Origin of the sequence: Aquipseudomonas ullengensis, assembly GCF_014174475.1 — a bacterium.
Taxonomy (GTDB): Bacteria; Pseudomonadota; Gammaproteobacteria; order Pseudomonadales; family Pseudomonadaceae; genus Aquipseudomonas; species Aquipseudomonas ullengensis.
In genome coordinates this window covers 961770-1191572 of sequence record NZ_JACJUD010000001.1, presented here as the reverse complement: position 1 = coordinate 1191572, position 229803 = coordinate 961770, and the positions used below count along the sequence as shown (strand labels likewise).

Genomic DNA, 229803 nt, shown 5'->3' with positions numbered 1-229803 from the left:
ACCAGCAATCCACCGTCGTGGCCGGCAAGGCCAAGCCACGCGGATGTTTCCCTCATATCAAGCGTGCCGGCGACTTTCTCTTCGTCTCCGGCACCAGTTCGCGCCGCCCCGACAACAGCTTCGTCGGCGTGAAGGTGGATGCCATGGGCACCACCAACCTGGACATCCGCGCCCAGACCCGTGCGGTGATCGAGAATATCCGCGACATCCTCGCCTGCGAGAACGCCGGCCTGAAGGATGTGGTGGAGATCAGCAGCTTCCTGGTCGATATGAACGATTTCGGCGGCTACAACGAGGTGTATGCCGAATACTTCGATGAAACCGGGCCGACCCGCACCACGGTCGCCGTCCACCAGCTGCCGCACCCGCACCTGCGCATCGAGATCAAGGCCATCGCCTACGCCCCCCTCAACCGCTGAGTAGAAGAACAATGGACAAACATCACTTCAGCCCGCCGTTCAACTTCACCAAATGGATCGAAGAACACGCGCACCTGCTCAAGCCCCCCGTGGGCAACCAGCAGATCTGGCAGGGCAGCGACTTCATGGTCACCGTGGTCGGCGGCCCCAACCAGCGCACCGACTTCCATGACGACCCGGTGGAGGAGTTCTTCTACCAGTTCAAGGGCAACGCCTACCTGAACATCTGGGACCACGGCCGCTACGAGCGCATCGACCTGCGCGAAGGCGACATCTACTTGATGGCACCCCACGTCATCCATTCACCGCAACGCCCCGAACCGGGCAGCCTGTGCCTGGTGATCGAGCGCGCCCGGCCGGCCGGCCAGCATGATGCCCTGCTGTGGGTCTGCGCCCGCTGCGGCGACTTGATCAAACGCTACGAAATGCAACTGCAGAGCATCGTCAACGACTTGCCCCCGGTGTACGAGCAGTTCTACGCCACCACGCCTGAAGAGCGGCGCTGCAACCAGTGCGGCGAGATTCACCCCGGACGCGACTGGCAGACCTGGCACAAGACCCTGAACGAGTTCCACCCAGCATGAAAATCGATATCCACTCGCACTTCTTCCCGCAGATCAGTCAGGCGGAAGCCGCGCGCCTGAGCCCCGAGCGGGCACCCTGGCTGCACACTGAGGGGCGCACCGGCCAGATCATGATCGGCGACAAGCCGTTTCGCCCGGTGCACGACGTACTCTGGGACCCGCTGCGCCGCATCGAGCACCTCGACGAGCAGGGCCTGGACATCCAGGTGATGTGTGCCACCCCGGTGATGTTCGGCTACGACCAGCCCATCGACCGCGCCCTGCCCTGGGCCCAGCTGATGAACGACCGCGCCCTGGAGATGACCGCCAGCGCCCCGGATCGCCTCAAGGTGCTGGCCCAAGTCCCCCTGCAGGACATCGATGCCGCCTGCCGCGAGGCCAGCCGGGCCAAGGCCTGCGGCCATGTCGGCGTGCAGATCGGCAACCACGTCGGCAACCATGACATGGACCACGATGGCCTGGTGTGCTTCCTGCAGCACTGCGCCGCCGAAGGTATCCCGCTGCTGGTGCACCCCTGGGACATGATGGGCCGCGAGCGCATGAAGAAGTGGATGCTGCCCTGGCTGGTGGCCATGCCGGCGGAAACCCAGCTGGGCATCCTCTCGCTGATTCTCTCTGGCGCCTTTGAGTCCCTCCCCGAATCGCTGCGCATCTGCTTCGCCCACGGCGGCGGCGGCTTCGCCTTCCTGCTCGGTCGCGTCGACAACGCCTGGCGCCATCGAGACATCGTCCGCGAGGATTGCCCGAACCTGCCCTCCAGCTACGTGAAACGCTTCCATGTGGACTCGGCCGTGTTCGACCCGCGCTCGCTGCAGTTGCTGGTGGATGTGATGGGCGCGGATCGGGTGATGCTCGGTTCCGATTCGCCCTTCCCGCTGGGCGAGCAACGTATCGGTTCCGGTGTACTGGAGCACCCCGAACTGTCCGACTATGAAAGGAAGCGCATCTGCGCCGGCAACGCCCAGGAATTCTTCGGTTTCTAAGCGCCTGCAAACTCCTTGGTTATTACCTTAACGCCCCGCGCCAGTGCCCTTGGCCCGGGGCTTTTTTTGGCTATGTCCCAGGTACGTGTTGTGTCATCTGACTAGCCGCTTTCCGTGCTGCCGAATGCCTCTGGATTCCCGCCTGCGCGGGACAGCGCCTGCGCTGAACGCACTTCAGTGCGGCTCTCATGGGCGAGCGCAGCGAGTCATGACGGAGTGGGTGGGACGACGCTGTGCCACACCCCCTGCCTCGTCATTCCCGCGCAGGCGGGAATCCAGATCGGTACCTGGGAGAGCGGCAAGGTTTCCAGTGCCACGCTGGCAACAACTAACGCTGACGAAGCCTGATCATTGACCCGGCAGGCCAGCCCTCTCCCGAGGGAGAGGGCCAACGGTGAACCCGCCGGCAGCATGCCGCCGTTTTCAGATGTGAAAACTGCCCACCAGTTGCTGCAGCCGCACCGCCTGCTGGTCCAGTTCGGCGCAGGCGCGCAGGGTGGCCTGCAGGTTCTCCACGCCATCCTGATTGAGGCTGTTGACCTCGGTGATATCCAGGTTCAGCGAGTCGACTACTGCGGTCTGCTCCTCGGTGGCGGCGGCCACCGACTGGTTCATGCCGTCGATCTCGCCGATGCGCTGGGTCACGCTGCCCAGGCGCTCGCCGGCCTGGTTGGCGATGACCACGCTGGCTTCGCTGTAGCGCTGGCTTTCGGTCATGGTGCTGACGGCTTCGCGGGCGCCTACCTGCAGTTCCTCGATCATCTGCTGGATTTCCTGCGCCGACTCCTGGGTGCGATGGGCCAGGCTGCGTACCTCGTCGGCCACCACGGCAAACCCGCGCCCGGCCTCGCCCGCCCGTGCCGCCTCGATGGCGGCATTCAGGGCCAGCAGGTTGGTCTGCTGGGAGATGCCTTTGATCACGTCGAGGATCTGGCCGATGTTCACCGTCTTGCTGTTCAGTGCTTCGAGGTTGCCGCATGAGGCGCGGATCTTCGCCGACAGCTCGTTCATCGCCATCAGGGTGCGCTCCACCACCTGCCGGCCATCCTCGGCCAGGGTGCGCGCAGAGGAGACCTGGTGCGCGGCGTCGGCGGCGGTGCGGGCAATTTCCTGGGTGGCGGCGCCCAGTTGATTGATCGCGGCGGCCACGCTGTTGGTGCGCTGGCTCTGCTGGTCGGAGTTGCTCATTGATGCGTTGGAGACGCTGAGCACCCGCCTGGCCACCTGGTTGACCTGGTCGGTGGCCGAGGACACTTCGCGGATGGAGTGGTGGATGCGCTCGACAAAGCGGTTGAAGGCACCCGCCAGTGCACCGAATTCGTCTTGGGTGTGAATCGCCAGGCGGCGGGTCAAGTCGCCTTCACCCTGGGCGATGTCCTGCATCGCGCGGCCCATGGTGTGCAGCGGCCGCATCAGCACACGGATCAGCATGCCCAGCACGAGGACAATGAGCACCACGGCGACCAGGGTGCCGATGAGGATCGAGGTGCGGAACTCGCCGAGCAGACCGTAGGCCTTGTCCCGGTCCACCGACACGCCGATGTACCAGTCCACCGAGGGCAGGCCCTTGATCGGGGCGAAGGAGAGGATACGCGGGGTGCCGTCCAGCTCCACTTCGCTGAAACCGGCGCTGATGGCAGGCGTGTTCTGCGGATAGATGTCCCGCAGGTTCTTCATCACCAGGTCCTTGTTCGGGTGCACCAGCACCTTGCCGTCGGCGCTGACCAGGAAGGCGTAGCCCATGCCGTAGACGTCCAGACCGTTGATGAGCCGCACCAAGGCTTCCAGGCTCAGGTCGCCGCCCACGACGCCCAGTAACTGCTCCTGTTGTCGAAGCGGGATGGCAATGGTCAGCATCAACTGGCTGTCGGTGGCATCCAGATAAGGTTCGGTGAAAACGGCACCACGGCTCTCCCGGGCGGCTTGATACCAGGGCCGGGTACGCGGGTCGTAGCCCTCGGGAGCCGGGTGGTCCGGTGACATCTGGAAGGTGCCGTCGGCACGCCCCAGGTAGGCATACACGAACCTGTCGCGTATGACCTGCGGGGACAGGCTCATGCTGGCATCGCGCTCGACACCCTGGCGGGCAATGGTTTGCGCTGCCTGCTCAATCAGCACCAGGCGTCCCTCCAGCCAGTACTGCACGGTGCTGGAGGCTTGTTTCCCGACGTTCTGCAGGCGGCTCTCCAGAGCCGTGCCGAGCGCGCTGCGCAGGTGTGAGTCGTTGTAAAGAGAGGAGGCAGTGAAGCTGGCGACCACTAGCAGCGAGGTCGCCAGCAACAGCTTGCTGCCAAAGCCTAAAGATCGGGTCATGAGCGGTTTCCGGTCGAAAGGCTAGGCGCTCGACCGGCCGCCCAGCCCGGCAAGAAAGGGGACCTCACGCGGAGGCCGAAGAGGCGGGGTTCAGAACTTGATGCGCACGCCCAGCTGCATACCTTGCGGGTTCTCATTCGGCAGAGGATTGTCCAGGCTCCAGCTGACCGGGTAGCGAATCTCGCTATCGCGCTTGTGATGGATGTAGGCATAGACCCCGTAGAGGTCGATGTTCTTGTCGTAGTTGTAGATGTAGCCAAGGCTGATCGCCGCGGCGTCGCTCAACGCATCATCCTTGCGGTCGTCCTTGTAGATGAAGCTGGCCGTGGCGTTGTGCTTATTGCCGAAGTTGTGACGCATACCGAGTTGCAGGTCGTTGCCGTTGGACTCGAAATCCACCCAGGGTGCGTACGCGTAGTAGCCCACGTAGCGGTGGTAAACCGCCGACAGCTCGGTCAGCCCCATGCTGTACACCACGGTCAGGTAGGCGTCGGTGGACTGTTCCATGGTGTGCTTGTCCCACAGGTTGCGCTGGTACTTGCGATCCAGGCCTGCAGAGAAATACCAGGGACTGTCGGTCCAGCGGTCCACGGAGATGCTGGTGACCTGGCCATCGCGGCTGCCATCATCCTCACCCTCGCTGACTCCACCACGAAACTCGTAGCCGTTGACTCGCGGGCTGATGTACATCAGCAGGCCGTCTTCACGCCACGGCGCGTAGAACACCATGACGTTGCTGATCAGGCTGTAGTCGTTGTTGTAAAGCGGGTCGGCATAGCCGTAGGAGTTGGCGGACGGGGTATCCCGGCGACCGGCACTCAGCGTCCCCCAGCGTTTGGACGTGACCTCGAAATAGGTCTCGCGCTTGCCGATATCATCATCCGAGTGCGGGTTGTACTGCGCCTGGTAGACCCAGTTCAGCGACAGGTCGTCGGTGACGGCTTCCTGCATCTGCAGTTGCAGGCGGTTGGCACTCAAGCCCCCGCCGTTGACGCGTTCCTCGGTGTAACCACCCGACTCAGCCACCTCGTAGTTGACGTCGATAACGCCGGAAAGCTCGATAACGTCGATGCCCGAAACGTCCTTAAGGTCCGCGATGTCCGCACAGGCGTAGCCGCTCACCAGCGGTAGGGCGAGTAAAAATTTGCGCATTTGATGCTCCGATAGAACCAGTAGAGGCTTGCGGCAACCTTCCCCCGGTTGCCGCGGCCTGTTTTCTTATTGGTTGTTACTGTTCTTGTGGGCTGGATCAGTCCCGGGCCGGCCAGGGTTTGGTCGGCGGCGCAAAACTTGGCTCACCCAGCAGCGGCGTCGACAGCGCGTAGAAGCCATGGTTGGTGAAGACCCAGATCAGGTTGCGGTCGTACTCGGTGTAGGTGCCGTGGGTCAGGTTGCCAACGGCGTAGCTCGCCACGTTCTTGGTATCGAACGGCGGCACGAAGTAGGCCCCAATGCTCGGCTTCTCCGGATTCCGCACATCGAACACCTGCACCCCGGCGTTGTAGAACGCATAAGGCAGGATGCCGTCACGGGACACACCCGGCTGGGTGTAGTAACCGCTACGCTTGGGCCCGAAGCTGCCCTTGCGCTGGCAGAAGTCGGTGAACTTCGCGTCCGCAGGTGGCGTCGGGCGCGGCAGTACGTGCTTGATGGCCGGCTTCGCAGGGTTGCTCACGTCGACCGCGTAGATGTCCTTGTAGGGCTCGTAGCAGTCTTCGCTCAGCGGGTAGCCGCTGAAATAGATCAACCCGGTTTTCTCCACCTGCGACACATCGATGTTGTCGCCTTCGGTACCGGCGATGCTCACCGGGAACTCCAGGTGGCCGACCACCTTCATGTGCTCAGGCTTCGAGATGTCCACCACGTACAGGCCCATACCGCCCATGGCGGCGTAACCGTACTTGCCGCCCTGCTCGACCGGCTTGGGAATGAACAGCGACATGCGTGCGCCCATCCATGCTGCGCGGTTACCGGCGCGCGGGTTGGCCTTGAACACCGCCTCATGCGCGGGATCACCGATGATCTGGCCAGGCACGGTCAGCACGTCGAGCAGCTTGGGGTTGCTCGGGTCGGACATGTCCCAGGACTGATAACCCGCGTTGTACAGGTCGTTGGGGTATTCGGTCAGCGCGTATTTGTCACTCGGCGCGGCCGCGACGAACATGGTGTCGCCGCCGAAGTAGGCGGGGATATCGCGAACCCCGGAACCTTGTTGTTCACCCACCGGCGCATTCGGGTGCTCGATGTCGGTCGTGCGGGTGGCAATCAGCTTCCAGTCCTGCGGCAGCGGCCCATTCATCTCGTAGACCTTGAAGCCCTTGAGGTGGTTGGACTTGCGGATCGCCTCGACCTTGTCCGGCTCGCGGTACTTGTCACTCAACACACCGAAGCGCCGCACCTCGTAGGACTGCACCATGATGTATTTGCCCAGCTTCTTGTTCCACTGAATGGAAGCAGCGCCGAACATGTCCTGTGCCGGAAGCGGGTTGACCTCCTCGCCGCCACCATTGGGGCCCCAGTTCTGACCTTGGGCCAGCAGCAGCTTGACCGCCTTCGGCTGGGTGATATCGAAGATCTTCAGGGTGCGGCGCACGTACTGATAGAGATAGCGCTTGCCATCGAAGTCGACGATGTTCTGCCAGGTGTGGAAGGGCTCGACCTGGATCGGGTAGTAGGCCTCGATCTTCATGTTCTTGATGTAGCTCTGGGTATCCCAGTAGTCCAACTGTCCGGGGAAGGACTGCCCGTTGTGGGAGAACGGCGTCATGACCGGATCGATGAACTTGCCGGTGGCCTTGTCCATGCCGTAGCTGCCGGGCTTCGGCGCCGGCGGCGTGCGGTCTGGCGAGAGCTCGGTCTGCGCTTTGACGTAGGGGTCGCGAATATCGATCGGCCCATGTTCCTCGGCCTGCACGACACCGCTGGCATACAGCCCCAGCAGCAGCGTGGCCGCCAGTCGGCCGGTACCAAAGGGTACGGCCGATTTAAGCGAGCGTTGCGTTGTTTTCATTGTTCACTCCACTTGTTGAGCCCTTGCGGGGCGGTAAGGTCAAAGGTTCAGGCCGCAGGACGGCACATCAGAAAATCTCTATCGGGTAATCGGTAATCAGGCGGAAGTCGTCCAGATCGCCAGAGCCCTGTTCGGCGTTGGCACGGTGCCAGGCCTGCCGCATGCGCAGGCTCAGCCCCTTGGCTGGACCGGCCTGGACCAGGTAACGCAGCTCCAGGTTGGTTTCGTGGTGAGCGCCATCGGCGCCGTAACGTCCCGCATAGGGGCTGTCCTGGGGGATGTGGCTGCCGTCGATGCCCGCGCCGCTGATGTAGCGCGCCATCAACGAGGCTCCAGGCAGGCCGAGCCCGGCCAGCGAGAAGTCATAACGCAGCTGCCAGGAGCGCTCATGCGGGCCATTGAAGTCGGAGAACTGTGCCGAGTTGGGCAGCCAGATGGAGGCCCCCTGGTCACGGCCATTGCGCCCGTTGCGGTCGTTGTCGCCGACGCCCAGGTAGTCGAATGGCGTATCGCCGGCGACCTTCTGCAGACCCAGCAGGAAGCGGTGATCGCCCAAGCGATAGAAAGTCGAGAGGCCGAGCGTGGTGTTGTCGATCTCCCCTGCCTTCGCCTGACCGGCCTCCTGGGTGCGGTAGAGCGTCAGGCCCACGCCGACTTCACGCTCACCCTGCAGTTCCAGGCGACCGTCGAGGTTGGCGTAGTACTGGTTCCAGATGTCTTCGAAGCGGGCACCGTAGAGCGTCGCCGACAGGCCGGGGGCGAGCTGCTGGGTGCCCCCCAGGTAGTCGGCCGCCGAGGAGGTAACGCCCGCCATGACCGCCCATAGGTCGCCATCGGAATTGGTAGTCACCGGACTGGTGGCCGAGGTGAAATGCCCACCCTGCAGCTCCAGGCCGTCCCATTCCTGGCTTTCCAGGGCAACGCCGGTGGCGGTCTGCGGCACGATGCGGAAGTGGCTGACCCCGAACACTGGCGTATCCGGACGCTGCTCGCCCAGCTTGAGCAGGGTTTTCGACCAGCGCAGTTTCAGCGCCGCACCGCCCTTGGCATATTCGTCGGCGGGAACGCCATCATCATGAACCGGCAGGTTACCCGTGCCCGCCTTGCCAGGCGACGCATCGAGCTTCAGGCCCAGATAGGCAAACGCATCCAGACCCAGGCCGAAGGTTCCCGGCGTGAAACCCGAGGTGAAGTCGGCATTGATGCCCTGGGTCCAGTCTCGACTGTCGCTACGACCGTCCTCCTTGCTGCGGTTGAAATACGAGTTACGCAGCAGCAGGCTCAAACGGCTGTCATCGACGACCTCTGCAAAGCCGCCCATGGGCTGGCCAGCAGCAGGCAGCGCGCACAGACACATAAGGATCGACAGAGAGGTTTTGACAGCACGCATGGAACACTCTTCTTCAGGTCGTCGTTTGGGTAGTACGGGCACGCGCTCCCCTGCCGGGCAGTCGGACTGCCCGGTGTCTGAGCAACGTGTTGATCGAGTAGCTGAGTCGTATCAGCGCTGGATGGGTAGCGGCTTGGGTGCGTCGCCTTCGATGGAGCGGGTCTTGCGAAAGCGCAGGACGTAGATCGCACCGACCACCAGCAGGAAGGGCACGCCGAACACCAGGGTCAGAGCGAATTCCTCGGTGAATAGCGTGGTGACCATCACGGCAAGCATCAGCAGCAAGCCCGCCAGGCTGGTCCAGGGGTAGCCCCAGAGACGGAACTCCAGCGGCTCGCTGCCCTGGCGCTTACGGAAGAACAGGTGGGTAAGGAAGATGCCTGCCCAGGTGAACATCGCACCAAACATCGCGATAGACATCATCAACGTGAAGGCCTTCTCCGGGTAAGCGAGGTACAGCAGGGTACCCAGGCCAATGCCGAGCGAAGACAGCAGCAGCGCCGGGATGGGCACGCCCTTGCCACTGACGCGGCCAAACACTGCGGGCGCCTGGCCGGCACGGGACAGGCTGAACATCAGGCGCGAGGTGATGTACAGCTGGCTGTTCATCGCCGACAGGGCCGCGATCAGGATCACCGCGTTGAACACGGCGCCCGCATAGGGCACGCCGGTGGCGTTCATTACCGTGACGAAGGGGCTCTGGCCGCCGTTGTTCTGCCCCCAGGGCACAATCGCCAGGACCAGTGCGATGGTCAGCAGATAGAACACCACCAGACGCACGACGGTAATCCGGAACGCACGAGTGACGGCGCGTTGCGGGTCCTTCGCCTCACCGGCCGCCACCGCAATCATCTCGATGCTCAGGTAGCTGAAGAAGGCCACGATCACCGCCACCCAGGTGCCCCACAGACCATTGGGGAAGAAGCCGCGATCGTTGCTGTAGTTACTGAAACCTATGCTGGAGTCGACCGGCGCGCCGTAGACCACGTACGCCCCCAGAAGGATGAAGACCACGATGGCGCAGAGCTTGAGCAGCGAAAAGACATACTCGATGGCGCCGAACACCTTGACGCTGAGTGCGTTGGCCAGAATCAGGGCGATCGAGAAGGTCGCCATCCAGTAGCCGCCAGGCACCTCCGGGTACCAGTACTTCATGTACATGGCCGCTGCGGTGATCTCGGTGCCCACCGCGAAGACGATGGACGCCCAGTAGGCATAGCGGATCAGGAAGCCGAACCAGGGCGCCACATAGAATTCGGCGAAGGAGCCGAAGGACCCCGACGTCGGATGGCGCACGGTCATTTCCGCCAGGCAACCCATCAGCAACAGTGCGATCACCGCACCAATGGCGTAACTGACCAGCACGCTGGGACCCGCGAAGCCAATGGCGAAACCGCTGCCCAGGAACAGGCCGGTGCCAATGGCGCCACCGATGGCGATCATCGACAGCTGGCCGCTGCTCAGGCTTTGCTTGAGACCCTGCTCGCGCTGAACCAGGTCGTCGAAAGAGCTTGTTGTTCTTGTCATATTGAATGCTCCGATCTGGTAAGGAAAATCAGGTCACCGACTTGCGGGCGATGAACTCGGGGCGATTCCATTCGGCGCTGTGCAGGATCTCGCGCAGGGCCTCCACGCTGTCCCAAACGTCTACATAGCGGGTGTACAGCGGGGTGAAGCCGAAGCGCAGGATGTCCGGCGCGCGGAAATCGCCCACCACGCCGCGGGCAATCAGCGCCTGCATCACCGGATAGGCTTCGGCATGCGCCAGGGATACCTGGCTGCCGCGCTGCTCGGCATCCCGCGGGGTGCGCAACTCGACGCCCAGGCCCAGCAGTTGCTCGTCACACAGCTGGATGAACAGGTCGCAGAGCGCGACGCTCTTCTTGCGCAGTACCTGCATGTCGACGCCCTCGAACACCTCCAGTGCCGCTTCCAGCGCCAACACCCCGAGCTGCGGGGCGGTACCCACCAGCATGCGGTCGATGGTCGGGTGCGGAGCGTACTCGTGGGTGAAGTCGAACGGTTTGGCGTGGCCGTGCCAGCCGGTCAGCGGCTGGCGCACATGGGCGATGTGGCGCTCGGCGACGAAGACGAAGGCCGGGGCACCGGGACCACCGTTGAGGTACTTGTAGCCACAACCGACCGCGAAGTCGGCATTGGCACCGTTCAGCTCTATCGGCATGGCGCCCGCGGAATGGCATAGGTCCCAGACCACCAGGGCACCGACTTCATGAGCGCGAGCGGTGATGGCCGCCATGTCGTAGCGACGGCCGGATTTGAAGTTCACTTGGGTCAGGGAGAGGATCGCAACGCTATCGTTCAGCGCATCCAGCACCTCGTCCGGCTCCACACAGCGCAGCTCGCAACCGGTCAGCTCGGCAACGCCCGCGGCGATATAGACATCGGTGGGGAAGTTGCCTTTCTCAGCCAGGATCACCTTGCGCCCCGGCTGCATGCGGGTGGCGGCCACCAGCACCTTGAACAGGTTGATGGAGGTAGAGTCCGCGACGATCACCTCGTGAGCCTGAGCGCCGATCAACTTGGCGATCTTAGCGCCGGTGCGCTGCGGAGCCGGGTACCAGTCGGCGTCGTTCCAGGAGCGGATCAGGCCATGGGCCCACTCCTCTTTCAGCACCTTCTCGATGCGCGCCGGCACATGGGCAGGCATCGCCCCCAACGAATTGCCATCCAGGTAGATCTCGCCCTCGGGAAGGTCGAAGCGAGCGCGGCAGGCACTCAGCGGATCATCACGGTCGAGGCGTTCGAAATGCTCGCGGGTGAGCGGGACGGAAAGGGTCATGCGGGTTCCTCTGGTACTTGTTCTTTTTCATCCGGGAATCTGTGGCGGCGAGGAGGCGCTGGCTTGGCCGAGAACGGGCACAACGAGCCATGCCGCCGGGCATTAGCAGAGCCCCAAAGCGTGGGTCGGATGCTACGCCCTGCATGCCATTACTCGAAAATAGAAATGATCGAGGCAGCTATTCTCAAACGCTATACCTGGATTTGCGGGCCCCGTATGAGGCCAGGCCATGGCGCGGCCCGGCAAGCAGGTAGCCAGGGCACCGGACGATCTGCTTTTCCGAGCAGCGCGTTCGACACCCTGCAGCGCTTGCGATCTGTGAGTAGCGGGAGAGGCTGAGTAACGTGTTGCACGTTACGGCTCATGCCAGCCACTGGTGCCTAGCAACGCCCGGCAGATAAGGGCAGTGGACCTGCCAATGTGGCGTGGGCATGGCATGGACACATGTGGGACACATGAAAAACAAAAAGGCCTAGGTTTTCACCTAAGCCTTTTTTCATATGGCGCACCAGGCGGGATTCGAACCCACGACCCCTGCCTTCGGAGGGCAGTACTCTATCCAGCTGAGCTACTGGTGCGTTGCGGGGCGCAATCATACGCATCCGCCGCGCGGGCGTCCATGCGCGCCGGGCCGCGCTGGTCGGTTCAGATTTCCTGCATGTCGAAGTCGGCCTTGCTCACGCCGCAGTCCGGGCACAGCCAGTCATCCGGCACCTCGGCCCAGGGTGTACCGGCGGCGATGCCGTCATCCGGCCAGCCACTGGCTTCGTCGTAGATCAGCCCGCACACCACGCAGATCCAGGTCTTCATGCCGGCACCTCCTGCGCGTTGCGCAGCGGGTGCAGGTGACGGTCGAAGTTGGCCAGGGACGGGAACACCAGTGGCTCGACTTCATCCAGGCGCTGCAGGTAATCGCTGTACTGCTCGAGGATTTCCTCGCGCGCCTGCTGGCTGATGTAGGGCACGTGGCAGGCGGCGAACGGTGGCAGCACGCTGAGCCCGGTGTAGGCCAGGGTGCCGCGCTGCAGCGGGCGCAGCATGGGTTCCCAGTCACCGTGCACGGCCTCTTCGTCGGCGAACATGTGCGACTGGCCGCCCAGGGTGAAGCTGAGCAACGCGCGCTTGCCGGCCAGGCCGCCGCGGTCATAGAAACGCAGGCCGCCGTAGCACACGCCGGACACCAGCACGCGGTCGATCCAGCCCTTGAGGATGGCCGGCACCGAGCACCAGAACAGCGGGAAATTGAGGATCACCAGGTCGGCCCAGAGCAGTTTCTCCAGCTCGGCGGCAATATCCGCGGCCAGGGCCTGCTGGCCGTGGGCGTGACGCTGTTCGAGGGCGTAGACCAGGTAGTCGGGGTTGTTGCGCTGCTGGAAGTCGGCGGCCGACGCCACCGGGTTCCAGTTCATCGCGTACAGGTCGGACACCTGCACACTGTGGCCACCCTGCTGCAGCGTATCGACGGCGAGGTCTTTCATCGCACTGCAGAAGGACTGCGGTTCGGGATGGGCGTGGACGATCAGGATATTCATCGAAACTTCCGGGAAAACGGGGGCCCGAGCGGGCCCCGGATAGGTCAGGCAGCTTGTGCAGCCTCAGCGGCCGGCTTGCTCACCGGCTGCCAGCGGTTGGCGCGGGCGAAGGTGCCAAAGTCGTTGAAGCGCACGCCGGCGTCGCGCATCAGCTGGTGCGCCAGGGGCGCGGTGAGCTGGCGGATATAGAAGGGTTCCTTGACCACGAAGTGGTGGATCGCATGGGTGCTGCCGAAGTTGAAGCAGAACGCCTGCAGCGGCCACAACCACCAGGGGTTGAGCACCTGGGTCTGCTGGATCACGTTGCCGGCCTCGATGTCACCGTAGTAGTGCATGTTGGAGCTGACGAAGTGCAGGCAGAAGGTGCGCAGCACGTTGGGCCCGACCAGCACGACCACGGCGATGGTCACCCCATCCATCACGCTCAGGGTAGTGGCCGACCAGGCGATCGGGGCACCAGCGGCACTGGCGACGAAGTCGATCAGGTGGAAGCCGAGGAATACGTACCAGGTGCTCCAGTTGAGCAGGCCCAGCGGCGCATAGCCCTTGAGCGTACGGGTGACGATCATTTTCTTGTGCGCCCAGGTCTTGGCCCGCAGGAAGCGGATGAACGAGGACATCACGTTGTCGCCGACCATCAGCAGGCGGGCGAAGCCCCAGGGCTCGCCGTTGGTGATGGCGCGCTCTTCGATATCGGTCTCGCTGCCGGACACCTTGTGGTGGTTGAGGTGCAGGTGGCGGCGAATCCACGGGTTGATCGTGCTCGGCCGCGCCATCCACACCAGCGCCATCATCAGGTTGTGCGGCACGCGCTGCTTGCGGAAGTACATGGAGTGGATCAGGTCATGTTCCAGCTCGTGGGTCAGCGAAGCGAAGAAGGCGTTGGCCAGCAGGCACGCCCACCAGGCGATGGCGCCATCCAGGTAGAGCCAGGCCGAGCCGATCATGCCGGCCAGGGCGAAGGTCAGGATGCCCGCGCCGAGCGCGTCCTGATGCTGGAGGATCGGGTAACGCTGGCGCAGTTCTTCACCACGCGCCATCACCACCGTGCGGATATGCGCGGAGCGCTGCTGGTGGTTTTGTTGGCCATGGGTTGCAGGAGTCGGGGTCATGCACGCATCCTCTTTGTCCGTGTGTGGCGCCGGGCGGGCGCTGCGGATCGTTCTAGTAATCAGGCCAGGCTAGAGTGCGCGTCCTGATGCCGACGTGCCTGGCCGATAACGCCAACCTGTTGACCGAGAATGCCAACCTGCATGACTGAACCCACCACCCTGGCCAGCTGGACCCGCGCCCTGCGCCGTCAACTCGACGGCCTCGGCCTCGACAGCGCCGCCCTGTGCCGCGAGGCCGGCCTCGACCCGGCGCAGCTCGACGACCCCAACGCGCGCTACCCGCTGTCCGCCACCACGCGCCTGTGGCAACTGGCCGTGGCCGCCAGCGGTGACCCGGCGCTGGGCTTGAATACCTCGCGGCATGTCGCCCCCACCACCTTCCATGCCCTGGGCCTGGCTCTGGTCGCCAGCGGCAGCCTGCGCGAAGTGTTCGAGCGCATCGTGCGCTACCACCAGGTGGTCAGCGATGCCCTGGAGCTGGAGCTGCGCCATGTCGGTGACACCTGCGAATTCCACCTGCGCCTGCCGCCCGGCAACCTGCCGCCTGCGCCGGAAGCCATCGACGCCTTCGCCGCCATCTACGTGCGCACCTGCCGCAACCGCCTGGGCCGCGACTACGCGCCGCTGGCCGTGCACCTGCGCCGGCCGACGCCGGCCAATCCACAGCCCTGGCAGGAAGTCTTCCGTGCCCCGCTGCACTTCGGTGCAGCCGAGGATGTGCTGGTGTTTGCCCTCGCCGACCTCGAACAACCGCTGGAAGACGGCAACCCGGAACTCGCCGCACACAACGAGGCCGTGCTGCAGAAACGCCTCGAAGCCCTGCAACCCGACACCTGGAGCCGTCGCCTGCGCCGCGCCCTGGAACAGCGCCTGCCAAACGGCGAGCCCTCCGCCGAAGCCCTCGCCAACGGCCTGCACCTGAGCCTGCGCAGCCTGCAACGCCACCTCAGTGACGAGGGCAGCAGCTACGAACAGGTGCTCGCCGACACCCGCCACGCCCTCGCCCTGCAACACCTGCGCGCCCAGGACTGCTCGATCAGCGAGATCGCCTACCTGCTCGGTTTCGCCGACAGCAGCAGCTTCAGCCGCGCCTTCAAACGCTGGAGCGGGCAGAGCCCGAGCCAGTACCGCGACAGCCTGCCGGGCCACTAAAAAGCCCGGACCGCGCCATCTGATGGCGCGTCATTGATGTTCGTGATCTTGAACAGCCAGCATTGCCCCGCACTGGCACGCCCGTACCGCTGAGCCCAAGGCCGGCCATGCTGGCGAGCTAATCCGCAGGAAACCCGGTGCAGCGCAGGGGTGTTCATACTTTTTCGCTATTTTGTTGGTTTTATCGAACATACCTATTGCCCTTTGCCGGAGCTGGCCCTAGCATTCGTGTGACATTTCAAACGCTGGGCACTGCATTCTGCTGCCCGCCATTTGCCTGATTGCCTGCACCGTCGGCGCCATGCACCCGGAGAACACTATGCAACTCAAAGACGCCCAACTGTTCCGCCAGCAAGCCTATGTCAATGGCACCTGGCTGGACGCCGATAGCGGCCAGACCATCAAGGTCAACAACCCGGCCACTGGTGAAATCATCGGCAGCGTGCCGAAGATGGGCGCCGCCGAGACCCGCCGTGCCATCGAAGCGGCCGACAAGGCCCTGCCGGCCTGGCGTGCCCTGACCGCCAAAGAGCGTGCCGGCAAACTGCGCCGCTGGTTCGAACTGATGATCGAACACCAGGACGACCTCGGCCGCCTGATGACCCTCGAACAAGGCAAGCCGCTGGCCGAAGCCAAGGGCGAAATTGCCTACGCCGCCTCGTTCCTCGAGTGGTTCGCCGAAGAAGCCAAGCGTGTCTATGGCGACGTGATTCCGGGCCACCAGCCCGACAAGCGCCTGATCGTGATCAAGCAGCCGATCGGCGTGACCGCTGCCATCACCCCATGGAACTTCCCGGCAGCGATGATCACCCGCAAGGCCGGCCCGGCCCTGGCCGCCGGCTGCACCATGGTGCTCAAGCCCGCCTCGCAGACCCCGTACTCCGCCCTGGCCCTGGCCGAACTGGCGCACCGCGCCGGCATCCCTGCTGGCGTGTTCAGCGTGGTCACCGGCAGCGCCGGCGACATCGGCTCCGAGCTGACCAGCAACCCGATCGTGCGCAAGCTGAGCTTCACCGGCTCCACCGAAATCGGTCGCCAGCTGATGGCCGAATGCGCCCACGACATCAAGAAGGTGTCCCTGGAGCTGGGCGGCAACGCGCCGTTCATCGTCTTCGACGACGCCGACCTGGATGCCGCCGTCGACGGCGCGCTGATCTCCAAGTTCCGCAACAACGGCCAGACCTGCGTCTGCGCCAACCGCCTGTACATCCAGGACAGCGTGTACGACGCCTTCGTCGAGAAGCTGAAAGTCGCAGTGGCCAAGCTGCAGATCGGCAACGGTCTGGAAAACGGCACCACCACCGGCCCGCTGATCGACGGCAAGGCCGTGGCCAAGGTCCAAGAACACATCGAGGACGCCGTCAGCAAGGGCGCCAAACTGGTCTTCGGTGGCAAGCCGCACGCCCTGGGCGGCAGCTTCTTCGAGCCGACCATCCTGGTCGACGTGCCGAAGAACGCCGCCGTGGCCAAGGAAGAAACCTTCGGCCCGCTGGCCCCGCTGTTCCGCTTCAAGGACGAGGCCGATGTGATCGCCATGTCCAACGACACCGAGTTCGGCCTGGCCTCCTACTTCTATGCCCGCGACCTGGGTCGCGTGTTCCGCGTGGCCGAGGCCCTGGAATACGGCATGGTCGGCATCAACACCGGCCTGATCTCCAACGAAGTGGCGCCGTTCGGCGGCATGAAAGCCTCCGGCCTGGGCCGTGAAGGCTCCAAGTACGGCATCGAAGACTATCTGGAGATTAAATACCTCTGCCTCGGCGGTATTTGAAAAACGGATCTATGGCTTGCTGCGCGTCGCGCATGCAGCGTTGCAATCGGGCTCGAGCTGCTCATTTACAGCTCGTAAACTCCGCGCTCTCGCCCGATTGCGCCTTGCCTGACGCTAGCTCGCAGCGCCCTAAACCGTTTTATTGAGTGTTGAATTTCCGTGGGTGTCGGCTGACAGGCAAGAGCTGCGTCAGCCGGCGTCGGCGTTTCCGGTGGTGGCACCGGCGAACCCTGCAGACGTATCGGCAGGAGACTGGCAGTTCGATCATCGTTAGCTGCCGCGTTTCCCGCCCGTCGTCATCATCCTTGGACACAGCCGCGCAAACGACGCGGTCGATGAGGAAAACATGAGCAAAACCAACGAATCCATCCTGCAACGCCGTGCCGCCGCTGTTCCGCGTGGCGTGGGCCAGATCCACCCGATCGTCGCCGAGCGCGCCGAAAACGCCACCGTGTGGGACGTCGAAGGCCGCGAGTTCATCGACTTCGCCGGCGGTATCGCGGTACTCAACACCGGTCACCTGCACCCGAAAGTGGTTGCCGCCGTGCAGGAGCAGCTGACCAAGCTGTCGCACACCTGCTTCCAGGTGCTGGCCTACGAACCCTACATCGAGCTCTGCGAAGAAATCGCCAAGCGCGTACCGGGTGACTTCGCCAAGAAAACCCTGCTGGTCACCTCTGGCTCCGAAGCCGTCGAGAACGCCGTGAAGATCGCCCGTGCCGCCACCGGCCGTGCCGGCGTGATCGCCTTCACCGGCGCCTACCACGGCCGCACCATGATGACCCTGAGCCTGACCGGCAAAGTGGTGCCCTACTCCGCCGGCATGGGCCTGATGCCCGCTGGCGTGTACCGCGCCATCGCCCCGTGCGAAATCCACGGCGTCAGCGAAGACGAGTCGATCGCCAGCATCGAGCGCATCTTCAAGAACGACGCGCAGCCGCAGGACATCGCCGCCATCATCATCGAGCCGGTGCAGGGCGAAGGTGGTTTCTACGTCAACTCCAAGGCCTTTATGCTGCGTCTGCGCGCCCTGTGCGACCAGCACGGCATCCTGCTGATCGCCGACGAAGTGCAGACCGGCGCCGGCCGTACCGGCACCTTCTTCGCCACCGAACAACTGGGCGCCGTGCCTGACCTGACCACCTTCGCCAAATCGGTCGGCGGTGGTTTCCCGATCTCCGGCGTGTGCGGCAAGGCCGAAATCATGGACGCCATCGCTCCCGGCGGCCTGGGTGGCACCTATGCCGGCAGCCCGATCGCCTGCGCCGCGGCCCTGGCCGTGCTGAAAGTGTTCGACGAAGAGAACCTGCTGCAACGCAGCCAGGCCCTGGGCGAGAAGCTCAAGGCCGGCCTGCGCGACATCGCGGCCAAACACAAGGTCATCGGTGACGTGCGCGGCCTGGGCTCGATGATCGCCATCGAACTGTTCGAAGGCGGCGACCACAACAAGCCGGCCGCCGAGCTGACCGGCAAGATCGTTGCCAAGGCGCGCGAGAAGGGTCTGATCCTGCTGTCGTGCGGCACCTACTACAACGTGGTGCGCTTCCTGATGCCGGTCACCATTCCCGATGCCCAGCTGGAAAAGGGTATTGCCATCGTCGCCGAGTGCTTCGACGAACTGGCGTAACTGCTCTGCCGTGGCATCCGCGCTCCTGCCGGATGCCACACAGAATTCGCCTGATGCTCACCAGGCCAGGCGTTTCCTTGAGGCCCGCGCAAGCGGGCCTTTTTTTGCCTGGCAAATGACGCGCCGTAGCCCGGATGCAATCCGGGAAGCAGGCAGCTCAGCCCCCCGGATTGCATCCGGGCTACCAAAGCAGGCATCGCGTATTCCTGCTGCTCAGGCCTGCAGAGCTTCTTCAACGAAGTCCAGGCGGTCCTGACCGAAGAACAACTCGTTGCCGACGAACATGCTCGGCGCGCCGAACACGCCACGTTTCACCGCTTCCTCGGTGGTGGCCTTGAGGGTGTCCTTCACCTCCTGCTCGGCCGTCAGCGCCAGCAGCGCCGGGGCATCGAAGCCCGCCTCGCCGAGCACCTTGCCCAGCACCGCCAGGTCGCCCAGGTTCAGCGCATCCACCCACATGGCCTTGAACACCGTCGTCAGATAGGCCTCGAAGCGCTCTGGCATACGCTGCTGCACGGCCACCGCGCCGCGCATCAGGCCCAGGGTGTTGATCGGGAAATGCGGGTTGAACTGCATCGGCACCTGGTAGCGCCGGGCGAAGCGCTGCAGGTCCTGCATCATGAAGCGGCCCTTGCTCGGAATGGTGATCGGCGAGGCGTTGTGCGTGGCCTGGAACACGCCGCCCAGCAGCATCGGCTTGTAGATCAGCTCGGCACCGTGCGCCGCGCAGATGCCCGGCAACTGGGTCCAGGCCAGGTAGGTGGTGGGGCTGCCAAAGTCGAAGTAGAACTCGACGGATTTGCTCATGAATGGCTCTCTCTTGTGATTGTTCTAACGAGGTACCGCGACCCAGCGAGCGGCGTTCAGGCTAGGCGTCGCGTAGCGGGTCAATGCACGTCACCACTTCTCGATCCAGGGGCGCAGGTCCAGCTCGAACGTCCAGGCATCACGCGGCTGGGCGTGCAGGAACCAGTAGCTGTCGGCGATATGCTCGGGGTTGAGGATGCCGTCCTGGTCCTTGCGCGCATAGATGGCCGGGAAGGTGTCGCGGATAAACGCGGTGTCGATGGCGCCGTCCACCACCACATGGCCAACGTGGATATTCAACGGCCCCAGCTCACGCGCCATGCTTTGCGCCAGGGCGCGGACGCCATGCTTGGCGCCGGCGAAGGCAGCGAAATGCGAGGCGCCGCGCAGGCCCGCGGTAGCACCGGTAAACAGAATGGTGCCGCGACCCCGCGTGACCATGCGCCGCGCCACCGCCTGGCCGGTGAGGAAGGCGGAGAAGCAGGCCATTTCCCAGATCTTGAAATACTTGCGCGCGGTCTCTTCGAGAATGCTGCAGGGCACGTTGGCGCCGATGTTGAAGACGAAGGCCTCAATCGCGCCGATCTCGCTTTCGATCTGCTCGACCAGCGCAGCGACCTCCTCTTCCTTGCGCGCATCGGAGGCAAAGCCATGGGCCTCGCCACCGGCCGCGCGGATCTCGTCCACCAGCGGTTGCAGCTTGTCGGCGCTGCGCCGGGTTACGCAGGCAATGTAGCCCTCGCGGGCGAAGCGCTTGGCGATGGCGCCACCAGTGGCGTCACCCGCGCCGATGACCAGCACCACTTTCTTATCGTTGGACGGCGTGCTCATGCTCTAGACCTCTTTAATAAACGATCGTTTACCAAACGAACGTTATGCTACGCTTTCCCCATCGTCAAGCCAGTACCGCAACGGAGGCCCGGGTGCGCTATTCCCCCGACCACAAAGCCCAGACCCGCGAGAAGCTGCTCGCCAGCAGCAGCGCCATTGCCAAGCACGGCGGCTTCGCCAGCACCGGCGTGGATGGCCTGATGAAAGCCATTGGCCTCAGCGGCGGCGCCTTCTACAGCCACTTTCCGTCGAAGAACGAGCTGTTCGGCGCCATCGTCGAGCGCGAGTTGAGCCACAGCCTGGAGTTGCTCGGGCACAACGGTGCAGGCCGCGACCGCTTGCAGCGCTGCCTGCAGCTGTACCTGAACATCGCCCACGTGCAACAGCCGGATGCCGGGTGCGCGCTGCCCAGCCTGGGGGCGGAAATCGCTCGCGCCGAGTTGCCGGTGCGCGAGCGCGCCGAACACTGGCTGGTGCGCCTGCAGCAGGCCTGGGCAACGGAGCTGGAAAACCCCGAACTGGCCTGGGCCATCATCGCCCAGTGCGTCGGCGCACTGCTGCTGGCACGCATGCTGGCCAGCCCGGAGCAGCAGCAGGCAGTCCTCGACTCGAGCCTCGCGCTGCTCGCCCCGCAGCTCGCCAGCCGCGACTAAGCGCTCCGAAGAACGCCAGAAACCCCTGAAATAGAGCCTCCCGCTCGCCACACCAGAACACCGTGCGGTAATCTGACGAAGTGCTCGCCGCTTCGTCGGCCGGCGCTGGCGCCGCGTTGGCCAATCCGTAGACTGTGCGCCGCCACTCGACTTGCGCCACTATTTTGCCATCACTCCAGAGGTTGCCATGTCCACCCCGGCTAACGCTCCGCAGATCCTCATAGCCGAGGCCAACCCCTGGATTGCCGACCTGCTGGCTCAACTGGTGCTCGATGCGCGCAACGATGCCCAGATACTCAAGGTCAGCGACGGCGCAGCCGCCCTGGCCCGCTGTCGGCGCAAGCTGCCAGACCTGGTGATCGCCGATGGCGAACTGGCCGGGCTCGACGGCATCGAACTGCTCCGCCAGCTGCGCCGCCATCCGCGCACCCCGGCGCTGCCGTACATCCTGATCAGCAACCGGGTCGACGCCTCCAGCGTGCGTGCCGTGTTGCCACTGGCGCCTGCCGCGTACCTGGCCAAACCGTTCAATGCCGAACACCTGCGCCAGCGCCTGCAAACCCTGCTGCACAGCGAGAGTTACCAGGCCGACACCAACGCCCCGACCCTGCTGGTGGACAACCTCGAACACTACCTCGACAGCGTGCGCGAAGAAGGCCAGGGCGCGCCGCTGCTGGCCGATGTGCGCGACGCCGTGGCGCGCAGCCTGCAGGCCGGTGAACAGGACCTGGGCGAGCTGGCCGCCGAGTTCTCCCGCGACCCGCAAATCACCGCACGCCTGATCGCCGCCGCCAACAGCGCCGCCGAACAGCGCAGCGGCCCCTGCCAGACACTGTCCCAGGCCCTGCAACGCCTGGGCATCGCGCGCAGCCTGAACCTGGTGCTGGGCCTGGCCATCCAGCGCAACGCCCTGCTGCAGGACCCACGCCTGGCGGAGTTGGCCAGCCACACCGGCGAACAGGCCCAGCGCGGCGCCGAAATCGCCCACTGGCTGGCCGCGCAGCTGCGCCTGGACAACGAGCTGTGCTACACCGCCGGCCTGCTGCACAACATCGGCGAGCTGGCGCTGCTGCGCAGCCTGCAGGACTGGCAGAACGCCGGCGGCGAGCTGAGCAACGAGCAGATCGAGCGGGCCATGAGCCGCCGCGCCGCAGGTTTCGGCTCGGCCTTGCGCATCCGCTGGCGCCTGCCGTTCGGCTTGCGCGAGCTGATCGCCGCTTACTACGCCCTGGGCAGCGGGGTGTTCTCCCGCGAAGCGCTGGTGCTCAACCTCTGCGCCCAGCTGCTTGAGCTACCGGCCAACCAGGCGCCGCAAAGCCTGCTGGAAAGCCGCGCCGCGCGCCTGCTGCGGCTACCGGTGACGCTGCTCGAGCATTTCCCCGGGCGCTTGCTGCAGTCGGCCTGATCAGCCGTCGGTGTCCGCCGCCTGGCGCAACAACTGCAGGTCGATGATCTCGATCTCGCCATAGTTCAGGCGCACCGCACCGCGGGCCTGCAGCTCCTTGAGAATCTGATTGGTAGTTTGCCGCGACAGGGCCAGCATCAGCGCGAGCTGCTCCTGGGCCAGATGCAGGTTGCGCCGCTCGCCGGTCTCGCCATAACCCTCTGCCATCAACAACAGGCGCCGGGCCAGGCGCGGGGCTGCCGGCAGCAGGCTCATGTCTTCCAGGGCAATGAAGGCCAGGCGCAGTTTCTGGCTCAGCAGCAAGGCAAACTCGCGCCAGTAGGCGGGCTCACGCTCGAGCAACGTCAGCAACTCCGCCTGCGGCACCAGCAACAGGCGCGTCGGGCCTTCGGCAAAGGCGTCGTGGGTGCGTGGCTGGCCATCGAACAGAGAAATCTCGCCAAACCACTGCGGCGCTTCCACCAGGGTCAGCAACGCTTCCTTGCCGGTGCGGCTGACCGCGCCGATACGGATGGCGCCCTCCAGCACGGCGTACAAACCACAGGGCGGATCGCCGCGGCGGAACAGGCGCTGCCCGGCGTCCAGGCTACGTTCACATGTGGCGGCCAGCAGCGCATCCTGCAGGGCAGCAGGCAGGTGGCTGAACCAGTGGCCTTGTAACAGCGAAAGGCGCAGGGCCTCGGTCGTCACGATGATCTCTCCGGATTTGTCGGCTAGCTGACAGAGCCGCATGGGGCAGTCCAGCCATTATCGGCCAAAGCACCCCGACCCATGAGGCGTATGCAAATGAAGTCCCTCGTCGATCACCTCGGCCAGTACGCGGAATACCACCGCGACCAGCGCAACATCCTTAGCCACTTCATCGGCATCCCGCTGATCGTGGTCGCCGTCGCCGTACTGCTCTCGCGCCCCGGCCTGGAGGTCGCCGGCCTGTGGCTGTCGCCTGCGCTGCTCACCGCACTGGCCGCCAGCGTCTTCTATCTGCGCCTGGATCTGCGCTTCGGCCTGCTCATGGCCGCGCTGCTGGCGCTGAGCCTGTGGGCCGGCGCGGCGCTGGCGCAACAGAGCACCCTGGTCTGGCTGAGCGGCGGGCTGGGCCTGTTCGTGGTCGGCTGGGTCATCCAGTTCATCGGCCACTACTACGAGGGGCGCAAACCGGCCTTCGTCGACGACCTGATGGGCCTGGTAGTCGGCCCGCTGTTCGTGGTCGCCGAGCTGGCGTTCCTCCTCGGCCTGCGTGATGACGTACGCATCGCCGTCGAACAACGCGCCGGGCCGACCTGCATCCGCCAGAAAAAAGCCCTGGCCTGAGCCCACTCACAGCGCCGTGCACCCCAGGTGCCCGGCGCCACACCGCACAACCCCGCTACAGAGCCTCCCCCGCCACCGCAAGCCTTCCAGTAGTCAGGTTCCTGAACTACTACATTCCGTGCCCAAAACCACCTTTAGCCGCCGGATTGACCGAAAAAACCACGGCATGCCCCCACGATTCGGTGGTTCCACCCCAACCGCAATCGACGAATGGTCATTCAGCAAAGCTATGGCTGGCGCGGGCCCGAGCCCTGTTTGTGAGCGCCGAGGCCAGTAATGACGCCGCTTTGCCGGAATATCGGGAAACCCGCAGTCCGATAGTGACTTGTAGTTATTAATCAGTCCGACTCCAGAACTTCTTGATGGCCTCGCCGTTCGCCTGCAAAATGCCGCGCCCCGCCCATTTACGCGCGGGTTTGTGCTGATCCGCCCTCGCCAGCGCGCCATCCGTAGTGCGCCGGTTCATTAAAAAGATCACGCAGGAGAATTGAAGTGCACATCGGTGTTCCTCTCGAGACCCATGCCGGTGAGACGCGGGTTGCCGCTACTCCCGAAACCATCAAGAAGCTGATCGGCCAAGGCCATCAGGTGACCGTCCAGACCGGTGCCGGCGTTAGCGCCAGCATCCCGGACAGCGCCTATGAAGCCGTGGGCGCAGCCATTGGCAACGATGCTGCCGCCTTCGGTGCCGATCTGGTGCTGAAAGTGGTTGCCCCGACCGACGCCGAACTGGCCCACATGAAAACCGGCGCCGTGCTGGTTGGCATGCTCAACCCGTTCAGCAACGAGACCATCGCGCGCATGAATGCCCGTGGCGTCACCGCCTTCGCCCTGGAGGCCGCCCCGCGCACCTCCCGCGCGCAGAGCCTGGACGTGCTGAGTTCGCAAGCCAACATCGCCGGCTACAAGGCCGTGCTGCTGGCTGCGCACCACTACCCGCGCTTCATGCCGATGCTGATGACCGCCGCCGGTACCGTGAAGGCTGCGCGCATCCTCATCCTCGGTGCCGGTGTTGCCGGTCTGCAGGCCATCGCCACGGCCAAGCGCCTGGGTGCGGTGATCGAGGCCTCGGACGTGCGTCCGGCGGTGAAGGAACAGATCGAATCGCTCGGCGCCAAGTTCGTCGACGTACCGTTCGAGACCGATGAAGAGCGCGAGTGCGCCCAAGGCGTTGGCGGCTATGCCCGTCCGATGCCGGCCTCGTGGATGGAGCGTCAGGCCAAGGCGGTGCACGAGAAGGCCAAGCAGGCTGACATCGTCATCACCACCGCGCTGATCCCGGGCCGCAAGGCACCGACCCTGCTGCACGAAGCGACTGTCGCCGAGATGAAGCCGGGCTCCGTGGTCATCGACCTGGCTGCGGCGCAAGGCGGCAACTGCCCGCTGACCGTCGCTGAAGAAGTCGTAATCAAGCATGGCGTGACCATCGTCGGCCACAGCAACCTGGCGGCCCTGGTGCCGGCGGACGCTTCGGCCCTGTACGCACGCAACCTGCTGGACTTCCTCAAGCTGGTGATCGACGCCGAAGGCAAGTTCCACCTCAACCTCGAAGACGACATCGTCGCCGCGTGCCTGATGTGCCGCGACGGTGAAATCGTGCGCAAGAACGGATAAGGAGCCAGACAATGGAAGACATGCTGATCTCCCACGGTATCTACAACCTGATCATCTTCGTGCTGGCCATCTACGTTGGCTACCACGTGGTGTGGAACGTGACTCCGGCCCTGCACACCCCGCTGATGGCCGTGACCAACGCAATTTCCGCGATCGTCATCGTCGGCGCCATGCTGGCCGCCGCCCTGACCGTGACCCCGCTGGGCAAGTTCATGGGCACCGCTGCCGTGGCCCTGGCCGCGGTCAACGTGTTCGGTGGCTTCCTGGTCACCCGTCGCATGCTGGAAATGTTCAAGAAAAAGGCGCCTAAAGCGCAGGCGGAGAAACACTGATGAGCATGAACCTGATCACTGTTCTCTACCTCGTTGCCTCGATCTGCTTCATCCAGGCACTCAAGGGTCTGTCGCACCCCACCACGTCGCGCCGGGGCAACCTGTTCGGCATGATCGGTATGGGCATCGCCGTGCTCACCACCGTGTTCCTGGTGTTCAAGCTGGGCGCACAGATGGCCGAAGGCGGCGCAGCCAAAGGCCTGGGCTTCGTCCTGGTCGGCCTGCTGCTGGGCGGCACCGCCGGCTCGATCATGGCCAAGCGCGTCGAAATGACCAAGATGCCGGAACTGGTCGCCTTCATGCACAGCATGATCGGCCTGGCCGCGGTGTTCATCGCCATTGCCGCCGTCGTCGAACCGCAATCGCTGGGTATCGTCGCCAACCTGGGTGACGCCATCCCTGCCGGTAACCGCCTGGAGCTGTTCCTCGGTGCAGCCATCGGCGCCATAACCTTCTCCGGCTCGGTGATCGCCTTCGGCAAGCTGTCGGGCAAGTACAAGTTCCGCCTGTTCCAGGGCGCGCCTGTGCAGTTCAAAGGCCAGCACCTGTTCAACCTGGCCATCGGCCTGGCGATTCTCGGCCTGGGTCTGTACTTCACCTTCACCGGTAACCTGACTGCGTTCGCCATCCTGCTGGCCCTGGCCTTCGTGATTGGCGTGCTGATCATCATCCCGATCGGCGGTGCCGACATGCCGGTCGTAGTGTCGATGCTCAACAGCTACTCGGGCTGGGCGGCGGCCGGTATCGGCTTCTCGCTGAACAACTCGATGCTGATCATCGCCGGTTCGCTGGTGGGCTCAAGCGGCGCCATCCTCTCGTACATCATGTGCAAGGCGATGAACCGCTCGTTCTTCAACGTGATCCTCGGTGGCTTCGGTGGTGCGACTGAAGAAGCCGGCCCGGCTGGCTCCAAAGAAGCTCGCCCGGTTAAATCCGGTTCGAGCGACGACGCCGCCTTCCTGCTGACCAACGCCGACACCGTGATCATCGTCCCGGGCTACGGCCTGGCAGTGGCCCGTGCCCAGCACGCACTGATGGAGCTTGCCGAGAAGCTGACCCACCGTGGCGTCACCGTGAAGTACGCGATCCACCCGGTTGCCGGTCGTATGCCTGGCCACATGAACGTCCTGCTGGCCGAGGCCGAAGTGCCTTACGAGCAAGTGTTCGAGATGGAAGACATCAACTCCGAGTTCGGCCAGGCCGACGTGGTGCTGGTGCTGGGCGCCAACGACGTGGTCAACCCGGCCGCGAAGAACGACCCGAAGTCGCCGATCGCCGGCATGCCGATCCTCGAGGCCTACAAAGCCAAGACTGTGATCGTCAACAAGCGCTCGATGGCCAGCGGCTACGCCGGCCTGGACAACGAACTGTTCTACCTCGACAAGACCATGATGGTCTTCGGCGATGCCAAGAAAGTGATCGAGGACATGGTCAAGGCGGTCGATTAAGACGCCTTTTCCCGTCCAATAAAAAAACCGGCCTGGTGCCGGGTTTTTTATGAGTCAACTTTAGCCCCCCCCTGCGCTAGAGACCTAGCGCTTAGCCACATTGCTAACAAAGCAATGGTAACTGGTTAAGCGGGTAACACGAGGGGGCGAAAAACCACGCCTCAATGGCATAGCGCTCTTGGGTCATCCCCGGGTCGACGGCTGTGCGATGTAGATTCCGCTCATCGAACAGAATCGCATCGCCAGCTTTGAAATGAAGGCGCACCGGCGGTGTATCACCAGCGGCGGCGCGCACCGCGGCATCGTCAACGGACCAACTGAAACTGGCCTCCCCCGTGCCAGTGGGAACAATCCCGGGCAGGCGAGTTGGCACCATATCCATGGATGGGGCATCTACACCGCAATCGGTCAGGGCAATCCACAAATTGACGGTACGAATATCCTGCCCTAGGAACGCACCATCCTGATGCCAACCTGAATTCGATTTCGGAGAAACCCGACGTAGCGTGGTCTTCTTCACAGACAACGCGGGAGCCTCTCCCAGATAGCCAGCCAGCACCGGCAAAACTCCGCTCTGCCCAAGCGTCTCGAGTAACTTGAAAAAACCTCGGGGGGAGTCAGCAGCCAGAACGCCTCCACCATCGCGTACCCACTTGCGGGCAATCTTCTGCTCTCCACCTTCAGGGCAAGGTTGCAGCGGCGTAAACCAAGCCTGTTGTTCTTCATTGCGACGATCAGGCTCAACGTCAGCAGCCTTGATGGCGTTGTCTATTGCTGCGGTCATGGTACTGATCTGTGCAGAAGACAGCAGACCACGAACGATCAATGCGCCATGCCCCTGAATACCTTGAGCCAGGATTGAGGCCGAAAGTTGGTCTTTCTCTACCGACGGTATTACCCCAGCCGCGAAGGGTGACGCTTGCACCACGGGCGGCCAATGTGGTGCGCCCTGCGGGTGCTGCACATGGAAAAACCCTCGATGGCGCATCGCCATAAGACAGATCTCAATGTCGGCTGAAGGCGCTGCGCGTACTTGGGCAGATAGCCGATCAATTGCCTCACGCACAAGCCCAGCCGAGAAAAGCCGCTGACTGGTATCGACGACATTTTGCTGAGAAGGGAGCCCGAAAAGCCGCCTTAGTAGTACCCTCACGATAGAGCCCCCAAATTTGGGGTCTGCCGGCTTCCACCCACAAAAAACCGCTTCATAGAGTGCCCTCATAGTTCGCTCGTTTTCAGTTTTCCTATGCTGGCAACCACCAGCAGACATTCGATCTATACCTTCCCGCGCGCAAGTTAAAGCCATATATTCCTACCCTCGGGAATAGCAGGTACAGGGCACATCCCCGTCAGCAAACCTGCTAGCCCGGCCTACCGGGCCTCCATGCTCAAGGCGCGCAGAGATCTGCAGCCATATCACCTAAGCCATAGCCGGTTTGCCCAGGCCGGAAGTGCTTACCAATTAGCAACGTCTTATCCACCGTTCCCGAATAGGTGTCGCGTCCATCGGCGCCAGCACCAATGTAAGTCGGGGAATGCAACACAGCTTCGTCATTCGTGCGAGTCAACATTTGCGAACTCTGCAACACCAGTTCCTGGTTGACGAACAGACGGACGTCAGCGGTGCCTGGTTTCTTGAAAGGAAATTGGCTAGCTGGCTCGAGATAGACGCTAGCGATGAGCGTATTGCAGGCACGCGGCAGGCTCACCGCAGCTCCACTCAAAAAAACAGTTGCCCCGTGGCGAAAACGCAGGTGCCCGTCGGGCAGCAAGTGCATGCTCCAAACGCCTGGTTGCTCAACAAGGATCTGTTCACCCTGCCCCGCCGAAGGTGACCCTAGAGCCAACCCTAAGGAGAACCCGCCAATCATGGGGGCACGCTGAAAGTCACGCCCGGTCAAAACGCCCGCTGAAGCAGATCGTCGCTGCCAGGTAAGCGGAATGGGGCGAACCTTCCGCTCCCAATCCCGCATCAGATCGCCCGCCTGCACCTGACTCAGCTCAAGCGTCTCACTGCGCACCGGTCTGTTAACGGGGCCAGTAACTGCCTCGACCGAAAACGGACCCGTCACATCCTGCGCGAACAGCCCGCGCCCAGGGAAATGCACGCCATACAACTGCCCCCAGGCCGTATCAGCCGCCCAGTGAAGTGCATCGACTTTCGGCAATGACGCCTGAGCCAACAACGCATCAGATAGGTTGCGCCCCGAGAGACCACCTGGCACCTCACCACCAGCCATGCCCAGCAGGGTCGGATACAGGTCTGTGATACGCGTGGTGCCTTCAATATCACCCGCTTTCAAGTGGCCTGGCCAACGGATCAACAACGGTGAACGAACTCCTCCCTCGCGGTAGCTGACCTTGATGCCGGTGAACGGATAGTTGCTGTCGCGTGCGATGTTCGGGCTGCCGTTGTCGCTGGCAAAGACCACGATAGTGTTTTCAGCCTGGCCGGACTGCTCCAGCGCCTGCAGAACACGCTGCACATTATGATCCAGCTGGGCCAGCACAGCCAGGTAACGGCCATTGGCGTCATCCGGATACTGCTTGGCGAATGCTTCGGCTGGCTGATATGGGTGGTGTGGTGACAGGTACCACAGGTTAATGAACCAAGGCGCCTTATCATTCTTGGCGTTGGCAATCTGCTTCAGCGCGTAGTCGGTGAGGATGTCATCCAGATGTCCCGAATACTTCCTGATGGGCTCTCGATCCAGTTGCAACCAGGGGTTCATGAATGTGGGTTTACTACTTTCCAACTCTCCCGAGGCATTCGGCCCCTGTAGAACGAAATGGCTGAACATCCCAAACCAGTGATCAAACCCCTGCTGCAAAGGCCACACCCCTGGATACTCTTTGGCCTCCCCCACATGCCATTTCCCCACATGCAAAGTGCGATAGCCCAGTTGCTTCAATGATCTGGGCAATGTTTCCAGATCCTCCGACAACCCCAAGCCAATGGGCTCGAAACCAATGGTCACCGGATCCCTACCACTCAACAGCGCGGCCCGGCTGACGGAACATGAACTGTCCGTATAGTGGCTGCGAAAACGCAGCGACTGCTGGCTTAACTGATCCAGCGTAGGGGTTCTCGGCTCACCTGCCCCCCAAGAAGCGATATCGTTGTTGCCCAGGTCATCCGCAAGGATGAACAGGATGTTGGGCCGTGAAGGTTGATCGGCATCATTGCCCGAACAGCCAGCACACAGGAGAATGATCAGAAATAAAAAGCACGCGTTTTTACAGTAGCCCGCCACGAACAGGATCCTTGCCAAATGAGTGATACGTTATTTCCGAAACTGGCCGCCGATCGATACGTGGCACCCAGTTCGGATGGTCTTCTCATCAACTACCAGGCCCTACAGACTGCCCAGGAGCAACTGGCCGGGCTTTACTGCGAAAACCAGCCATTTCCCCACATCGTTATTGACGGCTTCCTGCCCCAGCGCACAATCCAAAAACTCTTGGAAGAATATCCACAGGATCAAAACCTGCCCATATGGAACGACGCCACGCACAAGGACAAAGAGAGTGGCGAGTATGTGCAAAAGGACAAGCGCAACATCCGCGACAATCTGCTCATGCCACCGACCTATCGGCAACTGATCTGGGAACTCAACTCCCACTATTTCCTGAGCTTCCTGAGCAAGATGACCGGGATTGCCAACCTGATTCCCGACCCAAACCTGCGCGGGGCCGGCATCCACCAGATCGGTCGCGGAGGCTTCCTCAAGATTCACGCCGATTTCGCAACACATCGCGAGTTCGCCCTCGATCGCCGTCTGAACTTCCTGCTCTATCTGAATCAGGACTGGCCGGAAACATACGGCGGCCACCTGGAACTTTGGGACAAGGACATGCAGGGCCCGCCCAAACGGGTACTGCCGACCCTGAATCGTTGCGTGGTATTCAATACGACGTCGACCTCATACCACGGCCACCCGCAGCCGCTGACCTGCCCGGAAGATGTCCAGCGCAAATCGCTCGCGCTGTACTACTACACCAATGGCCGACCTGCAGGCGAAGCGCAGCCTGGCTTCGCTACGCTTTGGCAGGCCGTCCCAGAAATTTATCGGTAAGTACCGGTAGGTGGGATTTGAGCCGCAAGAACGGCCGCTCGATAACGCGATAGCAGATCACTGCCAGCAGCCAGGACACCAGGAAGCTGCCAGCAAGCGCCACCAGACCCTCGGCAGACCAGAACGGGAAACGTCCCCCGTTAGCGGATTTGAGCGGATAGGTCAGATAAAACTGCACAGGTAGATGGATCAGGTAAAGCGAATAGGAAATCGTGCCGAAGTGGCTGAAAAGCGGATTGAGTAACAGCTGCCTGATCTTACCCTGCCAACACAGACAGCAAAGTAGTATGCCCCCCCACAGCAGAGCCTCAAGCGAATGGTAAAGCGGCATACGCATGAGCGCCTGAGTTTGGCCGACAGACCCGTACCATTGCAAAAGCTGTAGCAGACTTGCTAGCAGCACTAGCGACAGCAGCATGCCACTCTTCATAGACGCGCTCAGCCATAAGAAGCCACGCCCCATGTAAAACCAACAACACACAGCACCGACCATAAAAGCGGAGCCGCGACCAAATAGAGAGGACCGCAGCCAAGTGGTTTCCTCGTTATTTAGCCATCTCGGCTGGAAAAAGTAGTAGCAATGCAGAGTGAACCAAATGACGCAGGCAGCAGTTAATAAATAGCGGCCTGCTCTGTACTGAAGCGTCAACATCAGCCAAGGCAGCAGCAAATAGAACTGCATCTCCGTACAAAGCGACCACCATGGCACGCTGAACGGAAAAATATCGAAACCGACCGGAATAAACACTAGTGCCTTCAACGCACTTCCACTGGAACTGACCAGCCAAGCCACTAGAATCGCACAGTAGTAGAGCGGGACAACCCGCAACACCCGCGCACTATAAAAACTGCCAATGCCAACTCGCTCGCCATTACGCATGGCCAGAATGAAAGGCTGCGTCAGGAGAAACCCGCTAAGCACGAAAAACAGGGAAACCCCGGTGTTTCCCGCAGCCACCACCCGTAGCCAAAGGGAACTACCCTCTGGTAGACCAGCCGCACCATCACTGGTGAGTATCCCAAAGTAGTGAAACATCACTACCAGCAGGATTGCCCAGCCACGCAAGGCCTCCAGCTGTGGGATATAACGCGCAGGGCTGCGTAGCCCTGCCAGAGCCGGCGAGCTGCTCATCAGGCCTGTTTGACTGGCTTGGCTGGAGCATCCTGGGTCAGACGCTTGAGCTTACGGTTATTTTCCAGATGCTTGCTGGCATGCACATAGAACGCCCGCAACGCCGCATCGGATTTTTCGCTCTGATCCTCAAAGAGAACCTTCAGCAGCTCAGGGTCCTGACTACGATCGCCACCGGGCTTGCGCAGCACACCCAGACCGAAACCATGATTGAACGTGAAGGTTTCGTGATGGCCACGAATTTCATCCCAGAATTTCCAGGCACCGAAGTCCTGCAGCCGCGCCTGCACATCATGGAACAGGATGATCCCACCCGGTTTGACCTTGGGATACCAGTTGGCGAAGTCCGCGCTGACCGCTTCATAGGTGTGGAAGCCATCGATGTGCAGCAGATCAACACTGTCTTCGTTGAAGTGCTTCAAAGCATCTTCGAAGAACATCCGCATCAGGTAAGAGAAGCCGTGGTAGTGCTGACGGTTGTGGTTGTTGACCGAGTTGAATACCGACTCGTCGTACTTGTCGGTGTGCTCATCACCCTCGAAGGTATCGATGGCGTAGCACAGGCCATCGATCTCGTTTTCCTTCATCGACTGGCAAAAGGTGAAATACGACAACCCTTTGTGAGTGCCCAGCTCGACCAGCATTTTCGGGCGAATCGCCGCAACCAGGTCATAGCCAAACGGCAGGTGATCAACCCAGGTACTGAACACCATATGCAGGGGTTCGAAGCGGCGGATTGACGGTGGCATGTAGACAAGGCTCATTTTCTTATTCCCTGCAGACTGTGGGTTGATTTAGATACTGGGTTGGCACAAATGACATAGTTGGATGAGCTTGCTCACGCCTGGCGTTCTTCGCGCAGACGCTCCTTGGCGCGCTCATCGGCATACATATCTTCATTTCGTTCAGCGCAGCGCTGCATGCGGTGCATGCCGCGCTCAATGGAATGCTTTAAATAACGCAGCGCCGGCCCCGGGATCTTGCCTAGCAGGATCGGCTCAACTGTGGGTGAACGGAAAGGCTGGCCCAGCAACTCCGTGAGCTGATCACTCTGCCTGCGCAGAATGTCGTCACGCTTGACCACTTCGGACGTGGTAACACCGCCATGCAACTGATGGAACGACCCTTCGCCGGCCAACATGAAGGAGCGTGTACGCGGATGCATGGCAATCTTGCGGTAGATACACAAGTTCAGCGCACCGCCCCCCGGCAGGTCGAAGCGCTCATCTGCCTGACCTATTTCGCGGAATACCTCGGCTGAAGTGAACAGACAGTTGCATTCCATGAAGGGGTGGAAGATGCCGTTAGGATTCGCCCCGCTCAGGCAGGAGATATCGAACAGGCCATAGCCATTGCGCTGCCAGTCGATCTCGTCCAGCAGTGCCTGCTCCTTTTCCTCGGTGTAACCATGGGTCAGATGAAACTGTTGTTCGTTTTCACCCAGGTGATAACCCGGCACGGCAACCATGGCATCAGCATTCAGGCTGAATGCCATCAGCACGTTGTGCACGACCCCCGGGGTCACCATGCGCGCGCCATCGATCATCAAGCCAATGAATCGCCCACGGGCCTGGGCAAAACCGAAGTTGATGGCAGCCGCCGGAGAGACGCCTGGCTCATCGCGCAAGAAGTAATGGAAGTTACCTGGCAACGCCGCAATGGCCGCAGCGTCCATATTCCGTCGCGAACGGTTCTCGACTAGGATTACTTCGTAATCATCGGCTGCCACACCGTCCTGATAGGCCGGGCTGAGGCTGATCAGGGTATTCAACGCCTGGCGCGGCATGTCATAGGCAATGACGATAATGGAAAGTAGTGGCGTACTCACTAACCGCCCACCTTTTCCAGCGACAAACGCACAAAGCGGTACACGCTCGGATGTGGGCTACCCAGCAGAATCGGCCGAACATCGGGGGGCGCGCGATCATCGCCACGGATGGAGCGATCCTGATCGTCCAGCGCCTTGTAAATGACATCGCGCTCGGCTTTGCGCGTTCCAGTGGTCACACCTCCATGGAACTGGTGGAAGGAACCCTCGCCGAACAATAAATAGAACGGGGTATCCGGATACTCCAGCAGACGCTTGTAGAGATCCAGATTGGCGTTACCGCCGCCAAAATCGTTATAGCGGATGTCCATCCCACCCAGCGCAGCCCATTTGCGCATCGACATACAGATAAAGTTGCTTTCGTAATTGGAGCGGAAAAATCCGCCCTGGCACGAGCCACTCAGCACCGCGATGTCGTACAGACGATAACCGTCCTGGGGCCACTCGATACTCGCCAACAGGCTGGCCTCAGCCTTCTCGTCATAGCCTTCGTTGACGGCTACCTGCTGCAGCTTGTGTCCGATGTGGTAGCCAGGCGCAGATACCGCGGCATGCGGTGCCATGCGAAAAGCTTCGAGAGCCAGGCGCACCACGCCAGGGGTGACCATTCGCGCGCCGTCGATCATGATCGAGATATGACTGCCGGTAGCCTGTTCTGCGCCAAAATTGATGGCATTCACCGGCGAGCGCAGAGTCTCCTCTCGAGGGAAGTAGCGCACGTTTCCAGCGTACTGCGTGGCACGTTCATGCCCGAGCAGACGATCCGAATGGTTTTCCACAACGATCACTTCGTAATCGTCTTCGCTGACACCCTGCTGATAAGCAGGGCTCAACGAATAAAGTGTCTTTTCGGCCTGATCGGGCATTTTGTAGACAATGACCACGATCGATAAACGAGGGATTCGGCGGAAGATCGACATCTATTCGTTACCCGTCAGCGCGCACAACGGCACAGTTCGCGATACAGCTTCTGCAGTTCGGCTGGTAGCGGCTGGCGCACCTGCTCGTGATGCTTCAGTTCGGCGCTGAAAAAGCGCTCTGCCGAGGGTTCGAGCCCCAGCTCGTCTAGAACGGCATCGAGCTTGCGATGCAGCACTGACTCATCCTCATCGAAACACAACAAGGGGAATTTGACCTGACGGTACAACGCCAGGAGACGCTTGTTATAGGCGAGCCAAAGTGCAAACGCCTGCTCCTGGGGCATCCCTCCCCGCGCCGCAAGCGATTGGGCAACCGCCGTCGGATGACGGAATATTCCGACGAAGCGCAGCTCGGGCAGCAGGTGCCGCCAGCCCTCAACCAGCAGCAGCGTACGCGGATCCTTGAACCCCCAGCGGGCAACGCCGTCGTACTCGGCGATCAGCTCACGTGCCGCTGCATATTCCTCATCGCTCCACAGCACCGGCTCGGCGGGCGGGTTGTCCCAGGCAAAGCCTCGCTTAAGCAGGACTTCGTCATTGAATGCGACGATCTCCAGATTTTCCCGGTTGCCTTTGAGGTTATGCGGATTCCAGGCGCTGAACTTGCCAAGCTCCAGGCCTGCCTGCTGCAAAGACCCGGTCAGGAAACTGGTGCCACTGCGGTGCATGCCCACCACCATGACAGTTACCCGCTCGGGACGTGGCTGAGCTTGCTCAGCACGGGAAAACAAGGATCGGATAAACCGCATAACCTTCCTAATTGTTCTTATAGGCACTGCGCGACCATCTGGCAGCAAATGCCCAGGTCGTGTAGGCAACGTGATGAAAAAGGAGAGCATTGTGGTTAAATGAGCGCCCCTTTTCAATCGGCCTCTGTCGTAGATGAACTATAAGGAAATCCTGCTTTACGGGGTGTACAGCGACCTTCGTACAGAAGTGGCACGCCGCTTTCTCGGCTTCCTCTGGTGGATCATTGAGCCGGTCATGTACATGGCCACTTTCTATCTGGTCTTCGGCCTTGCACTGCGGCAGGGCGGCCCGGATTACGTCCCCTTCCTGCTGACCGGTATGATTGCCTGGAAGTGGTTTGATGGGTCCGTGCGCCAGGCTAGCGTAGCGATTTCATCAAATTCCGGCCTGGTTCAGCAGATCTATGTGCCCAAAAGCCTCTTCCCGCTGATTCAAATCTTCAGCAATACCTTTAAGTTCTTCATCATTCTGCTGCTGTTGCTGCTCTTCATGCTGGTCATCGGTAAACGTCCATCGTTGCACTGGCTTGGCCTGGTGCCGATTATCCTCACCCAGCTGTACCTGATCATTGCCTTTGGTCTGCTGCTGGCGAGTGTTATTCCATTCGCCCAGGACCTGAAGCATGTTGTTGATAACGCGCTGATGCTAATGATGTTTCTCTCCGGCATTTTCTTCAGCGCCGAGAGAATTCCAGAGTCTGTGCGCTGGCTGTTCGAACTCAACCCCATGGTGCTGGTCATTGATGCCTATCGCGCCGTGCTGCTCAACAATCAGTGGCCAGATGCCATGCACCTGCTTTACATCGTGGCGGTCGCCACTCCTGCGCTGGCCTTCGCCCTGCTGTTCATTCACAAGAATGAGCGGCGTTATCCAAAGCTGATGCTCTGAGCAAAATCATGAGTGAAAAAGTCATCTTCGAAGTCAAGAACGTCGGTGTGTCCTATCGCCAGCGTGTAGGCGTTCTGCGCTATGAAAACTACTGGGCACTCAAGGATGTGAGCTTTGCCCTGCATGCCGGTGAAACGCTGGGGGTGATCGGCTCCAATGGCGCAGGGAAAAGCACACTGCTGCGGATGATTGCCGGCATCATCGACCCGGACTGCGGGCAAATCTGGCGGCAACCCAATACCAATGCCAGCCTGCTGGCGCTGAATGTCGGCTTCAGGCCGGAGCTGTCAGGACGCGAAAATGCAATTCTCAGCGGCTTGTTACTCGGCATGCCACTGAAACAGATCAAGTCGCAGATAGATGCCATTCATCAGTTCAGCGGCCTGGGTAATTTCTTTGAGCGCGCAGTTGGTACCTACTCCACAGGCATGCGTGCGCGCCTGGGCTTTGCTGTCGCCATCCAGGCCAACCCGGACATCTTGCTAATTGACGAGGTGCTTGGCGTCGGCGATCAGAACTTCAAGGACAAATCGCACGCTGCGATGAAAGAGAAGATCGAGTCGAAGAAAACCGTCGTATTGGTTTCCCACAGCATGGAAGCAATCAAGTCACTCTGTGACCGCGTTCTCTGGCTCCATGAGGGCCGCAGCATCATCTGTGACAACGCCGAACAGGTTACCAGTGGGTACCTGGAAGTAGCCCGCATGGCCTACAAGGAAGAATGCGCAAAGAAAGCCGCCGAGGCGGCTGCAGCACTCTGAAGAAAGCCGTCGGCTGAACAACAAGAAAAACAGGCAATAGATCAGCACTAGAGAGTCGTATGAGCACTGAATGCAAAAAAATCCTGGTCGTGCTGGGCATGCACCGCAGCGGCACCAGTGCTCTGACTCGAGGCTTACAGGTCATTGGCGTGTCGCTGGGCGACAACCTCATGCCGGCCTTTGAAGGCAACAACAACAAGGGCTTCTGGGAAGATCTGGAGATCGTCGCCCTCAACGATGCACTGCTCGCTGAACTTGGCCTGAACTGGCATAGCCTGGGCACGCTCCAGACCCCACACGACTGGGCCCGATTGCTGGATCACCCGCTGGCCGCCCAGGCAGAGGCCTATTTGCAGGCCCAGACCGTGCAATACCCGCTGTTCGGCCTGAAAGACCCGCGAATGACTCGCTTGCTGCCTTTCTGGCTGGAGATATTCAAGCGCTGCAATGTCGAACCGATCTTCCTGATCAGCAGCCGCGATCCGCTTAGCGTTTCGCGCTCACTGGAAAAACGAGACAATTTTCTGGCTGGGAAGAATTACTTCCTGTGGCTGGAGCATGCTCTTCCCGCCTTGCTGGACACCGCCGGCTATCGGCGCCTGGTGGTCGACTTCAACCAGCTGCTTGAACAGCCAGCCAGAGAGCTGGAGCGCATCGCCCGGCTCGCAGGCCTGCCGCAACCTGCAGAGATCGAACTGAATACCTATCAGGATAGTTTTCTGGAAAGTGGCCTGCGCCACTACCAGCACACTCAGGATGATCTGAGAGCAGACCCCAGCCTGGCGGAAGAAATTGTACGGGTCCATCAGTTGCTGCAGCAGCTGGCAACCGATGCGGTCGATCTTGATGACCCCGCCGTTCGCACCGAGCTGCAAGAAGCAACTGCCTGGCTCAACACCCTGGGCCCAACCTATCGACTGGTCATTGCGCAGAATGCTCGTATCACCTCAACCAGCGAGCACCTGGATGCGCTGAGAAAAGAAAACGCCCACCTGCACCACGTTACCCAAGCGCTAACCGATACCCAGCAAGAGCTAGCAGACACCCATCAGGCACTAATAGACATCCAGCAAGACCTGCATGACCTCTCCCGCTCTATTGATGCCCTCCGACAGTCTGCCTCCTGGCGCATCACCCAGCCCCTACGCGCCGTCACCAGCGGGGCACGAGAAACCGTGAAGACCCTGAGAGCCTCAGCTCGACTGATGGCAAAACGTCTCTACCATCGCTTGCCCGCCAAGCTGCGCGAGCCCTGCCTGCGCCTGGCCTACCGCTATTTCGGTATCTTTTTCCGCGGCATGGGCCATTACGAGGCCTGGCGCCTGGCGTGGAGTCCCGGCCAGACACGCCCTTTCAGCTTCAGCTATCGGCGTTCAGCGCTGGCGCGCGAGGGTCAGTACCAGCTCGAACAGACGACCTATCCGGCGTACTGCTATCTACCACCACGACGCACCTCGGCAGTGGACAAGGTGCTGGCGGAGTTCGGGCGCAAGCCTCTGATCTCAATCATTACCCCTGTATACGGTATAGAGCCGCCTTATTTGCAGGCGCTGATCCAATCGGTAGAACAGCAGTGGTACCCCCACTGGGAATTGATTTTTGTCGAGGATGCGGGACCCAATCCCGCCACCCGTCACTTCCTGGAGGCACTGGACAACCCGCGCATCAAGGTGAGCCTCAGCGAGAAGAATGGTGGCATTTCTGCCGCAAGCAACATCGCCCTGGGCTTGGCTGCCGGCGAATACGTGGCCTTTCTCGACCACGACGATGAGCTGACAGCCGATGCGCTCTTCGAGCTCGCGAAAGCGATTAACACTGATGACCCCGACTTCATCTACAGCGATGAAGACAAGATCGACGACGCCGGCAATTACAGCCAGCCGTTCTTCAAGCCCGGTTGGTCACCCGATGCCCTGATGAGCATCATGTACACCTGTCACCTGGCGTGCATGCGCAAAAGTCTGGTCGATGAGCTTGGCGGTTTCCGCTCATGCTTCGACGGCGCCCAGGACTATGACCTGGCGCTGCGCCTGACTGAGCGCACCCAGCGCATCCACCATATCCCTAAAGTGCTGTACCACTGGCGCACCCTGCCTTCGTCGACGGCCAGTGGCCTGGATGCCAAGCCGTATGCCAGTGATGCCATGCGCCGGCTGAAGGAAGAAGCCTTGGTGCGACGCGGCCTGCAAGGCATTGTCGAGAATGTCGCGGAGATGCCCAGCCAGTGTCGGGTCAATTATCGTCCCGTTGGCACGCCCCTCGTTTCAATCATCATTCCCAGCCGCGATAACACAGCCATCCTGAAGCGCTGTGTCGATTCACTGCTCCAGCAGACTCGCTACGGACACTACGAAATCATCCTGATCGACAACGACTCCAGCACCCCGGAAGCGCGCGCGTATTTCGACCAGGCACCGCAGGATCCACGGGTAACCGTGTTGCGTTATCCGCACCCGTTCAACTATTCGGCCATCAACAACCTGGGCGCGCGCGAGGCCAAAGGCGACTACCTGCTGTTCCTCAACGATGACACCGAAGCACTGGCCCCAGACTGGCTGGAGCGCATGCTCGGGTTTGCCCAGCTGGATCACATCGGGGCAGTGGGTGCCAAGCTGTTGTTTCCCGGCAGTCACAACATCCAGCACTGCGGGGTGCTCAACCTTCCAGCAGGCCCTGGGCACGCGTTCTATAACGCACCTGCCGATGCACCGATTTACTTCGGCCGCAACATCCTGGAGTGGAACTGGCTTGCCGCGACTGGAGCCTGCCTGCTGGTCAAGCGCAGTAAGTTCGAAGCTGTCGGCGGCTTCGACGAGTCCTTCCCCGTCGCCTACAACGATGTCGACCTGTGCTGGCGCCTGCATGACCAGGGCCTGAAGAACCTGGTGTGCAATGCCGTGCGCCTGCTTCATCACGAGTCCGTCTCACGCGGCGTTGACGATGAGGACCCACTCAAACTGCAGCGACTGACGCAAGAGCGGCGCCGCCTGTACCAGAAGCATCCGGGTTACTTCATGCACGATCCTTACTTCAACCCGAACCTGCATGGCAGCAGCGTAAATTTTCTTGCGCAGAACTTCTGAAGGCACGCTATCCATGACTCAGCGCTACCAGGCCATTGTCGACGCCTTCCGCGAACATCTGCCGCATATCAAGGCCGTATCGTTCGACGTTTTCGACACCTTGTTCCTCAGGACTCTGCATGAGCCTGAAGCACTGTTTGACCTACTCGGGCTCAAACTGCAGGTCAGTGATTTTCGCCAACAACGGAGCGCGGCCCAACACCTGGGCTTCCAGCGCATGCACCACGAAGGCCGCCACGAAATCTGCCTGGAGGACATCTACTCCAGCATGCCCCATTCGCTGTCCAGCCTTGCAGAGCGGGGCAACCTGGAGCAGCAGTTGGAGCACCTCGTGCTGCGGGTCAACCCGGAAATCTTGGCCCTCTTGGACGAAGCCCGCGCCGCCGGCAAGGTAGTCGTCCTGACCTCGGACATGTACCTGCCGGAGAGTTTTTTCCGCGCACTGGCCGAGCGCGCCGGAATCAGCATCGACCACTTCCTGATTTCCTCTGCCTGCAACAGTACCAAGCGCGACAGCGGAGAACTCTTCGTCCAGCTGCAACAACGACTGGGCATGCAACCTGCGGACATTCTGCATGTCGGGGACAACCCCCTGGGTGATGTGCAACGCGCCGAGGAAAAGGGTTTGCGCAGCGTGCATTACCAGGCACCAGTCTTCACGGCGCCTCAGGGCCGCCTGGATGCCCTTGGCTCGATCAATCTTGGGCTGTCTCGTTATGGCACCTATTGCCTTGAAAAAAGCCCCTGGTGGCAATTGGGCTGGCAATTTGGCGGCCCGATCCTGCAGGCTTTTCTGCACTGGATTCAGCAACAGGCACGACTCGATCAAGTAGATCGCATCCTCTTCGTATCGCGCGATGGCTACCTGATGCACCAGCTGCATCAATCCTCGCCTGGCAAGGGCCTGGAAGCCTCCTATCTGCGTGGCTCGCGCGTGTCGTTCACGCTCGCCAGCCTGACCGAGCAGAACTTCCTCAAGTACGTGCCTTTCCTGATGTCCGGCGCCGACAACATCACCCTGCAGGATCTTTTCTCCAGGATTGGTATCGACCTTCCGGACGAGCAGGTTCTAGGCGATCTGGGCTTGAGCAGTGCGACACCACTGACAAAGAACAGCGCCGAAAGCATCAAGCAGTTCCTCGTCGCCATGCGCCCGAGCCTGCTCAAGGCCGCACAGGAAACCCGCAAAGGCCTTTATCGGCATCTGCTGGATCTTGGCCTTCGCGATGGCATGCGCATCGCCTTTGTTGACGTGGGCTGGAGCGGGACCACCCAGCAAGCCTTCCAGACGGCCTGTGAAGGAATGTTCGCGCTGGAGCTGACGGGCTATTACCTGGGGCTTTCAGAGCACTCCAGCAAACTGGCCAATAGCAAGAAGATCAAGCTTCGCGCCTTCACGGAAAGCACTGGCGCCAGTCACGCACAATCCCAGGCCCTGTACCGGAATCGTGCAGTCGCCGAACTGTTCTTTTCAGCGCCTCATCCGACCACTATCGGCTACCGCCTGTCCTCTGGGCCGACCCTGCAATTCATTGAGGATCAGGAGCGTGGCATCGACTACGACATCAGCCTGATAGTCGAAGGGATCAACCAGGGAATCAGCGACTTCGCTCACCAGTCGGAACAACTGTATAAAGACTTGGGGCAAGTCGTGGCATATACCGGCGCGCTCGACAACCTGTTGCAATTGCTGGATCGCCCCAGTCAGGAGCAAGTGCATCTGATCGGCAAGATATACAACTGGGATGCCTGGGCCAGTAGCGAGAACCACCATACTTACTTCGCCTGTACGGGCAGCCCATCTGCAAGCAATATCAAGCCAGACCTTTGGCCGGCAGGATGGAATACCCTCAGGTCATCACATTATGGATTGTGATCAGTTATAAGAGCATGCGGAAAACAGATGGAATCTAATAATAAAACCTCCCCATCCGCCACCTGAAAGGTCAGATCGTATCCATGCACGCCTGCGCACAGCCGCCGCTAGCCGAAAAAACTCAGGCCGCCGCAACAGAGCCTCGGGTCGCTATTCTGTTGGCGACTTATAATGGCGAGCGTTATTTGGCTGAACAGCTCGAATCACTGCTCAAGCAGACGCACAAAAATTGGGTGCTGTACGTATCCGACGACGGCTCCTGCGATACAACCCTGGATATCCTGGGGCAATACCAGAGCCGCCTGCAGGACCGCCTACATATACAACAGGGGCCTAAACAGGGGTTTGCAGCTAACTTCCTGTCTATGGCGGTGGCCGACAAGATTACTGCCGACTACTTCGCCTTCTGCGATCAGGATGATCTGTGGCATGCGGACAAACTGGAGCGAGCACTTGCCTGGCTGGAACACCAGCCCCCTGAATACCCAGGCTTGTATTGCTCGCGAACCCGCTTGGTCGGCTCAAGCGGTGCGCCTATTGGCCTATCTCCCCTACTGTGCAAACCACCGTCATTCCGCAATGCCTTGGTGCAAAGTATTGCTGGCGGTAACACGATGGTCTTCAACTCGGCGTTGAAGCACTTGGTCACACGAGCAGGCAACCCAACTGTCGTTTCCCACGACTGGTGGTTATATATGCTAACCAGTGGATGCAAGGGGAATATCCTTTACGACACCAAACCGGCGATCGGCTACCGACAACATGGTGCCAACCTGATCGGCTCCAACCGCTCACTGAAAAGCCGCCTCAAGCGCCTGAAAAACGTCATGTCCGGGCACTATAAGCAGTGGAATGAAATCAACTTGAGCGCACTTGAAACCTGTAAGCATCTGCTGAGCGACGACAGTCGCAGGGTATTGGAGCGCTTCGCCCACGCACGACGTGCCACTTTGCTGGTCCGGGTGTTTGCCACTTTGCGTTCTGGCGTCCACCGCCAAGGTTTCCTGGAGAACCTTGCCCTGCTAGCAGCCATGCTGTTTCGCAAGGTTTGATAGGGGCTTCATGCAAACTGGCCCGCATCCTCAGATGCGGTGAGAGCCCCGATAATTAACGTCACCCCTCATATACGCCCCGCCTGGCGTGATGCCTTTGGCGCGCACCTGTCACGGGGCTTGAACTGCACAGGGTGAATTTCGTCCAATAGACGGATCAACCCGATTGTCTGGAGCCACCATGCGTAACCTGTTGTCCGCCCTGCTCGCCACTTCCCTTTGCCTGGGCGCTGCCAGTGTTCAGGCGCAAACCCTGGTTGCGACCAGCAACATCATCATCCGTGCGCTGGATCGCAGCTTCGACTTCACCTCCGACACCACCACCTCGATCCGCGACATGAAGGTCGTGCGCGCGGCCCAGAGCGATGCTGCCAGCTTCGTTGCCAGTGCCGGCGAGATCCGTGGGGCGCAGCTGGAAGCCGCCTTCGCCACCCTGCGCGAACGCCTGCCGGAAGCCCGTCAGGCCGATGATCAGGCCCTCGCCGAAGCCATTCTCGCGCTGTGATGCCCCGCTGGCTGGCAGCCCTGGCGCTGCTGGCCTGCAGTTGCGCCCAGGCCGAGCTGCGCCTGAGCCTGGATGCCGCCAACCTCAGCCCGTCAGAGCGCCAGGTCAGCCAGGACCTGCTCGATCAGGCCCTGGCTGCCTTACCACCGAGCTTTATCCAGCGCCTCGATCGCACGGTGCAGGTCAGCTGGTCGGATGATCTGCCGGCCAATGCCTATGGCCGCATCACCCGTCCCGATGGCCTGGCGCTCAATGTCCGCCTACTGCCGCAGCTGATCGATCCCAAGCTGGCCGACGCCCCCTCCGGACGAGCCCATGGCAGCTTGCGCCGCGAGCTGCTGGCCACCGTATTGCACGAACTGACCCACCTTTACGACCGCGCCGCCTTGTGGCCCGTCAGTGAGGGCCTGCGCCAGCAGCACTGCCGCAGCCAGGCCAACAGCACCGGACTGGTCGGCCTGGCGGACGGCTGCCGCGGCCAGACCGCACGGCGCTTCAGCATCAGCGACGACCCGCAGTTGCTCGACCTGGCCGGCTGGCAGCAAGCCGTCGGCAAACGGGGTCAGCGTGAGCAGGGCAACGGGCAGGACGCGCGCAGCCCGGACCTCTACGAGCTGAGCAACCCGCGCGAATTCGTCGCGGTGAACATGGAGTACTTCCTCCTCGACCCCGCCTACGCCTGTCGCCGTCCAAGCCTACAGCGCTACCTGCGCGAGCATTTCGCCTGGCAACCCAGCGCCCAGGCCGAATGCGCATCGAGTTATGCCTACCTCAACGCCGGCAGCAATTTCGCCCGCCAGCCGCTGGGGCAACTCGACCCCGCAAGGGTGTACGCGGTCGACTACCTGCTCGCCGAGCCCAACCAGCAGTGGGCCAGCCGCTGGGGCCACAGCATGCTGCGCCTGGTGATCTGCGCGCCGGGGCGGCCGCTGGGACCGGACTGCCGACTGGATCTCGACCAGCACCTGGTGCTGTCCTACCGCGCCTTCGTCGGCGACGTGCAGCTGTCCAGTTGGGACGGCCTGACCGGCGCCTATCCGTCGCGCCTGTTCATCCTGCCGCTGGAGCAGGTGATCGAGGAGTACACCAAGGTCGAGCTGCGCGGCCTGGCCTCGGTACCGTTGAAGCTGTCGCGCGACGAGCTGCAGCAACTGGTCGAACATGCCGCCGAAGTGCACTGGAGCTACGACGGCGACTACTGGTTCCTGTCCAACAACTGCGCGGTGGAAACCCTCAAACTGCTGCGCAGCGGCACCGGCCGCAACGAGCTGCAGAGCCTCGACAGCATCATGCCCAATGGCCTGCTGGCGCTGCTCGGCGGGCGCGACCTGGCCGACCTGAGCGTGCTCGACGACCCGCGCGAGGCGCTGCGCCTGGGTTACCGCTTCGATTCCTACCGGGATCGTTACCAGGCAATGTTCAGCATCCTGCGCGCACGCCTGCCAATTACCCAGGTGAATGTTGAGGACTGGTTGACGCTGCCCGCCGCCCAACGTCGCCCGTGGATCGAGCAGGCCGACCTGCGCGCCAGCGCCGCCCTGCTGCTGCTGGAGCAAGCGGCCCTGCGCCGCCAGTTGCTGTTCGCCCAAGACGAGCTCAAGCGCCGCTACCTGAGCGCCCGTGACAACCCGCAGGACGGACGCTACGCCGTGGCTGACGACACCCTGCGGCAGATCCTCGCCAACAGCGGCTTCCTCAGCCGCCCGGCGGAGCTGCTCGACGCCGGTTACGGCCTGCCTCAGCCCGGGGAATGGCAGCGCCTGGAAGCACAGAGCAGCGAGCGCCAGCAGACCCTGCGCCGGCTCAGTGACAGCCTCAATGAGGAAGTGCGCCGCCTGCTCGACCCCGAGCGCCTGGCGGAAATCGACGCCAGCGAAGCCAACCTCGAGCACATCGGCGAGCACCTGCGGTCGCTGCACAAGGCCAGTGGCGGGCTGGTGTTGCCCTGAAACGGCTGACGACCTACTGCCGGGGCTGACGTTGTAGGGCGCGTGCAGCCCGCGCCGGGACAAACGCGGGTTTCACCCGCCCTACCTGTCGCCCGCAGTAGCGAATCCTGACAGAAGCGAATGCAACGCTGCCCGGTGGGTATCTCGATTCACCCTACAAAATTTCCTCATCTTCCTCGGGCAACTGCGGATCCAGCTGCAGCCACGGCAACCGGCTGCTCACCCAGATATGCCGGTCAGCCGGCGCCTGCCCCGCTTCGTCCAGGGTCGCCACCGTCACGTCCAGGCTATCCGGGCTCAGGGCGGTGAACAGCGCCAGCTGGCAGCCGCAAGTGCGACAGAAATAGCGCGTACAGGATGACGAGGAGGCGTACGCGCCTGGTTGGCCCGCCGTCCATTGAAAGCTCGCGCGCGGCACGGTGAGCCAGGTGGTGACGATGCCGCCACTGGTGCGCCGGCAGATCGAGCAGTGGCAATGGGCGATATCGCGCAGCGGCGCGGTGAAGGCGTAGCGCAGCTGGCCGCAATGGCAGCCGCCGGTGTGTCGCTGCGTCATGTTCACCTCCTCATCCAGGGCTCCTCACCCTAGCCATTGGCCGCCAGCACGGCAATCGGCAGACCGCCCGTCGCCATCCCCGCCTACCGACAACACGGGCACCCGGCGAAAGCTGGCTGAAAGTTTCGCCCCTTAGCATCGCCCCACTGCCGGCATCAGACCGGCCGGCCGGGCCTACCCGGCCAACCCCCGACAACAACAAGATGGGTGATTGCCATGCCTCGTTCCGCCTGCCGCTGCGGCCTCGCCGCGCCTGTTCTCCGCTCGTCGCACCCGCTGCGCTGACCCGACCGGAGATACCGCCATGCTGACTTTCCTCGGCTTCGCCATGGTCATGACCTTCATGTACCTGATCATGACCAAGCGCCTGTCCGCCCTGATCGCCCTGATCATCGTGCCCATCAGCTTCGCCCTGCTCGGCGGTTTCGCCGCCGGCATCGGCCCGATGATGCTCGAAGGTATCGGCAAGCTCGCGCCCACCGGCGTGATGCTGATGTTCGCCATCCTCTACTTCGCCCTGATGATCGACTCCGGCCTGTTCGACCCAGCCGTGCGCAAGATCCTCAAGCTGGTCAAGGGCGACCCGCTGAAGGTGTCCATGGGCACCGCCGCCCTGGCCCTGATTGTTTCCCTCGACGGCGACGGCGCCACCACCTACATGATCTGCGTGGCCGCCATGCTGCCGCTGTACAGCCGTCTGGGCATGAGCCCGCTGATCATGGCTGGGCTGATCATCCTCGCCGGCGGGATCATGAACATGACCCCCTGGGGCGGCCCCACCGCGCGCGCGGCCAGCGCCCTGCACGTCGACCCGTCGGCGATCTTCGTGCCGATGATCCCGGCCATGCTGGTCGGCTGCATCGCCCTGTTCGGCGTCGCCTGGCTCTACGGCAAGCGCGAGCGTGCGCGCCTCGGCGTGCTGCAGCTGCCGGACGACCATGAACAGCACGCCGAGATCAGCGTCTCGCAATACCCGGAAGCGCGCCGGCCCAAACTGCTGTGGATCAACGGCGCGCTAACCGCGACGCTGATGGCCACCCTGATCGCCGGCCTGCTGCCGCTGCCGGTGCTGTTCATGATCGCCTTCAGCATCGCCATGATCATCAACTACCCCTGTCTGCAGCAGCAGAAGGAACGCATCGCCGCCCACGCCGGCAACGTCCTGGCGGTGGTCGGGCTGATCTTCGCCGCCGGCATCTTCACCGGCATCCTCAGCGGCACCGGCATGGTCGAAGCCATGTCCAAGAGCCTGCTGGCGATAATTCCGGAAGAGCTGGGGCCTTACCTGGCGGTGATCACCGCCCTGGTGAGCATGCCGTTCACCTTCTTCATGTCCAACGACGCCTTCTACTACGGCGTGCTGCCGGTGCTGGCCGAAGCCGCCAGCCACTACGGCATCAGCCCGGTGGAAATGGCCCGCGCCTCGATCGTCGGCCAGCCGGTGCACCTGCTCAGCCCGCTGGTACCCTCCACCTACCTGCTGGTCGGCCTGGCCAAGATCGAGTTCGGCGACCACCAGCGCTTCACCTTGAAGTGGGCGATTGTGATCTGCCTGTGCATCCTGCTCGCCGCCTTGCTGATGGGGGTGTTCCCGCTGTTCGGCGGATGATTGCGCGCCCGCCGGAAATTTCATGCAAAGCCAGATAGAATTTGCCGCTTGGCCGATCACCCACGCCAACCGACCACACTTATTCGCAAGGAACTGATATGGAATGGCTAACCAACCCGGAAATCTGGGTTGCTTTCCTGACACTGACTGCCCTGGAGATCGTCCTCGGCATCGACAACATCATCATGATCGCCATCCTGGTCGGCCGCATGCCGCCGCACATGCAGGCACGCACACGCTTCTTCGGCCTGGCGCTGGCCATGGTCACGCGCATCCTGCTGCTGCTGTCGATCACCTGGATCATGCGTCTGACCACCGACCTGTTCCAGCTCTTCGGCCAGGGTATCTCCGGGCGTGACCTGATCCTGTTCTTCGGCGGCCTGTTCCTCCTGTGGAAGAGCAGCAGCGAGATCTATCACGGCCTGGAAGGCGAAGACGAAAGCGCAGAAACCCCGGCCGGCGGCGCGGCGCGCAACTTCATCGGCACCATCATCCAGATCGCCATCATCGACATCGTGTTCAGCCTGGACTCGGTGATCACCGCCGTCGGCATGGTCTCCAACGTGCCGGTCATGGTCGCCGCCATCGTCGTCGCCGTACTGGTAATGATGCTGGCCGCCGGCACCATCAGCGACTTCATCGACAAGCACCCGAGCCTGAAGATGCTGGCGCTGTCGTTCCTTATCGTGGTCGGCACCGTGCTGATCGCCGAGGCCTTCGAAATCCATGTGCCGAAGGGCTATGTCTACTTCGCCATGGCCTTCTCTCTCGGCGTGGAAGCGATCAACATCCGCATGCGCACCCGACGCGGGCGCAAGGAAGACCCGGTGAAGCTGCGCAAGGATATTCCGGGCCAATAAGCCGGATTTGCGCAAACAAAAACGGGGCCGAAAGGCCCCGTTTTTTGTTTACGGCTAATAACCCACGCCGCACAACCCCTGATATAGAGCGGCCGCCGAATCCTGAGCGGGATGTTTCCTGACCTTTTGTGCGATTTTTTATTGGCGCCATTGAAGTGCCATCATCATTCGTGATGAAATCGAAAAAAGCGAATTCAGAACATTTCGCAATAAATAATTCAGGGATGAATGTCGGTAGCGCTACGCTGCTGCCGCTTGCCCTGAAGCATTGTCGCCCGCCTCAGGAGCACCCACTTTGACCCGCCCCCTGTCCCCCAGCAGCTCGAGTGGCTTTCGCAACACCGCACTGGCCATCGCCATCTGCCTGGGCACCAGCAGCTGTGCCACCGTCGATAACCTTGTCAAAGACAACAGCAAGACTGCCAATTGCATCGCCGGCGGTCTGTTGGGCGCCGTTGCAGGCGCCGCCATCGGCGCCGCGACCAAGGGTGACACCGGCGCCATCATCGGCGGCGCCGTAGTCGGTGCAACGGCCGGCTGCGGCCTGGCGCTGGCCTACAAGAACCGCGTGGACCGCTTGCAGAAGCTCGCCGAGGAAGAAAACCTCAAGCTGCAGGTGGAAACCCTGCAAACCGCGGGCAGCACCCCCAGTGCGGCGCCAGAAACCGCCGGCATCGTTGCCCAGGTCGAAGACCAGGGCATGTTTGCCACCGGCAGCGCCGAGCTCAGCCTCGACGGCCAGCGCCAGGTGCGCAAACTGGCCAGCGCCTTCGATGCCAAGGAAAACACCGCCATCCTGGTGGTCGGCCATACCGACGCCACCGGCAGCGCCGAGACCAACCAGAAACTCTCCGAGCGCCGTGCCCGCGCGGTGGCGAGCATCCTCGCCGAACAGGGGATTGCCGCCGACCGCATGTATTTCCAGGGTGCCGGCGCCTCGCGACCACTCGCCGACAACAGTGACCCGATGCAACGCGGCAAGAACCGCCGGGTGGAGATCGTCGAGGTCAACGACAAGGCGATGCTGGTCAAGCGCGTCAATGCCGAGCAGAACAACCCCAAATACCTGGCCCATGGCACCGCAACCACCCCGGCGCCGTCCGCCGCGAGCAAGCCCGCCAGCCCTGCAAAAGCCCCAGCAGCCAGCAGCCAGCAGACGACGACGGCTGCCAAGGCGAAGCCCAAGGGCAGCCCGGCCTTGATCGACTTCGGCGGCCAGCCGGAGCGCAACACGCCCTGGACCCTCGGCCAGACCATCACGCCGAAAAGTGGCGGCTTCGCCATCGTCTCCAGCGCCTATGCCACCGACCTGCCGATGAGCAGCTGCGCCCAGGACAGCCCGCGCCTGAGCGGCGAAGTCAAAAGCCTCGCCACCGGCCAGGTCCTGGAAGAGCACGCCACCCGCGACTACCTGCCCGGCATGAATGGCCGCTCGTGGGCCGGATTGGTCAACGGTCACCTGGTCACCCTCTCGCCCGTCTCGGTGCTGCGCGAAAGCGCCACGGTCGCCGCGCCGCCGGTGATCTATGTCACCCGCGACTATGCGCAGAACAAAGGCAAGGCCAGCGCCACGCTGCGCGCCACGGCCAACACCTATGAAGGCGAAAACGCCGTGCTGTACCGCGTGTTCGTCGACCAGCCGGCCAAGGCCGCGGTGTCCTGCGTCGACGTGGTCATGCGCAAGGCCGGCGACAAGAGCCTGGATGGCCAACTTTTCTACAGCGATGGCGGGGAAACCTTTGCCGCCGCCTACACACCTGAACGTAGCTGAACCAGGGGAACACCATGGAACTCTTCGAAACACTGTCCACGGCGCTTGCCGCCTACCGCTACGTGATCTGGCCCCTGGTCGGCCTGATGGTCCTGACCATCGCCGTGATCCGCTGGTGGGACCAGGTCAAATACTTCTTCCTCAATCTCGGCTGCTCCCTGCCGTTCTTTGGCTTCATTGCCCGCGCTTCGCGGCGCTCGCAAGTCGAGGAGCGCGAGGAGGGCGGCGCCACCTGGTACAAGACCGAGCGTGAGCTGTGCGCCAAGTACCATCGTTTCTACGAGCGGGTAAACAAGGACGGCACCTTCTACGAGAAGTGCGCCAACTACCTGAACAAGGTTGAGGAGCGCGGGCGTAAACCCACCGGCGTGGTGCTGTGGGGCGCCAGTATCTTCCTGGTCATCCTCGAAGCCTTCATCTTCGCCCTGGTGCTGTCGCCGTTCATTGCCACCAACATCTCCGCCAACCAGGCCGAGTTCTCGGCGATCATCATTTCCCTGCTGATCGGTACCATCCTGGTGCCGGCGACCCACCTGATGGGCGCGGAAATTCACAAGAACGGCCTGATCAGCAAGGCCCGCCTGTGGCACATGCAAGCCAAGCGCGACAACGATGCCCAGCGCCTGCAGTCCGACAGCAACGTCGACCTCGACCACACCGACCTCGACAACGGCCAGCCGAAGTACCTGCACATCATCAACCGCGTGCAGCACAACGCCACCGTGACCCCGACCTGGTGGAAGACCATCATCGCCATCGTGCTGATCAGCGTGTTCGCCATCGGCGCCTACCTGATCCGCGCCTCGACCATCAACGAGATGGAAACCCAGCAGGTCAACGCCTCGCCCTACAGCACCGAAGCCGACTCGCCGTTCGCCGAGCCAAGCAGCTCGCCGTTCGAACTGCCGAGTGAAGCCGTGGCCGACGGCCAGAAAGCCGACGAGCGCGCCGCCAGTGAAGTGGCCAGCGACCGCATTTTTGCCTACCGCCTGACCTTCATCATCCTCTCGGTGATCTTCATCGGCGTGCAGATCATCGGCGTGCTGATCGGCGTATTCCGCTCCTTTGCCGGCATCCAGTCGAAAGAAGCAGCGGGCTACATCACCGGGTTCAGCAGCGCCGGCGAATTCGCCGCGTACCACGAACTCAAGCGCGAACAAGTCGCCCGCGATGCCGAATCCAAGCTGAGCAGCCTGCAGGAACGCATCGAGCACAATCACACCCTCGGCGGCAGCACCGACCGTGGTGAGCGCCGCAGCTTTGCCCTGTATGCCAGCGAAGCGGAAGCGCGCAAGGCCACCGCCCAGGAAGCCGCCGAGCGCAAACGCTTCAGCGATGAAGAGCGGGCCAACGAAGCCGAACTGGAAAAACTGCGCCGTGACGTGGCCCGCCAGCGTGAGCGTGACGCCATCCTCGCCGGCGCCGCGCAGCCAGCCCCGGCAGCTGCGCCGGCTCCTCAAGCCGCCGTCGCGGTGACCGTCACCACCGTTGCCGAAGCGCCTGCGGCCACCGTCGCAGCCGCCGTACCGGCCCAGGAAGACCAGTCCGCGCTGATCGCCGGCCTCGGCGACCTGACCCTGTATTCGGAAAGCGAGCTGCTGAGCATCGGCACCGAACTGGGCATCGACCACGCCACCCTGCAGAGCAAGCAGAAAGTGCAGCACGCCATCAAACGCGCCAAGGCAGGTGCCTGAGATGCGCCGCCTGGCAACTCTGGCCCTGGCCTGCGCGCTGCCATTCACGGCGGCGCAGGCCAGTGAGCGCAACGACATCCCGGGTTGCTACCCGCACGCCCAGTTGAGCGAGCACCAGCCGGCGCCGTCGGGGCGTGAGCTGGTGGTGATCATCGATGAAACCGTGCAGATGCCCCAACCGCTGCAACGCAGCGCCTGGGAGCACGCCATGCGCTACGTGCAGCCCGGCGACAGCGTGCGCCTGTACCAGTTCTCCGCGTTCCTGCAGAACCACTACATGAAGCTGCAGTTCGCCGGCCAGCTCGACTCGCCGCTGCAAGGCAAAGTACGCAACAGCCTCGGCAGCACCAGCCTGAAGCAACTGGATGCCTGCCTGCTGCAACAAGCCGCCTTCTTCAAGAAGAAGTTCGGCCAGCAGTTCGTCGCCAGCTTCGGCCAGCCTGGCACCGAGATCGCCCGCAGCGAAATCTTCGGCAGCCTGCAGAAGATCGGCGAGGAAATCGCCAGCCGCCCGGCTCAGGAAAAAGTCGTTCTGCTGATCTCCGACATGCTGGAAAACAGCGATTTCGGCAGCTTCTACAAGAACAACCAGATCCGCGACATCGACCCGGCTGCGGAGCTGGACAAGGTGCAGCAGAAGAACCTGCTGACCGACTTCGGCGGCGCCCGCGTCTACGTGCACGGCGCCGGGCTGGTGGGCGGTGACGCCAAGGAAGCCTACCGCTCCGGCAAGACCCTGCAGCACCTGGAAAGCTTCTGGAGCAGCTACCTGAAGCAGTCGAACGCCAGCCTGATGGCCTTTGGTTCGCCCAGCCTGAATGTCGACTTGAAGTAACCGCAGCTGAAACAGGCAGTGACCGCGATGGATCACCGCCAGACTGCGACAGACACCGGCCTAGCGCCGGTGTTTTTTATTGCCTAAGCAGTCCGATGGTTCCCACGCTCCAGCGTGGGAACCAGCTCCCGGCACGCTCCGCGTCCCGCAGACGCAGAGCGTCTGCAACTGCATTCCCACGCGGAGCGTGGGAACGATCAAACTTCAGTCCGGGGGGCGTCGTCAGAACAGACTGAGCTGATCCGTTGCTGCCGATGTTGCCGATGTTGCCGGCGGCTTTGGCAGCTCGCACGGACCTGCCCCCAGCCGCTCCGCCAACCCCGCGGCGCGCTCGGCCCTGGTATTCACCGCCTCGCTCAGGCGCGCCGGCAGGCCCCAGATTTCCACCTTGTGCTTGGCGCGGGTGATGCCGGTGTAGAACAGCGCGCGGGTCAGCAGCGGGCTGGGCAGTTCGGGCAGGGCCAGCAGCACTTCGCTGAACTCCGAGCCCTGGCTCTTGTGCACGGTCATGGCGAAGGCACTGTCGTGGCTGGGCAGGCGCGCCGGGGCGAAGGCGCGATAGCCGTCCTCACCCTCGAAATAGACGCGCAGGCCATGTTCGCCATGCAGGCACAGGCCGATGTCGCCATTGAACAGGCCGAGGGCGTAGTCGTTCTGCCGCACCATCACCGCGCGGCCGGGGTACCAGCGTTCGCGTTCGGGCAGGCTCAGGCGCCGTTTGATCCGCGCCTCCAGCGCCTCGTTGATGCCACTCACGCCCCACGGGCCTTCGCGTTGCGCGGTGAGCGCGCGGAAAGCGTTGAACGCGGCGAAGGCCTGGGCCGGATCGCCGTTGCGCGCGGCCTGCAGATAGGGGCGATAGCCCTGGTCGAGGCGCTCCAGCAGCGCACTCGGAGTCGGCTGCTCCTGCCAGTGCAGGTCGGTGCGGTTTTCCCGCAGCAGGTTCAACGTGCCCGCCGCATCGCCACCGTTGATGCGCCGCGCCAGCTCGCCGATGCCGCTGTCGCCGGCGAAACGGTGGCTGTGGGTGAGCAGCACCACAGCATCGCCGAGCCGCGAGCGCGGTGGTTCGACCGGCACGGTTTGCCCGGTGATGCGCTGCAGATCGGTCACCGCCTCGGCATCGAAGCCGCGACCCTCGCAGAGCTCGGCGAATACCGCACCGGCTTCCACGGCGGCGAGCTGGTCTTTGTCGCCGAGCAGGATCAGCCGCGCATGGGGCGGCAGCGCGTCGACCAGCTTGGCCATCAGCGCCAGGTCGACCATCGAGGCTTCGTCGACCACCAGCACGTCCAACGCCAGCGGCCGTGCCGCGTCGTGGCGCACCTTGGGTGTGTCGCCACGGCTGCCGAGCAGGCGGTGCAGGGTGCGCGCCTCTTCGGGCAATGCGACCTTGATCGCGTCGCTGACTGGCAGCGTCGCCTTGGCGTTGCGGATCGCCTCGGCCATGCGCGCCGCCGCCTTGCCGGTGGGCGCGGCCAGACCGATGGCCAGGTTGGCGCCACCCGGTTGTTCGAGCAGGGCGGCGAGCAGGCGCACCACGGTGGTGGTCTTGCCGGTACCGGGGCCGCCGGAGATCACCGCCAGGCGCCGGCGTACTGCCTGCGCGGCGGCCAGGCGCTGCCAGTCCGGAGTGCTGCTGTTGAAGGCGAACAGGCGGCCGAGGCTTTCGCTAAGCGCGGCTTCATCGACCGCCGGCACGTCCGCCGCGCGCTGCAGCAACTGTGCGGCCAGCTGGGTTTCGTAGGCGTGGTAGCGCGCCAGGTACAGGCGCTGGCCGTCGAGGATCAACGGGGCGAAACCACCCGGCGCGCCGACCAGGGCGCTGGCCTGCAACTGCGCCTGCCAGTCGGCGAGGCTTGGCAGGCTGAAGGCGAACTCGGGCCAGGGCCGGCGACCGGCCAGGCGCTGCAGCGGCAGGCAGACGTCACCACCGGCCAGGGCCTCGGTACACAGCGCAGCAGCAGCCAGCACGGCCTCCGGTACCTGCGGATCAAGACGGCGCAGGCTGTCGACCAGGGCGCGTTCCAGCGGGCCGAGGGGCAGATCGGCGAGGTTCATCGCGCCACCTCGATCGTAGGAGCCAGCTTGCTGGCGATGCTTTTCGTGCGGCCACAGATCGCCAGCAAGCTGGCTCCTACACGAGCGATGTGCCCATCAATCTGCCCGTGCGGGATCACGGCGCACCTTACGCAACGGCGCATCACTGGCCCTCCGCGAACAGTCGGTCGAGGGCATCCAGCAGCTCATCGCTGGGCCGGGCGAAGTACACCCCGGCCTGCGGCATGCCGCGTAGGAACAGGTAGTAGGCGCCGCCGAGCTGATCATTGCTGAAGTCGGCCAGGCGCTGACGCAGGAAGCGCCGCAGCGCCACCAGGTAGATCAGGTACTGCAGGTAGTAGTGCTCGCCGGCCAGGGCCTGCAGCAGGCGCTCGCCGCCGTAGTGGCTGGCGTCCGGGCCGAGCCAGTTGGACTTGTAGTCGAGGATGTACCAGCGCCCGTTGTGCTCGAAGGTGAGGTCGATGAAGCCCTTGAGGAAGCCCTCCAGGCTGTCGAATTCCAGGCGTTCGGCGGCCAGGCGCAGCGGCTCGGCCAGGCCCATGGCGGGGTCGGCGAGCAGCACGCGCAGGCGCTGCACATCGAGATTGGCCACCGGAAAGGTGAAGCCCAGCTCGGGCAGGCGGCGAGCACGCTGCAGGCTAGCCAGGGTCAGGCCGGCGCCATCGAGATCGGTGTCCAGTACCCGCTGCAGTTGCTCGCCGGCAATCGCGCTCCACAATTCGGCATCGATGCCGTGGGCAGTCAGCGCCGGGGCGATCAGTTCGGCCAGTGGCGCCTTGTCGCGCGCCCAGTCTTCGAGGATCGCATGCAGGCAGGTACCGGCACGCGCGCCACGGGGGAAGGCGAAGAAACCCATGCCCGGCTCGCTGGCGGCGGGAATCGCCAGGGCGTCGCGGTCCGGCGCCTCCATGTGCATGCCGGCGGAGAGCCCGGAGAAACTGCCGATGCGCCAGGCGCTGTGCAGGCTGCGCTGGAACTGCTGCAACGCGGCCGGCGCCTGGGCGCGCTGTTCGCCGCCGGCACTGGCCTCGCGATTCAGCAGATCGACGCGGGCGAGCATGCCGTTGCTGCTCTCGGCCAGGCGGTCCAGCTCGGCGCCGAGGGCCACGCCGGCTTTCTCCTTGAGGTGCTCCGCCAAATCGCCGAGGGCATCGTCACCCGGCAACTGGCGACCGTGCAGCAGCCAGGCCAGGGCGCTGCTGTGCAGGCCTTCGTCGGGCAGGGCGCCGGTCTTCTGATTCGGCTTGGGCACAGCGACCGGCCCCCAGTGCAGCCACAGGCGGTCGCGCGCACGGGTCAGGGCCACGTAGGTCAGGCGCAGCTTCTCGGCGAACACTTCGCGGCGGGCGCGTTCCAGGTGCTGGTCGAGCTGCGCGCTGCCCAGGTCGAGCAGCGGCTGGCCGTGCTCGTCGTGGCAACGGGCGCTGTCGGTGAACTGGCCGAGCAGCTTGCCGTCCCACAGGAACGGGCAAAACACCAACGGATATTCCAGGCCCTTGGAGGTGTGGATGGTGACGATCTGCACGCGCTCGGCATCGCTCTCCAGGCGCAGCAGGGCATCGTCGCCAGCACCCTCGCTGTTGCGCTGGCCATTGAACCAGGCGAGCAGCGCTTCCAGGCCAGGGCGTTGCAAGCTCTCGGTCTGCAGCAGTTCGGCGAGGTGTAGCAGGTTGGTCAGCCGGCGCTCGCCGTCGATGCCGGCCAGCAGGCGTTCAGCTACCTGCTCCTGATCCAACCACGCTCTAAAGACCCGCATAAAGCCGTGCTGCTGCCACAGCTGGTGATACTGCTCGGCGTCGGCGCGCTCCTTGTCCCAGGCGCGCTCGTCGTCCTGGCAGCGCGCCAGCTGCGCGGCATCGCGGCCGAGCAGGCGGCTGGCCAGGGCGTAGCGCAGCACGCCTTCGCGGCCCGGCTCGGCATAGGCGGCGAGCACCGCGGCCAGCTCGCCGGCTTCCTCGCTGTGCCACACGCTGTCGCGGCCGCGGCGCACGCTGGGCACGCCGCGCGCGGCCAGTTCGCCGGCGACGCTGGCGGCCTCGCGGTGGCTGGCGACCAGCACGGCGATATCGCCGCCACGCAGCGGTGTGCGCTGGCCGTCTTCGGCGAAATAGGCCTGGCCCTGGGCGCTGGCGGCGAGCAGGCCGGCGATGCGCTGGGCGGTGTCGATGGCGGCGATCTCGCCGGCGCGGCCCTTGTTGAAGCCTTCATCGCCGAGCCAGACCAGCGCCAGCGGCGCCGTACCGGTGTCGTCCGGCAGCACCAGCTGCTCGCGCGACTTGGCCCCGGCGCTGACCGGCGGGTAGTCCAGGCCGATTTCGGCGAACGGTTGCGGGCGGTCGAACAGACGGTTCAGCGCCTCAATCAGCTGCGGCGTGGAGCGGTAGTTGAACGGCAGGTCGTAGCAACGCGCGGCGGCATCGCGGGCGGTGAGGTAGGTCGCCAGGTCAGCGCCACGGAAGGCGTAAATCGCCTGCTTGGGGTCGCCGACGAAACACAGGTCGCCACCCGGGCTACTGCGCGACTCGCTGGCGGCGTCAGTTTCTCGCTCAGACCTCGCCGTACCGCTTGTACTGTCTCGGTCTTCGCTCGACGCCTTCCTTGCCAGCGAGCCGCTCGCTACGCCCGGAACAACCGGGTAGATGCGATCGAAGATCCGGTACTGCACCGGATCGGTGTCCTGGAATTCGTCGATCAGCGCCAGTGGGTATTGCGTGCGCAGGGTCGCCGCCAGGTCGTCACCGGCTGGGCCGTGCAGCGCTTCGTTGAGGCGGTTGAGCAAATCGTCGAAGGCCAGCAGGCGCTGCGCGGCCTTGCGCGCCGGCAGCTCGGCGTTGAGCTGATCGAGCAGCTGCACCTGCAGGGCGATGAGCTTCTGCCGGCCGGCCGGCACGGCAGCGCCGAGCGCTTCGCTGAGTCCGTCGAAGGCCTCGGCGATGGCGCCCTGGGGCGCGTCGAAACCTTTCTTGGTGGCTTTGTGCAGCGCCGCCGCACCGAACTTGGCCAGGCCATCCGGCACTTCGAACAGCGCCGCCGGGTCGGCGAAATAGGCGTCCAGCCCCGCCGCCCACAGGGCGAACTTGGCGGCCTTGTGGGTGCTCTGGCTGAGCCCGGTATGGCCGCGCAGTTGCTCGACGAACGCCGCACCCTGCTCGCGCCACAGCTGCTCGGCACGCTCCCAGGCGTGGCTCGCGGCATTCAGCTCGTCACCGCTGGCCTGCTCGCGCGGCTCGATGCGCAGGTACGGTTTGCCCAGGTGGCTGCGCAGGCGCTGGCGCAGCACGGCCGGGGTGATCTTCTGCTTGGCCAGGTAACGCGCCCAGGCCGGATCGGCCTCGGCCAGCACGTGGCGCCAGGCGTCGCCGAGCAGGGCGTCGAGCACCTCGCGGTCGTCCTGGGTCAGCTCGCTGTCGAAGTCGCCACCGGCCTCGAAGGCCGAGTCCTGCAACGCGCGCTGGCAGAAGCCGTGGATGGTGAAGATCGCCGCCTCGTCGAAGCCATGTACGGCCAGCAGCAGGCGCCGGCGTGCGTCTTCGCCGGGATGGCGGCGATGCAGTTCGGTGAGAAAGCCGTCCTTGCTCGGCGTGCCTTCGTAGACCCCGAGCAATTCGGCAAGGCGCGCGCGAATGCGCTCACGCAGCTCGGCGGTGGCGGCGGTGGTGTAGGTGACCACGAGGATCTGGCTAACGCTGAGCTGTTGCTCCAGCAGCAGGCGCGCGTACAGCGCGGTCAGGGTCCAGGTCTTGCCGGTGCCGGCGCTCGCCTCGATCAGCGAGCGGCCGGTGAAGGATGAGGTCTGCAGGTCGAGGCTCATGCGTCCTCCTCGTCGGCGGCCAGGGCCAGCAGTGCCGGGCCGAGCAGCTGTTCGGCCAGCTGTTCGAAGCGCTCGCCGAGCGGGTCGCGGTCGCGGAAGGCCAGGGCGTACCAGGCGTCCAGCGCCTCGCCGGGAATCGGGCTGAAGTCGGCGCCGAGCCAGGCGCCCTGCGCCGCACCACGGGCAGAGTCGATGGGCTCCTTCTTGCTGCGCGCGCTGGGGGTGACCAGCGCCTTGGCGAAGTCATGGCTGCTGCGGGTGAGGAACGGCAGCGGCGCGCTGAGTGCCTCGCGGTAGGCGGCCAGCCAGGGTTCGAGCAATTCGCGCGGGTTGCCCAGCGCGCCGAGTTGCCAGTCGCCGGCCGGGGAAATCAGCAGGCTGTCGCGGGCGATACCCGCGCCGGCGGCGATGTTCAGCAGCAGGTGGCGCAGCCAGAAGCCGGGTAGGTCCCAGGCGCCAGGGGCATTGAGGCGCCAGTCGAACAGGCCGCTGGCGGTCACGCCGTCCAGCCAGCCATGCACGCGTACGCCGGCCAGGGTGACATCCACCAGCAGCGGTTGCGGCGCGTCTTCCGGGCGCGCCTCGAACAGCCGTGGGGCGAACGCACGCACCGGGCCGCGCAGCTTGCCCCACAGCGCGTGGCCGAGTTCGCCGGGCGGCAGCCAGCCGGCGGCTCGGGCGATGCGGCGCTCCTGCTGCTCGCTCCAGTCGCGCTCCACCGCCTGCAGGGCCAGGTTGCGCAGGCCGCGGCGGGCCGGACCTTCGAGGCTGAACGGCTCGTCGCTGGCGATGGCTTCTTCCTCGTCGGCCAGGCGCAGGCCCAGGCGTTGTTCGAGGAGAAAACGCGCCGGGTGGCGGAAGCAGTGCAGCAGCTGCGACGGTTCAATTGTTAACCACTCTTCGCCCGGCTCCGGCAGCTGGCCGATAAAGGGCGGTGGCGCCAGCAGCGGCGCTTCGGCCAGGCGCTGGGCGGCGCGGAACCAGGAGCCGGAGAAGCCCAGCTGCTGGCCGGTTTGCTGGAAATTGCCGGGGGCGAAGGGCTGCAGCGGGTGGGCGACGGTGATCGCGGCGCTGGCCTTGCGCTGCTGTGGCGATGCGGCGGTGCTGGCAGGATCGCGAGCAAGCTCGCTCCTACACACAGCGGCGGCGGTGATGTCGACGGCTTCGAGCAGTTCGCTGACCAGCACCGAAGGCGGCAGCACGGCGTTGTCGCGCGGGTCGCGGCCGACGTAACTGAGGTACAGGCCGTCGCGTGCCGAGAGCAGGGTTTCCAGCAGCAGGTAGCGGTCGTCCAGGCGCCGCGCACGGTCGCCGCGACGCGGTTTCTTGCCGATCAGGTCGAAGCCGGCCACCGGTGTGCGCCGTGGCAGCGCGCCATCGTCGAGGCCGAGCAGGCAGACCTGGCGGAACGGCAGGCTGCGCATCGGCACCATGGTGCAGAAGGTCACCGCGCCAGTGAGAAAGCCCGAGGCGCCGCCACCGGCCTCCAGCGCCGTGCCGAGCTGCTGGCGCACCAAGGCCAGTTCCAGCGGGCGGGCAATGCCGGCGTCGGTGGCCTGGCGCGCCAGTGCGGCGCAGGCCTGGCTGAGTAGCAGCAGGGTGTCGGCGGCTTCGCGCTCGTCGAGCAGGCTGTCGATCAGGCCTTGCAGGTCCAGCGCCCAGTCGGCCAGCGGGCGCGCGCGTTGCAGGCTCTCGGCCAGGCCGGCGAGCTTGCCGACGAAGGCGCACAGGCGCCCGAGCAGTTGCCCGCGCGCGCCTTCCAGGGCGTCCAGCGGCAGGCTGTCACCGAGCAGCGGGATGGCCTCACCGGCCAGTTGCGGCGGCGCGGCGAAGCCCAGCAGCAGGCGGTCCAGACCCTGGGCCCAGGTGAAGGCGTTGTCCTCGGGCAGGCCGAGGGCGCGGCGGTGCTCGCCATCGCGGCCCCAGCGCACGCCGGCGTCGCGCAGCCAGTCGCGCAGCAGCGGCAGGTCTTCGCTCTCGATACCGGCGCGGCGGGCGATGGCCGGCTGCTCCAGCCAGGCCAGCACTTCTTCGGCGGTGAAGCGGCTCTCCGGTAGGGCAAGCAGGTCGAGGAAGGCTTCCAGCAGCGGCAGTTCGGCGCGCAGGCTGCGGTCGGCGAGGCTGAATGGAATGCGCGGCGCGGTCTGCCGCGAGGCGCCGGTGCGTGAGGAAAACACCGCTTCGATATAGGGCGCGTAGCGTTCGATATCCGGGGTCAGCACCACCACCTGATCCGGCGTCAGGCTCGGGTCGGCGGCGAAGCGCGCGAGCAGTTGGTCATGCAGGATTTCTACTTCGCGCAGCGGCGAGTGAGCGACGTGCAGCTCCAGCGAGCGGTCGTCTTCGCGCAGCACGATGCGCTCGTCAGGCTGGCGCGTGCGCAAGCGCAGGATGTCGTGCTGCAGGGCGTGCAGCAGGCTGTCGTCGAGCAGGTCGGCATCTTCCGAATACAGCCCGGTTTCCTGCCCGCCTTCTGCCGAAGCCAGGCTGAACAGGCTGTCGAAGAAATCGCGGCCCTGCTTGCCGAGGCTGGCCAGCAGCGGATGGCCGACATCTAGGTACCACTCATCCGGGCTCAGCTCCGGCTGTTTCGCCAGCTCCCTGATATCACGAATCTCGCCCCAGGCCTCGCGGCACGGGTTGAGGGCGAATACCACCACTTCGGTGTGCCGGGCCAGGCCGTCGAGCACGCGCAGGTGATGGGGCGGCAGCGAGCTGATGCCGAACACCAGCAGGCGTTCCGGCAGCCCGGCAATCGGGGTCGGGTCGTACAGGCGTTGCAGCAGGTCGTCGAGCAGGCGCGCGCGGTGCGGGTGGCCGTCGGCGGTCAGCTCGCGCCAGAGCAGGGCCTGCCAGGCTTCGTCGGCGCCGAGGTCACACAGCGCGCCACGCTCCCAGGCCGCCAGCCAGTCATCGCGATAGAGCAGGTACTGGTCGAACACGTCGGCGATCTTCGCCGCCAGCGACAGCCGCCGGCGTTCGTCACCGCCTTCCAGGTAGCGTTGCAGACGCTCGGCGCGCTGCAGGTTGGCCGGCTCGCACAGCCAGTCGTAGAGGCGCCAGGTCAGCGTCACCGGGGTGAAGGCCGACTGCTCCGGCAACTGGCCGAGCACCTGGCGCGACAGCTCCCAGACGAACGCCGACGGCAGCTGTACTTCCAGCTGCATGGCGATGCCCTGCTCGCGCGCCAGCTGCAACGTCAGCCAGCGACCGATGCCCTGGCTCGGCACCACCACCCGCGCCGGGGCGAAGGGGTCGTGCTGCGGCTGGGCGAGCAGGCGCGTGGCCAGGGCGCCGAGGGTTTCCAGGTCGGGGGCGTGGAAGAGGTTGAGCATGGCGGGCCGGGCATCCTGTCGAGGGCGCTAGGTTATCAGCTGGGCCAGGTTAGCGGCGACGTGCGACAGCCTGTGTCGCGCCCAGAACTGGCGCAGCCGGATCAAAACGACTAGAGCTGAACAGTAGCGTGGCGGGGAAAGTTCGAACCAAGCCGTAAGGCGCCAGTCGGACACCTTAAGCCGGGTCGCCCATGTCGCGACTCGCTCGACCCGCTGCCAGGGAGGCCGCACATGCTCACCCTGCTCAACCTGCTATCTGCCATCGCCCTGCTGGTGTGGGGCACGCACATCGTGCGCACGGGCATCCTGCGCGTGTATGGCACGCAACTGCGGCACATCCTCAGCCACAACATGCACGGCCGGATGATGGCCTTCTCCGCCGGCATCGGCGTTACCGCCCTGGTGCAAAGCAGCAATGCCACGGCGCTGCTGGCCACCTCGTTCGTTGCCCAGGGCCTGATGGCGCTGCCGCCGGCGCTGGCGATCATGCTCGGTGCAGACGTCGGCACGGCGCTGATGGCGCGGGTGCTGACCCTCGACCTGTCGTGGCTGTCGCCGCTGCTGATCTTCAGCGGCGTGCTGCTGTTTCTCTCGCGCAAGCAGAGCCGCCTGGGCCAGGTCGGCCGGGTGGCCATCGGCCTGGGTTTGATCATCCTGGCACTGGAACTGATCGTCGAAGCGGCCCACCCGATCGTCCAGGCCAACGGCATCGAAGTGCTGTTCGCCTCGCTGACCGGCGACCTGCTGTTGGATGCGTTGATTGGTGCGCTGTTCGCCCTGCTCAGCTACTCCAGCCTGGCTGCCGTGCTGCTCACCGCGACCCTGGCCGGCGCCGAAGTGATTGGCCTGCCGGTGGCCATCGGCCTGGTGATCGGCGCCAATATCGGCAGCGGCGTGCTGGCGCTGATCAACAGCAGCATGCAATCCGCCGCCGGTCGCCGCGTGGCCCTCGGCAGCCTGCTGTACAAACTGCTCGGCCTGCTGTTGATCGTGCCGGTGAGCGGGCCGTTGGTGGCCTGGATGGGCGAGCTGAAATTCGACCCGGCGACCCTGGTGATCGGCTTCCACCTGGCCTACAACAGCCTGCGTTGCGTGCTGCTGTTGCCCAGCGTCGGGCTGATGGCGCGCCTGTGCAGCCTGCTGCTGCCCGAGCGCGCCAGCGACGACGGCGTGGCCAAACCGCGCCACCTCGACCAGACCGCCCTGGACACGCCGAGCCTGGCCTTGGCCAACGCGGTGCGCGAAACCCTGCGCATCGGCGACCTGATCGAACAGATGCTCGGCCGCCAGCTCGACGTGTTGCGCGACGACTCCAGCGAAGCCGGGCGCCAGGTGCGGCGCCTGGATGACGATGTCGATGCGCTGTACAACGCGGTCAAGCTGTACCTGGCGCGCATGCCGCGCGACGACCTCGGCGAACAGGACAACCGGCGCTGGGCCGAGATCATCGAGCTGGCGGTGAACCTGGAGCATGCCGGCGATCTCATCGAGCAGATGGTCGGCAAGCTCAACAGCCACAAGCGCCCGCGCCTGCAGGCGTTCTCCGACAGTGGCCTGGATGAGCTGATCACCCTGCATGGCGATCTCACCGCCAACCTGCGCCTGGGCCTCAACGTGTTCCTCAGCGGTGACCGCAGCAGCGCCCAGCACCTGCTGCGCGAGAAGCGCCGCTTCCGCCTGCATGAACGCAAGCTGGCCCATGCCCACGTCAACCGCCTGAGCCGCCAGGTGGTGCAGAGCATCGAGACCAGCTCGCTGCACCTGGAGCTGATCGCCGACATGAAACGCCTCAACTCGCTGTTCTGCAGCAGCGCCTATGCGGTGCTGGAGAACGAGGAAACCGGCGCCCTCGGTGCCGGCGTCGAGCCCGCTGCAGCCGAGCCCACGCGCCAGGATGATCCGCCCTTGAGCCACGCCGATTTGCAGACGAAGTAACCGGACAAACCCTTACTCCAGGCCGGTCGCCATGCGATCATGCGCGCCCCGCACAGTTTCACCCCGCCTATGTCGCACTTGAAAATCTACCTGACCCGCCTGCTCGCCCTGATGCAGCGCTATCCCGGCCTGATCGCCCTGTTCGGCTTCGCCTCCGGGGTGGCCAGCTTCATCCTGGTCGACCGCCAGGCGCGCGCCGGTGAAGTGATCGCCGTGCTGATGCTGCTGAGCTGGGTCTGGCTGCTGCTCGAGGGCCTGCTCACGCGCAGTGCCGCGCGCTGGCTGGGCCTGGAGGTGCCGCCGGGGCTGCTGCGCTACCTGACGCAGATGATCCACCAGGAAAGCCTGTTCTTTGCCCTGCCGTTCTTCTTCATCACCACCGCCTGGAACAGCGGCCAACTGGTGTTCACCAGCCTGCTCGGCGCGGCGGCGCTGGTGGCGATCGTCGACCCGCTCTACTACAAGTGGCTGGCCGCACGGCGCTGGCTGTACCTGGCGTATCACACGGTGGCGCTGTTCGCGGTGCTGCTCACGGCGCTGCCGCTGATCGTCCACCTGACCACCGCCGAGAGTTATCGCCTGGCCCTGGGCGCCGCGCTGCTGCTGTCGTTCCCCAGCCTGGCCAGCACCCTGCGCATCCAGCAGTGGTGGCGCTGGCTGGCCCTGGGCGGCCTGATCCTGCTGCTCGGCGGCGCCGGCTGGCTGGCCCAGCGCTGGATTCCGCCGGCGACCCTGTGGCTCACCGAAATGGCGGTGACCAGCGAGATGGACAACCTCAATCGCGCACCAGGCGCCAGCCTGGAGCAGATCAGCAGCGCGCAGCTGCGCAGTGGCGGGCTGTATGCCTACACCTCGATCAGCGCGCCACGCGGGCTCAACGAGCGCATCTACCATGTCTGGCGCCGCGATGGCGTTGAGATGGACCGCATCGCCCTGGACATCAATGGTGGGCGCAAGGCCGGCTACCGCGCCTGGACGCACAAGCGCAACTTCCCCAGCGAGGTGGCCGGCGACTGGCAGGTGCAGGTGCTCACCGAGGGTGGCCAGCAGATCGGCGTGCTGCGCTTCAGCGTCAGCGACTAGCCGCTGCGCGCGGCCTGCGGCATGCTGGGCCGGCATTCAAGCCAGCGCAGGGAACGTCGATGTACAAGGGATTGTGCCTACTACTGAGCCTGGCGCTGCTGCTGGGCTGCTCGCGCAGCGACAAGCCAAGCCGCGTCGAGCAGAACCTGCTGCTGACCAGCGCCGACTTCACGCGCTACGGCATCGAGGGTGATGGCCGCTTCAGCCGATTGATCACCTACTGGAACCGCACCACGGAGCTGACCTACGAGCACAACCCCGGGCACGGTTTCTTCCTGCACAGCTCGCTGAAACTGTTCCCCGAGGCCGGTGCCGCGCTGGTCAACAGCATGGCCGAGTCCACCGGTGCAGGCATCGGCCTGGACAACGGCGATGTGCTCCAGCAGGAGCTGCCGCTGGCGGGCCAGTACGGCAGTCATTCCGAGCTCAAGCTGTTGATCAAGCATGGCAAGCCAATCGGCAACCTGTTCTCCGTGAGCATCGGCGGCAAGTCGTTCCTCGCCCTGTTCACCGGCTTGTACTTCGAATCGGCGCCGGCCTTCGAAGCCTTTATCGCGCCGAAGATGGCGGCCCTGCGCGCGTACGACCCGCCGGACCCCATCGCCGACTGGGCCCGCCAGCAGGTGGCGGACGACAGCGAGTCGGCCGCCCGCTGAGCATCGGTTACAGGCGGAAGCGCTGCACCATGCCGTTCAGCTCGCTGGCCAGGCGCGCCAACTGGTCGCTGGCCACCGAGGTTTGATGGGCGCCGGTGGCGTTCTGCGCGGCGATGTCGCGGATCGCCACCAGGTTGCGGTCCACCTCGCGGGCCACCTGGGCCTGCTCCTCGGCGGCGCTGGCGATCACCAGGTTCATTTCGTTGATCTGGCTGACCCGCGCGGAAATCACTTCCAGCGCGCCATCCGCCTCGCTGGCCAGGCTCTGGCTGCGCACCGCGTACTCGCTGCTCTGCGCCATGGCATTGACCGACTCCTGACTGGCGTTCTGGATGGCGCTGATCATCCGCTCGATTTCCTGGGTCGAGGTTTGCGTGCGCTGGGCCAGGGCCCGCACCTCATCGGCGACCACGGCAAAACCACGGCCCTGGTCACCGGCCCGCGCGGCCTCGATGGCGGCGTTGAGGGCTAGCAGGTTGGTCTGTTCGGCGATGGTGCGGATCACTTCCAGCACGCGGCCGATGCCAATGGCTTCCTCGGCCAGGCGGGCGATGGTGGTGGAGGTGATCTGCAGGCGCTCACTGAGTTGCTCGATGGTGCTGCGCGTGGTACTGACCTGCTGGCGACCGGTCAGCGCCGTCTGCTCGGCCTCGCGCGAAGAGTCGGAGGTGTGATTGGCGTTGCGCGCCACCTCGTCCACTGCCGCCGACATCTCGGTGACCGCGGTGGCGGCCATCTCGATCTCATCGTTCTGCCGGGTGATGCCCTGGGATGAGTCTTCGGTGACCGCGTGCAGTTCTTCAGCCGCCGACGCCAGTTGCGTGGCCGAGTTCTGGATGCTCTGCAGGGTGTCGCGCAGGGTGGTTTGCATGTCGCCGAGGGAGCGCTGCACCTGGGTCACCTCGTCGGCCCCTTCGGCCCCCACCGGCTGGGTCAGGTCGCCGCTGGCGATGCGTTGGGCCGAGCGCGCCAGGTCGGCCAGCGGCTGGGTGATGCTGCGGCTGAGCAGCCAGGCGGCGAGCAGGGTGAAGATCACGCTAACGCCGAGAATCAGGCTGAAGGTCCAGGTCGAACTCTTCGCGTTGGCTTCGGCACGCGCGCCGGCATCGGCGGCACCCTTGTTGTTCAGCGCGATCAACTGGTCGAGGGCCGTCACCAGCTCATCGAACTGGCCTTCGGACTGCTTGCTCAGGCTGGCATCCACGGGCCCGGCGGCCAGGGCCGCGAGCACCTGACCGAGGGTCTGCTCGTAGGCCGCGCTCTTGGCGTGATAGGCGGTGAACAGGCGACGGTCCTCGTCGAGGATGATGGTGTCTTCGTAGGCCTTGTCGTAACCAGTGACGCGCTGGCGAATGCTGTCGATCTCGCTGCGCAGGCTGGCCAGCTCGCTCGGCTGGACGGACGCCTCGTATTCGGCGAGGCGCATGGACTGGCGGTCGGACTTGATCTTGGCCATCAGGTCGAGGCCGAGCATCCACACATCCTTCACTTCGTTCAGCTCGTCATGCAGGTTGCTCAATGACTTCAGAGCAACGCCTCCGGTAAACAGGAGGATCAGGGTGAGCACCCCGAAACCGATCAAGTTGCGGGTACTGACAGTGACTGAGCGCAGGGACATGACCAACTCCGGGATGGGACCAAGTCTCTGCAGTCTAGTCCCCGCCAGGCCGGCGGCAAGCCGCGTACTGCGGGCGCTTCAGCCGAAGAACCAGTAGCACACGGCGATCGAGGCGAGCACCCCGGCCAGATCGGCGAACAGGGCACAGCCCACCGCATGCCGCGCACGCTGGATGCCGACCGCGCCGAAGTACACCGCCAGCACATAGAAGGTGGTTTCGGTGCTGCCCTGCATGGTTGCCGCGACCAGCGCCGGGAAGCTGTCGACGCCCTGGCTCTGCATGGTTTCGATCAGCATCGCGCGCGCCGCGCTGCCGGAAAACGGTTTGACCAGGGCGGTGGGCAATGCGTCGACGAAGCGGTTGTCCCAGCCCAGCCAGTCGACCAGGCTGCGAATGCCGTCGAGGCCGAAGTCCAGCGCGCCGGAAGCACGCAGCACGCCAATCGCACAGAGCATGGCGACCAGGTAGGGCAGCAGGTTCTTGGCCACGTCGAAGCCTTCGCGCGCACCGTCGACAAAGGTTTCATACACCGGCACCTTGCGTAGCCAACCGACCAGCAGGAACAGCAGGATCAGACCGAACAGCACCAGATTGCCGAGCAGCGACGACAGCTCCTTGAGCGCCACCGCACTCAGGCTGGCGAGCACCGCCATGAACGCGCCCAGCAGCAATGCACCCGGCACCAGATAAGCCAGCACCACCGGGTCCCACAGGCGCAGGCGCTGCATCAGCGCCACGCTGAGCAGGCCCGCCAGGGTCGAGGCGGTGGTGGCTAGGAGAATCGGCAGGAACACCAGGGTGGGGTCAGGCGCGCCCTGCTGGACGCGATACATGAAGATCGACACCGGCAACAGGGTCAGTGACGAGGCATTCAGTACCAGGAACAGGATCTGCGCGTTGCTCGCCACGGTGGCGCTGGGGTTGAGCTCCTGCAGCGCCTTCATCGCCTTGAGGCCGATCGGCGTGGCAGCGTTGTCCAGGCCCAGACCGTTGGCGGCGAAGTTAAGGGTGATAAAGCCGAGCGCGGGGTGACCGCGCGGCACCTCGGGCATCAGCCGGGCGAACAGTGGCCCGAGCGCCCTGCCGAGCAAATCCACCAGCCCGGCCTTCTCGGCAATGCGCAAAAAGCCCAGCCACAGGGTCAGGGTGCCGAACAGCACCACCATCAGCTCCACCGAGACCTTGGCCATGGCGAACAGGCTTTCCACCATCGCCGCCCAGACGCCCGGGTCGCCACCGATCCAGCGGGTCAGCGCCGCGACTGCCGCTATCGCAAAAAATCCCAGCCACAGGCCATTGAGCATCATTCACCCCCGGTCGATGCCGGCGATGATAGCGGGGCCATGCAGTCAGCGCGACCGCCGGGCTCGGCAAGCTGGATGAGGGATGGATGAGGGATGGATGAGGAATGGATGCAGCGGATGGGCGAAGAAATAAGCGTGCCGGCAGCGCGGTGATCGGTGGATACACCCGCTGCCGGCAACGCGTGCCTGACCCGGCCCTTGCGGAGGCACTCGCTGTGCCCCTAGGTCGCTCCGACTGCTGTGCAGAGCATCCCGGCCCCCTGGTCATGCGCCCTTGGGTGAGCGCAGCGTTACGGGCTGCACCTGCCGGGCGGCAGATGCAACTATTTCGGGTCAGCGACGGGTCATAAGCGCCCGCGGCGGCCGAAAATCATGGACACGATGAACATCACCAGGAAGACAACGAAGAGAATCTTGGCGATCCCCGTGGCGGTGCCGGCGATACCACCGAAGCCCAGTACGGCTGCGACGATGGCGATGATCAGGAATGTGATGGCCCAACTCAGCATGGTCTTTCTCCTTCTTGCTCAGAATCCCTGCGGGAGCGCCTGCAGAACGCCATCCAGATCCTCTTCGGCCCAGGCGTCGTGGCTGACGCACACGGCCTGGCCAACGATGATGGCGCTGCCGGTCATACCGATGAACAGCACCAGCAGGCTGGCGAATACGATCAGAACGAATATCCACATGGCGCGGCTCCTTGCAGGGCTGGCGGTGAGCGCAGGCTGCCGCTGGCGGCCCGCGAGCACCGGGTGGGGTTACTTCATGGTGTGCTTGAGCGCACTCATGCGGTCATGGCAGGCCCGAATCTTGGGCATTTCACCGCGCAGCAGGCTGCTCACATCCGGCTCGGCATCTTGCAGGGTGTCCTCGAAGGCGTGCAGCAAGCGGTCTTCGGCAGCCTCCAGTTGGGCCACATAGGTGCTGTCGGTGTCGCTCGACAACGAGGCCTTGGTGTCGGCGTAGACCTGGCGTAGCTTGCCGATCACCGTGCCGCCCTGGGGCACTTGCTCGTGATTGGCCGCGACTTTGCTAGCTAACGCTTGAATGATCTCGGTCTTGGCGTGCGCCATGTCGCGAAACAGGCTCTTCAGCTGTACATCTTTCACCTCGCCTTCGGCATGCTGGTAGAAGCGCTGGCCGTCGCGGGTGATTTCAATCAGCTCGTTGAGTTGTGCGGTCGACTTGCTCATGTTGTTCTCCTGGTATTACGCGGGAGGCTGGATCGGAAGCGATTTGCCCTCTCCGTTACGGCTAATATCGCAAGCCCTGTGCCAGGCTTTTACAATCCATAAAAACAATATAATTCAGACACTTAACTACAACTGAAGCCATTGGATGGCGTGCAGCATGCAGGATTGCGCGGAATACGCCGTGCAACTTGCACGAAAAAACCGGGACTAATGACCAGGTCGAGCAATCTGCCCCCACAGGACGAGGAGGAGAAACACCCATGCCACACACCGAAAGCGGTCGCATTCTGCTGGTCGACGACGAGTCGGCCATCCTGCGCACCTTCCGCTATTGCCTGGAAGACGAGGGCTACAGCGTGGCCGCCGTGAGCAGCGCGGCCCAGGCCGAACACCTGCTGCTGCGCCAGGTCTTCGACCTGTGCTTTCTCGACCTGCGCCTGGGCGAGGACAACGGCCTCGACCTGCTGGCGCAGATGCGCATCCAGGCGCCGTGGATGCGCGTGGTGATCATCACCGCCCACTCGGCCGTGGACACCGCCGTCGATGCCATCCAGGCCGGCGCCGCGGATTACCTGGTGAAACCCTGCTCCCCCGACCAACTGCGCCTGGCCGCCGCCAAGCAGCTCGAGCTGCGCCAGCTGGCCGCGCGCCTGGAAGTCCTCGAAGGCGAAGTGCGCAAGCCCAGCGATGACCTCGACTCGCATTGCCCGGCGATGATGGCCGTGCTGGAAACCGCGCGGCAGGTGGCCGTCACCGACGCCAACATCCTCATCCTCGGCGAGTCCGGCACCGGCAAGGGCGAACTGGCCCGCGCCATCCACGGCTGGAGCCGGCGCCTGAAGAAATCCTGCGTGACCATCAACTGCCCGTCGCTGACCGCCGAGCTGATGGAAAGCGAGCTGTTCGGCCACGCCCGCGGCTCCTTCACCGGTGCCAGCGAAAACACCCTTGGCCGGGTCAACCAGGCGGACGGCGGCACCCTGTTCCTCGACGAGATCGGCGACTTCCCACTGACCCTGCAGCCCAAGCTGCTGCGCTTCATCCAGGAAAAGGAATACGAGCGGGTCGGCGACCCAGTGACCCGTCGCGCCGACGTGCGCATCCTCGCCGCCACCAACCTCAACCTCGACGAAATGGTGCGCGCCGGCAAATTCCGCGAAGACCTGCTCTACCGGCTCAACGTCATCACCCTCAAGCTGCCGCCGCTGCGCGAGCGCCAGGACGACATCCTGACCCTGGCCGAACGCTTCCTCGCCCGCTTCGTCTGCGACTATGCGCGGCCGGCGCGCAGCTTCAGCGAAGAGGCCCTGAGGGCCCTGCTCGACTACAACTGGCCGGGCAACATTCGCGAGCTGCGCAACGTCATCGAGCGCGCCAGCATCGTCTGCCCGCAGGAAACCGTGGAAGTGAGCCACCTCGGCCTCGGCGCCGAACCCGCTGGCAGCGGCGTGGCGCGGATCGGCGCTTCGATGAGCCTGGAAGACGTCGAGAAAGCCCATATCGCGGCGGTGCTGGCGAGCAGCCCGACCCTCGACCTGGCTGCCAAGACCCTCGGTATCGACGCCTCGACGCTGTATCGCAAGCGCAAGCAGTACAACCTCTAAGGGGCTTCCCATGAAGTTGCCGATGAAGCTGCGCACGCGGCTGTTTCTCAGCATCTCCGCACTGATCAGCGTGGCCCTGCTCGGCCTGCTGTTCGGCCTGATCAGCGTGATGCAGATGACCAACAGCCAGCACGAGCTGATCCAGCGCGGCTTTTCCACCGTGGAAGTCGGCCAGCACCTGCGTCAGGCCCTCGGCGAACAACTGACCAGCGTGATCGGCGACGAACCCGACCTGGCCGCCCTGCGCCGCGGCCAGCAGCGCTTTCGCCAGACCCTCGACGACGCCTCGCGCCTGCCCCTCTCGGCCACGAGCCGTAGCGAGCTGGAGCACATCGAGCAGCTGTACCAGAACCTCGAGGCGGCGATTGCCCAGGGCGGCCCGGCGCCGACCAGAATGGGCGCCAACGAAGACTTCACCGCCGCCTTCACCGCCCTGCGCGAGCGCATGGTGGAGTCGCAGAACCTGGCCTTCCAGAACATCAGCGCGGCGGCGCAGCGCGCCCGCGAACGCTCGATCCTGATCGCCGCGCTGCTCGGCATGATCGGTATCGCCGTGCTGCTGATCGGCTTCGTCACCGCCCACAGCATCGCCCGCCGCTTCGGCGCGCCGATCGACCTGCTGGCGCGCGCCGCCGACCAGATCGGCAAGGGTAATTACCAGGTCACCCTGCCGGTGTCTTCGGTCGCCGAGCTGGCCGTGCTCAGCCGTCGCTTCGGCCTGATGACCGAGGCCCTGAGCCGCCACCACTCGAGCAACATCCACCAGTTGCTGTCCAGCGAAGGGCGCCTGCAGGCGGTACTCGACAGCATTGACGACGGCCTGGTGATTCTCGACAGCCACGGCCGCATCGAGCACGCCAACCCGGTGGCCGTGCGCCAGCTGTTCTGGCAGAACGACCCGCATGGCCAGCCCATCGCTCGGCTGCTGGATGACAGCGGCGTGCATGACGCAGTGAAGCTTGTGCTGAGCGGCGAGCTGCTGGAGCAGGCGCCCGCCGACCTGCAGATCGACAGCGCCGGCGACACCCGCCTGGTGGCCTGGACCCTGACCCCGATCCAGCCCAGCGACGGGCTCAAGCTGGGCGCAGTGATGGTCCTGCGCGACGTCACCGAGCAGCGCATCTTCGAGCGCGTACGCAGCGAATTCGTCCTGCGCGCCTCCCATGAACTGCGCACCCCGGTGACCGGCATGCACATGGCGTTCAGCCTGCTGCGCGAGCGCCAGCAGGTGGTCGAGGGCAGCCGCGAGCAGGACCTGATACGCACCGTGGCCGAGGAAATGCAGCGCCTGGTGCGCCTGATCGACGACCTGCTGGACTTCTCCCGCTACCAGAACGGCCTGCACCAACTGCAGCGCGCCCTGTGCCCGCTGGACGAACTGCTGCAGCAGGCCAGCCAGCGCTTTACCGAGGCCGCCGTTCAGCGCCAGATCAGCCTGCGCAGCGAGGTGCAGGGCGAGCTGCCGGCCATCAACCTGGATCGCACGCAGATGGAGCGCGTGCTGGACAACCTGATCAGCAACGCCCTGCGCCACAGCGAAGAAGGCGGCGAAGTACAACTGCAGGCCCGGCGCCACGGCGAACGGGTGATCCTCAGCGTGCTCGACCAGGGCGAAGGCATTCCCTTCAGCCAGCAGGCGCGCATCTTCGAGCCCTTCGTGCAGGTGGGGCGGCGCAAGGGCGGTGTCGGCCTGGGCCTGGCGCTGAGCAAGGAGATCGTGCAGTTGCACGGTGGCCGGCTCAACGTCCACTCACGTCCCGGCCAGGGCGCGCATTTCTATATCAGCCTGCCGCTGTGAACGCCTGCGGCGCAGCAGAATCAGCTGCGCCGCATGGATGTTGTTAGCGCGGAGGTGGAGGTGGGGTTGCTCGGGTGGTCAGCGCAGGATGGGGTCGAACTTGATGCGCCGGCCGGCCATCAGGGCCAGGGTGCAGAGGACGGCACTCACGGCGCCGGTCAGCTTGAGCAGCAGGCGCAGCTCGGCATCCAGCGCGGGCGCCAGCCACAAGGCGGCGACGCTGAGCAGGGTCATAACCAGCAGAACCAGGGCACTCTTCGACATGCTGCGCTCCTTGTGCAGTGGGGGTGGCTGGGAAGTCAGAACACCCAACGCTGGGGACGTTGCTGCTGCTGCGCGGTGTCGGTTTCGCCGTCGTCGCTGATGCGCAGCCACTGGCCCTGGTCGGCCTGGGTCGGGGCGGCGGTACGCAGCGCTTGCGCCCGTTGCTGCGGCACGCTGGCCAGCGGGCGAGCGACCATGGGGCTGGCCAGGTGCAGTTCGGTGGTCTTCAGCGCCGTGGAGGACTCCTCGGCCGTAACACCACCGGCGAGGGTGCAGGACAGGCAGAACAGGCTCAGCAGGGACATCCGGCGAACAGTGTGCATGGGGGCTACTCCATCAGCGAATCAGTGAGGCTTACGCAACTGATTTTGCAGACGGCATGCCAGCTTTTGTGCCGGATAAATTACTTATAAATCATACATTTATAAAATATATTCGGGCATTTTGCATTGCGCTTTGCACGATCGCGAAAAACCCGCAGTGCAATTTGCACGACGATTATCCGACCTCCGCCACGCCGTAAGGCAGCACGACCCGGAAGCACGCCCCCTCTCCCAGCCGGCTGTGCAGCTCGATGTGCCCGCCGTGGGCCTCGACGATCTGCTCGCTGATATACAGCCCCAACCCCAACCCTTGCGGCACGCCATTGCCGGCAATCCGCTCGAACTGTTGAAAGATGCGCTGCTGGTCGGCCACGGAAATCCCCATGCCCTGGTCACTCACCTCGATGCAGGCATCCGCCTCCCGGCCATACACCCGCACCTTGATCGGCTTGCCGGCGCCGTAACGCAGGCCGTTGGTGAGCAGGTTGACCAGCACCTGCTCGATGCGGAAAGCGTCCACCTCGGCGTTCACCGGGCCTTCCAGCTGCAGTTCCAGGCTGCAGCCGGCGTTGCCGATCAGCCCGGCGAGGTTTTCCGTCACGCGGCTGGCCAGTTGGCTGAGGTCGCACGGCTGCGGGCGAATCGACAGCTTGCCGGTACGGATGCGCGAGACATCCAGCATGTCATCGATCAGCCGCGTCAGGCTGTTGATCTGGTGCTCGTCGCGCAGGGTGATAGCGCGCAGGCGATCGAGGGTGAAGGCATCGCTGCGGTTCTGCTCCAGGCGCAGCTTGCGCAGCTGGACCTCCAACGCCAGGCCGTTGAGCGGCGTGCGCAGCTCGTGGGAGACGATGGACATGAAGTCGTCACGCATGCGCACCGCGTTCTGCAATTCGCCCTGGGTCGCACGCAACTCGGCCAGCAATGCCTCCTGCTCGCGGCGGCTCTGTTCGAGGGCATCCAGCTGGCGCAAGAGCGCTTTACGCTGGCGATACAGTTCGACGAACACCGCCACCTTGCTGCGCACCTCATGCGGCACCAGCGGCTTGTGCAGGAAGTCCACGGCGCCGCTTTCGTAGCCCTTGAAGGCGTAGTTGAGGTCACGCCCGGCGGCACTGACGAAGACGATCGGGATGTGCTTGGTCTTCTCCGTGCCGCGCATCAGCTCGGCCAGCTCGAAGCCGTTCATGCCCGGCATCTGCACATCGAGGATGGCGATGGCGAAGTCGTGCTCCAGCAACAGGCCCAGCGCCTGGCCGGCATCACTGGCGCAGAAGATGGTGCGGTCCTCGCCCTGGATCAGCGCTTCCAGCGCCAGCAGGTTGCCCGGCAGGTCATCGACGAGCAGCAACTTGGCTTCGATCTTTCTCAGCATGGTGGCGTATCCAGTTCGGCCAGCAGCGTGTGCAGGCCATCGAGGGGAAGAAGGAAATCGGCGGTCAGCAGCGCCAGTGCGGCTTGCGGCATGACCGGCACCTGGGCGTCGGCCGGGTCCTGCACCAGCGCAAGACCGCCGCTGCGCTGGATCTGCAGCAAGCCGGCGGCGCCATCGGCGCTGGCCCCGGTGAGCAACACTCCGGCCAGGTGCGGGCCGAACACATCGGCCGCCGACTCGAAGAGGATGTCGATCGACGGCCGGGCGAACAGCCGCGGCTCTTCGCGGCTGAGGGAAAAACTGCGGTCGCTCTCGATCGACAGGTGATAGCCGGGCGGGGCGAAATACAGGGTGCCGGCGCGCAGGCTGTCCTTGTCGCCGGCTTCCTGCACCGGCAGCGCCAGGCGCCGCTGGAACAGCTCGACCAGCAGGCTGTCGCGGTTATCCGGCAGGTGCAGCACGCAGACGATGGGCAGCCGGTAGTCGCCGGGCAGCCCGCCCAGCAGGCGCAGCAGCGCGTCCACGCCACCGGCCGAGGCGCCGATCACCAGCGCCTCCAGCGGGGCCTGCAACCGCCCGCGAATCTGCACCTCGGCGCGCACGCTCATCGTTTGCGGAAGATCCGGTCCTGGCGCACCAGCGGCTCGAAATGACCGCCGTAGCTGGAGAACTCCAGGCTTTCCTTGCTGCCCAGGCCAAGGAAGCCGCGGTGGCACAGCGACTCGTGGAACAGCCCGAGCGCGCGGTTCTGCAGCTCGCGGTTGAAGTAGATCAGCACGTTGCGGCAGGAAATCAGGTGGGTCTCGGCGAACACGCTGTCGGTGGCCAGGCTGTGGTCGGCGAAGGTCACGTTGGCGCGCAGCGACTTGTCGAACAGGGCGCGGTCGTAGGCTGCCGAGTAGTAGTCGGAGAACGCGCACTGGCCGCCGGCGCGCTGGTAGTTCTCGGTGTAGGCGCGCAGGTTGTCGAGGGCAAAAATGCCCTGCTCGGCCTTCTCCAGCGAATGCGGGTTGATGTCGGTGGCGTAGATCATGCTGCGTTCCAGCAGGCCTTCTTCCTTGAGCAGGATCGCCAGCGAGTAGACCTCCTCGCCGGTGCTGCAGCCGGCCACCCAGAACTTCAGCGACGGGTAGGTGTGCAGCACCGGCACCACCTGCTGGCGCAGGGCGAGGAAGTAGCTGGGGTCGCGGAACATCTCGCTGACCGGAATGGTGAGGTACTGCAGCAACTGCATGAACGCCGCCGGGTCGTGGAGGATGCGTTCCTGCAGCGCGGAAATGGTCGCGCAGTCCAGCTGCACCAGAGCCTGCTTGACCCGGCGCTTGAGCGAGGCGCCGGTGTAGTCGCGAAAGTCGTAGCTGTAGCGCAGGTAGATCGCTTCGATCAGCAGCCGCAATTCGATCTCGGTCGTCGGCATCAGATTCGTTCCAGTTTCGGCATCCACACACGGATCAGGGAAAACAGCCGGTCGAGGTCGATCGGCTTGGCCAGGTAGTCGTTGGCACCGGCCTCGCGGCAGCGTTCCTGGTCGTCCTTCATCGCCTTGGCCGTCACCGCGATGATCGGCAGGTTGCGCCAGCGCGGTTCCAGGCGGATGGCGCGGGTCGCTTCGTAACCGTCCATGCCCGGCATCATCACGTCCATCAGCACCAGGTCGATGTCGGCCACGGCGTTGAGCTTGGCAAGCGCCTCGTGGCCGTTGCGGGCGATCTCGATCACCGCGCCCTTGTGTTCCAGCGCGCTGGAGAGGGCGAAGATGTTGCGCACATCGTCGTCCACCAGGAGGATGCGCCGGCCCTCGAAGACCTTGTCGCGGCTGCGCGCGGACTTGAGCATGCGCTGGCGATCGGTGGACAGCTCGGCCTCGACCTTGTGCAGGAACAGGGTCACCTCGTCGAGCAGGCGCTCGGGCGAGCGCGCGCCCTTGATGATGATCGAGCGCGAGTACTTGAGCAGCTCGGCTTCCTCGTCGCGGGTCAGGTTGCGCCCGGTGTAGACGATCACCGGCGGGAACGAGCAGATCTCCTCGCTGGCCATGCGCTGCAGCAGTTCGTTGCCCTGCATGTCGGGCAGCTTGAGGTCGATGATCATGCAGTCGAATACGGTACTGCGCAGCAGCGCCAGGGCCTCGCCAGCACTCTCGACGGCGGCGATCTCGATGTCCTCGTCGCCGATCAGGCGGGCGATGCTGTCGCGTTGCAGGGCGTCGTCCTCGACCAGCAGGATGCGTTTGACCCGTTGGTCGAGCTTGGCCTCCAGCTTGCCGAACACCGCCTTGAGCTGCTCGCGGGTGGTCGGTTTGAACGCATAGCCGATGGCACCCAGGTGCAACGCCGCTTCGCTGCGGTCGTCCACCGACACCACATGCACCGGGATGTGCCGGGTCAGCGGATCGTCCTTGAGCCGCTGCAGCACGCCGAGGCCGGAACCGTCCGGCAACTGCATGTCGAGCAGGATGGCGTCCGGGCGGAATTGCTGCGCCAGCGCCACGCCCTCGTCGGCCCCCTGCGCCACCAGGCAGGCATAGCCCAGTTCGCGGGCCAGGTCGTAGAGAATCTGGGCGAAACGGGTTTCGTCCTCGATCACCAGCACACGACGGCCACGAACCTCGTCGAGGTGCTCGCGGTCATCGGCAAAACTCGCCACGGGCGGGCTGACCGGCACGGCAGCGGGAACGGCCGGAGACGGCGCCGGCAGGGTCACCGGGGCCGGCGTCAGGCTGATCTCGCCACGGGCCTGGTACTGCTCCGGCAATAGCAGGGTGAAGGTGCTGCCCTGGCCAGGCTCGCTGCTGACGGTGATGGAGCCGCCGAGCAGCGCCGCCAGGTCGCGGGAAATCGACAGGCCCAGGCCGGTGCCGCCATAGCGGCGGTTGGTGGTGCCGTCGGCCTGCTGGAACGCCTCGAAAATCAGCGCCTGCTGGTCGGCAGCAATGCCGATGCCGGTGTCGCGCACGGCGAAAGCGATGCCGAGGTTGGCCCGGCGCTCGACGCTGAGGGTCACCGAACCCTGCTCGGTGAACTTGCAGGCATTGGCCAGCAGGTTCTTGAGGATCTGCTCGACGCGCTGTCGGTCGGTGAACAGGAAGTCCGGCACCCCGGCACCCGTCTCGACCTCGAAGGCCAGGCCGCGGTCGCCGGCCACTGGGGTGAACACATCACGCAGGCCATCAAGCATCGAGGCCAGGCGCACCTGGTCGGCGAACACTTCGAGCTTGCCGGCCTCGACCTTGGCGATGTCGAGGATGTCGTTGATCAGGGTGAGCAGGTCATTGCCGGCCGAGTAGATCGATTCGGCGAACTTGATCTGCTCGGCATTGAGGTTGCCGTGCGGGTTATCGGCCAGCAGCCGGGCGAGGATCAGCGAGCTGTTCAGCGGTGTGCGCAGCTCGTGGGACATGTTGGCGAGGAATTCCGACTTGTAGCGGCTGGCGCGCTGCAGGTCCTCGGCGCGCGCTTCCAGCTGCGCCTGGGCCTGGCCAAGGGCGTGGTTCTTCTGGTCGAGGTTGTCGCGCTGCTCGGACAGCGCCTGGGCCTGTTCGGCGAGTTTCTCGTTGGTCTGCTCCAGCTCGGCTTGCTGGGTTTCCAGGTGCGCCTGGGATTCCTTGAGGATGCGCGCTTGCTGCTCCAGCTCTTCGTTGGCGGCGCGCAGCTCTTCCTGCTGGGCCTGCAACTCCTCGTTGAGCTGCTGGCTCTCGGCGAGCACTTCCTGCAGGCGCTGGCGGTAGCGCGCACTTTCCAGCGACAGGCCGGTGCTGCTGGCGATCAGTTCGAGGAACTCATGGTCGCGCGCCGTCAGCGGACGCAGGAAACCCAGTTCGAGCACGCCATTGACCCGCTCGTCGGCATGCAGCGGCAGCAGCACGACATGCGCCGGCGCGCCGTTGCCCAGCCCGGAGCTGACCTTGATGTAGTCCGCCGGCAGGTCCTGCAGGTACACCGGGCGCTGGTTCAGCGCGACCTGGCCGACCAGGCCGTCGGCCTTGTAGAACTGCTGGCTGAGCTGCTCCTGCTCGCGGCTGAAGCCGTAGCTGGCGATGCGTTGCAGGTCGCCGCTGTGACTGTCGCGCAGGTACAGCGCGCCGACCGCGCACTGCAGGTAATCGGCGAGGAACTCCAGGGCCTTGCCGCCGAGGGTCTGCAACTGCTGCTCGCCGAGCAGGCGTTCGGCGAGCTGGGTCTGGCCGCCGCGCACCCAGGCGCGCTGGCGCTGCTCCTCGGCATAGGCTTCCTGCTGCGCCAGCGAGGCGGAGTAGGTCTGCGACAGGCGCATCAACTCGCGGCGACCGAAGGCGGCGAGCAGGCCGCTGAACAGCAGGCTGACGGTGAGGTAGAGCACCGTGCTCAGCAGCGTGCTGTTGCTGGCATCGACGTTGCGCTGCTGGCGCAGGGTGCGCTCGGTGGCGATGAAGGTGTCGAACTCGTTGCGCATCTCATCGGTGAGGTTCTTGCCGCGACCGCTGCTGATATTGCCCTGGTACTGATTGCCCGCGCGGCGCTCACCGATAACCTCCTGGGCGAACTCTTCCCATTGCCCCTGCAGGCCTTTGAGGCGCTTGAGCCGCTCGACCTGGGCCGGGTTGTCGGCGACCAGGCCCTCCAGCTCGTCGAGGTCGGCGCGTACCTTGGGCCGGGCGATTTCGTAGGGGCCGAGGAAGCTCTCGTCACCGGTGATGACGAAACCGCGCATGCCGGTTTCCATGTCGATGCTCAGCTTGTAGGCCTCGGCAGCGCCGGTGAGTACCTGGTCGGTGTGCTCGACCCATTTGATGATGTTCAGCAGGTAGGTGATCAGCAGGGCGAAGAACACCGCCCCAACCAGGCCCAGCCCCAGGGGCAGGGCCACGTTGCGGGCGAGAATACGACGGAAACTTTTTTCATCCTGAGCTGACTGATTCAACATCGGCGGGTCCGCTGGAAGGTTGGCAAGGGTTATTGTGGGGCACTGTCCGCTGTGCGCTGCATTGCACGCCCATGGCTGACTGACCGCAGCATATCGCCGAAGTTTGCCTGCTTTTGCAAATGGCAGGTTCAGGCACACTTGGCTTTTTCCGCCATCACGCAGAGATCAGCATGTCCAGCCCCCTTCCAGGTACCGTCAACAAGATCGTGGTGTTGGTCGAAGACGATACGATCGTGCGCCTGCTTACTGTCGAAGTGCTGGAGGAGCTGGGTTATCACGTCCTCGCCTTTGGCGATGCCGTACCGGCCCTGGAGCTGCTGCGCGGCGCGCAAGTGGCCGCCCTGCTGATGACCGACGTCGGCCTGCCCGGCATGGACGGCCGGGCCCTGGCCCACGCCGCGCGCGCGCTGCGCCCGAGCCTGCCGGTGCTGTTCGCCAGCGGTTATTCGGAGCGCGAGTTACTCGATGAGATGCGCAGCCAGAACCAGCAGGCGCGCACCGAAAGCGTGACCAAGCCCTACAACCTCGACCTGCTGCGCGAGCGCGTGCGCAGCCTGATCGGCGAGTAGCCGCTAGGCCTTCTGCCGCTCTACCAGGTGGCGGAACTGGCGCGCCGTCAGCGGCTTGGCGAACAGCCAGCCCTGGCCGCACTGCGCGCCCTGCTCGGCGAGAAACAGCGCCTGGGCCTCATGCTCGATACCCTCGGCCACTACCTTCAACTGCAGCTCGTGGGCCATGCGGATGATGTGCGGCGCCACGCCGCTGCTGGCAGCATCATGGCCGAGCGCATCGACGAACGACTTGTCGATCTTCAGCACGTCGGCCGGCAGCTCCTGCAGGTAAGCCAGACTCGAATAGCCGGTGCCGAAATCGTCGATCAGCACCCGGTGGCCACGCGCCCGCAGTGACGCCAGTACGCCTTGCGCGGCCTGGGTATCGGCCAGCCCGGACTCGGTGACCTCGAAGGCAATCTGCGTGGCGTTGACCCGGTACTGCAGCAGCAGCCGCGTGGCCAGTTCGTCGATGCGCGGCACCGCCACATCGCAGGCAGCCAGGTTGATCGAGATGTACAGGTCAGGGTTCTGGCCGAGGAAATGGCCAAGCTGGGACAGCACCTGCTCCAGCACGTAATCGGTGATCTCGCGGATCTGCCCGCTGCTTTCCGCCATCGGGATGAAATGGTCCGGGCCCAGCAGCTTGCCGTCGGCGCGACGCCAGCGCACCAGCGCCTCGGCCCCCACGCAGCGGCGGCTGGCGAGGTCGTAGATCGGCTGGTAACGCACCCGCAGCGCGCGTCGGCGCAAGGCCGCAGGCAACGAGCCGGGCAGCGACTGGCGATAACGCACCTGGTGGAAGGTCAGCACACCGAGCAGCAACGCCAGCAGCACGGCCACCGGCAGCCAGCTCATCAGCCCCTCGCGCAGGCGCTGCTGCAGGGCGCTGCGATCGGCGAACAGCAGCAGGTCGAAGTCCGGGCTCTGGGTCGGCATGCGGTAGATCAGCTGGCTGGCGCTGACCAGCAGGCTCTGCTCCGGCGGCCAGCCCTCGGGCGGCGGCCAGGGCTGCGGCGGGCCGAGGATCGGCAGCGGCTTGCTGCCAGCGCGAGTGACCAGCAGCAGGCTGCCGCCGGGCGGCAGCTCGACCACATCGGCCAGGTGCCCGCGCGCAGTGGACAGGCGAAAGTAACCGCGCTGCACCACCAGCGCGGCGAGGTCATCGTTGGGTTGCGCGCTGGTGTTGAGCCAGTAGCTCTGCCGCTCGCCTTCGATATCCGCCGGGCGCTCGGGGCCGAAAGAGCTGCGCTTGGGCGAGGACGAACAGCGCTGGTTGCCACCGATGAAGGCCGCCTCGTAGACGAAGCGATGGCTGAAGGTGATCTGCCGCAGGGCCTCGACCATGGCCAGGTCGCAGCCGCGCAGCGGTTGCTGGTCGAGCTTGTCGAGCGCTTCCTGCAACTGGCCGAAGATCTGCTCGATGCGCTGCAGAAAACGCTGCCCCTGACTCTGCAGGCGCTCGCTCTCGGCCTGTTGCGCCTGGTAGTTGGCCAGCCACAGACCGCCCAGGCCAAACAGCAGCGCGCCGAACAAAAAGGCCAGCAGTGCCAGGGGCCAGGGGCGGTAGAGCGCGCGACGCAACTGCGCCAGCCGGGGCGACATGGAGCGGACTCCGAGCAGGGGTCACTCAGGTATAGCGCCTAGTGCGGTGCGGCGCCTGCGGCTCCCCAGTCAAGGCGCCGGGCGGTTGAGCACCAGCAGCAGGGCTGCGCTTTCGGCGTCCGCCTGGCCATCGAAACGCGCCGGCCGGTACTTCATCTGGAACGCAGCCAGCACCTTGCGCGTGGCCGGGTCGAAGTGGCCGGTTTGCGGCGTGGGGTAGCCCAGGCGCAGCAGTTGCTCCTGGAACCACTGCGCGCTCGGCAGGCTGGCGGCAAAGGCGGCTTGCTCGCGGGCGACTGCGGCGGCGTCCGGCCAGCGGATCAGGCCGGCCTCGGCCAGGCGCTTCCAGGGGAACAGCGGGCCGGGGTCGACCTTGCGCTGCGGGGCGATATCGCTGTGGCCGATGATGCTGTCGATGGGCAGCTGATGGCGCCGCACGATGTCCTTGAGCAGGACGATCAGCGCCTCGATCTGCGCCTCGCTGTAGGGCTGCCAGACGCGCCCCTGGGGGGTGTCCTCGTAGCCCTGGTTGACCATCTCGATGCCGATGGTGCTGGCATTCAACCAGGTGCGGCCCTGCCACTCGCTCTCACCGGCATGCCAGGCACGGCGGTCTTCGTCGACCAGGCGGTAGACGCTGGCGGGCTGGTCGTCGGCGATCAGGTAATGGCTACTGACATCGGCATGGGTCAGCAGGGCCAGGGACTGGGCAAAATCGGTGGAGGTGTAGTGCAGCACGATGTACTGCACACGGCTGTTCTGGCTGCGCGCGTGGTAGCTGTCGTTGATCGACGGCGTGTTGGCGCAGGCGGTCAGCAGCATGGCAGTGAGGGCGAGTAGAACGAATCTCATGGGCTGGGCAGCACGCTCGGCAGGGGAGCGGAGTTTAGCTCCGCTCGGGGCTTGATGACGATCTTGCAAACTAGCGGCGCAGCGCTTGTCGCAGCCGCTTGACCCACGCGCAGCAGGCCGTCAGGGGGCGATATGCAGGATGCTCTGCAGGTTGTCCAACAGCATGTCGACGCTGAGCATGATCAGCAGCATGCCGGTCAGGCGCTCCACCGCCATCAGCCCGCGCGGACCAAGGAAGCGCTGCAGCCAGGAGGCCTGCAGGAGGATCGCCGCAGTCGCCAGCCAGGCCAGGAACACCGCCAGGTAGAGCTCCCACAACTCGCCCTGGTGGGTGTTGCGCAGGGTCATCAGCACCGCCAGCGCCGACGGTCCGGCCACCGCTGGAGTGGCCAGCGGCACCAGCATCGGCTCGCCGTCCGGCACGTCGCCGAGCAGGCCTTGCGGCGTGGGGAAGATCAGGCGCAGGGCAATGATGAACAGGATGATGCCGCCGGCAATCGCCGTGGCCTCGCGCGACAGGCCAAGGCCACTGAGGATCTTGTCGCCAAAGGTGAGGAACAGCATCAGCAGGCCGAGGGCGAACAGCAGTTCGCGCGCGACCACGCGCATGCGCCGCTCGGGTGCGACATTCTTCAGGGCAGCCAGGTAGATGGCGATATTGCCGAACGGGTCGGTGACCAGAAACACCAGTACGGCGATGCCGAATAGATCCATGACGAACTCCTCAACGATCCCCACAGTCTAAACGGCCAGGCCCCGCAGCGTCTGTCGTCAATGCGTCTGCCACGTGTCAGGAACGCTACCTTGAGGCCGCCAGGCGAGCCCATAGAGTGCGACGCGTATCACAGTTCGCCCGTATCGAACGACAGCGGGAGTCAGGGCGGGACAGACGGCAGCAGCACTCGCTGCGCAGCGGCGTATTGTCTATCTCAAGGCTCATCGAGGAGGAGCGCCATGCGACGTCAGTTGCTGTGGTTCAAACAGGATCTACGCTTGGACGATCATCCGGCGTTGCAGGCCGCACTGGCGGCGGATCGCCTGCTACCGGTGTATGTGCTCGACACCGACGCGCTACAGCCTGGGCCGCTGGGCAACCCGCGACTTGGCGTGCACCGCGCGCGCTTCCTGCTGGAAAGCCTGGCCGCACTGGATGGCGAGCTACGCCAGCGCGGCTCGGCGCTGATGCTGATCAAGGGCCACGCCGAGCAGGTGCTACCGCGCCTGGTCGAGCAGTTCGCCCTGCAGGAAGTCCTGACCCTGGAAGAAATCGCCCCCGAGGAGCGCGCCCAGCTCGCCGCCGTGCGCAGCGCCCTGGGCGAGGTGCCGCTGCGCGAACTGAACGGCAACCACCTGCTGCGCAGCGAAGAGCTGCCGTGCCGCATCGAGGAACTGCCGCAGGTCTACAGCCAGTTCCGCGAATTGGTGGAACAGCGCCTGCCGGTGTTCCAGCCACGCCCCGCACCGGCCCGTTTACCGGCCCTGCCGGAAGGCGCCGAGTCTTACTGCAACCCGCTGCCCAGCCTGTCGCAACTGGGCCTGGGCGAACCGCTCAGCGTGGCCAACAGCGCCTTCCCGTTCTCCGGTGGCGAGCCCGCCGCGCAGGCGCGGTTGCGCGACTACCTGTGGCTGAGCCAGGGCGTGCGCCAGTACAAGGACACCCGCAACGGCCTGATCGGCAGCGAATATTCGTCGAAATTCTCGCCGTGGCTGGCCAACGGCAGCCTGTCCGCGCGCCGCGTGGTAGCCGAGCTACGCCGCCACGAGTCGCAGTACGGGCGCAATGATTCGACCCACTGGCTGTGGCTGGAAATGCTCTGGCGCGACTTCTTCCGCTGGACCCTGGTACGCCACGGCAGCGCGCTGTTCCGGGCTGGCGGGCTGAAAGCCACCGCGCGCGCACCGCAACATCTCGACCAGCGCTTCACCCAGTGGTGCCAGGGCCGCACCGGCATGCCCCTGGTGGATGCCAACATGCGCGAACTGGCGGCTACCGGCTTCATGTCCAATCGCGGGCGGCAGGTGGTGGCCAACTACCTGGTCAATGACCTGGAACAGGACTGGCGCCACGGCGCCGCCTGGTTCGAGGAACACCTGCTGGACTACGACCCGGCGAGCAACTGGGGGAACTGGGCCTATCTGGCAGGAATCAGCAGCGATCCCCGGCAAAAAGAGCTATTCAACGCCCTGCGCCAGGCTCGCCAGTACGACCCCGACGGCGCCTACGTCAGCCTCTGGCTACCGGAACTGCGCAGCGTGCCGGCGCACCTGCGGCACACGCCGTTCCTGCTCTCGCACCTGCAACTGGACGCCATGGGCTACCCGCGCCTGGAGGCTATTCCGGAGAGCTGGAAACCTTACCTGCCGAGTGCCGCCTGAGGCGCAGTCCGACGGACGCGGCACACGCTGCGGACGGCTCGACGCTAGTCCTGCTCGATACGGTTGCGCCCGCCGCGTTTGGCGCGGTAGAGCGCCTGGTCGGCGCGTTCGAAGACCTTCTCGCTGCTCTCGCCCTTGCCGAAGGCGGTGAGTCCGGAGGACAGGGTGATGGTCACCCGCTCGCCACGGAAGTGGAACGGGCAGCTCTCGATGGCGCTGCGCAGGGTCTCCAGCAGTTGGTGGCCGCCTTCCAGCGGCGTGGTGGGCACCAGCAGGACGAACTCCTCGCCGCCGAAACGGGCGAGGAAGTCGGTCTTGCGCAGGCGCTTGGCCAGCTCGGTGGCGATGATCTTCAGCACCTTGTCGCCGGCCAGGTGGCCATAGTCGTCGTTGATCCGCTTGAAGTGATCAATGTCCAGGATCGCCAGCAATAGATCACCGCCGTAGCGCTGCCAGCGAGCCATCTCCAGCTCCAGGCGCTCACTCCAGGCCGCGCGGTTGGGCAGGCCGGTGAGCGGGTCGGTCAGGGCTTTCTGCCGCTGTTCCTCGATGTGATCGCGGAACTCCTGCGCCTCCTGCTCCATGTCGGCGACTTTCTGCACCAGGCTCTGCAGGCGTTCGGTGACCAGCTCTTCGCGGCCATCGCGCTGGCGCTGGTGTTCGCTGACGGTGCTGAGCAGGCCATCGAGCCGCGCTTCCAGCGCGCGCTTGAGGTCATCCAGGTCAGATGCATCCAGCACGCTGGCCTGCAAGCCGCTGACCTGGTCACGTAGCTCCTGATTGAAGCTGCGCGCGCTTTCGACCGATTCGCTGTAGCCCTCGTGGGCCTCGGTGAGGGTGCCGAGGAACGCCGCCAGGCGCTCGTTGAGCTGCTTGAGATAACCAGCGAACTCGCGCTGGCCGCTGTCGCTGACCGCCAGCACCAGCACAGCCAGGTCATCGAGCACCGGAACCAGCTCGTACCAGTTCAGGCCGCCCTGCAGGCGCTCGCGCAATGCCTCGCCCTGGGGCTGGTGGCGCGGCGGCAGATCGAGCTCATCCAGCAGCTTCTGCAGGCTCTGCGCGACATGCGGCGCCACGGCGCTGTAACCGGGCTCGGGGCGATCCGGCAGGGCGAATTCGGGATTGCCCTCGCCAGTGAAGATGCGCGCATCCAGAGGCAGGCTGTCGAGGGTCGGTGAAGTTCGCGGCGGCGCGCCACCCTCGATCAGGCTGACCGGGCTCGGCACGACAGCAGGCTGCACCAGCGGCGCAACCGCGGCGGCTTCAACCAATTCGGCACCCGCGGCCTGGGCCACCGGCGGCGCTGCTGGAGCTAGCGATTCGGCATTGGCCGCCGGTTCGTTGCTGATCGCCGGGGCATCGGCACCTGCGGGCGCAGTAGCAGCGGGAGCTGCCTCACCACTGGCGTCCTCATCGCGACCGCCAAACAGGCGCTGCAGCAAACCGGGGCGGGCCGCTTCACCGTCGCCACTGCTGCTGATCACCACCAGGGCCTTTTCCTGCAGGCTGCTCAGCTCGGCCAGCAGGGCCGGAATTTCGCGGGACTGGCTGGCACGTTCCTCGATGCGCTTGGCGAACTGCTTGAGCGGTTTGCGCACTTCGCGCGGCAGGTCCAGCGCCAGCAACTGGCTGGTCAGGCCGGTCAGGCCGGCGACGTTCTGCTCGACGCGCTGCTGCCTGCGTTGCTCGGAGTCGAGCACGGCTTTTTCCAGGCGCGGAATCAGCGCGGCGAGGCCACGGTCCATCTGGTCGCCGCGGATGATGTCGCGCAATTCCTGCATGCACTGGTCGACCGCCTTGTCGGCACCTTCCGCCGCCAGCGAGCTACGCACCAGGCCACGGCGCAGCAGGTCGAGACGCTCGTTCCAGCGCTCTTCCAGCACCTCCTGCTGCTCCAGGCTCTCCAGGTATTTGGCTTTCCAGCGCTGGGCATCATCGGTCATGGTGGCGATCCAGTGGCAGGCACGTTGAGCATAGGTGGTGGATAACCGCCCAAGGCTACCGGCAGGCGGATATCCACCGCTACCGGCAGATGATCGGAAATCGGCTGGCTGAGCACGGCGACCCGTTCCAGGGCCAGGCCGGGGCTGAGCAGGATGTGGTCCAGGCAGCGCTGCGGGCGCCAGCTGGGGAACGTTGCCTCGATCTGCGGCGCGAGCAGGCCCAGGTCACGCAGCGGCGAATGCTGCAGCAGATCGACGGCATGGGTGTTCATGTCGCCCATGAGAATCTGATGGCGATAACCGCCGATCAACTCCCGGATGTAGGCGAGCTGGCGAGTACGGGTACGGGCGCCGAGGGCCAGGTGCATCATCACCACGACCAACGCGTCCGGCCCTTCGCCAAAACGCAGCAGGATCGCCCCACGTCCAGGCGGGCCCGGCAGTGGATGGTCTTCCAGCTGGCTCGGCTGCAGGCGGCTGAGCACGCCATTGCTGTGCTGCGCCAGGCGGCCAAGGTTGCGGTTGAGCTGCTGGTACCAGTAGGGGAAGGCGCCGAGTTGGGCGAGGTGCTCGACCTGGTTGACGTAGCCGGAGCGCAGGCTGCCGCCGTCGACTTCCTGCAGGGCGACCAGGTCATAGTCGCCAAGCAGGCTGCCGATGCGTTGCAGGTTGCCACCCCGCCCGGCATTGGGCAGCAAATGCTGCCAACTGCGGGTCAGGTAGTGGCGATAGCCGGCGGTATTGATACCAACCTGGATGTTGAAGCTGAGCAGGCGCAGGAGCCCGCTGCTAGGTAAAGCGCCGGATTCCGGGCAACGGTGGTTGACCTGCGTATCCCGCAGGCCTGCCGAACGCCCGGAACTCCAGCGCCGCAACATGCCGGGCCTGGGCTCAGCGCGCTGCGCGCTCTTTGGCGATCAGCTGGTTGGCAACATCCAGGGTCTGCTCGGGACCACCGGAACTGCGCACGTCGAAACGGTACTTGCCGTTGACGATCAGCGTCGGCACGCCAGAGATCTGGTAGGCCACGGCGAGTTTCTTGGCTTTCTCCATCTGGCCTTTGACGGCGAAGGAGTGGAAGGTGCTGAGGAACTTGTCCTTGTCGACGCCCAGGGTGGCAACGAAGTCGGCCATCTCTTCAGCGGTCGCCAGCTTCTTGCCTTCCTTGTGGATGGCATCGAATACGGCCTTGTGCACCTGACGCTCTACGCCCATGGATTCGAGGGTGATGAACAGCTGCCCGTGAATATCCCAAACGCCGCCGAACATGGCTGGAATACGCACGAAATGGACGTCTTCCGGCAGCTTGTCGATCCACGGATTGAGGGTTGGCTCGAACTGGTAGCAGTGCGGGCAGCCGTACCAGAACAGCTCGACCACTTCGATCTTGCCGGGCTCGGAGACCGGCACCGGGCTGCTCAGCTCGACATACTGGTTGCCCGCCTCGATGGTTTCGGCCTGGGCGCTGAGGCCGAACAGGCTGAGGGTGGCGAGGGCGGCGCTGAAAATCAGGTTACGCATGCAGGACTCCTTGGCAATGGGACCGCGAGGGGCGGGCGGCTGTTCGACCCGTGGCCCGCCGGCGGGTTCCGGCATTGTAGCGAGGACTCGTCCTTTATGCGCCACCTTCGCTGCGCAGTAGCGGCGGCAATTGTTCAGCAAGTTTGTCGTTGTTCAGCGGCGCGCGGATAAAGCCGCGCTGGGTGCCATCCGGGCCGAGGATGACCAGGTTGCCGCTGTGGTCGACGGTGTAGTTTTCCTTGCTGGTGTCGGCCGGAATGTAGGGGATGCTCACCGCGCTGGCCAGGGTCTGGATATCCGCCTGGGCACCGGTCAGGCCGACAAAACTGGCATCGAAGTAACCCAGGTATTGCTTGAGTTTCTGCGGGGTGTCGCGATTCGGGTCGACGCTGACCAGCACCATGCGTACCCGTCCCTGCACATCGGCCGGCAGCATGCCCTTGAGCTGGCGCAGCTGGGCCAGGGTGGTCGGGCAGATGTCCGGGCAGAAGGTGTAGCCGAAGAACAGCAGGCTCCATTGCTCCTTGAGTTGATCCAGCACCACCGGCTGGCCATCCTGATTGGTCAGGCTCAGGTCGGGCAGGCTGCGGGCCTGCGGCAACAGGACGATGCCGGCATCCAGTTGGGCCACCTTGTCGGTGCCGTCACCGTGGCCATTGAGGACCTTGTGCACAGTCAGGCCAAGCACCAGGGCAACGGCGCCAACCAGGATGAAAACGGTTTTCTGGGTTCGGTTCATAGGCTCAGTAGTAGGTAGTGATCGGCCAGCAGGGCGATGAAGAGAAGGAACAGGTACCAGATACTGTACTTGAAGGTGTTGATCGCCGCGTGCGGTTTGCTGTCACGGTAAAGCACCCAGGCCCAGTGCAGGAAGCGCCCGCCCAGCACGACGGCAGCCGCCAGGTAGAGCGGGCCGCTCATGTGAATGGCGTAGGGCAACAGGGTCACGGCGAACATCGCCACGGTGTACAGCAGGATATGCACCTTGGTGTAGTGCTCGCCGTGGGTCACCGGCAGCATGGGGATGTCGGCCTTGGCGTATTCCTCCTTGCGGTGAATCGCCAGGGCCCAGAAATGCGGCGGAGTCCAGGCAAAGATGATCAGCACCAGCAGCAGCGGTTCGGCGCTGACATGCCCGGTGACAGCGACCCAACCCAGTAGTGGCGGCGCCGCACCGGCCAGACCGCCGATGACGATGTTCTGCGGCGTCGCGCGCTTGAGGAAGCCGGTATAGATCACTGCATAACCGAGCAGCGAGGCCAGGGTCAGCCAGGCGGCCAGTTCGTTGGTGAAGGTCAGCAGCAGCGCCATCCCCGTCACCGCCAGCAGCAGGGCAAAACCCAGTGCCGCTACGGGCGATAGCCGCCCGGCGGTAACCGGGCGCTTGTGGGTACGCGCCATGATCGAGTCGATGCGCCGGTCGACCACATGGTTGACCGCTGCCGCCGCTCCGGCACACAGGCCGATGCCGAGGTTGCCGAACACCAGCACCTGCCAGGCCACCCCCGCGCGAGTGGCGAGGAACATGCCGACCAGCGAGGTGATCAGCATCAGCACCACCACGCGCGGCTTGGTCAGTTCCAGGTAATCGCGCCAGCTGGCGTGTTCCTGGTGGGCTTGCAGCAGAGTAGCCATGAGGGTCTCTCCTTGGTTGTTGTTATTTGCCGGCCTGGGCCAGGCCGGCAGGAGCGAGCGCTGCTCGCGAATCTTCGGCGACACGTGATGGTGCAACCGCGCGCAGGCGGTAGTTGATCAGTACCAGCGTCAGCAGCAAGGCCGCGCCACCACCGTTGTGGGCGACCGCCACGGCCAGCGGCAGGTGCAGCAACACATTGCTCACGCCCAGGCTGATTTGCAGCACCAGCGCCAGCAGCAACAGGCCAGCCAGCTTGCCCTGAGCCGCCGCGCGCAGGCGCCAGGCCAGCAACAGCAGGAGCACCGTGACCAGCACCGCGCCGAGGCGGTGGGTCAGGTGAATGGCCGTACGGGCATCACTGTCCAACTGGCCGCCGAGGTAGTTGGGGCCGATGTGCTGGGTCAGGTGAAAGCCGTTGGCGAAGTCCGTGGTCGGCCACCATTGCCCGTGGCAGGTCGGCAGATCGACGCAGGCCACCGCCGCGTAGTTGGAGCTGACCCAGCCGCCCAAGGCGACCTGTCCGACCACCGCCGCCAGGGCCAGCCCTGCCAGCCAGCGCAGACTCGCGGGGATCGCCGGGAGCACCGCAAAGCGCCCGGACAGACGCAGGCTCAACAGGAACAACAGCGCCAAGGTAGTGAAGCCGCCCAGCAGGTGTGCCGTCACCACCTGCGGCCAGAGTTGCAGGGTCACCGTCCACATGCCGAAGGCGGCCTGGGCAATCACCACGCCCAGCAGCAGCAGGGGCAACTTCAGCGGACGCTGCGCCTCGTTGCGCCGGCGCAGGGCCTGCACAGCCATAGCCAGGATCAACAGGCCCAGGCCGCCGGCAAAGTAGCGGTGGATCATCTCGTTCCAGCCCTTTTGCGCTTCCACCGGGGCATGCGGGAAGTTGGCTTCGGCGTGGGCCAATTGCGCCTCGCTTTGCGGCACGCTGATAAAGCCGTAGCAGCCCGGCCAGTCCGGGCAGCCGAGCCCGGCGTGGGTCAACCGGGTGTAGGCACCGAGCAGCACCACGACCACCGCCAGCAAGGTGGCCAGGACAGCCAGACGAAAACCAGGGCGGGCATTGCGTTCAGTCATCAGGGGCCTCGTTCTTGTGGTTATGGGCGACCGATCAGCCGATCTGCGACAGCTTGAGCAGCAACCTCAGGTCTTCGAGGATTGCCTTGCCTTTGATCGTGTCGTCGTAGCGCAACACCAGGTTGCCGTGGGGGTCGACAATCCACAGTTGGGCACCCTGAGCGCCCGACTTGCCGTAGGTCACCGCATCCAGCTGGAAGCGTCCCAGCTGCGGGTATTCCTGCTCCAGCAGCGCCTCGTACTCGCCCGGCAAGGGCTGGGAGACAGCCAGGCCATGGCTGGCGCGCGATGCTTCGCGGTTGAGGCCGATATGGATCTGCCGCGCGCTGTACACCAGCTGCCGACACGCTTCGGCGCAACCGGCTGGCGCGGTGACCAGCAACAGCCATTGGCCCTGGCTTGTACCGGTGACCCCGATATCGGCCAGTTGCTGGCCGTCACCCAGCAGCACGCCGTGGTAGTTGCGCCCATCCGGCACCCAGAAACGCCACTGGTACATGGCCGTGGCGAGAATCATCGGGCCGATCGTCAGCAATAGCAGCAGGATCAGCGACCAGCGACCACGACCTCGCGCCGGAGGGGCGTCAGAGCTGGGGATGGCTGGATTCATGGCTGGACTCATGGTTTTTCTCCCGCGCGGTATGCAAACCGAGATAGATGTAGAGGCACAGCAGTGCAGCGGCCAAGGCGAACCACTGCACCGCATAGCCGGTATGTTGTTCCGGGGCCATGCTCACCACCGGCCAGTCGATACGCAGGCTGGCCGGGCCCGGCTCGAGGCGTACTTCCTGCGCCATGCCGCCACGGCCGAGTTGTTGCCACAGCGCCTGCGCATCGACCCGGTTGATCAGCCGTGGCCAGTCGCCGCTTTGCGCATCCTGCTGCAACTGGAAGGTGGCGCCCGGCGGCACGTAGACCTGCGCGACCAGCTGCAGGGGCTCTGCCGGGGTGGTGAAGGAGACGGGGATACGCCGGTCCGGCCAGGGCATCCAGCCGCGATTGACCAGCAGCCACAAGCCACTGGCCTGGTCATAGAAGGGTTGCAGCAATTCGACGCCGGCCTGGCCGGCCCGCGTGCGGTTGTCGAGCAGCAGGCTGTGGCGCTCGTCGAACTGGCCATGCAGGCGCACGCGGATATGGGCGATATCGGCACGCTGCTCCAGTTCGTTCAAGCCGATGGGAGTGGCCGCGCGACGAATCTCGTCGCTGGCCAGCAGCGCACGCTTTTCCTCGGCCCGTGCCAGCTGCCAGACGCCCAGGCTGATCAGCAGTGGCAGCAGCAAGGCCACCAGCACGCTGGGCAGAACTCCCGGGCGAAAGGTCTTCATCGTTGCCTGCCGAAAGCCACAACCTGGCTGGCTATACTGATACGGCACCCCATTTCCCATCCCCCGGAGTCACGCATGCTCAAAGCCGCGATCGTCCTCTTGCTGCTGGCCACGCTGGTCAGTCTGTTCAGCGGCCTGTTCTTCCTGGTCAGGGATGAGGGCCGTGGTTCACGCGTGGTCAATTCGTTGAGTGTTCGGGTAAGCCTGACCGCCCTCACCGTGGCGTTGATCGCCTGGGGCTTCTACAGCGGTCAGCTGGCCAGTCACGTCACCTGGTAAAGCCTCACAGCACGTAGACGAAGATAAACAGCCCCAGCCAGACCACATCGACGAAGTGCCAGTACCAGCTGGCCGCCTCGAAGCCGAAGTGCTTGTCGCCGCTGAAGTGCCCCTTCATCACCCGCACCAGCATCACCGTGAGGATCAGCGCCCCCATCGTCACATGCGCGCCGTGGAAGCCGGTGAGCATGAAGAACGTCGCGCCGTAGATCCCCGAGCCCAGGGTCAGCCCCAGGTGGTGATACGCCTCGTAGTATTCGTAGGCCTGCAGGATCAGGAAGCAGATACCCAGCAATACGGTCAGTGCCAGCCAGAATTTCAACGGGCCACGGTGATCCTTCTTCAGCGCGTGGTGAGCGAAGGTCACGGTGAAGCTGGAGGTCACTAGCAGGATGGTGTTGATCAGCGGCAGGTGCCACGGGCTGATCACGTCCTTCGGACCCGGGAACAGTTTGGGGTCCGGCGTGTTCAGCAGCGGCCAGCTGTACTGGAAGTTCGGCCAGAGCATGTTGGCCACACCCTTATCGCCTTCGCCCCCCAGCCAGGGCCCGGCCCAGGTACGCACGTAGAACAGCGCCCCGAAGAAGGCGACGAAGAACATCACCTCGGAGAAGATGAACCAGCTCATGCCCCAGCGGAACGAGCGGTCCATCTGCGGGCTGTACAGGCCCTCGCGGCTCTCCTTGATCACCGCGCCGAACCAGCCGAACAGCATGTAGGCGAGGAACAGGCCGCCGATGAAGAACAGCAGCGGGCCGTGGGAGTCCGGGCGGTCAGCCTTGATATCGTTGAACCAGGTGCCCAGGCCATAGACCGTGATGAGCATGCCGGCGGTGGCAATGATCGGCCACTTGCTCTGGGCGGGAACGTAGTAGTTCTCATGACTCGACATTCTTATTCTCCTTATGGAGTCGCCTGCGCGACGGGCGGTTTACGCGCAGTGATATCGAACAGGGTGTAGGCCAGCGTCAGGTGCTTCACGTCGGCGGGCAAATCGCGGTCGACGATGAAGCGCACTGGCATTTCGATGCGCTCACCCGGCTGCAGAACCTGCTGGGTGAAGCAGAAGCACTCGGTCTTGTGAAAGTAGGCGGCTGCCTTGGACGGCGCGACGCTGGGAATGGCCTGGGCAGTCATCGGGTGATCGGTGGGGTTGTAGGCAACGAACAGCATCTCGTTGCTGGCCCCCGGGTACACCACCAGATCATCCGCCTTGGGGCCGAACTCCCAGACCATGTCCGCAGAGTTGGTGGCGAGGAACTGCACGCGCACCTGGCGCGCCTCGTCCACCACCTGCGTGCCCTGGTACGGCTTGGCCGTCTTGCCATTGATGCCAAACGCCTGGCACATCGCGTCATAGAACGGCGGCAAGACGAACACGCCAAAGCAGAACATCACCACCACGACCACCAGCAAGCGGGTGACCAGGCGACGGTTGGCCAGGGCTTCGCTCACGGCGCGGCTCCTACTTCACTTCCGGCGGTGTGCTGAAGGTGTGGTACGGCGCCGGCGAAGGCACTGTCCACTCCAGCCCTTCGGCCCCGTCCCACGGTTTGTCCCCGGCCGGCTTGCCGCCACGGATGCACTTGATGACGATGAACAGGAAGAACAACTGTGTGGCGCCGAAGGTGAACGCGCCGATCGACGAGATCATGTTGAAGTCGGCGAACTGCAGGTTGTAATCCGGAATCCGCCGCGGCATGCCGGCCAGGCCGACAAAGTGCATCGGGAAGAACGCCATGTTCATGCCGATGAAACTCAGCCAAAAGTGCAGCTTGCCGAGGGTCTCGTCGTACATGTGGCCGGTCCATTTCGGCAGCCAGTAGTAGGCCGAGGCGAAGATGCCGAAGATCGCGCCGGGCACCAGCACGTAGTGGAAGTGCGCCACCACGAAGTAAGTGTCGTGGTACTGGAAGTCCGCCGGAGCGATGGCCAGCATCAGCCCGGAGAAACCGCCGATGGTAAACAGGATGACGAAGGCCACGGCGAACAGCATCGGTGTTTCGAAGGTCATCGAGCCCTGCCACATGGTGCTGGCCCAGTTGAACACCTTCACCCCGGTGGGCACGGCGATCAGCATGGTGGCGTACATGAAGAACAGCTCACCGGTCAGCGGGATGCCGACGGTGAACATGTGGTGCGCCCAGACGATGAACGACAGGAAGGCGATCGACGCGGTGGCGTAGACCATCGAGGTGTAGCCAAACAACGGCTTGCGCGCGAAGGCCGGGATGATCGCGCTGACCGCACCGAAGGCGGGCAGGATCATGATGTACACCTCGGGGTGGCCGAAGAACCAGAACACGTGTTGGAACAGCACCGGGTCGCCACCACCAGCCGCACTGAAGAAGCTGGTACCGAAGTGGATGTCCATCAGCATCATGGTCACGCAGCCGGCCAGCACCGGCATCACCGCGATCAGCAGAAAGGCGGTGATCAGCCAGGTCCAGACGAACAGCGGCATCTTCATCAGGGTCATGCCGGGCGCGCGCAAGTTGAGGATGGTGGCGACCACGTTGATCGCGCCCATGATCGAACTGATACCCATCAGGTGCACGGCAAAGATGAAGAAGGTCACCGACTCCGGCGCGTAGGTGGTCGACAGCGGCGCGTAGAACGTCCAGCCGAAGTTCGGCCCGCCGCCTTCGCTGAACAGCGTGCTGACCAGCATGCCGAAGGCCGCCGGAAGCAGCCAGAAGCTGAAGTTGTTCATGCGCGGCAGAGCCATGTCTGGCGCGCCGACCATTAGCGGGATCATCCAGTTGGCGAGGCCGACGAACGCCGGCATCACCGCACCGAAGACCATGATCAGGCCGTGCATGGTGGTCATCTGGTTGAAGAACTCCGGCTGCACGATCTGCAGGCCGGGCTGGAACAGTTCGGCACGAATCACCATCGCCATCGAACCGCCGAGGAGGAACATGGCGAAGCTAAACCACAGGTACATGGTGCCGATGTCTTTGTGGTTGGTGGTCAGCACCCAGCGCATCAGGCCCTTGGCCGGCCCATGGTGGTGGTCATGCCCGGCATGACCATGCGAATCGATCACTGCACTCATGTCCTTACTCCTGAGCCTGTTTGAGGGCGAGCACGTCTTTCGGGGTGACCATGTCGCCCATGTTGTTACCCCAGGCGTTGCGCTCGTAGGTGATGACCGCGGCGATATCCACTTCCGACAATTGCTTGCCGAAGGCGGCCATGGAGGTGCCTGGCTTGCCATGGAAAACGATATCCAGGTGGCCCTCTTTCGGCCCGGTGGCGATCTTCGAGCCCTTGAGTGCCGGGAACATCGGCGGCAGGCCCTGGCCCTCAGCCTGGTGACAGGCGACGCAGGTGGTGTGGTAGACCTTGTCGCCACGCGCGACCAGCTCTTCGCGGGTCCATTCCTTCTCGGTCAGTTCCTTGAGCTTGGCCGTTTCCTCCTTGCGCTCGGCCAGCCACTTGGCGAAGTCTTCCTTGGACTTGGCCTCGACCACGATCGGCATGAAGCCGTGGTCCTTGCCGCACAGCTCGGCGCACTGGCCACGGAAGATTCCGGGCTTCTCGATACGGGTCCAGGATTCGTTGACGAAGCCGGGGATGGCGTCTTTCTTCACCGCCAGGGCCGGCACCCACCAGGCATGGATCACATCCGCCGAGGTAATCAGGAAGCGCACCTTGGCGCCGACCGGCACCACCAGAGGCTGGTCGACCTCCAACAGGTAGTGCTCGTCCTTCTTGGCCTGGTTGTGGATCTGTTCCTGGGGCGTGGACAGGTTGCTGAAGAACTCAACATCCTGGCCCAGGTATTTGTAGTGCCACTTCCACTGGTAGCCGGTGACCTGGATATCCAAATCAGACTCGGAGGTGTCGTAGATATCGATCAGCGTCTTGGTCGCCGGTACCGCCATCACCACCAGAATCACGAACGGCACGATGGTCCAGAGGATCTCCACCGTGGTGCTTTCATGGAAGTGGGCCGGCTGCTGGCCGGTGGAGCGGCGGTGGATCAGCATCGACCAGAACATGGCGCCGAATACCAGCACGCCGATCACGACGCAGATCCAGAAAATGGTCATGTGCAGATCGAAAACGGTGCGGCTGACCTCGGTGACCCCGGGTGTCATGTTCACCGTCCAGGCGGCTTGCGCCGAGCTGAATGCCAGCCACAGCAGTAGGCCCACCCAGACTCGTGGATGTCGCATCATTGCGGGTTCCCCTCGTTGTTCTTGTTATCCCGCCGGCTAAGCCTGCGGCAAAGGGATCGACTGCCAAAACGGCTGGCTACATCTGTCGAAACCTCTCCGTGCCGAAGCCCGTCCGGTTCCATCAGGTTCACGCCTTGCGAGTTCGATTATAGACAGCGAGCGCGTCTGCACAACGCAACTGGAAAAATAGCGGACGCTTTTGCCCTCCTCTCTGTAGCCCTAGAGAGGCGCGGCATGCAGCGCAGACACCTGCGCTTGTTATAGCGACCGTGCATAAACATTAAAAAATTATGACAATCGGTTCTTAAACCTCGTTTTCGGGCAGCTAATGTCAATGCTCGTTTGAGTCATGTCCTTGTCATAGGAGCCGTCATGAATACCCCTGCCTTGCGCGAGCTAATCCAGAAAGCCCTCGGCCATGAAGCCAGCACCGGTCATCTGGCCCACCAGCTGGAAGGTCAGTTGGCGCGCCTGCACCCAACGATCCAGTTGCCCGCCAATGATGCCCAGGGCGTGCTGGAGCGCTTTGTCGCTGCCTATATCGAGCAGGTGCCGGACGTGCTGGATGCGGCCCACGCCGTGGCCCGCGATGCCGGGATCGAGGCTCAGGTGAAGCCGGTGCTGAAGTTGGCCGAGCAGTTCTTCCTCAGCCCGCCAGCGCTGCTGGAAGGGCATCAGGGCCTGGACGCCCTGCTCGACGAGTCGTACCTGGCCCATCGCCTGGTCGAGGAGGTCAACGACCGCTATATCGCCCACCTTGGCCAGCCGCTGATCCCGCTGGATACCACGGTGGCCAACCTGATCGCCCACCAGCTGATCGGCGAGCCGTTCGCCAACCAGCTGGATGAGGCCGTGCACCACGCGGTCGATGGCATGCTCAGTGAAGACGTGTTCCAGCAAAGCTCGGTGCAGGAGTACCGCGCACGCCTATCCAGCCCGCAGACGCTGGCGGCCTGGCAGAACTGGCCATGCCTGTCGCGCCAGCTGGGTGTGGAGTTGGGCCTGCCGGCCTGAACCACGGTCAGATGCAACAAGGCCCGCGATTGCGGGCCTTGTTGTTTCACAGCGGCTGGTAGCGCGCCTTGGGCGTGGCCATCGGCACCACGTCGCCGTCCAGGGGCAGGAAGCGCCCGCTCTCGGCGTCGTAGGCACGGATCGCACTGGTCTCGATGTCGTAGACCCAGCCGTGGATGAACAGCTGACCATTGGCCACCCTCGCCGCCACCGAGGGGTGGGTGCACAGGTGATTGAGCTGGGCCACCACGTTCTCCTCGGTGAGGACGCTCAGGGTGTCATCGCCACCGCAACCGCAGTTCTCCTCGACCACCCTGAGCGCCACTTCGCTATGGCGCAGCCAGGCCTTCACCGTCGGCATGCGTTCCAGGGTCTCAGGGGCCAGCACCGCCTTCATCGCGCCACAGTCCGAGTGGCCACAGACGATGATATGCTGCACGCCCAGGGCCAGCACCGCGTACTCGATGGCGGTGGATACGCCGCCCATCATCTGCCCGTAGGCGGGCACCACGTTGCCGACGTTGCGGGTGACGAACAGGTCGCCCGGCGCGCTCTGGGTGATCAGCTCGGGGACGATGCGCGAGTCGGCGCAGGTGATGAACATGGCCCGCGGGTTCTGCGCGCTGGCCAGCGCCTTGAACAGCTCTTCCTGCTGCGGGAAGACCTCGTTGCGGAAGCGCTTGAAGCCTCCGACTATGGCGTTCAGCGCTTCGTCGGCGCTCTCTGGCGCAGTACGCGCCTGCAGGGGAATGGCGTTGTGCTTGTAGGGCATTGCGTCTACCTCATGCTGAACCGTTGCGCTGGGGCGAATTATCGACCCGCCATGCGGACAGTTGCCAGCCTTGAAGAGTCACAAATTACAGCAGGGCCATTTGCCGGCCAGGCGGGGCGAACTGGCTGCAATCGAGGTTGAAGCCCTCGCGGTGATTGAGGCCCAAACGCTTGCGCGCCAGGGCGAAGCGCTGCGCCAGCAGGTCGGCGAAGATGCCCTCACCACGCATGCGCGTGCCGAACTGGCTGTCGTAGTTGCGGCCGCCGCGGGACTGGCGGATCAGGCTCATCACATGGGCGGCACGCTCGGGAAAGTGCGCCTGCAGCCATTCCTCGAACAGCTCGGCGATCTCCAGCGGCAAGCGCAGCAGTACATAGCCGGCGGAGCGCGCGCCGGCATCGCGCGCCGCTTCGAGCAGCGCTTCCAGCTCCATGTCATTGATCATCGGGATGATCGGCGCGGTGATCACGCTGACCGGCACACGGTGCTCACCCAGCGTGCGCATGGCCCGCAGCCGGGCGGAGGGCGAAGCGGTGCGCGGCTCCATGATGCGTTTCAGTTCGTCATCCAGGGTGGTCAGGCTGAACGCCACGCTGACCAGATTGCGGCTGGCCAGCTCCTCGAGCAGGTCGAGGTCACGCAGGATCAGCGAGCTCTTGGTGATGATGGTCACCGGGTGACGAAAACGCAGGAGGATTTCCAGCGCGCGGCGGGTCAGCTGGTATTCACGCTCGATGGGCTGGTAGCCATCGGTGTTGATGCCCAGCGCAATCGGTCGCGGCACATAGCCCGGTTTGCCCAGCTCCTCTTCCAGGCGATCAGCCAGGTTGGTCTTGGCGATCAGCTTGGTTTCGAAATCGATGCCCGGCGACAGGTCCCAGTAGGCATGGCTGGGGCGAGCGAAGCAGTAGATGCAGCCGTGCTCGCAGCCGCGATAGGGGTTCACCGAGCGGTCGAAGCCGACATCCGGCGACTGGTTGCGACTGATCACCGTCTTCGCCTGCTCGCGGCGTACCTCGGTGGCCAGGCTCGGCGGCGTTTCGTCCTGGAACCAGCCATCGTCCTCGACCTGCGAGCGAGTCGGGGCAAAGCGGTTGTGCGGATTGCTGGCGGTACCACGACCGCGGGGCGGAATGATCGACATGGCGGGGCACTCAAATACTGTATATAAACACAGTATAACGAGTCATCCACAGCCACAAGCCGGCGCTGCCGAATGGTCAGGCGTCGCGCAGCAGGTCGTTTGAGTTGAGGATCGCGTAGGCGATTTCCGGATGCCGTTCCAGGCTGCGGCGGATTGCCGTGGGGATGGCCTGACGGGTCTTGCGGCATAGCCCTGGCAGCGCCTCGACGACGATGCTGATGCCACGCATGGTGCGCACCTCGTTGAAGCTCGGGGTGATCTGCACGGCGATGCCGAGCTGCTGGTGCATGCGCACCTGCATGCGCTCGAGGTCGGCCAGGTCGGCGAGGTTTTCCAGGCGATCGAGCAGGCGCTTTTCCTCCTGCAGGGTCAGCTGCAGGACGCGTAGATCGGCGCCGGCCTGCTCCAGCAAACGCTCACGCTCGCAGATGCACAGGCCGGGCGGGCATTCCTTGCGGATCGGAAAGGCGACGGTCATGGCGCCGATAATAGCTGCCCGCGCGACGGCGTACAGCCTGGCAGGAGGTCGCCTGTTTTTGTAGGAGCCAGCTTGCTGGCGATCCACTGCGCCCCCCAAAGCATCGCCAGCAAGCTGGCTCCTACAAGGCCGTGCACAAGGTGCGTTACTGCGCCAAATGAAGTGGCAACAGGCCCTAGACTTCGGCCACCGACTCCGGCCGCTGCGCATAACGCTGCGCCAGCACCGCGCAGACCATCAGCTGGATCTGGTGGAACAGCATCAGCGGCAGGATCAGCATGCCGATGCCAGTGCCGGCGAACAGCACCTGGGCCATGGGCACGCCGGTGGCCAGGCTCTTCTTCGAACCGCAGAAGAGGATGGTGATGCGGTCCTCCTGGCTGAAACCCAGGCGCTTGCCCAGTTGCCAGGTGCACAACAGCACCAGCGCCAGCAGCACACAACAGACCAGCAGCAGGCCGCCCAGGGCAGACAGCGGAATCTGCTGCCAGAGCCCTTCGACCACCGCCTCGCTGAACGCGCCGTAGACCACCAGCAGGATCGAGCCCTGGTCGACGAACTTCAGCCAGTTCTTGTTGCGCGTTACCCAGGCGCCGATCCAGCGGCGGGCGATCTGCCCGGCGATAAAGGGCAGCAGCAGCTGCAGGGTGATCTTGCCGATGGCGTCCAGGGTCGAACCGCCGTCGCCCTGGGTGCCCAATAGCAGCGCCACCAGCAGCGGGGTGAGGAAGATGCCGAACAGGCTGGACGCCGCCGCGCTGCAGATCGCCGCCGGGATATTGCCGCGCGCCAGCGAGGTGAAAGCGATGGCCGACTGCACCGTAGCCGGTAGCGCGCAGAGGTAGAGCACGCCGAGGTACAGCTCCGGGGTCACCAGCGGTGCCAGCAACGGCTTGAGCGCCAGGCCGAGCAGCGGGAACAGCACGAAGGTGCAGGCGAACACCAGCAGGTGCAGGCGCCAGTGCAATGCGCCGGCAATGATGGCCTCGCGCGACAGCTTGGCGCCGTGCAGGAAGAACAGCAGGGCGATGGCCAGGTTGGTCACCCAGGAAAACGCCACCGCCGCCTGGCCGCTGCAGGGCAACAGACTGGCGAGGGCGACCACGGCGAGCAGGGTCAGGGTGAAGCGGTCAGGCAGCAGGCGGGACAGGGACATGCGCGTTCTCATGCTTGCGGAGCAGTTGTGGCGACACTACCGTGTTCGCCAATTACCGACTAACGCCAAAGAGCCAATCAATGCCGCCTAACGGACAGCCAAAAGCCTACCGGCGCAGTATTCCCGGGCTGCAGAGCCTGCCCAGGCCGCTGTACGGGCGTATCGAGTCGTTGCCCAACCGCGCCCTCACCCATCGCCACAGCCACCCCTGGGTGCAGCTGTCCTACGCCATCGCCGGGGTGCTGGAAATCCACACCGACGCCGGCCGCTTCGTCGCCCCGCCGCAGCGCGCCGTGTGGATCCCGGCCGGGCTGCCGCACCGGGTATACAGCTCGCCGCGCACAGAAATGCGCAGCCTGTATATCGACAACAGCGTGGCCGAGCGCCAGGTCAGTGTTTGCCAGGTGCTGGTGGTCAGCCCACTGCTGCGCGAGCTGATTAGCGCCTTCAGCACCTTGCCGGTGGAATACGACCAGGACGGCACGCCCGGGCGCCTGGCCCAAGTGCTGCTCGACCAGGTGAACGCCGCGCCACCTGTCGACCTGATGCTGCCACTACCGCGTGACGCCCGCCTGCGTACCCTGTGCCGCAGCCTGCAGGCGCAACCGGATGGCCAGGCCACCCTGGCGCAGTGGAGCCAGCGTTTGGCGGTATCGGAAAAGACCCTCAGCCGGCTGTTTTTGCGCGACACCGGGCTGACCTTCCGCGCCTGGCGCCAGCGCATGCGCCTGCTCGGGGCGCTGACGCCGCTGGAGCAAGGCCAGCGGGTCACCGACGTGGCCCTGGCCTGCGGCTACGACTCGACCTCGGCCTTTATCGCTGCCTTCCGCCAACAGTTCGGCTGCACGCCGGGCGAGTTCTTTCGCGCCGGCTGAGCTACAGGAATGCGCTGAATAGCGTGTACAGCCCACCCGCCAACAGAATCGCCGCCGGCAAGGTCAGCACCCAGGCCAGCAGCAGGTTGCGCACGGTCTTGCCCTGCAGGCCGCTGCCGTTGGCGACCATGGTCCCGGCCACCCCGGACGACAGCACCTGGGTGGTCGACACCGGCAGGCCGTAGCTGTCCGCTGCGCCGATGGTGAGCATGGTCACCAGCTGGGCGGATGCGCCCTGGGCGTAGGTCATGCGCTCCTTGCCAATCCCTTCGCCGACGGTGGCGACGATGCGCCGCCAGCCGACCAGGGTGCCCAGGCCGAGGGCGAAGGCCACCGCCACCTTGACCCACAGCGGCACGAAGCGGGTCAGCGCCTCGCCCTGCACGCGAAAGGCCTGCAGCGCGCCCCAGGCTTCGGGGTCCAGGCCGAGTTGCTCGTCGTTGAGCAGGACGATGGTCGAGGCGCTCAGGTACAGGTCGTTGTGCAGCGCCAGCACCGCGTCCTGCGGCACCGCCGCCAGGCTGCCGTGGCGTTGCAACTCGCGGCCGATATCGCCAACCAGCGTGCCCAGCGCCGGCAACAATGCTGGGCTGAGTGCTTCGCTGCGCTGGTAGTCGATCAGCACCTGGCGCGTATCCGCCGCTTCCAGAGGGGATGCCGTGCGCCGCAGCGCCTGCTCGGCGGCCAGGCTGAGGTCAACCAAGTGCGCGGTCTGCGCCGGCGACTGGCTGTGGTCGAGGGCGAAGGTCAGCGGCACGGTACCGATCAGGATCAGCATGATCAGGCCGATGCCTTTCTGCCCGTCGTTGGAGCCATGGGCGAACGACACCCCGGAGCAGGTGAGGATCAGCAGCAGGCGAATCCACCAGGGTGGCGGCGTCTGCCCCTCGGGCTCGCGGAACAGCGCCGGGCTCATCAGCGCCACACGCAACAGCAGCAACAACAGCGCCGCAGCGACAAAACCCACCAGCGGCGACAGCAACAGCGCATAGCCGATCTTCAGCAACTGTTCCCAGTCGCTGCCGCTGGCATCCAGGTTACCGCTCAGCAGGCCGTGGGCCAGGCCGATACCGACGATCGAGCCGATCAGGGTGTGTGACGACGATACCGGCAAGCCCAGCCACCAGGTGCCGAGGTTCCACAGGATGGCGGCGATCAGCAGGGCGAAGATCATCGCCAGGCCGGCGCCGCTGCCGACCTGCAACATCAGGTCGACCGGCAACAGGGCAACGATGGCGAAGGCCACCGCGCCGCTGGAAAGCAGCACACCGAGGAAATTGCACAGGCCGGACAGCAGCACCGCCACGTTCGGCGGCAGGGCGTTGGTGTAGATCACCGTGGCCACCGCGTTGGCGGTGTCGTGGAAGCCGTTGATGAACTCGAAGCCCAGCGCCACCAGCAAGGCCACACCGAGCACCAGCAGCGGCAGGCCGAGCTGCGGTTCGAGACCGCTGGCGCGCATGTCGGCAAGCAGGCTGATGGCGGTGTAGAGCAACCCGCCGACCAGCAACAGGGCGAACAGCAGGCGCCCGCTGAGCCCGGCCTTGCGTTGCAGCACCGGACTGACCGGCGCCTGTGGCAGACGCGCGGCCCGCAGGTTGGCCAGCAGGTGGTAGCGATCAAGCACGACGGGATGGCTCCCGGCGCGGGGCACGCAGCAACAGATGACGGCAAGCCATGGCGAATCCTCCGATACGACCAGAGCTTGCGTGAGTAAGAAATGCTCAGCGCTGGTGCAGGTTCACTCCAGCGTAGCCACTCACATCGTCAGCAGGCGGCGTTAGGCGCCGGGTTTCTTTAGCTTCGGATTGGGGAAGAACTGCACGCCCTGAACCTTGGGGTCGGCCGGTTTCGGCGGCGCCAGGCTGACCCGCGTGCCGAGTTCCTTGGGCACCGATTGGCCCTGGGCATTGAGGGTGTCGGCGTAGCCGCAGGTCACGCACTCGCGATGCGGCACGCCGTCGACGTTCCACATCTTGATGGTGTCCTGGCCGCTGCACGCCGGGCACACGGCGCCGGCGATGAAGCGTTTGGGGGTGACTTCGGGTTGCTCGCTCATGCTGCCTCCGCGCTCAGGCCGAGGTGGCGCAGCAGGGCGTCGATGCTCGGCTCGCGGCCGCGGAAGTCGACGAACAGCACCATCGGCGCCTGCGAACCGCCACGGGCGAGGATCGCCTCGCGGAAGGCACGACCGGTGTCGGCGTTGAACACGCCGTCTTCCTCGAACTTGGAGAAGGCGTCGGCGCTCAGCACTTCGGCCCACTTGTAGCTGTAGTAACCGGCCGCGTAACCGCCGGCGAAGATGTGCGCGAAGCTGTTGGGGAAGCGATTGTAGGCAGGCGGACGCATCACCGAGACCTCGGCGCGGATGCCTTCCAGCACCTCCAGCACGCTGCGGCCGTCGCCGTGAGTGGCGTGCAGTTCAAAGTCGAACAGGCTGAACTCGATCTGCCGCGCCATCATCAGCCCGGACTGGAAGTTCTTCGCGGCCAGCATCTTGTCCAGCAGGTCCTGCGGCAGTGCCTCGCCACTCTCGTAGTGAGCGGAGATCAGCGCCAGGCCTTCCGGCTCCCAGCACCAGTTCTCCATGAACTGGCTCGGCAGCTCGACCGCATCCCAGGCCACGCCGTTGATCCCGGAGGCGCCGGCATGTTCGACGCGGGTCAGCAGGTGGTGCAGGCCGTGGCCGAACTCATGGAACAGGGTGGTGACTTCGTCGTGGGTCAGCAGTGCCGGCTTGCCGCCGACCGCCGGGGTGAAGTTGCACACCAGGTTGGCCACCGGGCTGACCAACTCACCTTGCGCCGAACGACGCTTGTCGCGGGCGCCGTCCATCCAGGCACCGCCGCGCTTGTTGGCGCGGGCGTAAAGGTCGAAGAAGAAGCGCCCGACATGCTGGCCGTTCTCGCTGATCTCGAACAGGCGCACGTCCGGGTGCCAGCTGTCGAAGCCGGACAGTTCCTTGATCTGGATGCCGTAGAGCTTCTCGACGATGGCGAACAGGCCGGTCAGCACCTTGTCGATGGGGAAGTAGGCGCGGAGGATTTCCTGGGAAATGCTGTAGCGCTGCTCGCGCAGCTTCTCGCTGTAGTAGCCGACGTCCCAGCTCTGCAGATCGTTGCAGCCTTGCTCGGCGGCGAAGGCTTTCAGCTCGCTGAGGTCCTGGGCGGCGAACGGCTTGCTGCGCACGGCCAGGTCGCGCAGGAAGGTCAGTACCTGTTCGGTGGACTCGGCCATCTTGCTGGCCAGGCTCAGCTCGCTGTAGCTGGCAAAGCCGAGCAGGCCGGCCAGTTCCTTGCGCAGGTCGAGGATCTCGGCCATCACCGGGCCGTTGTCGTTTTGCCCGGCGTTCGGCCCCTGGTCGGAGGCGCGGGTGCAGTAGGCGGCGTAGACCTCTTCGCGCAGGGCGCGGTCGTCGGCGTAGGTCATCACCGCGAAGTAGCTGGGGAATTCCAGGCTGATCAGCCAGCCGTCCAGGCCCTTGGCTTCGGCCGCCTGGGCCATCTGCGCCTTGGCCGAATCGGTGAGGCCGGCCAGAACTGCTTCGTCAGTGACGTGCTTGGTCCAGGCCTGGGTGGCGTCGAGCAGCTGGTTGGAGAATTTGCTGGTCAGCTCGGACAGCTTCATCTGGATCTCGCCGTAGCGCTTCTGCTCGGCTGGCGGCAGGTCGATACCGGACAGGCGGAAGTCGCGCAGGGCGTGTTCGAGGATGGTCTTCTGCGCCACATCGAAGCCGCTGGCTTCAGGGCTGTTGGCCAGCGCCTCATAGGCCTCGAACAACGGCTTGTTCTGGCCCATCTCGGTCCAGTATTCCGACAGTTTGGGCAGGCAGGCCTCGTAGGCGCTGCGCAGTTCGGCGTTGTTGCACACCGCGTTGAGGTGGCTGACCGGGCTCCAGGCCCGGCCAAGGCGTGCGCCCAGCTCGTCGAGGGCCAGCACCAGGCCGTTCCAGCTCGGTTTGCCCGGTTGCGCCAGCAGCGCAGCCACGGCGGCGCGGCTGTCGTCGAGGATCTGGCTGACGGCCGGCTCGACATGCTCAGGCTTGATCAGGGGGTAGGGCGGCAGGTCGAAGTCTTGCAGGAGGGGGTTGGATGCGGTCACGGCTAGGCACCTTTGATGCGCGAATACATGTACAGGTTATGGGGTCGCGGGCGACGTTTCACAACCGGAATGCCCCGCATGTTAATTACAATCGGGGCAAACCGCAGCTTGAAGGAGACTATCGTGGCGATTCGTACCTATCAGGGCACCACACCCGGCCTGGGCGAACGGGTGTTCGTCGACCGTTCGGCAGTGGTCATCGGTGACGTACAGCTGGGCGAAGACAGCTCGGTCTGGCCCTTCGCCCTGATCCGTGGCGACATGCACCGCATCCGCATAGGCGCGCGCACCAGCGTGCAGGACGGCAGCGTGCTGCACATCACCCACGCCGGACCGTTCAACCCGGAGGGTTACCCGCTGATCATCGGCGACGAAGTGACCATCGGCCACAAGGTCACCCTGCACGGTTGCACCCTGGGCAACCGCATCCTGGTCGGCATGGGCAGCATCGTCATGGACGGCGCGGTGGTAGAGGACGAGGTGATCATCGGCGCCGGCAGCCTGGTGCCGCCGGGCAAGGTGCTGCAGAGCGGCTACCTCTATGTCGGCAGCCCGGTGAAGCAGGCCCGCGCCCTGACCGACAAGGAGCGCGCCTTCTTCAGCTACAGCGCCGGCAACTACGTGAAGCTCAAGGACCAGCACCTGGCCGAAGGCTACGACCAGTAAGCCGCCCGTTCATTCCTATTCCCGGTATTTCCATGCAGTACGCACAAAACATCCTCTTCGACCTCGACGGCACGCTCACCGATCCGCGCGAGGGCATTACCCGCTCGATCCAATACGCCCTGGCCCAGCTCGATATCCACGAGCCGGACCTGACCCGCCTGGAGCATTTCATCGGCCCACCGCTGCTGCAGTGCTTCATGCAGTCCTACGACTTCAGCGAAGAACGCGCCTGGCAGGCGGTGAACCACTACCGCGAACGGTTTAAGGTCACCGGGTTGTACGAGAACCGCGTGTTCGATGGCGTCGGCGAGCTGCTCGGCATGCTCGGCGCGCAGGGCCGCACGCTGTACATCGCCACCAGCAAACCGAGCGTGTTCGCCCGCGAGATTGCCCGGCATTTCGACTTCGCCCGGCACTTCAAGGTGATCTACGGCAGCGAGCTGGACGGCACGCGCACCGACAAGGTCGAGCTGATTCGCCACTTGCTCGCCGAGGAAGGCCTGGACCCGGCGGATACGCTGATGATCGGCGACCGCAAGCACGACCTGATCGGCGCCCAGCGCAATGGCTTGCGCGCTATCGGCGTGGGTTACGGTTTCGGCAGCCACGCCGAGCTGATGGCCGAGTCACCCGACTGGTACTTCGCCACCCTGGCGGAGCTGCACCAGGCCTTCACTCGCTAGTCGCCACCTGCCAGCCACCACCAAGGGCACGGTACAGCGCCACGCCGGCCTGCAGGCGCGCCAGTTGCAGTTGCGCGCTGTCGTCCTGGGCGGCGTACAGGGTGCGCTGGGTGTCGAGCAAGGTCAGCAGGGTGTCGGCGCCGGCGCGGTAGCGCGACTCGGACAAGCGGAAGGCCAGCTCGGCCTCCTCCAGCACCGCCTGCTGCGCCTGCCATTGCGCTTCGATACCGGCCAGGCCGTTGAGCGCCAGCTGCACATCGGCAAAGGCACTGACGATGCTGCTGCGGTACGCGGCCAGCAGTTCCTCGCGCTGGGCCTCGGCCAGATCGCGGCTGGCAGCCAGGTAGCCGCCGTCGAAGATCGGGGCGAGCAGCGCCGTGCCCAGGGAATAGACCGGATCGGCAAAGACGTCGGAGACCCGTTCGGCGCTGCCGCCGGCCGTAGCCGTCAGGCTCAGGCGCGGCAGCAGGGCAGCGCGAGCGGCCTGCACATCGGCATCGGCGGCGGCCAGTTGCGCCTCGGCGCGGGCCACATCGGGGCGGCGCAGCAGCAGGTCGCTGGGCAGGCCGGCGCTGATCGCCGGCAGTTGCAGCGCTTCCAGCTGCTGTTCGGCCAGGTTCAGGCTGGCGCTGCTGCTCTGGCCGAGCAATACGGCCAGCGCCACGCGGCTGTCGTCGGTCTGCTGGCTCAGCGCGGCCAGGGCGCGCCGCTGTTCGGCGACCACCCCACGCTGCTGGGCCAGTTCCAGGCTGGTGGCGGCACCGGCGCGCTGGCGCGACTCGACGGTACGCAGCACCCGTTCGGCGTTGTCCAGGTTGAGCACGGCGATGCGCAGGCGCTGGTCCAGGCCGACCCGCTGCAGCCAACTCGACACCACGCCGGCACTGAGGGTGACCTGCAGCGCCGCGCGGTCGAACTGGCTGGCGCGCAGGTCGGCCAGGGCGCTGTCGCGACCGGCGTTGAGACGGCCCCACAGATCGACCTCGTAGCTGGCCGCTAGCCCTGCCGAATAGCTGCTCCCCGCCACCTCGGCATCGCCACCCAGGCGCCCTTCACGACCCGCGCCGAGGGTGCCGTCGAGTTGCGGCAATAGCGGGGCGCCAGCCATGCGCGCGCTGGCTTCGGCCTGGCGCACGCGGGCTACGGCGCCGGCCAGATCGTCGTTGGCCAGCAGCGCCTGATCGACCAGACGATCCAGTTCGGGATTGGCAAAACCGTGCCACCAGTCCGGAGCGACCTGCGCACTCACCAGCGGCGCGTGTTGCCACTGCGCTGGCGCGGCGGGGGTGACCACCGCGGGCTCCTGGCTGGTGCAACCGTGCAGAACCAGCAGTAGGGGCAGGGACAGCAGGCGGTAAGTCATTGCAGATTTCATCCTATTCCGCCGCCAACGCGACAACCGGGTCGAGCGCGGCGGCAGTCTTCGCCGGCAGGTAACCGAACAGCAGGCCGGTGGCCACCGCACAGGCGAACGCCGCGAGCATGGCGCTCAGGGAAAAGATCAGCGGCACGCCGGCGACGAGCAGCCCCGTGCCGAGCAGCAGGCCAAGCAGCACGCCGATGCTGCCGCCGACCAGGGTGACCAGCACCGCCTCGCCGAGGAACTGGCGAAGGATGTCGCGCTGGCGTGCGCCGGTGGCCATGCGGATGCCGATCTCGCGGGTGCGTTCGCGCACGGTCATCAGCATCACGTTCATCACCCCGATGCCGCCGACCAGCAAGGAGACGGCGGCGATCAGGCCGAGCATGCGGGTCATGCTGTCCTGGGTGTCGGCCTCGGCCTGGACCTTGGCCGCGGCGTTGTCGACCTGGAAGTCTTCGCGGCCATGGCGCGCCAGCAGCAGCTCGCGCACCGCCTCGCCAGCGGCGTTGACCTGGCTGGTCGACATCGCGGTGAGGGTGGCGTATTCGGGTTCCAGGATGTCCTGGTAGACCCGTGCGCGGCCGGCCTGGTAGGGGATGAACACCATCTCGTCGTAGTAGTCGGCGCCGGATTCCTTGCCCTTCTCGGCCATCACCCCGATCACCTCGAACGGCGCATCGCCGATCAACAGTTGGCGGCCCAGCGGATTGGGTTCGTCGCGGAAGAACTGCTTGCGCGCCTTGTGCCCGAGCACCACCACCGGCGCCAGGGACTCGTCCTCGGCGGCGTTGAAGAAGCGCCCCTGCGCCAGCGGCCAGTGGTGGATGCCCGGCAGCTGCTCGTTGCTGGCATACACGTAGATATCGCGCGAGACATTGCCGTACTGCACGGTGCGCTGGTTACCGATCACCGGCGTGGCCAGGTCGACTTCCGGCAGCTTGGCCACGGCCAGCATGTCCGCCTCGCTGAGCACGCCCCAGGGCCCACCTTCCGGCGGCTGGGCGCTGTACAGGTACAGCGTGGTGGCGCCCATCGAGGCCATCTGCGCCATGACTTTCTGCTTGGTGCCCAGGCCGATGGCGAGCATGACGATCACTGACGCCACGCCGATGATGATGCCGAGCAAGGTCAGCGCGGTGCGGAAGCGATTCAGCCACATCACCCGCCAGGCCGAGCGCGCCACCTCGTCGAAGGTCTTCCACCAGGGCAGGCTGGATCCTTGCCCGGCCGCCGCCATGTCCGGGGCCGGCAGTGCCTGGGCCGAGGGTTGAGCGCCACTGTCGCTGATGATCTCGCCGTCGCGGATTTCGATCACCCGCTGCGCCTGGGCGGCCACGTCGCGGTCGTGGGTGATCAGGATCACCGTGTGCCCGGCCGCCGCCAGCTCGCGCAGCAGGGCCATGACCTCCTGGCCGCTGTGCGAGTCGAGGGCGCCGGTGGGTTCGTCGGCGAGGATGATTCGCCCGCCGTTCATCAGCGCGCGGGCAATCGACACCCGCTGCTGCTGGCCGCCGGAAAGCTGGCCGGGGCGATGGTCGAGGCGTTCGCCCAGGCCCAGGCGGGCGAGCAGGGCGCTGGCGCGTTCGCGGCGCTGCTCGGCCGGGGTGCCGGCGTATAGCGCGGGGATCTCGACGTTCTCGCGGGCCGATTCGGTGGCGATCAGGTGGTAGCCCTGGAACACGAAGCCGAACGCCTCGCGGCGCAGCCAGGCCAACTGGTCGGCATCAAATTCGGCGACATCGCGGCCGGCGAAGCGGTAGGTGCCCGAGGTCGGCCGGTCGAGGCAGCCAAGCAGGTGCATCAGGGTCGACTTGCCGGAGCCGGAAGCGCCGACGATGGCGACGAATTCGCCGGCCGCGATGCTCAGGCTGACCCCGCGCAGCACCGCCACCTCTGGGGCGCCGTCGTGGCCGCCATAGCAGCGGCGAATATTCTCCAGCTCGATCAGTGGCGTGCTGCTTACCACTGGAACCTCGCCACGCGGGTGTCCGGCAGCTCGGCGGTGATCAGTTGCTCGTTCTCCTGCAGGCCGTCGAGCACTTCCACGCGCTGGCGGCTGCGCGCGCCGATCTGCACTTCACGCGGTTCCGGGCGGCCTTTGCCATTGAGGATGCGCGCCGTGAAGACGCCACTCTTGCCTTCGACCGCCTGCAACGCTTCCAGCGGTGCGGTGAGCACATCACGGGCGGCGGCGGTAACGAAGGTGACCTGGGCGGTCATCTGCGGCATCAGTTCGCCGTCCTGGTTGTCGACGTCGAACAGCACGGTGTACTGCACGGCTTTCATGGTCACCGGCGCGGCACCGGCGTCACCGGACGCCGCGGGTGGCAGCGGTGGTGACGGCAGGATCTGGCGGATCTTGGCGTGCCAGCGGCGGCCGTCGCCACCCAGGGTGGTGAAGTACAGGCCGAGGCCCGGCTTGAGCTGGCGGATGTCGGCCTCGGAGACCTTGGTCCAGGCGGTCATCGCCGAGAGGTCGGCGATGCGCAGCACGGTCGGCGTCTGGTAGGTGGCGTTGAGGGTCTGGCCCTGCTTCACGTCGACGCCGAGCACGGTGCCGGCGATGGGCGCGTACAGGCGCGTGTAGCTGAGCTGCGCCTCGTTGCCCTTGAGCCGCGCCCGGCTCTCGGCGATCTGCGCACGCAGCTGCTTGAGGCGGGCCTGGGCGGCTTTCAGGCTGGCGGCGGCGACCTGCACGTCTTCCTCGCGGGTCGCTTCGTCCACCGCCAGGCGCTGCTGGCGCTGGTGTTGCTGCTGGGCCAGCTCGAACTGTGCCTGCTGTTCTTCCAGCTGCGCGCGCAGGCCATCGAGTGCTGCGCGGTCGGCCTCGACCGTGGCCTGGTGCAGGCTGGCGTCGATCTCGGCGAGCAGCTGGCCCTTCTCTACCGGGTCACCCGGCTCGACATGCAGGCGGGTGACCTGGCCGGACACCTGGGCACCGACGTCCACCGACTCACGCGGTTGCAGGGTGCCGATGGCGACCACCGTGGCCTCGACATCGCCGCGGCTGACCGCCTCGGTGGCAAACGCCGGCGCCGGCTCGCTGCGCCACAGCAGTACGCCGCCGATCACGGCCAGCGGCAGCGCCAGCAGCAGGCCGCGACGGATAGTTTTTACAGAAGGGAAACTCATTCGATGCTCGTCCTTGCACACCAGCGGATCAGCCGGCACTCCACAACAGCGCGGGCAGGCTGCCCAGCAGACTCAGGCCCATCAACCACGCGGCGCCCTTGGGCCGATAAGGCAACAGCCATACCAACAGCAACGCGGCGCCGGTAAGCAGGCCAAACCAGATCACCACGCCCACCGAGCCGCCCCAGGCGCGGATGCACGGCCACAGGGCCACGGCCAGCAGCAGCCAGCCGACCAAACGCAAGCCACGCTGGCGGCGCGGCGCGGTGCGCGACCAGACCTGGCGGTGGTGACGATCCATGCCCAGGCACAGCGCCGCCATCCCGGCGTAGCACAGCGCGCCGCCGAGCAGCAGGGCGAGGGAAATAGCCATCACGCCACCTCCGCTTCGGCGTTGCGCGCCCGCTCGCGGCGCGGTTTGGCGTGGGCCGCCTGCTGGCTCTTGTGCCAGAGCCGCCGGGCCGTCCACAGGCTGAGCAGGCCGAAGGCGATGGCCACCAGCTCGACCCCGGCACGCTCGCCGTCGCCACGTTGCAGGTACGCGATGAACTGGTCGCCGACCACCAGCCAGTTGAGCAGCGGCAATGCCAGGCAGAGCAGGGCGGTGGCCAGCAGCTGTTCGATCCAGGCGCGGTTCGCCGGGCGCAGCGCGGCATGCACGAAGGTCGCCAGCCACACGGCGAAGAACGCGGCGATTTCCCACTCGGGCCGGTCGCTGATGCCCAACGGGATGATCCGGTTGGCCCAGAAGAAGGCGATGCAGGCCAGGGCCAGGCCGCTGATCGAGGCGATGTTGAGCACCTCGATCAGCCGGTAGACCTGCGGCGTGCGCGCGCCAAACTCATGCAGCGAACGCTGGCGACGCTTGACCATGAACAGGATCGCCCCGGTGGCCATCATCGCCGCACCCGCCAGGCCGCAGATGAAGTACAGCCAGCGCGCGGCATGCCCGCCGAACGCGGCGAAGTGCAGGTTGGCCATCACCGACTGCACGTCCTGCGAGGCGCCGCCGCGCAACTCGCCGGGCATCTGGATATCGGTCTGCTCGCCGGTTACGCCGTTGAACAACACCTGGCCGCCACCGTCGCCGAGCAGGCGGTACTCGCCACTCTTCTCGATGAAGCGGCCGAACAGGCGCACGCTGGAGCTGCTGTCGTTGGGGTGCTCGATGCTGACAAAGCTGACCGGGCGCTGCAGCTGCGCTTCACCACGCACCAGCAGCTCGTCGAGCTTGGCCAGCGGTGCGGCGATGCCCGTGTGTTCCTCTTGCGCCGGCTGGGTCAGCAGGTCGGCGAAGTAGGCTTCCTCGTTGCTGTAATGGGTGGCGATGCCGACCGGCATGTACAGCGCGTAGAAGGTCGCCAGGCCGGTGTAGGCGATCATCAGCTGGAACGGCAGGCTCAGCACCGACACCGCGTTGTGCGCGTCCAGCCAGCTGCGCTGGCCCTTGCCCGGGCGGAAGGTGAAGAAGTCCTTGAAGATGCGTTTGTGGGTGATCACCCCGCTGACCAGGCCGACCAGCATGGCCATGGTGAAGAAGCCGACCAGCCAGATACCCGCCGTGCCACCGTGGAACTCGAAGTGCATGTGCACGAAGTGGTGGCCGCCTTCGCTGTCGCGCTCGTGCGAGCCGTCCACCGGCTTACCAGTGGTGGAGTCGATGCGGGCGTTGTGGAAATTCTCCTGCGGGTCCTGCCAGAACAGGCGGATCGACGGGTCTTCATCCGAGGGCAGGCCGATACCCCAGAAATGCGCGCCAGGCTGATTCTCGACGAACCAGTCGTGGCCCATGCGCACCGCGTTCGGCCGGTCGAAGCCATCGTCCATGCCGGTACCGCCACTGGCCTCGGCGGCCTGCGGCAGGTGCGGCTTCATCCAGCGCGTGATCGGCTCATCGAACACGCCGAGCGAGCCGGTGAGAAACACCACGAACAACACCCAGCAGGCCCACAGGCCGCCCCAGGTGTGCAGCCAGGCCATCGACTGGCGCAGACCGTCCTTCACGACTGGCTCGCTCATACCATGCCCCTCCCCAACCACCAGCCGAGCACGGCCAGGACCACGGCCGGCAGCAACAGGCCGAGCCAGGCGCGGCGGTTGTCCTGCACCGCGAAGACCCAGACGATGGCCGCGGTATACACCGCGAAACTGGCCAGCGAGGCGGCCAGGATGGCCTGGCTCTTGGGCAGCGGCAACACGGCGCCGAGGAAGATCACCACGGCCGAGGTCAGCGCGTAGCCGCCGAGAATCGCCGCGGCGCTGCGTGACAGCAGCACGCGTACACGTCCGGGGGAGGAGGAAGTCGGTTTCATCAGCAGACAGCCATCGTTCGGTACAAAGAAAAACCGCCGGCAACGCCAGCGGCAGACAAATTTGTGGCCCGGGGAATACAAACTCCCTAAAGCCAGGACGAACGAGCAGAGCAAAACCCGCACCCCGGCCACAGCCGAAGCTGTGACGGGATGTGTCCACCGCGCTGCCGGCGCTAAACCCGGCAGCGCGGCGGGGCCGATCAGAAGTCCATGCGCAGGCCGAGGGTGGCGTTGCGCGGAGTGCCGAAGTAGCTGGAGGTGGTCGTGGTGTAGTACTCCTCGTCCAGCAGGTTGTTTAGGTTGAGGGTGGCGCTCAGCTGCTTGGTCAGCGGGTAACGAGCAAAGGCATCGACCACGGCGTAGTCGTCCTGGGTGAAGCGCACGCCCAACGGGCCAACGCCGTCGCTGTAGGCCTCGCTCTGCCAGTTGACGCCACCACCGAAGGTCAGGCCATTGCCGAGGCTGCGCAGGGTGTAGCTGGTGAACAGCTTGGCGGTGTTCTGCGCGATGTTGGTGTTGAGCGCGTTGCCGTCGGAGTCCTGCACGATGTTGCGGCTGAAGCTGGTGCTGACCTGCCAGTCGGTGGCCACTTCGCCAGTGAGTTCCACCTCGAAACCACGGGTCTTGGTGCCCGACTCGGCGCGGTAGGCCTGGCTGCCATCCGGGGCCAGCTGGCCATCGCCCAGCGACACGGCCAGGTTGTCCTGCTCGATCTGGTACAGGGCGATGCCGAGGTTCAGGCGGTCGTCGAAGAAAGCGGCCTTGCTGCCCACTTCATAACCGACGCCTTCCAGCGGATCGATATAGGCACCGGTCAGGGTCTTGTAGCTCTGCGGCTTGAAGATGCTGGTGTAGCTGCCGTATACCGACCAGATGTCGTTGAGGTCGTAGACCACGCCGGCGAACGGCGTAACCACGCCGGTTTCGCTGCGATCACTGACGTCGCTTGGCGTGCCATCGTCGTAGTCGTAGGTGACCTTGTTTTCCCAGTCGATCAGACGGGCGCCGAGGATGAACGACAGGTCATCGGTGGCCCGCAGGCGGGTGCTGGCGTAGGCGGCGTCTTGCTCTTCACTGAAGTCCATGCGGCCGTAGGCCTGCAGATCAGGCTTGCCCGGTGTCTTGCCATCCCAGGTGTTGATGTTGCCGATCACCGGGAAAGCACCCGTCACAGGGTCACGCCACCACGAGTAGGCCGGGGTGTTGTAGTCGGTTTTCTGCTGGGTGTAGCCGATCGTCGCATCGTGCTCACGACCAAACAGGTCGTAGCTGCCGGCCAGGTTCAGGTCGAAGCTGTTCTGCACCGGCTTGGCTTTCCAGCGGTTGGCATAAAGCATCACCGAAGCAGGATCGGCGCCAGCCGCATAGTTATTGCCACCGGCATAGCCACTGAATTCATCGTACTCGCTGCGGCGATTATTAAGGGTCAGCTTGGCTTTCCAGCGCTCGGTCAGGTTGTGCTCGAGGATGGCGAAGGCAGACACGGCGCTACGGTTGGAATAGGCCCAATCGGCGGCTGCGGAATCCGAGTCGTCATGATCAGCCCACGAGCCGTCGTTGTTGAATAGCGGCAGACCACTACGAGCGTGACCGTCATAGTCGTCGGACTGCGAATCCATGCCGAAGGTCAGCAGGGTGTCGGGAGTCAGGTCGGCTTCGATAACACCGTAGAGCACTTCCTTGCGCTCGCTGAGGCGGTCGACATAGGAATCGTTTTCCTGGTACGCGCCGACCAGGCGGCCGCGCACGTTGCCGCTCTCGGTCAGCGAACCGCTGACGTCGGCCTCGGTGCGCCGGTAATCCCAGGAGCCGCCGGTAACGCTAACGCTGCTCTTGAAGTCAGCCGTCGGACGCTTGCGGATCATGTTCAGGGTAGCGCCGGGAGTGCCCACGCCGTTGGTCAGGCCGGTGGCACCACGGATCACCTCCACGCGGTCGTACAGCACCATGTCGTTGCTCTGCGCCGGGCTGCTGTAGTTGCTGTCGAGCAGTTGCAGGCCATCGATCTGGTAGTTCTCCACGGCGAAGCCGCGCGAGTAGATGGCGCTGTTGTCGCCGCCGTTGCCGCCACTCTGGCTGAGGGTCAGGCCGGGGGTCTGGCGCACCACGTCAGTGAGCTGGGTCAGGCCCTGGTCGCGCATGCGCTGGCTGGTGATCACCGACACCGACTGCGGCGTCTCGCGGATCGACAGCGGCAGGCCGGTGGCGGTGCTGGTCGAGCCGCTGGTGTAGGAACCGGTGCCTTCGGTGGTGGCGCCCAGGCCGGTGCTGGTGACACTGGTGGCGTCCAGTTGCAGGGCCGAGCCGGCTTCCGGCGGCGGCAGCAGCGAGTAGTTGCCGCTGGCCTGGCGCACCACCTGCACACCGCTACCGGCGAGCAGCTGGTTGAGCGCCTGGTCGACGCCGTAGCGCCCGTGCAGGCCGGCCGACTGGCGACCCCGCACCGCATCCGGGGAGAACGACACGCTGACCCCGGCGGTAGCAGCGAAGCTGTTCAGCGCCGACTCCAGCGAACCGGCGGCGATGGCGAAATCGCGCTCGGCCGCCACGCTTTGCGCCCAGGCCGGCTCGGCCAGCAGTACACCACCCAGCGGCAGGGCCAGGGCCGCGCCGAGCAGCGCGCGGTGAATGGCTTTGCTCAGCGGGCTGGGCACGGGAGAACGGAGCAGCAGGGCGCTGCGCGGAGCGGTCGGGCGCGACATGGGAGGTTCCTTGGATGGGTTGGCGTTGGCAGCGCACTGACGGCGCTTTCCTACCAAGTCGAATGAGAAACAGAATCAACAACACCTGAGATGAAATATTTTTCAGCTCGCGGGATTCAGGCCGGCTCGACGTGCACCCAGTAGCGGCTGATGCGCTGAATGCGCAGCGGCAGGGTGGTGCTCAGGTTGTCCAGCAGGGCATCGCCGTCGGCCAGCTGGAAGGCCCCGGAAATGCGCAGGTCGGCCAGCGCCGGATCGCAACGGAGCAGGCCCGGGCGGTAGCGTGCCAGCTCGTCGATAAAGCGCGGCAACGGCCAGTCGCTGACCACCAGCATGCCGCGCGTCCAGGCATCGGCGTAGCGATCCAGTGGCTCCACTGCGGCGCAGGCCTCGGCGTTGAACCACAGTTGCTGGCCCGCTTCGATGCGTACCGGCACCTGGCTTGCAGCCTGGGTGCGAATTTCCACGGCATGCTCGAACACCCGCACCTGGGTGCGCTCGCCGTCGCGACGCACCTGAAAGCGCGTGCCGAGGGCGCGGATGCTGCCTTGCCCGGTGTGCACGACGAAGGGCCGCGACTGCGGGTCGGCGGCGGTCTGTACGAGGATTTCGCCCTGCAGCAGGGAGACTTCACGCAGCTGCTCGCCGTAGGCCAGGTCTACCGCGCTGTCGGTATTCAGTTGCAGGCTGCCGCCATCGTCCAGGCGCAGGCTGCGCTGTTCGCCGGTGGCGGTGCGCTGGTCGGCACGCAGGCTGCGCAGCGGCGCGGACTGCCAGCCAAGGCCGGCGGCACTGCCACCGAGCAGCAAGAGGCCAAGCAGCTTGAGGCTCTCGCGGCGCTTGGCGTCGACCCCGCGCAAGGCGGGTTGGCCCAGCCCGCTGGGCAGCACGGCCAGTTTGCCTTGCAGCTTTTCCAGCCGTGCCCAGGCCTGGCGGTGCGCGGCATCGGCCTCCAGCCAGCTGCGATGTGCCGCGGCGGTGGTGGCGCAAGCGGGTGCGTCCTGCAGGTCGAGGAACCAGTTGGCGGCGGCGCGCAGTACGGCCGGGGAAGGCGCGGTGGCACTCATGCTCAATCCTCGATCAGCAGCAGGCACTGGGTCAGCGCGCGCAGCAGGTATTTGCGCACGGTGTTGGTCGACAGGCCCAGGCGCCGGCCAATCTCCACATGACTGAGGCCATCGAGCTGGGCCAGCAGGAAGATCTCGCGGCCGCGCGTGCCCAGGCCGTCGAGCATGCGGTCGATTTCCAGCAGGGTTTCGAGGATCAGCACCCGCGCTTCCGGGGAAATTTCCAGCGGCTCGGGCAGCAGTGCCAGCGCTTCCAGGTAGGACTGTTCGAGGGCGCGGCGACGGAAGCCGTCGATCATCAGGCTGCGGGCGATGCTGCTCAGGTAGGCGCGCGGCTCACGCAGGTCGAACGCCTTGCGGCTGACCAGCACCCGCACGAAGGTGTCCTGGGCCAGGTCAGCGGCACTTTCCGCACACGGCAAACGCTTGCGCAGCCACAGGCGCAGCCAGTCGTGGTGCTCCTGATACAGGGCGTGCACGGCTTGCTGCGTGGCGTGGTCGGTGGCGGGCGTCGGCGAGAGCACGGGAAATCCGTCTCAAATGATAATTAATATCATTCATTCTCTAATGAAAACCGTTCGCAACGCAAGCCCGAGCCCGCAACCTCTAAAACGGCTGGTGTATGACACGCGCCTTTCAGAGCGGCCGTAGGGCAGGTGCAAGCCGCGAGGCTGCCCACGCGGGTTTCACCCACCCTACGCAGGCTGCTTATCCAGGCGCCGAGGAAGGCACCAGGGAAAAGCTCAGTCGCTGTTCTTCTGATAGATGATCTTGCGGCTACCACCTGCACAAGTGCCGACCACCATGTTGGGGTCCTTGACCTCGTCGTTGGCGACGATCTCCAGGGTGTAGCTGGTGACGCCGGCAGCCTGCACCTTGACCTCGATTTCGCGCTTGAGCTCCTCGCAGGGCTTGGGCGCGGCCAGCGCGGTGCCACTCAGCAGGCCCAGCACCAGCACTAGCCATACATTTTTCATCGCACCTGTCCTTTTGTTGACGATTGGTTATGCATTTGACGAGTCAATCCGCCAGCAAGTTCTAGCCGTCCGCCGCCAGGGCGGCCAACGCCTGGTTGCGTTGCTCCAAAGGCAACTCACCCAAGCGCGCGGCACGGGCATAGAAGGCCGGCCAGGCGCCATCGGCCTGCCGAAACAAGGCTGCAAACGCCGGCACCCACTGGTCGTAGAGGCCGAAGGGCAGCAGCTTGGCGTTGTTCAGCGGGGCCTCGACCCAGGCGTCGTAACGACGGTCGCCGGCCCATTCACGATCACGCAACTGACGATAGTCGCGGCGCAGGCGCTCGAACTCGGCGACCTTGCCCGTGCGTTTCTGCTCATCGCTCACGGGGCTGGCATACAGGCTTTCCAGGCGCGCGCGGCTGGCCAGCACCAGTGCGGTGAACTGCTGGCGCTGGCGTTGCTGGCGCTCATCCTGCTCCGGCAGGCCACGGCTGGCTCGCCACTGGCGCAGCCCCTGCTGCTCGACGAAGCTGGCGAAGGATTCGTTGAACGCGCTGTCGTCGGCCACATACACACGTTGATGAGCCAGCTCATGGAAGATCACCGCGGCCAGGCGCTCGTCGTCCCAGCGCAGCATGGTGTTGAGGAGCGGGTCGGCGAACCAGCCCAGGGTGGAATAGGCCTCGATGCCGGCCACATAGGTATCCAGCCCCTCTTCACGCAGCAGCGCGGCGGCGCCACGCGCCCGGCCCTGGACATAGAAGCCTCGATAGGCCACGCAGCCGGCAACGGGGAAGCAATGGGTCAACGGCGCCAGCGACAGCTCCGGCGTGGCGAACACATTCCACACCACATAGGGTCGACCGAGGTCGGCGTACAGGCGGTAGCTGTGGTTGTCCGGCAGGGCCAGGCGAGCGCTGGCGAACTCACGCGCCTGCTGGGCGAGGGCCAGGCGCCGCTTGAGGGCCGGATCGCGCCGGGGATCGGCCAGCACCCGGCTGACCGGCTCACGCGCCTGCAGCAGGGCGAGTTGGCCGCGACCGAGCTGGGCGTAGTAGTCCAGCGACGCGCAACCGCTCAGCAGCAGGCCGAGCAGCAGGGGAACCGAGCGCCGCAGCGCGCGGTCGAGTAAGGCAACGACAAAGGGTGGCGGCATGGCTCTGAGCCTATTGCATCGCCCCCGCCTCGCGCCACCGCCACGGAGTCCCGCCATGCACCGCTTGATGCTCAGCAGCCTGCCCGTCCTACTCGCCGGCTGCTCCCTGCTGCCCCGTCACGATCCCGGCCAGGCCTGGGTCAACCTCAGCAGCGCCGAGCACGAACAGCTGCAAGCGCTGCAGGTGGATGAAAAGCCCCTCGACGATGACCGCTTCTTCCAGGTCAGCCCCGGGCAGCACGAGTTGCAGGTGCGCTTCCAGTTCGAGGTCGACCCCAGCAATATCGGCCCACAGAGCGAAGCACTGCCACGCACCTGCCTGCTGACCATCGACTATGCCGACTTCGCCGCCGGCGGCACCTATCGCCTAGAGGCCGACAGCTTCGGTTTCCGCCCGCTGGTACAGCTCTACGACGCCCAGGGCCGCAAGCTTGCGCGGGGCCGCGAGGGGCGCTGCGGCGAGGTGTGAACGGCGCTATGCTGGGCACACCTGTACCTCGCCCGGGTCCCTGCCATGCGCCACCTTCTGCTGCTCCTCAGCCTGTTCGGCCTGGTTGCCTGCGCCAGCCCGTTGCCCAAACCGGATGCGCAAAAGGCCTGGGTCGATGTGCAGGGCACCCCATCTGCCCTGCTGATGGCCCATACCCTGGATGGCCTCGACCTGCGCGACGGGCGCTTCTTCCAGGTGCCGCCCGGCAAGCATGAGCTGGTGGCGCGCCTGCAGTTCGAAGTGGGCTACCTCGGTGGGGGCGACCTGGGCGGGGGCCCGAAGCAGATCACCTGCTACCTGCGGGTGCGCTACGACAACTTCGTTGCCGGCCAGCGCTATCGCCTGGAAGGCCGCCCGCAGCTGATGAAAGCCCAGGGCTGGCTGTATGACGACCAGCGCAACATCCTCGCCAGGGCTACCGTGCAGCGCTGCGGGAGCTTCTAGCCCCTCAGTTGTCCAGCGACGCCTGCAGGGTGATGTCGGCATTCAGCAGCTTGGACACCGGACACCCGGTCTTGGCCGCCTGCACCGCTTCCTCGAACTTGCTGCGATCGGCACCCGGAATGCGCGCCTTGAGGGTCAGGTGCACGGCGGTGATGGTGAAGCCGCTCGCGTCCTTCTCCAACACCACCTGGGCCTCGGTGTCGATGCTCTCGGCGGTCATGCCCGCCTCACCCAGTAGCTTGGACAGGGCCATGGAGAAACAACCGGCATGGGCCGCGCCGATCAGCTCTTCGGGGTTGGTCCCCGGCTGGTCCTCGAAACGGGTATTGAAGCCATAGGGGTTGGCCTTGAGGGCACCACTCTCGGTGGAGATGGTGCCCTTGCCGTCCTTGATGCCGCCTTGCCAGTGGGCGGATGCGCTTTTCTTGATCGACATGGCGATGCTCCTCTCGGGTGGGTGTTGTAGTTGAGAGGAGCCGAGGGTCTACAAAGTTCGTACCGTCTAACCGCGCAATCCGGCGACGATTTCGAAGCTGCGCAAGCGATGCTCCAACTGGTACAGGTCGCAGGTGAAGATCAGCTCGTCGGCGCCGGTCTGCTCCAGCAGCACCTCCAGGCGCGCACGAATCTTCTCCGGGCCACCGATCACCGCCAGGCCGAGGAAATCACCGACCGCCTGCTGCTCGTGGGGCTGCCAGCGCCCGGCCATGGATTCCACCGGCGGACGCATCACCAGGCTTTGCCCACGCATCAGCGCAAGCACCCGCTGGTAGGCGCTGGTGGCGAGGAATTCGGCTTCCTCGTCGGTCGGCGCGGCAATCAGCGGCACGCCGATCATCGCGTAGGGTTTGTCGAGCACGGCCGAGGGCTGGAAGTTGTCGCGGTAGATGCGCAGCGCCTGGTGCAGGTAGCGCGGCGCGAAGTGCGAGGCGAAGGCATAGGGCAGGCCTTTCTGCGCCGCCAGTTGGGCGCTGAACAGGCTGGAGCCAAGCAGCCAGATCGGCACGTTGCTGCCGGCGCCCGGCATGGCGATCACCTGCTGGCCGGGCTGGCGCGGGCCGAGCAGGGCCTGCAGCTCTTCGACATCCAGGGGGAAATCATCGGCGCTGCCCAGGCGATCACGGCGCAGAGCGCGGGCGGTCTGTTGGTCGGCCCCCGGTGCGCGGCCCAGGCCCAGCTCGATGCGCCCCGGATAGAGCGCGTCGAGGGTGCCGAACTGCTCGGCCACCACCAGCGGCGCGTGGTTGGGCAACATGATCCCGCCGGAGCCCAGGCGCAGGGTGCTGGTGCCGGCAGCCAGGTAGCCGAGCAGCACGGCGGTAGCCGAACTGGCGATGCCATCCATGTTGTGGTGCTCGGCCACCCACAGGCGCGAGAAGCCCAGGCGTTCGGCATGCTGGGCCAGCGCCAGGGAGCGCTGCAGGGCCTGGGCCGGGCTGTGGTCGTCGTCGCGCATGGGCGCCAGGTCGAGGATGGAAAGCGGGGTAGTGGCCAGTCGCGTCATGGGACCTCCTGAGGTTCGTCTCTCCTATGTGGGGCCACGCGAGCGAAAGGCAATCCTGACCAGGCAAACAAATTGTCCGCCGACACCCATGAAAAAGCCGGCACGTGGCCGGCTTGTTCATTCCCGGGGTTCGACCCCGCGCGATCAGCCGCGCTGGTAGACGATCTCCTTGGCGCCCGCTTCGCAGCTGCCGACCACGGTCTTGTCGGTCGCGCTGCCCTTGTCGACCACTTCCAGGCTGTAGGACACGACGCCCTTGTCCTTGAGCTTGGCGTCGATTTCAGCCTTCAGTTCGTCGCAGGGCTTACCCGCCGCCAGGGCCGAACCAGCCAGGGAAAACACGGCAACAGCCAGCATCAGTCGTTTCATCGTTACGCTCCTTCGCATCTCTGCAGTGATTGAGGTTTAAACAACACAAGGCAGGTTCATCCCACGCAATGGGCGCGCACGAGCAACCTTCGCGCCCAGGCAACGCCCACCGGCTTAACTATCGCTGACGCGGAAACCGACTTTCAGCGTGACCTGAAAGTGGCCGACCTTGCCGTCGACGATATGCCCGCGGGTTTCCGTCACTTCGAACCATTCCAGGTTGCGGATGGACTTGGCCGCTTCGGCCAGGGCGTTGTTGATCGCGTCCTCGATACTGGTTTTCGAGGAACCAACGAGTTCGACTTTCTTGTAGGTGTGGTGATCGGACATTGCAGTTCTCCCAAGGGCTGAACAGGTGCCTCATGGAGTTGAGTCCCGCCAGCGAACGTTAAAGTTCAGATTAGTCGCACTTGGCCTGCATGGTTGCCGGGCGTTGTATCGGAACGGTAAGATGAGAATAATTAGCATTCATTATCGAGACGCCCAGCCGTGTCCAGCCCCACGACCAGCAAGCTGGGATTCTTCTTCAGCGACCACCACCGCTGGCTCCTGCAACATATCCAGCGCCGCCTGCGCAACCGCGCCGACGCCGAGGACACTGCTGCCGAGACCTTCTGCCAGATGCTCGCCGCGCACGTCGACCCGGACAGCATCGAGCAGCCCCGCGCCTACCTGTCGACCATCGCCCGCCGGCTGATCTTCGATCGCCATCGGCGGCGCCAGCTGGAACTCGCTTACCTCGAACGCCTGGGCAACCTGCCCGAAGCGCTGGCGCCATCGCCGGAAGAAATCGCCCTGCTGGTCGAAGCCCTCAGCGCCATCGACCGTAGCCTCGCCGGCTTGCCGCTGGCGGTGAAGAAGGCCTTCCTCTACAGCCAGCTCGATGGCTTCAGCTACGTGGAAATCGGCCGTCGCCTGGGCGTCTCCGAACGCACCGTGAGCCGCTACATGACCCAGGCCCTGCAACAGTGCTACCTGACCGGGATGCAGCCATGAGTCAGATCGCCCTGAGCCGCGCCAGCCAGGAAGCCATCGACTGGATGGTGCGCCTGCGCGCCGCCACGCCCGATGCCCAGCTGCTGGCACGTTTCGAATCCTGGCTGGCCAGCGACCCGGCCCATGACCTGGCCTGGCGCCAGCTGCAGCAGGGTCTCGGCAGCCACTACGAAACCCTGCGCGGCTTCGAGCGACGCGCGCCAGGCCAGGCGCGCGAGGTGTTGTTGCAGCCTACCCCCTCGCGCCGCGAAGTCTTGCGCGGCCTGGTTGGCCTCGGCTTGTTCGGCGGCGGCCTGTGGCTGGCGGCACGCAGCCAACCCGGCCAGGCGCTGCTCGCCGACCTGCACACCGGCACCGGCGAGCGGCGGGTCTACAGCCTGGCCGATGGCAGCCAGCTCAACCTGAATGCCGGCAGCGCGGTCGATCTCGATTTCAGCGCCAGCCAGCGCCTGCTGCGCCTGCGCCAGGGCGAGCTGGTGGTGCAGGTCGCCGCCGACCCGAACCGGCCCTTTATCGTGCGCAGCGCCCAGGGTGACGTGCGCGCCCTCGGCACGCGCTTCCTGGTGCGCCAGGAAGACCAGGCCACCCGCGTGCTGGTACTCGAACACTCGGTGCGACTCAGCCTGCCCAATGGCGCCAGCCATGATCTGCAGGAAGGCGAGGCGGCGCTGTTGCAGGCACACCATATCGAGCCGCTGGGCCGTGGCGAGCAGCACCGTGCCGATTGGCTGCAAGGCCAGCTGAGCGTGCTCGACGAACCGCTGGATGCGGTGATCGAGGCCCTGCGCCCGTACCGCTCCGGGCTGATTCGCGTCGCCCCGGACGTCCGCTCATTGCGCGTGCAGGGGGTGTTCCCGCTGGATCAGCCCGAGCGCGCGCTGACCGCCCTGGGCGAAACCCTGCCGATCCGCATCAGCCATTACGGGCCGTGGCTGACCCTGATCGATGCACAGGACTGACGCGCAACGTAGGCGGGCCCGCGTGCGCTTCACTGCCTTCAAAAAGAATTTATGAAAATTATTCTCATCCGTGTCCGGTTTTCATCTTTCGTCCCACCTATCTCCTGACAACACCATTCTCATCAGGAGCATCCCGTGCCCAAACCCTGGCCCCGCGCCCTAGCCATCGCCATCGCGCTCGCCACTGCCGGCCCGTTCGGCTACGCCCATAGCGAACCCGCCACCCAGCAGCAGACCCTGCGCTTCGACCTGCCCGCCGCCAGCCTGGCCGAGACCCTCAACGCCATCGCCCGCCAGAGCGGCCAGGTGGTGTCGCTGGAGCCGGTACTGGTGCGCGGCAAGCAGGCGCCGGCCATTCGCGGCGAGCTCACCGCCGGTCAGGCCCTGCAACAGGCCCTCGAAGGCAGCGGCCTGGAACTGCGGGTAACCGAGAGCGGCAATTTCAGCGTGCAGCCCGCCGTCGACGGCAACGGCGCCCTGGAACTGGGTGCCACCAGCGTCAATGCCGACCTGCAAGGCGCTACCACCGAGGGCAGCGGCTCCTACGCTGCCCGGGCGGTGACCATCGGCAAGGGCACGCATACGCTCAAGGAAATCCCCCAGTCGGTCACGGTGATGACCCGCCAGCAGCTGGACGATCAAGATCTGGTCGACCTCAAGGACGCGGTCAATCAGACCACCGGCATCGTGGGGTTACAGGGCGTCGGCAAGGGCATGATCCTTTCCTCGCGCGGCTTCCAGATCGACGCCTGGCAGTACGATGGCGTACCCATTCCTCGCAACACCTATGCGCTGGGTAACTGGGCGACCCAGGACCTGATCTTCTTTGATCGCCTGGAAGTGTTGCGCGGCGCATCCGGCCTGCTGCAGGGCACCGGCAGCCCTGGCGGCGCCGTCAACATGGTGCGCAAACGCGGCCAGAGTGCACCGACCGTCGCCCTAACCGGCAAGGCCGGCTCGTGGGATCACTACGGCCTGCAGCTGGACGCCGGTGGCCCGCTGAACCAGGCCGGCACCATCCGCGGCCGCCTCGTCGCCGACGAAGACCAGAGCAAGTCCTTCATCGACTACGAGTGGAGCAAGACCCACTCGCTGTACGGCGCGCTCGACATCGACCTGCGCGATGACACCACCCTGGGCCTGGCGATCAGTCGATCGGATGGCGAGTCACGCCCGACCATCCGCGGCCTGCCGCGCTACGCCGACGGCTCGATGCCTGACATTTCGCGTTCGACCTATGCAGGCGCGCACTGGAACCATTCGGAAATTGACGTCACCACGGTCTACGCCGACCTCGAACATCGCTTCAACGACGACTGGGCCTTCAAGGTCGGTGCCTTGCGCATGACTGAAGACAACACGTCGAAACAGCAACGATTGTCGACCGTCGGTTACGGGCTGGAAGCAGATGGCAGCGGTGCCGAATATGACGACTGGGTGACCGATTTCGATTCGACCAAGCTCGGCCTCGACATGAACCTCACCGGCACATTCGAAGCCTTGTCGATGCAGCAAGAAGTCACCTTGGGCGGCAACTACTCCAAGATGACCACTGACGATCGCTACGCACGCACCTTTAACCCCACCAGCGACACCATCTTCGACATCGACCATAACCGCCCGGAAGTCAGCTACGAAGGCCTGCTCAATACCGCCGGCGGGCGGGGCTACATGAGCGAGTACGATATCCGTCAGAAAGGCCTGTACGGCAGTTGGCGGATCAAGCCGGTCGACGACCTGACCCTGGTACTGGGTTCGCGTGTCAGCTGGTATGACTACAGCTATGAATCCCGCAACCAGTTCGCCTTCAGCAACGTCGTGAACGTCAGCGAACCCAGCACGGCGAACGAAACCGGCGAGGTCACACCCTACGCCGGTATCGTCTACGACCTGACCCGCGAGTGGGCGGTCTACGCCAGCTACACCGACGTGTTCGAGCCGCAGACTGTCCGCGATGCCAGTGGCTCGATGCTCGAGCCGGTGATCGGCACCAACTACGAAATCGGCCTCAAGGGTGAGCTGCTGGATGGACGGGTCAACACTTCCCTAGCCTTCTTCCGCTACGACCAGGAAAACCGTTCGGTGAACGACCTGGCCGCCGGCTACGCCTGTGATGGCTGGTACTGCTCGAAGGCCGCGGGTGAAGTGCGCAGCCAAGGTATCGAGGCAGAAATCAGCGGAGAAGTGATCGACAACTTGCAGCTGTTCGCCGGCTACACCTACAACACTACCAAGTACCTGGAAGACCCGACCAACGAAGGCAGCGTGTTCAGCACCTGGACGCCGAAACACATGCTGCGCGTGTGGGGTAACTATCAGTTCACCGGCGATTTGAGCCGCCTCAGCACAGGCCTGGGCCTTACGACACAAAGCCACACGCTGGGTTACGAGCGTACTTATGACGTCCCAGGCTATACCGTATGGAACGCACGGGTCGGCTACCAGTTGACGCCGGAAATCGGCTTGGCAGTGAACGCCAACAACCTGTTCGACAAGAAGTACATTGCCGCCGGGTACAACCAACTTGATGGCAACAACAACTTCGGCGACCCACGCAACCTGATGTTCAGCGTCAAGTACACGCCGGATCTTTAAGCCGATCGGCTGGCAGGTGCCTAGCGCTTGCCGGCCTCACCCGCCCCTTCCAGCTCCTGGCGCAGCCATTGCGCCAGGCGCTCGGCACGGCCATCGCGGTTACGCCCCGGCACCCACAACGCCAGCCGCGCGTCGGTTTCGACAAAGCCCCAAGGCGCCAACAGGCGACCGGCCGCCAGGTCATCGGCGACCAGTTGCTGTGGCGCAATGGCCACGCCGAGGCCGGCGGCCGCTGCTTCCAGCAGGTAATACAGGTGCTCGAAGCCCTGGCCGAGCTGCAACTGGCGCGCATCCAGGCCATGGGCCTGCGCCCACTGCGGCCAGGCCTGCGGGCGTGACACGGTGTGCAACAGGGGCTCGCCAAGCAGGGCGCTGGCCGGTGCCTGCGCCAATTCGGCATGGCGAACGTAGCGCGGGCTGAGAACCGCACCGATGTGCTCGGCGGCCAGCTCGAACACCTGCATGTCCGCCGGCCAGGGCGGCGCGGCGAAACACAGGGTGGCATCCACGCCAGGGCGGCGCGGATCGAGTTCGCCTTCACTGGTCGAGAGTTGCAGGCGCAGCTCGGGTAGCTCGCGGTTGAGCCGGTCCAGACGCGGGATGAACCAGCGCGCCAGCAGGCTGCCGGGGCAACCGAGGACGAAGGGCGCATCCGCGGTCTGCCGCTTGAGCTCGGCGCAGGTGCTGCGCAAACGCTCGAACGCCTCACCCGCCGCCTCGCGTAGACGAACCCCGGCATCGGTGAGTTTTACGCCGCGACCATCCTTGCTGAACAAGGCGACCCCAAGCTGCTCTTCGAGCAAGCGGATCTGCCGGCTCACGGCACCGTGGGTGACGCTCAGCTCATCCGCGGCCTGGCTGACGCTCTGCAGGCGAGCAGCCGCCTCGAAGGCGCGCAGGGCATTCAGCGGGGGCAGTTCTCGGCTCATGTTATCCGTGAGTTTTCCTGACGTGTTACGGCAATCTAATCGCTTTTCCCGCGAGCGGCCAGGGGTAGAATGGCGCCATCGTCGTTATCGACCCTCATCGCTACTCCTCACCCAGGCCCTTCGGGTGAGACCACGCAGGAGCTCTGCCATGACCTCACTTCGCACCGGCCCCGACGCCAACGGCCTGTTCGGCTCGTTCGGCGGCCAATACGTCGCCGAAACCCTGATGCCGCTGATCCACGACCTCGCCGCCGAGTACAACAAGGCCAAGGTCGACCCGGAATTCATCAAGGAGCTGGCCTACTTCCAGCGCGACTACGTCGGCCGCCCGAGCCCGCTGTATTTCGCCGAGCGCCTGACCGAGCACTGCGGCGGCGCCAAGATCTACCTCAAGCGCGAAGAGCTGAACCACACCGGCGCGCACAAGATCAACAACTGCATCGGCCAGATCCTCCTGGCCAAGCGCATGGGCAAGAAACGCATCATCGCCGAGACCGGCGCCGGCATGCACGGCGTGGCCACCGCCACCGTGGCCGCGCGCTTCGGCATGGAATGCGTGATCTTCATGGGCACCACCGACATCGATCGCCAGCAGGCCAACGTGTTCCGCATGAAGCTGCTGGGCGCCACCGTGATCCCGGTAGTCGCCGGCACCGGCACCCTGAAAGACGCGATGAACGAAGCCCTGCGCGACTGGGTGACCAACGTACACAACACCTTCTACCTGATCGGCACCGTAGCCGGCCCGCACCCGTACCCGGAGCTGGTGCGCGACTTCCAGGCAGTGATCGGCAAGGAAACCCGCGAGCAGATGCAGGCCCAGGAAGGCCGCCTGCCCGACAGCCTGGTGGCCTGCATCGGCGGCGGCTCCAACGCCATGGGCCTGTTCCACCCCTTCCTCGACGATAAATCCGTACAGATCATCGGCGTCGAAGCGGCCGGCCACGGCATCGAGACCGGCAAGCACGCCGCCAGCCTGAACGGCGGCGTACCGGGCGTGCTGCACGGTAACCGCACCTTCCTGCTGCAGGACGACGACGGCCAGATCATCGACGCCCACTCGATCTCCGCCGGTCTCGACTACCCCGGCATCGGCCCGGAACACGCCTGGCTGCACGACATCGGCCGCGTCGAGTACACCTCGGTGACCGACGACGAAGCCCTCGCCGCGTTCCACCAATGCTGCCGCCTGGAAGGCATCATCCCGGCCCTGGAAAGCGCCCACGCCCTGGCCGAAGTGTTCAAGCGCGCGCCGACCCTGCCCAAGGATCACCTGATGGTGGTCAACCTGTCCGGCCGTGGCGACAAGGATATGCAGACCGTCATGCACCACCTCGACCTGTCCAAATCGGAGAACAACTGATGAGCCGTTTGCAAAGCCGATTTGCCGAGCTGAAACAGCAGAACCGTGCCGCCCTGGTGACCTTCATCACCGCCGGCGACCCCAACTACGACGCCTCGCTGGCGATCCTCAAGGGCCTGCCGGACGCCGGCGCCGATGTGATCGAACTGGGCATGCCGTTCACCGACCCGATGGCCGACGGCCCGGCCATCCAGCTGGCCAACATCCGCGCCCTGGGCGCCAAGCAGAACTTGGCGAAAACCCTGCAGATGGTCCGCGAGTTCCGTGCCGGTAATCAGACCACCCCGCTGGTGCTGATGGGCTACTTCAACCCGATCCACTACTACGGCGTGCCGCGCTTCATCGCCGACGCGAAAGAAGCCGGCGTGGATGGCCTGATCGTGGTCGACCTGCCGCCGGAACATAACGTCGACCTGTGCGACCCGGCCCAGGCCGCCGGCCTCGACTTCATCCGCCTGACCACCCCGACCACCGACGACCAGCGCCTGCCCACCGTACTCAACGGCAGCTCGGGCTTCGTCTATTACGTCTCGGTGGCCGGCGTCACCGGTTCCGGCTCGGCCACCATCGAGCACGTCGAAGAAGCGGTAGCCCGCCTGCGCCGCCACACCGACCTGCCGATCAGCATCGGCTTCGGCATCCGCACCCCGGAACACGCGGCGACCATCGCCCGCCTGGCCGACGGCGTGGTCGTCGGCTCGGCACTGATCGACCAGATCGCCAACGCCGAGAATGACGATGCTGCGGTCAAAGGCGTGCTCAACCTGTGCAGCCAGCTGGCCGAAGGGGTTCGCGGCGCGCGCCGCTGAATTCGCTGTGCCAGGAAAAAGCCGCCCTCGGGCGGCTTTTTCGTTGGCTATGTACCCGTTACGTGTTGCTTGATCGGGCGAGTTGCTACCTGAATCCAGTAGTCGCCTGCTCCCTGGATTCCCGCCTGCGCGGGAATGACGGTTTTCTGCAGGGACGTCCCCTTTGCCTCGTCATCCCCGCGCAGGCGGGGATCCAGAGAGACTACGCGCCGATGCAACACGTAACGGGGACAGAGCCTTTTGATTTTCGTCTCAGCCGCGGCTGCTGACCAAGCGCAGCACCTGCCAGTAACTCAGCGGCTCTGGCGTCAGGCCGCGCTCACGCAGCAAGGCATGCAGCTGCGGCAGGCGGAAGAAGGGCACCGAAGCCATCAGGTGGTGCTCGATGTGATAGTTGACCCGGATCGGCGCGACGAAAGCGCGGGCCAGCCAGCCGGCACGCGTGGTGCGAGTGTTGCGCAGGGTGTCGCGGCTGGGCTCCAGGCAGGCGTGTTCGGCCATCGAGCGGATGCGGATGAACAGCGGGAAGGGCGTGACGTAGGCCAACGCCCAGACGCCGTACAGCCAGGCGTGGCCGCAGGCCCAGAAGGCGGCCAACAGCAGGCCGTTGGTGATCAGCATGCCGGCGGCGTTGCCGAGGAAGGTCAGCGGGTAGTCCCACCAGCGACGACCGGCCTGGGGCAGGCGCTGGACATCGTTGGCCACCGTCCACTTGATAACGCCGGCATCCATCAGCACGCGGCCCAGCACGAACTTGGCCCCGGTCACGCCGAACAGATCACGGGCCAGCTTGCGCAGCAGCGAGCGGCGCGTGGTCGGGAAGCCGGACACCAAGGACAGATCCGGGTCGTCCGTGGTGGAGGTCTTGGCGTGGTGCACCAGGTGGTAGGGGCGGTACTTGTGCAGCTCGTTCCACACCGGGCGCGCACACAACCAGTCGGCCAGCACGTCGTTGCCCCACTTGCTCTTGAACAGGGTGCCGTGGGCCGCATCGTGCTGCAGGATGGCCAGGCACAACTGGCGCCCACCGATGATCGCCAGGCCGAGCAACAACGTGATGGCAAAGACCCACGCCGGCAAACTCTCGCGTGCCCAAGCCAGGGCGGCGAAGGTCAGGGCCAGTACGGCCCAGGTCGAGAACACGGCCCAGGCTCCGCGCCAGTCGGAACGCTGGGTCAGGGCCTTAATTTCATCGCGGCTAAGGATGTCGGCAATGCGGGTGCGGGTCTCGGACATGGCGGGACGCTCGTTGTTGAAGTCGTTCCGATTGCAGCATCCGCTAAGGCACATTGCAGGCGTCGGAGGCGACTGAATGCACTGCGATTCGGCCAAAGCGGCTTGAACCATCGCCTCTTCAGGCAGCAGGCCGGTACCGAGGCCAATGAGATCATCTGGATGATGGTGCAATTGCCAAGCCTTGGCATGGCCCCCACACTCATGCAGAAACCCGATATAGGCGAGAAGATAATTGTCTCGGAGTCACAAATGAAGACGACCCTGGATGAACTGCTCGCCCTCACCCACGTGGTCGATGGCGGCTCCATCACTGCCGCTGCCGAGCAGCTGGGGCAGACCGCCTCCGGCATCAGCCGCGCGCTCAGTCGCCTGGAGGACAAGCTTGAAGTCACCCTGCTGCGCCGTACCACCCGGCGTCTGGAGCTGACCGAGGAGGGCGCGGCCTTTCTCGTCCAGGCGCGGCGCATCCTCGCCAGCGTCGAAGAGGCCGAGGAGCAGATGGCCCTGCGCCGCCAGCTGCCGGCCGGGCGCTTGCGGGTGAATGCCGCCTCGCCGTTCATGCTGCATGTCCTGGTGCCCCTGGTTGCCGGTTTCCGCCAGCGCTTCCCGCAGATTGAGCTGGAGCTGAACAGCAACGACCAGATCATCGACCTGCTGGAGCAGCGCACTGACCTGGCCATCCGCATCGGTACCCTGCGCGACTCCAGCCTGCATGCGCGGCCGCTCGGCAGCAGCCGCATCCGCGTGCTGGCCAGCCCGGTCTACCTGGCTGAACGCGGCACGCCAGGCACCGTGGCGGAGCTGGAGCAACACAGCCTGCTCGGCTTCACCCAGCCCGACAGCCTCAACCAGTGGCCGCTGCGCCATGCCCTCGGCGACCACCTGGCGATTGCCCCCACGCTCAAGGCCTCCAGCGGCGAGACCCTGCGCCAACTGGCCCTCGGTGGTGCCGGCATCGTCTGCCTGTCGGACTTCATGACCGCCGCCGATCGCGCCAGCGGCGCCCTGGTCGAGGTGCTCACGCAGCAAACCCTGGAAGTGCGCCAACCGATCAACGCCGTCTACTACCGCAACACCGCGCTGGCCTCGCGCATCCTCTGCTTCCTCGATTACCTGAGCGAATGCCTGGCGCAGGAAGCCTGGCTGAGCTGAGGCGCCGACCCTTCTACAACGCAGGTTGCACCCGCCCTACGGGGCAACGGCACGGCGGCTGCAAAGCAGCGTACGCTGCCGCGCGCTTGGCTTTGTGAAATTTATCGTGTATTTATTCATGAACTTTCTAATAAGAAATTTCATGAGGCTTTCATGTTCAAGCAGTCCGCGCAGCATATCGGGACCTACTACGCCGCCACCTATGGCAACATTCCGCTGCGCCCGCGCCTGGAAGGCCGTGTAGACAGCCAGATCCTGATCATCGGTGGCGGCTTCAGTGGCCTGCATACCGCGCTGCGCCTGGCCCTGGCCGGCAAGAAGGTGGTGCTGCTGGAAGCCAGTCGCCTGGCCTGGGCCGCTTCCGGGCGCAACGGTGGCCAGGCGCTGCCGGGCTGGTCCTGCGATATGCCGCCGTTCGAGAAGGCCCTCGGCCTGGAGCGCGCACGCACGCTGTGGGACAGCATGGTCTGGGCCGCCGAGGAAATGCGCGAGCTGCCACAGCGCCATGGCTTCGACATCGACTACCGCACCGGCGCGATCTACACCGCCGTGTTGCCGCGCCGGGTGCGCCAGCTGCAGGACAGCCTCGAAGAAGCCACCGAGAAATACGGCTACCAGCAGCTGAGCTTCATCCCCAAGCAGGACCTGCCGCAGTGGATCGCCAGCCCGCGCTACCTGGCCGCCCTGCATGATGCCGGTGCCGCCCACCTCAACCCGCTGAAGCTGGCCCACGGCCTGGCCAACGCTATCGAGGCCGCCGGCGGGCAGATCTTCGAGCAGAGCAAGGTGCTCGACTACCGCGAGACCGACGCCGGCTTCGTCGCCCGTACCGAACAGGGCGAGGTGCATGGCGATGTACTGGTGCTGGCCTGCAATGCCTACATCGACCGCCTCGACCGCACGCTGTCCAAGCGCCTGCTGCCGGTCGGCTCCTACCAGGTGGCCACCGCGCCGCTGGACCCGGAGCTGGCGCGCTCGCTGTTCCCGCGCGGCACCTGCGCCATCGACAACCAGTTCGTCCCCGACTACTTCCGCGTCACCCCGGACAACCGCCTGCTGTTCGGCGGCGGCTGCACCTACCTGGGCGGCATCCCGGCGGACGTGCCGGCAGCCACCCGGCCGTACCTGGAGCGGGTCTTCCCGCAACTGCGCGGCGTACAGATCGACCACGGCTGGGGCGGCCATATCGACTGCACCATGCACCGCACTCCGGACGTCGGCCGCCAGGGCCACAAGTTCTGGCTGCAGGGTTTCTCCGGCCACGGCATCCTGCCGACCCTGGCCGCCGCTCGCGCGGTGAGCGATGCGATCCTTGGCGACGAGCATCTGCTGGGTCTGTACCAGGGCCTGAGCAACCCGAGCTTCCCCGGCGGCGACCTGCTGGCCGCGCCGATCGAGGCGGTGGGCAAGGCCTGGTACCGGCTGCGCGATGTGATCTGATGGCAGATGAATGCTCGCGTAGGGTGGAAAACCGCGCAGCGTTTTCCACCAAAGCCGGTGGATGAAAAAAGCGTCATCCACCCTACAAGAGTCCAACGACAAGACAGGAACACCCGATGGACAAGCAGGACGAAATCGAAGGGCTGGCGATCCTGGTGCGCGATCTGCGCAAGCACAAGAACGTCACCCTCAATGAACTGGCCGAGCGCATCGGCCGTTCGGTGGGCTTCCTGTCCCAGGTCGAGCGCGGCCTGTCGCGCCCGACCGTGGCCGACCTCACCGCCATCAGCGAAGCGCTGGGCGTGCCCACCACCTATTTCTACAACCCCGGCCACCCGCGTGCCGTGCGCTGGGTGACCCGCCCGGACGAGCGGCGCACCCTCTACTACGCCGGGGGCATCACCGATGTGCTGGCCTCGCCGGGCATGGCCGGTGGTTTCGCCATGCTCGAGAGCTTTCTCGAACCCGGTGCCAGCAGCGGCGAAGGGCACCTGAACGACAGCTCGGAGCAGGGCGGTTTCGTCCTCGAGGGCGAACTGACCGTGTGGTATGGCGACGCCGCCGAAGCGGTCACCCTCGGCCCGCGCGACAGCTTCCAGCTGCCGCCGCACGCGCAGTTCCGCTACGCCAATCTTTCCGATTTCCCCACAAGAGTGCTCTGGGTCTTCACCTGATCCGCGCAGATAGCCGCCATGACAACAACAACGAAATTCCCCGACCTGCTCAGTGAAGTCCGCGCCTTTCGCGCTCAGTACCCTGATGTGCGCTACGTCGAGCTGATCTGCCTGGATATCCCCGGACACTTCTACGGCAAACGCTACCCGGTCGAAATGCTGGAAAAAGTCGCAGCCGGCGGCCCGCTGAAAGTGCCGCAGAACTGCGTGCTGCTCGGCGCCCAGGGCGGCCTGCACCCGATTGGCGACTACTGCTTCAACGACGGCGACCCGGACGCGCCACGCCGGCTGATCCCCGGCACGCTCAAGCCGGTGCGCTGGGAGAAGCAGCCCATGGGGCAGATGTTGATCAGCTCCGACGGCACCGAGGCACCGATCGAATTCGAACCGCGCGAAGTGCTGGCCCGCGTGCTCAAGCGCCTGCAGGCCCGTGGCATCCGCCCGGTGGTGGCCTTCGAGCTGGAGTTCTACCTGTTCGACCGCAAACTGGAAAACGGCCTGCCGCAGTTCCCCCGCGACCCGCTGACCGGCGACGCCGACGACCAGCCGAACATGCACATCGAGCGCCTGACGCGTTTCTCCGAAGTGCTCCACGACATGGTCGGAACCGCCCAGGAGCAGGGCGTGGAAGCCAACGTGATCACCGCTGAACTAGGCCCCGGCCAGTTCGAGATCAACTTCGCCCACTGCGAGGACGGCCTGCAGGCCGCCGACTGGGCCGCGCTGTTCACCCGCAGCACCCGTGGCGTGGCCATGCAGCACGGCTACCGCGCCAGCTTCATGAGCAAACCCTACCTGCAGGCGCCGGGCAGCGGCATGCACGTGCATGTCAGCCTGTACGACGAGGCCGGCAACAACCTGCTCGATGGCGACGGCCAGCGTCCGCTGCGCCACGCCGTGGCCGGCTGCCTGGAGCTGCTGCCGCACTGCATGCCGATCTTCGCCGCCAACCACAACGCCTTCCGCCGCTACGGCGCCATGGTCAACTCGGCGAGCAAGGCCAGCTGGGGTTTCGAAGACCGCGATGCGTGCATCCGCATCCCCGAGTCGGACGGCAAGAACCTGCGCATCGAACACCGCCTGGCCGGCGCCGACGCCAACCCCTACCTGGTGCTGGCAGCCATCCTCAGCGGCATGGAGCACGGCCTGGACCAGGCCCGCGAGCCGATCCCCTCGCTCAACGAAGACCGCAGCAGCGGCATCGACTTCCCCAAGGACATGCTCACCGCCGTGGCGGCGATGGCGTCCCACGAGGTGGTCAGGGACAAGCTCGGCAGCGAATTCGTCTTCGTCTACGGCGAGAACAAGCGCCAGGACCACCTGGACTTCCTCAACGAAGTCAGCGCGCGGGAATATCGCTGGTTCCTGTAAACGCCGCTGGGCGGCGCAATTGATCGGCTTGCGGCCAGCTGATAAGTTGCGCTCCAGGCCGGTGTAGCTCAGTCGGTAGAGCAGCGCACTCGTAACGCGAAGGTCGCAGGTTCGATTCCTGTCTCCGGCACCAAGACATCAAGTTTGTGAGCGTGGAGGATGCGGTGAAAAGCACAGCTCCGCACTCCCATCCTGTGGCACGGTAAATCCAGCCCACAAAAAAGCCCGGCTCTAGCCGGGCTTTTTTATACGGGTTACACCCGCTTACTGCGAAGCCTGCATGGTGCGCGCGCGCTCCTGCTGGCGTTGTTTCTTGTACGCAAGGGCCGCCGGGGCCACCGGCTGGACACGACCGGTCTCGACCCACTTCTTAAGGCGGCTGGCGTCGGCCATGTGGGTGTACTTGCCGAAGGCATCCAGCACCACGAAGGCCACCGGCTTGCCGCCCATCTGAGTGCGCATCACCAGGCAATGGCCGGCGGCGTTGGTGAAGCCGGTCTTGGTCAGCTGGATGCTCCAGTTGGGCTTGTGCACCAGGCCGTTGGTGTTGCGAAAGCCCAGGCTGTAGCTCGGCTTGGCGAATTGCTGGACATGCTCGCGGGTGCTGCTGAACTGGCCGATCAGCGGGTACTGGCCGGCGGCCTTGATCAGCTTGACCAGGTCGTTGGCGGTGGAGACGTTGCCCTCGGACAGGCCCGTGGGGTCGCGGTAGCGGGTGCGCGTCATGCCCAGGGCGCGGGCCTTGGCGTTCATCGCCGTGATGAAGGCCGGCACGCCGCCCGGATAATGCTGTGCCAGGCTGGAGGCGGCGCGGTTCTCCGAACTCATCAGGGTCAGCAGGAGCATGTCACGACGGCTCAACTGGCTGCCCAGGCGTACGCGCGAGTAGATGCCGCGCATTTCCGGTACGTCCTTGATCACGATCGGCAGTTGCTGGTCCAGCGGCAGCTTGGCATCGAGAGTGACCATGGCGGTCATCAGCTTGGTCACCGAGGCGATCGGCACCTGCAGGTCGGGGTTGCTGGAATAGAGCACCTGGTTGGTGTTCAGGTCGACCAGCAGGGCGCTACCGGAGGCCAGTTCCTGGGTCTTGGCCGCCGCCTGCAGGGCAGGGGTGGCAACGAGGGTCAGGCAGGCCAGCAGCAGGCCGGCAAGGGGAAAGGCTCTTTTCACGAGTACGGTCCGCGCAGATCAATGTGGTGCCTGGGCGGTCCGTGCCGGCGAGTGGCGAAAGTATAAGTGGCCGTCGCTTATCAGGCGAGCGCAGGCGCTCTACGGCGGCCCAGATGCAGCAGACCCATGGCCAGGAGGATCACCACGCCACCGGCTGCCAGGCGCGGCAGGTCGAAGTCGCGGTTCCAGATCAGCAGGTTGACCAGCAAGCCGGCCGGCACATGCAGCTCGTTCATCACCGCCAGGGTACCGGCGTCCACCCGGGTGCTGCCCTTGACCCACCAGAACATGCCCAGGGCCGTGGCGAACAGGCCCATCCAGGCCAGCACGCTCCATTGCACGGCAGTCTGCGGCAGCTTGTCCGGGTTACCGAACAGCAGGAAGGAGGGCAGCGCCAGCAGCAGCGCACCGAGGAAGAAATGGCCGAAGAAACGGTGCAGCGGCTGCTCCACTGGATAGCGCAGCAACAGGCGCCGGCACAGCACCTGGCCGGCGGCGAAGGTCAGGTTGGCCAACTGCAGCAGGAGGAAGCCGAGCAGGTAATCGCCTTCGAGGCGGTCGAAGCGGATGATTACTCCGCCGAGCACCGCCACCAGCGCGGCAAGCAACGCCCAGGGGCTGAAGCGGCGTGCCAGGGCGTCGTCGAGCAGGGTCACGTAGATCGGCGTGAGCACGGTGAACAGCAACACTTCCGGTACCGTGAGGACCTGGAAACTGCGGTACAGGCACAGGTAGGTAACACCGAACTGCAGCGCCCCGGCCAGCCAGAACCCGGCCAGCAGGCCACGTGGCAAACCGCGCCAGAGGGTGAAGGGGAGGAATACCAAAGCGGCAATCAACACCCGCGCGAGCACGGCGAAATCGCTGTCGACCCGCCCGGCCAGGTATTCGCCGATCAGGCTGAAGGAGAATGCCCAGAGTCCGGTGACGATCAGCAGATATCGCATCGACGGCTCAGGCCAGCAAGCGTCGCAGTTCGGCCAGTACTGGCGCACTGTCCGGACGCACACCGCGCCACAGCTGGAAGGCCTCGGCGGCCTGCTCGACCAGCATGCCCAGGCCATCCAGGCAACGCGCGGCGCCCTGCTCGGCCGCCCAGCGGTTGAAGGCCGTCGCCTCCTTGCCGTACATCATGTCGTAGCAGACCGTGTGCCCGGGCTGGATCAGGCTGGCGTCGATCGGCGGCAACTCGCCGGCCAGGCTGGCCGAGGTGCCATTGATGATCAGGTCGACCGGCTCGCTCAACCAGTCGAAGCCAGCGGCGGCCAGCGGGCCGAGGTCGGCGAACTCGTGGGCCAGTTGCTCGGCCTTTTCCACCGTGCGGTTGGCGATCACCAGGGCATGCGGGTTGTGCGCCAGGATCGGTTCCAGCACGCCGCGTACGGCACCGCCGGCGCCGAGCAGGAGGATGCGCTGGCCGCTCAGGTCGAGCCCGGCATTCACTGTGAGATCGCGTACCAGGCCAGCACCATCGGTGTTGTCGCCGAGTAGGCGGCCGTCATCGAGCTTCTTCAAGGTGTTCACCGCACCAGCGCGGCGTGCCCGCTCGCTCAGCTCATCGACCAACTGGTAGGCCTGCTCCTTGAACGGCACGGTGACGTTGCCGCCCTGGCCCTCGGCGAAGAAGGCACGGGCGAACCCGCTGAAGTCGTCCAACGGCGCCAGCAGGGCTTCGTAGGACAGGTCCTGGCCGGTCTGCTCGGCGAACAGGCGGTGGATCAGCGGCGACTTGCTGTGGCCGATGGGGTTGCCGAAGACGCCATAACGATCCATCTACAATCCTGAAATACGACTAGAAAGGGGTGCGCTACCGAGCCCTATTTCTTCACGGGGTCGACCATAGAGAAACGCACGGAGTCGACGATGATACCGATCTGCTGGAAGTCCTGATAGAAACCCACGCTATCCATCAGCAACCCAGTGGCTCCATCGGACAATGCCGCCCAAAAGCACATACCGCCGGCGGAGTGAAAACCTCCTTGCTCATCAGACACACCGCAGGACTGCTCTGCTGAAAGCCCCGTCCATCCATCGCCCTCACGTACCCGAACCGGGCTAGGTGCAGATTTTCCGGCATAGCGCATCCAGACACCGTTCTCGTCTTTACCGAAGATCGCGTCCTCGGCAACCTGTTCCAGCGAGGCCGGTCGGGCGCAGATATTGAGGGTGTATTCCTCGTTCTTGCGCCGTCCGGGGGCGTCCAGTAGCTGGCAAGTACCTTCTTCACGCAGGCGCCAGCTTTGGGGGTAGTTGAAGCTGTAGCCCTTGCCCCGGAAGGTACGCATCGGCATTCGCGAGTATTCTTCGTAGGGCTTGCCGCTTAGCGTGTTATCCGTCCGACAGACTTCCAGCGGTTTGGCCTGCGGATCGCGCACCGCCAACACATTATGGTTTTGCACGTCGACCTTCATGCTGATGCAAGCACAGCCATATCCATAGCTGAAACCATTGGTACGCACCCATTGGTCGGCGGGGAACCGGGCATCCCAGTCACCCTCAGCTTGCGGGCCACCCTGCGTTCCGATGAACCACTCGCCATCACGATCGGTCAGCGAGACATTTGCAGGTGAAGGGTTCTCCAGCCAGCCACAACGGCGCTCGAATTTGCCATCCTCTGCGTGGGTGGAGGCGGCTGATGCAACGAGCAGAACAATAAGATATCGACGCATGGCTATCCCTACGAAATAAACCCGAACTCCCTGCCGGGTGAGCTGCGCGCCACCATGTGTGCGCGCACAATCAGTGTCAGTTGAATCCAGTACCCAACCAGTCACGATCCTGCAGGAAGTACTCGGTCAGGCGCGCTTCTTCGCTGCCCGGCTCGGGTTTCCAGTCGTAGCCCCAGCGCACGTGTGGCGGCAGCGACATGAGGATCGACTCGGTACGCCCACCGGACTGCAGGCCGAACAGGGTGCCGCGGTCGAACACCAGGTTGAACTCGACATAGCGACCACGGCGGAAGGCCTGGAACTCGCGCTGCTGCTCGGTGAACGGGGTGGCCTTGCGCCGTTGCACGATGGGTAGGTAGGCGTCGATGTAGGCATCGCCGATGGCACGGATAAAGGCAAAGCAGGTGTCGAAATCCCACTGGTTGAGGTCGTCGAAGAACAACCCGCCGATGCCGCGTGGCTCGCCGCGATGCTTGAGGTGGAAGTAGCGATCGCACCAGGCCTTGTACTTCGGGTAGACCTCGGCGCCGAACGGCGCGCAGGCGTCAGCGGCCACCTGGTGCCAGTGCACGCAGTCTTCCTCGCTGGCGTAGTAGGGCGTCAGGTCGAAGCCGCCACCGAACCACCAGACCGGCTCCTCGCCTTCCTTCTCCGCACTGAAGAAGCGCACGTTGGCGTGGGAAGTCGGCACGTGAGGGTTTTCCGGGTGGATCACCAGGGACACGCCGAGGGCCTCGAAGCCGCGCCCGGCGAGTTCCGGCCGATGGGCGCTGGCCGAGGGTGGCAGGCTGTCGCCGAACACGTGGGAGAAGTTGACCCCACCCTTCTCGACCAGCGCGCCATTCTCCATCACCCGGGTGCGGCCACCCCCACCGGCGGGCCGCTCCCAGCTGTCTTCGAAGAAACGGGCGCTGCCATCCTCGGCTTCGAGGGCGGCGCAGATACGGTCCTGCAGATCGAGCAGATAGGCCTTCACGGCCTGGGTACGTTCACTCACGGCATTAACCCGGACGATCGAAAAGAAGGGCGCAAGCATACCATCGTCGCCCCCGTCCGAAGCTTGACGGGGATCAGCCCAGCCGCTTGGATGAAGGTCTTTGCAGACGGAGTGCACGACATGGCCAAACGTATCCAGTTTTCCCGCCACGGCGGCACGGAGGTGCTCGACTACCTCGACTACACCCCGGCCGAACCCGGCCCGCAGGAGGTGCGCGTGCGCAACCGCGCCATCGGCCTGAACTTCATCGACACTTACCAGCGCAGCGGCCTGTATCCGGTTGCCGCTTTCCCGTCCGGGTTGGGCACCGAGGGTGCGGGGGAGGTCGAGGCGGTGGGCAGCGAGGTCAGCCAGTGGCGTGTCGGCGATCGCGTCGCCTACGCCACCGGCCCGCTGGGCGCCTACAGCGAGCTGCATGTGCTGCCGGCTGCCAACCTGGTGCGCCTGCCCGAGGCAATCAGTTTCGAGCAGGCCGCCGCGCTGATGCTCAAGGGCCTCACCGTGCAGTACCTGCTGCGCCAGACCTATGCCGTGGAAGCCGGGCAGACCATTCTCTGGCATGCCGCGGCAGGCGGCGTCGGCCTGCTCGCCTGCCAGTGGGCACGGGCCCTCGGCGTGCAGCTGATCGGCACCGTGTCATCCCCGGATAAAGCCGCGCTGGCCACCGCCAACGGCGCCTGGGCAACCATCGACTACAGCCACGAGAACGTGCCGGCGCGGGTCCTGGAGCTGACCGGGGGAGCGAAGTGCCCGGTGGTCTATGACTCGGTGGGCAAGGACACCTGGGAGATGTCGCTGGACTGCGTGGCGCCGCGTGGGTTGCTGGTCAGCTTCGGCAACGCCTCGGGCGCGATCAGCGGGGTCAACCTGGGTGTACTGGCGCAGAAGGGCTCGCTGTATGTCACGCGGCCAACGCTGTTTTCCTACGCCAACAGCGCCGAGCGCTTGCAGGCGATGGCCGACGAGATGTTTGCGCTGGTCGGCGACGGGCGCCTGCAGGTCGATATCGGCCAGCGTTTCGCCCTCAAGGATGCGGCCAAGGCGCACGACGCATTGAGCAGTCGCGCGACCACCGGCTCGACCATTCTGCTGCCGTAACTGACGCGGCAGCAGCGAGCTCTTACAAAGATCAGGACGGGCGAATCACATCGCCCGTGCGCAGGTCGCGGATCAGGCTGGGGTTCTTGCGTCCACCCAGGCGTCCGCCCAACACCGCATCCAGCTGGCGCGGGAAGTACTGCTCGATACGTAGCCGGGTGCGTGCCGCCGGCCGCCCGGCCGGGTTGGCCGAGGTCGACACCAGCGGCCCTACCAGGGCACACAGATCGCGCACACGCGGATGGTCGCTGACGCGCAGGGCCACGCTGTCGTGCATGCCGGTGATCCACTCGGGCAGCCGCCCCTGGTGCGGTACCAGCCAGGTGTTGGGCCCCGGCCAGGTGCTGGCCAGACGGTCGATCCAGCGCTCGGGTAGATCGTCGAGGAGGAAGTCGAACTGGCTGATGTCGTCAGCTACCAGGATCAGGCCCTTGTGCTGCGGCCGATCCTTGAGTGCGAGCAGACGCTGCACCGCTGCCTCGCTCCAGGGGTCACAACCTAGCCCCCAGACCGCCTCGGTGGGATAGGCGATCACGCCCCCCTGGCGCACCACCCGTGCGACCCGCTGTATCTGCCAACTGCTCATGCTCACTCCCGACTCGGCCTGACTGGCGGCGAGTGTAACGACCTCAGGCCATGCGGGGTACCCAGCGCCCCGCCTCACACACCACCAACCCCTGCAGCTCCAGCTCGGTCAGTGCGACCAGTGTTTCGCTCAGGGCCAGGCCACAGGCTTGCGCCAACCCTTCGCTGCTCAGGGGCGAGGCGTGCAGTTGGCGCAGCAGCGGATGGTTGTTGGCAGGTTTGGTTGCGGTGCTTGGCACCTGCTGCTGCCAGCCACGCAGGGCCTGCAGGATATCCTCGACACTTTCCACCAGCGTGGCGCCTTCGCGGATCAGCTGGTGGCAACCCCGCGCGCCCGGATGGTGGATCGAGCCAGGAATCGCATAGACCTCGCGACCCTGTTCGGCGGCCAGCCTGGCAGTGATCAGCGAACCGCTGGACGGGCTGGCTTCCACCACCAGCACGCCAAGGGACAAGCCGCTGATGATGCGATTGCGCCGCGGAAAGTTGCTGGCATGCGGTGGGCTGTCCAGCGGTAGCTCGGACACCAGCGCACCTCCGCCGTCGACAATCCGCGACGCCAAGCCGACGTGGCGCTGCGGGTAGAGCCTGAGCAAGCCGGTGCCGAGTACCGCCACGGTGCTGCCCGCCGCATCCAGCGCACCCTGATGGGCCGCGCCGTCGATACCCAGGGCCAGGCCACTGGTGATGGTGAAGCCGCCACCAGCCAGGCTGCGGGCAAAGGCAGCGGCGGTATCCATACCCGGGCGAGAAGCGCGGCGACTACCGACCATGGCCAGCTGCGGGCGCTCCAGCAGGCCTGGATCACCTGCCACGAACAGCAGCGGCGGGGCATCCGACAGCTCGGCGAGCAAGGCTGGATAACTCGCATCGTCCCACATCAGCGCATGCTGGTTGGGCTGCTCCAGCCACTGCAACGCGTGGGCAGCGCGCTCACGAACATCGGCGCTGCGCCGGGACTCGGCACAAATCGCCGGCAAGCCGAGGGCACGCCAGGCAGAGGCCGGGGCACTAAGGGCAGAAGAAGCAGAAGCGAAAGCCTGGAGCAGACGGCGAAAGCGCCGTGGGCCGAGCTCCGGCAGGCAATGCAGACGCAGGCGCGCCTCGAGTTCGGCAGGAGAAACTGCAGACATGACGATCATCCTTGATCGGGTGGCGAAAACACCGCCGGTAGAAAGCAGAACCCCCGCAAGCAGCGGGGGTTCTGGGTATTACGGGTTCTTCACCTTGTCCATCACCGCCAGGTCGCGGGTGGCGTAGAGCACCAGGCCGTAGCTGAGCTTCTCGTAGGTGCGGAACACCATCAGCAAACCGGAACGCTCGTCGGGAATCTTCACCGATTCGCCGGTGATACGATCCCGTACGGTCTCGCCGGTCTTGAATACCGCGAGCACGTTACCTTCGCTCAGACCGTCGATCTTGCCCTTGTTGATGGTCACCACGTCGTACTGGCCAATCTTGGCTACACCACGCGGCACATCAAGGATGAGACCGTCGACATCGGTCGGTGGCTCGCTGGGCATGAAGGTCGAATTGACCGCACGCTCTTCGGTGGGGAACAGGCGATCGCCCAGACGCACTTCCTGAGTCGAGCGGGTCAGGTTGAGGGTCGCAATATCACCCTCTTCGGCAACCACCTCACCGCTGCCGATATCATCGGCGTTGATACCAAGAAACTCCTTGGTTTCAGGATCGGTATAGGTCTTGCCCTGACGGAAGATGCCATAAACGTTCTGGCCCTCATCGAATGCGCCGCGGGCATAGATACGATCACCCGCACCACTGATTACGCTTTCAGCTTCCCCGGCCACCACATAGGGTTTGCCTTCGAACTCTTCAGCGGAATCGACGATACGGTTGGTCAGCAGGAAGCTGTTGATCGCTTCCAGAGGAATAGTCGGAATGGCCTGGGCCATCGGCGTGCTGCGTACCTGCGGCGAGAGCTTGATGGTGCCGCGCGATTCGCCACGGTTAAGCACCAGACGCGGCTGGCCGTCGACGTAGACCAGGCTCAGCGTGTCACCGGGATAGATCAGGTGCGGGTTTTCGATTTGCGGGTTGGCATGCCACAGCTCGGGCCACTTCCAGGGCTGGCTGAGGAACTTGCCGGAGATGTCCCAGAGCGTGTCACCCTTGACGACGGTGTAACGGTCCGGATGACCTTCCTTGAGCTGCACTTCTGCCTGGGCCAGACCGCCAACGGCGAGAAGCAGCAGGGCGAGTAGTGATTTCCTCATGCGGTGAATCCCTTTATTATGTGGCGGACGCCTGTAAGCCGCTGAAGCCGCGGTTTTTAAGCCGTTTTTCAAAGCTGCTCATCATCTTAGCAGCGGTTTTTGACTTTATTCCACAAGTGCATCACAAACATCCTATGGCGATTCTAAACATCCTCGAATTTCCCGATCCGCGCCTGCGCACCATTGCCAAGCCGGTCACCGTGTTCGACACCGCGCTGCATACGCTGATCGACGACATGTTCGAGACCATGTACGCCGCTCCGGGTATCGGCCTAGCCGCGACGCAGATCAACGTGCACAAGCGCCTGGTGGTCATGGACCTGTCGGAAGACAAGAGCGAGCCGCGGGTGTTCATCAACCCCGAGTTCGAGTCGCTGACCGAGCAGATGGACCAGTACCAGGAAGGCTGCCTCTCGGTACCCGGTTTCTACGAGAACGTCGACCGGCCGCAGAAGGTCCGCATCAAGGCGCTGGACAAGCATGGCCAGCCCTACGAGCTGATTGCCGAGGGCCTGCTCGCGGTGTGCATCCAGCACGAGTGCGATCACCTCAACGGCAAGCTGTTCGTCGATTACCTGTCTAGCCTCAAGCGCGACCGGATCAAGAAGAAGCTGGAAAAACAGCACCGCCAGCAGGCTTGATCACCGACCCCAAAGGCTTGCTACGGCAAGCCTTTTTGTTTCCCCCGTTCTTTGCATAGTGAATCGTCCCATGCGCATCGTCTTCGCCGGCACCCCGGAATTCGCCGCCCAGCACCTGCAGGCCCTGCTCGATGCGGGCCGCGACATCGTCGCCGTCTACACCCAGCCGGATCGCCCGGCCGGGCGCGGGCAGAAGCTGATGCCCAGTCCGGTCAAGCAATTGGCCGTGCAGCAAGGGATTACCGTGTACCAGCCGCAGACCCTGCGCGACCCCACTGCCCAGGCCGAACTGGCAGCGCTGCAGCCGGACCTGATGGTGGTGGTCGCCTATGGCCTGATCCTGCCGCAAGTGGTGCTGGATACCCCGCGCCTCGGCTGCATCAACAGCCATGCCTCGCTGCTGCCACGCTGGCGCGGTGCGGCGCCGATCCAGCGTGCGGTACAGGCGGGCGATGCCCACTCCGGGGTTACCGTGATGCAGATGGAAGCCGGCCTGGATACCGGGCCAATGCTGCTTAAGGTCAGCACGCCCATCAGCGCCGAGGATACCGGCGGCAGCCTGCACGATCGCCTGGCCACACTCGGCTCGGCCGCGGTGGTCGAAGCCATCGGCAAACTCGCCGCCAGGGAGCTGCGCGGCGAAGTGCAGGACGACAGCCTGGCCACCTACGCGCACAAGCTGAACAAGGACGAGGCGCGCCTCGACTGGAGCCGCCCGGCCGTCGAGCTGGAACGCCTGGTGCGTGCCTTCAACCCCTGGCCGATCTGCCACAGCACGCTGAACGGCGAGCCGCTGAAAGTGCTGGCCGCTAGCCTGGGCGAAGGTCAGGGCCAGCCCGGACAGATCCTCGCCGCGAGCAAGGATGGCCTGACCGTCGCCTGCGGTGACGGCGCCCTGCGCCTGACGCGCCTGCAGCTGCCCGGCGGCAAGCCGCTCAACTTCGCCGACCTCTACAACAGCCGCCGCGAGCAGTTCGCCGCTGGCCTGGTGCTCGGTCAATGAATCCGCGCCTGGCCGCCGCCCGCGCCCTGGCCGCCGTGCTGTCCGGCAAGGCTTCGCTGGGTAGCAGCCTGCCGCCACTGCTGGACAAGGTCGAAGCGCGTGATCGCGGCCTGGCCCAGGACCTGGCGTTCGGCACTGCACGTTGGCAGCCGCGCCTGGCCCTGCTCGCCGAGAAACTGCTGCAGAAACCCTTCAAGGCCGCCGATCGCGATGTCGAAGCGCTGCTGCTGATCGGCCTGTACCAACTGTTCTACACCCGCATCCCGGCCCATGCCGCCATCGGCGAGACGGTGGCCTGCGTCGACAAGCTGAAGAAGCCCTCACTCAAGGGCCTGCTCAATGCCGTGCTGCGCAATGCCCAGCGCGATGGCGAAACGATCTTCGCCAGCCTGGACAAGGACCCGGTGCTGCACACCGCCCACCCGCGCTGGCTGCAGAAGGCCCTGAAAGCGCGCTGGCCAGAGCAGTGGCAGGCGATCTGCGCCGCCAACAACGCCCACCCGCCGCTGATCCTGCGGGTCAATCGCCGGTATGGCAGCCGCGATGCCTACCTGAACGAGCTGCGCAGCGCCGGCATCGACGCCGAGCCCTGTGCCTACAGCCGCGATGGCATCCGCCTGCTCACCGCCCAGGACGTGAAAACCCTGCCCGGGTTCATGGAAGGCCGCCTCAGCGTGCAGGACGAAGCCGCCCAGTTGGCCGCCGACCTGCTCGACCTGGCGCCCGGCCAGCGTGTGCTGGATGCCTGCGCCGCGCCCGGCGGCAAGACCTGCCACCTGCTCGAAGCCCAGCCGCAGCTGAGCGAAGTGGTCGCCGTCGACCTGGAAGCGAGCCGCCTGCTGCGCGTGCGCGAGAACCTCGAGCGCCTGCAACTCGACGCCACCCTGATCGCCGCCGACGGGCGCGACACCGCCAGCTGGTGGGACGGCAAGCCATTCCAGCGCATCCTCCTCGATGCGCCGTGCTCGGCCACCGGGGTGATCCGTCGCCATCCGGACATCAAGCTGACCCGCCAGGCCGACGACATTCCCGCCCTGGCCCGCTTGCAGGGCGAACTGCTGGATGCGATGTGGGCCATCCTCGAAGTCGGCGGCATCCTGCTCTACGCCACCTGCTCGGTGATGCCGGAAGAAAACAGCGACAACATCGCCGCCTTCCTCGCCCGCACGCCGGGCGCACGCGAGCTGGATATCGCCGGCGACTTCGGCCTCAAAGCCACCCACGGCCGCCAGTTATTGCCACAGGTCGACGGCCACGACGGCTTCTACTATGCCAAGCTGATCAAGATCGCCGCATCACGCGGCTAACGGAGTGATCGCGTGAAAATCATCATCCTCGGCGCGGGACAAGTCGGCGGCACCCTGGCCGAACACCTGGCCAGTGAAGCCAACGACATCACCGTGGTCGACACCGATGGCGACCGCCTGCGCGAGCTCGGTGACCGCCTCGACATCCGCACCGTGGTCGGCCGTGGTTCCTTCCCCACCGTGCTGCGCCAGGCCGGTGCCGACGATGCCGACATGCTGGTGGCGGTGACCAACAGCGACGAGACCAACATGGTCGCCTGCCAGGTCGCCTACACCCTGTTCCACACCCCGACCAAAATCGCCCGGGTGCGCGAGGCGGCCTACCTGACCCGCAGCGGCCTGTTCGACAACGAAGCCATCCCGATCGATGTACTGATCAGCCCCGAACAGGTGGTGACCAACTACATCAAGCGCCTGATCGAATACCCCGGCGCCCTGCAGGTGATCGACTTCGCCGAAGGCAAGGCCCAGCTGGTGGCGGTCAAGGCCTACTACGGCGGCCCGCTGGTCGGACAGCAGCTCAAGCAACTGCGCGAGCACATGCCCAATGTCGACACCCGGGTGGCCGCGATCTTCCGCCGCAACCGGCCGATCATGCCCAAAGGCGACACGGTGATCGAAGCCGACGACGAAGTGTTCTTCATCGCCGCCAAGGCCCACATCCGCGCGGTGATGAGCGAGATGCGCCGCCTCGAAGACAGCTACAAACGCATCGTCATCGCCGGTGGCGGGCATATCGGCGAGCGCCTGGCCGAGGCCATCGAGAGCCGCTACCAGGTGAAGATCATCGAGATGAACCCGGCACGCTGCCGCTACCTCTCGGAGAACCTGGAAAGCACCATCGTGCTGCAGGGCAGCGCCTCCGACCGCGACCTGCTGGTGGAAGAGAACATCAACGAGGCAGACATCTTCCTCGCCCTGACCAACGATGACGAAGCCAACATCATGTCGTCCTTGCTGGCCAAGCGCCTCGGCGCGCGCAAGGTGATGACCATCATCAACAACCCGGCCTACGTCGACCTGGTCCAGGGCGGCGATATCGATATCGCCATCAGCCCGCAGCTGGCCACCATCGGCACCCTGCTCACCCACGTGCGCCGTGGCGACATCGAGAGCGTGCACTCGCTGCGCCGTGGTGCGGCAGAAGCCATTGAGGCGATTGCCCACGGCGACGCCAAATCGAGCAAGGTGATCGGCCGGATGATCGGCGAGATCAGCCTGCCGCCGGGCACCACCATCGGCGCGATCATCCGCGACGAGGAAGTGCTGATCGCCCACGACAACACGCTGATCGAATCCGGCGACCATGTGATCCTGTTCCTGGTCGACAAGAAGTACATTCGTGATGTGGAACGGCTATTCCAGGTTGGTTTGACCTTCTTCTAGAGCGAGCGCACAAGCATGCTGGAATCCCTGGAAAAGCTGCTGGGCAAAGGCGTCGACAACGCCCTGCTGCGCTTCGGCCTGGGCAAGGGCTACCTGGACCTCGGGCAGCCCGACCTGGCCGCCGAGCACCTGCAGAAATGCCTGGGGTTCGATCCGAATTATTCTGCGGCGTGGAAGCTGCTGGGCCAGGCCTGCCAGCGCCAGGGCCTCAGCGAAGAAGCGCGCCTGGCCTGGCACAACGGCCTGGAAGTGGCGCGCAAGCGTGGCGACAAGCAGACGGAAAAGGAGATGCTGGTGTTTCTCCGGCGCCTGGAGAAGACCACCGGCGGGGATGGCGCGGGCGCTTAGCCCATCAGCCCGTTAAAACCCGTTTACGATTTTCTGGACTAGAGCCAGACAAGTTAAAAACCGGCGAGGAAGCGGAGTTCACGAGCTGTAAATGAGCGTCCGAGCCTGTTTTTAGCGCGGCATGGCCGACGGACAGGAGATCGTGAGCGGGTTCTTAGTCACGCTGGAAAATCAGCGCCACCCCACTGGGCTCGAAGCGCACCACCTGCATCTGCACGATCGGCGCTTCGATGGGCAGGCCTTGCACCTGGCCACTGACGATTTCGCCGATCTGCAGCAAACGCTGGGCATCGTCGACCACCACGAACACGCCTTTGTCGGAAATGTCGCGGGTGGTCACCAGCATCTGACCGTGCAGCGGATGGTCGATGCGCAACTGCACCTTGAGCGGGCTGCGGTTGTGCTCACGCTTGTTATCCATGCCTGTCCTTCTGCTCATGTTGCGGGCGAGTGATACAGACGGTACTGGCTTACGCCACGCGCATCAATACCACTTCGCTTCGCCATCCGGGCGCTTCTTGAAGCGCTTCATGCTCCACATGTACTGGCTGGGATAAGCCCGCACATAGCGCTCGACCACGCGGCTCATGGCGGCCACGCCTTCTTCGATGTTCTCGCTGTACATGCCTTGCGGCGCAGCTTCGAGGATCACCTTGTAGCCGCTGCCATCGGCCAGGCGCACGGCATGCAGGAATACCCCGACGGCCTTACCGCCGGTGAGCATGCCCGGAACGAACTTGCTGGTCAGCGCCGTGGTGCCGAGGAAGGGCACGAATACGCCGCTGGAACGGCTCGGCTCGGGATCGGCGGGAATGCCCACGGCACCACCCTTGCGCACTTCCTTGATGACGCTGAGGATGCCTTCCTTGGTCGAAGGAGCCACGCGGTTGCCCATCTGCACTCGCTGCTTCTGCAGCAGATCGTCCACCGCCTTCAGCTTCGGCGGGCGGTAGAAAATCACGGGTTTGCACTGGTTGCAGTAGAAGTGGTTGAGCACTTCCCAGTTGCCCAGGTGGCTGGTGATGCCGACCACGCCCTTGCCGCTGGCCAGCGCCTGCTGCAGCACTTCCAGGCCTTCCACCTCGCGCACCAGTTTGAGGGATTTCTGTGCCGGCCAGATCCAGGCGCAGGCGCTCTCGGCCAGGGTTTTGCTGATGCCCTTGAGGCTCTGACCAAGCAGCTGTTCACGCTCGGCCTCGCTCAACTCGGGGAAGCACTTGGCCAGGTTTATGCGCACCACTTCGCGTGAGCCGTTGGGCAGCTTCCACATCAGCCAGCCGATGGCATTGCCCACCGCCTGCACCGCACGCCACGGCAGCAGGGCGAACAGGCGCAGGAAACCGACCACCAGGGCACCTTTGAGCTTCTCCACGAATCACTCCAGAGCTAGGAAAGGGCGCGCATTGTAGCGATTGTGACCGGCTGGTTCAGCCCTACTGTCGCGCAAGCTGGGCGAAGCGTCGGCTTTTCCGCCCTACGGCCTTGCCAGCACGGCATGCCGATCACAGTCGATGGTGTGGTCCATGACCATCCCCGCCGCCTGCATGTAGGCGTAACAGATGGTCGGCCCGACGAAGGTGAAGCCGAGCTTCTTCAGGGCCTTGCTCATCGCCTCGGCCTCGGTGGTGACGGCCGGCACCTGGCCGCGTTCGCTGAAGTGATTGATCTTTGGTGCGCCGCCGACAAACGACCACAGCAGCGTCACCGGGTCGTCCAGCTTGAGCCAGGCCTGGGCGTTCTGTCGCGCGGCCTTGAGCTTGAGGCGGTTGCGGATGATGCCGGGGTCCTGCATGCGTTCTTCGATTTCCGCGTCGGTCATCCGCGCCAGGCGCTCGGCATCGAAACCGAACAGCACCTCGCGGTAGCGCGCGCGCTTCTTCAACACGGTGATCCACGACAGCCCGGCCTGGAAGCCTTCCAGCAGCAACATCTCGAACAGCCATTGCGGATCGCGCTGGGGCACGCCCCATTCTTCGTCGTGATAGGCGATGTACAGCGGGTCGTCGTTGCACCAGAAACAGCGTGGCATGCGGGTTTCCTAAGGCTTGGGTATACTGCGCGGCTTTACCAGGCGACGGAAAACCCCGGGTTTTCCAGCGACCTGCTACGCCAAAGTTTCGATACCGGTGAAATTCGTGAGCCAGACTACGCCCGACGTGAGCACCTTCCAAGGCCTGATCCTTGCCCTTCAAAGCTACTGGGCCGAGCAGGGCTGTGTGATCCTGCAGCCCTATGACATGGAAATGGGGGCCGGTACCTTCCACACCGCCACCTTCCTCCGTGCCGTCGGCCCGGAAACCTGGAACGCCGCCTACGTGCAGCCCTCGCGCCGCCCGGCCGACGGTCGCTACGGCGAGAACCCCAACCGCCTGCAGCACTACTACCAGTTCCAGGTGGTGCTCAAGCCGAACCCGGCGAACATCCAGGACCTGTACCTGGAGTCGCTGCGCCGCATCGGCGTCGACACCCTGGTGCACGACATCCGCTTCGTCGAAGACAACTGGGAATCGCCGACCCTTGGCGCCTGGGGCCTGGGTTGGGAAGTCTGGCTGAACGGCATGGAAGTCACCCAGTTCACTTACTTCCAGCAGGTCGGCGGTGTCGAGTGCTACCCGGTCACCGGCGAGATCACCTACGGCCTCGAGCGCCTGGCCATGTACCTGCAAGGCGTCGACTCGGTGTATGACCTGGTCTACTCCGACGGCCCGTTCGGCAAGGTCACCTACGGCGACGTGTTCCACCAGAACGAAGTGGAGCAGTCCACCTTCAACTTCGAGCACGCCAACGTCGACAAGCTGTTCGACCTGTTCGACTTCTACGAGTCCGAGGCCAACCGCCTGATGGAGCTGCAGTTGCCGCTGCCGGCCTATGAAATGGTGATCAAGGCCTCACACAGCTTCAACCTGCTCGACGCCCGCCGCGCCATCTCGGTGACAGCGCGCCAGCAGTACATCCTGCGCGTGCGCGCCCTGGCGCGGAACATCGCCCAGAGCTACCTGCTGGCCCGCGCCAAGCTCGGCTTCCCGATGGCCACCCCCGAATTGCGTGACGAAGTACTGGCGAAGCTGAAGGAGGCCGAATAATGAGTGCTCAGGATTTTCTGGTTGAACTGGGCACCGAAGAGCTGCCACCCAAAGCGCTGAAAAGCCTCGGCGAAGCCTTCCTCGCCGGCGTGGAAAAAGGCCTCAAGGCCGCCGGCCTGGGCTACACCAAGGCGCGCTTCTATGCCGCACCGCGCCGCCTCGCGGTACTGGTCGAACAACTCGCCGCGCAGCAGCCGGACCGCACCGTCAACCTCGACGGCCCGCCCGTGCAGGCCGCCTTCGACAAGGACGGCAACCCCACTCAAGCAGCGCTGGGCTTCGCCAAGAAGTGCGGCGTCGAGCTGAGCCAGATCGACCAGAGCGGGCCCAAGCTGAAGTTCAGCCAGTCCATCGCCGGCCAGCCGGCCGCCGCGCTGCTGCCGAGCATCGTCGAAGCCTCGCTGAACGACCTGCCGATTCCCAAGCGCATGCGCTGGGGTGCCGGCAAGACCGAGTTCGTGCGCCCGAGCCAGTGGCTGGTGATGCTGTTCGGCGACCAGGTCATCGATTGCGAGATCCTCGCGCAGAAGGCTGGCCGTATCTCCCGTGGCCACCGCTTCCACGCCAACCGTGACGTGAGCATTTCCAGCCCGGCCAACTACGCCGAAGACCTGCGTGGCGCCTACGTGATCGCCGACTTCGCCGAGCGCCGCACGCTGATCGACACCCGCGTCGCCGAACTGGCCAAGGCCGAGAACGGCAGCGCCATCGTGCCGCCGGCGCTGCTGGATGAAGTCAGCGCCCTGGTCGAATGGCCGGTGCCGCTGGTCTGCTCGTTCGAGGAGCGTTTCCTCGACGTGCCGCAGGAAGCCCTGATCACCACCATGCAGGACAACCAGAAGTACTTCTGCCTGCTGGACGGCAACGGCAAGCTGCTGCCGCGCTTCATCACCGTGGCCAACATCGAGTCGAAAGACTCGGCGCAGATCGTTTCCGGCAACGAGAAAGTAGTACGCCCGCGCCTCACCGACGCCGAGTTCTTCTTCAAGCAGGACAAGCGCCAGCCGCTGGAGAAGCGCAACGAGCGCCTGGCCAACGTGGTGTTCCAGGCCCAGCTCGGCAGCGTGTTCAACAAGGCCGAACGGGTTTCCGCCCTGGCCGGCTTCATTGCCGAGCGCATCGGTGGCGACGCCACTCGCGCCGCGCGTGCCGGCCTCTTGTCCAAGTGCGACCTGGCCACCGAGATGGTCGGCGAATTCCCGGAAATGCAGGGCATCGCCGGCTACTACTACGCCAAGCATGACGGCGAAGCCGATGACGTGGCCCAGGCGCTGAACGAGCAATACATGCCGCGCGGCGCCGGCGCCGAGCTGCCGCAGACCCTGACCGGTGCGGCCGTGGCCGTGGCCGACAAGCTCGACACCCTGGTCGGCATCTTCGGCATCGGCATGCTGCCGACCGGCTCCAAGGACCCCTACGCCCTGCGCCGCGCCGCGCTGGGCGTGCTGCGTATCCTGATCGAGAAGCAGCTGGACCTCGACCTGGTCGAGGCCGTGGCCTTCGCCATCGGTCTGTATGGCGACAAGGTCAAGGCCGACGGCCTGGCCCAGCAGGTGCTGGACTTCATCTTCGACCGCCTGCGGGCGCGCTACGAAGACGAAGGCGTCGAAGTGGCCGTGTACCAAGCGGTACGCGCCCTGAGCCCAGCCGCGCCGCTGGACTTCGACCAGCGCGTACAGGCCGTGCAGGCCTTCCGCCAGCTGCCGCAAGCCGCCGCCCTGGCCGCCGCCAACAAGCGCGTGTCGAATATCCTGGCCAAGGCCGAAGGTGACCTACCCGCCACGCTGAACAGCGCCCTGCTGGAAGCCGGTGCCGAACAGGCCCTGGCGCAAGCCGTTGCCGCAGCTGCCCAGGCCGTTGGCCCGATGGCTGCAGCACGCTGCTACCGCGAAGCCCTGGCCCAGCTGGCCAGCCTGCGCGAGCCGGTGGATGCGTACTTCGACGCGGTGATGGTCAATGCCGATGACGCCGCCGTACGCGCCAACCGCTATGCGCTGCTCAACCAGCTACGCGGCCTGTTCCTCGGCGTCGCCGACATCTCCCTGCTGGGCTGACGGGTTGCCGGGCGGCGCATGCCGCCCGGTCGCCTCGGTAACTGCATGAAACTGCTGATTCTCGACCGCGACGGCGTCATCAATGAAGACTCCGACGCCTATATCAAGTCGCTGGCCGAGTGGGTTCCCATCCCCAGCGCCATCGATGCCATCGTGCGCCTGAGCAAGGCCGGCTGGACCGTGGCCGTGGCCACCAACCAGTCTGGCCTGGCGCGCGGCTATTACGACGTCGCCACCCTGGAGTCCATGCACACGCGCCTGCGTGAGCTGGTGGCCGGGCAGGGCGGCACAGTCGGCCTGATCGTGCACTGCCCCCATGGACCCGACGACGGTTGCGCCTGCCGCAAGCCCAAGCCGGGTATGCTCGAGCAGATCGCCGCGCACTACGGCACAGAACTGGCAGGCATCTGGTTCGTTGGCGACAGCAGGGGTGACCTCGACGCGGCGCTGGCCGTCCATTGCCAGCCCGTACTGGTGAAAACCGGCAAGGGCGAACGGACCCTGGCCAAGCCATTGCCAGCGGGAACCCTGATATTCGATGATCTGGCGGCAGTTGCCGATCAGCTTCTTCTCTAGAGAACACGAGCCCCCATGACGACAGTGCAGGCCATCAGAACCTTCTTCTTCTACCTGCTGCTGTCATCCAGCTCCTTCTTCTGGTGCATCCTCTGCGTGTTCATCGCGCCGCTGCTGCCGTTTCGCGCACGCTACCGCCTGGTAATCCAGACCTGGTGCCGCTGCGCCACCTGGCTGGCGAAAGTCATGGTGGGCATCCGTTACGAAGTCCACGGCCTGGAAAACATCCCGCAGCAGCCCTGCGTGATCCTCGCCAAGCACCAGAGCACCTGGGAAACCTTCTTCCTCTCGGCCTTCTTCGAACCGCTGTCGCAAGTGGTCAAGCGCGAGCTGCTGTATGTGCCGTTCTTCGGCTGGGCGATGGCCATGCTCAAGCCCATCGCCATCGACCGCAGCAACCCCAAGGCCGCCCTCAAGCAACTGGCCAAGCAGGGCGCCGAGCGCATCGAGCAGGGCGCCTGGGTGCTGATCTTCCCGGAAGGCACGCGCATTCCGCCGGGTCAGATCGGCAAGTTCTCGCGTGGCGGTACGGCCCTGGCGGTCAACTCCGGCCTGCCGGTGCTGCCGATCGCCCATAACGCCGGCGAGTTCTGGCCCAAGCAGGGCTGGGCCAAGTACCCCGGCACCATCCAGGTGGTGATCGGCCCGCTGATGTATGCCGAAGGCGAGGGCCCGCGCGCCATCGCCGAACTCAACGAGCGCGCCTTCAACTGGGTCAGCCAGACCCAGCAGCAGATCTCCGGCATCCCCACGCAACTCAGCCCGCTGGACGAGCCCAGCGCGGTTTGAGCCCAGCTGTGGATAAGCTGTGCAAGAAATACCGGCGCAGTGCCATCAGCAGCCGTAACCTAATGATATAAAACAGCTTTTCTCTCTACCTCGAATCAGGCATAGCGGGGCATAAGTTTTTCGCGCAGGCCTGCCGCAGGGAATTCGGCAGTGCCGCACAGTCTTGCCGGAACGCCCCGGCGGCAAAGGGGTTAAGCTAGCCGCACCTGCATTTCGTGAAAGGGAATTTCGCTCCATGCCGTCCATCTACCAGCTCAAGCCACGCTTCCAGAACCTGCTGCGCCCGGGCGTCACCCGCCTGCATGCGCGTGGTGTCACCGCCAACCAGGTGACCCTGGCCGCCGGCCTCGTCTCCGTGCTGCTCGGCGCGCTGCTGGCTCTGGGCAGCGCGCATGTCTGGCTGTTCGCCCTGATCCCCGTGTGGATGCTGTTGCGCATGGCGCTCAACGCCGTGGACGGCATGCTCGCCCGCGAGTTCGGCCAGCAATCCAGGCTCGGTGCCTACCTCAACGAACTCTGCGACGTGATCGCCGACAGCGCCCTGTACCTGCCTTTCGCCCTGCTGGCCGGGGTTTCGCCGCTGCTGGTGGTGCTGGTAGTGCTGCTGGCGGTGATCAGCGAATACGCCGGCGTGCTCGGCCCGATGGTCGGTGCCACGCGGCGCTACGACGGGCCCATGGGCAAGAGCGACCGCGCCTTCTGCTTCGGCACCCTGGGCGCGGGTGTAGCGTGCGGCCTGCTGCCAGCGTCTTGGATAGACGGGCTGCTCGCGGTGATCCTGGCCCTACTGCTGTACACCCTGTTCAACCGCGTGCGCCACGGCCTGGCCGAGGTGGCACAACCCTCCCAGTCGGAATAAGGATATTTCGATGCGCGAAGCCCAGAACCACATCTTCACCACTCACGATGGCGTCGAGCTGCTCTATCGCCACTGGCCCGCCACGACACCTGCTGCCGGCCCGCGCCAGGCAGTGGTGATGTTCCACCGCGGCCACGAGCACGGCGGGCGCATGGCCCACCTGCCGGGCGAGCTGGATCTACCGGATTACGACTTCTTCGCCTGGGACGCCCGCGGTCATGGCCTGTCCCCCGGCGCCCGTGGCGACAGCCCGAGCTTCGCCACCAGCGTGCGCGACGTGCAGGCCTTTATCGAGCACATCGCCGCGACCCACGCCGTAGCCGTCGAAGACATGGCCGTGCTGGCGCAGAGCGTCGGCGCCGTGGTGGTGTCGACCTGGGTCCACGACTACGCCCCGCAGATCCGCTGCCTGGTGCTCGCCTCGCCGGCGTTCAAGGTCAAGCTCTACGTGCCCTTCGCCCGCCCCGGTCTGAAGCTGCTGCGTGCCTGGCGCGGCAACTTCTTCGTCAACAGCTACGTCAAGGCGCGCTTCCTCAGCCACGATCCCGAGCGCATCGCTTCCTTCGAGAACGACCCGCTGATCAGCCGGCCGATTTCGGTGAACATGCTGCTCGGCCTGTATGAAGCCGCCGACCGCGTGGTGGCCGACGCCCAGGCGATCCAGATCCCCACCCAGCTGCTGATCTCCGGCGCCGACTTCGTTGTCCATCGCCAGCCGCAGGAGCAGTTCTTCGAGCGCCTGGGCAGCCTGCGCAAGGAGAAGCACATCCTCCCCGGCTTCTTCCACGACACCCTCGGCGAGCGCGACCGCGCCCATGCCCTGAGCCGTGCCCGACGCTTCATCCTGCGCAGCTTCGAGGAGCCATTGACCCGCCCCTCGCTGCTGGATGCCGACCGCCTTGGCGCCACCTGCGCCGAAGCCGAGGAACTGGCCGCACCGTTGCCGAAGAACTCCCTCGCCGACCTGTACTGGCGCGCCACCCGCGCCGGGTTGAAGCTGGGCAGCGGGCTGTCTGACGGGGTCAAACTGGGCTTCGCAACCGGCTTCGATTCCGGCAGCACCCTGGATTACGTCTATCGCAACACGCCAAGCGGCAAGAGCGCCCTGGGCCGGCTGATCGACCAGAACTACCTCAACTCCATCGGCTGGCGCGGCATTCGCCAGCGCAAGGTCCACGCCGAGGAGCTGCTGCGCCTGGCCATGGGCACGCTGCGCGAGGCGGGCAAGGGCGTGCGCATCGTCGATATCGCCGCCGGCCACGGCCGCTACATCCTCGAATCGCTCGAAGGGCTGCAGCACAAGCCGGACTCGATCCTGCTGCGCGACTACAGCGAAATCAACGTGCGCGACGGCAGTGCCCTGATCGAGCAGAAGGGCCTGGGCGAGATCGCCCGCTTCGTCAAAGGCGATGCCTTCGACAAGGCCGACCTGGCTGCACTCGACCCCAAACCAACGCTGGCCGTGGTCTCCGGCCTGTACGAGCTGTTCGGCAGCAACCAGATGGTCAGCGATTCGCTGGCCGGCCTGGCGGCAGCGGTCGAGGAGGGCGGCTACCTGATCTACACCGGCCAGCCCTGGCACCCGCAGCTGGAACTGATTGCCCGCGCCCTGACCAGCCACCGCGAAGGCCAGCCCTGGGTCATGCGTCGGCGCAGCCAGGCGGAAATGGATCAGCTGGTGGCCGCTGCCGGCTTCCGCAAGCTGGAACAGCGCATCGATGAGTGGGGCATCTTCAGCGTTTCCCTGGCCCAGCGGGTGTCCTGATGGACATCCCCGCCACCCGCGAAAGCGGGCTGTGGAAGCGCGGGGTGCTCTGGCTATTGCTGCTGGCCCCACTGTTCTTCGCCAGCTACAGCTTCGCCAACTGGCTGACCGCCAAGCGCAACGACGTCGGCAGCCTGGTGTTCGCCTGGGAAAGCCAGACCCCACTGTGGCCCTGGACCATCGTCCCTTACTGGTCGATCGACCTGCTCTACGGTCTGTCCTTCCTGCTCCCAGCTACTCGCCGGGAAATGGACCGGCACGCCCTGCGCCTGCTCAGCGTGCAGATCATCTGCGTCGCCTGCTTCCTGCTCTGGCCGTTGCGCTTCACCTTCGAGCGTCCGGAGCTGGCCGGCTTCTTCGGCTGGATGTTCGATGTGCTGATGGGGTTCGACAAGCCGTTCAACCAGGCGCCTTCACTGCATATCGCGTTGCTGGTGGTGATCTGGGTGATGTTCGCCCGGCACACCCGTGGCCTGCTGTTGCGCGGCCTGCTGCATGGCTGGATGGCGCTGATCGGCCTGTCGGTGCTGACCACCTGGCAGCATCACTTCATCGACGTACCCACCGGGGTGCTGGCCGGCTGGCTGTGCGTGTGGCTATGGCCCATCGAGGGGCGTAGCCCGCTGCAGCACCTGCAGGTCGCCCGGGATAGCAAACGCTGGCGCCTGGCCCTGCGCTATGCCTTCGGCAGCGCGGTCTGTGCTGCTGTGGCGGCCAATCTTGGCGGCGCTTGGCTATGGCTGCTGTGGCCGTGCGTCGCCCTGCTGCTGGTGGCGCTGAACTATGCGCTGATCGGTGCCGGCAGCTTCCAGAAGCAGGCCGATGGCTCCCTCACCACAGCCGCCCATTGGTTGTTTGCGCCCTATCTGGCCGGTGCCTGGCTCAATTCACGGCTGTGGACGCAGCGCCATCCACAACCCGATCAGGTCTGCCCGGGCATCTGGCTCGGTCGCTTGCCAACAACCCGCCAGTTGCAGCCCTTTGCTGCAGTGCTCGACCTGTGTGCCGAACTGCCGCTGCGTAACGACGGGAAGGCCTATCGCAACGTTGCGCTGCTCGACCTGATCACGCCCAGCGCAGCCGATTGCCTGAAAGCCGCCGAGGCCATCGAACAGCTGCGCCAGCACGGTCCGCTGCTGGTCTGCTGTGCCCTCGGCTACTCGCGCAGCGCCTGCGCCGTCGCCGCCTGGCTACTGCACTACGGCGGCAGCCAGAACGTCGAAGAGGCGCTGCAGCGGATTCGCCAGGCGCGTCCCCAGGTCGTCCTGAGCGACACGCACCAACAGGCATTGTTGGCCATGCGGCAACTGCCGGAACAACGGCCCAGCACCCAGGAGATGATCCATGGTCTCTGAAATGTCTCTGCTACTGATCGCCAGCCTGCTGCGCCGCGGGCGTCAGCTCGACCAGCTGTCCACCGGGCTGACCCTGCTGGGGTTGGCCGGCGGTCTGCTGCCAATGCTGATCGGGCGCGGCAACCTGCTGATGGCGCTGCCCTGCGTGCTGCTGATCCTGCTCGGCCTCGTGCAGAAGTACTGGGCGATCCGCGCAGCCCTGGACGCCGAGCTATTCGCCGTTCTGGCTGCCGACCCGACGCAACGGGAAGCACGCATCGCCGAACTCGATAGCGCACTGGTCGAACTGCACTTACAACCTGCCACCCAAACCGCCCGCCCGTGGGACGCCCGCATCCGCGGCGCCCGCCGCCTGTTGCGCATGCAGGGCCTGTGGCTGGCCGCCCAACTGTTGCTGGCACTGATCATGATCCTGGTCGTGCCCTGGTTTTCCTTCGCTGGATAGGAGTTGTCCATGCTCGCTTCATTGACCGCTTTCGCCATTACCTCGGCGGCGCGTCTGCTCACCGGGGCTCGCGCCTTGTGGCTGGGCAGCACCGCGCAGCCGGTGCAACGGCTGTACTACGCCAACCACAGCAGCCACGGCGACTTCGTTCTGCTGTGGGCCTCGCTGCCGGCCGAACTGCGCCGTAGCACCCGCCCGGTGGCCGGCGCCGACTACTGGCAGAAGGGCGGGCTGCGCAGCTTCCTGATCAACGAGGTGTTCAACGGCGTGCTGGTCGACCGCGATCGCAGCAACCCGGAACACAACCCGCTGCAGCCAATGCTCGACGCGCTGGAGCAGGGCGACTCGCTGATCATCTTCCCCGAAGGCACGCGCAACCTTGGCGACGAGCCGCTGCTGCCGTTCAAGAGCGGGATCTTCCACCTAGCCAAGGCGGCGCCGCAGGTGGAGCTGATCCCAGTGTGGATCGCCAACCTCAACCGGGTGATGCCCAAGGGCAGGGCGCTGCCCTTGCCGCTGCTGTGCACACTGAGTTTCGGCGCCGCGCTGGAACCCATCGACGGAGAAGCCAAGTCGGCCTTCCTCGAACGAGCGCGCAACGCCCTGCTGGCCCTGGCACCGGAGGAAGTCTGAGATGGATCGCAATACCCTGCTGTTATTCGCCGGCATCGGTGCCGTTCTGCTGCTGGCCAGCCTGATCGGCCGCGTGCTCAAACGCCGCGCCGGCGATACGCCCAACTCGGTGATCGATAACCTCAACTCGCGCATCGATGCCTGGTGGGTGATGGTGCTGGTGATCGGCATCGCCTTCGTCTTCGGCAAGAATGGCGTGGTGCTGCTGTTCTACGGCGTGTCGTTCTACGCCCTGCGCGAATTCATGACCCTCACCCCGACCCGGCGCGGCGATTACCCGGCGCTGGTCGCCGCCTTCTACTTCGCCCTGCCCATGCAGTACCTGCTGATTGGCATCGACTGGTACGGGTTGTTCAGCATCTTCATCCCGGTCTACCTGTTCCTGCTGCTGCCGATCCTTGCGTCGCTCGGCGGCGATACCACGCGCTTCCTCGAGCGGGCGTCCAAGGTGCAGTGGGGGCTGATGATCGCGGTGTACTGCGTGTCTATGGTGCCGGCACTGCTGACCCTGGAGATTCCCGGTTATGAAGGACGCAACCTGCTGCTGATCGCCTGGCTGATCCTGGTGGTGCAACTGTCCGATGTGCTGCAGTACGTCTGCGGCAAGCTGTTCGGCAAACACAAGATTGCGCCCAAGCTGTCGCCATCAAAGACCGTGGAAGGCTTTATCGGCGGCGTGGCCCTGGCGACCCTGATCGGCGCACTGCTGTGCTGGATCACCCCGTTCAGCTTCTGGCAGGCCGCCCTCATGGCACTGCTGGTCAACCTGCTGGGCTTTGCCGGTGGCCTGGTCATGTCGGCGATCAAACGTGATCGCGGGGTGAAAGATTGGGGGCACATGATCGAAGGCCACGGCGGCATGCTCGACCGCATGGACTCGGTGTGTTTCGCCGCACCAATCTTCTTCCACTTCGTTCGCTACTGGTGGGCATGAGTTAAGCCTTTGAATAGGCAATAAAAAACCCGGCGATTGCCGGGTTTTTTATATCTAGCGAAAAACTTAGAAGTCCAGGTTGGACACCGCCAGGGCATTGCTTTCGATGAAGTCGCGGCGCGGCTCCACGGCATCGCCCATCAGGGTGTTGAAGATCTGATCCGCCGCGATGGCGTCTTCGATCGTCACCTTGAGCATGCGCCGCACGCTCGGGTCCATGGTGGTTTCCCACAGCTGCTCCGGGTTCATCTCGCCCAGACCTTTATAACGCTGGATGCTGTGACGCTTGGTGCTTTCGGTCATCAGCCAGGTCAATGCTTCCTTGAAGGTAGTGACCGGTTTCTTGCGCTCGCCACGCTGCACGTAGGCACCGTCTTCCAGCAGGCTGTTGAGCTGCTCGCCGAGGGTAGTCACGGTGCGGTAGTCGTTGCTGGCGAAGAAGTCGCGGTTGAAGGTGATGTAGCTCGACAGGCCGTGGGCCATCACTTCAACTTCCGGCAGCCACAGGTGACGCTCGTTGTCTTCACGCAGGCTAGCGGTGTAGGTCTGTCCAGACTTCTCGACACCTTTCAGGCGCGCCTGGAAAGCGTCCAGCCAGGACTGCATGGCAGCCTGGTCGGCCAGCTGCTCGACCGATACGCGCGGCAGGTAGACGAAGTGCTCGGTGATGTCCTGCGGGTAGACGCGGGACAGGCGACCGAGGGTCTTCATCACCGCGCGGTACTCGTTGACCAGCTTCTCCAGCGCCGCGCCGGACAGGCCCGGGGCATTCTCGTTGACGTGCAGGCTGGCGTCGTCGAGGGCGGACGAGGTCATGTATTCATCCATGGCCTCGTCGTCCTTGATGTACTGCTCCTGCTTGCCCTTCTTCACCTTGTACAGCGGCGGTTGGGCGATATAGATGTAGCCACGCTCGACCAGCTCCGGCAGCTGACGGAAGAAGAAGGTCAGCAGCAGGGTACGGATGTGCGAACCGTCGACGTCGGCGTCGGTCATGATGATGATGTTGTGATAGCGCAGCTTGTCGATGTTGTACTCGTCGCGACCGATACCACAGCCGAGTGCCGTGATCAGCGTGCCGACTTCCTGGGAGGAAATCATGCGATCGAAACGCGCGCGCTCAACGTTGAGAATCTTGCCCTTGAGCGGCAGGATCGCCTGGGTCTTGCGGTTACGGCCCTGCTTCGCAGAACCGCCCGCGGAGTCCCCTTCCACGATGTAGAGTTCAGACAGCGCCGGGTCTTTTTCCTGGCAGTCGGCCAGCTTGCCGGGCAGGCCGGCGATATCCAGCGCGCCTTTGCGGCGGGTCATTTCACGCGCTTTGCGCGCCGCTTCACGGGCACGGGCGGCGTCGATCATCTTGCCGACCACGGCCTTGGCTTCGTTGGGGTTCTCCAGCAGGAAGTCGGCAAAGTGCTTGCCCATTTCCTGTTCCACCGCGGTTTTCACCTCGGAGGAGACCAGTTTGTCCTTGGTCTGCGAGCTGAACTTCGGATCCGGCACCTTGACCGAGATGATCGCGGTCAGGCCTTCACGGGCGTCATCACCGGTGGTCGCGACCTTGTGCTTCTTGGCCAGGCCTTCGGCCTCGATGTAGTTGTTCAGGTGGCGGGTGAGAGCGGAGCGGAAACCAGCCAGGTGAGTACCGCCGTCACGCTGCGGAATGTTGTTGGTGAAGCACAACAGGTTCTCGTTGAAGCTGTCGTTCCACTGCAGAGCAACTTCAACACCCACGCCATCTTCCTCGCGCTGGATGTTGAAGTGGAACACCTGGTTGACCACGGTCTTGTTGGTGTTCAGGTATTCGACGAACGCCTTGAGGCCACCCTCGTACTTGAACAGCTCTTCCTTGCCGCTGCGCTCGTCCTTGAGGACGATGCCGACACCGGAGTTGAGGAAGGACAGTTCGCGCAGGCGCTTGGCCAGGATGTCCCAGCTGAAGTGGATATTGGCGAACGTGTCTTCCGACGGTTTGAAGTGGATCTGCGTGCCGGTGCTATCGCTGTCACCAACCGGGCCCAGCGGGGCCTGTGGGACGCCGTGGACGTAGGTCTGTTCCCAGACCTTGCCGCTGCGGCGAATGGTCAGGACCAGTTCTTTCGACAGCGCGTTCACCACCGAGACACCCACGCCGTGCAGGCCGCCGGATACCTTGTAGCTGTTGTCGTCGAACTTACCGCCGGCGTGCAGCACGGTCATGATGACCTCGGCGGCGGAGACGCCTTCCTCTTTGTGCATGTCGACCGGGATGCCGCGACCGTTGTCGCGCACGGTGATCGACTCATCCGGGTGGATGGTGATGCTGATGTCAGTGCAGTGGCCGGCCAGCGCTTCGTCGATCGAGTTGTCGACCACCTCGAAGACCATGTGGTGCAGACCGCTGCCGTCATCGGTGTCGCCGATGTACATGCCTGGTCGCTTGCGTACGGCATCCAGTCCCTTGAGGACCTTGATACTGTTGGAGTCGTACGTTTGGTTTTCGCTCATGCCTTCACTCCCGGTGGTCGTGTCTGGGTGATACAGCCATGTTCCACGTGGAACATGGCGACCGGCGTATCCGTGCGCCAGCCATCATTCAGTAATTCGTGGTCGACACAGGTGATGAACACCTGACACTGCAAATCATCCAGCAGTCGGCACAAGGCCTGTCGATGTTGCTCATCCAGCTCCGACGGTAAGTCGTCTACCAGATAAATGCACTGGCCATGTTTGGCCTGGTTCAGCAGATGCCCCTGGGCAATACGCAGTGCGCAAACCACCAACTTCTGCTGGCCGCGGGACAGAATCTCTGCGGCATTATGTGCGCCGAGGCGCAGGCGTAAATCGGCGCGCTGCGGTCCGGCCTGGGTATGTCCGAGCTGCTGGTCGCGGGGCAGGGTAGCGGCCAGTACATCGGTCAGCGCCTTGTCCTTGTCCCAACCGCGGTAGTAACTCAAGGTCAGTCCCTCAAGTTCCACCAGCTCACTCAGCACCTGCTCGAACACCGGTTTGAGGGCTTGGATATAGGCCCGTCGATAACCGTCCAACTCATCGCTGGCCAGGCACAGCTCACGGTCCCACGCGGCCTGTACAGCGCCGTCCAGTGTACCATGCCGCAGCCACGAGTTTCGCTGGCGCAGGGCCTTCTGCAGGCGCTGCCAGGCCGGCAAAAAACGTGGTTCCACGTGGAACACTCCCCAATCGAGGAACTGCCGACGAATCTTCGGCGCCCCTTCGAGTAGGCGGAAACTGTCCGGGTTGATCACCTGCAACGGCAACACTTCGGCAAGCTGCGCCGTGCTGCGCGCATTCTGCCCATCGATGCGAATCTGCAACTCGCCCTGACGGTCACGAGAAATACCCAGATTACTGGAGCGATCATCAGCCAGCTCAACCTGACCGAATACGGTACAGGCCGGTTGCTCGTACTGAATCATCGGCAGTAGCTTGTTGCTGCGAAAGGAGCGGGCGAGGCCGAGCAGGTGGATGGCTTCCAACAGGCTGGTCTTGCCGCTGCCGTTGGCGCCGTGAAGGATGTTGATGCGGGGAGAGGGGGAGAGCGTCACCGGGTGCAGATTTCGCACCGCGGTGACGGTGACGCGGGAGAGAGACATTCAGGGGTTACAGGCGCATCGGCATGACAACGTAAGACGAATCGTCGTTGCCGGCTTCTTGCACCAGGGCGCTGCTGTTGGCATCGGAGAGGATCAGACGCACCTGTTCGGTGGTCATAACGCCCAGCACGTCGAGCAGGTAGCTGACGTTGAAACCGATCTCCAGCGAGCCGCCGTTGTAGTCGACTGCCACTTCTTCTTCCGCTTCTTCCTGCTCCGGGTTATTCGCCTGGATCTTCAGCTGACCGCTGGCCAGTTGCAGACGAATGCCACGGTACTTCTCGTTGGACAGAATCGAGGTACGGCTGAAGGCTTCACGCAGGGCCTGACGATCACCAATCACCAGCTTGTCGCCACCACGCGGCAACACACGCTCGTAATCCGGGAACTTGCCGTCGACCAGCTTGGAGGTGAAGGTGAACTCGCCAGTGGTGGCGCGGATATGATGCTGGCCAAGGACGATGGCGACTTCGCCGTCCTGTTCGGTGAGCAGGCGAGCCAGCTCGAGAATACCTTTGCGCGGCACGATGACCTGGTGCTTCTCGGTGTTTTCGATGGCCGCTTCCATGGCGCACATGGCCAGGCGGTGACCGTCGGTGGCTACGGCGCGCAGGACGCCGGTCTGTACTTCGATCAGCATGCCGTTGAGGTAGTAGCGCACGTCTTGCTGGGCCATGGCGAAACTGGTGCGCTCGATCAGACGGCGCAGCTTGCTCTGGATCAGCGAGAAGGTCAGCGAACCCGGGCCTTCTTCCACGGTGGGGAAGTCATTGGCTGGCAGGGTCGACAGGGTGAAACGGCTGCGCCCGGCCTTGACCACCAGCTTCTGCTCATCGACGCGGATATCGATCAGCGCGTCATTCGGCAGGCTCTTGCAGATGTCCATCAGCTTGCGTGCCGGTACGGTGATCTCACCCGGCTCGGCGCTGTCTTCGAGCGCTACGCGGCCAACCAGTTCGACTTCCAGATCGGTACCGGTCAACGACAGCTGTTGGCCTTCGACCACCAGCAGCACGTTGGAGAGTACCGGCAAGGTCTGACGGCGTTCGACGACGCCGGCGACCAGTTGCAGGGGTTTCAACAGGGCTTCGCGTTGAATGGTGAAATGCATGGTCTAGTCCCTTGCCTAATGAGGCTGCGTGTCAGGTAGTCAGGGTGCGCAGCAGGTTCTTGTAGTCCTCGCGGATATCCGCGTCGGATTCCCGCAGTTCCGCAATCTTACGACAGGCGTGCAGAACTGTGGTGTGGTCTCTTCCGCCAAATGCATCGCCGATTTCCGGCAGGCTGTGGTTGGTCAATTCTTTCGACAAGGCCATGGCCACCTGGCGTGGTCGGGCGACCGAACGCGAGCGGCGCTTGGACAGCAGATCGGAAATCTTGATCTTGTAGTACTCGGCCACGGTGCGCTGGATATTGTCGACGCTGACCAGCTTGTCCTGCAGGGCCAGCAGATCCTTCAGCGATTCACGAATCAGCTCGATGGTGATCGGCTGGTTGGTGAAGTGCGAGTGGGCGATCACCCGTTTCAGCGCGCCTTCCAGTTCGCGCACGTTGGAGCGAATGCGCTGGGCAATAAAGAAGGCGGCGTCATGCGGCAGATCAACCTTGGTCTGCTCGGCCTTCTTCATCAGGATGGCCACGCGGGTCTCCAGCTCAGGCGGCTCGACCGCGACGGTCAGGCCCCAACCGAAGCGCGACTTCAAGCGTTCTTCCAGGCCTTCGATTTCCTTCGGGTAGCGATCGCTGGTGAGGATCACCTGCTGGCCGCCTTCGAGCAGGGCGTTGAAGGTGTGGAAGAACTCCTCCTGGGAACGCTCCTTCTTGGCGAAGAACTGGATATCGTCGATCAGCAGCGCGTCGACCGAACGGTAGAAGCGCTTGAACTCGTTGATCGCATTGAGCTGCAACGCCTTGACCATATCAGCGACGAAACGCTCGGAATGCAGGTAAACCACCTTGGCATTCGGATTCTTTTTCAGCAGGTGGTTACCCACCGCGTGCATCAGGTGGGTTTTGCCGAGACCGACGCCGCCATAAAGAAAGAGGGGGTTGTAACCGTGCTTGAGGTTGTCGGCTACCTGCCAGGCGGCCGCGCGGGCCATCTGGTTGGATTTACCCTCGACGAAGTTCTCGAAGGTGAAAGTGCGGTTGAGGTAGCTGGTGTGCTTCAACGCACCCTCGACCTGAACCGAGCGCTCGGTAGGTCGTGTTGCTACAGCAGGAGCCTGATTCATCAGCGAGTCGGCCGCTGCTTCGACGTGCAGTGGCGCTGGGGCAGCCGGGGCACTGGGAGCACTCACAGTTGGGGCCGGAGCGGCTACTCGCGCCGCAGCGCTGCGTTTGCTGCCAATCAAGAGTGACAACCCGGGCGCCAGACCAGTGGCCCGCTCAGCTAGAAGCTCGAGCAGGCGTACCATGTACTTCTCGTTGACCCAGTCGAGGACAAAGCGGTTCGGTGCATAGACCCGCAGCTCATCACCCTCGGCTTCCACCTGCAGCGGACGGATCCAGGTATTGAATTGTTGTGCGGGCAACTCGTCGCGTAGCAGCTCAACACACTGCTGCCAAAGTTCAACGGACACTTACATCCCCTAGGTCGCTACGGTTCGCGAGGCAAAAAATCAGCCTGCATTGTAGCCCCGCCAAACCGAGTTATCCACACGTATAAGCGACTGCAGCCAAGTAAAATCAAGGATTTACTAGTGTTCCTAAGGTTCCCGCATGCGCTAATGAAAGCTGTGGATAACGGTAACCAAGGGCTCTGGAAAACCCGGTGGACAAGCGGGTGAAAAATCCCACTGTGGGTAAGTCGTGGTTTAATCCACAGCTCACCCCCAGGCGACACACAGTCCCAGCACGGCTTACCGACAACCTTTGCAAACGCCAGAAGCTTAGGATGACTAGGACTGCAGCCACTTACCCACAGAAAAGCAGCTCAGTAAGAGTTATTACCAGTTCTAGTCTTTTAAGCATTTCTTTCCTTTTATCTTTCTTTACTCAATCAAGCGTGGTTGGAAATTGACCTGAGGCTCGGCTTTCACTAGAATCGCCGGTCTCTTTAAACGGGGGCCATTCCGGCCCGTAGTGGACCACCCAGGTAACGCACCATGAAACGCACTTTCCAACCCAGCACTATCAAGCGCGCTCGCACTCACGGTTTCCGCGCTCGCATGGCCACCAAAAACGGTCGTGCCGTCCTGTCCCGTCGTCGTGCCAAAGGCCGCAAGCGCCTGGCCGTCTGATAAACCGGAACAGGTGGTGAGTCGAGACTTCTGTCGGGAAAAGCGTTTGCTGACTCCCCGGCACTTCAAAGCGGTTTTCGACTCTCCCAGCGGCAAAGCCCCCGGCAAGAACGTCCTGCTCCTGGCTCGTGAAAACGATCTGAACCATCCCCGCCTGGGTTTGGTGATCGGTAAGAAAAGCGTCAAGCTTTCTGTCGAGCGTAACCGTCTGAAGCGCCTGATTCGGGATTCGTTCCGACTCAATCAGGAGCTGTTGGGCGGTTTGGACATTGTCGTGGTGGCGCGCAAGGGCTTGGGCGATCTGCACAACCCGGAACTGCATGAGCAGTTCGGCAAATTGTGGAAACGCCTGGCTCGCCAGCGACCAGCCCCTGAACCGCAGACCGAACCAGGGGTAAGCGATAGTCCCCATGCGTAAACTGGCCATCCTTTCGATCCAGTTCTACCGCTACGCCATCAGCCCTTTGATGGCTAATCACTGTCGCTTCTATCCCAGCTGTTCCTGCTACACGCAGGAAGCCATTGAAACCCATGGCTTCCTGCGTGGTAGCTGGCTTGGCATTCGCCGCCTCAGCCGCTGCCATCCCTGGAACCCCGGTGGTTATGACCCGGTTCCACCTCCTTCTTCTCCTTCGATGACCGAGTAATCCATGGATATCCAACGCTCGATCCTGCTCGTCGCCCTGGCCATCGTGTCTTACCTGATGGTGTTGCAGTGGAACCAGGACTATGGCCAGGCAGCCTTGCCGGCTCAGACCGCAACTGTTGCCGGTAACCCGTCCCTGTCGCTGCCTGACGCCACCTCGACTACGGCTGCCAGCAGCGACCTGCCGAGCGCAGTCGAAGCGTCCAACCAGCCACCTGCCAGTGCGCCCGTCAGCGACGAGCTGATTCGCGTGAAGACCGATGTCCTCGATCTGGCCATCGATCCGCGTGGCGGCGATATCGTGCAACTGAACCTGTCGGCGTACCCGCGTCGCCAGGATCGTCCGGATGTACCGTTCCAGCTGTTCGACAATGGCGGCGAGCGCCTGTACCTGGCCCAGAGCGGCCTGATGGGCAGTAACGCGCCGGACAAATCCAGCGGTCGTGCGCTGTGGAGCAGCGAGCAGAAGAGCTACCAGCTGGCTGACGGTCAGGACACTCTGGTCGTCGACCTGAAATACAACGAAGCCGGCGTCAACTTCATCAAGCGCTACAGCTTCAAGCGCGGCCTGAATGCCCAGTGCACGGCCAAGCAACAGTCGCTGAAGAAACCCGGCTGCGTCGACCCGTCGTCGTACAAGGTTGATATCAGCTACCTGATCGACAACCAGAGCGGCGCAAGCTGGAGCGGCAACATGTTCGCTCAGCTCAAGCGCGACAGCAGCAGCGACCCGTCGTCGACCACTGCGACCGGCACCGCCACCTACCTCGGCGCAGCCATCTGGACCCCGACCAAGTCGTACAACAAGGTGTCGATGAAGGACATCGACAAGCAGCCGCTGAAAGAAACCGTTCAGGGCGGCTGGGTTGCCTGGTTGCAGCATTACTTCGTGACCGCGTGGATTCCAGGCAAGAACGACAGCAACATCATCCAGACCCGCAAAGACGCCCAGGGTAACTACATCGTCGGTTTCACCGGCCCGACCCTCAGCGTTGCCGCCGGCGCCAAAGCCGAAACCAGCGCCACCCTGTATGCCGGTCCGAAAATCCAGAAGTACCTCGGCGAACTCTCCCCAGGTCTGGAACTGACCGTCGACTACGGCATCCTGTGGTTCATCGCCCAGCCGATCTTCTGGCTGCTGGAACATATCCACAGCCTCCTCGGCAACTGGGGCTGGTCGATCATCGTCCTGACCATCATCATCAAACTGGCCTTCTTCCCGCTGTCCGCCGCCAGCTACAAGTCGATGGCACGCATGCGTGCGGTATCGCCGAAGCTGGCCGCGCTGAAAGAACAGCATGGCGACGATCGCCAGAAGATGTCCCAGGCGATGATGGAGCTGTACAAGAAGGAGAAGATCAACCCGCTCGGTGGCTGCTTGCCGATCCTGGTGCAGATGCCGGTATTCCTGGCGCTCTACTGGACCCTCCTGGAAAGCGTGGAAATGCGCCAGGCCCCGTGGCTGCTGTGGATCACCGACCTGTCGATCAAGGATCCGTTCTTCCTCCTGCCGATCATCATGGGTGCCACCATGTTCATCCAGCAGCGTCTCAACCCGACGCCGCCGGATCCGATGCAGGCCAAGGTGATGAAGATGATGCCGATCATCTTCACCTTCTTCTTCCTCTGGTTCCCTGCTGGTCTGGTGCTGTACTGGGTGGTCAACAACTGCCTGTCGATCGCCCAGCAGTGGTACATTACCCGCAAGATCGAGGCTGCGACGGCGAAAGCCTGACCCTCAGCCGCTGGACAAAACGCCCCCTCGTGGGGCGTTTTGCTATCTGCCATTTACCTTCGTGAGAACCGCCATGACCGCTGCCCGTGAAACCATCGCTGCCGTCGCCACTGCCCAGGGCCGTGGGGGTGTCGGTATCGTGCGGGTGTCCGGGCCACGGGCAAAAGCCATCGGCATCACCCTCAGCGGCTTCGAAGCCAAGCCACGGCATGCCCATTACGGCCCCTGGCACGACAACGATGGCGAGGTGATCGACCAGGGCCTGTTGCTGTACTTCCCTGGACCACACTCCTTCACCGGCGAGGATGTGCTGGAGCTGCAAGGCCATGGCGGCCCGGTGGTGCTCGACATGCTCCTGCAGCGCTGCCTGCAGCTTGGCGCGCGTCAGGCACGCCCAGGGGAGTTCAGTGAGCGTGCCTTTCTCAACGACAAACTCGACCTGGCCCAGGCCGAGGCGATTGCCGACCTCATCGAAGCCAGCTCCGCACAAGCCGCGCGTAATGCCCTGCGCTCGCTGCAGGGCGAGTTCTCCCGACGCGTGCATGGTCTGACCGAGAAACTGATTGAGCTGCGCATCTATGTCGAAGCGGCGATCGACTTCCCCGAGGAAGAAATCGACTTCCTCGCCGACGGCCATGTGCTCGGCCTGCTGGATGGCGTGCGCGAAAACTTATCCACAGTGCAACGCGAAGCGGGCCAGGGCGCCCTGCTCCGTGATGGCATGACCGTGGTCATCGCCGGCCGGCCCAATGCTGGCAAATCCAGCCTGCTCAATGCCCTGGCGGGACGCGAAGCCGCCATCGTCACCGAGATCGCCGGCACCACCCGCGATGTGCTGCGCGAACATATCCACATCGACGGCATGCCACTGCACGTGGTGGACACCGCTGGCCTGCGCGACACCGATGACCAGGTCGAGAAGATTGGCGTGGAACGCGCGCTCAAGGCGATTGGCGAGGCTGATCGAGTATTGCTGGTGGTCGACTCCACCGCCCCGGAAGCCGCTGATCCCTTCGCCCTGTGGCCGGAATTCCTCGACCAGCGCCCCGATCCGACACGGGTCACCCTGATCCGCAACAAGGCTGACCTGTCGGGTGAAACGGTCAGCCTGGACACCTGCGAGGATGGCCACGTCACCCTCGCGCTGTCGGCCAAATCCAGCGAAGGCTTGGACTTGCTGCGCGAACACCTCAAGGCCTGCATGGGTTATCAACAGACCGCCGAGAACAGTTTCAGCGCTCGTCGTCGCCACCTAGAAGCTCTGCGCCTGGCATCCAATCACCTCGAGCACGGCCGTGCCCAGCTAACCCTGGCCGGTGCTGGCGAGTTGCTGGCCGAGGATCTGCGCCAGGCTCAACAAGCACTGGGCGAGATAACCGGTGCTTTCAGTTCGGACGACCTGCTCGGACGGATCTTCTCCAGCTTCTGCATCGGCAAATAACCCGCTTTGCTCATCCGCCTGCCTGACTCCAGGCTGATTCGCCCTGCCTGATAGTTATCCAATGGCCGTAAAACCCCAACCTGAGCCCTGTGGAAAACCATGCCTAAGCCCGGTCTATAACTGGGCTTGAAAACTGAAGATAAAATCGCCTGTGCATAACTAGCCATTCCATCCACAGCTAATGGGCAGGTTGCCCAGTGGAAAGTGCCAGGATCAGCACAGGGTTATCATTCGCTGTACAGATTGCTATCAATGGGCTGTAGAGCTTTATCCACAGAAAGTGGCTTCACCATACATAAACATAAAAATAAGGCTTTATAAAAATTCATTCTTTTATTCTCTATAAACCTGAAGCTTTACCGACTGGCTATTTTTTGTGCAGAAGGCTTCATTCACCCGGTCTAACTCCCTATACTTGCCGGCTGTCTCGCTTTTCAAAGCAAAAGCCTCCCTTTCTCTACAGGCACGAGGTGCGTGGTGGATTTCCCTTCTCGTTTTGACGTGATCGTGATCGGCGGCGGTCATGCCGGTACCGAAGCTGCTCTGGCAGCCGCACGCATGGGCGTGAAGACCCTGCTACTGACCCATAACGTGGAAACCCTCGGCCAGATGAGCTGCAACCCGGCCATCGGCGGGATCGGCAAGAGCCACCTGGTCAAGGAAATCGATGCCCTCGGCGGCGCGATGGCGATTGCCACGGACAAAGGGGGCATCCAGTTCCGTGTGCTCAACAGCCGCAAGGGCCCAGCCGTGCGCGCTACCCGCGCCCAGGCCGACCGTGTGCTGTACAAGGCAGCGATCCGCGAAATTCTGGAAAACCAGCCCAACCTGTGGATATTCCAGCAGGCCGCTGACGACCTGATCGTCGAGCAGGCTGAAGTCAAAGGCGTGGTCACCCAGATGGGCCTGCGCTTCTTCGCCGATTCCGTGGTGCTGACCACCGGCACTTTCCTCGGCGGACTTATCCACATCGGTTTGCAGAACTATTCCGGTGGGCGTGCCGGCGATCCGCCCTCGATCGCCTTGGCCCAGCGCCTGCGCGAACTGCCGCTGCGCGTCGGTCGTCTGAAAACCGGGACCCCGCCGCGCATCGACGGTCGCTCGGTGGACTTCTCGCTGATGACCGAGCAACCGGGCGATACGCCGATCCCGGTGATGTCTTTCCTTGGCAGCAAGGAGCAACACCCGCAGCAAGTCAGCTGCTGGATGACCCACACCAACGCGCGTACCCACGAGATCATTGCCAGCAACCTGGATCGTTCGCCGATGTACTCGGGCGTGATCGAGGGCATCGGTCCGCGTTACTGCCCGTCGATCGAAGACAAGATTCATCGTTTCGCCGACAAGGACAGCCACCAGGTGTTCATCGAGCCGGAAGGCCTGACCACCCATGAGCTGTACCCCAACGGCATCTCCACCTCGTTGCCGTTCGATGTGCAGCTGCAGATCGTGCGCTCCATCCGTGGCATGGAGAACGCCCACATCGTGCGTCCCGGCTACGCCATCGAGTACGACTACTTCGATCCGCGCGACCTGAAATACAGCCTGGAAACCAAAGTCATCGGCGGCCTGTTCTTCGCCGGGCAGATCAACGGCACCACCGGCTACGAAGAAGCCGGCGCCCAGGGCCTGCTGGCCGGCGCCAACGCTGCCCTGCGCGCACAGGGCAAGGACAGCTGGTGTCCGCGTCGCGACGAGGCCTACATCGGTGTGCTGGTCGACGACCTGATTACCCTGGGCACCCAGGAGCCGTACCGCATGTTCACTTCGCGCGCCGAATACCGGCTGATCCTGCGCGAAGACAACGCCGACCTGCGCCTGACCGAGAAAGGCCGCGAGCTGGGCCTGGTCGATGACGTGCGCTGGGCCGCTTTCGAAGCCAAGCGCGAAGGCATCATCCAGGAAGAGCAGCGCTTGAAGAGCACCTGGGTACGCCCAGGCACTCCGCAGGGCGATGCCATCGTCGAGCGCTTCGGTACGCCGCTGGCTCACGAGTACAACCTGCTCAACCTGCTCAGTCGTCCGGAAATCGACTACGCCAGCCTGATCGAACTGACGGGCACCGGTGCCAGCGACCCGCAAGTCGCCGAGCAGATCGAGATCAAGACCAAGTACGCCGGCTACATCGATCGCCAGCAGGAAGAAATCGAACGCCTGCGTGCCAGCGAAGACACCAAGCTGCCGGCCGATATCGACTACGCCGGGATTTCCGGGCTGTCCAAGGAAATCCAGGGCAAGCTCGGCAACACCCGTCCGGAAACCCTCGGCCAGGCGTCGCGCATCCCCGGTGTCACCCCAGCCGCGATTTCCCTGTTGCTGATCCATTTGAAGAAACGCGGCGCTGGCCGTCAGCTGGAGCAAAGCGCCTGATGTCTGTCGTCACCCAACGCCATGCCGACGAACTCGCGCAAGGCGCGCTGGCGCTCGGCGTCGAACTGTCCGCTCAGCAGCAGGAGCTGCTGCTGGCCTACCTGGCGCTGCTGATCAAGTGGAACAAGGCTTACAACCTGACCGCGGTGCGCAACCCGGATGAGATGGTCTCGCGCCATCTGCTCGACAGCCTCAGCGTGGTGCCCTTCGTCGCTGAGCGCGGCGCCAGCTGGCTGGATGTTGGGAGCGGCGGTGGGATGCCGGGGATTCCCCTGGCGATCCTGTTCCCCGAGCGGCAGTTCAGCCTGCTCGACTCCAATGGCAAGAAGACCCGCTTCCTCACCCAGGTGAAGCTGGAGCTGAAACTGGCCAACCTGGAAGTTATCCACAGCCGGGTCGAGGAGTTCCGTCCCGAGCAGCCGTTTGCTGGTATCTGCTCGCGGGCGTTCAGCTCGTTGGAGGACTTCAGCAACTGGACCCGGCATCTGGGAGACGGCAGTACGCAGTGGCTGGCGATGAAAGGCGTGCACCCGGACGACGAGCTGCAGGCCCTGCCGGCCGACTTCCGCCTGGAAAGCACGCACGTGCTCAAGGTTCCCGGTTGCCAAGGCCAACGCCATCTGTTGATACTGCGTCGCTCGGTCTAGGGGAAAGCACAAGATGGCCAAGGTATTCGCAATCGCCAATCAGAAAGGCGGGGTGGGCAAGACGACCACCTGCATCAACCTGGCTGCCTCGCTGGTCGCGACCAAGCGTCGTGTGCTGCTGATCGATCTTGATCCACAGGGCAACGCCACCATGGGTAGCGGTGTGGATAAGCAGGCGCTGGAGCATTCGATCTATGACGTGCTGATCGGCGAAAGCACGGTCGGCGAAGCCATGCAGTTCTCCGAGCATGGCGGTTACCAGTTGCTGCCGGCCAACCGCGACCTGACTGCCGCGGAAGTTGCCCTGCTGGAAATGAAGATGAAGGAGAGTCGCCTGCGCTATGCCCTGGCGCCGATCCGCGAGAACTACGACTACATCCTCATCGACTGTCCGCCGGCGCTGTCCATGCTCACGGTCAACGCCCTGGTTGCCGCCGATGGCGTGATCATCCCCATGCAGTGCGAGTACTACGCCCTGGAAGGCTTGAGCGACCTGGTCAACAGCATCCAGCGCATCAGCGAGTTGCTCAACCCGAACCTGAAGATCGAAGGCCTGCTGCGTACCATGTACGACCCGCGCATCAGCCTGACCAACGATGTCACTGAACAGCTCAAGGCCCACTTCGGTGACAAGCTGTATGACGTGGTCATCCCACGCAACGTGCGTCTCGCCGAGGCGCCCAGCTTCGGTATGCCGGCGCTGGTCTACGACAAGCAATCCCGTGGCGCTATCGCCTACCTGGCGCTCGCCGGCGAACTGGTGCGCCGCCAGCGCAACAACGCCAAAACCGCTACTGCATAAGGAATCCCATGGCTATCAAGAAACGCGGACTCGGCCGCGGGCTGGACGCCCTGCTGGGTGGTACCTCCGCCGCAGCCCTGGAAAACGAAGCAGTACAGGCTGATACCCGTGAGCTGCAGCATCTGCCGCTCGACCTGGTGCAGCGTGGCAAATACCAGCCGCGCCGTGACATGGATCCGGGTGCGCTCGAAGAGCTGGCCAACTCGATCAAGGCCCAGGGCGTGATGCAGCCGATCGTGGTTCGCCCTATCGGTGGAGGTCGTTTCGAGATCATTGCCGGTGAGCGCCGTTGGCGTGCCAGCCAGCAGGCCGGTCTGGAGAAGATCCCGGCCATGGTCCGCGAAGTGCCGGACGAAGCCGCCATCGCCATGGCACTGATCGAGAACATCCAGCGCGAAGACCTCAACCCGATCGAGGAAGCCGTCGCCCTGCAGCGACTGCAGCAAGAGTTCGAACTGACCCAGCAGCAGGTCGCCGACGCGGTGGGCAAGTCGCGTGCAACCATCACCAACCTGCTGCGCCTGATCGCCCTGCCGGAAGAGATCAAGACCCTGCTTTCCCATGGTGATCTGGAAATGGGCCATGCACGTGCCCTGCTCGGTTTGCCGGCGGAACAGCAGGTCGAAGGTGCGCGACATGTTGTCGCACGCGGCCTCACCGTACGGCAGACCGAAGCCCTGGTTCGCCAGTGGCTGAGCAGCAAGGAAAAACCGGTCGCAGCGGTCAAGTCCGACCCGGACATCAGTCGCCTCGAACAGCGCCTGGCCGAGAAGCTAGGGGCTCCCGTGCAGATCAAGCATGGTCAGAAGGGCAAGGGCCAACTGGTCATCCGCTACAGCTCGCTGGACGAGTTGCAGGGCGTTTTGGCGCATATCCGCTAAAACCCCGGAAACAATTGCACATCTTTGGTGCTGTAGCGGCGGTCGGAATTCACTACCGCGCTGTTGAATGGGGCTGGAACGCCCCCTATACTCTGCGCGCATTTTGTCGGCACAAACTATGCCAAGTTATTGATTTAAGGCGGCCGACGCCAGAGGAACAGTAGTGATGGATGCCCGCACGCAGAACCGCCTGCCCTTCCATCGTTTACCGGTATTTCCGGTACTGCTGGCCCAACTGATCGTGGTACTGCTGGCTGCTGTCACCCTGTACGGATGGCGCGGCCCGGTAAGCGGTTACTCGGGACTCTGTGGGGGGCTGATTGCCTGGCTGCCCAACCTGTATTTCGCCCACAAGGCGTTCCGTTTCAGCGGGGCGCGGGCTGCCCAGAGCATCGTCCGGTCTTTTTATGCCGGCGAGGCGGGCAAACTGATTCTGACGGCAGCGTTATTCACGCTGGCGTTTGCAGGGGTGAAACCTCTGGAGGCACTGGCACTGTTCGGTGTTTTCCTACTGACCCAACTGGTCAACTGGTTCGCACCGCTGCTGATGAGAACAAGACTTTCGAGACCTTAGAGCGTTTGAGGCAAACATGGCAGAACAAACCGCTTCGGGCTATATCCAGCACCACCTGCAGAACCTGACTTTCGGGCAACTGCCAGGCGGCGACTGGGGCTTCGCCCACACCGCAGCTGAAGCAAAGGCAATGGGCTTTTGGGCATTCCACGTGGATACCCTGGGCTGGTCCGTCTTTCTCGGCCTGATCTTCATCCTGCTGTTCCGCTCGGCCGCCAAGCGCGCCACCAGCGGCCAACCGGGTGGCCTGCAGAACTTCGTCGAAGTCCTGATCGAGTTCGTTGACGGCAGCGTCAAGGACACCTTCCACGGCCGCAACAACCTGATCGCGCCGCTGGCCCTGACCATCTTCGTCTGGATCTTCCTGATGAACCTGATGGACCTGGTGCCGGTCGACTTCCTGCCGATGGCCGCTGCTGCCATTACCGGCAACGATCACCTGTTCTTCCGCGTGGTTCCGACCACTGACCCGAACGCCACCCTGGGCATGGCCCTGGCAGTCTTCGGCCTGATCATTTTCTACAGCATCAAGGTCAAGGGCATCGGCGGTTTCCTCGGTGAGCTGACCCTGCATCCTTTCGGTAGCAAGAACATCGCCGTGCAGATCCTGCTGATTCCGGTGAACTTCCTGCTCGAGTTCGTGACCCTGATCGCCAAGCCGATTTCCCTGGCCCTGCGACTGTTCGGCAACATGTACGCCGGCGAACTGATCTTCATCCTGATTGCCGTGATGTTCGGCAGTGGCATGTTCCTGCTCAGCACCCTGGGTGTTGCGCTGAACTGGGCGTGGGCTGTGTTCCACATCCTGATCATCACCCTGCAGGCCTTCATCTTCATGATGTTGACCATCGTCTACCTGTCGATGGCGCACGAAGACAACCACTAAGAGGCATCTGCCTCTTTAGGTAACGAAAACCGCTTTACCGCTTCACTTAAACCTTTAAACAAATACGACGTAAAAGTCGGGAGGAAAAATGGAAACTGTAGTTGGTCTCACCGCGATTGCTGTTGCCCTGCTGATCGGCCTGGGCGCCCTGGGTACTGCCATTGGTTTCGGCCTGCTGGGCGGCAAATTCCTGGAAGGCGCTGCGCGTCAGCCGGAAATGGTTCCGATGCTGCAGGTCAAAATGTTCATCGTCGCCGGTCTGCTGGACGCCGTGACCATGATCGGTGTTGGTATCGCTCTGTTCTTCACCTTCGCTAACCCGTTCATTGCTCAAGTAGCCCAGTAATTCTCGCTGTTGAGAATTTGGACTGACAACGAGAGCGAGGTATTGGCGTGAACATTAATGCAACCCTGATTGGCCAGGCCGTTGCGTTCTTCATTTTCGTGCTGTTCTGCATGAAGTTCGTATGGCCTCCGGTCATCACGGCTTTGCGCGAGCGCCAGAAGAAGATCGCTGATGGTTTGGACGCCGCCAACCGTGCGGCTCGTGATCTGGAGCTGGCCCACGAGAAAGTGGCTCAGCAACTGCGCGAAGCCAAAACCCAGGCTGCTGAAATCATCGAGCAGGCCAAGAAACGCGGTACTCAGATCGTCGACGAAGCCCGTGATCAGGCCCGTGTCGAAGCTGACCGTGTGAAGGCTCAGGCTCAGGCCGAGATCGAACAGGAACTGAACAGCGTCAAAGACGCCTTGCGTGCCCAAGTGGGTGCTCTGGCTGTCGGCGGTGCCGAGAAGATCCTGGGTGCAACCATCGATCAAAACGCGCATGCGGAGCTGGTTAACAAACTGGCAGCCGAAATCTAAGCGAGGGCGATCATGGCAGAACTGACCACGCTGGCCCGACCTTACGCCAAGGCTGCTTTCGAGCACGCCCAGGCCCATCAGCAACTGGCCTCCTGGTCAGCCATGCTCGGCCTGGCTGCAGCGGTGTCGCAAGACGACACCCTGCAACGCGTGCTCAAGGCCCCGCGTCTGACGAGTACAGAAAAGGCCACCACGTTTATTGACGTGTGTGGTGACAAGTTCGATGCCCAGGCACGCAACTTCATTTCCGTGGTAGCCGAAAACGGTCGTCTCGACCTGTTGCCGGAAATCGCCGCCGAGTTCGACCTGTACAAGGCCGAGCAAGAAAAATTGGTGGACGTGGAAGTGACCAGTGCCTTCGCATTGAGCACAGAACAGCAAGACAAACTCGCCAAGGTTCTCAGCGCACGGCTCAGTCGAGAAGTGCGTCTGCACGCAACGGAAGACGCCACCCTTATCGGTGGTGTGGTTATCCGTGCGGGCGACCTGGTTATCGATGGCTCGGTTCGCGGCAAAATCGCGAAGCTGGCCGAAGCGTTGAAATCTTGAGTTTGAAGGGGCAGCAGAGCAATGCAGCAACTCAATCCTTCCGAAATTAGTGAAATCATCAAGGGACGTATCGAGAATCTCGACGTCTCTTCCCAAGCCCGTAACGAAGGCACAATCGTCAGCGTGTCTGACGGTATCGTGCGCATCTACGGTCTCGCCGACGTTATGTACGGTGAAATGATCGAGTTCCCGGGCGGCGTCTACGGGATGGCGATGAACCTTGAGCGCGACTCCGTCGGTGCCGTGGTTCTGGGTGCCTACCAGTCGCTGGCCGAAGGCATGAGCGCCAAGTGCACCGGCCGCATCCTGGAAGTTCCGGTTGGTCCGGAACTGCTGGGTCGCGTCGTCGACGCACTGGGTAACCCGATCGACGGCAAAGGCCCGCTGAACAACGTCGTCAGCGACGCTGTTGAGAAGGTTGCGCCGGGCGTGATCTGGCGTAAGTCGGTCGACCAGCCGGTACAGACCGGCTACAAGTCGGTCGATGCCATGATCCCGGTAGGCCGTGGCCAGCGCGAGCTGATCATCGGTGACCGTCAGATCGGTAAGACCGCTCTGGCCATCGACGCCATCATCAACCAGAAAGACAGCGGCATCCGTTGCGTCTACGTGGCTATCGGTCAGAAGCAATCGACCATCGCCAACATCGTACGCAAGCTGGAAGAAAACGGCGCCCTGGCCAACACCATCGTGGTGGCTGCGTCCGCTTCCGAATCGGCTGCCCTGCAGTTCATCGCACCGTACGCCGGTTGCACCATGGGCGAATACTTCCGCGACCGCGGTGAAGACGCCCTGATCGTGTACGACGACCTGTCCAAGCAGGCCGTGGCCTACCGCCAGATCTCCCTGCTGCTGCGCCGTCCGCCGGGCCGCGAAGCTTACCCGGGCGACGTGTTCTATCTCCACAGCCGTCTGCTGGAGCGCGCTTCCCGCGTTTCCGAAGAGTACGTCGAGAAGTTCACCAATGGCGCTGTGACTGGCAAAACCGGTTCCCTGACCGCTCTGCCGATCATCGAAACCCAGGCTGGCGACGTTTCCGCGTTCGTTCCGACCAACGTGATTTCGATCACCGACGGTCAGATCTTCCTGGAATCGGCCATGTTCAACTCGGGTCTGCGTCCGGCTGTCAACGCCGGTATCTCGGTATCCCGCGTGGGTGGTGCTGCTCAGACCAAGATCATCAAGAAGCTCTCTGGTGGTATCCGTACCGCTCTGGCTCAGTACCGTGAACTGGCGGCTTTCGCCCAGTTCGCTTCTGACCTGGACGAAGCCACTCGCAAGCAACTTGACCATGGTCAGCGTGTAACCGAGCTGATGAAGCAGAAGCAATACGCGCCGATGTCCATCGCCGAGATGGCTCTGTCGCTGTACGCCGCTGAGCGTGGCTTCTTGGTAGACATCGAAGTCGCCAAGATCATCAGCTTCGAGCAGGCCCTGATCGCCTACTTCAACCGTGAGAACGCCGCACTGATGGCGAAGATCAACGAGAAGGGCGACTTCAATGACGACATCGATGGCCAGCTGAAAGCCGGTATCGAGAAGTTCAAGGCCACCCAAACCTGGTAAGCCGCAGCGGGGATCGCAAGGTCCCCGCTTGCTAACCTGATAGGTGTTACATGGCAGGCGCAAAAGAGATTCGCAGCAAGATTGCGAGCATCAAAAGCACGCAGAAGATCACCAGCGCCATGGAAAAGGTGGCGGTCAGCAAGATGCGCAGAGCACAAATGCGCATGGCTGCTAGCCGTCCCTACGCGGAGAGTATCCGCCAGGTGATTGGTCATCTGGCCAACGCCAACCCGGAATACCGTCATCCGTTCATGAACGAGCGCGAAGTAAAGCGCGCTGGTTATGTCGTGGTGAGTTCGGACCGTGGTCTGTGTGGTGGTCTGAATACCAACCTGTTCAAGGCTTTGGTCAAGGACATGGCGAGCAATCGCGAGCAAGGCGTAGAGGTTGATCTCTGCGTGATTGGCAGCAAGGGTGCGGCGTTCTTCCGCAACTTTGGTGGCAATGTTGTTGCTGCGATCAGCCACCTGGGCGAGGAACCGTCGATCAACGATCTGATCGGTTCGGTCAAGGTGATGCTCGATGCTTACCTCGATGGTCGCATTGATCGTCTGTCCGTGGTCTCGAACAAGTTCATCAATACCATGACGCAAAAGCCGACAGTGGAGCAGCTTGTTCCCCTGGTGGCGACTCCGGATGCTGGTCTCAAGCACCACTGGGATTACCTGTACGAACCCGACGCCAAACAGCTGCTCGACGGCCTGATGGTGCGCTACGTGGAATCGCAGGTGTACCAGGCAGTGGTTGAGAACAACGCAGCTGAACAAGCGGCCCGGATGATCGCGATGAAGAACGCCACCGACAACGCTGGCGATCTGATCAAAGACCTGCAGCTGATTTACAACAAGGCGCGTCAGGCAGCGATCACCCAGGAAATTTCGGAAATCGTCGGCGGCGCTGCCGCGGTTTAAAGAACGGTTCAAATATTCAGAGGAACCAAATGATGAGTAGCGGACGTATCGTTCAAATCATCGGCGCCGTCATCGACGTGGAATTCCCGCGTGATCAGGTGCCGGCAGTCTACGAGGCGCTGAAAGTAACCGGCGCCGAAACCACCCTCGAAGTTCAGCAGCAGCTGGGCGACGGCGTGGTTCGTTCCATTGCCATGGGTTCGACCGAAGGCCTGAAACGCGGCCTGGATGTCACCCGTACCCACAAAGCCATCTCCGTACCGGTCGGTAAAGCGACCCTGGGCCGGATCATGGACGTGCTGGGCAACCCGATCGACGAAGCTGGCCCGATTGGCGAAGAAGAGCAGTGGGAAATCCACCGCCCTGCGCCGTCGTACGCCGAGCAAGCCGGCGGTAACGACCTGCTGGAAACCGGCATCAAGGTTATCGACCTGGTCTGCCCGTTCGCCAAGGGCGGTAAAGTCGGTCTGTTCGGTGGTGCCGGCGTCGGCAAGACCGTGAACATGATGGAACTAATCCGTAACATCGCCATGGAACACAGCGGTTATTCCGTGTTCGCTGGTGTGGGTGAGCGTACTCGTGAGGGTAACGACTTCTACCACGAGATGAAGGACTCCAATGTTCTCGACAAGGTAGCCCTGGTTTACGGTCAGATGAACGAGCCGCCAGGCAACCGTCTGCGCGTTGCGCTGACCGGCCTGACCATGGCCGAGAAGTTCCGCGACGAAGGTCGTGACGTTCTGCTGTTCGTCGACAACATCTACCGCTACACCCTGGCCGGTACCGAAGTATCCGCACTGCTGGGCCGTATGCCTTCCGCAGTGGGTTACCAGCCGACCCTGGCCGAGGAAATGGGCGTTCTGCAAGAGCGCATCACCTCCACCAAGAACGGTTCGATCACCTCGGTACAAGCCGTATACGTACCTGCGGACGACCTGACTGACCCGAGCCCGGCGACTACCTTCGCCCACTTGGACGCCACCGTCGTACTGTCGCGTGACATCGCTTCCCTGGGTATCTACCCGGCCGTGGATCCTCTGGACTCCACCTCCCGCCAGCTCGATCCGCTGGTTGTTGGTGTGGACCACTACGAGACCGCGCGTGGCGTGCAGTACGTTCTGCAGCGTTACAAGGAACTGAAGGACATCATCGCGATCCTCGGCATGGACGAACTGTCCGAATCCGACAAGCAGCTGGTATCCCGTGCTCGTAAGATTCAGCGCTTCCTGTCCCAGCCGTTCTTCGTGGCCGAAGTCTTCACCGGTTCGCCAGGCAAGTACGTTTCCCTGAAGGACACCATCGCTGGTTTCAGCGGCATTCTGAAAGGTGACTACGATCACCTGCCGGAGCAGGCGTTCTACATGGTTGGCAGCATCGAAGAAGCAATCGAGAAAGCCAAGAAACTGTAATCCCCTGTGCGCCCGGCAACGGGCGCTCATGTGAGGCTAGATATGGCTATGACAGTCCATTGCGACATCGTCAGCGCAGAAGCGGAGATATTCTCCGGTCTGGTTGAGATGGTGATTGCGCACGGTAACCTGGGTGATCTTGGTATCGCTCCGGGCCACGCGCCGCTGATCACCGATCTCAAGCCGGGTCCGATCCGCTTGATCAAGCAGGGTGGCGAAGCTGAGGTGTTCTACATCTCCGGCGGTTTCCTCGAAGTGCAGCCGAACATGGTGAAGGTCCTGGCCGACACCGTAACTCGTGCTGACGACATCGACGAAGCAGCTGCTCAGGAAGCCCTCAAGGCTGCTGAGAAAGCGCTGCACGAGCAAGGCGCCGAGTTCGACTACGGTTCCGCTGCCGCTCACCTGGCAGAGGTCGCAGCCCAGCTGCGTACCGTGCAACAGATGCGTAAGAAGTTCTGAGGCTCGTCCTCTAGCTTCAGCGTCAGTGAGTAAAAGGGTAGCCTTGGCTACCCTTTTTCTTTTCCGTCATTTCTTGGGTAATCCACTCCATGTCTCTCGAAATCGTCATTCTCGCCGCTGGCCAAGGCACCCGCATGCGTTCGGCGCTGCCCAAGGTGCTGCACCCGATTGCCGGCAAATCCATGCTCGGTCACGTCATCGATACCGCCCGCGCCCTGGCGCCACTGCGGATCCACGTGGTGATTGGCCATGGCGCCGAACTGGTGCGTGAGCGCCTGGCGGCTGACGATATCAACTTCGTGCTGCAGGCCGAGCAGCTGGGTACCGGCCATGCCGTGGCCCAGGCACTGCCGTTTCTCAGTGCGGACAAGGTGCTGATCCTCTATGGGGATGTACCGTTGACCCGGGTGGAAACCCTGACCCGTCTGCTGCAGCAGGCCACCGAGGCGCAGCTGGGCTTGCTCACGGTCAATCTGGCCGACCCGACCGGCTACGGCCGCATCATTCGCAACGAGGCCGGGGTGGTCCAGGCCATCGTCGAACAGAAGGATGCCAGCGAGGCACAGCGCACGATCCGCGAGGGCAATACCGGCATCCTCGCTGTGCCAGGAAAACGCCTGAGCGACTGGCTGGGCCGTCTGTCCAACAGCAATGCCCAGGGCGAGTACTACCTCACCGACGTGATCGCGATGGCCGTGGCCGACGGCCTGGTGGTCGCCACTGAAACGGCGCTGGATGAAATGGAAGTGCTCGGCGCCAATGACCGCATCCAACTCGCCCAGCTTGAGCGTCACTACCAGCAGCTTGCGGCGCGTGGCCTGATGGCCCAGGGTGTGACCCTGCTCGACCCGGCGCGCTTCGACCTGCGTGGCGAAGTCACGGCCGGCCGCGACGTGCTGATCGACGTCAACGTGATCCTCGAAGGCCAGGTGGTGATCGAGGACGGTGTGCAGATCGGCCCCAACTGCGTGATCAAGAACAGCACCCTGCGTCGTGGCGCCATCGTCAAAGCCAACAGCCACCTGGAAGGCGCCGAGCTGGGCGAGGGCGCCGATTGCGGCCCATTCGCCCGCCTGCGCCCGGGGGCCAAGCTAGGCGCCAAGGCCCACGTCGGCAACTTCGTCGAACTGAAGAACGCGGTACTGGGCGAGGGCGCCAAGGCTGGCCACCTGAGCTACCTGGGCGATGCCGAGATCGGTGCGCGCACTAACATCGGCGCGGGCACCATCACTTGCAACTACGACGGCGCCAACAAGTTCCGCACCGTGATGGGCGAAGACGTGTTCATCGGCTCCAACAGCTCCCTGGTGGCACCGTTGACCCTCGGTGATGGCGCCACCACCGGTGCAGGCTCCACCGTGACCCAAGACGTGCCGGCCAAGGCATTGGCTGTCGGCCGCGCCAAGCAACGCAATATCGAAGGCTGGAAGCGCCCGACCAAGAAGTAAGTCGGGTAGTTATCCACAGCGCAGAAGGCGGCCCAGGCCGCCTTTTTTCTGTTTCGGACTTGACCAAAATCTTTCGTTAGGTTTTGATTCACGCACTTATCTTTCGAATCGAAACTTACGAATGTCCAAGCGCAACACACCGCAACGTCGCCACACCATCCTGGCCATGCTCACCGAGCAGGGCGAGGTCAGTGTCGATCAGTTGGCCAGCGCCTTCGCCACCTCCGAAGTAACCATTCGCAAGGACCTCGCCGCCCTGGAGAAAAACGGCCTGCTGCTGCGCCGCTACGGCGGCGCGGTGCCCATGCCGCAGGAGCTGATCGGCGAGCCGGCGCAGCCGATCTCGAGCCACAAGCAGGCCATCGCCCGCGCCGGGGTTGAACGCATCCGCGAACATGCCCGGGTGATCATCGACAGCGGCACCACCACGGCGGCGATGATCCCGCAGCTCGGCTACAAGCCAGGCCTGGTGGTGATGACCAACTCGCTGAACGTGGCCAACGCCCTGCGCGATATCGAGCATGAACCGGTGCTGCTGATGACCGGCGGCACCTGGGACCCGCACTCGGAATCCTTCCAGGGCCAGGTTGCGGAGCAGGTGCTGCGCTCCTACGATTTCGACCAGCTGTTCATCGGCGCCGATGGCATCGACCTGCAGCGCGGCACCACCACCTTCAACGAACTGCTCGGCCTCTCACGGGTCATGGCCGAGGTGGCGCGCGAAGTCATCGTCATGGTCGAGAGCGACAAGGTCGGCCGCAAGATTCCCAACCTGGAGCTGCCCTGGAGCAGCGTCCATACCCTGATCACCGACGACCGCCTGGATGCCCAGGCGGCCGAACAGATAAAGGCGCGGGGCATCACCCTGATCCTCGCCGCCGTGCAACCTTAGGAGAACAGCCATGTGTGGCATTGTTGGCGCCGTCGCCGAACGCAGCATCACCCCGATCCTGGTCGAAGGCCTCAAGCGCCTGGAGTACCGCGGTTACGACAGCGCCGGCGTTGCGGTCTTCACCCAGAGCGGCCAGTTGCAGCGCTGCCGCCGGGTCGGCAAGGTCGCCGAGCTGGCCCAGGCCCTGGCCGGTGAGCCGCTCAACGGCCACCTGGGCATCGCCCACACCCGCTGGGCCACCCACGGTGCACCGAGCGAGCGCAATGCCCACCCGCACTTCTCCGGGGAAGAGCTGGCCGTGGTGCACAACGGCATCATCGAGAACCACGAAGAACTGCGCAGCCGCCTACAAGGCCTGGGTTACGTGTTCAGCTCCGACACCGACACCGAAACCATCGTCCACCTGCTGCAGCACAAGCTGCAGCAGCTCGGTGACCTGGCCGCCGCACTCAAAGCCGCCATTCCCGAGCTGCACGGCGCTTACGGCCTGGCCGTGATCAGCGCCAAGCAACCGGATCGCATTCTCGCCGCCCGTAGCGGCAGCCCGCTGGTGATCGGCCTCGGCCTGGGCGAGAACTTCCTCGCTTCCGACCAGTTGGCCCTGCGCCAGGTCACTGACCGCTTCATGTACCTAGAAGAGGGCGATATCGCCGAAATCCGCCGCGACAGCGTGCAGATCTGGGACGCCAGCGGCCAGTCGGTGCAGCGCGAGCAGGTGCAATATCACGAAGGCGCCGAGGCTGCCGACAAGGGCGCATATCGCCACTTCATGCTCAAGGAAATCCACGAGCAGCCCAAGGTCGTGCAACGCACCCTGGAAGGCCGCCTGGGTACTGACCACGTGCTGGTCCAGGCCTTCGGTCCGCAAGCCGAGGAACTGTTCGCTAAGGTACGCAACGTACAGATCGTTGCCTGCGGCACCAGCTACCACGCCGGTATGGTCGCCCGTTACTGGCTCGAAGGCCTGGCCGGCATCCCCTGCCAGGTCGAAGTGGCCAGCGAGTTCCGCTACCGCAAAGTGGTGGTGCAGCCGGACACCCTGTTCGTCAGCATCTCCCAGTCCGGCGAAACCGCCGACACCCTGGCCGCCCTGCGCAACGCCAAGGAGCTGGGCTATCTGGCCAGCCTGGCCATCTGCAACGTCGGCATCAGTTCCCTGGTGCGCGAATCTGACCTGACCCTGCTGACCCAGGCCGGCCCGGAAATCGGCGTGGCCTCGACCAAGGCTTTCACCACCCAACTGGTCGGCCTTATGCTGCTGACCCTTTCCCTCGGCCAGGTACGCGGTACCCTCGAAGCCGGCGTGGCCCCCGAACTGGTGGAAGAACTGCGCCGCCTGCCCACTCGCCTCGGCGAAGCCCTGGCCATGGACAAGACCGTGGAGAAGATCGCCGAACTGTTCGCCGAGAAACACCACACCTTGTTCCTCGGCCGCGGCGCGCAATACCCGGTGGCCATGGAAGGCGCGCTCAAGCTCAAGGAAATCTCCTACATCCACGCCGAGGCCTATCCGGCCGGCGAGCTCAAGCACGGCCCGCTGGCTCTGGTCGACAGCGACATGCCAGTGGTCACCGTGGCGCCGAACAACGAGCTGCTGGAAAAGCTCAAATCCAACCTGCAGGAAGTCGCCGCCCGTGGCGGCCAACTGATCGTCTTCGCCGACCAACAAGCCGGCATGAGCAACGGCGCGGGCACCCACGTGGTGAACATGCCGCACATCCACGACGCCCTGGCGCCGATCCTCTACACCCTGCCGCTGCAGCTGCTGTCGTACTACGTGGCGGTGTTCAAGGGCACCGACGTGGATCAGCCGCGTAACTTGGCGAAGTCAGTGACGGTGGAATAATTTGCGAGAGTGAAAATAAAAAAGCGGGCCATTGGCCCGCTTTTTTCTTGGCGCTACGGTAGCGGAGGTGCCTCGTATTCCAGCATCTCAAGGTCCGTCTGTCCCTGGTAGGTCATGCGAAACACATGATCTTCGATCCCCGTGTCGGCGATGCTTTCCAGCAGGCTGTAGCCGCCGAACTCGGGAGTGACCTCGTGCAGCGGTTTGCCGCTGGGGTCGAACATGCGATAGAAGCGTACAGATTTGTCGCCCAGACTCATCACCACTTCTCGCTCACTGTCGACGACCTCCACCATCGGAAATGGCCCGCCCAGTGAGCCACCGAGCTTGTAGGCATAAGTCGCTGAACAAGCGGTTCCGCAACCGGTCAGCAGGAAGGTATTTTCCTCATAGCTTGCCGATGCCGAAAAATAAATCTGTCCCTTTCCCTAATATGCAGTCAACGGAAACATAAAAAAATTAAATTTCTTATTATCACCAGACTTAGACACCCATTCGCCTTTGTAGCCATCGCCGTCTGCTTGTCCGAAAAACTGAGCTCTCTCTTTTTTTGTACCTGATAGATATTCGGTCAACCTCATAACGCCACCTTCAATACAGCCGTCAAATGCAATTTTTTCTGACGAATTTTTGTATTTATACCAGCCGCTAGTTTGGCAAGCCTTCTCTTGAAGGTCGCTAATAAACCACGCAGACTTTGCAATTCTTCCGACATACAAGACTGAATTATATTTGGGTTGCAATGCGCAATTTGAGTAGCAAGCCATCCGAAAAATATCTGGCTCATTGTTCTCCATAAATAAATAAGTGGCCGCGCCGCTTATTTTTTTTGCGGTATATACGGGAATAGTTACTGCCAGAGCTCCTCCCGCGGTGGCCGGCGTAGCTTCTTTTTTTACTTTAACATTCTCTCCAACGGCCTCACCACAGATAGAAGCCGTGGCCAATTCACTAAGGGATGAGCCTGCATGGTCAACTACATGTATAAAATTGCCTCGGCACTCATACCCATACCAAGTAGGTCCTGACTGCATAGATATTTCTAGCGAGAAACTATAAATCCTATCGACAAATATTTTTTCTTTATCATATCCAAACGTCACCCACTGACGGGTTTTAGAAGAAGAAAAATTCTGATTCTCCAATATATACTTATCACCATATCGATACAGCCAGTTTGAGCTAATTGTACCCATGGGCTCAGGAGTTGCAGAAATCTTAGCGCCTGTAGAGACGTTAACTAAAAAGCCATTCTCGTCTAGTATAATTGCACAATCATTGGCTTTATCCTTTCCTGCCATACATGATTTATGTTGTGGGAATAAGGGCTCGGCAGAGACAAGCGCCGATGCACAGATCATGAAAGCAGAAGCAAGAAATTTCAATTCTTTGTCCTCAAAATAAGAGTCTCAAATTTTTCCGCATAAAATTTAAAAACGTTTGCTCTATCAGAACCGTTAATAATTTTACGTGCTGTAAAGTAATTTTTATTGCCTGGAGATAGATGTGCTGCCAATGTGTTGCCGTGCGAAAAAATACCATCCCGCATACCACTCAACATAATTCTGGTCGTGCTCTCTAGATTCAAGGCTAATTCAGGGTCACCCGTAAAATCTATTCCTAGCGCTGTAGAGAACTTTTCGTAGTTTATTTTCCAAGTGATTTGAACCAACCCGCGACCTCTATATTTAAATCCATCTCCTATTCCGGTGTTATGGTTTGCGGTCGCCATTGCGGCCCGACGCCCAGTTGGGCCTGAACCATAGTCAATTTCTGCTTGGGCATAAGAAATTTTTTCGCAGATAGGGCCAAAAAATACTACTCTATTCCAATCATAGGACTCGACTCGTATGGTGGCCAGCATATAAGCCAAATAAACGTCATTACACTCATCGAAATATTCTCTCCATAACTTCATGATCATTTTCAAAAGATTTTTAAGATTTTCTTCTGACTCTTGATTCAATGGATTTTGTAGCGAAACATGGGAGCCTGCTTCAAACCAACCGAATATTTGTTGGTGTTCTTTTTTGTACTCTTCCACAAATGTTTCTATATTTAGCCAGCTGCACTTATATTTAATACAGTTTGCGACCAACCCCACCGTTTGAAAATGCCAGACCTTCCCATCTGTATTAATCCCGTGCTTATCTGCCAGCGCTGCCCACCAGCTTAATTTCGCGATCCGCTGCTTCTCGTTCTCCCAGTCTGGATTTGGTTGTCCAGGAGTGAGTGCCATTAATGGATCAAGCTCATTCCACTTGGAATCCTTCCAAAACCACTCGCTCTCGTAGTGAGTGATAAGCAAGGAGAGTTGTTGGGCGAGCCAGGGTTTGCCGAGAGCGCTTTTTATTTCAAGCGCTGTGAGTTCTTTGTCACGCACACCTGCGTCATTGGGCTGGTCGATGATTTCAAATAAACGTTGAAATATAGGGCCGCGTTCGGCTTCGTCGATTTTTGCGGCGTAGGTGTGAGTTTCTTCTGTTGAGAGGGCGCCTACGGCACTGAGGGTTCCTGCCAACTGGCTGACGATTGGGGTGGTGTCCTCTATCAGGCTGAAGCCGGGCCATTCCCAAGGAGAGTGCTGGGTAACGATGAGGTCGGCTTCAGGTACCCAGCCGGAGATTTCCTGTCCGGCTGCGTTCGCGACGGTCACGTACCACCAACGGGTTTTCTCGGTGTTTGCGTCGATTGCCTTGTGGTCGCTGCTGAGGTCGTTCCAGGAGGCTTTGCTGAGAATGCGTTCGAAGCCGCAAGCTGGGCCATCTGTTGCTTGGCTCAGTGGAAAGCTTTTCCATGCTTCGAGTGCACCGCTGGTACTGGCGCGCTGGCCTTGGGCATTGAGCGAACTGCGTTTAACCCATACCGGGGTGTTCAGCTTCACTCCGATCTTGCGCATTGGGCGTGTGGTGGGAATGTTTCCGCTGGCATAGGGCTGCGGGTCTGTGCCATCGGCTAGATAGGTTTCCATCAGGAAGTCGACCTGATTCGGTATTTCGCTTACATCTATGCCGCGTGCGCTGGCGATGGTGCTTTTTTGGCTGGCATCTAAGGGGTACTGCTTGCTGTTATAGGTGCCTAAGTCGTTCTTGTTGACCTTCAGTACGACGTAGGGCTGCACCTTGGCCCAGCAGCCTTCGGTGGGAGAGTCGGTAACGGTTCGCACGTCACAATCGGCGGCAATCTGGGTATCCGCTGTGGTGGGCTGTCTGATCACTGAATCTTTGTGAATCTTGATCAGGGTTTTCTGTTCGGCGGGCAAGCTTTCCGCCCATGCTTTGCTCTGGTTGATAAAGGTTGGCACGTCATCGCAGCTGAATACTTCTAAATGCAGTACCGGTCTGGGGCGGTCGTCGTCGAAATTCTGGTATTGGCCTATATGACCGATCAGCTCGCCGGCCTTGATTCGTTGAACTGTGGTCAGGGGATAGACATTGTTTTTGGCCAAGTCATTGGGTGAGCACTGTGCTTCCAAGGACTCCAGCCAGACGTAGCCCGGAAGCTTGCCATCGGCACCTACGGTCAGTGGAGGAATGGCGTTTCCGCTGACGATGGCCTCCAGCTTCACGTAATTGCCTTCCCCGCTTACCCGGATCTCGGTGCCGCGAGGTAAAACGGCGAGGACATTACTGCTGGCATTGGCGCTCTCGCGGACATGCAGGCCAATCTGCTCTAGTGCGGGAATGTCCTTGGATTTATCTTCGCTAACTAGGTACTGGTTTTCTGCCAGCTCCTTAGCCTCTAGGACATAAATCCAACCGGTGTTCTCTGCTAGACCTTCCACTGCGGGAGTAGCCCTGATCAACCTACGCCAGTTGTGATTGGGGCTAGCAGCCGCCTCTCCTGTTTCTATCCGGGTACCGCGTGGCAAGGTTGCGAGTTTGTTCTCGTACTTGGCATTGTTCGCTTCGTAGTGCAGGTCCGAGCTATCCACCTTGTGATGTTCCCGCACGTTCAAGCCACGTACCTTGTCGGAAGCGTCTGGTTTGACTTTGCAGAGCCCGGCACCCCAGAAGCCGGGGCGTGGCAAGGTTGGTTGGGCTTGATAGCTCGTCCAATCCAGCAGGTGCATATACAGGCTGTAAAACGTTAGCGCCGGTGCCGTCGCGGGGGCAGTGGTTGTGCTGTCTGCGCTTGTTTCAACGGGTTTTGGTGGTAATTCCAGGCGGTGCTTGACCAGTACAAATCCGGTCGAAAAGGGCCGAGGTACTGCCGCCGTACCCTCTCCGTATGTGGTGGTCGGATAGTGCTCGTCGATGCGATAGGCGATCACTTCGCCATCGGCAATGCAGCGCACCTCAGACTGGTCGAGCACGGCCCCTGTAGCCTCATCGAAATGCACGCCGCCGTGCCAGTTACCGTTTGCCCCCATTGGGTAAAACCCGTCCTTGGACTGAGCGAGAGCGGCGTAGTAAATCTCGGGGTTGGTAATGTCTTTGCTGGCCGCTCCGTCGGCTCCCTTGAGCTTGAAGGGGAATGCCCAGTTGATAGGTGTGTGCTCTGCCATAGTGATTTGACTCGGTTCCGTTCCTTGGTGACGTGCCGCTTGGCCACACGCCTGATCCTGATTAGCTGGAGAAGTTGAGCATTCGCTTGGGCTTTTGCTTAAGGCTGCTCAGGCTGTTCGCCAGGCTTTCATCCAGCAGATTCCCCGCCTTATCCGCATCCGCCGCCCCCGGTAGTACCGGCGGTTTGATTCCAATGCCCGAACCAACACCCGGCGATCCCCCGGCATTGATCTTGACCATCGGCCCGACCAGCGTGACGCCACCCGGGTCGAGCTTGATGAAGCTGCCGCCGGCTTTGAGGGTGATCTCCAGGCCGGCTTCGATGACCATCTTCTGCCCGGCCTTGAGATGGATCTCACGACCGGCCTGGGTCAGTTGGGCGGTGCCGATTTTCACGTGCTGGTTGTTGGCCACGGTCAGGTGGTCGTCGACTTTCACCTCCACCTTGCGATCAAGATGGGTGGTGTGATGTTCCTCGGCTTTCAGCTCGCTGTAGCTGTTGGCCTCCACCGTGTCGTGGCGTTCGTGGCCGATGCGGATCTTCTGGTCGTTTTCGATGTTCTCGTCCCAGTCTTTCTGGGCGTGGATATAGATCTGTTCGGCGCCTTTTCTGTCCTCGATGCGCAGCTCGTTGTAGCCGCCACCGCCGGGTGAGCTGAGGGTCTTGAATACGCTGCGGGTCTTGTTGGCCGGCAGGTCGTAGGGGACGACGTGTTCCTTGTGGTATAGGCAGCCGGTGACCAGCGGCTGGTCCGGATCGCCTTCGAGGAAGGTGACCAGCACTTCCATGCCGACCCGTGGGATGGCGATGCCGCCGTAGCGGTCGCCGGCCCAGCTGGAGGCGACGCGCAGCCAGCAACTGCTCTTGTCGTCGCCCTGGCCGTGGCGGTCCCAGTGGAACTGCACCTTGATCCGGCCGTACGGGTCGCAGTGGATCTCCTCGCCCTTGGGCCCGGTGACCACGGCGCTCTGGCTGCCCAGCACCTGGGGTTTCGGGTGGCGCAGGGCGGGGCGGTAGAGGTTGGCCCAGGGGCTGGCGCTGAAGCGGTTGCGGTAGCCCTGGTGGAAGTTGTCCGAGCTGTCTGAGGCATCCTCACCCCCGGCTTCTCTGCCAATGTGGAAGCTGGTGATCGACTCCTCCAGCACCTGCGGTTGTTTGCCTTCGTGGATCACCTCGTGCAGCAGCCACAGGTCGTTCCACTCGTGCTGTGGGTGATCGGAGATTTCCAGCAGGTGGCCGCTGAGTAGTTTGGGCTGGTCGCTGCGGCCCTCGGCCAATTGGTAGTCGGCGCGGTGGCGTTCCAGGTTGCGTTGCGCCAGATGCTTGCCCCGGCTGCGCTCGGTGAAGCGGCCGGGGTAGTCGTAGTCTTCCAGGTCGGGCTGGAATTTGCTGTCGACGGCCGCTTCGAGGAGCAGGCGTGGCTGCTCGAAGTCGTAGTCGCGGCGGCTGACTCGACTGGTGCGGGTGGCCAGGCGCAGGTTGAGGCGCTTGATCACCGGTTCATCGGCGACCAGGCCGCTGTCCGGCACATAGGCGGTGGGCTGGCCCAGGCGCGGGAAGCTGGTCTGGTCATCGCCGAACACCAGCAGATGGCCGCTGGCTGAGTGCTCGAAGTGGTAGTGGATGCCTTCCTCTTCGCACAGGCGCTGGACGAAGTGCAGGTCGCTCTCGTCGTATTGCACGCAGTACTCGCGCGGCGGATAGACAGTCGGGCCGAGCTGGAAGCGGTAGCCATTGCCGAGGATGCCGTGCTCTTCCAGGAGCGTGGCGATGATCTGTGGCACGGTCAGGTGCTGGAAGATGCGCTGGTTGCTGCGCTGCGCCAGCCACGCCAGTTTCGGCTGCAGGCACAGGTGATAGCGGGTCAGGCGCTTGCCAGATTCGCCTTGCGCCGCCTCCAGTACCAGGCCGTGAATGCCGCGCCCATCCGGGCTGAAGGCGAGAAAGGCTGGTTGTCCGAGGCAGGCCTGCAGGTCGAGATCCGGGCGTTCGCTGACCAGCTCCACCTCGAAGCGATAGGGCTGATTGAGCGCCTCACGGCCCTGGAATTCGAGCACCTGAAGGCTGTGTGGCTGGCCGTCGAGCGTCAGGCTGAAGTGGGTCTGGTTGGCAGGGTTGAACATGATGACGTCCTTGTCAGGTAGCGGGCCGGCGCAGCCAGCGGGGCAGTCGGGAAGTCGGCTGGCGGGCGGCACGGAAGGCCTGCAACAACGACGGCAGGCTGCTGCGCTGCGTCGGATCGAAGGCCAGTGCGGCGCGCAGTGCCGGCCACAGCGGGCGAGGCAGATCCGCCGGGGCGTTCAGAGGCAGCTCCATGGCTTTGGCCTGCTTGGCGCTCTGGCGCCGAAACGGGTGCTGGCCGCTGCACAGTTCGTAGATCACGCAGGCCACCGAATAGACATCGGCGGCAGCGCTGAGGGATGCGCCATCGAGCAGCTCGGGGGCGGCGTAGCGCGGCGTCCAGGCGGCGAAGCGCTGGCGTGACAGGCGTGGCAGGCCGGTGAGGAAGCCGTCCAGGGCCTGGCCCAGGCCGAAGTCGAACAGGCGCAGTTCGCTATCGCCGAGCATCAGGTTGCTCGGTTTCAGGTCGCCATGCAGCACGCCGTGGCTGTGTGCATGCTGCAGTGCTTCGAGCAGGTTCAGGCTGACCGTATGCGCCTCGGCCCAGGGCAGGCCGCTGGGGTATTGCAGCAGTAGGCTGTCGAGGGTGCAGCCCTTGAGCAGCTCCATGGTGATGAAGGCGCGCTGGCTGGCCGGGTCGATTTCGAAGCTGTACAGGCGCACCAGGTTGCGCTGGCTGAGCCGCGCGGTGAGGGCGAATTCGCTGTAGAGCAGGGCGCTGGCATCCGGGTAGCTGGCGAAGTCTTCGCTGAGGGTTTTCAGCGCCACGTAGGGCTGCGGATCACCGAACTGCTCACGCAGCAGGTCGCGGGCGCGATACACCGCGCCCATGCCGCCGACACCGAGCAGGCGCTCGATGCGGTAGCGCCCGCACAGCACGTCCGGCAAGTCCTTGGGCAATGGGCGCGGGGCCCGGGCTGGCGCGCTGCCGGCCATCAGGGTCAGGTCTGGGCTGAGCACAGGGTTCATCGGTTGATCACCACGGCACTCAGGTTGTCCCGCGCGGGGCCGTCCAGGACCAGCTCGAACAGGCGCTGCAAGGCCAGGCCGGCACTGGGGCGGATCAGCGCTGCGCTGAGCTGGTCGTGGCTGAGTTCCTGGTAGAGGCCGTCGCTGCACAGCAGGAATACATCGCCGGGCAGGCTCTCCAGTTCGAGGATGTCCAGCTGCAGTTCCTCGGCCGCGCCGATGGCGCGGGTCAGGGCGTGGGCCGCCGGTTGGCGGGCAGCCTCTTCGGCGCTCATGCCACGCTCGTCGATCAATTGCTGCAGCAGCGAATGGTCGCGTGTCAGCTGGTACAACTGGCGTCCGCGCAGCAGGTAGCAACGGCTGTCGCCGGCCCATACGCAGGCCACTCGACTGCCTTCGGCGAGCAGGGCAACGACGGTGCTGCCGACCAGCATTTCGGGGTTCTCGCTGGTCACCGTGAGCCCCAGGCTGAGGTGCCGGTTGAGGCGGTGCAGACACTGCCTCAACTGCTCCAGGCGTTGGTTGAAGTCGCAGTCTTCGCTCAGCTCGGCGAGGCTCTCGACGATCAGGCGGCTGGCCAGGTCGCCGTTCTGGTGGCCGCCCATGCCGTCGGCGACCACCCACAGGCCGCGCTCTGGTTGATCGAGAAAGGCATCTTCATTGCGCGCGCGCACCTTGCCGGTGTCGGTGCGCGCGGCGCTGTGCCAGAGCAGGTTGCTGATCTGCATCAGAGCGTGGCCGGCAGCTTGAAGTCGCGCAGCTGGGCGACGTCGAAGGGGTTCGGCGAGCGTTGGCTGTGCAGCAGGTACTTGGCCTGCAGGCCCTGCAGGTTGGCCTTGAGCAGCAGCACGTCGCGGCCGCTGTGGTGCTCCACCTGCATCTGGTCGAGCAGGCGGAACAGCGACCAGGGCCCGCTGTTTTTCTCGATACCGACGCGCCGTCCGCCTTGTTCCTCGAGCACCAGGCTGCTGCGATCGCCGTCTGCTTCGGCCGGCCAGCGGAAGGCGGTGGCGATGATCGGCCCGTGACGGTACTCCAGCTGCTGGCCGCCGAACTGGAAGTCGGCGCGGTTGAGGCTGTAGTCGAGGGCGAAGGGTTCCAGCTTGAACAGCACCAGGGGCTCGGCCGGGTTTTCGGCGAAGAAGCTGCGGCGAATGCTCTGGGTCTGGTTGATCTGCTTGAGGAAGACCGATGACAGCGGCAACCCCTGGCCATCCAAACGCCGCAGCTGGTACTCGCCATCGCTGTCGCTGACAAAGGCCTTGAGGTAGCGATCGACGAAGGCATCGGCGACGCCATCGGCCTTGAAGAACTCGCGGAAGTCGGCAATCGCCACGTCGCTGTCGCTTTTGGCGCTGAACGGATAGCGCTTGAGCAGAGAGGCCTTGTAGAAGGCATACAGCTCGTTGCGGTAGCGCTTGTTCAGGTAGCCATAGGCGTCGGCGAGGACCAGCTGCCAGCTGTCGTCGGCGATCAGGCTCAGCCAGTTGCCCACCGGTTGCGGCAGGCGTGCGGCATTGCTGCGGACCTGGTTGATGGCATCCGGCTGGCCGCTCATGCGTGACTGGGCCATTTCGAAGGCGGCTTGTTCCGGGGAGCTGGCGTGGGCCTGGCTGCTCAGTTGCAGGCGCAGGGCGTCGAGTGCCTGCAGGGTGGCGGCCAGTTCCGGGCCGGCGCCGCTGTTGCTGTCGAGCAGCCGGTGCAGGGGTTCGAAGCGCCGTTGCAGGGCTTTGCGCGCGGTATCCGGCAGGCTCTTGGCGATGGCGCCGAGGCCCTGTTCGGCCGCAGCGGCGGCCAGTTTGGCCTTCTTGCCCAGCTTGGCCTGGGCGGCCAGCTCGTCGACCTGGTCGGCGGCTGCCGGCAAGTCGAAGCGGGTGTTTTCGCGCACTTCCACGAGGATCTGCAGCAGCGGCGAATTGGCGGCGGTCAGCGCGCTCAACTGGAGAATGCCCTGGGCGCTGTTGCCGATCGGTTCCAGGCCGAGCTGGGCGATGGCTTCGCCCCAGTAGTTGGCGTAGTCGCGGAAGTACAGCTGCTCCAGCTCCACCAGCAGGCGGCTGAGGTCGTTGTCGCTGAGGCTGCTGCCTTCGCCGAGTACCCAGTTGTCGCGCAGGATGTCGCGCACCAGGCTGACGCCCTGGGCCACGAAGTACTGCTGGTAACCCTTCTGCGTATACAGCCCGGGAATCGCGTAGTCGCTGCCGAGGAACAGCGTGGCCTGGTTGCCCAGCTGCTGAGCCAGGCTGTATTCGGGCAGGCTACGGGCCTGGTCGCGCAACATGCGGTAAACCACGTTGGCCAGCGACTCGCTGCGCAGGATCTGCCGCGCCTCGGCCACCAGCCGCTCATTCACCGGGTAGGCACTGAACGGCCCGGCCAGCAGGCGCTGGAAGTGCTGACCCAGGCCGCTTTGCGTGGCGTTGTCACCGGCGTAGCGCAGCGACCAGTCGGCGGCCAGCCATTCCTGCAGGAAGGCCGGCTCGCGGCGCTCCTCCAGGTTGAGCATCAGGTAGGCACGCAGGCTGCCCAGCAGCAGTTCGCGGTCGTCACGGTTGGCGCGGATCTGTCCTTCCAGCTGGCGCGCAACGCGCGGCAGCAGCTCGGCTTCCAGCTGACGCCGATAGGCCTGTTGCAACTGTGGATCGACCTTCGGGCCCTGGTACAGGCCGCCGCGTTCGAGCAGGGCCGCGTCGCTGCTGGCGGGGAACACCTGGGTCGCCGCGTAGCTGCTATCGAGCAGCGCCAGCGCCTGTTGGACGTCGTCTGCCGGCTTGAGGGTTTCGCCCTGGCGGGTCAGTTGCTGGGCCAGTTCGCGCAGTTGTTCCAGGCGACCGTGGTTGGCCGAATAGCTGTTGCCCCAGAGCAGGCCGCACAGCACCAGGCAGGCGGCTGCACCGGCATACAGGGCGCGCTGGCGCCAGTCGATGCGGCGTACTTCCTTGTCGTCCAGGCCGGCCAGATCCGCCTCGGGGAAGATCACCCGGCTGAGCAGCTGGTGGATAAACCGCGCGCGGCCGCTGCGGTAGGTTGGCAGGCTGCTGCCGGCCAGGCCGAGGTTGCGCCCGATGCCGGTGGTGCTGGGGTCGAGGGGATCATGCAGCTGCGGTGCGCTGGTCAGGTAAAAACCGCGCAGCTGGCTGCTGCGCTGGTAGCGGTTGCCGCTGAAGGCCAGTTCGACGAACAGGCACAGGCGCTCGCCGAGCTGGCCGAGCTGGTGTGGGAAGTCGAGGATGCGCCCGCGGCGCTGGGTGTCGCGCTCCTGGTGCATGCGCAGGATCACCTGGCTGTTGAGGCGGCGCAGCAGTTCCTCGAACTCCTGGCGTACCACCGCGACGTCGGTGGCGTTCTGTTCCTTGCGGAAGCTGGCGCCGAGCACCTGATCGCTTTCCTCGCGGCTCAGCTGGTCGAAGAACTCATCGAAGCCGAGCACCTTGTCGGCCTTGCTCAGCACCAAATACACCGGCACCTCGACACGCAGCTCGACGTGGATCTCGTGCAGGCGCTGGCGCACCTGGCGGGCCAGGTTCTCCAGCTCCAGCTCGCTGTGGTACTGCAGGCTGTCTACGGGAATGTTCACCAGCACGCCGTTGAGCGGGCGCGAACGGCGTTTGCGCAGCAGGTTGAGCAGGGTGTGCCAGGCGCGGCTGTCGACGGCCACGTCGGGCTGGGTCAGGTAGCGGCCGCTGGCGTCGAGCAGCACCGCGTGGTCGGCGAAATGCCAGTTGCAGTAGCGGGTGCCGCCAACATCCTTGGTCAGGCGCTGGGCATCGCCCTTGCTCAAGGGGAAGTCCAGGCCGGAGAAGTCCAACAGGCTGGTCTTGCCGCTGCCCTGCGGGCCGAGCAGCAGGTACCAGGGCAGTTCGTTGCGCCATTTGCCGCTGCGCCCGCGGTACAGGCTGGCGCTTTTCAGGGTATGCAGCGCCTGCTTGAAGCGGCTGCGCAACTCGACCTGCTCCTCGCTGATCAGGCCTTCGCGGCGCAGGCGTTCCTGGGCATCGGCGTCATCGGCGTCCTGCTTCTTGCGCACGTTGGCGCGCCAGCTGACGAAGACGATGAACAGGCCCCAGGCCAGGAACAACCCGCTGATGCTGAGCAGACGGCTGCTGGCCGAGGCCCAGAACTTGTTGTCGGCGACTGCCAGCAGCGGCCCGACGAACCACACCAGCAGCGCCAGGACCAGCACCAGGCACAGGCTCCAGACCCACGTCTGGCGCAGGAAGGCGGCGGTTTTACGGAGAAATTCCTTCATCTCAACTCATCCCTGATTGGATTGCGCGGGGGCCGGAGCGACCTCGGCCGCCTGATACGGCTGCAGCACCGTGCGCCGTTCTTCGTGCAGCACCCAGCTGAAGCCGGCATACAGCAGGCCGAGGCCGGCGAGCGTGGCGATAGCCAGCAGCCAGCCCGGCACGATGCGCACCAGGCGTCGGCGCCCTTCCTTGAGGCCCTGCCAGTGCGGTGACAGCTCGCGGGGAATATCCCCGCGCAGCTGGCGGATCTGCCGGTACAGGCTGTCGCGGATCGCCTCCAGTTCGAGCAGGCCGCGCGGCAGCACGCGGTACTTGCCCTCGAAACCGAGCGACAGGCAGATGTACATCAGCTCGAGCATGGCCAGGTGCTTCACCGGGTTGCGCGACAGGTGCTCGAGCAGCTGGAAGAACTTCTCGCCGCCGAAGGTTTCGTTGTGAAAGCTCGACAGCAGGCTCATCTGCGACCAGGCGCTCTCGTTGCCCCAGGGGGTGGTCACCACCGCTTCATCGACCACCGTACACAGCACGTAGCGCGCGGCCATCACCTGGCCGCCCTCGGCGCCTTCCTGCAGGGCGCGGTGCTCGAACAGCTTGATTGCCACGCTGAGGCGTTCGTTGAGCGCCTGGAAATTCTCCGCGCTGGCGCTGTTCTTCAACCGCACCACTTCCGAGAGCAGCAGCGCGCTGGCGGCCACCAGCGGGTTGAAGCTGATGTTGAAGACTTCAGCCGGGCGCATGCGCGCGGCATACACCATGCGTTCCTCGAGCTGTTCCATGGGCGGTGCGGCGAAGTCGGTCAGCGGGCTGCGCGCCGCGCCGGCAGTCTGGCGGTTGAGGACGACGGTCTTGTCCTGTGCTTCCTTGATCATGTTCAGCTCCTGATCGCCCAGAATTTCAGCTCAAGCCCGGAGAAGTCCCCGGACACGTGGAAGGCAAACCCGCCCGAGCTTTCCAGCTGCGCCAGCTCTTCCGAACCGAGCTCCAGGGCGAAATAGGTCTTGTCCGAGTGGAAGGGAATCTGCCGTGGCGCCACCGGCAGCGGCCGTACCTTGATCCCTGGCAGGTGCAGGTTGACCAGCTGGCGGATGCGCTCCACTGCGCCGATCTTCAGGTGCGCCGGCAGGCGCTTGCGCAGCTCCTCGGCGTCGCATTGGGCGCTGGCGGCGAGGATGAAGTCGGCGCTGGTCAGCAGCTTGTGATCCTGCAGCGGCGAGACCTGGATGCCGTACTGGCGCTGTTGCAGGGGCAGCTCGATGGCGTGCTGTTCGAGCACCATCGACAGCACCTGGCGCAGCGCATCCATCAGCTTGCGGAAGCTGCCGGCCTGGTCGTTGTGCAGGTAGCGGCTGTCCAGGCGCGGGCGCTTGTGGTCACTGGCGAAGGTCGCCAGCTCGCCGAGCAGGCCCACCAGTTCGCGGTAGATCAGCTCCGGGTGCAGCTGCTCCAGGCTCAGGCAGTGGCGCAGCTGCGGCTCGTAGCGGTTGACCAGTTGCAGCATGAGGAAGTCGCCGACTTCGGTATTGCCCAGCTTGCCGGCGGCCCGCACCCGCTCGGCGAGAATGTCGCCGCGGTGGCCAAGCATGCTGATCACTTCCTTGAGGTAGGCCAGCAGGGTGCTGGAGGCCTGCAGGTGGAGGAAGGTCGGGCTGAAGTCCGGGTCGAGGGCGATCACCCCGTCCGGGCTGGTGTCGAGGATTTCCGCCACCTTGAGTTTGACGAAGGCCTGGTCGGTTTGCTGTTCGCCGAGCAGCAGGCGGAAGTCCGGGCGCCCGCAACTGACCTGGCTGGCGGCGCTGTCGCCGGCATTCGAGTCGGTGACTTCCAGCTCGTGGGCGCGGTAGCGGGCGAGCACGTCCTGCTGTTCGCTGCGGCGGCTCTCGATGTGGTTGCCGGTGACCAGCGGCAGGGCCAGGTAAACCGGGGTCGCCGAGGTGTTCGGCGGCACGTCGAGGGCCAGCGGTTCGCGCGCGGCGTCGATCTCGAACAGGCTGCCGTCGGGCAGCACGCCGCTGGCCTGGCTCAGCACCAGCTTGCCCATGCCGAGGAACTGGCGGTCCACTTCCAGGCTGAAGAAGCCCCAGGGATAGACCTGCAGCAGGCGCGTGCGCGCCTTGAGCTGGTGTTCGTAGTAGCGATCACTCTGTTGAAAATGCTGCGGGCGCAGGAGCATCCCTTCTTGCCAGACCACTTTGAGCATCTCCATGTGCTCAGTCCTCGGCCTGGTCGTGGGTCAGCGCTTGCAGGCCGTGCTCGTCGAGGCGCACGCCGGCCTGGTTGATCCGGCCTTCCTGCAGCGACACGACAAAACGCCAGCTGGCCTCCGGCAGGTCGCGGTAGGCGGCAACCACCCCGACGTAGCGGCTGCCGGGCTGCACCGCGAGCTTGAGTTCGCGGGTCTCGCCGGGGCGCACTTCCAGTTCCTCGAAGCTGACCAGATCCGGCATCAGCGATTCCTTGGGGCGCTGGTAGAGGGAGAAGAAGTCGGCGTTGTTGAACGACGAGGGATTCTTCAGTTCCAGCAGGCGCACCACGATCGGCGAGGGGCGGCCCTTGAGGTCGGGGTTGAGGCGGTCGCTGGCGATCAGGCTGAGGTCGAGCTTGGTCTTGTCCGAGTAAGGCGACAGGCTGGAGCAGCCGCTGAGGGCGGCGAGCAGGGTCAACAGGCTAAGGCTGATAAGGCGGCGCATGGCATTCATCCTTGAAAGTTGCTATCGAGCGTGGCGATCAGGCGCACCTGCTCTTCGTAGGTCTTGGCGAAGTCGCGGGCGAACAGCCGTTCGCTCCAGTCGTCATCCTTTTCCAGCGCCTGGTAATGCCGCTGGTAGGCGCGCCAGCGGCTGGCGGCGGTGGCCAGCAGCGGTTTGCGCTGCTGCTCGAAACGCAGGCACAGCTGCACCGGGGCGAACTGCTCGAACAGGCTGGCGACGGCGCTGCGACTGGCGGCGAACAGCGCCACCTGGTGTGCCTGCAGATCGCGGTAGGCGCGGCCCAGCGCCTGTTCAGCAGGCACTTGGCCGGGCTTGTTGCCGCGCAGCAGGACGTTGAGCGCTTCACTGGCATCGGCGCTGTGCTTGAGCGGGTTGTTGCCGGCGTTTTGTACGGTGGTCAGGGCCAGGCGCAATTCATTCTTCAATTCGCCACGGGTGCGCAGGCTCTGCTGCAGACCGCCGATGCTTTGTTTCAGCAGGCGCGCGGCATGCAGCGCGAGGGCTTCGCGGGCGGCTTCGTCTAGGTCGTCCAGCGGTACGCCGAGGGCGTCGCCGAAGCGCTGCCAGAACACCGTGCTCTGTGGCTCGCCGGCCGGCTGCGGCACAACCTTGGCGGCTTCGACCCGCACCGCGCTGGGCTCGGCAACCAGCTCGGGCAGCAGCAGGCTTTGCATGTCGATGCGCGCGTATTCGCTGCGCGCGAACTGCTCCTCGGGCTCCTGCACCAGGCCGGCGAATTCGTCCAGCGTGCTGTAGCCGCGCGGGCGCTGTTCGAGGGCGGCAATCGGGTCGAGGTCGAGAAAGGCGTCATCCGGGATGATGCTGCCGGCCGGTTGGCTGCGGCCGATCTGTTCCTCGAACTGCGCCGGGTCCTGCAGCAGGCGCGCGCGGATTTCCACCTCGCCCAGGCAGTACACGCTGCCATGCTCAATGCGCTGCGGTTCGCCCTTGCGCAGGCTGGCGCCGCTGTCCTTGAGCTGAATGCCGTTGCTGCTGGTGTCGGTCAGGTAGAAGTGGCCGTCGCGGTAGCTGACCTGGGCGTGCCGGCTGGAGAGGATGCGTTTGCTGTCGGGGATCGGCCAGTCGCAATCTTCGCCCCGGCCGATCACCCCGCCGGTTTTCTTGAAGCTCTTGCTGGTCAGCAGGCCGGGAGCAAATTGCTGGGCGCTGACGACGTCGAATACCAGTTCCATTGGTCTGTGCTCCTTGGCGTTACGGGGCGCGTTGTTCGGCTTGCGGATCACCCAGCGGGCGGTAGTCGTCGTCGCTGGATTTGTAGTTGCCGGCGCAGCCGCTCACGCCGAGCAGGATGGCCAGCAGGCCGAGGGTGACAAGGTGGGACATCGGGCGTTCTCCACGGGTGGCAATGGGGGAATGGGTTGGCATGGGTGCGGGCTCAGACGTCGGCCGGGCTGATGTTCAGCCGGTCCATGCGGTACAGCAGCGTGCGTCGCGGCAGGCCCAGTTCGCGGGCGGCCTGGCTCTGGTTGCCGCGGTTCTTGCGCAGGCAGTCGAGCAGCAGGTTGCGTTCGACCCGCTCCAGGCGCTCGCGCAGGTTCATGCAGCCGTCATCGGTCTGGCAGTCGGCCTGGCGCAGGTTGAAATGCTCGGGTAGCAGCTCGCCGCCCTCGCACAGCAGCACGGCGCGCTCCACCAGGCCTTTGAGTTCGCGCACGTTGCCGGGGAAGGCGTAGCTGGCCAGGTGGGTGAGGGTGGCGTCGGCCCAGCGGCACGGGTCGCGCTGCAGGAAGGCGCTGGCCTTGGCGGCGAAGTGACGGGCCAGCTGGAGGATGTCCTCGTCGCGTGCGCGCAGTGGGGGCAGTTCGATGGGGAAGTGCGACAGGCGATAGAACAGGTCTTCGCGAAAGCGTCCCTGCTCGACCAGGCTGCGCAGGTCGCGGTGGGTGGCGGCGATGATGCGCACGTCGACCTTATGGGTGGCGGTGCTGCCCAGTGGGCGCACTTCGCCTTCCTGCAGCACCCGCAGCAGCTTGGCCTGCAGGGACAGCGGCATGTCGCCGATCTCGTCGAGGAACAGGGTGCCGCCGTCGGCCGCATCGAACAGGCCCTTGCGGTCGCGCTCGGCGCCGGTGAAGGCGCCCTTGCGGTAGCCGAACAGCTCGCTCTCCAGCAGGTTTTCCGGCAGCGAGGCGCAGTTCTGCACGATGAACGCCTGGCTGCGGCGGAAGCCGCAGTCATGGATAGCGCGGGCGACCAGTTCCTTGCCGGTACCGGTCTCGCCGGTGAGCAGCACGCTGACCGGGTTGTGCAGCACCTTGCCGAGCAGCTGGTAGAGCGCCCGCATGCTCGGGCTGTTGCCGATCAGGCCGTAGCCGCTGCTTGGCATGCTCGCTGGCGAGGGGCTGGGCGCGCTGGTTTGCGGGGCGCGCAGGCGCTGCAGCAGCTGGTGCTGGGTCAGGGCGAACGTACCGAGGCTGGCCAGCGAGCCGGCGAAACCCTCCAGCTCGCGAGCATTGTGACTGGCGATCAGCAACAGGCCGCCCACCGTGCCCTGGTCATCCTGCAATGGCAGGCACAGCAGGCTGCGCCAGGGTGTTTCGCTGGCCGGCAGAAAGCTGGTTTCGTGCAGGTTGTGGTCGAGGTTGGCCAGGTTCAGGTGGCGGTTCTGGCACAGGCAGTACTGCAGCAGCTGCTCGCCGTTGTAGTCGCTGGGCAGGCTGGCGGTGTGTTGGGGTTGAGCCTGGCCATCCAGCCATTCGGCGGCCAGGGTCAGGCAGGTGTGGGTGCTGTCGAGCAGGTACAACTGGCTCAAGGCACAAGCGCTGAGCTGGGCGGCGGCCTGCACCAGGCTGCTGGGCAGGCCGTCGGCATTGGCCAGCCGCGACAGGCGGGTGAACTGCGCCAGCAGGGCTTCGGCATAGACCAGCGGCTGGGCGATCTGCTCCAGCATCTGCGGTGGTTCAGGCAGGCGTTCAGGCGAATTCACAGACCAGCGCTCCTTCACCGTCGAGGGTGGCGTGCACCTGGTGCAGGCTTTCGCCGCTGGCCATGGCGTCCAGCAGGCGGTCGGCGATCTGCGGCAGCAGGTGTTGCTCCAGCAACTGGTCGATCAGCCGGGCGCCGCTGTCGCTGTGCTGGCAGCGCGCGGCCAACTGGGCGAGCAGCGCCGGGCTGTGGCTGAAGCCCAGTTGGCGCCGCGCCAGGCGCTCGCCGAGGCGGGCCAGCTTGAGCGCCACCAGTTCCTCGAGCACGCTGCCGGCCACCGGGTAGTAAGGCACCACGCGCATGCGTGCGAGCAGCGCCGGCTTGAAGTGGCGGCTCAGGGCCGGGCGGATGGCTTGCTCCAGTACTTCGGCGGCCGGGCGTTGCTCATCGCTGCAGAGCTGGGCGATCTGCTCGCTGGCCAGGTTGCTGGTCATCAGGATCAGGCAGTTGCGGAAGTTGATCGCGCGGCCTTCGCCGTCGTTGGCCACGCCCTTGTCGAAGATCTGGTAGAAGACGTTCATCACCTCCGGGTCTGCCTTCTCCACCTCGTCGAGGAGGATCACCGAGTAGGGCTTCTGTCGTACCGCCTCGGTGAGCATGCCGCCCTCGCCGTAGCCGACGTAGCCGGGCGGCGCGCCGATCAGCCGCGACACCGTGTGCTTCTCCTGGAACTCGGCCATGTTGATGGTGGTGAGGAAGCGCTCGCCGCCGTACAGCAGGTCGGCCAGGGCCAGGGCGGTCTCGGTCTTGCCGACGCCGCTGGGGCCGACCAGGAGGAACACGCCGACCGGCGCATCGTCCTTGTTCAGCCCGGCGGCGCTGGCGCGCATGGCGCGGTCGAGGGCCACCACGGCCTGCTCCTGGCCGCGCACGCGCTGGCGCAGGTCATGGGCGAAGCCGGCCACCTTGGCACTGTGTTCGCGGGCCAGTTGGCTCAGCGGCACACCGGTCCAGTGGCTGATCACCTCGGCCACCAGGCGCGGGCAGACTTCGTGGCTGACCAGGCGCTCGGCGGCCTGGGCGGCGGCCAGCTCTGCCTGGATCGCACGCAGCTCGGCTTCCAGCTCGGCCAGGTCCGGCAGCGGCTCATCGCTGGTTTCGGTTTGCGGCAGGCGCGCGGCAGCGCATTGCCGGCGCAGGAGCAGCAGGCGTTCGGCGAGTTGGCGCTGCTCGCTCCAGCGCGCGTCGAGCTGCTGCAGTTCGCCGGCAGCTTCGCGCAGACGACTTTCCAGCTGCTCCAGGGCTTCGCCGTCGACTTGCAGGCCGGCGTCCAGGTCGCGGCGCAGGGCTTCGCGCTGGCGCTGGCCTTCGGCGATCTCGCCACGCAGGCGCTCCACGGCTTCCGGGGCGGCGGCCAGGCTGATGCGTACCCGTGCGCAGGCAGTGTCGAGCACGTCGACCGCCTTGTCCGGCAGCTGGCGGCCGGCCAGGTAGCGCGCCGACAGTTCGGCGGCGGCCACCACCGCATCGTCACGCAGGTAGATGCCGTGGCTCTGCTCGTACACCGGGGCCAGGCCACGGAGGATGGTCACGGCTTCCTGAACCGTCGGCTCGTGCAGCTGCACCGGTTGGAAACGCCGGGCCAGGGCCGGGTCCTTCTCGAAGTACTTCTTGTATTCGCTCCAAGTGGTGGCAGCGATGGTGCGCAGCTCGCCACGCGCCAGGGCCGGCTTGAGCAGGTTGGCGGCGTCCGAGCCACCAGCCTGGCCGCCGGCGCCGATCAGGGTATGGGCCTCGTCGATAAACAGGATGATCGGCTTGGCCGCGCCCTTCACTTCGTCGATCACTCCCTGCAGGCGCCGCTCGAACTCGCCTTTGACGCTGGCGCCGGCCTGCAGCAGGCCCATGTCCAGGCACAGCAGCTCTACGCCCTTGAGCACTTCCGGCACTTCGCCGCTGGCGATGCGCAGGGCCAAGCCTTCGACTATGGCGGTCTTGCCGACGCCGGCCTCGCCGACCACGATCGGGTTGTTTTTGCGCCGGCGGGCGAGGATATCGATCATCTGGCGGATCGCCGCGTCGCGGCACAGCACCGGGTCGAGCTTGCCGTCGCGGGCCTGCTGGGTGAAGTTGTGGGTGAAGCGTTGCAGGTTGGACTCACCGGGCGCAGCGGCTTTGCCGGCAACAGCCTGCGGCTGCTGGCTGAGGGCGAAATCGCGTAGGCGTTCGGCGTCGATCTTGGCCAGCAACGGCTGGTAGTGGCTGCCGGCATAGCGCATCGGGTTGCGCAGCAGGGCGAGGATCAGCGCGGCCTGCTCCACCTGGCTCTGGCCCAGCTCCAGGTTGGCCACCAGCAGGGCGTCCTGCAGCCACTGCACCAGCTCGGCGGAGAACACCGGGTTGCGCGAGGCGCTGTGTTCGCCGCGTGGCTGCAGAGCGCTGGCCAGTTCACCGGCGTCCACTTCGGCATCCTGCAGGGCGCGGGCCAGCAGGCCCTGCGGGCGCTCGAGCAGGCCGAGCAGCAGGTCTTCCACCAGGATCTTGTTGCCACCGCGTTGCAGGCAGCGCTCGGCGGCGCCTTCGAGGTCGCGGCGGGTGTCGGCGTCCAGTGCCTGCACCAGTTGTTGCAGATCGACGTTGATCATTTCATCAGTCCTTTAATGAATGCGGCTGCCAATGGTGACCATGCCGTCGGCCCGTTCATGGCCAAGCCAGCTGGTCCAGCCGAGGTGGCAGGGGTTGTCGGCGCCGATGCGCAGCTCGCGGATTTCCTCATGGCGCAGGGCCAGGCGGATGTCGTAGTCGAGCGGGTCGCGCAGGGTGAAGCGCACCAGCGCGCAGAGCGGCTGGTAGCCCGTGCCGATCGGCAAGAATTCGTGGAAGCGATCCCAGCTGAGCTGGCGGATATGAATGCTGAACTTGCCGCCGCGGTCGCGTACTGACTCGCCCAGTACCAGGCTTTCGCCCAATTGGCTGTTGGCCAGGCCGAGGCGGTTGCGCTGCTCGTCGATGATCTCGACGCGACGCTCGACGCACTGCTCGATGCGCAGGTCGGCGTGTTTGAAGTAGTAACGCAGCACCGACTCGACCAGTGCCGCCGAGTGGGCGCGCAGGCTGAGCAGGCCGAGGTAGGGCAGCAGACGCTTCCAGTTGAGCTCCGAGGCGGCGCGGATCTGTTCGCCACCGAGGCCGATCAGGGCGAACAGCTGGTTGGAGAACTGGTCGCTGGCGCCATGCTGGAAGCGTGCGTAGTAGCGGTACTTCTGCCAGATCGGCAGGAGCAGGCGCTGCAGGCGGTCGTTGAACAGGTCGAGAAATTCACGGGTCGGGTTACCGTCCGGGTTGTCGCCCAGCGCCTGCTCGCCATAGAAGGCCGGCAGCGGCGAACCGGCGCCGAACAGGCTGACCAGGTTGATACGCAGCTGCGCGCGCAGCTCGCCCTGCTCCTCGAAGAACTGCACGCGATCGACGTCGCTGCCGGGGAAGCCCAGGCTGGGGTTGGCCTGGAATTCCAGGCGCTCGTACAGCTGCTCCTCATCCAGTTCGGGATGGGCTGTGCGCAAACGGTCCAGTACCAGCAGCACACCCTGGAACAGGCTGTACTCGCGGATGCCAGAGCTGAGCTTGCTCAAAGCAGGGGCTGCTGCCCCATGCGCGGCGTCCATCGGTACACCTCTCCTTGTGTGCTGTGTACGCGCAGCTCGTGGTACGAGTTGAGGCTGGCGTAGAGGGCGAAAAATTCATTGAGCACCGAGGCGAACAGGAACAGGTCCCCTTCGCCCAGGTAACCGTCCGGGTTCATGCTCAGCTCGGTACGCACACCGCGCACCGGCAGGCCGCGGTGCAGGCGGTCGACGTGCTGGTGGCGGATCGACTGCAGGCCGCCGAGCAGGCGCTTGCTGACCTTTTCCGCGTGCTGGTCGTAGTAGCGCGGCAGGTCGTAGGTCTCGAGGATCACCTTGAGCGCCTCGACGTCGGCCAGCGACAGGTAGTTCAGCGACATGTTGCTGATCAGCTTCCACAGGTAGTCGCGGTGCAGCGGTGGCGCGTAGCTCGGCGTCACCGCGCTGATGTTGCGGAAGGTGAGGAACTCCGGGGTGTCTTCGCTGGGCAGGCAGATATCGCCCAGGCCCAGCTGGCGCGGCAGGTTCTGGTTGGTGCAGGTCAGCTCGATGGACAGGGTTTCTTGCTGGTCCTGCTGGCGCATGCCGAAGCTCAGCCAGGTTTCCAGGCCATCGCCGAGCATCGACGGCTGCTGGCGCACGCTGTAGTGCGGGCGCGCCTTGGCCACGTCGAAGCTGGCGTCGTGCTCGAACGACTCGAACGGCACGTACTCCTCGTAGCCCATGCCGCCGGGCTTCCAGCCGGTCACCCGATCCACCGAGAACACCGCGCAGTGGCGCGTCTCGAATTCGGCCGGCAGCAGCAGGTACTGGTCCTGCTTGCCGTCCAGGCGGATCGGGATGGCGTCGTGAGCGAACAGGTTGACCACCGGCGTGCAGTACAGGCGCACGTTGTCCAGGGTCGGGCGGATGCGCTGCAGGCCGGTCTTCTGGATATCGAAGCGCAGCTCCAGGCCGCGGGCACGTTCCAGCAGCTCGGCCGGCTGGCGCTTGAGCAGGTCGAGGCCCTTGAGCTCGACGAACAAAAACTTGTCCTGGAAGGCGAAGTATTCCTGCAGGTGGCGGTAGCCGCGAAAGGTGTTCAGCGGGTAGGGCACCAGCGCTTCGTCTTCGGCGAAGCCCACCGCCTCGACCTTGTCGGCACCCAGGGCGAAGCCCGGCAGCGGCTGGTCGTAGGCATCCTTGAGCGGCTTGCCCTCGCCATCCAGCAACACCAGCTGGATGCCGCCGAGGTGACGCAGCAGGCCGAGGTAGAGCAGCTGGCTGATATAGCGCTCGCCAGCCAGGTGCAGGCGCAGTTTGCTCAGCTCGACTTCGCCGAGGTGGCCATCGGCGCTCATCGCCAGGCGCAGGCTGAGCAGGGCGCCGTCGCCCTTTACCGAGTAGTCCAGGCCATTCAGCGCCAGCGGCAGCACCTCGCAGGCGAAGGCGGTGCGAAAACGGCAGGTCACGCCCTCGATGGCCTTGGCCTCCACCGGCGTATGCCGGGGCACGGCGATGGCCGGCCCGGGACGCTTGAGCGGGTCGAACTGCAACATGCTGAAGGCCGGCAGCGGGCGCATGTAGTTGGGCCACAGCAGGTGCATCAGCGAATGGGTCAGCTCCGGCAGCTCGTCGTCGAGCTTCTGCCGCAGGCGCCCGGTGAGAAAGGCGAAGCCCTCCAGCAGGCGCTCGACATCCGGGTCACGCCCCGCCTGGCCGAGAAACGGCGCCAGCGCCGGGCTGCGCTCGGCAAAGCGCTTGCCCAGTTGGCGCAGGGCGGTGAGTTCGCTCTGGTAGTGGTGGTTGAAGGACATTAGTGGGCCTGCTCCATGGCCGACTCGATACAGCTCCAGAAATCCTCGACGGCCTCTTCTTCGGAGATGGCAATGTGTTCCGGTTGCAGCATCAGCCGTGGCAGTTGCAGCGGCGTCGACGAGCACCAGTGCATGTTCATCCACGTGCAATGGCGGGTGTGATAGCCGGGTGCGCTGATCGACAGCGTGGTCCCGCAGCGCGGCGCATCGGCCAGCAGGGCGTACAGGCGATAGTCGTTGTGCTCGGCAAAGGCAAAGCGGCCCTCGGCATCGCTGACCGTTTCGTAGGCCCAGGATTCGTCGCTGCCGATATCCATCTCGACCTTGGCGCCCGCCACTGCCTGCCCTGTTGCGGCAGACAGCACGCGACCCTCGATGGCCGGGTTCCGGGTTACCGAGTGCGGGTAGGGCACGCAGGCGCTCATGGCCAGCGCGATACCGCAGCAGGCGCTTAGCTGGGTCAGCGAGTGGGCGGCGTTGGCCATCATCAGTTCGCGCATCAACCGCCGGTCCCGATCACTACCGTCCCCGACCCCGCCACCACCACATTGCCGTGGTTGCCCACGGTGCCGATGGTGGTCGCCGGTTTGCCGTTGATCAGCACCGTCGGGATCACATTGCCGACCAGGGCGCCGCCGCAGGCCGAGGCATCGCCCATGCGCGCGGCCGGTTTGCCATCGAACAGTACGTCGGGCGAGCCGGCGGCGATCGGGTTGGTGCCGTGGCCCGGAAGCGGGCAGGCAGTGGGGTCGCCCAGGCGGGCGGCGGGTTTACCGGACATCCATGCTCTCCTATGAACAGGCCCTTACCTGACCTTCACTTGCCCGCTGCCATCCAGCTGCGCGGCAAAACTTACGGGGCGTTTGACGCCGTCGATCTCCAGCTGGCCTTCGATGGCGAAGGCCAGGCTCAGCGGATCGTGGTCGCGGGGCAGTGACACCACGCGCACCTGGGTCAAACGCGGTTCGTACGCCTCGATGAAGCGTTCGATGGCGATACGCGCCTGTTGCAAGGCATCGTGCAGCGACAGGCGCATATCGTTGAGATCGGGCAACCCGTAGTCGGGCAGCGTTTGCACGCTGCCCGCCCGGGTGCTGAGCATCTTCGCCAGGTGGGCAGCCACCGAGGCCATGGCGGACACCTCATGGCTCCAGCCGGCGCGTTTGCCGGCTTCGCCACCCAGGCGCTCGAACAGGCTGCCGTAACTCATGGCGAGTTATTCCTTGTCCAGCTTGCCAACCAAGGACAGGGTGAAATCGGCACCCATGTACTTGAAGTGCGGACGCACGTTGAGGCTGACGCGGTACCAGCCCGGCTCACCGTCGACGTCGCTGACGATCACCTGGGCGGCGCGCAGCGGACGGCGGCTACGCACTTCCGAGCTGGGGTTCTCCTGGTCGGCGACGAACTGGCGGATCCACTTGTTCAGCTCCAGCTCCAGGTCGGTACGCTCTTTCCAGGCGCCGATCTGCTCGCGCTGCAGCACCTTCAGGTAGTGCGCCAGGCGGTTGACGATGAACAGGTAGGGCAGCTGGGTGCCGAGCTTGTAGTTCAGCTCGGCGGTCTTGCCTTCCTCGCTGATGCCGAAGAACTTCGGCTTCTGCGCCGAGTTGGCGGAGAAGAACGCGGCGTTGTCGCTGCCCTTGCGCATGGTCAGGGCGATAAAGCCTTCCTCGGCCAGCTCGTACTCGCGGCGGTCGGAGACCAGTACTTCGGTGGGGATCTTGGTCTCGATCTCGCCCATGCTCTCGAAGTGGTGCAGCGGCAGGTCTTCCACCGCGCCGCCGCTCTGCGGGCCGATGATGTTCGGGCACCAGCGGAACTTGGCGAAGCTGTCGGTCAGCTTGGAGGCGAAGGTGTAGGCGGTGTTGCCCCACAGGTAGTGCTCGTGGTCGCCGGCGACGTTCTCCTTGTAGACGAAGCTCTTCACCGGGTTCTCTTCCGGATCGTAGGGGTTACGCAGCAGGAAGCGCGGCAGGGTCAGGCCGACGTAGCGGGCGTCTTCGCGCTCGCGGAAGCTCTGCCACTTGGCGAACTGCGGGCCCTCGAAGTGATCCTTGAGGTCCTTCAGATTGGGCAGGCCGGTGAAGCTCTCCAGGCCGAAAAACTTCGGGCCGGCAGCGGCGATAAACGGCGCGTGGGCCATGCAGGCCACCGAGGCGACGTGCTGCATGCACTTGATGTCCGGCGAGCTGGGGTCGAAGAAGTAGTTGGCGACGATGGCGCCGACCGGCTGGCCACCGAACTGGCCGTACTCGGCGGTGTAGATGTGCTTGTACAGGCCGGATTGGGTGATTTCCGGGCTGTCCTCGAAGTCGTCCAGCAGGTCCTGCTTGGAGGCGTTGAGGATTTCCAGCTTGGTGTTCTCGCGGAAGTTGGTGCGATCGACCAGCAGCTTGAGGCCGCGCCAGGAGGATTCCAGGGCCTGGAAGTCGGCGTGGTGGAGGATCTCGTCCATCTGCCGGCTGAGCTTGGCGTCGATCTCCGCGATCATGCGGTCGACCATGGCCTTCTTCACCGGCTCGTTCTGGTTGTGCGGTTTCAACAGCTCTTCGATGAAGGCGGACACGCCACGCTTGGCGATGTCATAGGCCTCGTCGTCCGGGGTCAGCCGGGTTTCCGCGATGATGCGGTCGAGAATGCCGGCTTCGGCGACATTCCGGGTGGTTTCCACTACTGCACTGGTGCTCATGCTCGGGCTTCCTTGTCGAGGGTTCAGGCGTCTTGCTGGGTCAGGCCCAGCTCGCTCAGCACGCGGTCACGCGAGTCGTCGTCGGCGAGCACGCTTTCGATCGCCTTGCGGAAGGCCGGGGCGTTGCCCAGCGGACCTTTCAGGGCGACCAGGGCGTCGCGCAGTTCCATCAGCTTTTTCAGCTCGGGAACCTGGTCGACCACGGCGGCGGGGTTGAAGTCCTTCATCGAGTTGATGCGCAGCTGCACCGGCAACTCGTCGGCGCCCTGCTCATCCTGCAGGCGGTTAGCCACGTTGAAGGTCAGGTTGAGTTCCTGCTTGCCGAGCACTTCGTCGAAGTTGTTCTTGTCGATGCTGATCGGCTTGCGGTCTTCGATCTTGCGATCGTCGGCGCGCTGGGTGAAATCGCCCAGTACCATCAGTTTGAGTGGCAGTTCGATCTCTTCCTGGGCGCCGCCGGTGGCGGGCTTGAACGTGACGTTGATGCGTTCCTTGGGGGCTACCGAGCCTTCTTTGGCCATGGTCGTTCTCCTTTACGTTTTCGGTATGTACGGGCCTTGCGGCCTTAATCCAGCACCACTTCGAGGTCGAGGTGGCACAGCCTGCGGTGGATCTCTTCCTTGCGTTCGCGGATCACGTGGCTCTGCGGCAGCAGCTCGTAGCAGCTGTGCAGCAGGCGCAGCACTTCCAGGGCGAGATCGGGTTCCCACTCGCCGAGGCCGGAGGCCTGCAGCGTCTGGTCGAGGGATTCGAGTTGGGTCTTGGTCAGTTCGTGCTTCTTCGCCGCGCTGCACAGGCGCGCCAGGCTCAGCTGCCAGAAGAAGCGGGCGCGGCCGCCCTGGGCCTGAGCCATGCCCTGTTTGAGTTGTTGCACGGCGGCTTTCAGGCCGTCCTTGCGCAGCTGCGGCAGCACCGCCTGCAGGGCGACTTCCCAGGCTGGCAGGCTGCCGTTTTCGCTGATCGCTACGACGGGCTCGGCGCTGGCCGTCTGCAGATGCGGCAGCACATGGGCGCCGATCCAGGCGCGGGTTTCTGCGTCGGCGAACGGCAGGCCATCGTGGAAGCACAGTTCTTCCAGGCCCGGCACGCGCTGCAGGAACAGCGCCAGCTGGATTTCCACCTCGGCCATGGCCGGCTCGGCGCCCAGCTCCTGCAGGCACTCCCAGGCCAGGCGCTGGCCGTCGAGCCAGAACGGCGCGCGGGCGATGCTGGTTTCCAGCTCCAGCAGCAGGTCGGCGTACTGGCCGGCAGCGAAGCGCTCGCGGTAGCTGGCCAGCTTGTCCGCCGGCAGGCCGCGCAGGGCGGTGACCTGTTCGGCGTTGCGTTCCGGCAGGCTGTCGATCGGCAGCCACAGCAGGGTGCGCGCCAGACGCAGGGCGCGGATATCGCTGGCCTTCTGCTTCAGCCACCAGCCGCACAGCGGCCGGGCGCCGTCCTGCAGGGCGCGCAGGGACTTGTGCGCGTCGCGCTCGTTGTCGATCGGCGTGCTGGCGCTGAATACCTGGCTGGCGGCCTGCTTGACCTGGGCCAGGGCTGCGCCGACCACGCCCGGTTCGGCCTGGCCCTGAGTGGCGCGGTTGATCTGCTCGTCAATGCGCCGGCACAGCGGCAGCAGCAGCGGGGCGTCTTCGCCCAAGTGAGCGGAGAGGCAGCCTTCCAGCTTGCGCAGCAGCTCGGCGAGGGTGCGGAACAGTGGCAGCTGGGTGGCCACCGGGATGTCTTCGCCGAGGGCCTTTTCCAGGCGTGGGGTCAACCAAGCGAAGGCGGCGGCGCGGGTGCGTTCCTTGCGCGGATGCAGGTCATCCCAGTGCTGGCTACAAAGGTGGTGCAGCAGGTTTAGGCCGGCTTGTAGACCGCTGAGGTTTTCGCGCTGGTACAGGCTCCAGGTCAGCCAGCTGGCGACGCGCAGATCCTTGGATTGGGTACGCAGCAAGGCCTCGCTCTGCTCGCGGACTTTCTGCCAGTCGATGGCGTCGGTCTGGTGCATGGCCGCGGCTTTTTCCAGCTCGATTTCCAGCACTTCATATTCACTGGAATAGCGGCTGTCGCTGCCGGAAAAGTTCTCCTTATTAATAGGAGTGCTGGCCAGTTGCAGATAATAATCGGCAAGTATCGAAAGGTTGGTCATCCGTGACCTTTAAATAAGAAGGTTAACTTCTATGCGTCCATGCGGATCCGGAGATGAATCCGGGTTTTTGCTCAACCTGCGCAACTTGTTGCGCAGGTCGAATGTGCAACAAGTTGCGCAAAGCCTTGTGCGGTGGGAATCCTAGTCGCGTGCCGGGAGGCGGGCAAGCGCATAAAGTGTGACCTGTCCTGCAATAGCGCTATTCAGGTGGAAGTTTATTTATATGTGCGAATATTAATATTCTGAGTGCTTGGTCAGGTTGTTTAGCTGAACTAATAATGGGTGGGGATATGCCGGATTTCATGTAAGTAAATACTTACCCGCTAACTAGCGGTGCGTCACATTAATGCAGATAGAAAGTTAGATTTTTCGAAGGGCTGCCGGTTTGACGGCAACCGGCATGACGAGCCGTTGTAAGAGTGAGCTCTGCTCGCGAAGCGGCCGCGCAAAAGCCTCGCGAGCGGAGCTCACTTACAGGTCGACGGCTTCATGCTCATGGCGAGTGGGCCGCACGGGAGGCTGGGCCCGAGCGTGTATCTAGCGGCGATCAGGCGAGCAAATGCGGCAGTTCCACGTGAAACCCTTCTAATCCTGGCCACTGATGTAACCGGTAGGAATATGGGGCGCTTAGCGCGCCATCCACACGCCTTTGCTCTGCTGCTCGCAGGCCGGTTTCAGGTAGCGCGCATCGGTGGCGACGCCGTAGTAGAAGATGTCTTGCTGGTAGGGCATGCCCGAAACGGTGGCGTTGCGGCATTCGCCGAAGGCGCCGGTAGGGCATTGGTCGACGAATTTGACCTCGACCTTCTGGCCCTTCAGTTGTGGCTGGCAGAAGCCATCACGGAACAGGTTGGGCGGGATGCTGCGGTTCTGCTGGCAGACTTTCACATCCACTTGGTTGCCTTGGCTGTGCACCACGCAGGCATCGCCCCAGGCCTGGCCGGCCAAGCCCAACAACAGCATTGCAGCAATCGCACGCATCCCGCCCACCTCCTGATCAAAGCCGCGACTTTAGCCTTTTCCGCGCGCCGGCAAAACCGCACCATAGGCAGATGCTCAACCATATCCCGACTCATCTGATCGCCGGCCCGCTGGGCGCCGGCAAGACCAGCCTGATCCGCCAGCTCATGGCGCAGAAACCGGCGGACGAACGCTGGGCGGTGCTGATCAACGAATTCGGCCAGATCGGCCTGGATGCGGCCCTGTTGACCACTGATTCACAGGGTATCGGCCTGGCCGAAGTACCAGGCGGCTGCCTGTGCTGTGTGAATGGTGCGCCGTTTCAGGTGGGGCTTGGTCGCTTGCTGCGCAAGGCGCGCCCGCATCGCTTGCTGATCGAGCCGTCCGGCCTTGGGCATCCCGCCGAACTGCTGCGCCAGCTCAGCGAGCCGCCCTGGCAGGGCGTGCTCAGCCTGCAACCCGCCATCATGGTGTTGGATGCTGCCGCGCTGGCGGCGGGTGAGCCGCTGGCCGAGGTGCAACAGGCGGCATTGGCGCAGATGGGTTTGCTGGTGCTGAACAAGGCCGAAGCGCTGGATGAGGGGGCGCGCGCCGAGTTGCAGCAGCGGCTGCCAGAGTTGCCACGGGTATGGACGAGTCAGGGCCTGCTGGGCTTCGAACAGCTGCCGGGTTTTGCGGCGAAGGCGGGTGAGGGCGGTGCCGAGCTGGCGCTGCCAACGGGCGTGACCCCGCCTGGCGCGCTGTGGCTGGAGCCTGGCACGCCGATCTGCCAGATCCAGCAGCAGGCCGAGGGTTGGAGCATCGGTTGGCGCTGGCACCCCAGCCAGCGTTTCGAGCTGATGCGCGTGCAGCAGTGGCTGGGCGAGCTACCCTGGCGCCGGGCCAAGCTGGTGTTGCAGACCAATGCCGGCTGGCTGTCGGCCAATGCACTGGAGGGCGAGTCCTTGCATTGGCGTGAGAGCGAGTGGCGCAAGGATTCGCGGTTGGAGCTGATCTTCCGTGAGGCGCAGGACGAGGCTGTTCTGCGTCAGGGCATGGCGGATTGTGGTTTTAGCTGATCAACGCTTCCACACCCATCCCCAGCAGCAATACCGCTAGTACCAACAGGCTGAAACGACGCACGGCGACAGAGCGGCACCAGGCAATCAGCCGATCTTCCAAGGCGAAATGGCGTTGCAAGTGGTATTGGTGTTCGTTGGGGGCCTGCAGGAGTACCAGTAGGGCATTGTTCAGGTCGGCATCTTGCGGTAGCAGGAGCAGGTAGCGGTGGCCTCGGGTGGAAGCACCCTGATCGCAGGCGACGGCGGCAATGCCCTGAGCGTTGAGATGCAAGCGCAGGAAGTCGATATAGCTGCCGTAATCGGAAGCACGCAGGGTGTGCATGTGGGCGTCCTTGTCTGTTGGCCCGGTTACGAAGGCAACCGGGCTGCCTATCCTAGCGCAAGGGCGCAATTTTTCACGGGTGGGCGTTGAACCAGGCGAGGACTTTGCCGGGCGAGGCGGCGAACCATTCGTGGCCGGCCAGGGGCTCGGTGTAGCGCGCGGTTTCGATGCCCTGGTAGAGCAGGCGGTCGTAGTACAGGTCCATGCTCCACCACGGCACCACGCTGTCGACGAAGCCATGCAGGAGCAGGGTTGGCGGGTGATCGGCCGGCAGTTCCGGAACCACGCACAGCGGCCCGGAGCAGGTGGCATACGAGCCGGACTGCACGGCCAGGGCGCGGAACTTGCCGGGGAAGGACACGGCCATGCGGCTGCTGTTGTAGCCGCCGCTGGAGATGCCCGTGGCGTACTGGCGCTGGGCGTTGAGCGGGCCGAAGTGGCCGGTGCCGATGGCGTCCAGCACGTTGCCGAGGAAGTCGTAGTCGGTGGTCAATTCATAGGCCTGGGCCAGGCCGGGAATGTTGGTTTGCCAGAACAGGTCCGCCGGCGCACTCGGAGCGATCACCGCATAGCCGTTGTTGAGCAGGGTCTGGATCACCTTGCCTTCGTAGTAGCCGCCGAAGGGCAGGTTGCTGGTGTAGGTGAAGTCGTCGAGCGCGAAGAACGAACCCTGGTAGATCAGCACCACTGGCCAGCCGCCGGCCGGCGGTGTGCCCACTGGCGTCTGGTAGATCACCTGGCGGGCGCCGACGATGCCGGAATCGATCCAGGTGGTTCGATAGCTGCAGCTGACTTCGGCGGGTTTCAGCAGGGTCTTGGCGCGGTCGGTGCAGCGTGATTCGGCCTGGGCTGTGGTGTGCAGCATGGCCGTGCAAAGCAGCAGGCAGCCAAGCAGGGAGGGGGAAAGGCGCATGGCGGGATCTCCGTTGTTATTGTGGGTACAACCACACAAATAGAAACAGGAATTCCGATTCCGTCAAGTACTGCAAGCTCACGGTTGGCGCGGGCTGTGGCGATTTACCTGCTGGGTTACGGGTGAATAGTCCGATCTAGAGCCTGCGCTTTGCGTACAAGAAAATTCGTCTGCTACAGGTCGGTCGCACTGCGATAAAGCGCCAGAATCGATCCTGTTAAAAATTACTTGGCGACGACTTGCCAGGCATTCGAACTCCAGCTAAATTCATTCGGAACCGATGTTCCGATTCCGATAAAAACAACAGCTGGAGGTCATCGTGACCCAACAAGGAAGAGGCCTGGCGCTAGCCGGCCTGGCACTGCTCGGTACCCTGCCAATAGGGGCAGCACAGGCATTTCAGGTCCGCTCGGGAGACTGGACCACGTCGCTGGATACCACCCTGTCCTACGGCGTCAGCTACCGCATGGAAGGCCAGGACGACAAGCTGATCGCCCGTGCCAACGGCGGTAGCGGCAGCAACGCGGGGCTGATCAACTCCGACGACGGCAACCTCAATTTCCGCAAGGGCGAGCTGTTTTCCGAGGTGGCCAAGGTCGTCTCGGAGATGGACCTGCGCTACCAGGATCGCTTCGGCCTGTTCGTCCGGGGTCGCGCCTTCAACGACTTCGAACTGGAAGATGACGAACGCAGCCATCGGCAGATCAGCGACGACGGCCTCGACGAAGCCGGCTCCAGCGCCGACCTGCTGGACGCCTTCGTGTATGGCAGCTGGACCGTCAACGAGCGCGACCTCAACGCCCGCCTCGGCCGCCAGGTGATCAACTGGGGCGAGTCGCTGTTCTATCAGAACGGCATCGGCGCAACCAACCCGGTGGACATCAACGCCCTGCGCGCACCCGGTTCGGAAGTGAAGGAGGCCTACATGCCGACCTTCATGATCTACAGCTCCTACGAGCTGCGCGACAACCTCTCGGTGGAAGGCTACTGGCAGCCCGGCAAAGCCTGGGAAGCGTCGAAGATCGACCCGTGCGGCACCTACTATTCGACCCTCGATCCGCTTGGCGAAGGCTGCGACTACCTTTCCGTTTCACCCCTGCAGGAACAGGCTACCGGCCTGGCCGGCAACGCGATGGCCTTCGACAACCCGGCGGCCGCCCAGGCCTATGCCGACAGCCTGGCGCCAGGGTTCGTCAACGACCTGTTGCGCGGCTACCTGCCGACTACTTTCATGACCCGCAGCCAGGACATCGATGGCGATGATTCGGCGCAGTACGGCCTGGCCCTGCGCTGGTTCGTGCCGGAACTGAACGACACCGAGCTGGGCTTCTACTACCTGCGCTACAACATGCAGGTGCCGATGCTCGGCATGACCGTCGGCCAGCCGCTGGTGCTGCCCGCCGTCGGGGCGCTGCCCGATGCCAGCAGCTCGCACTACTACGCCGAGTACCTGGAGAAGCGCGACCTGCTCGGTATCAGCTTCAACACCTCGATCGGCGGCGAGAGCATCTTCAATGGCCTGTCCGTGGCCGGTGAGCTGAGCTATCGCCCGGACTCGCCAATCGCCCTCGGCCTCAACGAATACCTGCCCGTCGCTCTGCTCAATCCCGATGGTCTGCCGGTGGGCAGCCAGCTCGATGGCTACCGCGAGAAGGACATGTACCAGGCCTCGCTGGCGACCATCTACAACTTCACCGGCTTCCTCGGTGCGGGCTCCGCCACCTGGTTCTCCGAGCTGGTCGCCAGCCGGGTGCAGGGCCTGGAATCGGATATCGACTACTACGAAGCCACCAGCAGCGCCTATGGCGTGCAGACCAGCATGAGCCTGACCTACAGCAACGTGCTCAACCTGGTGAACCTGGTGCCCAGCGTCAGCTACCAATACAGCATCAACGGGGTCGCGCCGCAGCTCACCAATGGCCTGGATGAGGAAGCACAGAGCTATTCCCTGGGGTTGGACGCCATCTACAAGGAGTCCCTGACGGTCGGCGCCAAGTACGTCGGCTACAGCGGTGGCGGCGTGTCGAACAAGCGCACCGACCGTGACTTCCTCAGCTTCAACGTCAAATACAGTTTTTGAGAAGGGAATGAACGTCATGCTCAAATCAGGATTCGTACACGCCGGCCTGCTGCTCGGCAGCCTGCTGATCGCGCCGCTGGTGCAGGCCCAGGTCGATGCCAGCCAGGCCGCGCGCCTGGGTCGCGACCTCACCCCGCTGGGCGCGGAGAAAGCCGGCAACGCCGCCGGCACCATTCCGGCCTGGGACGGTGGCCTGGCGCAGAAAAGCGACGCCTTCGACCCGACCCGTGGCTACCAGGACCCCTACGCGTCCGAGCAGCCGCTGTTCAGCATCACCCGCGCCAACGCCGCGCAGTACAGCAAGAACCTCAGCCCCGGCCAGCGGGCCATGCTCGAACGCTACCCCGAGAGCTGGAAACTGCAGGTCTACCCGAGCCATCGCTCGGCGTCCTACCCGGAGAAGGTGTACGAGGCGATCAAGGGCAACGCCACCACGGCCAAGCTGATCGAGCAGGGCAACGGCATCGCCGACTTCCACACCGCCACGCCATTCCCGATCCCGCAGTCGGGCCTGGAAGTGCTGTGGAACCACCTGGTGCGTTATCGCGGTGACAGCGTCAAACGCTATTACGCCCAGGCCGTGCCGCACGCCAGCGGCGACTACTTCATGACCCAGATCGAGGACCTGTTCCTGTTCAACCAGGACGCCGGCAACCACGCCAAGGACAACGGCAATGTGCTGTTCTACTTCCGCCAGTCGGTGCTGGCACCGGCGCGCCTGGCCGGCACCGAACTGCTGGTCCACGAGACCGTCAACCAGGTCAAGGAACCGCGTCTGGCCTGGCTCTACGCCGCCGGCCAACGCCGTGTGCGACGTACGCCGAACGTGGCCTACGACTCGCCCGGCACCGCCTCCGAAGGCATGCGCACCACCGACAACTTCGACATGTTCTCCGGCGCGCCGGACAAGTACGACTGGAAGCTGGTGGGCAAGGAAGAGCTGTACGTGCCCTACAACAGCTACCGCTTCGCGTCCAAGACCAACAAGTACAGCGACATCGTCAAACCCGGCCACGTCAATCCGGACCTGCTGCGCTACGAGCTGCACCGCGTGTGGCACGTGCAAGCCACGCTGAAGGAAGGCCAGCGCCACCAGTACAAACGCCGCGACATGTACTTCGACGAGGACAGCTACCAGATCCTGGTGGTCGACCATTACGACAACCGCGACAACCTCTGGCGCCTGGGCGAGTCCTACACGCTGAACATGTATGACCAGCCGCTGCTGTGGACCAAGGGCGATGCCGTATATGACCTGATCGGCGGCCGTTATGTAATTGGCATATTGTCCAATGAAGAACCGGCCGATCAATTCAATGTGGCATTGAAACCCAACGACTTCACCCCGGCGCAATTACGCCGAGACAGCCGTCGTTAATTACCGGGGTTAATACAAAAGGATTAGGCGTGGGGAACTTGAAGGTAACTGCAGATAAGCCGGGAAAGTTCCCCCGGCACAACTTCCGGTGGTGTTACACCCATGCTGCCGACCATGGTGAAGTAGTTCATCCCGGCCAGCAGCAGATGGGCGCCGAGGTCGGCGGCTTGTTCCGGATGTGGGTGCCCCAGCTCCTGCTTGCGGGCCAGGGCGATCCGGCAGAAGGCCTGACCGATGTAGGCGTTGAGCTGGTGGAAGCGCTGGCGAAATTGCAGGTCGACCGAACTGCGGCGAACCAGGGCGCGGAGCAGGCCTTCACTGCCACGGAACAACAGGATCACACCCTGGATGAAACCCTCGATCTGCGCGGCCAGCGGCAGGTCGCTGCTGGCGAGCTCGGACACCAGTTTGTCGACGGCGGCGCGGCCGTCCTCGACGAAGCGTTCGTGCACGGTATAGAGCAGCACGTCCTTGTCGCCGAGCAGGCGGTAGAAGGTGCCGACCGAGGATTCGGCGAGCTGGGCGATCTGCGAAATGCCGGTTTCTTCGAACTGGTTGCTCGCCAGCAGATCGGCGGCAACGTTGAGGAAACGTTCCAGCGCTTTCTTGCTGCGTGCCTGGGTGGGACTGGCGATGTTGTACATGAACGGTTCTCGAAACGGCGCTCGTCGATTCTAGTTCCAGGGGGTTTACCGGGGCAAGGCAAATTACCAGTGTTGGCCACTGGGTAAGTTTCGAATAGTTAGCCGATAACACAACTTTGATGAATATCCGAATTAATCGGATATGGACTTTTATTGCCGTCGATTAAATAAGGGATGCATGAACAATGGATTATCTGGACTTGCCCGGGGGGCGCTTTGCTTATATCGATAAAGGCCGCGGCTATCCGGTGTTGCTGTTGCACGGCCTGGGCTCTTCGCTGCTCGACTGGCAACCGCAGATCGAGCACCTGGCACGCTGCTGTCGGGTACTGGCCCTGGACGTACGCGGTCATGGCGAGAGCGAGCCGCTGCGGGCGCCGGTGAACATGAGCGAACTGGCCGGCGATGTGGCGGACTTCATCCACGCCATGGCCATCGACCCGTGCATCGTCGTGGGGATTTCCATGGGCGGCATGCTCACCTTCCAGTTGCTCACCGAGCAGCCGCAACTGGTGCGCGCAGCGGTGGTGATTAACAGCGCGCCCAGCTTCGTCGTCGACTCCTGGAAGGTGCGCACTCAAGTCTGGTTGCGCCTGGGCCTGGTGCGCCTGTTCGGCCTGCCGGGGCTGGCGCGGATGCTGGCCGGCAAACTCTTCCCGAAGCCGGAGCAGCAAGCACTGCGCGAGCTGGTGGCACAGCGCATTGCCGGCAATGACCCCGTCTCTTATATGCACGCCATGCGCGCGATTCCCGGCTGGTCGACCCTGCCGGCGGTGGCGCAGGTGGAAACGCCGCTGCTGGTGGTGTGTGGCGATCGCGACTACACCCCGGTGGCGGTCAAGGAGGCCTACGTGGCGCAACTGCGCAACGCCCACCTGGAGGTGGTCGAGGACTCCGGCCATGCCACGCCACTGGACCAGCCGGAGCGGCTGAACCTGCTACTCGAGGAATTTATCGCCGAACATTCGGCGGCTTTACCGGCCTGACGCGGCCCAGGTGCGTCGTTACACTAGCCGAAGACATTCTCTGCGGCGTTTCCCATGCACCTGATTCCCTGGTCCCATCCGACTTCCGCCGGCTTCACCCTGAGCGGCTGGCACACGCCGCCATCGGGCAAGCCGCTGCTGCATTTTCTCCATGGCAACGGCTTCTGCGGGCGTACCTACGAGCCGATGCTGGCGAGCCTGGCCGAGCATTTCGACCTGTGGCTGTGCGATGCGCAGGGACATGGCGACACCGAGCACGGTGGCCGCTTCCACGGCTGGAACCGCAGCGCCGAACTGGCGGTTGAAGCGTTCGAGGCCGGGCGCGGGATATTCGGCGACGTGCCGCGCTACGCCCTTGGCCACAGCTTCGGCGGGGTGCTCACCAGCCTGATCCTGGCGCGCCATCCACAGCTGTTCCGCCGCGCCGTGCTGCTCGATCCGGTGTTGTTCAGCCGGCCTATGATCGGCGTGATGGCGCTGTCGGAACTGCTCGGCCTGCACCGGCGCAACGTCATGGCGAAGAAGTCGGCGGGGCGCCGCACCCACTGGCCGGATCGCGCCACGGCGTTCTCCCTGCTGCAGGGTCGCGGGATTTTCCGCGGCTGGGATGATGCGGCGCTGCAGGCCTATATCGACCATGCGATGAAGGATGCTGCCGACGGCGGCGTCGAGCTGAAGTGCCGGCCCAGCCGCGAGGTGGACATCTTCAGCAGCTTCCCCAAGCGCCTGTGGCCGTCGCTGGGCAAGGTGAGCACGCCGACCCTGCTGATTCATGGCAACAAGACCTACCCCTTCGTCGGCCAGTCGGCCGCGCGCCTGGCTGGGCTCAATGCGCAGGTACAGGCGCTGGAAGTCGAAGGCGGGCACTGCTTCATGCAGGAACACCCGCAGCGCAGCGCCGCCCAGGTGCTGGCCTTCCTGCGTGACTGACAGGGCGCTCAGCCGCGAAGGCGTCTGGCTGCTGCTATCCGAGCTGTGGCTGGATACCCAGCTGGATGGCTTCGGCCTGCGCCACATCGCCGACCAGTTGCGCACCAGCGGCCTGGCTCGGGCCGAGCTGGAGTCGATCTATCTCTACGAAGTGGCGCCGGTGGTGTGGCTCAACCACTGGAGCGTGGCCGGGGTGTGGGACGGTTTCGACCCGCAATGGCTGAGCGAAGCCTGCCGGCGCAACCAGCAACGCGGGCGCTGGAATCGTTTCAAATGCCGGCTGCTGCGCCGGCCGATGACTTACGGCTGTCGCGCCGAGTGGCAGCAGATTCTCGCCCGGTTGTAGGCCGTTACAGGTCCAGCTTGTCGTGGCGGCGCTTCCAGTCCTGCAGCTGGATCACCTTGCCGCCCGGTTGCTGCACCTGGGTGGCCACCGGCGGTTCGTCCGGGGTGGCGATGGGGTAGGCGTCCAGCTCGATGGGGCCGGGCTGCTGGCCGAACATGCTGATGCTGCCGGCCAGGCGCTGCTCGCCGGTTACGGTGAACTCGAAGCCATAGACCCGCGCCAGCCGCCGCTGGCCGCGTGCATCGCGCAGCACGCCGAGGCGGCGCAGGGCGACATTGCCGTCGAGCAATTCGATATCCAGTTTGGCGCAGTGGCGCTTGACCACTTCCAGGGCACGCTCACGAATGCCGTGGCCACGCCACAGCCAGGCAACGATGAGGATGAACAGCAACAGCAGGGACAGATCGGCAAGGCTCAGCATGGGGACTCCGCGGGCAGCGCCATCAGCTTAACCGATCCTGCGGGCGCTTCTCAGAGCCTGTTTACGATCCACTGAGTTAGCGCCAGACAAGGTGTAGTGAGCCGCGGCAGTAACAGCCGCAAGCTGGACGCCGATCGTCAACAGGCTCTTGTGGTCATCGGCAAGCGCAGTTGGCGCCCTAACCATCAGTACCCGTGCGGCGCTAGGCAGCATGCCTGAAACCACTGGTCGACTTGGCTTGCCAGATTAATAAGATATATCTTAAGTTATATCTTAGATAACCCAAGACGAGAGCAAAACGATGCGAGACCACCATCACTTCCACCACCATCATCCCCAAATGCGCGAAACCGATGAGTTCGAGCAGCGCTCCGGTGGGCGCGGCGGACGCAGCGGGCGCGGGCCACGCGTGTTTGCGCCGGGCGATTTGAAATTGCTGCTGCTGGACTTGATCTCCGAGCAATCCAGCCACGGTTACGACCTGATCCGGCGGATCGAAGACATGTTCGAAGGCGCCTATGCGCCCAGCCCCGGAGTGATCTACCCGACCCTGACGTTCCTTGAAGAAAGCGACCTGATCGCTGGCGAAGCCCATAACGGCAAAAAGCTCTACAGCGTGACGGCTGCCGGCCAGGCTTCATTGGCGCAGCAGCAAGTGGCGTTAGAAGGCCTGAAAGTGCGCCTGGAAGTGAGCAAACGCTCGCTGCGCGGCCATGACCGCCCGGCCGAGATTCACGAGGCGGTGCACAACCTGCGCCATGCCTTGCAACTGCACCACGGGCAATGGAGCGAGGCGGAAATCATCCGCGTCCGCGACCTGCTGAACAGCGCCGCCACCGCCATTGCCGCAGGTTCCCGCGCGGCCCAGGAGACTGAGCAATGAGTACAGACAACCCGATGGGCATTCACCGCGTCATGCATGAACTCAAACGCCGCCGCCTGGACGTGCTGCGGGTTACCGACCTGACCCCGCGCATGCGCCGCATCACCCTCGGCGGGCCGGAACTGGCGGGCTTTATCAGCCTGGGCAGCGATGACCATATCAAGCTCTTCTTCGCCCAGAACGCCGCAGAGCAGGCGGCGCTGGAAACCCTGCAATTGGCGAGCAAGGGCAACGATGACGGTCCGCGTCCGGCGATGCGTGATTACACGCCGCGCCGCTACGACGCTGCGCTGAACGAGCTGGATATCGATTTCGTGCTGCATGGCGATGGCCCGGCGTCCACCTGGGCCGAGCAGGCCGCACCCGGTCAGCACCTGTATGTCGGTGGCCCGCGCGGTTCGATGATTGTGCCCGATAGCTTCGACAGCTATCTGCTGATCGGCGATGAAACCGCCCTGCCTGCAATTGCCCGGCGCCTGGAAGAGCTACCGGCCAATCGCCAGGTGCTGGCCCTGATCGAAGTCGCCAACGCAGCGGAACAACAAACACTGCGCAGCGCGGCGAATGTCGAGATTCACTGGCTGCACCGCGAGGCTGGGCAGGACCTGCTCAGTGCGGTGAAAGGCGTCAGCCTGCCAGGCGGGTCGCTGTATAGCTGGGTCGCCACTGAGTCAGCGCTCTCGCGGCGCATTCGCCGGGTGCTGCTGGATGACTTCGCT

The 229803-nt window shown here is 64.1% G+C and carries 206 protein-coding genes, 2 tRNA genes and 2 pseudogenes (2 of these 210 running past the window's edge); 94 read left to right on the top strand and 116 right to left on the bottom strand.

Going from position 1 to position 229803, the window contains the following annotated elements; all coding sequences use genetic code 11:
• The 3 genes in view from H3H51_RS05350 to H3H51_RS05340 are tightly spaced (at most 11 nt apart) and all read left to right on the top strand, a layout consistent with a single transcriptional unit that may run on beyond the window.
• Positions 1–419: the 3' portion of a RidA family protein gene (locus tag H3H51_RS05350; protein ID WP_183087968.1), read on the top strand. 7 nt of this gene lie to the left of the window's left edge; the window shows 419 of its 426 coding nt (coding positions 8–426); the start codon falls outside the window, past its left edge; the stop codon is at positions 417–419.
• Between the two features lie 11 nt (positions 420–430).
• On the top strand, positions 431–1003 hold the full coding sequence (locus H3H51_RS05345) for a 3-hydroxyanthranilate 3,4-dioxygenase (protein WP_183087967.1): 573 nt from the start codon (positions 431–433) through the stop codon (positions 1001–1003).
• Positions 1000–1986, top strand: a complete 987-nt coding sequence (locus H3H51_RS05340; protein WP_183087966.1) for an amidohydrolase family protein — start codon at positions 1000–1002, stop codon at positions 1984–1986. Before H3H51_RS05345 ends, H3H51_RS05340 begins: the two co-directional genes overlap by 4 nt.
• Positions 1987–2409: 423 nt before the next feature.
• On the opposite strand, the gene H3H51_RS05335 is transcribed toward H3H51_RS05340, so the two are convergent.
• The 10 genes from H3H51_RS05335 to H3H51_RS05290 all read right to left on the bottom strand — a co-directional run bounded on the left by H3H51_RS05335 (position 2410) and on the right by H3H51_RS05290 (position 14143).
• Entirely contained in the window at positions 2410–4299 is a 1890-nt protein-coding gene (locus tag H3H51_RS05335) for a methyl-accepting chemotaxis protein (RefSeq protein ID WP_183087965.1), read from the bottom strand.
• Positions 4300–4389: 90 nt separating this feature from the next.
• Positions 4390–5451 (bottom strand): porin, encoded by a 1062-nt coding sequence (locus H3H51_RS05330; RefSeq protein WP_183087964.1) that lies wholly within the window; start codon positions 5449–5451, stop codon positions 4390–4392.
• Between the two features lie 97 nt (positions 5452–5548).
• Positions 5549–7309, bottom strand: coding sequence for an LVIVD repeat-containing protein (locus tag H3H51_RS05325; RefSeq protein WP_183087963.1), 1761 nt, complete (start codon positions 7307–7309; stop codon positions 5549–5551).
• Positions 7310–7376: 67 nt separating this feature from the next.
• The gene (locus H3H51_RS05320; protein ID WP_183087962.1) at positions 7377–8699 is read right to left on the bottom strand and encodes an OprD family porin; all 1323 of its coding nucleotides are present in this window, start codon (positions 8697–8699) and stop codon (positions 7377–7379) included.
• A gap of 111 nt (positions 8700–8810) precedes the next feature.
• Positions 8811–10226 (bottom strand): amino acid permease, encoded by a 1416-nt coding sequence (locus tag H3H51_RS05315; RefSeq protein WP_183087961.1) that lies wholly within the window; start codon positions 10224–10226, stop codon positions 8811–8813.
• A 28-nt stretch (positions 10227–10254) separates the two neighbouring features.
• Complete coding sequence (gene kynU, locus H3H51_RS05310) at positions 10255–11499, bottom strand: kynureninase (protein ID WP_183087960.1); 1245 nt, start codon at positions 11497–11499, stop codon at positions 10255–10257.
• Between the two features lie 501 nt (positions 11500–12000).
• Positions 12001–12077: transfer RNA gene (locus H3H51_RS05305), tRNA-Arg, on the bottom strand.
• Between the two features lie 67 nt (positions 12078–12144).
• The gene (locus H3H51_RS05300) at positions 12145–12309 is read right to left on the bottom strand and encodes a rubredoxin (RefSeq protein ID WP_183087959.1); all 165 of its coding nucleotides are present in this window, start codon (positions 12307–12309) and stop codon (positions 12145–12147) included.
• Positions 12306–13031, bottom strand: a complete 726-nt coding sequence (locus H3H51_RS05295) for an NAD(P)H-dependent oxidoreductase (RefSeq protein WP_183087958.1) — start codon at positions 13029–13031, stop codon at positions 12306–12308. Before H3H51_RS05295 ends, H3H51_RS05300 begins: the two co-directional genes overlap by 4 nt.
• A 44-nt stretch (positions 13032–13075) precedes the next feature.
• Entirely contained in the window at positions 13076–14143 is a 1068-nt protein-coding gene (locus H3H51_RS05290; RefSeq protein WP_183087957.1) for a fatty acid desaturase, read from the bottom strand.
• Positions 14144–14284: 141 nt separating this feature from the next.
• On the opposite strand from H3H51_RS05290, the gene H3H51_RS05285 reads away from it, so the two are divergent.
• The 3 genes from H3H51_RS05285 to gabT all read left to right on the top strand — a co-directional run bounded on the left by H3H51_RS05285 (position 14285) and on the right by gabT (position 18693).
• Positions 14285–15295 (top strand): AraC family transcriptional regulator, encoded by a 1011-nt coding sequence (locus H3H51_RS05285; RefSeq protein WP_183087956.1) that lies wholly within the window; start codon positions 14285–14287, stop codon positions 15293–15295.
• Positions 15296–15614: 319 nt separating this feature from the next.
• Positions 15615–17066, top strand: coding sequence for an NADP-dependent succinate-semialdehyde dehydrogenase (gene gabD / locus H3H51_RS05280; protein WP_183087955.1), 1452 nt, complete (start codon positions 15615–15617; stop codon positions 17064–17066).
• A 346-nt stretch (positions 17067–17412) separates the two neighbouring features.
• The gene (gene gabT, locus H3H51_RS05275; RefSeq protein WP_183087954.1) at positions 17413–18693 is read left to right on the top strand and encodes a 4-aminobutyrate--2-oxoglutarate transaminase; all 1281 of its coding nucleotides are present in this window, start codon (positions 17413–17415) and stop codon (positions 18691–18693) included.
• A gap of 213 nt (positions 18694–18906) precedes the next feature.
• Here gabT and H3H51_RS05270 read toward each other — a convergent pair whose 3' ends face one another.
• Together H3H51_RS05270 and H3H51_RS05265 are read right to left on the bottom strand one after the other, a co-directional pair.
• Entirely contained in the window at positions 18907–19500 is a 594-nt protein-coding gene (locus H3H51_RS05270) for a 2-hydroxychromene-2-carboxylate isomerase (RefSeq protein WP_183087953.1), read from the bottom strand.
• Between the two features lie 90 nt (positions 19501–19590).
• A complete protein-coding gene (locus H3H51_RS05265; protein ID WP_183087952.1) occupies positions 19591–20331 on the bottom strand; it encodes an SDR family oxidoreductase in 741 nt (246 codons plus the stop codon).
• Between the two features lie 92 nt (positions 20332–20423).
• Between H3H51_RS05265 and H3H51_RS05260 the strand changes: the two genes are divergently transcribed.
• Both H3H51_RS05260 and H3H51_RS05255 read left to right on the top strand, forming a co-directional pair.
• Positions 20424–20984 (top strand): TetR/AcrR family transcriptional regulator, encoded by a 561-nt coding sequence (locus tag H3H51_RS05260; RefSeq protein ID WP_183087951.1) that lies wholly within the window; start codon positions 20424–20426, stop codon positions 20982–20984.
• A 187-nt stretch (positions 20985–21171) separates the two neighbouring features.
• A complete protein-coding gene (locus H3H51_RS05255; protein ID WP_183087950.1) occupies positions 21172–22389 on the top strand; it encodes an HDOD domain-containing protein in 1218 nt (405 codons plus the stop codon).
• On the opposite strand, the gene H3H51_RS05250 is transcribed toward H3H51_RS05255, so the two are convergent.
• Positions 22390–23079, bottom strand: coding sequence for a Crp/Fnr family transcriptional regulator (locus tag H3H51_RS05250; RefSeq protein ID WP_328803619.1), 690 nt, complete (start codon positions 23077–23079; stop codon positions 22390–22392).
• A 96-nt stretch (positions 23080–23175) separates the two neighbouring features.
• On the opposite strand from H3H51_RS05250, the gene H3H51_RS05245 reads away from it, so the two are divergent.
• The 4 genes from H3H51_RS05245 (at position 23176) to H3H51_RS05230 (ending at position 27094) form a co-directional block, all read left to right on the top strand.
• Complete coding sequence (locus H3H51_RS05245) at positions 23176–23700, top strand: Mpo1 family 2-hydroxy fatty acid dioxygenase (RefSeq protein ID WP_183087948.1); 525 nt, start codon at positions 23176–23178, stop codon at positions 23698–23700.
• Positions 23701–24192: 492 nt separating this feature from the next.
• Positions 24193–25314 carry a Re/Si-specific NAD(P)(+) transhydrogenase subunit alpha gene (locus H3H51_RS05240; RefSeq protein WP_183087947.1) on the top strand — a complete coding sequence of 374 codons (1122 nt, stop codon included), beginning with the start codon at positions 24193–24195 and terminating at the stop codon, positions 25312–25314.
• 11 nt (positions 25315–25325) lie between these two features.
• A complete protein-coding gene (locus tag H3H51_RS05235; protein WP_183087946.1) occupies positions 25326–25646 on the top strand; it encodes an NAD(P) transhydrogenase subunit alpha in 321 nt (106 codons plus the stop codon).
• Positions 25646–27094 (top strand): NAD(P)(+) transhydrogenase (Re/Si-specific) subunit beta, encoded by a 1449-nt coding sequence (locus H3H51_RS05230; protein ID WP_183087945.1) that lies wholly within the window; start codon positions 25646–25648, stop codon positions 27092–27094. The genes H3H51_RS05235 and H3H51_RS05230 overlap by 1 nt, the downstream gene beginning before the upstream one ends.
• Before the next feature lie 103 nt (positions 27095–27197).
• On the opposite strand, the gene H3H51_RS05225 is transcribed toward H3H51_RS05230, so the two are convergent.
• Both H3H51_RS05225 and H3H51_RS05220 read right to left on the bottom strand, forming a co-directional pair.
• Complete coding sequence (locus tag H3H51_RS05225) at positions 27198–28316, bottom strand: phytanoyl-CoA dioxygenase family protein (protein ID WP_183087944.1); 1119 nt, start codon at positions 28314–28316, stop codon at positions 27198–27200.
• A gap of 166 nt (positions 28317–28482) precedes the next feature.
• Positions 28483–30348, bottom strand: coding sequence for a sulfatase family protein (locus H3H51_RS05220; protein ID WP_183087943.1), 1866 nt, complete (start codon positions 30346–30348; stop codon positions 28483–28485).
• Between the two features lie 18 nt (positions 30349–30366).
• Between H3H51_RS05220 and H3H51_RS05215 the strand changes: the two genes are divergently transcribed.
• A complete protein-coding gene (locus H3H51_RS05215; protein WP_183087942.1) occupies positions 30367–31170 on the top strand; it encodes a 2OG-Fe(II) oxygenase in 804 nt (267 codons plus the stop codon).
• Here H3H51_RS05215 and H3H51_RS05210 read toward each other — a convergent pair.
• From H3H51_RS05210 to H3H51_RS05190, 5 genes are all read right to left on the bottom strand, one after another.
• A complete protein-coding gene (locus tag H3H51_RS05210; RefSeq protein ID WP_183087941.1) occupies positions 31133–32302 on the bottom strand; it encodes an acyltransferase family protein in 1170 nt (389 codons plus the stop codon). The genes H3H51_RS05215 and H3H51_RS05210 overlap by 38 nt on opposite strands.
• The gene (locus H3H51_RS05205; RefSeq protein WP_183087940.1) at positions 32302–33066 is read right to left on the bottom strand and encodes a class I SAM-dependent methyltransferase; all 765 of its coding nucleotides are present in this window, start codon (positions 33064–33066) and stop codon (positions 32302–32304) included. The genes H3H51_RS05210 and H3H51_RS05205 overlap by 1 nt, the downstream gene beginning before the upstream one ends.
• Before the next feature lie 74 nt (positions 33067–33140).
• The gene (locus tag H3H51_RS05200; protein ID WP_183087939.1) at positions 33141–34130 is read right to left on the bottom strand and encodes a glycosyltransferase; all 990 of its coding nucleotides are present in this window, start codon (positions 34128–34130) and stop codon (positions 33141–33143) included.
• The gene (locus tag H3H51_RS05195) at positions 34130–35050 is read right to left on the bottom strand and encodes a glycosyltransferase (RefSeq protein ID WP_183087938.1); all 921 of its coding nucleotides are present in this window, start codon (positions 35048–35050) and stop codon (positions 34130–34132) included. Before H3H51_RS05195 ends, H3H51_RS05200 begins: the two co-directional genes overlap by 1 nt.
• Before the next feature lie 14 nt (positions 35051–35064).
• On the bottom strand, positions 35065–35730 hold the full coding sequence (locus tag H3H51_RS05190) for a sulfotransferase family protein (protein ID WP_183087937.1): 666 nt from the start codon (positions 35728–35730) through the stop codon (positions 35065–35067).
• 202 nt (positions 35731–35932) lie between these two features.
• On the opposite strand from H3H51_RS05190, the gene H3H51_RS05185 reads away from it, so the two are divergent.
• The 7 genes from H3H51_RS05185 (at position 35933) to H3H51_RS05155 (ending at position 45914) form a co-directional block, all read left to right on the top strand.
• Complete coding sequence (locus tag H3H51_RS05185; RefSeq protein ID WP_183087936.1) at positions 35933–36688, top strand: ABC transporter permease; 756 nt, start codon at positions 35933–35935, stop codon at positions 36686–36688.
• Between the two features lie 8 nt (positions 36689–36696).
• Positions 36697–37449: an ABC transporter ATP-binding protein gene (locus tag H3H51_RS05180; protein ID WP_183087935.1), complete on the top strand. Its 753-nt coding sequence runs from the start codon at positions 36697–36699 to the stop codon at positions 37447–37449.
• Positions 37450–37508: 59 nt separating this feature from the next.
• Positions 37509–40532 carry a glycosyltransferase gene (locus H3H51_RS05175; protein WP_183087934.1) on the top strand — a complete coding sequence of 1008 codons (3024 nt, stop codon included), beginning with the start codon at positions 37509–37511 and terminating at the stop codon, positions 40530–40532.
• 13 nt (positions 40533–40545) lie between these two features.
• Entirely contained in the window at positions 40546–42408 is a 1863-nt protein-coding gene (locus H3H51_RS05170; protein WP_183087933.1) for an HAD family hydrolase, read from the top strand.
• 83 nt (positions 42409–42491) lie between these two features.
• On the top strand, positions 42492–43460 hold the full coding sequence (locus tag H3H51_RS05165) for a glycosyltransferase family 2 protein (RefSeq protein ID WP_183087932.1): 969 nt from the start codon (positions 42492–42494) through the stop codon (positions 43458–43460).
• Positions 43461–43641: 181 nt separating this feature from the next.
• Positions 43642–43965, top strand: coding sequence for a DUF2388 domain-containing protein (locus tag H3H51_RS05160; RefSeq protein WP_183087931.1), 324 nt, complete (start codon positions 43642–43644; stop codon positions 43963–43965).
• Positions 43965–45914, top strand: coding sequence for an Lnb N-terminal periplasmic domain-containing protein (locus H3H51_RS05155; protein WP_183087930.1), 1950 nt, complete (start codon positions 43965–43967; stop codon positions 45912–45914). The genes H3H51_RS05160 and H3H51_RS05155 overlap by 1 nt, the downstream gene beginning before the upstream one ends.
• 154 nt (positions 45915–46068) lie before the next feature.
• On the opposite strand, the gene H3H51_RS05150 is transcribed toward H3H51_RS05155, so the two are convergent.
• Positions 46069–46470 carry a GFA family protein gene (locus H3H51_RS05150; protein WP_183087929.1) on the bottom strand — a complete coding sequence of 134 codons (402 nt, stop codon included), beginning with the start codon at positions 46468–46470 and terminating at the stop codon, positions 46069–46071.
• A 304-nt stretch (positions 46471–46774) separates the two neighbouring features.
• On the opposite strand from H3H51_RS05150, the gene H3H51_RS05145 reads away from it, so the two are divergent.
• The 5 genes from H3H51_RS05145 (at position 46775) to H3H51_RS05125 (ending at position 53239) form a co-directional block, all read left to right on the top strand.
• Positions 46775–48079: a CitMHS family transporter gene (locus H3H51_RS05145; protein WP_183087928.1), complete on the top strand. Its 1305-nt coding sequence runs from the start codon at positions 46775–46777 to the stop codon at positions 48077–48079.
• Positions 48080–48177: 98 nt separating this feature from the next.
• Positions 48178–48939: a TerC family protein gene (locus H3H51_RS05140; RefSeq protein WP_183087927.1), complete on the top strand. Its 762-nt coding sequence runs from the start codon at positions 48178–48180 to the stop codon at positions 48937–48939.
• A gap of 295 nt (positions 48940–49234) precedes the next feature.
• Entirely contained in the window at positions 49235–50710 is a 1476-nt protein-coding gene (locus tag H3H51_RS05135) for an OmpA family protein (protein ID WP_183087926.1), read from the top strand.
• 14 nt (positions 50711–50724) lie between these two features.
• Positions 50725–52404 (top strand): hypothetical protein, encoded by a 1680-nt coding sequence (locus H3H51_RS05130; protein ID WP_183087925.1) that lies wholly within the window; start codon positions 50725–50727, stop codon positions 52402–52404.
• A 1-nt stretch (position 52405) separates the two neighbouring features.
• Complete coding sequence (locus tag H3H51_RS05125) at positions 52406–53239, top strand: hypothetical protein (protein ID WP_183087924.1); 834 nt, start codon at positions 52406–52408, stop codon at positions 53237–53239.
• Positions 53240–53461: 222 nt separating this feature from the next.
• Here the strand turns inward: H3H51_RS05125 and recD are convergent, their stop codons facing one another.
• The 3 genes from recD to recC all read right to left on the bottom strand — a co-directional run bounded on the left by recD (position 53462) and on the right by recC (position 62446).
• Positions 53462–55300, bottom strand: a complete 1839-nt coding sequence (recD, locus tag H3H51_RS05120; RefSeq protein ID WP_183087923.1) for an exodeoxyribonuclease V subunit alpha — start codon at positions 55298–55300, stop codon at positions 53462–53464.
• A 142-nt stretch (positions 55301–55442) separates the two neighbouring features.
• Positions 55443–59111, bottom strand: a complete 3669-nt coding sequence (locus H3H51_RS05115) for a UvrD-helicase domain-containing protein (RefSeq protein ID WP_183087922.1) — start codon at positions 59109–59111, stop codon at positions 55443–55445.
• Positions 59108–62446, bottom strand: coding sequence for an exodeoxyribonuclease V subunit gamma (gene recC, locus H3H51_RS05110; protein ID WP_183087921.1), 3339 nt, complete (start codon positions 62444–62446; stop codon positions 59108–59110). Before recC ends, H3H51_RS05115 begins: the two co-directional genes overlap by 4 nt.
• A 231-nt stretch (positions 62447–62677) precedes the next feature.
• On the opposite strand from recC, the gene H3H51_RS05105 reads away from it, so the two are divergent.
• The 3 genes from H3H51_RS05105 to H3H51_RS05095 all read left to right on the top strand — a co-directional run bounded on the left by H3H51_RS05105 (position 62678) and on the right by H3H51_RS05095 (position 66120).
• On the top strand, positions 62678–64381 hold the full coding sequence (locus H3H51_RS05105) for a Na/Pi cotransporter family protein (RefSeq protein ID WP_183087920.1): 1704 nt from the start codon (positions 62678–62680) through the stop codon (positions 64379–64381).
• Between the two features lie 69 nt (positions 64382–64450).
• Positions 64451–65464 carry a DUF5924 family protein gene (locus tag H3H51_RS05100; protein ID WP_183087919.1) on the top strand — a complete coding sequence of 338 codons (1014 nt, stop codon included), beginning with the start codon at positions 64451–64453 and terminating at the stop codon, positions 65462–65464.
• 59 nt (positions 65465–65523) lie between these two features.
• Positions 65524–66120 carry a hypothetical protein gene (locus H3H51_RS05095; RefSeq protein ID WP_183087918.1) on the top strand — a complete coding sequence of 199 codons (597 nt, stop codon included), beginning with the start codon at positions 65524–65526 and terminating at the stop codon, positions 66118–66120.
• Positions 66121–66127: 7 nt separating this feature from the next.
• Here the strand turns inward: H3H51_RS05095 and H3H51_RS05090 are convergent, their stop codons facing one another.
• From H3H51_RS05090 to H3H51_RS05070, 5 genes are all read right to left on the bottom strand, one after another.
• Complete coding sequence (locus tag H3H51_RS05090; RefSeq protein WP_183087917.1) at positions 66128–67738, bottom strand: methyl-accepting chemotaxis protein; 1611 nt, start codon at positions 67736–67738, stop codon at positions 66128–66130.
• Positions 67739–67816: 78 nt separating this feature from the next.
• On the bottom strand, positions 67817–69043 hold the full coding sequence (locus H3H51_RS05085; RefSeq protein WP_183087916.1) for a nucleoside recognition domain-containing protein: 1227 nt from the start codon (positions 69041–69043) through the stop codon (positions 67817–67819).
• A 344-nt stretch (positions 69044–69387) separates the two neighbouring features.
• Positions 69388–69552 (bottom strand): DUF1328 domain-containing protein, encoded by a 165-nt coding sequence (locus H3H51_RS05080; protein WP_183087915.1) that lies wholly within the window; start codon positions 69550–69552, stop codon positions 69388–69390.
• 18 nt (positions 69553–69570) lie between these two features.
• The gene (locus H3H51_RS05075) at positions 69571–69732 is read right to left on the bottom strand and encodes a hypothetical protein (protein WP_183087914.1); all 162 of its coding nucleotides are present in this window, start codon (positions 69730–69732) and stop codon (positions 69571–69573) included.
• Positions 69733–69801: 69 nt separating this feature from the next.
• Complete coding sequence (locus H3H51_RS05070; protein ID WP_183087913.1) at positions 69802–70236, bottom strand: PA2169 family four-helix-bundle protein; 435 nt, start codon at positions 70234–70236, stop codon at positions 69802–69804.
• Positions 70237–70496: 260 nt separating this feature from the next.
• Here H3H51_RS05070 and algB point away from each other — a divergent pair, with 260 nt between their 5' ends.
• On the top strand, positions 70497–71840 hold the full coding sequence (gene algB, locus H3H51_RS05065) for a sigma-54-dependent response regulator transcription factor AlgB (protein WP_183087912.1): 1344 nt from the start codon (positions 70497–70499) through the stop codon (positions 71838–71840).
• A 10-nt stretch (positions 71841–71850) separates the two neighbouring features.
• Entirely contained in the window at positions 71851–73638 is a 1788-nt protein-coding gene (locus H3H51_RS05060) for an ATP-binding protein (RefSeq protein WP_183087911.1), read from the top strand.
• 78 nt (positions 73639–73716) lie between these two features.
• Here H3H51_RS05060 and H3H51_RS05055 read toward each other — a convergent pair whose 3' ends face one another.
• From H3H51_RS05055 to H3H51_RS05030, 6 genes are all read right to left on the bottom strand, one after another.
• Positions 73717–73902: a PA3371 family protein gene (locus H3H51_RS05055; RefSeq protein ID WP_183087910.1), complete on the bottom strand. Its 186-nt coding sequence runs from the start codon at positions 73900–73902 to the stop codon at positions 73717–73719.
• A gap of 35 nt (positions 73903–73937) precedes the next feature.
• A complete protein-coding gene (locus H3H51_RS05050; protein ID WP_183087909.1) occupies positions 73938–74225 on the bottom strand; it encodes a hypothetical protein in 288 nt (95 codons plus the stop codon).
• Positions 74226–74400: 175 nt separating this feature from the next.
• Entirely contained in the window at positions 74401–75600 is a 1200-nt protein-coding gene (locus tag H3H51_RS05045; RefSeq protein ID WP_183087908.1) for a hybrid sensor histidine kinase/response regulator, read from the bottom strand.
• Positions 75594–76208 (bottom strand): chemotaxis protein CheB, encoded by a 615-nt coding sequence (locus H3H51_RS05040; RefSeq protein ID WP_183087907.1) that lies wholly within the window; start codon positions 76206–76208, stop codon positions 75594–75596. Before H3H51_RS05040 ends, H3H51_RS05045 begins: the two co-directional genes overlap by 7 nt.
• A complete protein-coding gene (locus H3H51_RS05035; protein ID WP_183087906.1) occupies positions 76205–77017 on the bottom strand; it encodes a CheR family methyltransferase in 813 nt (270 codons plus the stop codon). The genes H3H51_RS05040 and H3H51_RS05035 overlap by 4 nt, the downstream gene beginning before the upstream one ends.
• Complete coding sequence (locus tag H3H51_RS05030; protein WP_183087905.1) at positions 77017–80502, bottom strand: response regulator; 3486 nt, start codon at positions 80500–80502, stop codon at positions 77017–77019. Before H3H51_RS05030 ends, H3H51_RS05035 begins: the two co-directional genes overlap by 1 nt.
• Positions 80503–80672: 170 nt before the next feature.
• Between H3H51_RS05030 and H3H51_RS05025 the strand changes: the two genes are divergently transcribed.
• On the top strand, positions 80673–81071 hold the full coding sequence (locus H3H51_RS05025) for a response regulator (RefSeq protein WP_183087904.1): 399 nt from the start codon (positions 80673–80675) through the stop codon (positions 81069–81071).
• A 3-nt stretch (positions 81072–81074) separates the two neighbouring features.
• Here H3H51_RS05025 and H3H51_RS05020 read toward each other — a convergent pair whose 3' ends face one another.
• The 3 genes from H3H51_RS05020 to H3H51_RS05010 form a co-directional block, all read right to left on the bottom strand.
• A complete protein-coding gene (locus tag H3H51_RS05020) occupies positions 81075–82658 on the bottom strand; it encodes an EAL domain-containing protein (RefSeq protein WP_183087903.1) in 1584 nt (527 codons plus the stop codon).
• Positions 82659–82727: 69 nt separating this feature from the next.
• Positions 82728–83510, bottom strand: coding sequence for an N-acetylmuramoyl-L-alanine amidase (locus H3H51_RS05015; protein ID WP_183087902.1), 783 nt, complete (start codon positions 83508–83510; stop codon positions 82728–82730).
• A 120-nt stretch (positions 83511–83630) separates the two neighbouring features.
• Positions 83631–84224: a MarC family protein gene (locus H3H51_RS05010; protein WP_183087901.1), complete on the bottom strand. Its 594-nt coding sequence runs from the start codon at positions 84222–84224 to the stop codon at positions 83631–83633.
• 240 nt (positions 84225–84464) lie between these two features.
• Here H3H51_RS05010 and H3H51_RS05005 point away from each other — a divergent pair, with 240 nt between their 5' ends.
• Entirely contained in the window at positions 84465–85886 is a 1422-nt protein-coding gene (locus H3H51_RS05005) for a DASH family cryptochrome (RefSeq protein ID WP_183087900.1), read from the top strand.
• Positions 85887–85930: 44 nt separating this feature from the next.
• On the opposite strand, the gene H3H51_RS05000 is transcribed toward H3H51_RS05005, so the two are convergent.
• The 8 genes from H3H51_RS05000 to H3H51_RS04965 all read right to left on the bottom strand — a co-directional run bounded on the left by H3H51_RS05000 (position 85931) and on the right by H3H51_RS04965 (position 93400).
• Complete coding sequence (locus H3H51_RS05000) at positions 85931–87832, bottom strand: GGDEF domain-containing protein (protein ID WP_183087899.1); 1902 nt, start codon at positions 87830–87832, stop codon at positions 85931–85933.
• A complete protein-coding gene (locus H3H51_RS04995; RefSeq protein WP_407926464.1) occupies positions 87829–88707 on the bottom strand; it encodes an endonuclease/exonuclease/phosphatase family protein in 879 nt (292 codons plus the stop codon). Before H3H51_RS04995 ends, H3H51_RS05000 begins: the two co-directional genes overlap by 4 nt.
• A gap of 16 nt (positions 88708–88723) precedes the next feature.
• Positions 88724–89353 (bottom strand): thiol:disulfide interchange protein DsbA/DsbL, encoded by a 630-nt coding sequence (locus H3H51_RS04990; protein WP_183087897.1) that lies wholly within the window; start codon positions 89351–89353, stop codon positions 88724–88726.
• 94 nt (positions 89354–89447) lie between these two features.
• Positions 89448–90092 carry an SCO family protein gene (locus H3H51_RS04985; protein WP_183087896.1) on the bottom strand — a complete coding sequence of 215 codons (645 nt, stop codon included), beginning with the start codon at positions 90090–90092 and terminating at the stop codon, positions 89448–89450.
• Positions 90089–90988 (bottom strand): heme o synthase, encoded by a 900-nt coding sequence (cyoE, locus tag H3H51_RS04980; RefSeq protein WP_183087895.1) that lies wholly within the window; start codon positions 90986–90988, stop codon positions 90089–90091. The genes H3H51_RS04985 and cyoE overlap by 4 nt, the downstream gene beginning before the upstream one ends.
• 22 nt (positions 90989–91010) lie before the next feature.
• Positions 91011–92072: a COX15/CtaA family protein gene (locus tag H3H51_RS04975; RefSeq protein ID WP_183087894.1), complete on the bottom strand. Its 1062-nt coding sequence runs from the start codon at positions 92070–92072 to the stop codon at positions 91011–91013.
• 34 nt (positions 92073–92106) lie between these two features.
• Entirely contained in the window at positions 92107–92682 is a 576-nt protein-coding gene (locus H3H51_RS04970; RefSeq protein ID WP_183088039.1) for a hypothetical protein, read from the bottom strand.
• On the bottom strand, positions 92657–93400 hold the full coding sequence (locus tag H3H51_RS04965; protein ID WP_183087893.1) for an SURF1 family protein: 744 nt from the start codon (positions 93398–93400) through the stop codon (positions 92657–92659). Before H3H51_RS04965 ends, H3H51_RS04970 begins: the two co-directional genes overlap by 26 nt.
• Positions 93401–93475: 75 nt before the next feature.
• On the opposite strand from H3H51_RS04965, the gene H3H51_RS04960 reads away from it, so the two are divergent.
• A complete protein-coding gene (locus tag H3H51_RS04960) occupies positions 93476–93679 on the top strand; it encodes a twin transmembrane helix small protein (protein WP_183087892.1) in 204 nt (67 codons plus the stop codon).
• Between the two features lie 4 nt (positions 93680–93683).
• Here the strand turns inward: H3H51_RS04960 and H3H51_RS04955 are convergent, their stop codons facing one another.
• From H3H51_RS04955 to coxB, 4 genes are read right to left on the bottom strand one after another with little or no spacing between them, the layout of a single operon-like run.
• Positions 93684–94571, bottom strand: a complete 888-nt coding sequence (locus H3H51_RS04955) for a cytochrome c oxidase subunit 3 (protein WP_183087891.1) — start codon at positions 94569–94571, stop codon at positions 93684–93686.
• Between the two features lie 11 nt (positions 94572–94582).
• Positions 94583–95134 (bottom strand): cytochrome c oxidase assembly protein, encoded by a 552-nt coding sequence (locus H3H51_RS04950; protein ID WP_183087890.1) that lies wholly within the window; start codon positions 95132–95134, stop codon positions 94583–94585.
• A gap of 10 nt (positions 95135–95144) precedes the next feature.
• Complete coding sequence (gene ctaD / locus H3H51_RS04945; protein WP_183087889.1) at positions 95145–96737, bottom strand: cytochrome c oxidase subunit I; 1593 nt, start codon at positions 96735–96737, stop codon at positions 95145–95147.
• Between the two features lie 4 nt (positions 96738–96741).
• Positions 96742–97866, bottom strand: coding sequence for a cytochrome c oxidase subunit II (gene coxB, locus H3H51_RS04940; RefSeq protein WP_183087888.1), 1125 nt, complete (start codon positions 97864–97866; stop codon positions 96742–96744).
• A 372-nt stretch (positions 97867–98238) separates the two neighbouring features.
• Between coxB and H3H51_RS04935 the strand changes: the two genes are divergently transcribed.
• Positions 98239–98880, top strand: a complete 642-nt coding sequence (locus H3H51_RS04935; RefSeq protein WP_183087887.1) for a hypothetical protein — start codon at positions 98239–98241, stop codon at positions 98878–98880.
• Positions 98881–98926: 46 nt separating this feature from the next.
• On the opposite strand, the gene H3H51_RS04930 is transcribed toward H3H51_RS04935, so the two are convergent.
• The 4 genes from H3H51_RS04930 to H3H51_RS04915 all read right to left on the bottom strand — a co-directional run bounded on the left by H3H51_RS04930 (position 98927) and on the right by H3H51_RS04915 (position 102430).
• Positions 98927–99652 carry a carbonic anhydrase gene (locus H3H51_RS04930; protein WP_183087886.1) on the bottom strand — a complete coding sequence of 242 codons (726 nt, stop codon included), beginning with the start codon at positions 99650–99652 and terminating at the stop codon, positions 98927–98929.
• 85 nt (positions 99653–99737) lie between these two features.
• Positions 99738–100796, bottom strand: a complete 1059-nt coding sequence (locus H3H51_RS04925; protein ID WP_183087885.1) for a PA0069 family radical SAM protein — start codon at positions 100794–100796, stop codon at positions 99738–99740.
• Between the two features lie 76 nt (positions 100797–100872).
• On the bottom strand, positions 100873–101274 hold the full coding sequence (locus tag H3H51_RS04920) for a hypothetical protein (RefSeq protein ID WP_183087884.1): 402 nt from the start codon (positions 101272–101274) through the stop codon (positions 100873–100875).
• Between the two features lie 175 nt (positions 101275–101449).
• Positions 101450–102430 (bottom strand): bile acid:sodium symporter family protein, encoded by a 981-nt coding sequence (locus tag H3H51_RS04915; protein ID WP_183087883.1) that lies wholly within the window; start codon positions 102428–102430, stop codon positions 101450–101452.
• 80 nt (positions 102431–102510) lie between these two features.
• On the opposite strand from H3H51_RS04915, the gene H3H51_RS04910 reads away from it, so the two are divergent.
• Positions 102511–103305 (top strand): AraC family transcriptional regulator, encoded by a 795-nt coding sequence (locus tag H3H51_RS04910; RefSeq protein ID WP_183087882.1) that lies wholly within the window; start codon positions 102511–102513, stop codon positions 103303–103305.
• Position 103306: 1 nt separating this feature from the next.
• On the opposite strand, the gene H3H51_RS04905 is transcribed toward H3H51_RS04910, so the two are convergent.
• The 3 genes from H3H51_RS04905 to prlC all read right to left on the bottom strand — a co-directional run bounded on the left by H3H51_RS04905 (position 103307) and on the right by prlC (position 107406).
• Positions 103307–104914, bottom strand: coding sequence for an inorganic phosphate transporter (locus H3H51_RS04905; protein WP_407926463.1), 1608 nt, complete (start codon positions 104912–104914; stop codon positions 103307–103309).
• Positions 104915–105085: 171 nt separating this feature from the next.
• Positions 105086–105364, bottom strand: coding sequence for a YheV family putative zinc ribbon protein (locus H3H51_RS04900; protein WP_183087881.1), 279 nt, complete (start codon positions 105362–105364; stop codon positions 105086–105088).
• The gene (gene prlC / locus H3H51_RS04895; RefSeq protein WP_183087880.1) at positions 105361–107406 is read right to left on the bottom strand and encodes an oligopeptidase A; all 2046 of its coding nucleotides are present in this window, start codon (positions 107404–107406) and stop codon (positions 105361–105363) included. The genes H3H51_RS04900 and prlC overlap by 4 nt, the downstream gene beginning before the upstream one ends.
• A 123-nt stretch (positions 107407–107529) precedes the next feature.
• Between prlC and H3H51_RS04890 the strand changes: the two genes are divergently transcribed.
• Together H3H51_RS04890 and H3H51_RS04885 are read left to right on the top strand one after the other, a co-directional pair.
• Positions 107530–108072: a gamma carbonic anhydrase family protein gene (locus tag H3H51_RS04890; protein WP_183087879.1), complete on the top strand. Its 543-nt coding sequence runs from the start codon at positions 107530–107532 to the stop codon at positions 108070–108072.
• Positions 108073–108104: 32 nt separating this feature from the next.
• On the top strand, positions 108105–108755 hold the full coding sequence (locus H3H51_RS04885) for an HAD family hydrolase (protein WP_220790815.1): 651 nt from the start codon (positions 108105–108107) through the stop codon (positions 108753–108755).
• On the opposite strand, the gene H3H51_RS04880 is transcribed toward H3H51_RS04885, so the two are convergent.
• The 11 genes from H3H51_RS04880 to H3H51_RS04830 all read right to left on the bottom strand — a co-directional run bounded on the left by H3H51_RS04880 (position 108745) and on the right by H3H51_RS04830 (position 121446).
• Positions 108745–110118, bottom strand: a complete 1374-nt coding sequence (locus H3H51_RS04880; protein WP_183087878.1) for an efflux transporter outer membrane subunit — start codon at positions 110116–110118, stop codon at positions 108745–108747. The genes H3H51_RS04885 and H3H51_RS04880 overlap by 11 nt on opposite strands.
• A gap of 13 nt (positions 110119–110131) precedes the next feature.
• Positions 110132–112084 (bottom strand): MacB family efflux pump subunit, encoded by a 1953-nt coding sequence (locus H3H51_RS04875; protein WP_183087877.1) that lies wholly within the window; start codon positions 112082–112084, stop codon positions 110132–110134.
• Complete coding sequence (locus tag H3H51_RS04870; protein WP_183087876.1) at positions 112078–113250, bottom strand: efflux RND transporter periplasmic adaptor subunit; 1173 nt, start codon at positions 113248–113250, stop codon at positions 112078–112080. The genes H3H51_RS04875 and H3H51_RS04870 overlap by 7 nt, the downstream gene beginning before the upstream one ends.
• Before the next feature lie 28 nt (positions 113251–113278).
• Entirely contained in the window at positions 113279–113605 is a 327-nt protein-coding gene (locus H3H51_RS04865) for a DUF3325 domain-containing protein (RefSeq protein ID WP_183088036.1), read from the bottom strand.
• Between the two features lie 17 nt (positions 113606–113622).
• A complete protein-coding gene (locus H3H51_RS04860) occupies positions 113623–115269 on the bottom strand; it encodes a PepSY-associated TM helix domain-containing protein (protein WP_183087875.1) in 1647 nt (548 codons plus the stop codon).
• Positions 115266–115562: a hypothetical protein gene (locus H3H51_RS04855; RefSeq protein ID WP_183087874.1), complete on the bottom strand. Its 297-nt coding sequence runs from the start codon at positions 115560–115562 to the stop codon at positions 115266–115268. The genes H3H51_RS04860 and H3H51_RS04855 overlap by 4 nt, the downstream gene beginning before the upstream one ends.
• Positions 115563–115762: 200 nt before the next feature.
• Positions 115763–118264 (bottom strand): TonB-dependent siderophore receptor, encoded by a 2502-nt coding sequence (locus H3H51_RS04850; RefSeq protein ID WP_183087873.1) that lies wholly within the window; start codon positions 118262–118264, stop codon positions 115763–115765.
• Between the two features lie 116 nt (positions 118265–118380).
• Positions 118381–119331 (bottom strand): FecR domain-containing protein, encoded by a 951-nt coding sequence (locus tag H3H51_RS04845; protein WP_183087872.1) that lies wholly within the window; start codon positions 119329–119331, stop codon positions 118381–118383.
• A gap of 2 nt (positions 119332–119333) precedes the next feature.
• Positions 119334–119855, bottom strand: a complete 522-nt coding sequence (locus tag H3H51_RS04840; protein WP_183087871.1) for a sigma-70 family RNA polymerase sigma factor — start codon at positions 119853–119855, stop codon at positions 119334–119336.
• A 219-nt stretch (positions 119856–120074) separates the two neighbouring features.
• Positions 120075–120308 (bottom strand): DUF1161 domain-containing protein, encoded by a 234-nt coding sequence (locus H3H51_RS04835; protein ID WP_183087870.1) that lies wholly within the window; start codon positions 120306–120308, stop codon positions 120075–120077.
• Between the two features lie 61 nt (positions 120309–120369).
• Positions 120370–121446, bottom strand: a complete 1077-nt coding sequence (locus H3H51_RS04830; protein ID WP_183087869.1) for an aminopeptidase — start codon at positions 121444–121446, stop codon at positions 120370–120372.
• Between the two features lie 55 nt (positions 121447–121501).
• Between H3H51_RS04830 and H3H51_RS04825 the strand changes: the two genes are divergently transcribed.
• Both H3H51_RS04825 and H3H51_RS04820 read left to right on the top strand, forming a co-directional pair.
• Positions 121502–121915 (top strand): PA0061/PA0062 family lipoprotein, encoded by a 414-nt coding sequence (locus H3H51_RS04825; RefSeq protein WP_183087868.1) that lies wholly within the window; start codon positions 121502–121504, stop codon positions 121913–121915.
• A gap of 45 nt (positions 121916–121960) precedes the next feature.
• On the top strand, positions 121961–122380 hold the full coding sequence (locus tag H3H51_RS04820) for a PA0061/PA0062 family lipoprotein (protein WP_183087867.1): 420 nt from the start codon (positions 121961–121963) through the stop codon (positions 122378–122380).
• Positions 122381–122384: 4 nt separating this feature from the next.
• Here H3H51_RS04820 and H3H51_RS04815 read toward each other — a convergent pair whose 3' ends face one another.
• The 4 genes from H3H51_RS04815 to H3H51_RS04800 form a co-directional block, all read right to left on the bottom strand.
• Entirely contained in the window at positions 122385–122810 is a 426-nt protein-coding gene (locus tag H3H51_RS04815) for an OsmC family protein (protein ID WP_328803625.1), read from the bottom strand.
• 72 nt (positions 122811–122882) lie between these two features.
• The gene (locus H3H51_RS04810; RefSeq protein ID WP_183087865.1) at positions 122883–123884 is read right to left on the bottom strand and encodes an LLM class flavin-dependent oxidoreductase; all 1002 of its coding nucleotides are present in this window, start codon (positions 123882–123884) and stop codon (positions 122883–122885) included.
• Positions 123885–124028: 144 nt separating this feature from the next.
• Positions 124029–124253 carry a DUF1161 domain-containing protein gene (locus H3H51_RS04805; protein WP_183087864.1) on the bottom strand — a complete coding sequence of 75 codons (225 nt, stop codon included), beginning with the start codon at positions 124251–124253 and terminating at the stop codon, positions 124029–124031.
• Positions 124254–124367: 114 nt separating this feature from the next.
• Complete coding sequence (locus H3H51_RS04800; RefSeq protein ID WP_183087863.1) at positions 124368–124583, bottom strand: dodecin; 216 nt, start codon at positions 124581–124583, stop codon at positions 124368–124370.
• 159 nt (positions 124584–124742) lie between these two features.
• Here H3H51_RS04800 and H3H51_RS04795 point away from each other — a divergent pair, with 159 nt between their 5' ends.
• From H3H51_RS04795 to H3H51_RS04785, 3 genes are all read left to right on the top strand, one after another.
• The gene (locus H3H51_RS04795) at positions 124743–125249 is read left to right on the top strand and encodes a sigma-70 family RNA polymerase sigma factor (protein ID WP_183087862.1); all 507 of its coding nucleotides are present in this window, start codon (positions 124743–124745) and stop codon (positions 125247–125249) included.
• Positions 125246–126208, top strand: a complete 963-nt coding sequence (locus tag H3H51_RS04790; protein ID WP_183087861.1) for a FecR family protein — start codon at positions 125246–125248, stop codon at positions 126206–126208. The genes H3H51_RS04795 and H3H51_RS04790 overlap by 4 nt, the downstream gene beginning before the upstream one ends.
• A gap of 135 nt (positions 126209–126343) precedes the next feature.
• Positions 126344–128803, top strand: coding sequence for a TonB-dependent siderophore receptor (locus H3H51_RS04785; RefSeq protein WP_183087860.1), 2460 nt, complete (start codon positions 126344–126346; stop codon positions 128801–128803).
• A gap of 20 nt (positions 128804–128823) precedes the next feature.
• Here H3H51_RS04785 and H3H51_RS04780 read toward each other — a convergent pair whose 3' ends face one another.
• Entirely contained in the window at positions 128824–129732 is a 909-nt protein-coding gene (locus H3H51_RS04780; protein ID WP_183087859.1) for a LysR family transcriptional regulator, read from the bottom strand.
• Between the two features lie 148 nt (positions 129733–129880).
• On the opposite strand from H3H51_RS04780, the gene trpB reads away from it, so the two are divergent.
• Complete coding sequence (gene trpB, locus H3H51_RS04775) at positions 129881–131095, top strand: tryptophan synthase subunit beta (RefSeq protein WP_183087858.1); 1215 nt, start codon at positions 129881–129883, stop codon at positions 131093–131095.
• Positions 131095–131904 (top strand): tryptophan synthase subunit alpha, encoded by an 810-nt coding sequence (gene trpA / locus H3H51_RS04770; RefSeq protein WP_183087857.1) that lies wholly within the window; start codon positions 131095–131097, stop codon positions 131902–131904. The genes trpB and trpA overlap by 1 nt, the downstream gene beginning before the upstream one ends.
• A 252-nt stretch (positions 131905–132156) precedes the next feature.
• On the opposite strand, the gene H3H51_RS04765 is transcribed toward trpA, so the two are convergent.
• Positions 132157–133140, bottom strand: coding sequence for a fatty acid desaturase family protein (locus H3H51_RS04765; protein ID WP_183087856.1), 984 nt, complete (start codon positions 133138–133140; stop codon positions 132157–132159).
• Between the two features lie 249 nt (positions 133141–133389).
• Between H3H51_RS04765 and H3H51_RS04760 the strand changes: the two genes are divergently transcribed.
• The 5 genes from H3H51_RS04760 (at position 133390) to H3H51_RS04740 (ending at position 137910) form a co-directional block, all read left to right on the top strand.
• The gene (locus H3H51_RS04760) at positions 133390–134292 is read left to right on the top strand and encodes a LysR substrate-binding domain-containing protein (RefSeq protein WP_183087855.1); all 903 of its coding nucleotides are present in this window, start codon (positions 133390–133392) and stop codon (positions 134290–134292) included.
• Between the two features lie 153 nt (positions 134293–134445).
• The gene (locus H3H51_RS04755; RefSeq protein WP_183087854.1) at positions 134446–135732 is read left to right on the top strand and encodes an NAD(P)/FAD-dependent oxidoreductase; all 1287 of its coding nucleotides are present in this window, start codon (positions 134446–134448) and stop codon (positions 135730–135732) included.
• A gap of 116 nt (positions 135733–135848) precedes the next feature.
• Entirely contained in the window at positions 135849–136406 is a 558-nt protein-coding gene (locus H3H51_RS04750; RefSeq protein ID WP_183087853.1) for a helix-turn-helix domain-containing protein, read from the top strand.
• Positions 136407–136424: 18 nt separating this feature from the next.
• On the top strand, positions 136425–137777 hold the full coding sequence (locus H3H51_RS04745) for a glutamine synthetase family protein (RefSeq protein WP_183087852.1): 1353 nt from the start codon (positions 136425–136427) through the stop codon (positions 137775–137777).
• Between the two features lie 57 nt (positions 137778–137834).
• Positions 137835–137910, top strand: a tRNA-Thr gene (locus H3H51_RS04740).
• Positions 137911–138041: 131 nt separating this feature from the next.
• Here the strand turns inward: H3H51_RS04740 and pbpG are convergent.
• The 5 genes from pbpG to hemF form a co-directional block, all read right to left on the bottom strand.
• Positions 138042–138950, bottom strand: coding sequence for a D-alanyl-D-alanine endopeptidase (gene pbpG / locus H3H51_RS04735; RefSeq protein ID WP_183087851.1), 909 nt, complete (start codon positions 138948–138950; stop codon positions 138042–138044).
• 80 nt (positions 138951–139030) lie between these two features.
• Positions 139031–139897 carry a carboxylate/amino acid/amine transporter gene (locus H3H51_RS04730; RefSeq protein WP_183087850.1) on the bottom strand — a complete coding sequence of 289 codons (867 nt, stop codon included), beginning with the start codon at positions 139895–139897 and terminating at the stop codon, positions 139031–139033.
• A 7-nt stretch (positions 139898–139904) separates the two neighbouring features.
• Positions 139905–140723, bottom strand: a complete 819-nt coding sequence (aroE, locus tag H3H51_RS04725; RefSeq protein ID WP_183087849.1) for a shikimate dehydrogenase — start codon at positions 140721–140723, stop codon at positions 139905–139907.
• Positions 140724–140767: 44 nt separating this feature from the next.
• A complete protein-coding gene (locus H3H51_RS04720) occupies positions 140768–141619 on the bottom strand; it encodes a DUF4087 domain-containing protein (protein WP_183087848.1) in 852 nt (283 codons plus the stop codon).
• Positions 141620–141695: 76 nt separating this feature from the next.
• Positions 141696–142655: an oxygen-dependent coproporphyrinogen oxidase gene (gene hemF, locus H3H51_RS04715; protein ID WP_220790814.1), complete on the bottom strand. Its 960-nt coding sequence runs from the start codon at positions 142653–142655 to the stop codon at positions 141696–141698.
• A gap of 81 nt (positions 142656–142736) precedes the next feature.
• Here hemF and H3H51_RS04710 point away from each other — a divergent pair, with 81 nt between their 5' ends.
• Positions 142737–143714: an NADPH:quinone reductase gene (locus tag H3H51_RS04710; protein ID WP_183087846.1), complete on the top strand. Its 978-nt coding sequence runs from the start codon at positions 142737–142739 to the stop codon at positions 143712–143714.
• A 31-nt stretch (positions 143715–143745) separates the two neighbouring features.
• Here H3H51_RS04710 and H3H51_RS04705 read toward each other — a convergent pair whose 3' ends face one another.
• The 3 genes from H3H51_RS04705 to H3H51_RS04695 all read right to left on the bottom strand — a co-directional run bounded on the left by H3H51_RS04705 (position 143746) and on the right by H3H51_RS04695 (position 146536).
• Entirely contained in the window at positions 143746–144300 is a 555-nt protein-coding gene (locus tag H3H51_RS04705) for an L-threonylcarbamoyladenylate synthase (protein ID WP_183087845.1), read from the bottom strand.
• Positions 144301–144343: 43 nt separating this feature from the next.
• Positions 144344–145432 (bottom strand): DNA-processing protein DprA, encoded by a 1089-nt coding sequence (gene dprA, locus H3H51_RS04700; protein WP_183087844.1) that lies wholly within the window; start codon positions 145430–145432, stop codon positions 144344–144346.
• 78 nt (positions 145433–145510) lie between these two features.
• A complete protein-coding gene (locus H3H51_RS04695; RefSeq protein ID WP_183087843.1) occupies positions 145511–146536 on the bottom strand; it encodes a LysM peptidoglycan-binding domain-containing protein in 1026 nt (341 codons plus the stop codon).
• A 134-nt stretch (positions 146537–146670) separates the two neighbouring features.
• Here H3H51_RS04695 and def point away from each other — a divergent pair, with 134 nt between their 5' ends.
• Genes def through H3H51_RS04670 form a run of 5 tightly spaced genes read left to right on the top strand, consistent with a single transcriptional unit; the run spans position 146671 to position 151221 of the window.
• Positions 146671–147177, top strand: a complete 507-nt coding sequence (gene def, locus H3H51_RS04690; RefSeq protein ID WP_183087842.1) for a peptide deformylase — start codon at positions 146671–146673, stop codon at positions 147175–147177.
• 58 nt (positions 147178–147235) lie between these two features.
• Positions 147236–148180 (top strand): methionyl-tRNA formyltransferase, encoded by a 945-nt coding sequence (gene fmt / locus H3H51_RS04685; protein WP_183087841.1) that lies wholly within the window; start codon positions 147236–147238, stop codon positions 148178–148180.
• Positions 148177–149487: a 16S rRNA (cytosine(967)-C(5))-methyltransferase RsmB gene (rsmB, locus tag H3H51_RS04680; RefSeq protein WP_183087840.1), complete on the top strand. Its 1311-nt coding sequence runs from the start codon at positions 148177–148179 to the stop codon at positions 149485–149487. The genes fmt and rsmB overlap by 4 nt, the downstream gene beginning before the upstream one ends.
• Before the next feature lie 12 nt (positions 149488–149499).
• Entirely contained in the window at positions 149500–150873 is a 1374-nt protein-coding gene (trkA, locus tag H3H51_RS04675; RefSeq protein ID WP_183087839.1) for a Trk system potassium transporter TrkA, read from the top strand.
• 15 nt (positions 150874–150888) lie between these two features.
• Positions 150889–151221, top strand: coding sequence for a tetratricopeptide repeat protein (locus H3H51_RS04670; RefSeq protein WP_183087838.1), 333 nt, complete (start codon positions 150889–150891; stop codon positions 151219–151221).
• A 154-nt stretch (positions 151222–151375) separates the two neighbouring features.
• Here the strand turns inward: H3H51_RS04670 and H3H51_RS04665 are convergent, their stop codons facing one another.
• From H3H51_RS04665 to H3H51_RS04655, 3 genes are all read right to left on the bottom strand, one after another.
• Entirely contained in the window at positions 151376–151642 is a 267-nt protein-coding gene (locus tag H3H51_RS04665; RefSeq protein WP_183087837.1) for a PilZ domain-containing protein, read from the bottom strand.
• Between the two features lie 63 nt (positions 151643–151705).
• A complete protein-coding gene (locus tag H3H51_RS04660) occupies positions 151706–152593 on the bottom strand; it encodes a lysophospholipid acyltransferase (protein WP_183087836.1) in 888 nt (295 codons plus the stop codon).
• A 102-nt stretch (positions 152594–152695) separates the two neighbouring features.
• Positions 152696–153250, bottom strand: coding sequence for a DNA-3-methyladenine glycosylase I (locus tag H3H51_RS04655; protein WP_183087835.1), 555 nt, complete (start codon positions 153248–153250; stop codon positions 152696–152698).
• 106 nt (positions 153251–153356) lie between these two features.
• On the opposite strand from H3H51_RS04655, the gene glyQ reads away from it, so the two are divergent.
• The 10 genes from glyQ (at position 153357) to H3H51_RS04605 (ending at position 163714) form a co-directional block, all read left to right on the top strand.
• Positions 153357–154304, top strand: coding sequence for a glycine--tRNA ligase subunit alpha (gene glyQ / locus H3H51_RS04650; protein WP_183087834.1), 948 nt, complete (start codon positions 153357–153359; stop codon positions 154302–154304).
• On the top strand, positions 154304–156358 hold the full coding sequence (gene glyS, locus H3H51_RS04645; protein WP_183087833.1) for a glycine--tRNA ligase subunit beta: 2055 nt from the start codon (positions 154304–154306) through the stop codon (positions 156356–156358). Before glyQ ends, glyS begins: the two co-directional genes overlap by 1 nt.
• 45 nt (positions 156359–156403) lie before the next feature.
• On the top strand, positions 156404–156934 hold the full coding sequence (gene gmhB / locus H3H51_RS04640; protein WP_183087832.1) for a D-glycero-beta-D-manno-heptose 1,7-bisphosphate 7-phosphatase: 531 nt from the start codon (positions 156404–156406) through the stop codon (positions 156932–156934).
• A 15-nt stretch (positions 156935–156949) separates the two neighbouring features.
• Complete coding sequence (locus H3H51_RS04635; protein WP_183087831.1) at positions 156950–157723, top strand: lysophospholipid acyltransferase family protein; 774 nt, start codon at positions 156950–156952, stop codon at positions 157721–157723.
• Between the two features lie 235 nt (positions 157724–157958).
• Positions 157959–158582, top strand: a complete 624-nt coding sequence (locus H3H51_RS04630; protein ID WP_183087830.1) for a CDP-alcohol phosphatidyltransferase family protein — start codon at positions 157959–157961, stop codon at positions 158580–158582.
• A gap of 10 nt (positions 158583–158592) precedes the next feature.
• Positions 158593–160347, top strand: coding sequence for a bifunctional alpha/beta hydrolase/class I SAM-dependent methyltransferase (locus H3H51_RS04625; protein ID WP_183087829.1), 1755 nt, complete (start codon positions 158593–158595; stop codon positions 160345–160347).
• A complete protein-coding gene (locus tag H3H51_RS04620) occupies positions 160347–161702 on the top strand; it encodes a phosphatase PAP2/dual specificity phosphatase family protein (protein WP_183087828.1) in 1356 nt (451 codons plus the stop codon). The genes H3H51_RS04625 and H3H51_RS04620 overlap by 1 nt, the downstream gene beginning before the upstream one ends.
• The gene (locus tag H3H51_RS04615) at positions 161692–162147 is read left to right on the top strand and encodes a hypothetical protein (RefSeq protein WP_183087827.1); all 456 of its coding nucleotides are present in this window, start codon (positions 161692–161694) and stop codon (positions 162145–162147) included. Before H3H51_RS04620 ends, H3H51_RS04615 begins: the two co-directional genes overlap by 11 nt.
• A 9-nt stretch (positions 162148–162156) precedes the next feature.
• Positions 162157–162780: a lysophospholipid acyltransferase family protein gene (locus tag H3H51_RS04610; protein ID WP_183087826.1), complete on the top strand. Its 624-nt coding sequence runs from the start codon at positions 162157–162159 to the stop codon at positions 162778–162780.
• A gap of 1 nt (position 162781) precedes the next feature.
• On the top strand, positions 162782–163714 hold the full coding sequence (locus H3H51_RS04605) for a phosphatidate cytidylyltransferase (RefSeq protein ID WP_183087825.1): 933 nt from the start codon (positions 162782–162784) through the stop codon (positions 163712–163714).
• A 66-nt stretch (positions 163715–163780) separates the two neighbouring features.
• Here H3H51_RS04605 and gyrB read toward each other — a convergent pair whose 3' ends face one another.
• The 4 genes and pseudogenes from gyrB to dnaA form a co-directional block, all read right to left on the bottom strand.
• Entirely contained in the window at positions 163781–166201 is a 2421-nt protein-coding gene (gene gyrB, locus H3H51_RS04600) for a DNA topoisomerase (ATP-hydrolyzing) subunit B (protein WP_183087824.1), read from the bottom strand.
• 4 nt (positions 166202–166205) lie between these two features.
• Positions 166206–167307, bottom strand: a pseudogene (gene recF / locus H3H51_RS04595) (DNA replication/repair protein RecF).
• Between the two features lie 7 nt (positions 167308–167314).
• Positions 167315–168418: a DNA polymerase III subunit beta gene (gene dnaN / locus H3H51_RS04590; protein ID WP_183087822.1), complete on the bottom strand. Its 1104-nt coding sequence runs from the start codon at positions 168416–168418 to the stop codon at positions 167315–167317.
• Positions 168419–168449: 31 nt separating this feature from the next.
• A complete protein-coding gene (gene dnaA, locus H3H51_RS04585; RefSeq protein ID WP_183087821.1) occupies positions 168450–169889 on the bottom strand; it encodes a chromosomal replication initiator protein DnaA in 1440 nt (479 codons plus the stop codon).
• Positions 169890–170414: 525 nt separating this feature from the next.
• On the opposite strand from dnaA, the gene rpmH reads away from it, so the two are divergent.
• From rpmH to glmS, 21 genes are all read left to right on the top strand, one after another.
• Positions 170415–170549: a 50S ribosomal protein L34 gene (gene rpmH, locus H3H51_RS04580; protein ID WP_002551315.1), complete on the top strand. Its 135-nt coding sequence runs from the start codon at positions 170415–170417 to the stop codon at positions 170547–170549.
• Positions 170550–170562: 13 nt separating this feature from the next.
• Entirely contained in the window at positions 170563–170967 is a 405-nt protein-coding gene (rnpA, locus tag H3H51_RS04575) for a ribonuclease P protein component (protein WP_328803624.1), read from the top strand.
• Positions 170960–171196: a membrane protein insertion efficiency factor YidD gene (yidD, locus tag H3H51_RS04570; RefSeq protein WP_183087819.1), complete on the top strand. Its 237-nt coding sequence runs from the start codon at positions 170960–170962 to the stop codon at positions 171194–171196. Before rnpA ends, yidD begins: the two co-directional genes overlap by 8 nt.
• A 3-nt stretch (positions 171197–171199) precedes the next feature.
• The gene (yidC, locus tag H3H51_RS04565) at positions 171200–172930 is read left to right on the top strand and encodes a membrane protein insertase YidC (RefSeq protein WP_183087818.1); all 1731 of its coding nucleotides are present in this window, start codon (positions 171200–171202) and stop codon (positions 172928–172930) included.
• 73 nt (positions 172931–173003) lie between these two features.
• On the top strand, positions 173004–174371 hold the full coding sequence (gene mnmE / locus H3H51_RS04560; RefSeq protein ID WP_183087817.1) for a tRNA uridine-5-carboxymethylaminomethyl(34) synthesis GTPase MnmE: 1368 nt from the start codon (positions 173004–173006) through the stop codon (positions 174369–174371).
• Positions 174372–174848: 477 nt separating this feature from the next.
• On the top strand, positions 174849–176741 hold the full coding sequence (mnmG, locus tag H3H51_RS04555; protein WP_183087816.1) for a tRNA uridine-5-carboxymethylaminomethyl(34) synthesis enzyme MnmG: 1893 nt from the start codon (positions 174849–174851) through the stop codon (positions 176739–176741).
• On the top strand, positions 176741–177388 hold the full coding sequence (gene rsmG / locus H3H51_RS04550) for a 16S rRNA (guanine(527)-N(7))-methyltransferase RsmG (protein WP_183087815.1): 648 nt from the start codon (positions 176741–176743) through the stop codon (positions 177386–177388). Before mnmG ends, rsmG begins: the two co-directional genes overlap by 1 nt.
• 13 nt (positions 177389–177401) lie before the next feature.
• On the top strand, positions 177402–178190 hold the full coding sequence (locus H3H51_RS04545; RefSeq protein WP_183087814.1) for a ParA family protein: 789 nt from the start codon (positions 177402–177404) through the stop codon (positions 178188–178190).
• Between the two features lie 8 nt (positions 178191–178198).
• Positions 178199–179071: a ParB/RepB/Spo0J family partition protein gene (locus H3H51_RS04540; protein WP_183087813.1), complete on the top strand. Its 873-nt coding sequence runs from the start codon at positions 178199–178201 to the stop codon at positions 179069–179071.
• A gap of 166 nt (positions 179072–179237) precedes the next feature.
• Positions 179238–179645 carry a F0F1 ATP synthase subunit I gene (locus H3H51_RS04535; protein WP_183087812.1) on the top strand — a complete coding sequence of 136 codons (408 nt, stop codon included), beginning with the start codon at positions 179238–179240 and terminating at the stop codon, positions 179643–179645.
• Between the two features lie 16 nt (positions 179646–179661).
• Positions 179662–180531 (top strand): F0F1 ATP synthase subunit A, encoded by an 870-nt coding sequence (atpB, locus tag H3H51_RS04530; protein WP_183087811.1) that lies wholly within the window; start codon positions 179662–179664, stop codon positions 180529–180531.
• A gap of 88 nt (positions 180532–180619) precedes the next feature.
• Complete coding sequence (atpE, locus tag H3H51_RS04525) at positions 180620–180877, top strand: F0F1 ATP synthase subunit C (protein ID WP_003457994.1); 258 nt, start codon at positions 180620–180622, stop codon at positions 180875–180877.
• Between the two features lie 47 nt (positions 180878–180924).
• Complete coding sequence (locus tag H3H51_RS04520) at positions 180925–181395, top strand: F0F1 ATP synthase subunit B (protein WP_043311981.1); 471 nt, start codon at positions 180925–180927, stop codon at positions 181393–181395.
• A gap of 12 nt (positions 181396–181407) precedes the next feature.
• A complete protein-coding gene (locus H3H51_RS04515) occupies positions 181408–181944 on the top strand; it encodes a F0F1 ATP synthase subunit delta (protein WP_183087810.1) in 537 nt (178 codons plus the stop codon).
• A gap of 21 nt (positions 181945–181965) precedes the next feature.
• Positions 181966–183510 carry a F0F1 ATP synthase subunit alpha gene (gene atpA, locus H3H51_RS04510; protein WP_183087809.1) on the top strand — a complete coding sequence of 515 codons (1545 nt, stop codon included), beginning with the start codon at positions 181966–181968 and terminating at the stop codon, positions 183508–183510.
• A gap of 50 nt (positions 183511–183560) precedes the next feature.
• On the top strand, positions 183561–184421 hold the full coding sequence (gene atpG / locus H3H51_RS04505; protein WP_183087808.1) for a F0F1 ATP synthase subunit gamma: 861 nt from the start codon (positions 183561–183563) through the stop codon (positions 184419–184421).
• 32 nt (positions 184422–184453) lie between these two features.
• Positions 184454–185830: a F0F1 ATP synthase subunit beta gene (gene atpD, locus H3H51_RS04500; RefSeq protein WP_183087807.1), complete on the top strand. Its 1377-nt coding sequence runs from the start codon at positions 184454–184456 to the stop codon at positions 185828–185830.
• Positions 185831–185872: 42 nt separating this feature from the next.
• The gene (locus H3H51_RS04495; protein ID WP_183087806.1) at positions 185873–186292 is read left to right on the top strand and encodes a F0F1 ATP synthase subunit epsilon; all 420 of its coding nucleotides are present in this window, start codon (positions 185873–185875) and stop codon (positions 186290–186292) included.
• Between the two features lie 89 nt (positions 186293–186381).
• Entirely contained in the window at positions 186382–187740 is a 1359-nt protein-coding gene (gene glmU, locus H3H51_RS04490; RefSeq protein WP_183087805.1) for a bifunctional UDP-N-acetylglucosamine diphosphorylase/glucosamine-1-phosphate N-acetyltransferase GlmU, read from the top strand.
• A gap of 121 nt (positions 187741–187861) precedes the next feature.
• Positions 187862–188632, top strand: coding sequence for a DeoR/GlpR family DNA-binding transcription regulator (locus tag H3H51_RS04485; protein WP_183087804.1), 771 nt, complete (start codon positions 187862–187864; stop codon positions 188630–188632).
• A gap of 10 nt (positions 188633–188642) precedes the next feature.
• Positions 188643–190478 carry a glutamine--fructose-6-phosphate transaminase (isomerizing) gene (glmS, locus tag H3H51_RS04480; RefSeq protein WP_183087803.1) on the top strand — a complete coding sequence of 612 codons (1836 nt, stop codon included), beginning with the start codon at positions 188643–188645 and terminating at the stop codon, positions 190476–190478.
• 53 nt (positions 190479–190531) lie between these two features.
• On the opposite strand, the gene H3H51_RS04475 is transcribed toward glmS, so the two are convergent.
• The 23 genes and pseudogenes from H3H51_RS04475 to H3H51_RS04365 form a co-directional block, all read right to left on the bottom strand.
• Positions 190532–190738 (bottom strand): hypothetical protein, encoded by a 207-nt coding sequence (locus H3H51_RS04475; protein WP_183087802.1) that lies wholly within the window; start codon positions 190736–190738, stop codon positions 190532–190534.
• A 168-nt stretch (positions 190739–190906) separates the two neighbouring features.
• Positions 190907–191863 carry a hypothetical protein gene (locus H3H51_RS04470; RefSeq protein WP_183087801.1) on the bottom strand — a complete coding sequence of 319 codons (957 nt, stop codon included), beginning with the start codon at positions 191861–191863 and terminating at the stop codon, positions 190907–190909.
• Positions 191860–194985 (bottom strand): hypothetical protein, encoded by a 3126-nt coding sequence (locus H3H51_RS04465; RefSeq protein ID WP_183087800.1) that lies wholly within the window; start codon positions 194983–194985, stop codon positions 191860–191862. The genes H3H51_RS04470 and H3H51_RS04465 overlap by 4 nt, the downstream gene beginning before the upstream one ends.
• A 61-nt stretch (positions 194986–195046) precedes the next feature.
• Positions 195047–197110, bottom strand: a complete 2064-nt coding sequence (gene tssI / locus H3H51_RS04460) for a type VI secretion system Vgr family protein (RefSeq protein ID WP_183087799.1) — start codon at positions 197108–197110, stop codon at positions 195047–195049.
• Positions 197111–197123: 13 nt separating this feature from the next.
• Positions 197124–198077 (bottom strand): serine/threonine-protein kinase, encoded by a 954-nt coding sequence (locus H3H51_RS04455; RefSeq protein WP_183087798.1) that lies wholly within the window; start codon positions 198075–198077, stop codon positions 197124–197126.
• The gene (locus tag H3H51_RS04450; protein WP_183087797.1) at positions 198074–198805 is read right to left on the bottom strand and encodes a PP2C family protein-serine/threonine phosphatase; all 732 of its coding nucleotides are present in this window, start codon (positions 198803–198805) and stop codon (positions 198074–198076) included. The genes H3H51_RS04455 and H3H51_RS04450 overlap by 4 nt, the downstream gene beginning before the upstream one ends.
• Complete coding sequence (gene tssM, locus H3H51_RS04445) at positions 198805–202326, bottom strand: type VI secretion system membrane subunit TssM (protein ID WP_183087796.1); 3522 nt, start codon at positions 202324–202326, stop codon at positions 198805–198807. Before tssM ends, H3H51_RS04450 begins: the two co-directional genes overlap by 1 nt.
• Positions 202327–202332: 6 nt before the next feature.
• On the bottom strand, positions 202333–203196 hold the full coding sequence (gene icmH / locus H3H51_RS04440; RefSeq protein WP_183087795.1) for a type IVB secretion system protein IcmH/DotU: 864 nt from the start codon (positions 203194–203196) through the stop codon (positions 202333–202335).
• Positions 203197–203198: 2 nt separating this feature from the next.
• Positions 203199–204530, bottom strand: a complete 1332-nt coding sequence (tssK, locus tag H3H51_RS04435) for a type VI secretion system baseplate subunit TssK (RefSeq protein WP_183087794.1) — start codon at positions 204528–204530, stop codon at positions 203199–203201.
• A gap of 4 nt (positions 204531–204534) precedes the next feature.
• Entirely contained in the window at positions 204535–205014 is a 480-nt protein-coding gene (gene tssJ / locus H3H51_RS04430) for a type VI secretion system lipoprotein TssJ (protein WP_183087793.1), read from the bottom strand.
• A 5-nt stretch (positions 205015–205019) separates the two neighbouring features.
• Complete coding sequence (gene tagH / locus H3H51_RS04425) at positions 205020–206228, bottom strand: type VI secretion system-associated FHA domain protein TagH (RefSeq protein WP_183087792.1); 1209 nt, start codon at positions 206226–206228, stop codon at positions 205020–205022.
• Positions 206229–206247: 19 nt separating this feature from the next.
• A complete protein-coding gene (locus H3H51_RS04420; RefSeq protein WP_183087791.1) occupies positions 206248–206379 on the bottom strand; it encodes a type VI secretion protein in 132 nt (43 codons plus the stop codon).
• A gap of 52 nt (positions 206380–206431) precedes the next feature.
• The gene (locus H3H51_RS04415) at positions 206432–207946 is read right to left on the bottom strand and encodes a sigma-54-dependent Fis family transcriptional regulator (RefSeq protein WP_183088035.1); all 1515 of its coding nucleotides are present in this window, start codon (positions 207944–207946) and stop codon (positions 206432–206434) included.
• 22 nt (positions 207947–207968) lie between these two features.
• Positions 207969–210566, bottom strand: coding sequence for a type VI secretion system ATPase TssH (gene tssH / locus H3H51_RS04410; protein ID WP_183087790.1), 2598 nt, complete (start codon positions 210564–210566; stop codon positions 207969–207971).
• 12 nt (positions 210567–210578) lie between these two features.
• Positions 210579–211586: a type VI secretion system baseplate subunit TssG gene (tssG, locus tag H3H51_RS04405; RefSeq protein ID WP_183087789.1), complete on the bottom strand. Its 1008-nt coding sequence runs from the start codon at positions 211584–211586 to the stop codon at positions 210579–210581.
• Positions 211550–213340 carry a type VI secretion system baseplate subunit TssF gene (tssF, locus tag H3H51_RS04400; RefSeq protein WP_183087788.1) on the bottom strand — a complete coding sequence of 597 codons (1791 nt, stop codon included), beginning with the start codon at positions 213338–213340 and terminating at the stop codon, positions 211550–211552. Before tssF ends, tssG begins: the two co-directional genes overlap by 37 nt.
• Positions 213340–213840 carry a carboxypeptidase-like regulatory domain-containing protein gene (locus H3H51_RS04395; protein WP_183087787.1) on the bottom strand — a complete coding sequence of 167 codons (501 nt, stop codon included), beginning with the start codon at positions 213838–213840 and terminating at the stop codon, positions 213340–213342. The genes tssF and H3H51_RS04395 overlap by 1 nt, the downstream gene beginning before the upstream one ends.
• A 5-nt stretch (positions 213841–213845) precedes the next feature.
• Positions 213846–214121 (bottom strand): annotated as a pseudogene (locus H3H51_RS04390) (PAAR domain-containing protein); the annotation flags it as partial.
• A 24-nt stretch (positions 214122–214145) separates the two neighbouring features.
• The gene (gene tssE / locus H3H51_RS04385; protein ID WP_160492129.1) at positions 214146–214550 is read right to left on the bottom strand and encodes a type VI secretion system baseplate subunit TssE; all 405 of its coding nucleotides are present in this window, start codon (positions 214548–214550) and stop codon (positions 214146–214148) included.
• Between the two features lie 6 nt (positions 214551–214556).
• Positions 214557–216032: a type VI secretion system contractile sheath large subunit gene (gene tssC / locus H3H51_RS04380; protein ID WP_183087785.1), complete on the bottom strand. Its 1476-nt coding sequence runs from the start codon at positions 216030–216032 to the stop codon at positions 214557–214559.
• A gap of 23 nt (positions 216033–216055) precedes the next feature.
• Positions 216056–216553, bottom strand: a complete 498-nt coding sequence (gene tssB, locus H3H51_RS04375; protein ID WP_183087784.1) for a type VI secretion system contractile sheath small subunit — start codon at positions 216551–216553, stop codon at positions 216056–216058.
• A gap of 44 nt (positions 216554–216597) precedes the next feature.
• Complete coding sequence (tssA, locus tag H3H51_RS04370; RefSeq protein WP_183087783.1) at positions 216598–218160, bottom strand: type VI secretion system protein TssA; 1563 nt, start codon at positions 218158–218160, stop codon at positions 216598–216600.
• Positions 218161–218787: 627 nt separating this feature from the next.
• On the bottom strand, positions 218788–219141 hold the full coding sequence (locus H3H51_RS04365) for an NADH:ubiquinone oxidoreductase (protein WP_183087782.1): 354 nt from the start codon (positions 219139–219141) through the stop codon (positions 218788–218790).
• A gap of 71 nt (positions 219142–219212) precedes the next feature.
• Between H3H51_RS04365 and H3H51_RS04360 the strand changes: the two genes are divergently transcribed.
• Positions 219213–220178 (top strand): CobW family GTP-binding protein, encoded by a 966-nt coding sequence (locus H3H51_RS04360; protein ID WP_183087781.1) that lies wholly within the window; start codon positions 219213–219215, stop codon positions 220176–220178.
• Here the strand turns inward: H3H51_RS04360 and H3H51_RS04355 are convergent.
• The gene (locus tag H3H51_RS04355) at positions 220171–220503 is read right to left on the bottom strand and encodes a hypothetical protein (RefSeq protein WP_183087780.1); all 333 of its coding nucleotides are present in this window, start codon (positions 220501–220503) and stop codon (positions 220171–220173) included. The genes H3H51_RS04360 and H3H51_RS04355 overlap by 8 nt on opposite strands.
• Before the next feature lie 73 nt (positions 220504–220576).
• Complete coding sequence (locus tag H3H51_RS04350) at positions 220577–221416, bottom strand: extracellular medium-chain-length polyhydroxyalkanoate depolymerase (protein ID WP_235981274.1); 840 nt, start codon at positions 221414–221416, stop codon at positions 220577–220579.
• A 319-nt stretch (positions 221417–221735) separates the two neighbouring features.
• On the opposite strand from H3H51_RS04350, the gene H3H51_RS04345 reads away from it, so the two are divergent.
• Positions 221736–223496 carry a DUF1302 domain-containing protein gene (locus H3H51_RS04345; RefSeq protein WP_183087779.1) on the top strand — a complete coding sequence of 587 codons (1761 nt, stop codon included), beginning with the start codon at positions 221736–221738 and terminating at the stop codon, positions 223494–223496.
• A gap of 16 nt (positions 223497–223512) precedes the next feature.
• Positions 223513–224874: a DUF1329 domain-containing protein gene (locus tag H3H51_RS04340; protein ID WP_183087778.1), complete on the top strand. Its 1362-nt coding sequence runs from the start codon at positions 223513–223515 to the stop codon at positions 224872–224874.
• Between the two features lie 23 nt (positions 224875–224897).
• Here H3H51_RS04340 and H3H51_RS04335 read toward each other — a convergent pair whose 3' ends face one another.
• Positions 224898–225518 carry a TetR/AcrR family transcriptional regulator gene (locus tag H3H51_RS04335; protein WP_183087777.1) on the bottom strand — a complete coding sequence of 207 codons (621 nt, stop codon included), beginning with the start codon at positions 225516–225518 and terminating at the stop codon, positions 224898–224900.
• 185 nt (positions 225519–225703) lie between these two features.
• Between H3H51_RS04335 and H3H51_RS04330 the strand changes: the two genes are divergently transcribed.
• From H3H51_RS04330 to H3H51_RS04320, 3 genes are read left to right on the top strand one after another with little or no spacing between them, the layout of a single operon-like run.
• On the top strand, positions 225704–226504 hold the full coding sequence (locus H3H51_RS04330) for an alpha/beta fold hydrolase (protein WP_183087776.1): 801 nt from the start codon (positions 225704–225706) through the stop codon (positions 226502–226504).
• Between the two features lie 54 nt (positions 226505–226558).
• Positions 226559–227434 (top strand): alpha/beta fold hydrolase, encoded by an 876-nt coding sequence (locus tag H3H51_RS04325; protein ID WP_183087775.1) that lies wholly within the window; start codon positions 226559–226561, stop codon positions 227432–227434.
• A complete protein-coding gene (locus H3H51_RS04320) occupies positions 227427–227780 on the top strand; it encodes a DUF7079 family protein (protein WP_183087774.1) in 354 nt (117 codons plus the stop codon). Before H3H51_RS04325 ends, H3H51_RS04320 begins: the two co-directional genes overlap by 8 nt.
• A 4-nt stretch (positions 227781–227784) precedes the next feature.
• Here the strand turns inward: H3H51_RS04320 and H3H51_RS04315 are convergent, their stop codons facing one another.
• On the bottom strand, positions 227785–228201 hold the full coding sequence (locus H3H51_RS04315; RefSeq protein WP_183087773.1) for a DUF3301 domain-containing protein: 417 nt from the start codon (positions 228199–228201) through the stop codon (positions 227785–227787).
• Between the two features lie 301 nt (positions 228202–228502).
• On the opposite strand from H3H51_RS04315, the gene H3H51_RS04310 reads away from it, so the two are divergent.
• Positions 228503–229084, top strand: coding sequence for a PadR family transcriptional regulator (locus H3H51_RS04310; protein ID WP_183087772.1), 582 nt, complete (start codon positions 228503–228505; stop codon positions 229082–229084).
• A protein-coding gene (locus tag H3H51_RS04305) for a siderophore-interacting protein (protein ID WP_183087771.1) crosses the window boundary here: on the top strand, positions 229081–229803 show its 5' portion. The gene runs 63 nt beyond the window's last position; 723 of the gene's 786 nt are visible here — the first part of the coding sequence; the start codon lies at positions 229081–229083; its stop codon lies beyond the right edge, outside the window. Before H3H51_RS04310 ends, H3H51_RS04305 begins: the two co-directional genes overlap by 4 nt.

Coding starts and splice junctions, on each gene's coding strand:
- H3H51_RS04760 (WP_183087855.1), top strand. CDS start 133,390: ATGAAGACGACCCTGGATGAACTGCTCGCCCTCACCCACGTGGTCGAT.
- H3H51_RS05130 (WP_183087925.1), top strand. CDS start 50,725: ATGGAACTCTTCGAAACACTGTCCACGGCGCTTGCCGCCTACCGCTAC.
- def (WP_183087842.1), top strand. CDS start 146,671: ATGGCGATTCTAAACATCCTCGAATTTCCCGATCCGCGCCTGCGCACC.
- H3H51_RS04900 (WP_183087881.1), bottom strand. CDS start 105,364: ATGAGCGAGCAACCCGAAGTCACCCCCAAACGCTTCATCGCCGGCGCC.
- H3H51_RS05050 (WP_183087909.1), bottom strand. CDS start 74,225: ATGCACACTGTTCGCCGGATGTCCCTGCTGAGCCTGTTCTGCCTGTCC.
- gabD (WP_183087955.1), top strand. CDS start 15,615: ATGCAACTCAAAGACGCCCAACTGTTCCGCCAGCAAGCCTATGTCAAT.
- H3H51_RS04620 (WP_183087828.1), top strand. CDS start 160,347: ATGGACATCCCCGCCACCCGCGAAAGCGGGCTGTGGAAGCGCGGGGTG.
- H3H51_RS04850 (WP_183087873.1), bottom strand. CDS start 118,264: ATGTCGCGCCCGACCGCTCCGCGCAGCGCCCTGCTGCTCCGTTCTCCC.
- tssJ (WP_183087793.1), bottom strand. CDS start 205,014: ATGCGCCGCCTTATCAGCCTTAGCCTGTTGACCCTGCTCGCCGCCCTC.
- H3H51_RS05020 (WP_183087903.1), bottom strand. CDS start 82,658: ATGTCGCCCCGGCTGGCGCAGTTGCGTCGCGCGCTCTACCGCCCCTGG.
- H3H51_RS04340 (WP_183087778.1), top strand. CDS start 223,513: ATGCTCAAATCAGGATTCGTACACGCCGGCCTGCTGCTCGGCAGCCTG.
- H3H51_RS04610 (WP_183087826.1), top strand. CDS start 162,157: ATGCTCGCTTCATTGACCGCTTTCGCCATTACCTCGGCGGCGCGTCTG.
- H3H51_RS04395 (WP_183087787.1), bottom strand. CDS start 213,840: ATGCGCGAACTGATGATGGCCAACGCCGCCCACTCGCTGACCCAGCTA.
- rsmG (WP_183087815.1), top strand. CDS start 176,741: ATGTCTGTCGTCACCCAACGCCATGCCGACGAACTCGCGCAAGGCGCG.
- tssF (WP_183087788.1), bottom strand. CDS start 213,340: ATGTCCTTCAACCACCACTACCAGAGCGAACTCACCGCCCTGCGCCAA.
- H3H51_RS05080 (WP_183087915.1), bottom strand. CDS start 69,552: ATGCTGAGTTGGGCCATCACATTCCTGATCATCGCCATCGTCGCAGCC.
- gmhB (WP_183087832.1), top strand. CDS start 156,404: ATGAAACTGCTGATTCTCGACCGCGACGGCGTCATCAATGAAGACTCC.
- tssI (WP_183087799.1), bottom strand. CDS start 197,110: ATGTTCAACCCTGCCAACCAGACCCACTTCAGCCTGACGCTCGACGGC.
- atpB (WP_183087811.1), top strand. CDS start 179,662: ATGGCAGAACAAACCGCTTCGGGCTATATCCAGCACCACCTGCAGAAC.
- H3H51_RS04535 (WP_183087812.1), top strand. CDS start 179,238: ATGGATGCCCGCACGCAGAACCGCCTGCCCTTCCATCGTTTACCGGTA.
- H3H51_RS04790 (WP_183087861.1), top strand. CDS start 125,246: ATGAGTCAGATCGCCCTGAGCCGCGCCAGCCAGGAAGCCATCGACTGG.
- glmS (WP_183087803.1), top strand. CDS start 188,643: ATGTGTGGCATTGTTGGCGCCGTCGCCGAACGCAGCATCACCCCGATC.
- cyoE (WP_183087895.1), bottom strand. CDS start 90,988: ATGGCTACTCTGCTGCAAGCCCACCAGGAACACGCCAGCTGGCGCGAT.
- algB (WP_183087912.1), top strand. CDS start 70,497: ATGCCACACACCGAAAGCGGTCGCATTCTGCTGGTCGACGACGAGTCG.
- H3H51_RS04860 (WP_183087875.1), bottom strand. CDS start 115,269: ATGAGCGAGCCAGTCGTGAAGGACGGTCTGCGCCAGTCGATGGCCTGG.
- H3H51_RS05335 (WP_183087965.1), bottom strand. CDS start 4,299: ATGACCCGATCTTTAGGCTTTGGCAGCAAGCTGTTGCTGGCGACCTCG.
- H3H51_RS04720 (WP_183087848.1), bottom strand. CDS start 141,619: ATGCGTCGATATCTTATTGTTCTGCTCGTTGCATCAGCCGCCTCCACC.
- H3H51_RS05025 (WP_183087904.1), top strand. CDS start 80,673: ATGTCCAGCCCCCTTCCAGGTACCGTCAACAAGATCGTGGTGTTGGTC.
- H3H51_RS04800 (WP_183087863.1), bottom strand. CDS start 124,583: ATGTCCGATCACCACACCTACAAGAAAGTCGAACTCGTTGGTTCCTCG.
- H3H51_RS04910 (WP_183087882.1), top strand. CDS start 102,511: ATGCCGCCTAACGGACAGCCAAAAGCCTACCGGCGCAGTATTCCCGGG.
- H3H51_RS05315 (WP_183087961.1), bottom strand. CDS start 10,226: ATGACAAGAACAACAAGCTCTTTCGACGACCTGGTTCAGCGCGAGCAG.
- H3H51_RS05270 (WP_183087953.1), bottom strand. CDS start 19,500: ATGAGCAAATCCGTCGAGTTCTACTTCGACTTTGGCAGCCCCACCACC.
- H3H51_RS04965 (WP_183087893.1), bottom strand. CDS start 93,400: ATGAAGACCTTTCGCCCGGGAGTTCTGCCCAGCGTGCTGGTGGCCTTG.
- gyrB (WP_183087824.1), bottom strand. CDS start 166,201: ATGAGCGAAAACCAAACGTACGACTCCAACAGTATCAAGGTCCTCAAG.
- H3H51_RS05010 (WP_183087901.1), bottom strand. CDS start 84,224: ATGGATCTATTCGGCATCGCCGTACTGGTGTTTCTGGTCACCGACCCG.
- H3H51_RS04630 (WP_183087830.1), top strand. CDS start 157,959: ATGCCGTCCATCTACCAGCTCAAGCCACGCTTCCAGAACCTGCTGCGC.
- H3H51_RS05340 (WP_183087966.1), top strand. CDS start 1,000: ATGAAAATCGATATCCACTCGCACTTCTTCCCGCAGATCAGTCAGGCG.
- H3H51_RS04450 (WP_183087797.1), bottom strand. CDS start 198,805: ATGCAGATCAGCAACCTGCTCTGGCACAGCGCCGCGCGCACCGACACC.
- H3H51_RS05195 (WP_183087938.1), bottom strand. CDS start 35,050: ATGTCGATCTTCCGCCGAATCCCTCGTTTATCGATCGTGGTCATTGTC.
- H3H51_RS04845 (WP_183087872.1), bottom strand. CDS start 119,331: ATGAGTGCCACCGCGCCTTCCCCGGCCGTACTGCGCGCCGCCGCCAAC.
- H3H51_RS04625 (WP_183087829.1), top strand. CDS start 158,593: ATGCGCGAAGCCCAGAACCACATCTTCACCACTCACGATGGCGTCGAG.
- H3H51_RS04695 (WP_183087843.1), bottom strand. CDS start 146,536: ATGAGGAAATCACTACTCGCCCTGCTGCTTCTCGCCGTTGGCGGTCTG.
- H3H51_RS04605 (WP_183087825.1), top strand. CDS start 162,782: ATGGATCGCAATACCCTGCTGTTATTCGCCGGCATCGGTGCCGTTCTG.
- H3H51_RS04935 (WP_183087887.1), top strand. CDS start 98,239: ATGAATACCCCTGCCTTGCGCGAGCTAATCCAGAAAGCCCTCGGCCAT.
- H3H51_RS04350 (WP_235981274.1), bottom strand. CDS start 221,416: ATGCGCCTTTCCCCCTCCCTGCTTGGCTGCCTGCTGCTTTGCACGGCC.
- H3H51_RS04325 (WP_183087775.1), top strand. CDS start 226,559: ATGCACCTGATTCCCTGGTCCCATCCGACTTCCGCCGGCTTCACCCTG.
- recC (WP_183087921.1), bottom strand. CDS start 62,446: ATGCTCAACCTCTTCCACGCCCCCGACCTGGAAACCCTCGGCGCCCTG.
- H3H51_RS05300 (WP_183087959.1), bottom strand. CDS start 12,309: ATGAAGACCTGGATCTGCGTGGTGTGCGGGCTGATCTACGACGAAGCC.
- H3H51_RS05115 (WP_183087922.1), bottom strand. CDS start 59,111: ATGAGCCTCGACCTGCAGACCTCATCCTTCACCGGCCGCTCGCTGATC.
- H3H51_RS04765 (WP_183087856.1), bottom strand. CDS start 133,140: ATGTCCGAGACCCGCACCCGCATTGCCGACATCCTTAGCCGCGATGAA.
- H3H51_RS04615 (WP_183087827.1), top strand. CDS start 161,692: ATGGTCTCTGAAATGTCTCTGCTACTGATCGCCAGCCTGCTGCGCCGC.
- H3H51_RS05045 (WP_183087908.1), bottom strand. CDS start 75,600: ATGCTGAGAAAGATCGAAGCCAAGTTGCTGCTCGTCGATGACCTGCCG.
- trpA (WP_183087857.1), top strand. CDS start 131,095: ATGAGCCGTTTGCAAAGCCGATTTGCCGAGCTGAAACAGCAGAACCGT.
- dprA (WP_183087844.1), bottom strand. CDS start 145,432: ATGTCTGCAGTTTCTCCTGCCGAACTCGAGGCGCGCCTGCGTCTGCAT.
- H3H51_RS04545 (WP_183087814.1), top strand. CDS start 177,402: ATGGCCAAGGTATTCGCAATCGCCAATCAGAAAGGCGGGGTGGGCAAG.
- yidC (WP_183087818.1), top strand. CDS start 171,200: ATGGATATCCAACGCTCGATCCTGCTCGTCGCCCTGGCCATCGTGTCT.
- recD (WP_183087923.1), bottom strand. CDS start 55,300: ATGAACCTCGCCGATCTGCCCCTCGGCCCGCTGGAACGCGCCCTGGTC.
- H3H51_RS05170 (WP_183087933.1), top strand. CDS start 40,546: ATGACTCAGCGCTACCAGGCCATTGTCGACGCCTTCCGCGAACATCTG.
- H3H51_RS05165 (WP_183087932.1), top strand. CDS start 42,492: ATGCACGCCTGCGCACAGCCGCCGCTAGCCGAAAAAACTCAGGCCGCC.
- H3H51_RS05100 (WP_183087919.1), top strand. CDS start 64,451: ATGTCGCACTTGAAAATCTACCTGACCCGCCTGCTCGCCCTGATGCAG.
- tssE (WP_160492129.1), bottom strand. CDS start 214,550: ATGAGTTACGGCAGCCTGTTCGAGCGCCTGGGTGGCGAAGCCGGCAAA.
- H3H51_RS04960 (WP_183087892.1), top strand. CDS start 93,476: ATGCTCAAAGCCGCGATCGTCCTCTTGCTGCTGGCCACGCTGGTCAGT.
- H3H51_RS05185 (WP_183087936.1), top strand. CDS start 35,933: ATGAACTATAAGGAAATCCTGCTTTACGGGGTGTACAGCGACCTTCGT.
- H3H51_RS05255 (WP_183087950.1), top strand. CDS start 21,172: ATGTCCACCCCGGCTAACGCTCCGCAGATCCTCATAGCCGAGGCCAAC.
- H3H51_RS04365 (WP_183087782.1), bottom strand. CDS start 219,141: ATGCGTGCGATTGCTGCAATGCTGTTGTTGGGCTTGGCCGGCCAGGCC.
- H3H51_RS05290 (WP_183087957.1), bottom strand. CDS start 14,143: ATGACCCCGACTCCTGCAACCCATGGCCAACAAAACCACCAGCAGCGC.
- mnmE (WP_183087817.1), top strand. CDS start 173,004: ATGACCGCTGCCCGTGAAACCATCGCTGCCGTCGCCACTGCCCAGGGC.
- H3H51_RS04855 (WP_183087874.1), bottom strand. CDS start 115,562: ATGAAACCGACTTCCTCCTCCCCCGGACGTGTACGCGTGCTGCTGTCA.
- H3H51_RS04820 (WP_183087867.1), top strand. CDS start 121,961: ATGCGCCACCTTCTGCTGCTCCTCAGCCTGTTCGGCCTGGTTGCCTGC.
- H3H51_RS04420 (WP_183087791.1), bottom strand. CDS start 206,379: ATGTCCCACCTTGTCACCCTCGGCCTGCTGGCCATCCTGCTCGGCGTG.
- H3H51_RS05145 (WP_183087928.1), top strand. CDS start 46,775: ATGCTGACTTTCCTCGGCTTCGCCATGGTCATGACCTTCATGTACCTG.
- rsmB (WP_183087840.1), top strand. CDS start 148,177: ATGAATCCGCGCCTGGCCGCCGCCCGCGCCCTGGCCGCCGTGCTGTCC.
- H3H51_RS04335 (WP_183087777.1), bottom strand. CDS start 225,518: ATGTACAACATCGCCAGTCCCACCCAGGCACGCAGCAAGAAAGCGCTG.
- H3H51_RS04745 (WP_183087852.1), top strand. CDS start 136,425: ATGACAACAACAACGAAATTCCCCGACCTGCTCAGTGAAGTCCGCGCC.
- H3H51_RS04360 (WP_183087781.1), top strand. CDS start 219,213: ATGCTCAACCATATCCCGACTCATCTGATCGCCGGCCCGCTGGGCGCC.
- H3H51_RS04985 (WP_183087896.1), bottom strand. CDS start 90,092: ATGAACCGAACCCAGAAAACCGTTTTCATCCTGGTTGGCGCCGTTGCC.
- H3H51_RS04870 (WP_183087876.1), bottom strand. CDS start 113,250: ATGAGTTTCCCTTCTGTAAAAACTATCCGTCGCGGCCTGCTGCTGGCG.
- H3H51_RS04465 (WP_183087800.1), bottom strand. CDS start 194,985: ATGGCAGAGCACACACCTATCAACTGGGCATTCCCCTTCAAGCTCAAG.
- H3H51_RS04495 (WP_183087806.1), top strand. CDS start 185,873: ATGGCTATGACAGTCCATTGCGACATCGTCAGCGCAGAAGCGGAGATA.
- hemF (WP_220790814.1), bottom strand. CDS start 142,655: ATGCTTGCGCCCTTCTTTTCGATCGTCCGGGTTAATGCCGTGAGTGAA.
- H3H51_RS05205 (WP_183087940.1), bottom strand. CDS start 33,066: ATGAGCCTTGTCTACATGCCACCGTCAATCCGCCGCTTCGAACCCCTG.
- H3H51_RS05190 (WP_183087937.1), bottom strand. CDS start 35,730: ATGGTGGTGGGCATGCACCGCAGTGGCACCAGTTTCCTGACCGGGTCT.
- tssM (WP_183087796.1), bottom strand. CDS start 202,326: ATGAAGGAATTTCTCCGTAAAACCGCCGCCTTCCTGCGCCAGACGTGG.
- H3H51_RS04835 (WP_183087870.1), bottom strand. CDS start 120,308: ATGAAAAATGTATGGCTAGTGCTGGTGCTGGGCCTGCTGAGTGGCACC.
- yidD (WP_183087819.1), top strand. CDS start 170,960: ATGCGTAAACTGGCCATCCTTTCGATCCAGTTCTACCGCTACGCCATC.
- atpD (WP_183087807.1), top strand. CDS start 184,454: ATGAGTAGCGGACGTATCGTTCAAATCATCGGCGCCGTCATCGACGTG.
- H3H51_RS04970 (WP_183088039.1), bottom strand. CDS start 92,682: ATGAATCCAGCCATCCCCAGCTCTGACGCCCCTCCGGCGCGAGGTCGT.
- H3H51_RS04710 (WP_183087846.1), top strand. CDS start 142,737: ATGGCCAAACGTATCCAGTTTTCCCGCCACGGCGGCACGGAGGTGCTC.
- H3H51_RS04455 (WP_183087798.1), bottom strand. CDS start 198,077: ATGAACCCTGTGCTCAGCCCAGACCTGACCCTGATGGCCGGCAGCGCG.
- H3H51_RS05295 (WP_183087958.1), bottom strand. CDS start 13,031: ATGAATATCCTGATCGTCCACGCCCATCCCGAACCGCAGTCCTTCTGC.
- H3H51_RS05105 (WP_183087920.1), top strand. CDS start 62,678: ATGCTCACCCTGCTCAACCTGCTATCTGCCATCGCCCTGCTGGTGTGG.
- H3H51_RS05285 (WP_183087956.1), top strand. CDS start 14,285: ATGACTGAACCCACCACCCTGGCCAGCTGGACCCGCGCCCTGCGCCGT.
- H3H51_RS04705 (WP_183087845.1), bottom strand. CDS start 144,300: ATGAGCAGTTGGCAGATACAGCGGGTCGCACGGGTGGTGCGCCAGGGG.
- ctaD (WP_183087889.1), bottom strand. CDS start 96,737: ATGAGTGCAGTGATCGATTCGCATGGTCATGCCGGGCATGACCACCAC.
- atpG (WP_183087808.1), top strand. CDS start 183,561: ATGGCAGGCGCAAAAGAGATTCGCAGCAAGATTGCGAGCATCAAAAGC.
- trpB (WP_183087858.1), top strand. CDS start 129,881: ATGACCTCACTTCGCACCGGCCCCGACGCCAACGGCCTGTTCGGCTCG.
- tssG (WP_183087789.1), bottom strand. CDS start 211,586: ATGGACGCCGCGCATGGGGCAGCAGCCCCTGCTTTGAGCAAGCTCAGC.
- aroE (WP_183087849.1), bottom strand. CDS start 140,723: ATGGATCGTTATGGCGTCTTCGGCAACCCCATCGGCCACAGCAAGTCG.
- H3H51_RS04355 (WP_183087780.1), bottom strand. CDS start 220,503: ATGCACACCCTGCGTGCTTCCGATTACGGCAGCTATATCGACTTCCTG.
- H3H51_RS05180 (WP_183087935.1), top strand. CDS start 36,697: ATGAGTGAAAAAGTCATCTTCGAAGTCAAGAACGTCGGTGTGTCCTAT.
- H3H51_RS05320 (WP_183087962.1), bottom strand. CDS start 8,699: ATGCGTGCTGTCAAAACCTCTCTGTCGATCCTTATGTGTCTGTGCGCG.
- H3H51_RS05325 (WP_183087963.1), bottom strand. CDS start 7,309: ATGAAAACAACGCAACGCTCGCTTAAATCGGCCGTACCCTTTGGTACC.
- H3H51_RS04880 (WP_183087878.1), bottom strand. CDS start 110,118: ATGACTTACCGCCTGCTGTCCCTGCCCCTACTGCTGGTTCTGCACGGT.
- tssA (WP_183087783.1), bottom strand. CDS start 218,160: ATGACCAACCTTTCGATACTTGCCGATTATTATCTGCAACTGGCCAGC.
- H3H51_RS04310 (WP_183087772.1), top strand. CDS start 228,503: ATGCGAGACCACCATCACTTCCACCACCATCATCCCCAAATGCGCGAA.
- H3H51_RS05330 (WP_183087964.1), bottom strand. CDS start 5,451: ATGCGCAAATTTTTACTCGCCCTACCGCTGGTGAGCGGCTACGCCTGT.
- H3H51_RS05265 (WP_183087952.1), bottom strand. CDS start 20,331: ATGAGCACGCCGTCCAACGATAAGAAAGTGGTGCTGGTCATCGGCGCG.
- H3H51_RS05075 (WP_183087914.1), bottom strand. CDS start 69,732: ATGTGGATATTCGTTCTGATCGTATTCGCCAGCCTGCTGGTGCTGTTC.
- H3H51_RS04670 (WP_183087838.1), top strand. CDS start 150,889: ATGCTGGAATCCCTGGAAAAGCTGCTGGGCAAAGGCGTCGACAACGCC.
- H3H51_RS05225 (WP_183087944.1), bottom strand. CDS start 28,316: ATGAGGGCACTCTATGAAGCGGTTTTTTGTGGGTGGAAGCCGGCAGAC.
- H3H51_RS05160 (WP_183087931.1), top strand. CDS start 43,642: ATGCGTAACCTGTTGTCCGCCCTGCTCGCCACTTCCCTTTGCCTGGGC.
- H3H51_RS05070 (WP_183087913.1), bottom strand. CDS start 70,236: ATGAGCAAGTCGACCGCACAACTCAACGAGCTGATTGAAATCACCCGC.
- H3H51_RS04755 (WP_183087854.1), top strand. CDS start 134,446: ATGTTCAAGCAGTCCGCGCAGCATATCGGGACCTACTACGCCGCCACC.
- gabT (WP_183087954.1), top strand. CDS start 17,413: ATGAGCAAAACCAACGAATCCATCCTGCAACGCCGTGCCGCCGCTGTT.
- icmH (WP_183087795.1), bottom strand. CDS start 203,196: ATGATCAAGGAAGCACAGGACAAGACCGTCGTCCTCAACCGCCAGACT.
- H3H51_RS05235 (WP_183087946.1), top strand. CDS start 25,326: ATGGAAGACATGCTGATCTCCCACGGTATCTACAACCTGATCATCTTC.
- H3H51_RS04955 (WP_183087891.1), bottom strand. CDS start 94,571: ATGTCGAGTCATGAGAACTACTACGTTCCCGCCCAGAGCAAGTGGCCG.
- H3H51_RS04925 (WP_183087885.1), bottom strand. CDS start 100,796: ATGTCGATCATTCCGCCCCGCGGTCGTGGTACCGCCAGCAATCCGCAC.
- H3H51_RS04665 (WP_183087837.1), bottom strand. CDS start 151,642: ATGGATAACAAGCGTGAGCACAACCGCAGCCCGCTCAAGGTGCAGTTG.
- H3H51_RS04330 (WP_183087776.1), top strand. CDS start 225,704: ATGGATTATCTGGACTTGCCCGGGGGGCGCTTTGCTTATATCGATAAA.
- H3H51_RS05210 (WP_183087941.1), bottom strand. CDS start 32,302: ATGAGCAGCTCGCCGGCTCTGGCAGGGCTACGCAGCCCTGCGCGTTAT.
- H3H51_RS05005 (WP_183087900.1), top strand. CDS start 84,465: ATGCGACGTCAGTTGCTGTGGTTCAAACAGGATCTACGCTTGGACGAT.
- H3H51_RS04990 (WP_183087897.1), bottom strand. CDS start 89,353: ATGCGTAACCTGATTTTCAGCGCCGCCCTCGCCACCCTCAGCCTGTTC.
- H3H51_RS05155 (WP_183087930.1), top strand. CDS start 43,965: ATGCCCCGCTGGCTGGCAGCCCTGGCGCTGCTGGCCTGCAGTTGCGCC.
- H3H51_RS04485 (WP_183087804.1), top strand. CDS start 187,862: ATGTCCAAGCGCAACACACCGCAACGTCGCCACACCATCCTGGCCATG.
- tssH (WP_183087790.1), bottom strand. CDS start 210,566: ATGATCAACGTCGATCTGCAACAACTGGTGCAGGCACTGGACGCCGAC.
- kynU (WP_183087960.1), bottom strand. CDS start 11,499: ATGACCCTTTCCGTCCCGCTCACCCGCGAGCATTTCGAACGCCTCGAC.
- H3H51_RS04930 (WP_183087886.1), bottom strand. CDS start 99,652: ATGCCCTACAAGCACAACGCCATTCCCCTGCAGGCGCGTACTGCGCCA.
- H3H51_RS04655 (WP_183087835.1), bottom strand. CDS start 153,250: ATGCCACGCTGTTTCTGGTGCAACGACGACCCGCTGTACATCGCCTAT.
- H3H51_RS04915 (WP_183087883.1), bottom strand. CDS start 102,430: ATGTCCCTGTCCCGCCTGCTGCCTGACCGCTTCACCCTGACCCTGCTC.
- H3H51_RS04975 (WP_183087894.1), bottom strand. CDS start 92,072: ATGACTGAACGCAATGCCCGCCCTGGTTTTCGTCTGGCTGTCCTGGCC.
- rpmH (WP_002551315.1), top strand. CDS start 170,415: ATGAAACGCACTTTCCAACCCAGCACTATCAAGCGCGCTCGCACTCAC.
- glyS (WP_183087833.1), top strand. CDS start 154,304: ATGAGTGCTCAGGATTTTCTGGTTGAACTGGGCACCGAAGAGCTGCCA.
- H3H51_RS05000 (WP_183087899.1), bottom strand. CDS start 87,832: ATGACCGATGATGCCCAGCGCTGGAAAGCCAAATACCTGGAGAGCCTG.
- H3H51_RS04810 (WP_183087865.1), bottom strand. CDS start 123,884: ATGACGCGACTGGCCACTACCCCGCTTTCCATCCTCGACCTGGCGCCC.
- H3H51_RS04540 (WP_183087813.1), top strand. CDS start 178,199: ATGGCTATCAAGAAACGCGGACTCGGCCGCGGGCTGGACGCCCTGCTG.
- H3H51_RS05040 (WP_183087907.1), bottom strand. CDS start 76,208: ATGAGCGTGCGCGCCGAGGTGCAGATTCGCGGGCGGTTGCAGGCCCCG.
- H3H51_RS04920 (WP_183087884.1), bottom strand. CDS start 101,274: ATGACCGTCGCCTTTCCGATCCGCAAGGAATGCCCGCCCGGCCTGTGC.
- H3H51_RS05015 (WP_183087902.1), bottom strand. CDS start 83,510: ATGAGATTCGTTCTACTCGCCCTCACTGCCATGCTGCTGACCGCCTGC.
- H3H51_RS04415 (WP_183088035.1), bottom strand. CDS start 207,946: ATGCTGGAGCAGATCGCCCAGCCGCTGGTCTATGCCGAAGCCCTGCTG.
- H3H51_RS04515 (WP_183087810.1), top strand. CDS start 181,408: ATGGCAGAACTGACCACGCTGGCCCGACCTTACGCCAAGGCTGCTTTC.
- H3H51_RS04730 (WP_183087850.1), bottom strand. CDS start 139,897: ATGCGATATCTGCTGATCGTCACCGGACTCTGGGCATTCTCCTTCAGC.
- H3H51_RS05140 (WP_183087927.1), top strand. CDS start 48,178: ATGGAATGGCTAACCAACCCGGAAATCTGGGTTGCTTTCCTGACACTG.
- H3H51_RS05095 (WP_183087918.1), top strand. CDS start 65,524: ATGTACAAGGGATTGTGCCTACTACTGAGCCTGGCGCTGCTGCTGGGC.
- H3H51_RS04750 (WP_183087853.1), top strand. CDS start 135,849: ATGGACAAGCAGGACGAAATCGAAGGGCTGGCGATCCTGGTGCGCGAT.
- H3H51_RS05060 (WP_183087911.1), top strand. CDS start 71,851: ATGAAGTTGCCGATGAAGCTGCGCACGCGGCTGTTTCTCAGCATCTCC.
- H3H51_RS05035 (WP_183087906.1), bottom strand. CDS start 77,017: ATGCCGACGACCGAGATCGAATTGCGGCTGCTGATCGAAGCGATCTAC.
- H3H51_RS05125 (WP_183087924.1), top strand. CDS start 52,406: ATGCGCCGCCTGGCAACTCTGGCCCTGGCCTGCGCGCTGCCATTCACG.
- H3H51_RS04475 (WP_183087802.1), bottom strand. CDS start 190,738: ATGAGTCTGGGCGACAAATCTGTACGCTTCTATCGCATGTTCGACCCC.
- H3H51_RS04885 (WP_220790815.1), top strand. CDS start 108,105: ATGCAGTACGCACAAAACATCCTCTTCGACCTCGACGGCACGCTCACC.
- tagH (WP_183087792.1), bottom strand. CDS start 206,228: ATGGAACTGGTATTCGACGTCGTCAGCGCCCAGCAATTTGCTCCCGGC.
- H3H51_RS04830 (WP_183087869.1), bottom strand. CDS start 121,446: ATGCCGCCACCCTTTGTCGTTGCCTTACTCGACCGCGCGCTGCGGCGC.
- dnaN (WP_183087822.1), bottom strand. CDS start 168,418: ATGCATTTCACCATTCAACGCGAAGCCCTGTTGAAACCCCTGCAACTG.
- H3H51_RS04825 (WP_183087868.1), top strand. CDS start 121,502: ATGCACCGCTTGATGCTCAGCAGCCTGCCCGTCCTACTCGCCGGCTGC.
- atpE (WP_003457994.1), top strand. CDS start 180,620: ATGGAAACTGTAGTTGGTCTCACCGCGATTGCTGTTGCCCTGCTGATC.
- H3H51_RS04805 (WP_183087864.1), bottom strand. CDS start 124,253: ATGAAACGACTGATGCTGGCTGTTGCCGTGTTTTCCCTGGCTGGTTCG.
- H3H51_RS04780 (WP_183087859.1), bottom strand. CDS start 129,732: ATGAGCCGAGAACTGCCCCCGCTGAATGCCCTGCGCGCCTTCGAGGCG.
- H3H51_RS05030 (WP_183087905.1), bottom strand. CDS start 80,502: ATGTTGAATCAGTCAGCTCAGGATGAAAAAAGTTTCCGTCGTATTCTC.
- tssC (WP_183087785.1), bottom strand. CDS start 216,032: ATGAGCACCAGTGCAGTAGTGGAAACCACCCGGAATGTCGCCGAAGCC.
- H3H51_RS05345 (WP_183087967.1), top strand. CDS start 431: ATGGACAAACATCACTTCAGCCCGCCGTTCAACTTCACCAAATGGATC.
- H3H51_RS05215 (WP_183087942.1), top strand. CDS start 30,367: ATGAGTGATACGTTATTTCCGAAACTGGCCGCCGATCGATACGTGGCA.
- H3H51_RS05090 (WP_183087917.1), bottom strand. CDS start 67,738: ATGTCCCTGCGCTCAGTCACTGTCAGTACCCGCAACTTGATCGGTTTC.
- tssK (WP_183087794.1), bottom strand. CDS start 204,530: ATGGAGATGCTCAAAGTGGTCTGGCAAGAAGGGATGCTCCTGCGCCCG.
- H3H51_RS05085 (WP_183087916.1), bottom strand. CDS start 69,043: ATGCTCAATGGCCTGTGGCTGGGATTTTTTGCGATAGCGGCAGTCGCG.
- H3H51_RS04315 (WP_183087773.1), bottom strand. CDS start 228,201: ATGCTGAGCCTTGCCGATCTGTCCCTGCTGTTGCTGTTCATCCTCATC.
- coxB (WP_183087888.1), bottom strand. CDS start 97,866: ATGATGCGACATCCACGAGTCTGGGTGGGCCTACTGCTGTGGCTGGCA.
- tssB (WP_183087784.1), bottom strand. CDS start 216,553: ATGGCCAAAGAAGGCTCGGTAGCCCCCAAGGAACGCATCAACGTCACG.
- H3H51_RS05245 (WP_183087948.1), top strand. CDS start 23,176: ATGAAGTCCCTCGTCGATCACCTCGGCCAGTACGCGGAATACCACCGC.
- H3H51_RS04635 (WP_183087831.1), top strand. CDS start 156,950: ATGACGACAGTGCAGGCCATCAGAACCTTCTTCTTCTACCTGCTGCTG.
- atpA (WP_183087809.1), top strand. CDS start 181,966: ATGCAGCAACTCAATCCTTCCGAAATTAGTGAAATCATCAAGGGACGT.
- H3H51_RS05175 (WP_183087934.1), top strand. CDS start 37,509: ATGAGCACTGAATGCAAAAAAATCCTGGTCGTGCTGGGCATGCACCGC.
- H3H51_RS05230 (WP_183087945.1), top strand. CDS start 25,646: ATGAGCATGAACCTGATCACTGTTCTCTACCTCGTTGCCTCGATCTGC.
- H3H51_RS05150 (WP_183087929.1), bottom strand. CDS start 46,470: ATGACGCAGCGACACACCGGCGGCTGCCATTGCGGCCAGCTGCGCTAC.
- glmU (WP_183087805.1), top strand. CDS start 186,382: ATGTCTCTCGAAATCGTCATTCTCGCCGCTGGCCAAGGCACCCGCATG.
- H3H51_RS05055 (WP_183087910.1), bottom strand. CDS start 73,902: ATGTCGAAGAGTGCCCTGGTTCTGCTGGTTATGACCCTGCTCAGCGTC.